Genomic DNA, 229,253 nt, shown 5'->3' with positions numbered 1-229,253 from the left:
GCGTCGATTCGACCGAGAATCACCGGTCCGTCCTCCGTCGGGGTGTCGTCGAACAGCTGATGCGGCGAACCCGCGACGGGTGCTGTCGGATCGCTCAGATCCCACAGTGTGAAAGAGACGGTAGTCAGGACCGCGAGTGTCCGGCCGTCACCGATGAACGTCATCTGTGCCGCACCCTGGGGTGCCGAGGTCTGCAGTCTGCCGAGTTCTCGAGGCGCCGTCGGCTCCCGGATGTCCCACAGCCGGATGTCCGCGCCGTATCCGGTTGCCATCAGCGAACGGTCGATGCTGAATTCGACCCCCGTGACCTCGTCCGCCAGCGCGCTCAATCGGCGTGGGAGTCGTGGGGTGCTGACATCCCAGAGCTGGAGTTTATTGTACGTGTCGACTGTCGCGAGGACGCCGTCCGGGCGGTACGTCATATCCCAGATGCCGTCCCCACCAAGGGGTGTCGTCCGCACCAGCGTCATGTTCTGGGTTTGCAGAATTCGGCTCTGTACCTCCGCGCTGGCGGGTCGCAGCCGCTGCGCGACGAGGTACAGCTGTGCGGCCAGCGACGGATCGGAGGACTGTATGCGATCCGCGGTCGCCAGGATCGCCGCGAAGTTCTTGTCGTCCAGCTGTTTCCGGGCGAGCTGCGTCTGGGTGTAGGCGGCGAACCCCAGGATCAGCAGCACCACACCGAGTAAGCCCAGGACTGTCCTGGTTCGTGAGGATCGGCGACGGGTCCGAGCGCGGGTTGCGGTCGATTCGGCGAGAAAATCGCGTGCCAGCGGGTCGATCGGCGCGGGCCCGGCATGGTCGAGTGCGTTCCGCAAACGTGTGCCGCGGTAGAGCAGCGACGAATCACGTTCCTGAGCAGCCCATTCGGCGGCGTCAACGTCCAGCCGCTGACGCACCAGGTACCCGACCCGATCCTCCTCGATCCACCCGCGCAGTCGTGGCCAGGCGCGCAACACGATCTCATGGGTGAGCGTGACCGACTCGGCGTCGAGGGTGATGAGACGAGTCCGGACGAGTAGTTCCAGCGCGGCGCCGGCATCCTCTTGATCGGCCGCACGACGCAGCAGATCGGAACGCGTGCCCGATCGTCGCGTATCCAGCGAATCCTGGCCCACCGCAACAAGTCCGAGCAACATCCGCGCGGCTGCCTTCTGCTGTCCACCGGACAACTCCAGCCAAGCCTGTTCGGCGGTCTCCGCGACCGACCCGGTCACCCCGCCGGCCTTGCGGTAACCGACCACGGTGAGGCGACGCCCTTCCCGATGCTGCCAGGTGGCGGCCATGACATGTGACAGCAGGGGGAGCGCGCCCGGGTCGTAGCTGCGCTGGTCGTGATGCTCTCCGGCGCCGCACAATTCGGTGATGACCAGCTCTTCGAGGCCGGGTTCCAGTTCGAGCCCGGCCGCCCGCGCCGGACCGGAAACAGCCTGCGCCAGTTCGTCCAACCGCATCGGACCCAGCAGGAAACTGCGATGTTCGAGGGAATCCTGCAGGGTTCGGTAGTTGAGACAGTGCGCATAGAAGTCGGCACGCAGCGCGACCACCACGGTGACCGGATCTTCGGCACGAGTGGCGTATCGATGCAGGGTGGCAAGGAATTCCGTGCGTTCCCGCTCGTCGTCGCAGGTGGTGAACAGCTCTTCGAACTGGTCGACGATCAGCAGCCGCGGTACGCCGTCGGCCCGCGGTTCGAACGAGCCGAGTTCGGCCAACGGATGCGCACCCGGTGTGAAACTGCTTGCCTCCCACCCGGAGAGCGTCGGCACGAGTCCAGCGGCAAGCAGCGAGGATTTCCCCGCCCCCGACGCACCCACCACGATGACGATCCCCGCCCCGGCCGTTTCACGAACAAGTGCGGCCAGTTCGGCTGTCGCATCGGCGCGACCGAAGAAGAGCCGATGGTTCTCGGCGCGGTAAGAGGTCAGCCCCAGATACGGGCAGGCGGATTCGGCGTCGGCCTCCGGAACCCAGGTGGTCGCCGCATGCCAGAGCCGCTGCCATTCCTTGGGTTCCGCGAGCTGACGGCTCAGCGGGCTACCCGCCTTACGGGCGAGTTCGACGAGCGTGAGCACGACCGGAAGCAGGGATTCGAAGCGGGCGGGCACATTTCGCCCCGCCTTCCAGTCGCTGATGCGCTGCGCCGAAGCCCCGCCGGGCCGGTTTCCCTGCGCCGCGCGCATGCGCGCTTCCGCCGCCGCAGCGACGCGTCGCAGGGTCGGGTTTCCGGCAGCTGTGTACAGCTCGGTGAATCGATCGGCGAAAACCGCTCTGGGGGAACGGTTCTCTGCCTCGGAAGTGGTTTCCTCGATCACGATCTTCCGTTCTGCATCGATCCGACTCTGCTCACTGTCCACATGGTGGGTTGTATTCGAGGTCCGGTAGATGGCTACGCCATAGCTCCCGAGTCCACAGCCCGCCGGTGATGGCGCAGATGTGATCGATTACGCGCTGCTCGTCCAGGTCCCACAGCCGCAGCATGCCGTCGTCAGCGGCGCCGGCGATGAATCGGCCGTCGGGGTGGAAATCGACCAGAAAGCGCGCCTTCCCGGGTTCGAGTAGCGGACTGCCCACCCGGCGCGGTCGTGACCGATCCGTGAAATCCCACAGCTGCACGGAGTTGTCGGTGGTCGAGACCAGTATCTGCCGGTCATCCGCGGAGATTCGCACCGATGACCACTGCTGGGAACCCTCCGTTTCCGAATTTCCCAGGGTGAGTGGACGGGCCGGGTCGCTGATGTCCCAGAGGGACATCTCGGTGCCGTCGGTGACAAGGAGGGTGTTGAGGTCGTGGGTGTACACCACTTGCGTGAGGAAGGATTTTCCCGGCAGACGGAGCATTTCACCGAGCGACTGCGGGTGCTGCGGGTCGGTGATGTCCCATCGGCTGATCACCAGGTCGTTGCCCGATTGTGCGAAGACCCTGCTCTGCTGTTGTACGAGCAGGGTCTTGCGGTCGGGGCTGAAGACAGCCCAGCGGATATCGGGTGACTCGAGTGCCGCACCGATCGGGGTCGGCCGGGAGCGGTCTGTCAGATCCCACAGTTGCAGCGAGCTGTCGTTCTCGACGGTGGCCATCATGCGCCAATCCGGGCTCATGCTCGCGGTGATTCCCTGGTCCAGGCGTTGCTGCCAGCCGTCGATAGGACGAATGCGCTGGGGATCGGACAGATCCAGCATCGTGTTCACCGAGGCCCGTCCGCCCGTGGCACTGCGGTCCGGTCCTGTCACAAGCATGGTCCGCCCGTCGGGCGACAGGGTTTGCTGGTATCGGTCCGGTGGTAGCCGGTACTCGCCGATGCGCACCGGTAGCTGTCGATTTCGAATGTCCCACACCGCGATACGGCCGTCACTGGATACGGTTGTCATCCGGTCTCCGACGGCATCCATGCGAGGTCGGGAGAGTTCACCCGCGTGCCCGGTGAGCACGGACGACGGGAGCGCCCAGGTCCGGAGTTTGCCATCGCCGTTGCCGGTGAGAAGTGAGCGTCCGTCGGGTGTGAAGGCCACGGTGTAGGCACCGCCGTCACACTGGTATTCGGTTCCGGAGGAACGGCATACGGCTCCCTTGACCGACAGTTCGTTGGTTATCAGGGTCGGGAACGCGGGTTCGGTCACGTTCCACAGCGAGACTTCCGCGCGACTGGCTACCGCCAGCACGCGACCGTCGGGACTGAACGCGAGATCCTGCACCTCGTCCACGCCATTGGTCAGTGGCGCTCCGAGCTGCCGGGCCTTCCCACGGTCCGAGACATCCCAGAAGTGCAGGACCGCTTTGGTTCCCCCGAGTGCGTAGGAATCACCACCCGCGGTGGCCAGCACCAGGGTGTTTCCGTCGGGGCTGAATTCCATGTCGCGTATCGCTACCTTGGCGGTGTTCACCTGGTTGTTCAGGACCGTGGGTGTGGCGCCGCCGGCGACGTTCAGCAGCCGGACCCACTGCTGGTTCGGACCGTCGTCGGCATCGTAGGAAACCGCGAGTACTCGACCGTCCGGGCTGACCGCGATCACAGGTATGGAGAACGCCCGGCGCGCACTCTTGTCCCGGTAGAGGTGGTGGGGCGCACCGGGTGTGGGAGCCGCCGTATTGCTCAGATCCCAGAGCGTCACCGATTCCGTCGTCACAGTCACCAGCACTCGGCCGTTGTCCGCGAACGTCAGTGCCATGACACCGCTGCCGGGACCACTCGGCTCGGGCATGGTCGAAAGCTCGCGTGGAGAGGCGGGCACCGTCGTATCCCAGAGCCGGATGCCGTTGTGGTCGCCGCCGCTGGTTGCCATCAAGCCGCCGTCCGGGCTGAAGGCCACGTGGTTGTCATCGAGAGGCCGGCCGAGCTGCGATGGGCGGTAGGGGTCGGTGACATCCCACAGCCGGAGATTGTCGTCGAAGCCGACTGTGGCCAGCACGCCGCCGGTTCGGTACGCCATCCGCCAGATTCCGCTGTCGTGAGCGGGGTTCGTCGTGGCCAGGGGTCGGTTCTGGGTTTGGAAGAGCCGACTGCGCAGTTCCGCATGGTCCGGGCGGAGCTGTCGCGCAACAAGATACAGCTGGGCTGCCAGTGACGGATCCGTCTCTCGCAGTCTGTCGGCCTCGGCGAGGACCGCCGCGAAACGTTGATCATCGCGTTGTTGCAGAGCAAGACGGGTCTGGGTGAAAGCCGCGAATCCCAGGACCAGCAGGATTACCGCGAGCAGAGCGAGGACGGCTTTGTATCCGGTGGATCGTCGACGCCCCTGGTCGCGGGCAGCCGCTGCGGCAGTGAGGAATTCGTGCGCCAGCGGGCCGACCGGGGGCGGGCAGACGTGATCGAGGGTGTTCTGTAGTCGGCTCCCCCGATACAGCAGCGCCGAATCTCGTTCCTGCGCGGCCCATTCCGCGGCATCGGCTGCCAGTCGCTGCCGCACCAGGTATCCCACCCGGTCCTCGTCGATCCAGGCCCGCAGGCGCGGCCAGGCGGTCAGGACGATTTCGTGGGTGAGGGTGACCGATTCGGCGTCGAGGGTGACGAGTCGGGTGCGGGAGAGCAGTTCCAGTGCGGCGGCGGCGTCTTCCTCGTGCGCGGCCCGGGTCAGCAGATCGGAGCGGTGGGCGAAGCGGCGGGTGTCCTGGGCGTCCTGGCTCACGGTGACCAGTCCGAGCAGGATCTCCCGCGCCGCGGCCTGTTGCGTGGAAGACAGTTCGCTCCAGGCGGATTCGGCGGTTTCGGTGACCGAGCCGGTCACGCCGCCGGCTTTGCGGTAGCCGTTGATGGTGAGGCGGCGGCCTTCGCGGTGCTGCCAGGTGGCGGCCATGACGTGGGAGAGCAGGGGTAGTGCGCCCGGGTCGTAGCTGCGGCGGTCGCGGTGGTCGCCGACGCCGCAGAGTTCGGTGATGACGAGCTCTTCCAGGCCAGGTTCGAGTTCCAGCCCGGCGGCCCGTGCGGGGCCTGAAACGGCTTGGGCCAGTTCGTCCAATCGCATGGGGCCGAGTAGGAAGGCGCGGCGCTCCAGGGCGTCCTGCAGGACCGGGTAGTCGAGGCAGTGCGCGTAGAAGTCGGCGCGCAGGGCGATGACAACCGCGAGGGGGTCGACGGTGCGGGTGGCGCAGGTGTGCAGGGTGTCGAGGATGCGTTCCCGCTCGGACTCGTCGGTGCAGAGGGTGAACAGTTCCTCGAACTGGTCGACGACGAGCAGGCGGCGGGGGCGGTCGGGACGGGGTGCGAGATTGCCGCCACGGGCCGCGTCGTCGATCGAGTGTTCGGCGCCCGGCTGGTCGTCGGCAGCCACTGGTTCCTCGGTCTCGGCCGGTGTGGCCGCGTGGAGGAGGGTTTCCAGGGGGTGCGGGCCGGGGGTGAGGCTGACGACCTCCCAATCCGGCAGTGCCGGAACGAGTCCGGCGGCGAGCAGGGAGGATTTACCGGCTCCGGACGCGCCGACCACGGCGACGATGCCGGTGGCGTCGCGGACCAGGTCGGCGAGTTCGGTGGTGGCTCGGGCGCGGCCGAAGAACAGTTCGCGGTTCTCGGGGCGGTAGGAGTTCAGGCCCGGGTAGGGGCAGGCTGCCTCGTTCTGTTCCTCCGGATTCCAGGTGGTGGCGGCGTGCCAGAGGCGTTGCCACTCCTTGGGTTCGGCCAGTTCGCGGGTCAGCGGTGTGCCCTTTGTGCGGGCCAGGTCGATGAGGGTGAGGACTACCGGGAGCAGGGATTCGAAGCGGGCGGGGACGTTTCGGCCCGATTTCCAGTCGCTGATGCGCTGGGCGGAGGCTCCGCCGGGGCGGTTGCCGTGGGCGGCGCGCATGCGGGATTCGGCGGCGGTGGCCACGCGGCGCAGGGTCGGGTTGCCTGCTGCGGCATAGAGATCGGTGAAGCGCTGGGTGAAAAGGGCTCGGGGGGAGTGGGTTCGAGGATCGGTGCTGGAATCGGATTCCAGTGCCGATGGTTCGGTGTTCGGTTGTTCCCCCGCGAGCATGAGGTCAATTTATCGTCTGGGACGCCGAATGCCGAAGCGGCGGCGCATCGTTGCGCCGCCGCTCGGCTTCGAGGCCGCTCGCGGGTTACAGGACGAACGGGTCGCCGATGACCCAGCTCGCCGTATCCGCCTCGGGGGAGGTGGCCTCGACGATGGTGTAGGCCTGGACTGTCAGGGGGCCGGCGCAGTCGTTGACGGTCAGGCGGTAGCCGCTCTGGGTGACGTAGCCGGTGCCGCCTGCCGGGATGTCCTTGGAGCCGAGGGGGAGATCGACGATCTCACCGGGGGACATGCCGAGGGTCATGCCGATGCTCGCGCCGATCGAGGGGCTGAGGGTGACGCCCGCGGTCGGTGTCACCAGGGTCGCGCCTGCGGTGACGCCGATGGAGGCGTCGAGGTCGAGGCTCGCACCGGCCTTGAAGGTGAAATCGACGTCCAGGGCCACGGCGCAGGCGAAGAAGAAACCGGTGTGGATGACGCCGGTCCCGCCGTCGACGCGGCCGTAGGAGGTGTTGTCGAGGTACACCTCGCGGCTGGTGGGCATCAGGTTGAGTGATGCCACCGGGTGGGCGGCGTTGTCGAAATGACCGGCGGTGACGGTCATTCCATTGGGTGCGGTGACGATCTTCTCGTGCGGGGCGAGTGCCCCGGCCTGAGCCTGTGCGGCGAACGGCCCCCCGAGGGCGAGTGCGATGCCGGTCATGGCGGTGGCGACGACGGTCTTGATGTTCATGGTGGTTCCTCCCCGAACCTCGTACTGAGCTGTCCGGCTGCCCGAGGGCTTCCGGTGGACCCGGTCTCCGGTGGGAGCCGATGTCCTGCTTCAACAGTCGGGGAGGAGCGGGTTCCGGCCGAGTGGCTTACCGGTTCGAGAGCTGGGAAACGCCTGTTCAGAGGCGGTGGCACCGGTTTTCCGGTCCGGCCAGGCGGATTTCGGGGTCGATTCGGGGCGGCATCCGGTCCGGTCGAGCTGTGCGAACCATCAGATCTGAGAATTATCCGGTCCCGGCCGATGCGACGCGGAATCCGGGCTGGTCACATGCCCTTTTCTGTCCGGACCGGACAACTCGGTTTCTCAGGGAGGAATCGGGGTGTTACCTGATGCCGCCTGTCGGAGCGGCATGCCAGTATCGAAGGCATGTATCCGTCCCCACCCCTGTTCGACCCTGCCCGCGCGGTGACCGCGTTGCCGCAGCCGCCGAAGCTGATGCGGCGCTCCGGGGGCCGGATCGTGGGCGGAGTCGCGGGCGGCATCGCCGACCATCTCGGCATCGACGTGCTCAAGGTGCGGATCGCGTTCGTTCTGCTGTCGGCGCTGTTCGGGTCCGGGGTGATCGCGTACGGAATGCTGTGGCTGTTCACGCCGGGCGGCGGGGACGCGGTGAAACCGTCGGCGACCGAACGGCGGCAGGCCATCGGTTTGGCGCTGCTGGGGCTGGCGTCCGCGGTCGCGATGGCGTGGCTGTTCAACGGGACGGCCGCGCATGTGGTGGGTCCGATCATCGTGGTGGCGGTCGGCGCGGCGCTGGTGTGGCGCGAATTCGACGCGGAGGGGCCGAGATCGGTCTTCGGGCTGCCCGCGCGGCCGAATGTGGTCACCTGGGCGCGCATCGTCGGCGGCGTCACGCTGATCGTGGTCGGGCTGGGTGTGGTGGTGCTGGCGCGCATCGATCTGAGTTCGCTCGGGTCGGCGCTGCTGGCGGTGGCGGTCAGCCTGATCGGGGCCGGGCTGCTCACCGTGCCGCTGTGGCTGCGGATGGTGCGGGCGCTGAATTCCGAACGGGCGGCGCGCATTCGCAACGAGGAGCGCGAGGAGATCGCCTCGCACCTGCACGATTCGGTGTTGCAGACGCTGGCGTTGATCCAGCGGCAGGCCGAGGATCCGCAGGAGGTGGTGCGGCTGGCGCGCAGTCAGGAGCGCGAGCTACGCAAGTGGCTGTTCGACGACACCGGCCCGGCGCATTCGAGTCTGGCCGCGGCACTGCGCACCATCTCCGGTGAGGTGGAGGATCAGCAAGGTGTGAAGGTTACGCCGGTGACGGTCGGCGATGTGACCATGGATGTGGACGACAGCGGTCATGGACTGCCCAAGGAGCATTTCACCGCCCTGCTCGGGGCCACCCGCGAGGCGCTGGTGAATGCCGCCAAACATGCCGGGGTGCCGGCCATCGACCTGTTCGCGGAGGTCGAACCGCATCAGGTGAGCATTTTCGTGCGCGACCGCGGCAAGGGTTTCGATCCGGACGCCGTGGGTTCGGATCGGCAGGGGCTGGCCAAATCCATTCACGCCCGCATCGAACGACGCGGCGGCACAGTGGAAATCAAGTCCGCGCCGGAGCGCGGCACCGAGGTCCGGATCTACCTGCCGCGCACCGACGGCGCGGAGGCCAGGCTCGTAGTGCAGCCGCAGGAGGCTCCCGTCACCGAGGACGCCGCGCAGCTGTGAGTCCGGTACGGCAAGCTGTTGGCTGGGGATGTCCGCGTCAGGTGAGGAGATATAGGTGAGCGTCCGGGTTTTTCTGGTCGACGATCATGCCGTGTTCCGGTCCGGGGTGCGGGCGGAGCTGAGCCGGGAAACCGATATGGAGGTGGTCGGCGAGGCGGGCGGCGTGGCCGAGGCGATCGCCGGGATCAAGGCGGCGCGACCGGATGTGGTGCTGCTCGACGTGCATATGCCCGACGGGGGCGGGGTGGCGGTGCTGCAGGGCATCGAGGAGGGGCCGGTGTGCTTGGCGCTCAGCGTGTCCGACGCCTCCGAGGATGTGATCGCGGTGATTCGCGCGGGGGCGCGCGGCTATGTCACCAAGACCATCTCGGGACCCGAACTGGCGGACGGGATTCGGCGTGTCGCGGGCGGCGACGCGGTGTTCAGCCCGCGTCTGGCCGGATTCGTGCTGGACTCCTTCACTGGCAAATCCCCTGTCCCCGAACCGCCCCTGGATCCTGAACTCGATTCGCTCACCCCGCGTGAACTCGAGGTCCTGCGTCTCCTGGCGCGCGGCTACACCTACCGGGAGATCGCCGAAAACCTCTTCATCTCCGTCAAAACGGTCGAAACGCACGCCTCCAACGTGCTCCGAAAGACCCAGCAGTCCAACCGAAACGCGCTGACCCGCTGGGCCCACCGTCGCCGCATCGACTGAACTGCGGCACGAGACTTTCAGAGCGCAACGAGAATCACGATGATGATCAGCAGGCCGATGAGCAGGCCGATCGCCACCGCCAGCGGACCCGCGTTCGGCCCGAGCTTGGAGAAGTCGAGTCCGCCCGACTTCGGTTGCGCCGCAGCCGGAGTCTGCGCCTGCTGGCGCTGGGGTCGCGGCAGTGGGCTGGAGTGCGGGCTGCGCAGCCCGGCGGCCGAGTTGCGGGCCGCCCACGCCGGAATGGTCCCGTCCTCGGTGCGCACCGGCGCGCCGAGGATGTAGGGCGCGGTGCCGGGACCGAATGCGGCGGTGAGGATTTCGTTGCGCGCCTCGGTCATGGTGGGGCGGCGCTGCGGGGCGGGTTCCATCATGTGCAGCAGGGCGGCGGTGAGCGGTCCGGTGCGTTCCGGCGGAATGATCTGCGCCATGGCCGCGCGCTCCACGATCACATTGCTGTCCTCGTCGAACCCGTAGGGCGGCTGTCCCTCGATGGCCGTGTACAGCGTTGCGCCGAGCGAGAATACGTCGCTGGCGGTGGTCGGCCGCTGCCCGCGCGCCACCTCGGGCGGCAGGTAGGCGGGGGTGCCGGTGATGACATCGCCCGGTTCGTCGGTATCGCCCGCGCCGCTGGAGATGCCGAAGTCGCTGAGCTTCACCATGCCCACCTCGTCACCGCGATCGGCGACGAGGATGTTGCCGGGCTTGATGTCCCGGTGCACGATGCCCGCGGCATGCGCGGCGGCGAGCGCGTCGGCGACCTGCGCGCCGATCTGCGCCACCTCGATGGGGGAGAGCGTGTCGGTCAGCGAAAGTGCCTTGGCCACACTGCGAGACGGTAAGTACTCCATGACGAGCCAGGGTTCTCCCGCCTCGAGTTCCACGTCGTAGACGGCGATGGCGTGCTCGTGTGAGAGCTTGGCGGCGACGCGGCCCTCGTGCATGATGCGCCGCCGCACCTCACCGGCCTCCTCCTCGCTGAGGTCGGCGAGGGAGAGCACCTGCTTGATGGCGACGTCGCGGTTGAGTAACCGGTCGTGGGCCAGCCACACCGCACCCATGCCGCCGCCACCGAGCTTCGACTTCAGACGGTAGCGGCCGGCGACCAGGTAATCGGGGCCGACGATGGGACGGGCGCGTTCGGTCACGTCGTGCAGGGTAGCGGAAAACCATCCTGACTGGCCTGGTTCGAAACCGGAGGTTTGCGCCACTGCCCCTTGACGCGCGCCGAGGCTCGAGTTCTACTGAGCATGAATCGAACGTATATTCGATTATGATAGGTAGCTGAAGCGGTGCTGAGCAGTGTTCGGCCGCTTCGGCAGGGTCCATCCATTGGTGGGAGAGGTGGTCGATAGATGGGTTCGACGGAAGAAGAGAAACAGCGGAAACTGACGGAACTACGGCGGCGTATGGCCGCGGTGCCGGCACGCGGTGGGGAAGCCGCGGCGCGGGTACCGGTGGCGGAGGAATTCCGCCGTGAAGCGCTGCCCGTCCCGTCCGCACTCGTAAACCTTTTGCCCGACGGCGGTTTGGCGAAGGGTTCGGTGGTCATCTACAGGGGCGCGCATTCCCTGCTCTCGGGTTTGCTGGCGGCTGTCACCGGCGCGGGCGGTCACGCCGCCGTGGTCGGCCTGCCCCGGCTGGGCTTGCTGGCGGCGGCGGAAATGGGTGCACGACTGGACCGTCTGGCCGTCGTCTCCGACCCCGGCTCCGACCCCCTGGAAATAGCCTCGGTGTTGCTGGAGGGTCTCGACCTGGTGGTTCTCGGCCTGAACGGCCTGAACGTCCCGCAATCCCGCACCCGGGTCCTCGCCGCCCGCGCCCGCAGCAAGAACTCGACCCTGCTGGTCACCGGCGGCACCTGGTCCGGTCCCGCCCTGCACATCGACACCCACGTCACCGGCTACAGCGGTCTCGGCCGCGGTTGCGGTCGCCTGCGCACCGTCCGCCTGGACATCTCCGTCCGCGGCCGCGCCGCTCAGCCCCGCCACGGCCACCTCGCCCTCAGCCCGCACGACGGCAAGGTCGAATGGGTCGCCACCGACCAGCCCGCAGCCGAGCCCCTGCGGCCCATCCGCCATGCGGTGTCCTGAGCATCGGACGGGCGGCGGCTATCCGGTCGGCGGGTGCCGCCGACCATGGAGCGTGACAACAGGTTTCGCAAGGTTCGGATAGCTCACCGAGTAGGTCCGAATCGATGCGGGCGCTCGATCACCGGCGCGTGCGTGACCGCTGACGCCTACCGCGCGGGTGCGCGGCCGGGCTCATGACGCGGGCGTCGAGCAATTTCCGGAGACGGAACAGTGAGGTGTGTGTGAAGGCGCGGTCGCGGGTGCTGGTGGTGTGGTGCCCGGATTGGCCCGCGGTGGCGGCCGCCGTGGAGGCGGGCGTGGAGGTCACACGGGCGGTGGCGGTGCTGTCGTCGAATCGGGTCGTGGCGTGTTCGGCGGTGGCGCGGTCCGAGGGGATCCGGCGCGGGATGCGGAAGCGGGAGGCGCAGGCCTGTTGCCCGGATCTGGTGGTGGCGCAGGAGGATCCGGATCGAGATGGGCGGTTCTTCGAGGCCGTGGTGGAGGCGGTGGATGCCACGGTGCCGGGGGTGGAGGTGTTGCGGCCGGGGCTGCTGGCGGTCGCCGCGCGAGGGGCGACGCGGTTCTTCGGATCCGAGGAGGCTGCGGCGGAACAGCTGGTGGACGCGGTGGCGGCGGCCGGGGCGGAATGTCAGATCGGGATCGCGGACGAGCTGTCCACGGCGGTGTTCGCCGCGCGGCGGGCGGCGTTCGTACCGTCGGGGAAGGGGGCGGAGTTCCTTGCGCCGCTGCCGGTTTCCGAGCTGGCGGTGGAACCCGCACTGGCCGCGCCGGAGCGTGCCGAGCTGGTGGATCTGCTGTGGCGCTTGGGGCTACGGCGGATCGGGGACTTCGCCCGGCTGACCCCCGCCGAGGTCGCCTCGCGGTTCGGGCAGGACGCCATCACCGCGCACCGTTGTGCCAGAGCGCTTCCCGAGCGCCCGGCCTCCGCGCGCGTCCCCCCGGCCGACCTGGTGGTGGAGTACCGCTGCGATCCGCCGATCGACCGCGTCGACGCCGCCGCCTTCGCGGGCCGCATGCTCGCCGCTCGACTGCACGACACCCTGTCCGCCGCCTCGGTCGCCTGCACCCGCCTGGAAATCCACGCCGAAACCGAAGCGGGCGAACACTTCTCCCGGGTCTGGCGCTGCGCCGAACCCCTCACTCCCGACAGCACCGCCGACCGTATCCGCTGGCAGCTGGACGGCTGGCTCACCCGTCGCCGCACCCGGAATCGGCGCGGCGCGGAACCGAACTCACCCGGCCGCCGCGCATCGAACCGACGGGCAGCGGATTCAGATTCGTCCGGTCGCGCATCGAACCGATGGGCAGCGAGTTCAGATTCGTCCGGTCGCGCATCGAATCGGCGGTCAGCGGAACCGGATTCGTTCGGCCGTATGCGGCACCCGGGCGGAACGCAGCCGGATTCGTTCGACGAGCCCGAGGAGGCTTGGGGGCCGGGCGCGATCACCCTGCTGCGACTGGAACCGCTCGAGGTGGTCTCGGCGGGAGCCCTGCAGCTCGGCCTCTGGGGCGGCGTCGGGGAAGAGGAGGAGCGGGCGCGCCGGGTGCTCATCCGGGTGCAGGGCCTGCTGGGTGGCGACGCCGTCCGCCTGGGCGTGCTGAGCGGCGGTCGCGGGCCCGAAGAACGCATCACCATGATCACCCTGGGCGATGAGCTGGTCCCAGCCCACGACCCGGCCCAGCCCTGGCCCGGCCGCCTCCCCGAACCCGCGCCGACGGTCCTGCTCCCGAACCGCCCCGAGGTCCGCCTCGAAGACGCCACCGGCGCCCCGGTCTGGATCGACGACCGCGGCCTCTTCACCGCCGAACCGGCCCACCTGCACTGGGGCAGCCGCAGCTGGAAACTGATCGGCTGGGCAGGCCCCTGGCTCCTCGACGACCGCTGGTGGAGCCACCGGGTCCAGCACGGCGTCGCCGCCCGCGCCCAGGTCCTTTTGGAGAAGGACAAACGCGCCCTCCTCCTACTCGGCTTCCACCGCGTCTGGCACGTGGAAGGCCTCTACGAATAGCCGAAGCGCCCGCAGTCCCGGCTTATTGCCAGTGCAGGTCGCCCACCGCCGCTGCTTCCGAGCCGCCGTCGGCGAAGAGGATCTGGCCGGTGACGAAGCGGTTGTCCGCGCTTGCCAGCCAGCAGATGGTTTCGGCGATCCACTCCGGGCGGCCCGGGAATCCGCCGAATGGTTGTGGCGCAGCGGTTTCGACGGCCTTGCGGACCTCGGGGTCGGTGAGGATGTAGGCGGCCGCGGGGGTGTCGACGACGCCCGGCGCGACCACATTGAGGGCGATGCCCGCACCCGCCCACTCGGCGGTCGGGGCGGCTCGGCGGACCCAGCGGTTCAGGGCGCGTTTCGCGACCCCGTAGCCGCCCGCCACGCCACCGCCGGAGGGGTCCTGCCCGAGCAGGTGTACGGCGGCGGCCTCGTCGCCGTCGAGGCAGGCCTGCACGACCTGCTCGTTCGCCGGTGCCAGGGCGGAGGTCGAGGATACAGCTACCGCGCGAGGTGCGGTGCGCTGTGCGAGCAGCGGGCGCAGACCCTCCAGCGTCGCGACCGCGCCGAAGTAATTCGTTTCCAGCAGACCGGTTTTCCCGCCACCGGCCACCGCGAGCACGGCGTCGATCGGCCCGTGTTCTCGTACCTGTTCGATCAGGGAAAGCCGCCCATCGGGGGTGGACAGGTCGGCTCGGATCTCGGCGTCGGCGAGATCGCAGCCGATGACCTCGGCTCCGCGTTCGCGCAGCAGTGCGGTTGTCGCCGCTCCGATTCCGGAGGCCGACCCGGTCACCACGTATGTGCGTCCTTCGAAACCCGTGTGCGACGTCATACCCTCCTGCCTACCACCGCGGGGTTGATTCCGCTGTGCGGCAGAGATTTACGCTCAGGCCGGAACCAGCATGGCTTCGATCTCTTCGACGGTGAGGGTCGCGAGTTGATCAGGGTGGGTGGTGGACAGCCGCGTGATGGTCTCGGTCAACCGGTCCGCGGGCACCGGAAGTCCCTGCGGTCGTAGCTGATAGATCCGCGGGCTGTGGTCATCGTTCGCGAAATGGGTTTCCGGGCGTTTCGAATGTGCGATGACAGCGGTTGCGGGGCAACGGAATTCGATATTCGGCCGGGTGGTGTTGCCGCTGACCGGAATTTGTGCACAGGTCACGTCCGATATTGCCGTCCAGGGGAATTCGCGATCCCGGTTGCGGAAGACCAGGCGCAGGGATTCCCGGCTGAACTCCAGCCGGGTCCCGCGCCGCCGGAAGGAGTCCCAGAGCCCGAGCGCGCAGACCGCGAACAGCAGGCCGCCGAGGATCGCGTAGAGCCAGATTTCCAGCGCCGCGCCCAGCGCGATCCAGAGCAGGCCGCCGACTGCCGCCGTCGCGGCCGTGTAGTGCACCGGGGCGCCCCACGGGGCTTCGATCACCACCCGATCGTGGCGGATGCGGGCGGCGGTTTCGGGTCCGGCGATGGCGGATCCCACCACCATGACCAGCAGGGTCACCGTCAGTGTGCAGCACACCATCGCCACCCCGATCGCGAGCACCGCCCACGCCGAGTCGGCGCGCACGGTCGCCGCCGCCCACCACAGCGTCAGCATCGCGGGCGCTGCCGCAATGACCGTCGTTACCAGCCAGGACACAAACTTCACCCCCGCATCCAACCAGGTCGCCGGATATGGCGATGCGCACAATCCCGGGCGGGCCGCCGGGCCGGGTCCGTACCCTGGTTGATCGTGGAGACGGTCACCCGGGTCGAGTTCGACGACGTGCTGATCGCCTATCGGGATTCGGGGGCGACGGCCGAGCCCAGTCCTACCCCCGTCATGCTCGTGCACGGTATGGGCGGCGACGGGTACACCTGGGATCGCTTCGCCCAGCAGCTGGTGCGGCGCGGGCGGCGGGTGATCATTCCGGATCTGCGCGGGCACGGCCGTAGCGCGCACACCGAGTCCTATCAGTTCCCGGAGTTCGGGGCCGATGTGCTGCGCCTGTGCGAGCGGCTCGGCCTGGAGTCGGTGGATCTGGTCGGGCATTCGCTCGGCGGGTACGCGGTGTCGTGGGTGGCCATGCAGCGGCCCGGACTGGTGCGCCGGCTGGTGATCGAGGAGCAGCCGCTGCCGCTGCGCTCGGGCGACGAGCAGATGACGCTGACCAGGCGGCTGCCGTCGGTGCCGGAGCTCTGGCATGCCACCACCAGCCTGCTGCGGCATCCGCGCGCGGTGCTGGCCTTCGACAGGTCCATGACGGGCAAGGCGCTCGAACAGTTCCGCAAACCGTATCCGGAGTGGTGGGAGGGGCTGGCCGAGATCACCGCGCCGACGCTGTTCCTGCGCGGCGGGCCGGGCGGCATGGTGGACCCGGGCAAACTGGAGCATATGCGGGCGTCCATGCCCGATTGCACGGTCTGCGCGTTCACCTGCGGGCACAGCATCCACCGCGACCGGTACCGCGAGTTCGAATCCGCGGTGCTGCCCTTTCTCGGCCACTGAACCCTCGGATTGCTGCCACCGGCGCGAGGCCGTCGGAACAGGTAATTACAGTTGAGGGCGTGTCCGGAGTCGAGCGTCCCACGCTGTTCTTTCCCGACGAACCGTCGTTCCGGGAATGGCTGGCGGCCAATCATGCGGCCGTGGACGGCATCTGGGTGAAATTCGCCAAGAAGGGCACCGGCTACACCTCCCTCGACTATGACGGCGCACTGCGCCAAGCCCTGTGCTTCGGCTGGATCGACGGGCAGTCACGGCGGCTCGACGACGAGTTCTACCTGCAGGGGTTCACCCCGCGCCGGCGGCGCAGCCCGTGGTCGCAGCGGAATGTGGGCATCGTGGCGGAGTTGATCGCGCTGGGGCTCATGCATCCCGCCGGGCAGGCCGAGATCGACCGCGCCAAGGCGGACGGGCGCTGGGACAACGCCTACGGGCGCGACCTGCCGCAGGACTTCCTGGACGCGCTGGCATCGAATCCGGAGGCGGCGGCCTTCTTCGAAACCCTGCCCGCGCAGTCGCGGATCGCGGTCGGATACCACCTGGGCAGTGCGGTGCGGCCGGAGACCCGGGAGCGGCGGCTGCAGCAGCTGATCCAGAAGCTGATCGACGGGCAGCCGCTGTGACCGGATTCGACGGCATGCTGTGTTCGGCTGCCGCACAGGAGATTCCGCTACCCGGCAGCGCCACCCACGTCACCGGATGGCTGTGCGTGGAACAGCCCGGCGCGTGGGGCCGCGACGTCATCGGCGACGAAGTGCTCGGCCCGGAGATCACCGCCGAACTGGCCGCCCGCACCAAGGCCGCGCATGTGCGCCCCACCCTCATCCGCCGCCCCGGCCGCAATGAATTCAACGGCGTCCGAACGGTTCTCCTGGCCCGCACCAGTGCCGAGGACTCCTGGTGCGAACGTTTCGAGATCACCGACCTGAAGCAGCTGCTCGACCTGGACCTGCACCTGCTCAACGGCCCCGCCCCCGGAATCGGTGCGCGCGTGGAGGATCCACTGGTCCTGGTCTGCGCCCACGGCAAACGCGACCAATGCTGCGCCCTGCTGGGCCGACCCATCGCCGCCCGCCTGGTCACCGAATTCCCGGACCGCGTCTGGGAGTGCTCACACACCGGCGGCCACCGCTTCGCCCCCGCCGTAGTCCTGCTCCCCACCGGCCTCACCTACGGCCGGGTCGACGCGGACGCGGTCATCACCGCCGTCGAGGCAGCACAATACGGCCGCATCTCCCTGCCCGGTCTGCGCGGCCGCAGCTGCTACACCCCCGTGCAGCAGGTCGCGGAATTGGCTGTGGCCCAACGCCTCATCGACGAGACCTACACTGAGCGGGAAGATCCGGTCGCGGTGCGCGAGCGGTCGCAGCGCGACGAAGGTGCGCCGGGGGCGGTAGCCGACGCGGGTATCCACGCCACCGGCCGCCCCGGCCTGCGCGACAGCGTGCGCACCGCCGACATGTGCGTGGGCGTCAGCGATCTCACCGTGAAGTCGGCCGAGGTGGACTCCGCGACCTCCCGCAACCCCGCCACCTTCGCGGGTGCGGCCGAGGTGACGCACCGCGACGGCCGCCGCTGGCTGGTCACCGCGCACACTGTCGCCTACGCCCCTCGTCAGGCCAGCTGCGGCGCTGCTCCGAAGAAGGCCACCGCCGTCGTCGCCGACGAAGTGCGCCTGATCCTCTGAAATTTCGTCCCGGCCGCCGTCACCCCGTCGTTCCGAGGTCGGCGATCTTGCGTTCGAGCATGGCGCGCTCGCGGTCGTTGCCGCACAGTTTCACCGCGCGCTCGAATTCGGTGCGCGCCTCGATATTTCGTCCCATGCGAATGAGCAGTTCGCCGCGGACGGCCGGCAGCAGGTGGGATGCCGACAGGGTTCCGGTGGCCAGGAGTTCGTCGACTATCGGCAGGGCGGCCGCCGGTCCCTGCGCCATGGAAACCGCTACGGCGCGGTTCAATTCGACCACCGGTGAGGGCGCGAGTCGTCCGAGCGCCTCGTACAGCAGGACGATGCGCTCCCAGTCCGTCGCGTCGACGGATGCCGCGACGGCGTGACATTCGGCGATGGCGGCCTGTAATCCGTACGCGCCCAAGCCCCTTCCCAGTCGGCCGGCGCGGGACAGCGCCGCCTGTCCGCGCCGGATGGCGGCGCGATCCCAGAGGCGGCGGTTCTGCTGTTCGAGCAGGACCGGTTCCCCGTCCGGCCCGATGCGGGCGGGGAAGCGGGCGGCGGTGAGTTCGAGCAGGGCCAGCAGGCCGTGCACCTCGGGTTCGTCGGGCATGAGCCGGGACAGGACGCGGGCGAGCCGCTGGGCTTCCCCGGCCAGGTCGAAGCGGATGAGATCTTCACCGGAACTGGCCGAGGAGCCCTCGGTGAAGATCACGTAGAGCACGCTCAGCACCGAGCCCAGCCGGGTCGCCCGTTCCGCGAGCGGCGGCACCTCGAACGGCACCCGTGCCGCCGCGAGGGTTTTCTTCGCGCGGGTGATGCGGGCCTGCACGGTGGCGGTCGGCACCAGGAACGCCTTGGCGATCTCGTCGCTGGTCAGACCGCCGACCACGCGCAGGGTGAGCGCCACCCGTGCTTCCCGCGCCAGCACCGGATGGCACGCGGTGAACATGAGCGCCAGCACATCGTCGTCGATGCGGTCCGGATCCCACAGCACCCCTTCGTCTTCCGTGCCCGGATCGCCCGGCGCGCCACCCGCGGCGATGCCGCCCTCACCCAGTTCGCGGGCGAGGACGGCATGCCGTTCGTCGAGGGCGCTGCGGCGGCGGAATCCGTCGATGGCCCGCCGCCGCGCCACGGTGAGCAGCCAGCCCGCCGGATGCCGCGGCGTCCCTTCGCGCGGCCAGGTCACCAGCGCTTCGGCCAGCGCCTCCTGCGCGAGATCCTCGGCCAGCGCGAAGTCACCGGTGTAGCGGGCCAGCGCGCCGACGATCCGCGCGGATTCGATCCGCCAGACGGCGGCGACCGCCTCGCGGCCGGTGGGGTCGGTCACGGTGGATCCTTTCGGAACCGTCCGGTCGGCCCGGTCGCGGCGGTCTCCAGCCCGCGCCGGGCGACGGAACGGGGCACGGTCGGCTCAGAGCTGCCCGGTGGCCTCACGCCAGGCGCGTTCCTTGAGGATCCACTCGTTGTCCTGTGGAAACTCGTCGATGGTCGGCACCCGCCGGATCTCGGTCTTGACCCCCTTGCCGGTCATCGGCATCCGCTTGGCCCATTCGACGGCCTCCTCCTGCGACGCCACATTGAGGATGTAGAAGCCGCCGAACAGCTCCTTGGTCTCCCCGTAGGGTCCGTCGGTGACCACGGGCGGCTCGGACGAATAGTCGACCACCACGCCCTTCGCGGCGTCGTCGAGCCCCTCCGCCGCGAGCAGTACGCCCGCGCGGATCATCTCGTCGTTGTATTTGCCCATCTCGTTCAGCAGGTCATTGAAATCGACGTTGGCCATGTTCGCCCACGCTTCGTCGGTGGCACGCATGATCAGCATGTACTTCATGGTGGTGTCCTCCTCGAGTGTTGCCGGGTCCCCTTCGGACCCTTCCACTCGTAGGTCGAACGGGGAAGCCGCGAATCGACATCGGCGTAACGATTCTTTCAGCCGGAACGACATGATCACCGAATCACGGCCTGTCGGGAGGCCTGTCCGCCCACGTGACGAACAGGAATGGGAATCAGGGCACATGGCTCTTCGCACTATTTTCTCGCGCGCTCGCATCGGTTCGCCCATGGTTGCCGGTCCGGCGGCCCTCGGGGTGGTGGCGATCGTCGGCGCGACGCTGATCTTGACCACCTCCGAGCAGAAGCCGACCATCGCGGATCCGGCGCTCGTGGCCTCGGTCACGGAATGCCGTGACATGGTGACCATTTCGGTCGCCGGGCGCAATGACTCGCCGCAGTCGGGCCAGGTGAAGATGCTCGTCGACGCCAACGGCAACGAACTGCCCGCCGCACTGTCCGACGACTATCAGAGCCGATGGCTGGATCCGGTCGCCAATGCGCCCAAGGACGCGGTCGGCGGCGACTACGCGGCCGTCTACATCTCGTATCCGGCGAATATGGCCACCTACGAGGACGCGGTCAACACCGGCGTCACCAACACCAAAGAGGTGATGCGGCAGATCTCCGCCGCCTGCCCCGACACCCGGTTCTCCATCGTCGGATACAGCGAGGGCGCGGATGTCGTGCGCCGCGTCGCCATGGATATCGGCGACGATCAGGCCGGGACCAACGGCAAATACGAGACCGCCGACCCGGACAAGGTCGTCGGCGTGGTCATGTTCGCCGATGCCGGACGCGGTGCGGGCGAGGGGCCGTTCATCGGCGCCACCGACCCCAACCGTCCGGACAACTACGGCCAGACCCTCGGCGGCACAGCGGCTTCCGGTCAGGGCGCGCTGGCCGACACCAACGGCGGGTTCGGCAAGCTGAACGGCAAGATCGCCTCCTTCTGCTCCGAGCGCGACCAGACCTGCTCTGTGCCGCAGAACATTTCGCTGATCCAGCTGGCCGCGAACGTGGGCAGGCAGATCAATGTCGATGCCCTGCAGAACGAAGGGCTGACCCCGGCCACCGGCCAGGATGTGGCGACCGTGCTCGCCGCCACCGGTTTCTCCGCGTTCCAGTACATTCAGAGCAACCCGAACTGGTGGACCAGCAACGAGACCTTCCTCGATGTGCTGCTGAAGGTTTCGGCCCCCAACTACAAGCCGGGCGAGGCCGGGTCCGCGGTGACCAAGGCGGATTCCATCTCCACCGACGAGATGTCGCCGCTGGCGTACCTGCCGCAGAAGGTGTTCAACGAGATCGTGGGTCTGATCATGACCAACACCAACACGATTCCGGTGATCATGAGCGACCCGTACCAGCAGACCCTCGGCGAGGGCACCGGCGCGCACTTCGACTACTGGCGTGACGCCGATCCGGCCAACGGTAAGAACCAGACCTCCGCCGAATACGCGGCCGCCTGGCTCACCCACCTGGCCAAGCAGGCCCAGGCCGGCGTGCCGATCGAAACCAAGTCGCAGCCCAAGGAAGAGGACTACGCCGCCGCCCGCCAGGTGGCCAACACCCCGCGCAAGGAACGCCTCTCGGCCCCCGAGACCACCACGGTCTCCAAGACCACCACCACCGGCTCCACCACCACGGCTCCGACGACAACCAAGTCGACGACCACCGAAGGTTCGACGACCACATCCCCCAAGACGGACGCCAAGTCCACCACCACGGAGTCGACCACGGTCCCCCCGACCACGGCCCCCAAAACCGAAGACCCGGTAGCCGTGGCCCCCACCACCGTCCCCCCGACTACGGACAGCCCCCGCACCGAGGTAGCCGCCCCCCAGGACACGATCGCCCCGATCACCACCACCCCACCGGCGACCACCACCACAACAACAACCCCCAACAACTGACCACCTGACATCGAACCCCCAGAGGCATTGCGCCTCTGGGGGTTCGATGCGTTCGTGGATTGCGGGACGGCCCGAACCCCAGGGATCGACGAGGCCTGGGGGCCTTTCAGGTTGGGGCGAGCCCCCTGAGACTCTTCAGGTTGGGCGAGGCCGTGAGGACCCTTCGGGTTTGGGCGAGGCCCTAGGCCCCTTCGGGTTTGGGGCGAGGCCCCGAGTCCTTGGGGGTTCGGGGGCGAAGCCCTTGAGAGACTCCCAGAGAGTTGGGGTTTACCAATGGGTGCCCGGCACCAGGCGGGCGGCGCGGCGGAGTACGGTGCCGGTGGCGCGGACGGCGGGCGGGACGGGGCGGCGACGGCGTTCCGGGACAATGTATTCCAGGTCGGTGGTTTCCGGCTCCACCACGGTTTCGCCCTTGGCGGCGGGGGAGTCGCCGATGGCGCGGTAGTAGCGGTGCAGGACGCGCTCCTTGATGGCGGGCGCGATGAGGTTGCCGTATTCGGCGAGAGTGCCCAGGGGGACGTCGATTCGGCGCGGGCGCTCGCTGAGGGCGCGCACGATGAGCGCGGCCGCCCACTCGGGAGATTGGATGGGGGAGCCCTGGTCACCGCTCGGCGTGATCATGGGCGTGCGCACCAGCGGCATATGGATGGTGGTGAAAGTGATGTTGTCCGCGAGCATTTCGGCCGCGGTCACCTCGGCGAACTTGTCGAGGGCGGCCTTGGAAGCGAGGTAGGCGGCGAAGCGCGGGGTGGCGACCTGCACGCCGGCGCTCGAAATGTTCACGATGTGACCGTCTTTGCGCTCACGCATCTGCGGCAGCAGGCCGAGGGTCATGCGCACGGCGCCGAAGTAGTTGACGGCCATGGTGCGTTCGAAGTCGTGCATGCGGTCGGTGGAGCGGTGCACGGCGCGGCGGATGGAGCGGCCGGCATTGTTCACCAGCATGTCGACGTGACCGTGCTCGTCGAGAATGAGAGTGATTGCGCGGTCCACGGATTCGGCGTCGGTGACATCGCACTGGTAGCCGAATGCGCTGCCGCCCATGGCCGTGATCTCGTCGACGACGGATTCGAGTTCGTCGGCGCGGCGGGCCAGCAGGATGACCACGCCGCCCTTCTCGGCGACGGCGATCGCGGCGGATCGGCCGATTCCGGAGGATGCTCCGGTGATGACGATGTGCTTGCCGGTCAGGTCCCGGCGGGCACGTCGACGGGCCAGGTAGCCGTCACCGTTGAGGGCGTTCTCGCGCCCACCCGTCGCCCGACCACCACCCCTCATCGAATCGCTACGCGATGCCGTCATGTCAGCTCCTTGCAGATCGGATTTCCTAGAACTTACTCCAAAGTAAGTTCCGAATCCACAATCGATTCGTCTCGATTCGAGAGTTGATACAAACCGTTCGGTACGAGCCCGTGTATGGTCCCACCCTATCGAACATGAGTTCGAATCTTGTCGGTGTGAGGAGGTACGGTGGGCTGGGGCCAGGGTCCGCCCTCGTGGGCGGAGATGGAGCGCGTGCTGTCCGGGCGGCCGGGGCGCGTCGAGCCTGAGCATCCCGGTGACGGCAGTGACAGCCCGGCATGGACGCGCACGCGCGGGGAGTATCGGACGGCCCCGGTCGAGCGGCCCGCGGGCCCGGTCGTCCCGTACGCCGAACTGCACGCCCATTCCGCCTACAGCTTCCTCGACGGTGCGAGCCAGCCGGAGGAGATGGTGGAGGAGGCCGTGCGGCTGGGGCTCGAGGCCCTGGCCATCACCGATCACGACGGGTTCTACGGGGTGGTCCGCTTCGCCGAGGCCGCCCGCGAGTGGGGCATGCCGACCATTTTCGGCGCGGAGCTGTCCCTCGGTACGGCCGCGCGCGCCGGGGCGCATCTGGAGCGGCGGGGAGCGCGGCGCACGCCCGCCGCCGAGGGCGGGGTCCGGATGGCCGGGCGGCGGGGCGCCGCACCCATGGGCGGCGCGTGGCCCGAGGCTCCCGATTCCGCGTGGAGCGATTCCGCCCCGCGCACCGGCACACCCGATCCGGTCGGACCGCATCTGCTGGTGCTGGCGCGCGGGCAGGAGGGCTACCGCCGCCTGTCGCGGGAGATGGCGGCGGCGCACATGGTGGCGGGGGAGAAGGGCATTCTGCGCTACGACCTGGATCGGCTCACCGAGGCGGCGGGCGGGCACTGGCATATTCTCACCGGCTGCCGGAAAGGGCATGTGCGGCAAGCCCTGCAGCAGGGTGACGCGGCGGCGGAGGCGGCGCTGCGGGAGCTGGTGGAGCGCTTCGGGCGCGACCGGGTCAGCGTGGAGCTCACCCATCACGGGGTGCCCGAGGACGATGAGCGCAATGCTCGCCTCATCGCCCTGGCCGAGCGTCTCGGACTGCCCGTACTCGCCACCACCGGAGCGCATTTCGCCGCTCCGCCGCAGCGCCGCCGCGCCATGGCGCTGACCGCCATCCGGGCGCGCAGCAGTCTGGACGAGATGGCGGGCTGGCTCGCCCCGACCGGCGGCGCGCACCTGCGCTCGGGGGCGGAGATGGCGCGCCTGTTCGCGGCCTGCCCGGAGGCGGTCGCGAATGCCGTTGCCCTGGGCCGGGATTGCGCCTTCGACCTGAGGCTGATCGCCCCGAAGCTGCCGCCGTTCGACGTGCCGGAGGGATACGACGAGAACTCATGGCTGCGGGAACTCACCTATCAGGGCGCGGCGCGCCGCTACGGTCCGCGCGACGGCAACCCGAAGGCGTACGACCAGCTCGAGCACGAACTGCGAGTGATCGAGCGGCTCGGTTTCCCGGGCTACTTCCTGGTGGTGCACGATATCGTCAGCTTCTGCCGGGACAGCGACATCCTCTGTCAGGGAAGAGGTTCCGCCGCGAACTCGGCGGTCTGCTACGCCATCGGCATCACCAATGTGGACCCGGTGGAGAACAAGCTGCTGTTCGAGCGGTTCCTGTCCCCGGAGCGGGACGGCCCGCCCGATATCGACGTGGATATCGAATCGGATCGCCGCGAGGAGGCGATCCAGCACGTCTACGCCAAGTATGGGCGCGAGTACGCCGCGCAGGTGGCCAATGTGATCACCTACCGCGGCCGCTCCTCGGTCCGCGATGCCGCACGCGCCCTGGGCTTTTCGACCGGCCGGCAGGACGCCTGGAGTAAACAGGTGAGCCGCTGGACCGGCGTCGCGAAGGAGGAGCACACCGATATCCCCGACGACGTCCTCGCCCTCGCCGGCGAATTGGAGGGCCTGCCGCGGCATCTGGGCATCCACTCCGGCGGCATGGTGATCTGCGACCGCCCCATCGCCGATGTATGCCCGACCGAATGGGCGCGCATGCCCGGTCGCAGCGTCCTGCAGTGGGACAAGGATGATTGCGCCTCGGTGGGTTTGGTGAAATTCGACCTGCTCGGCCTCGGCATGCTCTCGGCCCTGCACTACATGATCGACCTGGTGCGCGAGCACAAGGGCGAGACGGTGGAACTGCACACCCTGGATCTGGCCGAACCCGCCGTCTACGACATGCTGTGCCGCGCCGACTCGGTCGGCGTCTTCCAGGTGGAATCCCGCGCCCAGATGGCCACCCTGCCGCGCTTGAAACCGCGCACCTTCTACGACCTGGTGGTCGAGGTCGCGCTCATCCGTCCCGGTCCCATCCAGGGCGGCTCGGTGCACCCCTACATCCGCCGCCGCAACGGGCAGGAGAAGGTCACCTACGACCATGCGGCACTGGAGAATTCGCTGGCGCGCACGCTCGGCATCCCGCTGTTCCAGGAGCAGCTCATGCAGATGGCCGTAGATGTCGCGGGTTTCACGCCCGCCGAGGCCGATCAGCTGCGCCGCGCCATGGGCTCCAAGCGTTCCACGGAGAAGATGGAGCGGCTGCGCGAACGCTTCTACGCCGGTATGCGGGAGTTGCACGGGATCTCCGGCGAGGTGGCGGACCGCATCTACGAGAAGGTGTACGCCTTCGCGAATTTCGGTTTCCCGGAAAGCCATTCGCAGAGTTTCGCGTCGATCGTGTTCTATTCGTCGTGGTTCAAGCTGCATCATCCGGCGGCCTTCTGCGCGGGTCTGCTGCGGGCGCAGCCGATGGGCTTCTACTCCCCGCAGTCGCTGGTGGCCGATGCCCGGCGGCACGGTGTCGCGGTGCACGGCCCGGATATCAACCGCAGTCTGGCCGAGGCGACCCTCGAGGCGAAGGGTACGCAGATCCGGCTCGGGCTGGCCTCGATCCGTCAGCTCGGGGCGGAGCTGGCCGAAAAGATCGTCACCGCAAGGGAATCCGGGCCGTACACGTCGTTCGTGGATCTCACCGGCCGGGTGGAGCTGACCGTCCCGCAGGCCGAGGCGCTGGCCACGGCGGGCGCGCTGGGCAGTCTGGGCATCACGCGCCGCCAGGCGCTGTGGGCCGCCGGAGCCGCCGCTGCCGAACGCGCCGACCGTATTCCGGGCACCGGCGCGGTCACCGCCGCCCCCGTGCTCCCCGGAATGAGTGATCTGGAACTGGCTGCCGCCGACGTCTGGGCGACCGGCATCTCACCCGACAGCTATCCGACCGAATTCCTGCGCGACCGCCTGGCCGCGCTGGGCGTCGTCCCGGCCGCCGGGTTGCTCGACATCCCGGACGGCACCCGGGTTCTGGTGGGCGGCGCGGTCACGCACCGGCAGCGGCCCGCCACCGCGCAGGGCGTCACCTTCCTGAATCTGGAGGACGAGACCGGCATGGTGAACGTGGTCTGCTCGGTGGGCCTGTGGGCGCGCTATCGGCGGCTGGCCCAGTCCGCGCCCGCGCTGCTCATTCGCGGCCGGGTGCAGAACGCGGAGGGTGCGGTCACCGTGGTGGCCGATCACCTGCAGCGATTGGATCTGCGGATCACCGCCCGCTCCCGTGACTTCCGCTGACAGCGAACGCGGGTCACGATCTCGGCCTCCGCGTCGTCGTCCTGATATCGCGTACCGACGAACGAAGGAATCATCGTGGCCATCGAACTGATCAACCCCGCCGAGCTGCACGACCCGACCGGCTTCGGCTACAGCCATATCGCCCGTGTCAGTGGTGAACTGGTCTTCATCGCGGGCCAGTACGACTCCGACGAGAATGGTCACACCACGACCGAGGATTTCGCCGAGCAGGTCGCCAATGCCTTCGCCAATCTCGGAAAGGCTTTGCGCACAGTCGGTCTGGACTACTCCGATGTGGCTCAGCTGCGCACCCACATCGTCGCGCACGATCTGGACAAGCTGACCGTGCTCGGGAAGAAGATCGCCGAGATCTGGGGCGATCAGCCGCCCGCGCAGACTCTTTCGGGTGTGGCCGCGCTGGCGCTGCCGGGCATGCTCTTCGAGGTGGATGCCGTGGCCGTGCGTTCCTGAACGGAAGACGTGCGTTCCTGAACGTGAGCGGCGACGCTCAGTCGTCGATCTCGAAGCGTTTGAACCGGGAGGTGGCTCCCGCGGTGAGGGTGACGGCGGACTTCGGTACGCCGTAGTGCTCGGCCAGCAGCTCGCAGGCGGCTTTGTTGGCCTTGCCCTCCACCGCGGGCGCCCGCACGTACAGCTGCAGGCTGCCGTCGGCGAGGGTCTCGACCAGCGGCCCCTTCTTGCTGCCGGGCTTGATGGTGGCCCGCACGACGGTGGTCACACCGCGCCCGGGAACCCGAGCTGCCGCCAGCCCTCGTACACCGCGACGGCCGCCGCGTTGGACAGGTTCATGGATCGCCGCCCCGGAATCATCGGGATGCGCAGCTGCTCGGTGATGTGCGGATCCGCCAGCACCTCCGCGGGCAGCCCGGTGGGCTCCGGCCCGAACAGCAGCACATCACCCTCGCGATAGGCGATATCGGTGTTGTGTGTGGTGGCGGTGGCGGTGAACGCGTAGACCCGCTCGGGCTGCAACACCTTCCACGCCGCGCCCAGATTCGCGTGCACGGTCACCGAGGCGAGGTCGTGGTAGTCCAGGCCCGCGCGCTTGAGTTTCGGTTCGGACAGGTCGAAGCCGAGGGGTTCGATCAGGTGCAGATGGCATCCGGTACCGGCGGCCAATCGGATGGCATTGCCGGTATTGGGCGGGATGCGCGGTTCGAAGAACACCAGATGGAACACGGGCTCCAGCATCCCATGCGGGGTGTTGCCGTTAAGCTCGGGACCGTGTCTGCCGCCCATGCCGCTCCCGAGAGCCGGAGCAGTCGATTCGGTGCGTTCTGCCGCGACAATCTGCCGATGCTGGTGATCGGGGCCGTGCTGCTGGTGGCGGTGGTGTTCCTGGCGTGGGACAGGTGGCGGCGCGGGACGTATGTCATCGGCGGCGCGACGTTGCTCGGGGCAGCATTCAGGATGATGCTGCCGACCGAGCGGGTGGGTTTGCTGGCTGTGCGCAGTAAGCGCTTCGATGTGGCGTGGATGGCGGTGCTGGGCGGCACGATCATTGCCGTGGCCGCCACGATCAGCACGCTGGGAGTGACGTAACCCGCGGGCTCGGGTTATTTGGTCACCAGGCGTCTGGTGAGATCTCGGCGCAGCACCTCCTGCGATGGCAGGCGGTGTAGAACGCGCAGGATGGCGGGGCGTAGTTCGCGCTTTTCCTCGTCGGAGAGCAGGTCGACGAGATCGCGCAGATCCATGTCATCGAATGCCGCTGTCATGGATTTCATAGTAGAGCCGCAGTGGTTCTGCGTCTCGGAATCGGGGTGCCGGTAACCGAGGCGTCACTGTGGTGAAACCGGAAGTGCGTCAGGATAATTCGGCGGAAACAAGGGCGACTCTGACGACCGTTCGGTCTGGAAGGACCGGACGGTCGGCAGCCGCGGGCTCAGCGCCGCGAAGTCCGCACGGTCCGCGCCAGATCCATGGTCTCGACCATGAGCTTGCCCACCGCCTCGGTCTCGGTCAGGAACCCGTCGTGACCGTCACGCGAACGCACGATCTCCAGGCCCTTGCACCCGGGCAGCAGATCCGCCAGCTCCTGCTGCGTGCGCAGCGGATACAGCCGATCCGAATCCACGCCGCCGACCACGCACGGCACCACCGTCGAGGTCAGCGCGGCCTCGACGCCACCGCGCCCGCGGCCCACGTCGTGCCGGTTCATGGCCTCGGTGAGCAGGACGTAGGTGGCCGGATCGAAGCGTGAGACGAGCTTGTCGGCCTGGTACTCCAGATAGCTCTGCACCGCGTAACGCCCACCGTCCCAAGGGTTCTCCTCACCCTGGGCGTGATTCTCGAAGCGGTGGTCGAGCTCCTGTTCGGTGCGGTAGGTCAGGTGCGCGATGCGCCGCGCCAGGCCCATACCGGTCATCGGCGCGCGATCGCTGCCGTGATAGTTGCCGCCCTGCCAGTCCGGATCGGACTTGATGACGGCGATCTGGGTGGTCTGCGTGCCGATCTGATCGGCCGTGGCGCGCGCGCCGACGGCCAGCACCAGCGCCGCGCCCACCCGCTCGGGCGAGCCGATCATCCATTCGAGCACCCGCATGCCGCCCATGGACCCGCCGACCACCGCGGCCAGCCGGTCGATGCCGAGCAGGTCGAACAGCTTCTCCTCGGCCCGCACCTGATCGCGGATGGTGATCTCGGGAAACCGTGCGCCCCAGGGCTTTCCGTCGGCGGCCAGGGACGCCGGACCGGTGCTGCCCTTACAGCCGCCGAGCACGTTGGTGGCGATGACACACCATTCGCGGGTGTCGATCGGCGCGCCCGGCCCGACCACGCCGTCCCACCAGCCGGCCTGCGCGTGGTGCACGTCGGCGGCGCCGACCACATGCGAATCACCGGTCAGCGCATGCTCGATGAGCACCACATTGTCCGCGTTCGCCGAGAGTTCGCCCCACCGCTGCACGGCCAGCGTCACGTCGGGGATGACGGCGCCGTTCTCCAGCTCGACATCCCCGATCACGATGCTGCCGAGCGTGCCGTCGGACGGCGGAAGCAGAACTTCCGCCGCCGGCCGGGAGGTGCTCGAGTCGATGCTCACGGTCAAAGCGCCGCCGCCGTCAGTCCGGCTCGCAGATCCGCCAGGATGTCGTCGATACCCTCGATGCCCACTGCCAAACGCACCAGACCAGGCGTAACGCCGGACGCGAGCTGCTCGGCGGGCGTCAGCTGCGAGTGGGTGGTGGAGGCCGGGTGGATGACGAGCGAGCGCACATCCCCGATGTTAGCGACATGGCTGTGCAGGCTCAGAGCGTCCACGAACTTCTTGCCCGCGTCCACGCCGCCGGCCAGCTCGAAGGACACGATCGCGCCCACACCCTTGGGTGCCAGTTGTTTGCCGCGCTCATGCCAGGGCGAGCTGGGCAGACCCGCGTAATAGACCGCCTCGACGCCCGGCTGCTGCGTCAGGAACTCCGCCACCGCTTCGGCATTCGCGACATGCCGCTCGACACGCAGGCTCAGCGTCTCGATGCCCTGCGCGATGAGGAAGGCGTTGAACGGCGCGACGGCCGCACCCAGATCGCGCAGCAACTGCACACGCGCCTTGAGCGCGAACGCCGGAGCGCCGAGATCGGCGAATACGGCGCCGTGGTAGCTGGGGTCCGGGGTCGTGAAACCGGGGAAGCGGGACTCGCCCGCCGCGTCGCGCACCGTCCAGTCGAAGGTGCCGCCGTCCACGATCACGCCCGCGACCGCGGAACCGTGGCCGCCCAGGTACTTGGTGGCCGAGTGCACGACGATGTCCGCGCCGTGCTTCAGCGGCTGGATCAGGTACGGCGTGGCGACCGTGTTGTCCACGATCAGCGGGACGCCCGCGGCGTGCGCGACCCCGGCGATACCCGGAATATCCAGGATCGAGCTGCTCGGGTTCGCGACCGTCTCCCCGTAGAAAGCCTTCGTGTTCGGGCGCACCGCGGCCTGCCACTGCGCGAGATCGTCGGGATCCTCGACGAAGCTCACCTCGATGCCCAGCTTCGGCAGCGAGTAGTGCAGCAGGTTGTAGGTGCCGCCGTACAGGTGCGGGCTGGCCACGATGTGGTCCCCGGCCTGCGCCAGGTTCAGGATCGCGTAGGTTTCCGCCGCCTGCCCGGAGGCCAGCAGCAGGGCCGCGACACCGCCCTCGAGAGCGGCGATGCGCTGCTCCACCACGTCCTGGGTGGGGTTCATGATGCGGGTGTAGATATTGCCCGGCTCGGCGAGACCGAACAGCGCGGCGGCGTGGTCGGTGTCGCGGAAGGCGTAGGAAGTGGTCTGGTAGATCGGCAGCGCGCGAGCCCCGGTGGCGGCGTCGGGCGCCTGCCCGGCATGGATCTGCTTGGTCTCGAAGGACCAGCCGGCCGGGTCCGTTTCGGTGTTCGCGGGCGCGGTCGAGTCACTCATGTCCTGCTCCATAAAAACAAGGTCGCCGAATGGCGGAAGTCTGACGTTATCTGAAAGCGGATCGGCTTCGACAACAACACATTTCGGTGACCTCCTACAGTGCGCTTGCGCTCGGCCCTCGAGCGCCCGGTCCTCACCCGGAGCACCCCACCGCAGCTGGAGGGTTGCCGATCAGCTAGCCGGGGCTTGACGCTGATGCTCTTGACCTGTTGCGAGATTCTAACGGGCGGACGCCGCTGTTTCCGAAGTGGGGCCGGACACACTGTCGATGACGGCCAGGAAGGCGTTCATCAGCGAGCGGAGTTCCTGCGGCGTCGCAAGTCGCCCGCAAGTCCAGGTCAACCGCCGTCGCCCACCGTGATGCGGTGACAACACTTGCGACACCTCAGCTCTCAGCCGCCATCACCCGCGACCGGATCCGCCGCGCCTACCTCCTCATTGCCGGAGGGGTGCTCTGGTCGATCGGCAACGCCCTGCACCCCCTGGAGCATTCGGAGGCGGCCGAACAGGCCGCCACCTGGAAAGCGGCCCACCTGACCTTCGCCCTCGGCTCGGTCCTGATCGCCGTGGGCCTGCCGGTGATCTTCGCCGCCCTGCGCGCCACCATCGGTGAATCCGATTGGACAGCGAAACTTCGCGCAGCGGCAGCGCCCCTGCTCTTCATCGGATTCGCGGTCACGGTGCCGATCGGCGCGTACCACGAGATGTTCGTCGTCACCCAGCTCGATCACCACGACCAGCACGCCATAGAGGACGCCGCCGCACCCCTGCTCAATCCGCTCGCGGCCACCCTGCTGCTCGGCCTGATCCTGCTGGCGGTCGCGGCGATCGCCCGCCCCGCCCCGGCCCTGGGCCGCGTATCCGGAATCCTCATCCTGGTCGCGGTCGTCGCCATGGGCGCGGCCCCCGGACTGCCCGGCGCGGAGGGTGTCTGGATCATCCCCGGCACCATCGTGGTCGGAGTCGTCCTCGCCGTCGCAGCCTTCCGCACCACCACTGCCAGCCAGGCGTGAGGCAGCGCTCGGGGCGGAAATCCGGCTCGCTTTCCGCCCGCGCCGCTCGTTGATCATGGGCGGACGACTCGCCGCTTCGCGGTGTCAATCGTTCGTTCCGATACGGAATCGGGTGTCGGGGGCGATATTCGGTGCGTGGTGTTCGTGGATGTGCTCGGCGCGTTTCGCGTCGTGGTGAACGGTGAACAGGCGGTGCTGCGCGGCCCGATGCAGGGGGCGGTGCTGGCGCGGCTGGTGGTGGCGGGCGGCGAGGTCGTTTCCGCCGACCGGTTCATCGACGAGCTGTGGGCCGGTGAGCCGCCGCCCAAGGCGGGAGCCGCTCTCCAGGCGCATATTTCGCATCTGCGGCGCGCTCTGGAGCCCGACCGTCCCCGGCGTGCCCCCGCTCGCGTCCTGATCTCCCAGCCTCCCGGCTACGCCCTCGCCCGCGACGCCGCCACTGTCGACGCCTGGCGTTTCGAGGAGCTGCTGCGCCACGCGGACACCGCCACCGATCCGGCGATCCGGCTCCGCATCCTGGACACGGCCCTGTCCCTCTGGCGCGGCGACGCCTACGCCCCCTATGTCGATACCGCCTGGTCCGCGCCCGAAATCACTAGGCTCACCGAATTGCGCTGGACTGCACTGGAACTCCGCGCCGCCACCGCGCTGCACCTGAACCGTCCCGCAGAGGTGGCCGCCGCCCTCCACCGCCACGTCGAGTCCCATCCCGAACGTGAGGAATCCGTCCGGCTGCTGGCTCTCGCTCAATACCGCCAAGGCCGCCAGCTCGCCGCCCTCGAAACCCTCCGCCGCGTCCGTGCCCACCTCAACACCGAATTCGGCATCGACCCCGGCCCGCCCCTGCGCACCCTCGAATCCGCCATCCTCGCCCACGCCCCGGAACTCGACCACACCCCGCCAGCTCTCGCGCCGCCGATCGCGGTGCAGCCACCCCCGTCCGGTGCCGCCTTTTCGGAGCTAAACGCTGAAACCGATTCTGCGGCAACAGAACCGGCGGCAACGATCCCCGCGGTCCCTGCGGAGGTCGCCGTCGGCTATGCGGCGGAACGGGCGGGCCTGCTCGCGGCGGCGGAAGAGGCGAGGACAGGTCGCAGCCGGGTGGTGTGGATCGACGGCGAAGCCGGGGCCGGGAAGACCACCCTGGTGAGCTCGGCCGCCAGCGCACTCGCGGCGGCGGGGTGGACCGTGGTGGCCGGTCACTGTCCCGAGGTCGACGGCGCTCCAGCCGCCTGGGCCTGGATCGAACTGGCCGAAGGTCTGGCCGACCGCCGCACCCGCCCCGGCGCTCCGGTGACAGACGCCGGGTTCGCCCGTCTCGAAGGCGATTTCGGCACCTCGGCGGTGATTGCGGACGTGTCGGTCGAATCAGCGCGAGACCTGGCCGATTTCGACGTGTCCGCAACGCCTTTCGAGCTGGCGCGCAGTTTTGTCGAGCGTTGCCGGGGGCGCGTGGCGGGCGGTCCGGTGGCGGTGCTGCTGGAGGATGCGCATCGGGCGGACAGTGCCACCCTGCAGGTGTTGCGGCAGGTGGTGGCCTGGTTGGCGGGGGAGCCGGTGTTGTTCGTGGTGACATCACGGGGGTCGGAGGCCGGGAACGAGTTGCAGGCCACCGCGGCGGCGCTGGCCGGGGTGACGGCGTCTCGGTTCGAGCTGAGCGGGCTGGATGCCGAGGCGGTGCGAGCCGTGATGGCCGCCGCTGGAATGCCCGTAATCGACGGGGCGACACTGGCTTTGGTCCGGGATCGGACGGGCGGCAATCCGATGTTCGTGCGGGAGTTGGCGAAACTCGCCGCGGCGGAGGGGGATTTGCTCGCGGTTCCGGTGGGTGTGCGGGAGGTGCTGCGGCGGCGGATCGCCCGCCTGCCCGCCGACGCCGCGCGGATGCTGCGTTTCATGGCGGTCTGGGGAGATGAGGTCGGGTTCGACGATCTGCTCGAACTCGCGGAGGAGAACGAGGACACGCTGGTCGATCTCGTGGACACCGCGGTGGTCGCGGGACTGCTGCGGATCGGCCGCGCGGGCCGGATCCGCTTCGGCCACGCCCTGACCCGTGACGCGGTCTACGACGAGATTCCCGCTCTGCGTCGCGGCCGAATGCATTGGACGGCCCTCCGGGTGGCCGAACGCGGTCCGCACCGCGACCTCGACGCGCTGGCCCACCACGCCATCGCCGGCGCGACGGGCTCCACCGCCGAACAGGCGCTGCGCCACGTCGTGGCGGCGGCCCGGCAGTGCGTCGCGCGCGGCGCCCACTCCGACGCGGTGCCGCTCTGGCGGGCCGCCGTCGACCTGCACGTGCTGGCGGGCCACATCGCCGACCACGGGGACGCCGCGGCGAGCACAGATCGCGCGCGCCCACACGACATGATGGTCGACAGGGCGGTGGGTTCGGATGTGCTGGAGGCGATGTGCTCGCTGACGACGGCGCTCGGCTACGGCGGGAACGACACCTCAGCGCGTGCCGTGCGCCTGCGGGCGCTGGACCTGGCTCATGTGCTCGCGGTGCCGCGGGGTATGCCGGAGGAGTCGGAAAAGCGCACGACTGCCACCGGATTCGCCGCACCGGCCGATGGTGAAACAGGTGCTGGCGGGTTGTCTCCCGGTCATCGCGACAGGGCCTCCGCCGGTGCTGACTCGGTCGTCGACGGGGTGCTCGGGGCTGTCTCCGCCGCGAGCGATCCGGTCGCCTATGTGCTGAGTTCGTGGCGCGCGCCGGTGATCTGGGGTACCCGGGACAAGCGGCTGCCGGACACCAGGATCGTGGAGGCGCTGGCCGCCGCACTCGCCCGGCCGCTGCCCGCGGCGACCCGGGTGCGACTGCTGGTGGCCACGGTGTTCGAGGTCGAGGGCAATGATGATCCGCGTGCCTTCGCGGCTGCCGCGGAAGCGCTGGCTACGGCTCGCACCCTGGATGATCCCGAATTGCTCTGTGCCGCACTGAATGCGCGGGCGTTCCTCGCACTGGGGCCGGATCTGTGGGATGAGCGGGAACCGCTGGCCTCGGAGTTGCTGACGGTGTCGACGGCGGCCGGGTTCGTCGAATACCAGGCGGTGGCTCATTTCCTGCAGTGCCTGATCGCTTGCGGCGCAAGTGATCTGGTGGGTGCGCGGGCAGCCGTGGAGCGGGGTCTGGAGTGCGCGTCGGGCGGGCAGCTGCGGCAGCTGCTGGCGGTGCTGTCGTTGTTCTCGGCGGTGCTGGCCGCGCTGCGGGGTGATCTGGCGACCGCCGAGGCGATCTATGCGCGCTGCAGTGCGGATCTGGTGGCGTCGGGCACCGCCAACGGCGCCGAGCTCATGATCGCGGCCCGGATGATGCTGGGCTGGGCGCGCGGGGATCTGTCACAGCTGGCCGAGCCGATGGGCGCGGTGCACGCGGTGGCCCCGGACGCGCTGGTCTTCGCCTATGTGGTGGCGCTGCTGGACGCTGGGGAAATCGACTGTGCCCGCACGGTTTTCCGGGCGGCGGGCCCGACCCAGCGGGACCACTACTGGTCGGTCATGGCCGTATTCCGGGCACGGGGTGCGGTGCGGCTCGGCGAGATGGACGCGGTGCGTGAGTGCTACGCGGATATGGCTCCCCGATCCGGGACCATGGCGGGCCTGGACACCGGCTCGGTGGTGTACGGCCCGCTGGACGCGGTGCTCGCCGAACTGGCGGATGCCCTGGGCGAGCATGTCGCGGCGGAGCGATACCGGGAATCCGCGGCCGCGGTGTCGGCGCATATCCGTGCGCAACTGGCCGAGCTCGATGCCTGACGGTCGACGGACGATCCTCGGCCGGCTCGCGCCGTTCAGCGGCCCGTGATGAGGCGTTCGCGTTTGCGGAAGCCGCGACCGAAGACGCGCAACAGCACCTTCAGCAGGAATCCGCCCTCGGCGGTGGCGCGTTCCCATTCCTCGGGGGTGCACATGCCGAACATGCGGGGCAGTTCGAAGCTCATCTTCGCCCCGTCGCGGGCCGCCGCCTCCACCCGGCTCCACTGCGCGGCGTCGAGGTGCCGGGTGATGACCGGGAAGACGGTGTTCTCCTCGTCGGCGATATGTTCGGCGAGCATGGCGTGCAGCTGTGACAGGTGGTCCGCGAGTTGCGCCGCGGATTCCGTCGCTCCGCGCACGAAGGCCCGGGTGCGCACGCGGATGGCGTCGAGCAGCGGATCCAGCTGGGCGTGGTCGTCCTCCAGGTCGCGGACGTCGACCGCTCCGGTGCCGCGCAGCAGCGGCCAGAGGACTTGGTCCTCGATGGTGTGGTGATGGTGGATGGAGTCGCACAGCAGATGCAGGTAGTCGCCGATGGCGTCGGCCCGTGCGGGCGGGCAGTCGGTGGTTCCGGTGGCGATGTCGCGCAGCAGGTCGGCGAACCGCGCGGTGTCGGAGATCATGGCGCGGTGGGCGAGGCGCATGCCCAGCAGGTCGGGGGTGGTGGTGTCGATCGGCATGTCCGGAACGGTGCCGGAGGTCACTTGCACCCTACTTGCCGGTAACCAACCGCAGGTCCCGCACAGCGGGGGCGGGGTGCGCGGTGAGGTTGATAGCAGCAGTACGCTTGTCTTGCTTGACGCCACAGCGTACGTGGACCTGGCACCACAGGCCCCGTGCCGCGCGCCATGCGTATACGTTGTCTGTTGAACAGCTGGGGCCCGCTACGAGCGTGTTCACCGGCCGTGCAATGGGAGCACCACCTTCCTAGGAGGACACGCGATCTATGTCCAAGATCAAGGTTGAAGGCACCGTCGTCGAACTCGACGGCGACGAGATGACGCGCATCATCTGGCAGTTCATCAAGGACAAGCTGATCACCCCGTATCTCGATGTGAACCTCGAGTACTACGACCTCGGCATCGAATACCGCGACAAGACCGACGACCAGGTCACGATCGACGCCGCCAACGCCATCAAGAAGCACGGCGTCGGCGTGAAGTGCGCGACGATCACCCCGGACGAGGCTCGCGTCGAGGAATTCGATCTCAAGAAGATGTGGCGGTCGCCGAACGGCACCATCCGCAACATCCTGGGCGGCACGATCTTCCGTGCGCCGATCATCATCTCGAACGTTCCGCGTCTGGTCCCGGGGTGGACCAAGCCGATCATCATCGGCCGCCACGCGTTCGGCGACCAGTACCGCGCCACCGATTTCAAGGTGCATCAGGCCGGTACCGTCACCCTGACCTTCACGCCGGAGGACGGCTCCGAGCCGATCGTCCACGAGGTCGTGAAGATGCCCGAGGACGGCGGCGTCGTCATGGGCATGTACAACTTCCAGGAGTCGATCCGGGACTTCGCGCGGGCCTCGCTCAACTACGGCCTGCAGCAGAACTACCCGGTCTACATGTCGACCAAGAACACCATCCTCAAGGCCTACGACGGCATGTTCAAGGACACCTTCCAGGAGGTGTACGAGACCGAGTTCAAGCAGGAGTTCGACGCCGCCGGGCTCACCTACGAACACCGTCTGATCGACGACATGGTCGCCTCCGCGCTCAAGTGGGAGGGCGGCTACGTCTGGGCCTGCAAGAACTACGACGGTGACGTGCAGTCGGACACGGTCGCGCAGGGCTTCGGCTCGCTGGGCCTGATGACCTCGGTGCTGCTCACCCCGGACGGCCGCACCTGTGAGGCGGAGGCCGCACACGGCACGGTCACCCGCCACTACCGCCAGCACCAGCAGGGCAAGCCCACCTCCACCAACCCGATCGCCTCGATCTTCGCGTGGACCCGTGGCCTGGCGCATCGCGGCAAGCTGGACAACACCCCCGAGGTGATCGGTTTCGCGCAGACCCTCGAGGACATCGTCATCAAGACCGTCGAGTCCGGCCAGATGACCAAGGACCTCGCCCTCCTCGTGGGCGGCGACCAGGGCTACCTGACCACCGAGGAATTCCTCGGCGTGCTGGACGCCAACCTGGCGCGCGAACTGCGCTAGCCGGGGTTCACCCGAAACACCAGGGGGACGGGGCGTTTCGACGCCCACCAGCTCTGCCGCCCGAGCACACGGCTCGGGCCGGGCGAGCACAGCGCTGACGCACGTGAACAGCGCGCCGCGGCGAACGATGGCGGCCGGGACCACCGTCCCGGCCGGAACCATCGCCGCCGCCACATTCCGGGCACCTGCCCTCACCGAATGGTGATGGTGCGGGTGCCCGAACTGTTTTCGCAGGACGGTTGCCACGGGCCGAGATCGCGGGAGTGTCAGTGGGTGGGATTGCCGGCGTGGGGCGTTAACGCGGCGCGGGCTGTGGCCGGATTACCAGGTGGCGTGGCCTGCGGGCCTGCCCGGTATGCCGCGGGTATGCCGAATCCAATAGCGTTGCCGCAAAGTCCGCCGAAAGCGATCGGCGCGGGGGCGGTGCACGAGGAGATGAGATGGGTATCGGTAAGGACCTGCGGCGTGTGGTGCGCGGGCGGGCGGTCGGGCAGGGGGAGGAAGGCTTCGATCATCTGCGGCTGGCCTGGAATCGCGCTGTGGATCAAAAGGTTTCGGCGGTCGTGGAGGTCGCCGACGCGGGCGATGTCGCCGCGGTCGTGAAGTATGCGGCGCAGGCCGGGCTGGCGGTGAGCACGCAGGCCACCGGGCACGGCGCGTCCACCGCCGCGAGCGGGACCATTCTGGTGAAAACCCGTGGGCTGGACGGGGTTCGGGTCGATGCCCCGGCACGGCGGGCCGTGGTCGGCGCGGGCGCGCCGTGGGCGGTCGTGCTGGAGGCGGCGGCCGAGCACGGATTGGCCGGGCCGGTGGGCAGTTCCGATGTGGTGGGCGTTGCCGGATACACGCTGGGCGGCGGCGTGGGCTGGTTCTCGCGCAGTCAGGGCCTGGCCGCGAGTGCGGTGCGCGCCCTGGAGGCGGTCACCGCCGACGGCGAGCAGGTCCGCGTGACAGCCACCGCCGAACCGGAGCTGTTCTGGGCCTTGCGCGGTGGCGGCGGCGGCGATTTCGCCGTGGTGACCGCGCTGGAATTCGAGCTGTTCGAAGCGAATCGGCTGTACGGCGGCCGCATGCTGTGGCCCGCCCGGCAGGCCGGGGCGGTGGTGGACGCCTTCCGCAAGGCCACCGAGGAAGCCCCGGAGAGTCTGAGCCTGTGGTTCGCGGTGGTGCAGTTCCCGCCGTTCCCGCAGCTGCCCGATTTCTTGCGCGGTCAGTCGATGGTGGTGGTCGACGTGGTGTCCGCGGACGGCGTCACCGCGCCGCTGCGCTGGTTCGACGAGATTCCCGGTCGTCTTCTCGACACCCGCCGTGAGCTGGATGCCACGCAGTTGGGCGGCATCTGCATGGAACCCACCACCCCCACGCCGTCCCGTGCCCGCGGTGAACTTCTCACCGACTTCTCCCCGGCCGTCAGCGAGGCCCTGCTGGCCGCGGCGATCCCCGGCGGCACCCCCGCCCCGCTGGCCATGATGCAGGTCCGCCACCTCGGCGGCGCGCTCACCCGCCCCGGTCCGGATGCGGGTGCGGCGGGCGGTATCGCCGAGCCCTACCTGCTGTCTCTGCTGGGGCCGGTGCTCACCCGCGAAATGGGTGCGGTGGTCGAGGCCCGTCAGCAGGCCGTTCTCGCGGCGGTGCGTCCCCACATCACCGGCCGCAAGCCTTACACCTACCTGGACGCCGGTGAATCCTCCTCCGCCGCTTTCGATTCCGAGACCTTGAACCGGCTGCGGGAGATCAAGAACCACTACGACCCGAAGGGCACGCTGCGCGGCAGTTTCCCGATCGAGGAGTGAGAATCTCGCCACGCCGACGGAATTGATCCAGTAGGCAACACGTTTCGGACCGCACCGGTGAAAGACGGTGCGGGCCGATATGTTTCGTCCCCGAGCTGCCGTTCGCCGACTGGATGCCGGCCTTCCCGGCTCAGCGGGCCAACTGCAGGATCAGGGTCGCGGCAGCCGGGACCAGGTAGAGCACGGGGAAGACGGCGGTCCCGTACGAGCGGGCCCGCAGGGTGGTCAGCACCGCGCCCGCGAAGTACAGGATCAGTCCGACAGCGGCCGCGACGCCGACCGCCGGAATCAGGAATCCGGCGATCAGCCCGAGGGCTCCGGCCGACTTGGCCAGCGCCAGCCAGGTCCACCAGGTCTGCGGAACGCCGTACTGCTGCAGGGGCTCCACGACGAACTCGCTCCTGTTGAACAGCGAGAATCCCGAGAATCCGATCCAGAGGGCGGCGACGACACCGACGATGTGATAGGCGATGTTCATTGGATTCGTTTCCTTTCACCGAGTTTCGGACCGTGTCCGTTGGGCTCGATGAATGGACGAAGCGCGGCCCGCGACTGTGACATGTGAACCGGATCACCCATGCTGTGGGCTGCGGTTCGTTTGCTGGTGAGGGAACTCACCCGTCGTGGGTTTGCGGCGAGTTGGCGGGCGTGTTGGGCTGGATTGTGGCCGATTCTCGTTCCAGTTCCGCGTTGTCCCCGGCGCCCGTTGATGCGCCCGTCGAGGAGCGCCGGAACTGGCATGTGCCCGCGATGCTGGCGCTCGCGCTCGGCGGTTTCGGCATCGGCACCACGGAATTCGTCACCATGGGTTTGCTGCCCGAGATCTCACGAAGTCTCGGCATCTCCGAACCGACTGCGGGCCATGCGGTTTCGGCCTACGCGCTGGGTGTCGTGGTGGGTGCGCCGATCATCGCCGCGCTGTGCGCGCGGGTCCCGCGCAAGCGGTTGCTGGTCGCCCTCATGGTGGCGTTCACCGTGGGTAACGCGGCCACCGTCTTCGCTCCGACGTACCTCACGCTGGTCCTGGCGCGTTTCCTGACGGGCCTCCCGCACGGCGCCTACTTCGGCGTGGCCTCCCTGGCGGCGGCCACGCTGGCCCCGGTGGGCCAGCGAGCCAAGGCGATTGCTGCCGTTATGCTGGGCCTGAGCGCCGCCAACGTTGTCGGCGTTCCCGCGGCCACCTGGCTCGGCCAGCACTTCGGCTGGCGCGAGGCCTACATCGTGGTCGCCGTGATCGGCCTGGCCACCGTCGCCGCCCTGATCCGATTCGTCCCCGAACTCACCGGCATCCGCATCACCGACCCCCGCACCGAACTGGGCGCCCTGCGCCGCTCCCAGGTCCTGCTCACCCTCCTGGTCGGCGCGGTCGGCTTCGGCGGCATGTTCGCCGTCTACACCTACATCACCACCACCCTCACCGACGTAGCGGGCATGCGCGTCGTCTTCGTCCCCATAGTCCTGTCCCTCTTCGGCCTGGGCATGGTCGCGGGCAACATCATCGGCGGCATCCTCACCGACCGCGGCGTAGACCGCGCCGTCTACGCCGCCCTCCTGTCGATGGTCGTAATCCTGGCGGCATTCATAGCCATGGCCCACAACCCCTTCACGGCCGGCCTCGGCGCATTCCTCGTCGGCGCCTCCGGCGCAGCCCTCGGCCCCGCCCTGCAAACCCGTCTCATGGACGTGGCCCACGACGCCCAAACCCTCGCCGCGGCCCTCAACCACGCGGCCCTGAACATCGCCAACGCCGCAGGCGCCTGGCTGGGCGGCCTGGTCATCGCCGCCGGCCTCGGCTACACGGCCCCCGCCGTGGTCGGCACCGGCCTGGCGGTCCTGGGCGTCCTGCTGTTCACGGTGACGGTCACGCTGGCCCGCCGCACCGAATCACACTGAGCGGCAGCCGGATCCGCTCGCCTGCGCGCTCGGCCGTCCACCCGCCCGGGTACACGGGCGACGGTCCGGCTACGCGCTTGCGCGTCGGAGCGCATCAGGGCGAGCAGCGGTATTCGGCTCCATCGTCCGGTGGCGGGCGCGGTGGTCAGTCGGGTAGGCCGGCCAGTTTGGCGCTGTCGGTCCAGAGGGCTTGGGAGAGTTCGTCTTTGCCGGCCTGGGGGGAGAGGGCGGGCCAGGTGAGGGTGCCTCGGCGGAGGGCGGCGTAGAGGTGGCGGTCGGGTGGGGTGAGGTGGCCGAGGGCGAGGGCGGCGAGGGTGGTTCCGGCTTCGGCGCGGGTGTTGAAGTTGGGGTTCACCAGGCGGAGGGGGCGGCCGAGGGGGGTGCCGAGGAGTCGCCAGGCGGTGCGGAGGGGCAGGGAGAGGTTGTGGGCCAGGCCGGTTCCGAAGACCTGGCCGGGGCAGAAGGCGATGGCGGTGAGGAGGTGGGGGTGGGTGTGGCGGGGGTCGGAGAGGGCTCGGGCGGTGAGGACCGCGCAGAGTTTGGAGGCGGTGTAGGCGTGTTCGCCTGCCTTCTTGGGGCGGGGGTCGAGGGCGGGGTCCTGGTCGGGGTGGGCCAGCAGGTGGGCGTCGGCGTGGCGGGGGGTGGCCAGGGGGGAGCCGGTGGCGGGGTCATGGGTGCCGCTGGTGGTGAGGATGACGGTGGCGGTGTCGGAAAGGTGGGGGAGGAGCAGGCGGGCGAGGAGGTAGTGGGCGAGGTGGTTGACGGCGAAGGTGGTTTCGTAGCCGTCGGGGGTGCGGGCGGTGGTGTCGGGGCGGATGATGCCCGCGTTGAGGATCAGGGCGTCGATCGGGGTGTCGCTCAGGCGATCTCGTACGGAGGCCGCGAAGGAGTGGACCGATTCCAGGCTGGTGAGGTCGAGGGGCAGGCGCTCGACGGCCGCGGCTGGGTTAGGCGTGGCTGGTATCCGGGATTCGGTTGCGGCCGTGCGGGTTCGGGCGCCGAGCAGCAGCCGGGTGGTGGGGGATGTGGCGAGGCGTTCGGCGGCTGTCGCGCCGAATCCTGAAGTGCCGCCGGTCATCACGATGGTGGTCATGGTTGCCGCCTAGGGCAGGGGGAGCGGTATGGATTCGAATGTAGTCCGATGGCGGGGGGATTCCAGGGGTGCGGACGAATGGGCAGGAATTGTGGACGGCGGGGTGGGCGGGCCCGTGGCCGGGCTGCGGCGGCAGGTTACGTTCAGATCTGCATGTAAGTGTAGAATCCACCGCATGACCAGGTCCGCAGATGCCAAACCGCAGCGCCGCACGCAGGAGCAGCGCAGCACCGAGATGCGGGTCCGGCTGCTCGACGCGACCATCGACTGCCTGGTCGAATACGGGTACACCGGCACGACCACGCCGCGGGTGGCCGAGCGGGCGGGGGTGACCCGGGGCGCGCAGGTCCATCATTTCGGATCGAAGACCGATCTGGTGGTGGCGGCCATCAATCATCTGGCGCAGCGGCGGACCGAGGCGGCCCTGGCTGAGATGGGCAAGGTCCGGGCCGATGTCGCGCAGGATCCGGTCGGGGTGGTGCTGGACTACCTGTGGGAGCTACATCAGGGTCCGCTGTTCATCGCGGTCGCGGAGCTGTGGATCGCCGGGCGGACGGATCCGGTGCTGGCGGCGGAGATGCAGAAGGTCGAGCCGTTCGTGAACAACGCGTTGTTCATGGCGCTGGCCCGGTTCGTACCGGATGAGGTGCACCGCAAGGACGCTCGCGATTTCCTGTACACCGCCATGGACGTGCTGCGCGGAATCCTGGTGTCCAACTTCATCTATCCGGATTCCGAGCGGGCGCTGCGGCGCTGGCGGCGTGCCTCCGCGCAACTGCGAGAGGTCGCCCAGACCAAGCTGGGCGACCTCCGGATCAGTGACTAGAACCGCTACTTCTGGTGCGGCAGTAGGTGAATGCCCGCCTTGTCGGTGGAGAGCGCGAGTGAGCTGATGTACTGGATCTCGCCCTCGGGTCCGGGCACCGCCGAGGCGATCATGTCCGGCCGCTCGAATTCCATGCCGGTGACCACGCACGGCAGCGTCTCGCCGGACGGGTTCCCGTGCTCGTCGAACAGCGGCAGGTCGATGCCGTCGTCGGTGCGCCGCAGGTAGTACTTGCCCCTGGTGAGGATGGCGGTGAGCGGGGTGGCCACGAACGCCACCACCACGGCCACGATGGGGGAGTACGGCTTGAGCAGGTCACCGAACAGCCCGAAGAACGTCATGATCGACAGCACCGCCGAGAGCCCGAAGCCGACCAGGCCGACGGGGTTGAAGTCGTAGAGCATGCCGCGCCGGAACTCCGGCACCTTCGGCGAGATCTTCAGCAGGTACTTGTTGACCGCGATATCCGTTGCGACGGTGACGATCCAGGCGATGCCGCAGTTGGCGTAGAAGCCGAGGATATCGTTCAGGAAGTCGAACATGTTGGCTTCCATGAGAACCAGCGCGATCACCAGGTTCACGGCCAGGAAGATCAGTCGGCCCGGGTAGGTCTTGGTGACCCGGGTGTAGGAGTTGGTCCACGCCAGCGATCCGGAGTACGCATTGGTGACGTTGATCTTGATCTGCGAGATGACCACCAGCACGACCGCCAGCGTCATGGCCAGCCAGCCCGGCACCATATCCTTGTAGATCTCCAGGAACTGGTGCACCGGCTGATTCGCGATGCCCTGTGCCGCAGGCAGATTCGCGATCAGGTAGACCGCCAGGAACAGGCCCACGACCTGCTTGGCCGCGCCGAACAGCACCCAGCCCGGACCGGCCAGCAGCATCCAGCCCCACCACTTGCCCTTGTTCTCAGGGGTTTTCGGCGGCATGAACCGCAGATAGTCGATCTGCTCGGCGATCTGCGCGATCAGCGACAGGCACACGCCGGCCGCGAGCAGCGTGCCCGAGATGCTCACGCCCGCACCGTCCGCGCCGCCGTAGGCGAAGAACGCGTCCACCGAGTCCGGATGCCGCACGAGCAGGAATCCGAAGGGCAGCACCATCAGCAGCAACCACAGCGGCGTCGTCCACACCTGCAACTTCGCGAGCGTGTTCATCCCATAGATGACCAGCGGGAAGATGATCAGCGTGGAGGCCAGATAACCCAGCCAGAGCGGTATGCCCAGGCCCAATTCCAGGCCCTGGGCCATGATGGAGCCCTCGAGTGCGAAGAAGATGAACGTGAAGGACGCGAACACCACATTCGTCACGATGGATCCGTAGTAGCCGAATCCGCTACCGCGCGTGATGAGGTCGAGATCGATGTTGTACCGGGCCGCGTAGTACGCGAGCGGAAATCCGGTGAGCATCACGACAATCGCGAAGATACCGATGCCGAGCAGCGCGTTTCCGGTGCCGTGGGCGATGCCGATATTCGCGCCGATGGCGAAGTCGGCGAGGTAGGCGATACCGCCGAGGGCGGAGATGCCGACGACCGCCGGGCTCCACTTCCGGTAACTCCGCGGTGCGAAGCGGAGGGTGTAGTCCTCCAATGTCTCTTTGGCGGCGGCGATTCCATCGGAATTCGCCGCCCGGGTATCGACATCGACCACGTGTAACTCCCGTCAAACCTCACAACATCCACAGCAACCTTTTGAACTTCGTATACGGATGTGGACGGGCAATTGCCGTTCCATTACGTGGCTGTTTCGGCCTCCTCACCGGTGGCGCGGGTCACATCGGCCAGCTAATGCCGAGCGTGCCGGCGGGCTCGGACCCTACATACACGTCTGGCTGTATGTACCAATACGGCGGCTACTACCTGGTGATTTGCCCAAATCTGTACCGATTCCGGGTGAAGGTCTTGCTGTGTTACATACAGCTCTGTATGTTTGTGGTCAGTTCGACGGATGTGAGGAGTTCGATGACGAACAAGGTTTATGTCGTCGGTGTCGGCATGACGAAGTTCGAGAAGCCGGGCCGCCGCAAGAACGAGGACGGCAGCGACTGGGACTACCCGGATATGGCCCGGGAGTCCGGAACCAAGGCCCTGGCCGACGCCGGAATCGACTACCGCGAGGTGCAGCAGGCGTACGTCGGCTACGTGTACGGCGAATCCACCTCGGGTCAGCGCGCGGTCTACGAGCTCGGCATGACCGGCATCCCGGTGGTGAACGTCAACAACAACTGCTCGACCGGATCCACCGCGCTCTACCTTGCGGCGCAGGCGGTTCGGGGCGGGCTCGCCGACTGCACCCTGGCGCTGGGCTTCGAACGCATGAAGCCGGGTTCGCTGGAATCCACCTGGGACGACCGCGAACAGCCCATGGGCAAGCACATTCTCGCGCTCGCGGAGATCAGCGAGGTGCTGTTCCCCGTCGCGCCGTGGATGTTCGGCGCGGCCGGGCGTGAGCACATGAAGCTGTACGGCACCACCGCCGAACACTTCGCCAAGATCGGGTACAAGAACCACAAGCACTCGGTCAACAACCCGTATTCGCAGTTCCAGGACGAGTATTCGCTCGACGACATCCTGAACGCGCGCATGATCTACGACCCGCTGACCAAGCTGCAGTGCTCGCCGACCTCCGACGGTTCGGGCGCGGTCATCCTGGCCAGCGAGGCGTTCGTGGACAAGCACAATCTGGCCGGGCAGGCCGTGGAGATCGTCGGTCAGGCCATGACCACCGACTTCGCGTCCACCTTCGACGGCACGGCCAAGAACCTGATCGGCTTCGACATGAATGTCGAAGCCGCGCGGAGCGTGTACGACCAGGCGGGACTCGGCCCGGAGGACTTCCAGGTCATCGAGCTGCACGACTGCTTCTCCGCCAATGAGCTGCTCACCTACGAGGCGCTGGGCCTGTGCCCGGTGGGCGAGGCGGGCAAGCTCATCGACGAGAACCAGACCACCTACGGCGGCAAGTGGGTCGTGAACCCCTCCGGTGGGCTCATCTCCAAGGGACATCCCTTGGGCGCAACGGGTTTGGCGCAGTGCAGTGAGCTCACCTGGCAGTTGCGCGGTGCGGCCGACAAGCGTCAGGTCGACAACGTGACCGCCGCCCTGCAGCACAACATCGGCCTCGGTGGCGCTGCCATCGTCACGGCCTACCAGCGCGCCGAGCGCTGACACCACTCACCGACCCCGGTGCCCGGCACCGAGTTTCACCATTCCGCGATCCCGGCAGCGCCGGGATCGCGGGGAACCGAAGGAGTTTCCGTCATGGGCCACATCGAGGCTTCCGCCACCCTGTCCGCCACCCCCGACGCCCTGTGGGCCGTCGTCTCCGATCCGCAGACCTGGGACAAGTGGTTCACCATCCACGAGCGCTGGATGGAGGAGCCGCCGGCCGTGCTGGCCGCGGGTTCCAAGCTGGTCGCCAAGATCATGATGCTGGGCATGGCCAACAAGATCGAGTGGGTCGTGGAGAGCGTCGACACCCCCAGCAAGCTGGTGCTGGGCGGCACCGGCATGGCCGGTGTGAAGGTGCAGTTCACCTTCGAGATCACCCCCGAGGGCGAGGGCTCCAAGCTGTCGGTCTCCGGTGACTTCGAGGGCGCGCTCATCAAGGGCGCGCTGGGCAAGGCGGTCGAGAAGGACGGCCGCGCCCAGATCGACAAGAGCCTCGCGCAGCTCGACGCCCTCGCCTCGGCGGCCTGAGATGTCCGGCACGCCAGTCGAATTCGACCCAGCCGGGCTGAACGTCTGGTCCGACGAGGAACGCTTCGAGGTTACCCGGGAGCGACTGGCCGAATACGCCGCCGCCACCAACGATCCCATCGAAGCACACCTGAAAGGTGAAGTGGCCGCGCCGATCTTCGCCATCGTCCCGGTCTTCGAGGCCATGATGATGCCGATCCTCGACGTGGTGCCGATGGATATCTTCGGCCGGGTCGTGCACGGGGAGCAGGACTTCCACTTCCACCGGCCGATCCGTCCGGGCGACAAGCTGGTCTCGCGCGCCAAGGTGATCGGCTACGAGGGCAAGGACAACGGCTCCACCATCACCGTGCTCATCGAATGCCGTTCCGAGGACGGCGAATTGGTGAACGAGCAGTACCTGACGGCGTTCTTCCGCGGGGTGAACGCCGGACCGCAGGTGGGCGAGAGCGCGCCCGCGCATCGCTTCGACAAGGCCCTGGCCGCGAATCCGCCGCTGGCGAAGGCGGCCGCGCACGTGGACGCCGACCAGACCTACCGGTACTCCCCGGCTTCCGGTGACCCGGTCCCGCTGCACCTGGACGAGCAGGTCGCCAAGGACGCCGGCCTGCCCGGCATCATCGCGCACGGCCTGTGCACCATGGCCATGTCCTCGTGGGGCGTGCTGGGCGAGTTCGCCGGCTCCGACGTGCACCGGCTGCGCCGCTACGCGGTGCGGTTCTCCAGGATGGTCTTCCCCAATGACGACCTGGAGACCCGGATCTGGCGCACGAGCACCGAGAACGGGGCCATCACGTACCTGTTCGAGACCGGTCGCGGCGACGACCTCGTACTGACGGACGGCCTGGCCGTCATCGCGGATTGATGTTCGGCGCGGCGCGCAGGCAGCTGTGCGCCGCGCCATCCGTGTACCGGCGCCGCGGCCGCCGTATCGAAAAAAGCCGCAACACAACACTTTCAGACTTCGCGAAGGAGCAGGACATGGGTGCACTGGAGGGACGCGTAGCCGTCATCACCGGCGCGGGACGCGGGATCGGCCGGGAGCACGCGCTGCTGTTCGCCCGGGAGGGCGCGGCGGTGGTCGTGAACGACCTGGGCGGCAGCAACTCCGGTGAGGGCACGGACGTCGGTCCCGCGCAGGAGGTCGTGAACGAGATCGTCGCCGCAGGGGGGCGCGCGGTCGCGAACACCGACAACATCGCGGACTGGGACGGCGCGAAAGGGCTGGTCGATCAGGCTGTTTCGGAGTTCGGCCGACTCGACATCGTGGTGAACAACGCGGGCATCCTGCGCGACGCGTTCCTCGCGGGCATGGACGAGGCGCAGTGGGATTCGGTGGTGGCCGTGCACCTCAAGGGGCACGCCGCCGTACTGCGGCACGCGGCCGGATACTGGAAGGACCAGTCCAAGGCGGGCAACCAGCCGAACGCCGCCGTCATCAACACCGCGTCGGCCTCGGGCACCACGGTTCCCAATGCCGGACAGGCGAATTACGGTGCGGCCAAGGCCGGTATCGCCGCGCTCACGCTGGTGGCGGCCGACGAACTGGCCCGCTACGGCGTGCGCGTGAACGCCATCGCGCCCATCGCCCGCACCCGGCTCACCCTGGCCACCCCCGGTATGGGCGCCATGATGGCGGCCGAGGCGGATGCGGTGGAGGAGGGCGGTTTCGACGCTTTCAGCCCCGCCAACATCTCCCCGCTGGTCGCCTATCTGGCCACCGAGAAGTGCCCGATCACCGGCAAGGTGTTCGCGGTGCAGGGCGGCGCCATCTCCGAACTGGCCGGCTGGCACGACGTGAAGACCATCGAAACCGAAGGCCCCTGGCTCGTCGACGATATCGCCGCTCGGCTGCCCTGATTTCCGCGGAAATTCGAAAGAGACTGGAGAACGACGATGTTCGAATGGTCCGAGACCGACGAGATGATCCGCGACGCGGTGCGCGGCTTCATCGACAAGGAAGTACGCCCGCATCTGGACGCGCTCGACAGCGGCGAGATGGAACCGTACCCGGTCATCCGAAAGCTGTTCAGCGAGTTCGGAATCGACGTCATGACCGGCGAGATCGTCGGCAAGATGCTGGCCAAGCAGCGCAAGAGGGAAGAGGCGCTCGCGGCCGGTGAGCCGCTGCCGGGCAAGGACGGCAAGAAGTCCTCCGGCGACAGCATCATGGGCGGTCAGGAATCCATGATGGCCGTGCTCATCGCCGAATTGTCGGGCGTGTGCATGGGTTTGGTCACCGCCATGGGCGTCTCCATCGGTCTCGGCGCCACCACCATCATGTCGCGTGGCACCCTCGCGCAGAAGGAACGCTGGCTCGAGGACATCGTGACCATGAAGAAGGTCGCGGCCTGGGCCATCACCGAACCGGATTCGGGCTCGGATGCCTTCGGCGGCATGAAGACCTACGTCAAGCGCGACGGTGAGGACTACATCCTCAACGGGCAGAAGACCTTCATCACCAATGGGCCGTTCGCGGACGTGATGGTGGTCTACGCCAAGCTCGACGAGGGCGACGGGGCCGACAAGCGCGACCGCAAGGTGCTCACCTTCGTGCTCGACAAGGGCATGGAGGGCCTCACCCAGGGCAAGCCCTTCAAGAAGATGGGCCTGCACGCCTCGCCCACCGGTGAACTGTTCTTCGACAATGTGCGGCTGTCCAAGGACCGCTTGCTCGGCGAGACCGAGGAGCACAAGGGCGGCGACGGACGCGAAAGCGCCCGTTCGTCTTTCACCGCCGAACGCATCGGCGTGGCCTTCATGGCGCTGGGCATCATCAACGAATGTCACCGACTCTGCGTCGATTACGCCAAGAACCGCAAGCTGTGGGGCCAGGAGATCGGCCGCTTCCAGCTGGTGCAGCTCAAGCTGGCCAAGATGGAGGTGGCGCGAATCAATGTGCAGAACATGGTCTTCAGCGCCCTGGAACGCGGCCGCGCCGGTAAGCAGCCGAGTCTCGCGGAAGCCTCCGCCATGAAGCTCTACTGCTCCGAGGCCGCCACCGACGTGGCCATGGATGCCGTGCAGCTCTTCGGCGGCAACGGCTACATGACCGAGTACCGCGTGGAACAGCTCGCCCGCGACGCCAAGTCGCTGATGATCTACGCCGGTTCCAACGAGATCCAGGTGACCCACGTCGCCAAGGGTCTGCTCACCCAGTGAGCACACCCGACTCGCCGGGCACAGCGCCCGAAATCATCGAGCGCACAGCCGAATACGCTGGGGTGCGCACCCGGGAACTGCTGGTGTCCGGGAGCGGGGATCCGATCGTGCTGCTGCACGGTTACGCCGACAGCGCCGACACCTGGCGTGGCGTGCTGCGCGCGCTGGCGGCGGCCGGTCGCTCGGCCGTCGCGGTCGACCTGCCCGGCTTCGGATTGGCCGCGCCGCGCGAACCGGGCGCGCTGACAGCGCAATTCGAGGAGTTCGCTGCGGCGGTGGTCCGCGCGCACGGCCCGGTCGTCCTGGTCGGCAACTCGCTCGGCGCGGCGACGGCGCTGCGCATCGCGGCCCGCGACCGCGACGGCCGGGTGACCGCGGTGATCTGCCTCGACGAGCCGCTCCTCGCCCGGCACTGGCTCGCACGCGTATGCCGGTGGCGCGAGTACACCGGACTGTTCGACCTGATCGGTGCGCTCCCGATCTCCGATCGAGTGGTGCAGTGGGCAGTGCGAAAAGCCGTGGGGGTCTTCATCTACGGACCGGGATTCGTCGCGGATCCCGCATTCCTGACCACGGCGGTGCGGTCGGTGCCCGATATGGCGGCGCTGGCCGCGCGCGGCAGGGACGCCGTCCGCTACGCCCGTGAGAACCCCATCGGCCACGGCGTCGTGGTGCCCGTCTGCCCGGTGCTCATCGTGCACGGGGCCAAGGACCGGGTGATCCCGGTGCGCGCGGCCCGCGAGCTGCACGCGCTGCTGCCCGGCAGCGAACTGGTGGTGCTGCCCCAGGCCGGGCACTGCCCGCAACTGGACCAGCCGGACGAGGTGGTCCGCCTGATCCTCGAGACCGCGCAGCGGGCCCGGCGCATCGCCTGACGTACCCGTGATCCCGCCGGACAAGGAGCGAAAGCCTGTGACGGACAACGACCGAACCGCGACACCCATCCGCCGGCCCGCCCCCGCCCCGCGTTTCACCCGCACCCCCGCGGCCACGCCCGCGCCCATGAACCAGCGCGGAACCGATCCCGCCACCATTCTGGCCGAATGGGACATCGATGCCGATCGGTTCCTCGGGAAGCCTTGACCGGGAGCGGATTCCGGTGACACGACAACTGAACAGCACCACCGATCACCTTGAACGGAGCACCGTGACCGCGCACCCGACCACCCTCTGCGAAGCCTTCCAGGCGACAGCCGCACGCCACCCCGAGAAGGTGGCGCTGCGCGGACCCGCCGGATCGGGCAGTGTCACCTGGAGTGAATACGCCTCGCGGGTAAGGAAACTCGCTGCCGGATTCGCGGGGCTGGGGGTGCAGCCGGGCGACACCGTGGCGCTCATGCTCACCAATGTCATGGAGTTCCATCTGGCCGATACGGCGATCCTGCACACCGGGGCGACGCCGTTCTCCATCTACAACACCTTCACCGCAGAACAGGTCTCACATCTGTTCGGCAATGCGCGGAACCGGGTGGTGGTCACCGAGTCGCAGTTCCTCGACAAGCTGCGGGCGGCGGATGTGCGCGGGCAGATCGAGCATTTCGTCTGTGTGGACGGCGCATTCGACTACACGCTGAGCCTGGATGATGTGGAGGCCGCCGCCGCAGCGGATTTCGACTTCGACGCCACCTGGCGGGCGGTGCGGGCGGAGGATCTGCTCACCATCGTCTACACCTCGGGCACCACCGGCGCGCCCAAGGGGGTGGAGCTCACCCACGCCAATCTGCTGGCCGAATTCGCGGCCGTGGAACGGTATTTCACGCCCAGCTCCGATGATCGGGTGGTGTCGTACCTGCCCGACGCGCACCTGGCCAACCGGGCGTTCTGCCACTACAACAACCTCATCGAGGGTGTGCAGGTGGTCGCGGTGGCCGATCCCAAGCAGCTGGTGGCCACCCTGCCGGAGGTGCGGCCGACCCTGTTCCTCGGCGTTCCCGCCATCTGGTACAAGATCAAAGCGGGTATCGAAGCCATTGTCGCGGCGGAGAAGTCGACGCCCAAGCGGCGCTTGCTCCAGTGGGCGATCGGCACCGGCACCGAGGTGGCGCGCCGCCGCTCGGATCGGCGGCCCGTCCCGCCGGCATTGCGTATCCAGCACGGGCTCGCGGAACGGCTGGTGCTGCGCACGCTGCGCGGGCGGATGGGTATGGACCAGGTGAAAGCCGCTCTCACCGGCGCGGCTCCGATGGCCCCGGACGCGCTCGCGTTCATCCTCGGGCTCGGCATCCCGGTCTGCGAGGCCTGGGGGATGACCGAATCCTCGGCCGCCGCGACCTGCAATCCGCCCGACGCCATCCGCATCGGCACGGTCGGCATCGCGGTGCCCGGCACCGAGGTGCGGGTCGCCGCGGACGGTGAGCTGCTGGTGCGCGGTCCGCTCGTCATGCGCGGCTATCGTGATCAGCCCGAACAGACCGCGGAAACCATCGACGCCGACGGCTGGCTGCACACCGGAGACATCGGCTCCATCGACGCCGACGGGTACGTGCGCATCGTCGACCGCAAGAAGGAACTCATCATCAATTCGGCGGGCAAGAACATGTCGCCGTCGAATATCGAAGGGGCGGTGAAGGTTTCCCTGCCACTGGCCTTCGGCGTGATCGCCATCGGCGACAACCGGCCCTATGTGACCGCGCTGATCACCCTCGACCCGGACGCGTGCGCGGCCTACGCCGAACGCGCCGGGCTGCCCGACGCCTCTCCCGCCGTCCTCGCCGAGGATCCGGGTGTCCTGGCCGTCATCGAATCGGGGATCAAGGCCGCCAACGAGCAGCTGTCGCGAGTCGAGCAGATCAAGAAGTACCGGGTGCTCACCGCCACCTGGGAGCCCGGCGGTGACGAACTGACCCCCAAGATGTCGCTGAAACGCAAGCCCATCGCCGAGAAGTACGCGGCCGATATCGAGGCCATGTACCGGTGACGCGCCGAGGTGTCCGATGTTTGCTGAACGGATGCCTCTGACATGATCCAGGGATGACCGCACTGGGTGAACTACTCCCCGAGGAAGCGATCGACCTGGACGGCACGGCCGCCGACTGGCACGCCGCCCTCCGCGCCGCCGGTGAGTTGCTGGTGGCCACCGACGTGGCGACCGCCGAGTACACCGACGAGATGATCCGCAATGTCGAGGACAACGGACCCTACATCGTCATCGCACCCGGCTTCGCCTTCGCGCACGCCCGGCCCTCGCCGGCGGTGCTGAAGACTGGCATGTCCTGGGTGCGGCTGCGCGAACCGGTGACCTTCGGCAGTCCCAATGATCCCGTCGATCTGGTGGTGGCGCTGGCCGCGAAGGACTCCAGCGTGCACACCGACGCCATGGCCGAGCTCGCCAAGGTGCTGCTGGAACCCGGCGCGGACAAGGTGCTGCGCGCGGTGGCCACACCACGGCAGCTGCGCGCACTGCTCAGTGAACCGCCCGCGCCGGGAACACGGCCCGTCGTGGCGGCCACCACCCCGCCTACCGAATCCGGTTCTGCCGCTGCGGCTTCCGAGAGCAGCCGCACCTCCGGACCGGTCAAGATCCTCACGGTCTGCGGCAACGGCGTCGGCACCAGCCTGTTCCTGAAAAGCACCCTGGAAAAGGTGCTGGCCCAATGGCACTGGTCTCCGTACGTGAATGTCGAAGCCACCGACACCATTTCGGCCAAGGGCAAGGCGGGGGAGGCCGTGGCCGTGCTCACCTCCGGCGAGATCGCCAAAACCCTGGGTGATGTGGGGATTCCGGTGCGGGTCATCGAGAACTTCACCAGCACGGCCGAAGTCGATCACGCCATGCGCGAGATCTTCGACGTCTAGGAGGCGCGGGATGAATGTCGTACTGAGCATCGCCCAGTTCATCGTCAACGAAATCCTCAGCCAGCCCTCGTATCTGATCGGCATCATCACCGCCGTCGGACTGATCGCGCTGCGCAAATCCACCGGGCAGGTGATCGGCGGGGCCATCAAGGCCACGCTGGGCTTCCTGCTCATCGGCGCGGGCGCGGGCCTGGTGGTGGCCTCGCTGGATCCGCTGGGCACCATGATCCAGGGTGCGCTGGGCGCGCACGGGGTCATCCCCACCAACGAGGCCATCGTGGCCATCGCGCAGCAGGAGTACGGCGCACAGGTCACCTGGCTGATGATCCTCGGCTTCGCGATCAGCCTGGCGCTGGCGCGGTTCACGCCGCTGCGCTACGTCTTCCTCACCGGGCATCACATGCTGTTCATGGCCACGCTGCTCACCATGGTGCTGGCCGTGGCGGGGATGTCCACGCCGGTCGTGGTGATGCTGGGCGGCGTGCTGCTCGGCATCGTGATGGTGTCGCTGCCCGCGCTGTCGCAGGCGTGGACGCGGCGCATCACCGGCGGCGACGATATCGCCATCGGGCATTTCGGCACGGCCGGGTACATCGCGGCGGGTGCGACCGGGCAGCTGGTCGGCAAGAAGAGCCGCAGTACCGAGGAGATGAATCTGCCGGAAGGTCTTCGCTTCCTGCGGGATTCGATGGTGGCCACCGCGCTGTCGATGGTGATCCTATACCTCGTGCTGGCCGTGATCTACCTGATTCGCGCCGGACAGGACGTGGCGTTCAGGGCCTTCGAGATCCCCGCCACCGATGTGGGCAACTACCTCATGAAGGCGGTCTCACAGGGCCTGCAGTTCGGAATCGCGGTCGCCGTCATCCTTTTCGGTGTGCGCACCATTCTGGGCGAGCTGGTGCCCGCCTTCCAGGGCATCGGCGAACGCGTTGTGCCGGGTGCGATTCCGGCGCTGGACGCGCCGATCGTGTTCCCGTACGCGCAGAACGCCGTGCTCATCGGATTCCTCAGCAGCTTCACCGGCGGCCTGATCTCGCTCGGCCTGCTGGCCTGGATCTTCAACCCCGCCTTCGGCTGGACGCTGGTGCTGCCGGGCCTGGTGCCGCACTTCTTCACCGGCGGCGCGGCGGGCGTCTACGGCAATGCCACCGGCGGGCGGCGCGGCGCGGTCGCGGGCGCGTTCGTGAACGGCGTGCTGATCACCTTCCTGCCCGCCATCCTGCTGCAGGTGCTCGGCCCGTTCGGCGCGGAGAACACCACCTTCGGCGACGCCGACTTCGGCTGGTTCGGCACCTCCATCGGCCTGGCCGCGAAACTCGGTGGCGCGGGGGCGATCCTGGTCTGCCTGGCGGTCGGGCTGGTAGTGCTCGCCGTCGCGATCCTGGTGCAGACCCGGGTGGTGGCGCGCGGCTGGGATCCCGGCGCGGCCCGCGATACCGCGCTCGGAATCGCCACGGAGCCAACGGGTTACCCGACCGAAGGCGCGCCGGTCATCAAGTCCTACGCGAAGATCCCGCCGCCGCAGGGCGCGCCGGCGCCCCCGCCTCCCGCGTAGGCCCGGCACTCGGAATGCCGAGTGGTGCTACGGCTTTCGAGCCAGCGCCGCGGCGATCAGCTCCTCCCACACCGAGATCTCCCGGGACTCCTCGCCGATCCGGCTGGTGTCGTCCGGCGCGTCCGCGGCGGGCCGCCACAGCGTGCACGGCACCAGCCCGGGGGACAGCACGTCGAGATCGCCGAACAGCGACAGGATCTCCTCGTCGCTGCGCCACCGCCCGCGCCCGAAGGTGCCCTGCAGCTTCTCCTCGGCGGCCCGGGTCTCCTCGTTGTAGCCGGATCGGAAGTGCGAGATGTAGATCAGGCTCCCGGACGGCACCTGATCCGCCCAGTACCGGACCACCTCGGCGGGCTTCTCGTCGTCGTTCATGTGATGCAGGATGGCGCTGAAGACCACCGCCACCGGCTGCTCGAAATCGATGAGCCGCTCCACCTCCGAGTGCTGCCGGATGTCCTCCGGATCGCTCAGATCGGCCTGGATGAAGGTGGTCGTCTTGTCGTTGGCCAGCAGCGCCCGGCCGTGCGCCAGCACGATCGGATCATTGTCGACGTACACGACACGCGTATCCGCCGAATACCTTTCGGCCACCTGATGCACATTGTCGGCGGTGGGCAGGCCACTACCCAGATCGATGAATTGCGTTACCCCCATTGCCGATATCTCCCCGACCGCGCGAATCAGCGCCTGCCGGTTGGAGAATGCGATCGACACCGATCCGGGCAGATCGTTGATGAAGAAGTCGCCCACGGCTCTGTCGGCGGCATAGTTGTCCTTACCGCCCAGCAGATAATCGTAGACGCGCGCGATGCTCGGTTTCGTCTGGTCCACTTGCGCGGATGGCTCGCTCATCCCACTCACCCCTGTCGGAAGACCCGTTCGTCGGTCCAATCCTAGGGAGGCGAACGGGTTCCGGCAGGGCTTCGTGCAGTGCCCGGCCACCGCGCTACTTCACATCGTGCGAATTCACACCGCGCGCAAGCGGGTACGGCTCGCGTAGACGTGTTCGGCGATGAGGGTGGCGATCCGGTCCGGGGCCTCCAGCATGGGGACGTGGCCGACATCGTGCACCAGGATGCGGTCGGCGGTGTCGGGCAGCTCCTGGAGGAAGCGCTTCTGATATAGGCGGGTCGGGATGATTCGGTCCTGCTCGCACATGAGCAGGCGCACAGGGGTTTTCACGTCCGCCAGATCCGCCAGGCCGGGACCGCGCAGGCCGCCCGCGAGCATGGGCAGCATGGCTTTGCAGTGCAGTGCCGCGGTGATGGCCGCCTCGATACCGCGCCGGGGGGCCGCGGCGGCGTTCTTGCTCAACAGCAGGGCCACCGCCTGCCGCACCGGCGGGCTGAACACGACGGCATCGGGCAGATGCTTGCCGATCTCGATGACCGGCACCAGCGACAGGAATTTCGCGCCCACCCGGATCTGCAGCACCGATGGCGTTTGCCAGCCGCCTGCCGAAGCGATGGCGGTGAGCGTGCGGGCCCGGCCGCGGCGGGCCAGTTCGAACCCGACCCAGCCGCCCAGCGAATTACCGGCGATATGGCAGGTGCGCCAGCCGAGTTCGTCGAGCTGGTTCTCCACGCGGTCGGCGAGCGCGTTGACGTCGAGATACCAGCCGTTGAAATCGGGGCCGCCCCAGTGGCCGGTCAGGGCCGGGGCGAACACTTCGCACTGGCCGGCCATCCGCTGCGCCACCTGCTCCCAGCAGTGCGGGGACAGCATGAAGCCGTGGAGCAGCAGCAGTGGATCGCCGGAGCCCGTGTGGAGGGCCTTGGTCGGCGCGAGCGGCGCGGTGGACGCGGTGGTGCCGGACGTCATCGTCGTCACCCCTTCCTGGACCTCGATGTCCGCAAGAAGAGTGGGATAGCCGCATTGTACGGTCGTGGGGTGGCAGCGATCATCTCAACGATCAACGTAAACGGAGTCCGTGCGGCGACCGGGAAGACGGGTAAGGGGATGCTCGAGTGGCTGCAGGTCACCGAGGCCGACATCATCTGCCTGCAGGAGACCCGCGCGACCGATGAGCAAACCCGGGCTGCACTAGCACCGGCACTGGATGCCGGATGGTTCCTGGCGCATGCCGAACCCGGCTCCAAAGGCCGGGCGGGCGTGGGCATCCTGTCGCGGCGCGAACCCAGCGCCGTGCGCATCGGCCTCGGCCTGCAGGTGGACGGAAACTGGGTTCCCAGTGCGGAATTCGCGGGCACCGGCCGCTACATCGAGGCCGACTTCGACGAATTCACCGTCGCCAGCGTGTACGTCCACACCGGTGAGGCCGACACGCCGATGCAGGACGAGAAATACCGCTTCCTCGACGAGGTCGGCTCCCGCATGACCGCCATCGACCGCGACTTCGTCATCTGCGGCGACTGGAATGTCGGGCATACCGAACTCGACATCAAGAATTGGAAGGGCAATATCAAGAACTCGGGCTTCCTCCCGCAGGAGCGCGCGTGGATCGACTCCATGATCGCCGCCGGGTACGTGGACGTGGTCCGGCAACTGCATCCGGGCGAGCCCGGTCCCTACAGCTGGTGGTCCTACCGCGGCCGCGCCTACGACACAGATGCCGGCTGGAGAATCGATTACCACCTGGCACGCGGCGATATCGCCGGCCGCGCCAAGCAGGCCGTGGTGGAGCGCGCCGCCACCTACGCCCTGCGCTGGTCCGATCACGCCCCCGTGACGGTCCAGTACCGGTGAAAATCACCCCGCGCGTACGCGCCTGGCTCCTCCTCGGAGGAGCCATCGCCATGCTCGTCGTCGCCGTGCTGGTCTCGCGCGGCGGCGACAAGGCCGCCGACACCAGCGCCTCGGCGCGCGCGACCACCACGGTCGCGGTCAAGACCACCGCCCCGAAGCCGGGCGCTCCGGCCACGGCGAACCCCGGCCGCGCCGACCAATCCAGCACGGCCGCACCGTCCCGCGCGCCGGGCGTTCCCGACCGCGCCTACGCCACCCTCACCGAAATCGATGCGGGTCGCTGGCCGGACTCGGCGAACGCCCCCGGCACACAGGGCGGCGAAACCTGGAACAACCGCGAACGGCGGCTTCCCGCAACCGATTCCGCGGGCCAGCGCATCACCTACCAGGAATGGGACGTCAACCCGAAGAAGCGCGGCCAGACCCGCGACGCCGAACGCATCGTCACCGGCAGCGACGGCACCGCCTGGTACACCGGCGACCACTACAAAACTTTCACGAGGATGCGCTGATGACCGAGCCCATGCCGCTCTCGCAGTTCCTCTCCGCCCCCGCCGATTCCGTCGCGAAGGCCCGCCCGCGCACCGGCAGCGTGCCGCGTGCGTCGGAGGTGGCCGCCGCGGTCTCCGCGGCCCCCGTGCTCGGCGTACTCCCGGTCGGCGCGGCCGAATTCTCCGGTGTCACCGGTGCGATCCCCGCCGGTTACCTCTCGCGCGAACTGCGTGGCCGCAAGATGCGCACGGTCGAAGGCGTCTACGACGAGTTCGCCGCCGCCTTCCAATTCCCCTACTACTTCGGCGAGAACAAGGACGCCTTCGACGAGTGCCTGCGTGATCTCGACGAATTCGTCGGCCCCGCACAGGGTTACGTCGCGGTGATCCGCAACGCGGCCCTGCTGCTGGACGAGGAACCCGCCGAACGCGCCTGGTTCGCCGAAGCCATGACCGACTGCGCCGCGCGCTGGGCCAAGTCGGGCACCCCCTTCCGGGTGGTCCTGCAGGACGCCGCGCCCGCCGCGCTCGGAGCGGTCTCGCTGACGCTGTAGCCCCTAGCTCTCCTGTGCGCGGAGCCGATCGGCCAGATCCTCGCCGAGCAGGACGAAAACGTCGGTGGTGTGGTCGATCAGCTCGTCGCGGGTCATGGGGAGGTCGCCCTGCAGCCAGGAGGCGAGGGACTGGACGAGCCCGCCGACCAGGTAGGTGGCGCGGAAGGTGACGGCGGGGGAGGGGATGGCGTCGGTGATGCCGTAGAAGTCGATGCCTTCGGCCGCAACGAGATTCGCGAACGCTCGAATGGTCTGCATGGTGCGGGTGCGCAGTTCGGGGGTCGCCGAGCTGACCAGCAGCGCCACCCGGGCCTTGCGCGGGTCGGCGGTGAGGACGTCCACGCCCGCGGTGATGGCGGCGTGCGCCTTCTCGCGGGGATCCTCCGGTGCGGTGTGCAGGGCGGCCAGCAGTGCCGCGGCGAGCTCTTCGCCGATCGCGTCGAACAGCGCCGACAGTACGGCGTCGCGGCTGTCGAAGTTCTCGTAGTAGTAGCGCTCGTTCAGGCCCGCGCCCGAGCACAGGGCCGCGACGGTGAGTTTGTCGATGCCCTGGGTGCCGAGGATGTCGAGGGCGGCGTCGAGCAGGGCGGTGCGGCGTTGGGTGCGGCGTTCTTCCGCCGAGATGCCGCCGTAGGTCCGCTGACCGGTCACGGTTCGATTCTGGCACGGTCGCAATTCTGGAAGTGACTCTTGCCAGAATCGTGATTGTGGGGGACTCTGATTCCAGATGCGGTGGCCCGCGTCACAGAGTGCTGCAGGAGGCAACGATGCCCGCACCGAAGGCCAAAGAGCCCGGCTACTTCTCCGACGATTCGATGATCCGGCGCGTGATGAGCAAACGGGCGGTGGGACTCACCTACGGCCAGCGGGCGCTGGTCATCGGGGCCGTGCATCCGCTGCTGTACGTGGGGACCGCCGAGAACACCAAGCACCGGACCACGCCGTACACGCGGCTCGCGCTCACGGGCAGGTTGTTCGAGGCGGTCTCGCTCGGCAGCAAGGACGAGGCCGATCGGGCGCGGTCATTCACGCGCAAGAAGCATGTGCGGGTGAACGGCGCGCTGCCCGAAGACGCGGGCGAGCGGCATCCGGCGGGCACGCGCTATTCGGCGCTGGATCCGCATCTGATGTACATGACCATGGCCTTCACCTTCGATTCCGCCGAGGTCATGCACGACCTGCTGGTCCGGAAACTCACCGACACCGAACGCGAAGCGCTGTACCTGGATTACGTGCGCTGGGGTGAGCTGTTCGGCATGCCGCGTTCGGCCGCGCCCGCGACCTACGCCGGCTTCCGCAAGGATTTCGACGGCTACCTCGCTTCCGACGAACTGTTCCTCACCGACGAGGCCAAGCTCGTCGGCTCGTATCTCATGGGCCAGCGGGTGGCCTATCCCATGCCGATGCCCATCCAGCAGGCGCTCGGCAGCTTCTCCCTGCTGGTCCAGGGCACCCTGCCGGATCGGATCCGGCAGATGTACGACCTGAAGTGGGGCATGCGCGAAGAAGTCGCGTACCGGGCGCTGGCCCAGGCCGTGCGCACCGCGCACATCTCGCCGCCACTGGTGCCCAGGCTGTTGCGCGGCCCGCTGTCGGGCCCCAGCTATCCGCTGTACCGCCTGGCGACCCGCCGGGAGCAACAGCTGGTGAACTCGGGGCGGCCGGCCATGCCCGGGGTGGACACCCGCAACTGGGCGGCCCGGAACTCGGCCTGACCCGCACTCGGGCGGCCACGGAAATCGGGGCGGGGCGCACATGGAAAGATCAGTGCCATGTCGAGTCCTGCCCCAGCCGCCGCCGAACGCAAGCAGCGGGTCCTGTCCGGGATCCAGCCGACCAGCGATTCGTTCCATCTCGGGAACTACCTTGGCGCGGTGCAGTATTGGGTGCGCCTGCAGGATGATTTCGACGCCTTCTACTTCATTCCGGACCTGCACGCCATCACCGTGCCGCAGGATCCGAAGGAGCTGCGCAAGCGCACCAAGCAGTCGGCCGCGCAGCTGCTGGCGCTCGGCGTCGACCCCAAGAAGTCGACCCTGTTCGTGCAGTCCCAGGTGCCCGAGCACGCCGAGCTGACCTGGGTGCTGAACTGCATCACCGGCTTCGGCGAGGCCAGCCGGATGACCCAGTTCAAGGACAAGTCGGTCAAGCAGGGCGCGGAGAACGCCACCGTCGGCCTGTTCACCTACCCGGTGCTCATGGCCGCCGACATCCTGCTCTACCGCCCGCAGCTGGTGCCGGTCGGCGAGGATCAGCGCCAGCACCTGGAGCTCACCCGAAACCTGGCGCAGCGCTTCAACACTCGCTACAAGAAGACCTTCGTGGTGCCCGAGGCGCATATCGTCACCGGCACCGCCAAGATCTACGACCTGCAGGACCCGACCTCCAAGATGAGCAAGTCGGCCAGCTCCGACGCGGGCCTGATCAACCTGCTCGACGATCCGAAGATCTCGGGCAAGAAGATCCGCTCGGCGGTCACCGACACCGAGCGCGAGATCCGCTACGACGTCGAGAACAAGCCCGGTGTGAGCAATCTCCTGGTCATCCTGAGCGCCATGACCGACACCCCGATCGTCACCCTCGAGCAGGACTATCAGGGCAAGGGCTATGGCGACCTCAAGGCCGACACCGCCGACGCGCTGACCGAATTTGTCACCCCGCTGCGCGCGAAGGTGGAAGAGTACATGGCCGACCAGGGCGAACTCGACCGCATCCTCGCCGCCGGCGCGGAGCGGGCGCGGGAGATCGCCGGCAAGACTCTCGCGCAGGTGTACGACCGGGTGGGCTTCCTGGCCCGCTGATCCGGTCTCCCGCCGCGCGAGGAGCGTGGCGGAGGTGAGCGGGTGTTCGACGGGGTTCGGGCGCGGATCGAGCAGGAGATCCAGCGGCGGCACTGGCTGGATCACGTGGTGCGCGCCTACGGGCGGTATCAACGGCAGCGCGGCGACTACTACGCCGCGGGCATCACGTATTTCACTGTGCTGTCGCTGTTTCCGCTGCTGATGGTGGGTTTCGCGGCGGCCGGTTTCGTGCTGGCGCGCGATCCCGAGCTGCTCACCAAGATTCAGGACGAGATCATCAAGAACATCCCCGGCGCGGCGGGGGAGCAGCTCAACGATCTCATCCACCAGGCCGTGGCCTCGCGCACCAGTGTCGGCGTGATCGGTCTGCTGGCGGGCGCGTACGCCGGGCTGGGCTGGATCGCGAACCTGCGGGCCGCGCTCACCGAACAGTGGTCGCAGCGCTACGAGCCCGGGAACTTCTTCCTCGGCAAGCTGTCGGACCTGCTGGCGTTGATCGGGCTGTTCCTGGCCATCGGGGTATCGCTCGGATTGTCGGTGCTGGCCTCCAGCGGGCTGATCCGCGCCCTGCTGCGCAAGCTGGACATCGCGGAATCCGGGTGGATCACGCTGGGGCTCACGCTCGTCTCCCTGGCCCTGGCGATTCTGGCCAACTGGGCGGTGCTGACCTACATCATCGCGCGCATGCCCCGGCATCCGGTGACGCTGCGCAGCGCGGCCAAGGCGGCGTTCGTCGCGGCCATCGTGTTCGAGGCGTTCAAACAGCTGGCGTCGCTGATCCTGCAGTCGGTGGTGAACGGCCCGGCGGGCGTGGCCTTCGGGCCGATCATCGGCCTGATGGTGTTCAGCTACATCACCGCGCGGATCATCCTGTACGCCACCGCCTGGGCGGCCACGGCCACGGAAAACGAAGTGCCGGAGGATATTCCGGCTCCGCCCCCGGCGGTGATCGAACCCCGGGTCTCGGGCCCGGGGCTCACCGCCGGAACGGGTGCGGCGCTGTTCGGTGCGGGTGCTGTTGCGGGAGCGCTGGTTTCGGCACTGCGCAGGCGCTGAACCCGCGGGACGTGACTCAGCGTCGGCGGCTCAACCGCCGTGCGCCGGCCAGTAAAACCAGCACTAAAATTATGCCGCCCACCATGAGGGTGACGCGAAGATCATCGCGATTCCGGCGCACCGGTTCGGCCTGCTCGTCGGTGTGGTCCGTGGGCGGAGTAGCCAGTGCCACAGTCGAATTGGCCTGCTTGGTGGTGTTGTCCGGCAGCGTGCCGATACTCGAACCCGACGGCAGCGCGAAACCGTAGTCGAGCAGTTTGGCCGCCTGCTCGAACGGCCGGAACGGCTTCACATCGGCCTTGAGCAGGGTCACCACCAGGCGATGGCCGTCGCGTTCGGCCGCGGCCACGAAGGTCTGCCGGGCATCGTCGGTGAAGCCGGTCTTGCCGCCGATCGCGCCCTCGTAGTTGTAGAGCAGGTGATTGTCGTTGGCGATGGGGAAGCCGGGCTTGTCCTCGTCGCCCGGGGTGCGCGGATCCGCCGGGAAACCCGGGAAGTCCACCTGCTCGGTGTGGATCAGCTCCGCGAACAGCGGGATGGTCATGGCGTCGCGGAACAGCACCGACAGGTCGTAGGCCGAAGTGCTCATGCCCGGCCCGTCCAGTCCGGACGGGGTGGCAGCGCGAGTGTCCATGGCCTGCAGGCGTTTCGCCAGCTCGTTCATCTTGGTCACGGCGGCGTCGTCACCGCCGAGCTGGGCGGCGATGGCGTGCGCGGCGTCATTGCCGGAAGCCATGATGAGGGCCTGGAACAGCTGCAGGTTCGTGTACCGCCCGCCCGGCCCGATGCCGACGCGGGTGCCGTCCACATCGGCGTCCTCCTGGGTGCCGATGATCACCTTGTTCTTGTCCAGCGTGCGCAGCGCGACCGCGGCCAGCAGCACCTTGATGGTGGAGGCCGGGCGGTAGCGGCCGTGCGGGTCCTTGGCCGCCAGCACCTTTCCGGTATCCAGATCCGACACCATCCAGGCCGTCGCCGAAATACCCTCCGGCACTGCCGGTGCGCCCTTGGGCAGCACGAGACCGCAACCGCTGAGCGCCTTTCCGCCGATGGTCGAACTCGGGATCGGCAGCGCCGCGGGACTCGTCTGCCCCGGCTTGGGCACCTCGGAGTCGTCGACCGGTGGTGGCGGGGAGGTCTTCTGCGGACAGTTGTCGGTGTTCGGGGTGGTGAACGGTGTTGTGGTGGTGGGGGGTTGGGCCAGCGCCGCACCGGGTAACGGTGCGTACGCGACTCCTGCCAGCGCGGTGAGTATCGCCGCCGATCCGGCAGCCATGACCAGGGATGCGTGCCTGCGGATGATCATCGAGGCTGAGCTTAGATAATCCGGCGGCCGACCCCCGACCTCGGGGCTGTGCGATCGGGGGTCGTGAATTCAGGAGCGCCTGTGCGCGGGGTTATTCCGCGGTCTTGCCGGTGACGGGGCAGCCGTGCGCGAGGGGGCCGAGCAGCTTGTTGTTGTCGTAGAAGTGCTCGAGTTCGGTGATGCGCAGATCCTCGGAGACCTTGGCAATGGTGATGCCGGTCATCTCGATGGTTTCGCCGGTCGGCTGGTGGCCGTTGTACTCACCCTCGTACTTGCCCCAGTGCCGCCACTTGAAGGTGACGGTCGGCGGGCCGGAGAGGACCTCGAGGACCTCCCAGAAGAAGCCGCCCGGGAAGGCGGTGTGGAAGATGTGGTGCGAGGACTCGAAGGTCTCCTTGGCCACGTCGTAGTAGGGGTTCTCGCCGATCAGGATGTTGTAGGACCCGATGCGCGCGAACTCTTCCGCGTCCTGCCACGGTCCGCCGTTGACGCGGCCGCGGTAGTGCTCGGCCACCAGCGACACCCATTTCGCCGGATCGTGCTTGTGCGAGACCTCCATCTCGAAGACCTTCACGAGCTCTTCGACGATGTGCTCCAGCGAATCCGGAGCGTGCTGCGTGGTGCGCTGCTGCGGCAGCACGGTGTGGCTGAGGTGATAGTCGGGGGCCCCATCGCGCCAGTCTTCTGTTGCGGCGGCGGCGATTACGGCTTCGCGTCCCTGCAGGTGCAGGGGTGTCTCGGGGGTCTCGACGGATTCTGTTGCTTCAAGGGTCATTTCGTGCCTAACACATTCAGAGCTGTTGTAAAGACCGATCTTTCGATTGGACCGGATGACGGTAGCAGCAGACCGAACGCCCGGCATGTCGGGCCGAATCCCCACCCCGCCGAATGTTTGACAGATCCTCTCAAATGAGAGACTCTCTCATTATCGAGAAACTCTCATAGATCTGGGGACTCGCTATGCAAGATCCAGCACGCCGCTGGCTGGCACTCGGCGCCCTCGCGGTATCCATGCTGACCATCGGCCTCGATGTCACCGTGCTGACCGTCGCCCTGCCCACCCTCGCCGTCGACCTGAACGCCGACACCTCCGCACTGCAGTGGTTCAGCAGCGCCTACACCCTCGCCCTGGCCGCCTTCATGCTCCCGGCGGGCGCGCTCGGCGACCGCTACGGCCGCAAGAAGATGCTGCTCGCCGCGCTGCTGCTGTTCGGCGCGGCCTCGGTCGCCTGCGCCTTCGCGGTGAACTCGGGACAGCTCATCGCCGCCCGCACCGTGCTCGGCGTCGCGGCGGCGGCCATGATGCCGCTGTCCATGTCGGTACTGCCGACCCTGTTCCCGGATCCCTCGGAACGGCAACGGGCACTGACCATTTGGATCACCTCGACCGCCATCGGACTGCCGCTCGGACCGATCCTGGGTGGCTGGCTGCTACAGCACTTCTGGTGGGGGTCGGTGTTCCTCGTCAATGTGCCCATGGCGGTCATCGGCGCGACGGCGGTGGCGCTGCTGGTGCCGGAGTCCCGGGCGCTGGAGATCACCCGCATCGACATGCCCGGCGCGGTGCTGTCGGCGCTCGGAATGCTCGGGCTCACCTACGGTTTCATCCGCTGCGGGCAGGAGGGCTGGGGTGACGCCCCGGCCTGGGCGTCCGTGGCGGCCGGGGCCGCGCTACTCGGGCTCTTCCTGCTGTGGCAGCGGCGCGCGACGCAGCCGCTGGTGGATATGGCGCTGTTCGGGTCGCCCGGATTCCGCTGGGGCACCATCTATCTCGTACTCGTGAACTTCGCGCTGTTCGGAATGTTCTTCACCATGCCGCAGTACTTCCAGTCGGTGCTGGGCGCGGACACGCTCGGCAGCGGGCTGCGGCTGCTGCCGCTCATCGGCGGGCTCGTCGTGGGCAGCCGGCTGGTGGACAAGTTGCTGCCGAAGATCGGCGTGCGGGCCGTGCTGACGGCCGGATTCCTGGTGCTCGCGGGCGGTCTCGTCGCGGCGGCCCTGCTCACCGCCGACAGCGGGTACGGGTTCGCGGCCTTCGCCATCACCCTGCTCGGCGTGGGCATGGGCTTCGTCATGCCCGCCGCCATGGGACTGGCCACCGGCGACCTCACCGCCGAACGCGCCGGATCCGGGTCCGCGCTGCTTCAGGCGCTGCGGCAGGCGGCCGGGACCATCGGGGTGGCGGTGCTCGGCACCGTGCTGTCCACGCAGTACCGGGCCGGGCTGGGGGAGTACGACCGCGAACCGATCTCCGACGGCGTGAACGCCGGTGCCGGCATCGCCCGGCGGACCGGCGATCCGGGCCTGCTCGCCCACGTCCAGTCCGCGTTCATGGACGGGATGAGCGCCATGATGTGGGTGTGCGCGGCCATCTGCCTGGTCGCGGCCGCCCTCGCCGCGGTGTTCACCCGGGCTCCGGCGCGGCCCCGGGATTCGCTGCCGGATGCTGCACAATCGGTTCATGCCGGCTGATCCCCCCGACTCCCTGCTGACCGCTCCCGCGCGCGGTGACAAACCGTCACTGCGGGAGCGGAAGAAGGAACGCACTCGGCGCACCATCCGCACCGAGGCGTTCCGGCTGTTCCGGGAGCAGGGGTACAGCCAGACCACGGTGGAGCAGATCGCCGAGGCCGCCGACATCTCGTCGGCGACCTTCTTCCGCTACTTCCCGTCCAAGGAGCAGGTCGTACTCGCCGACGACCTGGATCCGATCATGATCGAGCGTTTCGCAGGTCAGCCCGCTGAACTCTCGGTGCTGGACGCCCTGCGCCGGACCATGCGGGACACCTTCGCGTCACTGGGTTCCGAGCAGTTCGCCTTCGAGCGGGAGCGCGCCGCCCTGGTGCGCACCGTGCCCGAGCTGCGCGGCGTGCTCGCGCTGGAGCTGAATCGCAATGTCGACATGATCTCGGAGATGATCGCGCGGCGGGTGGGCCGGGATCCGCGCGACTTCGAGACGCGGGCGCTGGCCGGGGCGATAATCGGAGCCGCGCAGGCGGTGATCATGGAGCGCGAGGACCCGTTCGACATGAAGACCATCGAACGGGTGCTGAACTTCCTCGGCTCCGGCATGCGGCTCTGAAACGCACACCCCGTCAAGCCGGTTGCGCCCCGGCCACTTTCGCACCGGTCATCCGCGTCACCACCTCGTCGTCCACGGTGGCGAAGAAGCCGCCCACCACATCCTCGATCTCGGCGATGGACTGCGCGCAGTACAGCACCGGCTGATAGTGGGTGATGTCGTAGCTGCGGGTGCCCATCTCGAGAATGTTCAGCGGCCGCAGCTCGGCCTCGCGGAATTCCTCGATCTCGCCGTAGGAGGAGAGCAGACCCGCTCCGTAGCAACGGATTTCATCCTGCTCGCGCAGGACGCCGAATTCCATGGAGAACCAGAACACGTCCGCCAGGAATTTGAGCGCGGTATCGGTGGCCAGGCGTGCCACCGCCGCACCCACCTCCGCGTAGATCGCCGCGAACCGCGGGCTCGCCAATTGATTGGCGTGCCCGAGGATTTCGTGCACGGCATCCGGCTCCGGCGTGTACAGCGGCGCGGAATGATGCCGAATGTACTGCGTGGAATGGAAGATCCGGTCCGCGAAGGAGCCGAAGAATTCGCGCAGCGGCACCAGCCCGGCGGCGGGCACGTAGCGGAATCCGGTGAGCGGAGCCAATCTCGACGACACCTCGTCGAGTTGTGGAATGTGATCGGAGGGCAGGGCGAGCCGCTGCGCCGCCTCGATCACCTCCGTGCACGCGTAGCGTTCCCGCTTGCGTGCCAATTCGGCGGAGACGATCCGCCATACGTCCTGTTCCTCGCCGGTGTAGTCGATGCGCGGCACCGGCTGCCCCGGCCGGTACGTCAGCGCGAGCGCGGCAATGTCATTGCGGCGGGCGCGGTAGTCCGGATCGTGCACGCCCGGATGCTCGTCACTCAAATGCACCGTCACAGCACCGGCAGCGCTCTTCGTCACCGGCGAGTACAGCTGAGCCTCGGTGAACATATCTCGATGCAAGCACCGCACGGGCAAACCGACAACAAACACCTGTTCAGCTACGCATATTGCCAAGCTGGCAGTCGGCTGTCCTGGGCGCGGTCAGCGTATTCCCGGGTATCGACTAGGCAGTACGCCCAGCTGCCCGAACAGCTGGGCATCGGATGCGGCGGCGTCAACACCCCTCGGCGGCCCCGTGCGGCCGGATTCCCGGACAAAAAGCGCATTCGACCGTGCGAACGATGAAAATTCAATCCATTGAACGGGTTTCGGCGCAGATCCGGCGGATTCGAGTAGAGCGGTTTCAGGATTCCCCCATGGCGGCAGCGGGTAACTGAATAGTGTGGACGGCGTGAGTCAACAGAACCCTCGGGTTCTCGGACATGAGCACGACCCACTGCGCATCAGCTGGGATCGCCGAATCGACACGGTCGTCGTGCGGGTGGCGGGGGAGATCGATCTGTCCACAATCGAGATGTTGGACGCGGGTCTCCGATCGGCGGGCGCGGTGGCCGAACCCTGCGCCCGAATGATCGTCGACCTGCGCCGGGTGGAGTTCCTCGGCGTCGCGGGACTGCACGTACTGTGTCGGGCGCAGCGGCGCTGCGCGAGCTCCGGTGTCACCTTCATCGTGGTGGCCGACCAGGCCGCGGTGACGCGGCCGATGCGGTCCCTCGACCTGCTCGCCCTGCTGGGGGTGGCGCCACAGTATCCCTCCGGGTTCCGTGATTGAATCATGTTGGACGACAAGGAAATACAGTGGGACTGTCGACAGTCGGACGGCTGTGCGGTGGTGCGGCCCCGGGGTGGACTGGAAACCGGCACCTATCGGCAGTTCGCCGACGATCTGGTGAAATTCGCCCTGCAGGAACCGCGCGCGGTGATCGTCGAGGTCGACGATCTCACCGTCCGTGACGAACCGCTGCTCACCGCTTTCACCAGCGCGTGGATGCGAGTCGGCGAATGGCCGGGGGTGCCGATCATGCTGGTCGCCGAGCAGCCGGAGCGCCGGAAAACCCTGCGGGGCAGTGCCATCAGCCGATTCCTGCCGGTCTTCGGCACGGTGGGGCTCGCCGTGGGCGCGGTCGACGACGGCCCGATCCGGCGGCGCGCGGAGCTGGAGCTGATACCGGCCGCCGAGAGCGCCCAGCGGGCCCGCCGGTTCGTCGCCGAGGTCTGCGAGCGCTGGGGCGCCCCGGAGGTGCGCGCCGACGCCCAGCTCATAGCCACCGAGCTGGTCGAGAACGCCTTCCTGCACAGCGTCGCGCGCGGCGACATCCGGGTCCGCCTGGAACTGCGCGCCGAACTGCTGACCGTCGCCGTCTGCGACGACGACCCCCGGGAAGCCGTACTGCGCGAACCGGTTCCGGGCGGCGCCCGCTACTACGGACTGCACGTGGTGGCGCGGCTGGCCCGCACCTGGGGCTGCGTGCCCCGATGGCCGCACGGCAAGGTGGTGTGGGCGGTGCTGCCGACCGGGGCCCGGCGGGTGCGGTGCTGAATCCGGGTCACCGGGCCGGGGCGTCGCCCGTCGTCACCGGTTCGGGGCGGCCGGCTCCGGATCGAGGTCGCCGTTCCCGTACGGCTCCATCACCAGCACGGCACCGGTGGGTGCGCCGGTGCGGTTGCGCAGTGCGGTGCACACCACCCGCACCGTGATACTGCGCCCACGCCGGTTCACGCCGTCGAGTTTGATCTCCTGGCGGTAGGTCGGATCGCTCAGCGCCGGGCGCACGATCGGCCGCAGCTCCGCCACCGGCAGCCCGATATCGAGATTCAGCAGATGCTCGCCCTCGGCCTCGTCCGAGCGCATCCCCCACAGATCCTCGGCGCCGGCGTTCCACACCACGATCCGCATGGAGGTGTCCACCACCGCCACCCCGGCCGGCCAGGAACTCATGATGGCGGCGAAGAACGCGTTCACCTCATCGAGTTCGGTACTGCGCTCCCGCAGTTCGGTATTGATGGCCTGCAGTTCGTCATTGGTGGACTGGAGTTCCTCGTTGGTGGTCTCCAGCTCCTCGTTGGTGGACTGGAGCTCCTCGTTCGTGGTCTCCAATTCCTCCACCGTGGACTGCAGTTCCTCGTTGGTGGTCTCCAATTCCTCATTGGTGGACTGCAATTCCTCATAGGCGGACTCGCGCTGCTGATTCGCGCGGTTCAGTTCCGACATCAGACGCCGATTCGCGGTCACATCATGGAATACCAGCGAGACGCCGACCGGAACATCCTCCGCCAGCAGGGGTGACAGGTGCGCCTCCAGGGCGAGCACCTCACCCGGGCCGCGCTGCCACTCGATGTCCTTGATGCGCAAGGCTCGTCGCTCGCTGCGCACCTGATCGATATAGCCGCGCAGCTCCACCGGACGATAGGACAGGTCCAGATCCCGCAGCGGGCGGCCGATATCGCGGTCGCTCAGGCTGAACAGGTGCTTCGCCTGCTGATTGGCAAGTGTCACAACATCATTGGTATCGAGCACCACCTGCGCCACCGGGCCCGTGGAGAAGGCCAGACTGCGCAGGGTATCCACCTGATCGACCTCGCGGCGATCGGGCAGGAAGCTGCGGCCGAAGACCGAACCGACATCGATACGCGAGGTGGACACCTTGCGGAAGACCCGCCGTTTGAGGTCCATCGGATCGAATATCCGGCTGTGCGACAGCAGCATCTCCGCCTTGCCCAGGAACAGCATGCCGCGCGGGGCCAGGGCGAAGTGGAACTTGTCCAGGATCTTCGTCTGCGTCTCGGCGGTGAAGTACATCAGCGTATTCCGGCACGCCAGCAGGTCGATGCGGGAGATCGGCGCATCCTGCACCAGATCGTTGCGGCCGAAGATCACCGACCGGCGCAGATCCTTGCGGAAGGAGTAGCGGCCGCCCATCTGCTCGAAGTACTTCTGGATCAGCTCGTGGCCGAGCGGCTGCACCTCCTTCTCGCTGTAGACCGCGTGGCGGGCGCTGCTCAGCGCCTCCTCGTCCACATCGGTGGCGTAGATCTTGACGCGCTGCCGGAAATCGTCGATGCCCAGGCCCTCGGCCAGCACGATGGCCAGGCCGTACGCCTCCTCGCCGGAGGCGCATCCGGCGCACCACACCCGGATCGGCTCGTCCGGGCCGCGCTCGGCCAGGATGGTCGGCACCACATCGCTGCGCAGGAACTCCCAGGCGTCCGGATCGCGGAAGAAGCCGGTGACATTGATCAGGATGGTGTTGAACAGGGAGACGAACTCATCCGAATTCGCCTGCAGCACATCGAGATACTCGACATGATCGTCGATGTTCAACTGCGACATGCGCCGGTGCACCCGGCGCATGAGACTACTGCGCTTGTACCCGGTGAAATCGAACCCGCGGGCTTCCTTCAGATACTGGAGGATCTCTTCGAAGCCGTGAACGTCGGTGGGGGCCTTGTCCTGATCCACAAGCACAACCTACCGGGCTGCTCACTCGCTTCGACGTTCGACCAGCAGCTTTCGGAGAACTTTCACCGACTCGGCATGTTCGGCCTGCTGTTCGGCGTACCGCTCGGCCAGTCGCATGTCGCCGCGGGTCCGCGCGTCGGCGTACATCCGGGAGGCGAGCTGTTGTTTTTCCTGCAGGGCGCGCAGCGCGGTCCACAGCGCCTTCTCGACCTCCACGCTCTGCTCCACCAGCAGCGCCTCCGCGGTCCAGGCGTGCCCGACCCGGCAGCGGAAGCGCTTGCCGCCCGGCAGGCTGAACAATCCACCATTGCAGTCGGGACAGGACATGCCCGACGGTTCGGTCATGGCCACCACCCCATTTCGGGAGATACCCTCGCCGGCGTCGATCTCGGCCTCCAGGCGATCCATATCGGACAGGGGGGCCGGGGCCGGTAATTCTCGCCGCGCCTTCAGCAGCTTCGCCATCGCCGCCCCGAGTTCCCGGGCCGGCAGCACCAGATCGACCGGTACGTTCGTTATCGCGCTCTCCGGCATGCTGCGGTAGAGCGCCTCCTCCGGATCCTGCACCGCGGTCACCCCGCCACGTTCGCGAATCAACGACAGGCCCGCCGTCCCGTCATCCAGGGAGCCGGACAGCACCACACCCGCCACCCGCGACCCCCACGCCACCGCCGCCGACCGGAACAACGCGTCCACCCCCGGGCGATGACCGTTCTCGGTCGGCCCGTGCGACAACACGATTCGGCCGTCCGCCACCAGCAGATGATGGTCCGGCACCGCCGCGTAGATCCGGCCGGGCATCAGCACGGTCCCGCTCGTCCCCGCCACCGCGGGCAGCGGTCCCGCCCGCCCGAGAATGGCGGGCAGCGCACTCACCCCGCGCGGCGGCATGTGCAGCACCACCAGCACCGCCGCCTCGATATCGCCGGGCAGTCCGCGCACGAAATCCCGCAGCGCCTCGACCCCACCGGCCGACGCACCCACGACGATCACATCCGAAGGTTCCACCGCGGGCCTCCTCTCATTGGGTAGGCCCCGTGTCGCTTCAACGCTACGCGCATCCCCCTCCCGTAGCGCGGTCCATCTCGCGGTACCGCCGGCGAGGGGAGCTCCGACGGCCGAAGACCAGCCGAAATCCCGCCGCGGGCGCTTCTTGATCTCTGGTTGAGCGCCTTCTCGGGCGTTGGCGTGGTGCGTACCGTTCGATCCCGGTATGCGTTATTGCGCGGAGCCGAGGGCGAGGGGGATCACCGCGCTGCCCGCATCCGCGGCGGCGGAGCTGCCGGCGTCGGTTCCGGCGCTGAGGGGGGTGATCGCGGAACTGCCGGAGGAGAGGGCCCCGCCGACGCCCTTGCCGATGATCGCGGCGAAGGGGGCCACGGCGGAGCTGCCGTTGCCCACCACGGCGCTGCCGGTGCCCAGCGGCACCGCCACACCGGCGGAGCCCGTTCCGGCGGCGGCCAAGCCGGCGCTGCCGGAACCCAGTGCGGCACTACCGGTTCCGAGGATCGCGAGTGGGGTGCCCAGGCCCGCGGAGGCGGCGCTGCCGGACGCGCCGAGGGCGGCGCTGCCGGTTCCGACGGCCAGCGCGCCCGCGCCCAGGGCGTCGCCCACGCCCGCGGCGGCGGCGCTGCCGGTGGCGGCCGCGCCGCTGCCGGTGCCGAGGGTGGCGGCCAGCGGACCGGCGGCGGCACTACCGCTGCCCAGGGTGCTGCTGCCCGCGCCGAGCACCGGACCTATTGCGGCGCTGCCGGTTCCGAGCCCTATCGGTGCGGCGGTGGCTTTCACGGAGGGCGGGAGGGGCAGGGGTACACCCGGACCGGCGCTCACACCTGCACCCGCCCCGCCCCCAGCCTGAGCTGCGGGCGAGGTCTGTTGTGCGAGTGAGGTTTCCGCGCCGGTTGCACCTGCGCTGGCAGCGTTGCCCGGACCCGCTCCACCCGCGGTGTCGGCTCGGGTGTCGAGGGCCGTCGGCACAACCGAGGGCGCAGCCGTGGCAGCGGCTACCGAAAGCAACAGTGCGGCGGTCGCCGCCGATCGAGCGAAGTACATGTCGAGCGCCTTCCGGTGCGGAGATTTCTGCGTTCCGGGTGGGAACGAGGCACACGCTAGGGCTGGAAGGCTGGGCTCGCAGGGCGAGAATCCGGGCACAGCAACGCGGCAGCACTGGAATAGCGGTCGGCTATATGGGACAAATTTCGCATCTTGCTACGCGGCTATTGCGCTGTGGTTACGTGAATTACGAGCCGCGTACGGGTTGCAGGCCGCGGCGCATGGCCGTTTTCTCGATCTTGAAGAAATCGTTCGAAGCGGCAGGCAAACAGCGGGCGAACGAGAGCTGAGGGACCGCCCGGCGGAAGAGGACGCGGGTTACGCCGCCCTTCCGCCGCTCATTGCGCCACTGTGAATCCCGCCACCCGTCACGCGGCGGCGCAGCGCAGATCCTCCTGCGGCACCGTCAGATCCACCAGGTACCGCGTCACCGGTTCGTCCACGCAGGCGATGCCCACACCGGCGGCACCGTGCTGTACGCCCTCATAGGTGATCAGCTTCGATCCCAGCGCCCGGGCCAGATTCACGCCGCCCTGGTACGGGGTGGCCGGATCGCCGGTGGTCGCCACCGCGAGGGTGGGCGGCAGACCCGTGTAGTCCTGTCCGGCCTTGTCGGCCGCCGGAACCGGCCAGATCGCGCAGACGTCCAGCGGCGCCTGATCCGATCCGTGCCCGTCGTCGAGAATCGGTGCGGTGGCGCGGATTCGGCGATCCTGGGCGGCCGCCTCCGCGCGGTCGGTGACCCGCGCGTCCTCGCGGCAGAGCACGGCCATCTGGAGATCGCGTTCGACGAACTCGGAGGAGGCGAACAGGTCGGCCGTCGCGATCAGGGTGTCGCCGCGACCCTGGGTGAGTTCGGTCAGGCCCTTGGTGAGATCCGGCCAGTAGAGCGGGCTGTACAGCGAATTGAGCAGGGCGGATTGCGCGTCCATGAAGCCGAGTTGCCGATCACCCGCCGGTACCGGCCGCTCGATCAGCGGATTCACCAGGCCGCGCAGGCGGGCTGTCGACTGCGCCGGATCGGTGCCCAGCGGGCAGTCCGCCGCCTTCGCGCAATCCGCCGCGTACGCCTCGAACGCGGTCTGGAATCCGGTCGCCATGAGCTCCAGATCCACCATGGAGTCGTTGGCCGGATCGACACCGCCGTCCAGCACCATGGCCCGGATCCGCTCCGGGTACAGCGACGCTATGGTGGAGCCGAGCCGCGACCCGTAGGACACGCCGAAGTAGGTCAGCTTCTCATCCCCGAGCGCCGCCCGGATCACATCGAAATCCCGTGCCACATCGACGGTTCCGACATGACTCAGGAACTCCGTGCCGGTGCGCTCCACACATTTGGCGACGAGTTCCCGATGCTCCTTCTCGGTCTGCGCGATCCCGGCCGGAGACATGTCGGTATCGAGATCGGTGCGTTCGGCCGTGAACTCCTCCGGCGTCCGGCACACCACCTTCGGCGTCGAGGACCCCAGCCCGCGGACATCCACCCCGATCACATCGAACCGCTGCGCCACTTCGCTTTTCGCGAACATCACCGGCATGGTCAGACCGACGCCGCCGGGCCCGCCCGGATTGGTCAGCATCGACCCGACCTTCGCCCCGCTCGCGGCCAGCCGGGACACCGCGATCTGAGCGGTATCGCCGTCCAGCTTCGAGTAGTCCACCGGCACAGTGACCTTCGCGCACTGCATGCCCACCTCGGCCAGAATCTGCCCGCTGGAGAATCCCTCGCAGGATCCCCACGTCACGTTCTGCGAGTAGAACTTCTCCAGGCCCGCGTCCGGCCCGTCCTCGGAACTTCCGCATCCGGCTGCCACGAGCACCAGCCCGGCCACCGCCACCCGCATACCGACCCGAAACCTCATCGCTCCCCTCCCGATCCAATCGCACCAATTGTGCCGCAACGCAGAAAGGCTGCCCTCACCGATGGTGAGGGCAGCCTTCGAATTCCACTACCTACCCCAGGGGTCGAGGTGCGACCCCTGCGCCGGGAACGTCAGCGGGCGAACAGCAGCGCGCGCTTGACTTCCTGGATGGCCTTGGTGACCTCGATGCCACGGGGGCACGCGTCGGTGCAGTTGAAGGTGGTGCGGCAGCGCCACACACCCTCGACATCGTTGAGGATGTCCAGACGCTCGCGGGTGCCCTCGTCGCGGCTGTCGAAGATGAAGCGGTGCGCGTTCACGATCGCGGCCGGGCCGAAGTAGCTGCCGTCGCTCCAGTACACGGGGCAGGAGGTGGTGCAGCAGGCGCACAGGATGCACTTGGTGGTGTCATCGAAGCGGGCGCGGTCGTGCTGGGACTGGATGCGCTCGCGGGTGGGCTCGTTGCCGTAGGAGATCAGGTACGGCTTGACCGCCTTGAAGGCGTCGAAGAACGGCTCCATGTTCACCACGAGGTCCTTCTCCACGGGCAGGCCGCGGATCGGTTCGACGGTGACGGTGATTTCCTTGCCGCTCTTCGGGAGCATGTCCTTCATCAGGATCTTGCACGCCAGGCGGTTGACGCCGTTGATGCGCATGGCATCCGAGCCGCAGACGCCGTGGGCGCAGGAGCGACGGAAGGTGAGCGTGCCGTCCAGGTAGGACTTGATGTAGATCAGCACGTTCAGGAAGCGGTCGGTCGGCAGCACCGGAACCTTGAAGGAATCCCAGTGGTTGCCCTTGCCGTCCTCCGGGTTGAACCGGGCGATCTTGACCGTGATGATGGTCGAGCCGTCCGGCACCGGGGCCGCCTTCTGCGGCGTTTCAGCGACTGCGGTCATCAGTACTTACGCTCCATCGGCTCGTAGCGGGTCTGCACGACCGGCTTGTAATCGAGACGGATCTCGGAGATCAGCTCCGGCGTCTGCTTGTACGCCATGGTGTGGCGCATGAAGTTGACGTCGTCGCGATCCGGGTAGTCCTCACGGGCGTGGCCGCCACGGGATTCCTTGCGGTTCAACGCGCCCGCCACGGTCACCTCGGCCAGCTCCAGCAGGAAGCCGAGTTCGACGGCCTCGAGCAGGTCGCTGTTGAAGCGACGGCCCTTGTCCTGCACGGTGATCCGGGTGTAGCGATCCTTCAGGACCTGGATCTCGTCCAGCATTTCCTTGAGCGAATCCTCGGTCCGGTACACACCGGCCTTGTCGTCCATGGCGTTCTGCAGGTCGGTGCGGATGTCGGCGACGCGCTCGTTGCCGTGATCGGACAGCAGACCGGCCAGCCAGTCCTGCACCATCTGCGCCGGGTTCTCCGGCATCTCCACGAACTCGGCGCGCTGCGCGTACTCCGCGGCGGCGATACCGGCGCGGCGGCCGAACACGTTGATGTCCAGCAGCGAGTTGGTGCCGAGGCGGTTCGCGCCGTGCACGGACACGCAGGCGCACTCGCCGGCGGCGTACAGGCCCGGGACGATGTCGGTGTTGTTGCGCAGCACCTCGCCGCGGATGCGGGTCGGGATGCCGCCCATCACGTAGTGACAGGTCGGCATGACCGGCACCGGCTCCTTCACCGGGTCCACGCCCAGGTAGGTGCGGGAGAACTCGGTGATGTCGGGCAGCTTCTCCTCGAGCACGTCCTCACCGAGGTGGGTCACGTCGATGAGCACGTAGTCCTTGTTCGGACCGGCGCCACGGCCCTCGCGGACCTCCTGGACCATCGAGCGCGCGACGATGTCACGCGGCGCGAGGTCCTTGATGGTGGGGGCGTACCGCTCCATGAAGCGCTCACCGGACGAGTTGCGCAGGATGCCGCCCTCGCCGCGGACCGCCTCGGAGATGAGGATGCCCAGGCCCGCCAGACCTGTCGGATGGAACTGGTGGAACTCCATGTCCTCCAGCGGAAGTCCCTTGCGGAACACGATAGCCATGCCGTCACCGGTGAGGGTGTGGGCATTGGAGGTGGTCTTGTACATACGACCCGAACCACCGGTGGCGAAGATGATCGACTTCGCGTGGAACACGTGCAGCTCGCCGGTGGCCAGCTCGTAGGCCACGACGCCGGTGGCGATCGGGCCGTTGGGGCCGTCGGTCAGCACCAGGTCCAGCACGTAGAACTCGTTGTAGAACTCCACGTCGTGCTTGACGCAGTTCTGGTACAGCGTCTGCAGGATCATGTGGCCGGTGCGGTCGGCCGCGTAGCACGCGCGACGCACGGGCGCCTTGCCGTGGTCGCGGGTGTGGCCGCCGAAGCGGCGCTGGTCGATCTTGCCCTCGGGCGTCCGGTTGAACGGCAGACCCATCTTCTCCAGATCGAGCACGGCATCGATGGCCTCCTTGGCCATGATCTCCGCCGCGTCCTGGTCGACGATGTAGTCCCCACCCTTGACGGTGTCGAAGGTGTGCCACTCCCAGTTGTCCTCTTCCACGTTCGCCAGCGCGGCACACATGCCGCCCTGCGCCGCGCCCGTGTGCGAGCGGGTCGGGTAGAGCTTGGTCAAGACGGCAGTCCGCACCCGGGGACCCGCCTCGATCGCGGCGCGCATACCCGCGCCACCGGCACCGACGATCACGACGTCGTAGCGGTGCTCCTGAATCGGTCGAGAGTCACTCATCGAGTTGGCCTGTTCCTAACTGATGTTGGGGTCGAAGGTGAAGATGACGTACGTGCCGGTGGCCATCACCAGGATCATGGAGATGACCAGGGCGGTCTTCAGCCAGAACCGGGTGGAGTCCTTGCGGGCGTAGTCGTCGATGACGGTGCGCAGGCCGTTGCCGCCGTGCAGCTGTGCCAGCCAGAGCATCGTCAGGTCCCAGATCTGCCAGAACGGGGAGGCCCAGCGGCCGGCCACGAACGCGAAGTTCAGGCGCTGCACGCCGCCGTCGATCATCAGCATGATGAACATGTGGCCGATGACCAGGAAGACCAGCAGGATTCCGGAGAAGCGCATGAACAGCCACGCGTACTTCTCGAAGTTGTTGCCGGAGGTGCGCCGGGGCGCGCGCGGAGCGTCGAGGCTCGCGGGGCGGTCGTAGGACTTGCCCAGGACAGGTGCGCTCATGTCAGTGCTCCGTGAACAGGTAGAAGAACTGGCGGCCGATGCCGGCGCCCGCGATCAGGACCCACAGGGCGAGCACGATCCAGAGCATCTGCTTCTGGAAACGGGGCCCCTGCGACCAGAAATCGACGAGAATGACCCGGATGCCGTTGAACGCGTGGAACAGCACGCACACGACCAGGCCCATTTCCATGAGGGCGACGAGGGGGGTCTTGTAGGTCTCGATCGCACGGTCATAGGTGTCCGGATCGACGCGCACCAGTGCGGTATCGAGGACGTGGACGAACAGGAAGAAGAAGATCGTCACGCCGGTGATGCGGTGCAGCGCCCAGGACCACATGCCGGGGTCGCCTCGGTAGAGAGTCCGCTTCGGCTTGGCCGGAGCTTCTAGCGTGGTCATAGAGTGCGGTGCCTCCAACGTCGTTGATGGACCCGGTCAGATCCGGCCGCGGAGCCGTTGGACTGTCGATAACACCTGCTCACACATGGAATCGACATCCAGTGGCAGTGCCGCAGGTCCGCTGTCGGGAACCTGAACCGATCTGAAAGGGAACTCTAATCCCCGGAGTTTGGGGGAACTAATTCGGCGTGCCGCTCGTTGGCCCGAATTGTAGTGAGTTAGGTTTGCCTTTCCTGATTTTCCGGGCATGGTTCGATGGGTTCAGCGCGGGTCCCGTCACGGCCTCTGGAGGATGGTCCGATATGTCTGAAATAGACTGGAATGTCTTGCGGCACAAGGCATCCGAAGTTATGCGAAATGCCTATGCGCCATACTCGCGATTCCCCGTCGGGGCCGCGGCTCTCACTTCCACCGGCCGCTTTGTGAGCGGTTGCAATGTGGAAAATATCTCATACGGCCTGGGCCTCTGCGCCGAGTCTGTACTGGTCGGTAACTTGATTTCGTCCGGGGGCGGGCGGTTGCTGGCGGTCGCCGTCTGCGACTCGCGCGGCGAAATCCTCCTGCCCTGCGGACGCTGCCGGCAGGTGCTCTACGAGTTCGGCGGCGGCGCACTGCTTGTCGATCACAAGGGCGCGCCGGTGAAGCTCGGCGCGCTGCTCCCCGACGCCTTCGGACCCGACGACCTGGCCGCCGGACAGCAGTAAAGCCGCAGCTCAACGGAATTCGTACGCCGGGCGTACCGCATGTTCGATGCGCCCGGACCCCGAGCGTGCCAGGGTGGACAGCGTGACGGTGCATTCGGCGGTGTCGGTGATCACTACCAAACGCGACGGCGGAGAACTGAGCGACGGCCAGATCGATTGGGTCGTCGACGCGTTCACCAGGGGCGAGGTGGCCGACGAACAGATGGCGGCGCTGGCCATGGCCATCGTGTGGCGCGGGATGAACCGCCGCGAGACCGCGCGCTGGACCAACGCCATGATCAACTCCGGCACCCGGCTGGACTTCAGCGACCTGCCCCGGCCCACCGTCGACAAACACTCCACCGGCGGCGTCGGCGACAAGCTCACGCTGCCGCTGTCGCCGCTGGTCGCGGCCTGCGGTGCGGCGGTCCCGCAGCTGTCCGGCCGCGGATTGGGCCACACCGGAGGCACTCTCGACAAACTGGAGGCCATCTCCGGCTGGCAGGCCGACATCCCCGTGAAGCAGATGCGGGACATGCTCGCCGACCCCGGCATCGGCGCGGTGGTCTGCGCCGCCGGAGCCGATCTCGCACCCGCCGACAAAAGGCTGTACGCCCTCCGTGACGTCACCGGGACCGTCGAATCCATCCCCCTGATCGCCAGCTCCATCATGAGCAAGAAGATCGCCGAGGGGACGGGCGCGCTGGTGCTCGACGTGAAGGTCGGGCGCGGGGCCTTCCTGAAGCACATCGACCAGGCCCGCGAACTCGCCACGGCCATGGTCGAACTCGGCACCGACGCGGGCGTGCGCACCGTGGCATTGCTGACCGCCATGGACACCCCGCTCGGCTGCACCGCCGGAAACGCCCTGGAAGTGGCCGAATCCTTGGACGTGCTGGCCGGCGGCGGCCCCGCCGACGTGGTCGAACTCACCCTCACCCTGGCCCGGGAGATGCTGGCGCTGGCCGGAATCGACGACATCGACCCCGCCGACGCCCTCGCCGACGGCCGCGCCATGGACCACTGGCGCGCCATGATCGAAGCCCAGGGCGGCGACCCCGACGCCGAACTCCCCAGCGCGAAACACACCGAAACCATCCGGGCCACGCGGACCGGCACACTGACCCGTCTGGACGCCTACGACATCGGCATCGCCGCCTGGCGACTCGGCGCGGGCCGCGCTCGCCAGGGCGACCCGGTGCAGTCCGGCGCGGGCATCGAAATGCACGCCAAGCCGGGTGATTCCGTCAAGGCGGGTCAACCTCTCCTCACCCTGCACACCGACACCCCCGAGGCCATCCCCGCGGCTCTCGACGCCCTCGCCACCGCGACCACCGTCGCCGAGGCCGAATTCACCCCGCCACCACTGCTTCTCGGTCGCATCCAGGCATAGCGCCGCGCGAGTGGGACCCGATGGCGGCATCGGGCGAGAGCCGGCCGCCACGAGGTCCCGGCCGGCGTGCGGCTCCCGGAGGATGGGGCGCACCGGCACCGGATCGACCTAGCCTGGAGCTGGTGAAGATTCGAACCAGGAAGGCAGTGGCGGGGTCCGGGGCGGCGTGTCTCATGGGGGTCGCGGTCGTCGCGGTGCTCGGGGCCGGGCCGCAGTCGGCGTACGCCGAGCCGGGCGACGACATCATGACGCCGACCACCTCCAAATCCGAACCGCGTCCGTACTACGCCAATTGCGTGGACGTCTACCAGAACCTGGACCGTCCGCTGCTGCGCGGGCAGCCGGGCTACCGGCCCTCGCTCGACCCGGACGGCAACGGCATCGCCTGCTGAAACGAAGGTGACAACTGATTTCGTGAGGGCCGGGTAACTCACCGGGGACGTCCACAATGGATGCGGCATCGGACCGCCGGCATGCGTTGCCAACCGGTAACGGCTCTCAGCTGGCGCTAAGGGCGCGGAGAGGCGGGGGAGCGGCTACCGTCGATACATGACTGGACCGACGCCTTTGACTCTCGCTTCGATCCGACAGGCGCCCAAGGCGGTTCTGCACGATCATCTCGACGGCGGGCTGCGGCCCGCGACCGTGCTCGAGCTGGCGCGTGACTGCGGATACGACCAACTACCGGCACAAGACGCCGAAGCCCTGGGGCGGTGGTTCCGGGACGCCGCCAACAGCGGATCCCTCGAGCGGTACCTGGAAACCTTCGCGCACACCGTCGCCGTCATGCAGACGCCCGAGGGCCTGCGCCGGGTGGCGCGCGAATGCGCCGAGGACCTCGCCGCCGACGGGGTGGTGTACGCCGAGGTGCGGTTCGCGCCGGAACAGCATCTCGAGGCGGGGCTCGATCTCGACGAGGTCGTCGAGCACACGCTCGCCGGATTCCGCGAGGGCGAGGCCATCGCCGCCGCCGCGGGCACGCCCATCCGGGTCACCTGCCTGCTCACCGCCATGCGGCACGCGGCACGCTCCCGCGAGATCGCCGAACTGACCGTGCGCTGGCGCGACAAGGGCGTGGGCGGATTCGACATCGCGGGCGCGGAAGCCGGATACCCGCCCTCGCGGCACCTGGACGCGTTCGAATACATGCGCGGCAACAGCGCGCACATCACGATCCACGCCGGGGAGGCGTTCGGGCTGCCGTCCATCCACGAGGCCATCGCCTTCTGCGGCTGCGACCGGCTCGGGCACGGGGTGCGGATCACCGATGACATCACCGATTCCGCGGACGGGCCGAAGCTCGGCCGGGTCGCGAATTATGTACGGGATCAGCGGATTCCGCTGGAGCTGTGTCCGTCCTCGAATGTGCAGACCGGTGCGGTGCCCTCGCTCGACAAGCATCCCTTCGACCTGCTGGCGCGGCTGCGGTTCCGGGTCACCGTCAACACCGACAACCGGCTCATGAGCGACACCAGCATGAGCGAGGAGATGCACAAGCTGGTGGACACCTTCGGCTACGGCTGGAGCGATCTGGAGCGGTTCACCATCAATGCGATGAAGTCGGCTTTCATTCCGTTCCCGGACCGGCTGCGGATCATCGACGAGATCATCAAGCCGGGGTACGCCGTCCTGATCGGCTAGTTCCTTTCACGTGAAAATGTTCACGGAATCGGCGGGGTCGCGATTAGTTAGCGTGAGAACTATGACGACCCTGCGGATTCCGAGCCGCTTCAACGGGCCACCCGGTTCCGGCAACGGCGGCTGGGTGGCCGGACTGCTCGCCGAACTGCGCGACGACGCCGTGGTGAAGGTGACCCTGCGCCGCCCGCCGCCGCTGGAGACCCCACTGCGGGTCACCGACGGCGGACTCTACGACGGCGAGACCCTGGTCGCCGAATCCGTGCCGGGTGAGTTCCTGCACGATGCCCCGGCGGCGGTCGCCTATGCGGACGCGGCTTCGGCAAGCGTTGAGCGCCAAGGCGATACGCCGTTCCGTGAATGCTTCGTCTGCGGTGATCTGCGCGCGGACGGCTTGCGCATCCAGGCCGGTGCGGTGGGCGACGGCGTGGTGGCCGCGGCCTGGTCGCCCGACGACAGCCTGCCCGTCGGCGCGCCGCTGCTGTGGGCCGCCATGGATTGCCCCGGCGGGTTCGCAGTGCCCGAAATAGCTTCTCGCCCGGCGGTTCTCGGCTCCATGACCGCGACCGTGCGCGACACTCCCGCCATCGGTGAACGATGCGTGGTGGTCGGTGCGCTGCACGGCGAGAGCGGCCGGAAGGGTCTGACCGCCACCGCGATCTACGGCGAGGACGGCCGCCTGCTCGGCCGTTCGGAACAGGTCTGGATCCGATTGTCCTGAAAACGGCGAAACGCCCCCGCCCGGATCGGATCGGGCGGGGGCGTTTCGCGAATACCGCTACCGCTCAGGCTTTCTGGAGGCGGCTCTCGAACGCCTGCTCCAGCACCTTCCACGCCTCGGCCTCCGCCGCGAACGGCGGGTTCGGGGCCATCCGGGTCGGGTCCGGGTTGAGCAGGTAGGAGACGTACCAGCCCAGCGGCGTGGAGACCGCCAGCGCGTTCTCCACCGCGTCGTCGTCGGCGTAATCGGCTGCGTCGGTGAACAATTCGACCGCGAGGTCGAGCTGATCGGTGTCCACGGCCTGCGGGCCGTCGGCCAGGTCGTCGGCCAGGCCGGGCAGCACGTAGACGTTCTCGTCGTCCACCTCGACCTCGAGCGAACCGTCCACGGCGGCGGTCTGCACGTCGCCGTAGGTGCTCACCCGGGCCAGGTCGTGCTCGTGGTCGTCGGCCAGGTAGCGGGCCAGCGACCGCTCCGACCCGAACACCGTGATCGCGCCGTCGGTGCCGAGGAAGATGGGCTCGTCGTCCACGTAGCAGCGCAGCGTGAAGAAGGTGCCCTCGGAGGTGATGATCTTGACGGGGTCGATGCCGACCTCGTGCCAGAACGTCTCCTCGTCCTCCTCGTCGTCGTCCTCGTCGAGGTCGACCTGCTCGATGTCCTCGTCGGTGTCGGCGGCGTCCTCCGCGTCCACCTCGTTCTCCTGTGCCGCAAGCAATTCCGCCTCGGCCACCGAGACCGCGTCGGCGTCCACCTCGGGGACGGTCACCACCGAGTCGATGGCGTCCAGGACCGCGTCCCAATCCTTGTTGATGGCCGCGCCGATCTGATCCCAGAGTTCCTCGCCCTCACGCCCGGCGAAGGCGCTCACGCCGGCGGGCAGCGCGCCCAGCACCGGATGCGAGCCGAAGAACTTGGTCACAACCTCGAGTTCGCACACGTCGCCGATATTGCGGACCATGTCGAGGGTCTCCTCGAGCTCGGAGACCACCTCCGGATCCGGATCGTCGGCCGCGAGCTCGGGCACGCCGACCAGATCGAAGACGAACTGCTCCTCCGGCTCCAGTTCGGCCGCCGACAAACCGGCGATGATCTTCCACGCGGGATGATCCACGAGATCGTTGTCGGAGTTGGTGCGGATGAACGCCGCCAGCTCCGCGACGCCCTCGAATCCGTACAGGTCTTCCTCGTGACCGAGGAATGCCTGCCACTCATCGTCACCGTCTCGCCAGCGCGGTGCCCACAGGGTGACGAGATCGCCTTTGGTCAGGCCGAGCGCGATCGGGACGATGTCTCCAGAAGCCATGACGGGAAGCCTATCTAGTGGCCGCCCCCGGCACTATCCGGGCCGCCCCCAACATTTCCCGACGGGAAGGACTTGTTCAACTCGGCCACGACTTGCGAGCGTTGCGCGGTGGCGTCGGCGGCCGCCTGCTGGCACGCCCAGAGGATCAACTGCGAGACCTCCGCGGGCTGGCGGGAAGTCACCGTTTCGGCCAGCCGCAGGCTCGTCACCGCGCCGTCGCCGTCCACCTCCACGGTGATCGAACGGTCCGCACTGGTGAAGGTGCCGCGCACCTGCTTGAGCCCGTACAGGGCGGCCTCCAGGGCTTCCAGGCTGTTGGCGACCCGCCCGACCAGCGCATCCATCTCCCGGCTCATGCTGTTTCCCTTCGCGTATGAACGGAGCCCTGCGTGGTTACGCTGCGCTGCCGCCTCCGGGCTTGACCGTTCATACGCGCCTCATCCACGTCGCCTGACCGGTGTCGGCCTCGTCCAGTCGATCCAGTTCGTCCACGGCGGCCTGCCGGGTGGGCAGGCCCAGGCGGTTCAGGATGTCCTCGGGCATGCCCAGCTCGGTCAGCATCTCGCGCCGCTGCGACTTGGCCACGATGGCCGCCCGCTTGGTGAGCCGGAGAATCTCGTCCGCGAGTGCCTGTGCGCCGTAACGGTATTCGCTGCGCTCGAAAACGATCTCGACCGGCATCCCCTGATCGGTGGCGCGCACGGTCACCGTATTCGCGCGGTTGCTGCTGGCCGCCACCGTGACAGCCGGAACCTGTGGACGCGTCATGCGGTGGGCCTGTAGAAGCCGAGGAACTGCATACCGATGTTCTCCGTTCGAATCGGACCGATTTGGACGGGATCCCCCGCCTCCACCAACTGACCGTTACCGATCACCATGGCGACATGGCCATCCCACACGGCCAGATCCCCCGGCATCAAGTCCCCTGGACCGATTTGTGGGTGGCCATAGCCCTGCTCCTGCGCCAATCGCGGCAACCGCACCCCTGCCTCCGCATACGCCCACTGTGTCAGGCCACTGCAGTCCAGTCCGGCACCGGGGGTGGTGCCGCCCCAGACGTACGGCGTCCCGAGCGCATCGAGCGCGTGGCGGACCGCGTCGGCCGCCTGCTGGTTGGGCGCCTCCACCGTACTGCCGTCGGGGAGCGTCAGTTTCACCCCGGTGGCGGTGGTCTGCGACTCGCCGGTGTCGACGCGCCCGACATCGCCCCGGCCGCCCCCGCCGCGACCGGTCCCGCCGGACCGTTCCGATGCGCCACCCGTCGAGGCCGCCACGGTGCGCATCCCGCCGAATATCGCCTCGGTCGCCCCGCCGGACCCCGCCCCGGTTGCGGCCACCGGCCGGGCAACGGCGGCGGCGGGCGCGCCGACCCCCGCCGAAACGACATCGGCCGCAACGGGACTCACCGCCGGTGCACGGGCGGGCTCCGGCGCGGTCGCCGCGGCCGGTTCCGGCGTCGGCGGCGGTGAGATCAACTCGCTCATGGCGGCCGTCTCGGTGTCGAGCTCGCCCCGCACCCGCTCGACCACCCGCAGCGCCCGCCCCAGGTGGTCGATGGCCTCCGAAACGATCAGCGCCGTCCCACCCGGGCCCAGCCCTTCCGCTCCCAGACTCGCGACCGTCTCCCCGAACGAGCGCAGGATCGCCTCGATCTCCCGCTGCCCCGCCGCGATGACCCCCGCCGCGCGATCCACCATCTCCGCCATGGCATTACCGCGATCCGCCATGGTGGCGGCCGCCGTCCGCACCCGCATCGCCGAATCCATCGCCGCGTCCCCGGCGCCCCCGCGCCACGCGGCATACAACCCGTCGATGCTGTCGCAGCTCGCCGCGCACACCCCGTCGACGCCGGCCGACGCCTGCCGCAGCGCCGCTGCCGCGCCCCCGGCCGCGCCGCTGCCGAAGACCGCCGCCAGATCCGCGATGGCCTGCGCGAAGCCCGACACGTCCACCGCGGGCACGTCCACCCCGGGGCTCATGCCGATGCCCTGGTGGATTCGGCTGTGGCGCTCATATGTTCGCCTCCACCGCGCGCAGGGCCGCAGCGTGGCCGGTGTCCGTGGACCGGTAGCCGGCGGCCGAGGCGGCGGCGGTGGAGCCGATGCCGGTCAGCGTCGCCGACAGGGTGGTGAGGGTGGCGGTGTGGGTGGCATGGGCGGCGGTGAAGGCGGTGAGGAAGTCCGCGCCGATGAGGCCGAAGGCGGGGGTTAGCAGGAGGGGGTCGGCGGTTGCGGCGAGGATGCTCGCCGCGGTGAGGTCGCCTGCCAGGAGATGAGCTGTCGCGGTGTAGGCCGTGACGCTGTCGGGATCGATCGAGAGGCCGAGCATGTGAACCCCCGTCGTGCTGGTCGCTGAGTGTTTACGTCCTGCATGAGGGTTGGACGCGCGCGGGCGTGCGATGGTTCCGGAAGTGCGGAAAACGCATGATCAGGGAAATCCGGCCGCGTGGAAGTACCGAACGGCTGGTTGACCTATCGTTTTCCTATGCGCACTCACATCGTGGACCATCCGCTCGCTGCCGCTTTGCTGACCACCATGAGAGATGCCCGCACCCCGAATCCGACATTCCGGGCGGCGCTGCGCGATCTCACCGGCCTGCTGGTGTACGAGGCCCTGCGCGAAGCCCCCGTCGTCACCTTCCCGATCGCCACGCCCGTCGCCGCGGCCGAGGGCACCCGGCTCGCCACGCCGCCGCTGCTGGTGCCGGTGCTGCGCGCCGGGCTCGGCATGGTGGAGACGGCCGAGAACCTGGTGCCCGACGCGCGCATCGGATTCGTCGGGCTGGCGCGCGACGAGACCACGCACGAGCCGACCCCCTACATGGAGTCGCTGCCCGAGGATCTCTCCGAAACGCCGGTGATCGTGCTGGACCCGATGCTGGCCACCGGCGGATCCATGGTCTACACCCTCGACCTGCTCGCCACCCGCAAGGCCCGCGACATCACCGTCATCTGCGTGGTGGCCGCGCCGGAAGGCATTACGGCACTGGAGAAGTCGGGCCACCCCATCCGCCTGGTCACCGCGTCGGTGGATCGCGGCCTGAACTCCGACGCCTTCATCGTGCCCGGCCTCGGCGATGCGGGCGACCGCCAGTTCGGACCGCGCTGAACAACTTTCGGCTCGCGCTGCCGTCCGGGCGCTACGCCCGGACGAACAGCTCCAGATGCGCGCACACGACACAGCGGTAGGCGACTACCGCGAATCGTGTCTTACCCCAGCGCTTGACGCCGCCGAGGGGGCCGAACTCCAGCGGCCCCGGTATCCAGCGGGCGTAGCCCTTGGCGTGTTCGCCGCTGTCCTCGATGAACCCCTGCTCCAGATCGGTGCTGCCGCAGTGTGTGCAGTGGGGTGTCGGTTTCGGCGCCATGTCACAGTTTCTCGCAGAACGCCCGCATCTCGTCGATACGCTGTGCGGCAGTGGCTTTCGCGGATTTCAATGCCTCGCGATCCGACGCCGGCTCGAAGGTCTCGAGATAGCACTTGAGCTTCGGTTCGGTACCGGAGGGCCGCACCACGATCCGCAGTGCGGGCCCCTCGAAAATCAGTGCGTCGGTGCGCATCTGCCCGCGCACCTGCGACATGTCCGTGCAGGACACCGGCTCCCCGGCGATCTCGGTCGGCGGGGACTCCCGCAGTCGTGCCACCACGGCGGCGGCCTCGGCGGCATCCGCCAGGCGCAGCGACACCTGACCGCCCGCGTGCACACCGAATTCCACCGCGAAATCATCGAGTACGTCGAGCACGGTGCGGCCCGACGCCTTCAGTCGTGCCACCAGATCCGCGGCCAGCACGGCGGCCGAGATCCCGTCCTTGTCGCGCACGGCCGACGGATCCACGCAGTGCCCGATGGCTTCCTCGTAGGCGTAGACGAGCCCCGCGCCCGCGCGGGCCAGCCACTTGAATCCGGTGAGCGTCTCGGCGTACCGCGCTCCGCGCGCCGGAGCGAGCTTGCTCAACAGCCGCGAGGACACGATGGTCGTCGCCACCAATGAATCGGGCGGGGCGGTCCGCAGTACGAAATCGCCCAGCAGCACCCCGGTTTCGTCGCCGCGCAGCATCCGCCAGCCATGCGGCCCGGGAACCCCCACCGCGCACCGATCCGCGTCCGGGTCCAGCGCGACGGCCACATCCGCCCCGACCTTCTCGGCGAGCTCCAGCAGCAGGTCCGACGCGCCCGGCTCCTCCGGATTCGGGAACGCCACCGTGGGGAAATCGGGATCCGGCTCGAATTGCTCGGCCACCACATGCACGTCGGTGAACCCGGCCGCGGCCAGGATCTCCACGGCGAGCTCGCCGCCCACCCCGTGCATCGCGGTCAGTGCGATGTGAATCGGGCTGCGTGACAACGGAATTCGCCCGGCTTCGGTCGAGGCGGGAGAATCGCCACCGGTGTGCGGGCGGGCGGTCTGCCGATCCGGAGCGGCGTGCCCGCGCAGATCGGGTCGCGCCGGTGCCGCCGTGTCCGATGCGGAGATCACTTCGGCGGTCGGCTCGTTGTCGCCCTGGCCGATCAGCCGGGGCAGCTCGGCGACTCGCGTCGAATAGCGGCGCACGATCTCCTCGCCCAGTTCCTCGAGGGTGGATTCGGGTGGGAGGCCGAGGATTTCGGGTTTGGGGGCGGTGGGGATGGGTTCGGCGCGGGGGACGGGGGTGGTGACGGCGTCGATGCAGCGCTCGATCTCGGCGTCGGCGGGTGGGACGAGTTGCGAGCCGCCGTCCAGGTAGAGCTTGTAGCCGTTGTCGGTGGCGGGGTTGTGTGAGGCGGTGATCTGCACGCCCGCAACGGCTTGCAGGGCCTTGACGGCGTAGGCCACCACGGGGGTGGGCAGCGGCCGGGGCAGCGCCAGGACCGAGAAGCCCGCCGCGGCGAAGACTTCCGCCGTGGCTTCGGCGAATTCGGCGGAGCCGTGCCGGGCGTCGCGGCCGACGATGATCAGCCCGCCGCCGAGACAGCGGCCGCGGAGCCAGTCGGCTATGCCCGCCGTCGCTCGGGTGACGGTGTCGATGTTCATGCCGTCCGGGCCGTCCCGGAGCGGGCCGCGCAGGCCCGCGGTGCCGAAGCGGAGCATGGCGCGCAGCCTAGAGGCGCTCGAGGATGCCGCGCAGCAGCTTGCCCAGACGCGGTGCGGCGGCGTGGCCTTCGGCCAGCACCTCGGCGTGCGAGAGGTGCGCGCCGGTGACGCCCGCGGCCAGGTTGGTGACGAGGGAGATACCCAGGACCCGGGCTCCGGCGGCGCGGCAGGCGATGGCCTCGAGGACCGTGGACATGCCGACCAGGTCCGCGCCCAGCGTGCGCAGCATGCGGATCTCGGCGGGGGTCTCGTACTGCGGACCGGTGAGTCCGGCGTACACACCCTCGGTGAGCGTGTGGTCGACTTCCTTTGCGAGCTTGCGCAATTCGGGATCCCAGGCGTTCACCAGGTCCACGAAGTCCGCCCCGACCAGCGGGGTGCGGCCGGTCAGGTTCAGGTGGTCGCTGATCAAGACGGGTTCGCCGACGGATAGCCCGTCGCGGATGCCGCCCGCCGCGTTGGTGAGCAGGATGGTCTCCGCGCCCGCCGCCACGGCGGTGCGCACGTTGTGCACGACCTGCGCGGGCTCTTTACCCTCGTAGAGATGCTGCCGCCCCATGAGCAGCAGTACCGGCCGATCGTTCACCGGCACGGAGTGGATGGTCCCCTGATGTCCCTGCGCCGTTGGCTCACCGAATCCCGGCACCTCGGACATCGGGATAGAGGTACTCGGATCCCCGATCTCGAGCGCCGCCTCCTGCCAGCCCGACCCGAGCACCACCGCGACCCGGTGTTGCTGCACTCCAGTACGTTCGGCGATCGCCTCGGCGGCCTGCACGGCTAGCATGTCCGCCACCCTAGACCTTCCCGCCTCTCCGTGTCTTTTGCGCCCGGCTAAGAGCCGTCACCGTTTCACACGCGTGCCAGCGGTCAGGTGCTACACCAATTTTGGACGTACCCGACGAGTTACCCGAAACGTGCGAAATCAGTTATCGCGTTTTGTAGCTACCCGCTGGTAGGTATGCGAATCCGTCATCGCTACGCTGCACGCATGCCGTATTTGAAGCGTGATGGGGACGTGTTCGTCCTGTACCTCGGTGAAGAGGGCCAGAACATCGACAACGAGAACCGCTTCCACCCCGACTGGATCACCGCGGTCCACGCGCTGCTCGACGAGGTGGAGGCCAGCGAGGGCCCGGCCGCCCTGGTCGTCACCGCCAACGGCAAGTTCTTCTCCAACGGCCTCGACACCGACTGGCTGTTCGGCAATTTCGACAAGAACTGCTGGTACCTGGACCGTGTGCACTCGCTGTACACGCGCCTGCTCGGTTTCGGGCTGCCGACCATCGCCGCCGTCAACGGCCATGCCTTCGGCGCCGGCGCCATGCTCGCCACCTCCTGCGACTTCCGCATCATGCGCGCGGACCGCGGCTTCTGGTGCCTGCCCGAGGTGCATCTGGGCATGCCGTTCACCGTCGCCATGAACGCACTGCTGACCGGCCGCCTCACCAATCAGGTGTGCGTGGAGGCCATGACCACCGGCCGTCGCTACGCCGCCGATGACGCCATCGCGGCCGGCATCGTGGACGGCAAAGCGGATGCCGACCAGTTGCTCGCTACCGCCATCGCGCGCGCCGAGATGCTCAAGGGCAACCGCAAGCCGAACCTTCCGGTCATCAAGCGCGCCCTGCACAAGGTCACCCTCGAGGGCCTGGCCGTGGAGACCACTCCCGAAAACCTGGCTTTCTCCCCGAGCTGAGTAGCGCTGCGGCGCTGAGAAACCCGATAGGGGCCCTGCGGAATCCCGTCAGGGCCCCTACTCATGCCTTGACATCGTGACTGTATGAGAGATTTCCGCGTCACCTGGTGCGACATCGTCGCCGGGTAATGCGAGACTGTGGGGCATGCCACCATCGCGCGGCGGCGATGACCGGATTTCCCGCATACCGATCAGTCGGCACGAGACAGCCGTGCCGTCATCTGTCGCTGCCGTGGCCGAGACTGGGGATATGGCAATCACCCAGGCAGATCCGTCCGTCCTCGCCGCCGCCGACTCCGCGATTGCCGCCGCGCGCGATCAGCTGATCGCCCTCTCGCATGCGATCCACGCCGAGCCGGAGCTCGCGTTCGAGGAGTACCGCAGCGTCGACAAGACCATCGAGCCGCTGCGCGAACACGGCTTCCGCATCGACAAGGGCATCGCTGATCTGCCCACCGCCTTCAGTGCCGAATACGGCAGCGGAGACCTGGTGGTCGGTCTGTTCGCGGAGTACGACGCGCTCCCGGAAATCGGACATGCCTGCGGCCACAACATCATTGCCGCGTCCACCGTCGGCGCGGCCCTGGGCCTGGCCGCCGTGGCCGATGCCTGCGGCCTCACCGTCAAGGTCTTCGGCACCCCGGCCGAGGAGTCCGGCGGCGGCAAGGTCCTCATGCTCGAGCGCGGCGTCTTCGACGATCTCGCCATGGCGCTCATGGTGCATCCGGGTCCCGAGGACATCGTGGAGGCCCGCTCCCTGGCCCTGGCAGACCTGTCGGTCACTTTTCACGGCCGTGAATCCCATGCCTCCGCCGCGCCGCAGTACGGGCGCAATGCGCTGGATGCCGTCACGGTCGCGCAGGTTGCACTAGGTTTGCTACGCCAACATCTACTTCCCGGACAGCAACTGCACGGTATAGTCGGGTCGGGCGGCGTGGCCCCCAATATCGTGCCCGGACACGCGGAACTGCTGTATTACCTACGTGCAGGCGACTCCGCGGCCCTCGACGATCTGATGCAACGAGCATCGGCCTGTTTCGAGGCAGGTGCACTGGCTACCGGATGCACACATGACATCCGGAAGCTCGCGCCGACGTACACCGAGCTCACTCCCGACAGCGCGCTGCGCAGCGCCTATCGCGAGCAGATCGAAGCACTCGGCCGCGTGCCCATCGCACCGGAGTTGGCAGCCGCACGGCCGCTGGGCAGCACGGATATGGGCAACGTCACCCACGTGATTCCCGGCATCCACCCGGTGATCGGCATCGACGCCGGGGGAGCGGTGACCCACCAGCCCGCTTTCGCGGCCGCCGCCGTGAACGCCTCTGCCGATCGCGCCGTCCTGGACGGGGCAACGGCTTTGGCCCGCACCGCGATAACTATCGCAGGCGATCAATTTCATAGGGACAGGTTGTCGGAACGAGTTCTGCAACGGCAGTTTCAGCGACGACAGGAGGATATTCGGTGAGCACAACCGGCCGGTCCGCAGCAGCCAGAGCGCTGGGGCACAAGGGTGGCGCATGTGTTTCCATGCAGCCAGCCGGCACGGCGATGGAGGCTATGGACATGGCTGCTCGACGTGGTGTTGTGGAGGCGTGGCTTGCCGAGCACACGGAAGATCTCATTTCGTGGCGACGGCACATCCATGCGAATCCGGAGCTTTCGCGCACCGAATTCGGCACCACCGAATTCTTGGAATCCTGGCTCGTGAAGGCCGGATTGGAGCCGCGCAAACTACCGAGCGGCACCGGGCTGATCGTCGACCTCGGCCCCGACACCCCGCGGATCGGCCTGCGCGCGGATATGGACGCGCTGCCGCTGCAGGAGTACACCGGGCTGCCGTTCGCCTCGACCGTGCCGGGCGTGTCGCACGCCTGCGGGCACGACGCGCACACCACGATTCTGCTCGGCACCGCGCTGGCGCTCGCGGAAGTGCCGAACCTTCCGGTCGGTGTGCGGCTGGTGTTCCAGCACGCCGAGGAGGTCATGCCCGGCGGCGCCATCGATATGGTCGCGGCCGGCGCCATGGAAGACGTCTCGCGCATGTTCGCGCTGCACTGCGATCCGCGCCTGGAGGTCGGACGGGTCGGTATCCGCGTGGGCGCCATCACCTCCGCCGCCGACACCGTCGAACTCGTGCTGGATTCCCCGGGCGGCCACACCTCACGCCCGCATCTGACCAGTGACCTGGTCTACGCCATCGGCACCGTGATCACCGGTTTGCCCGGTCTGCTCTCCCGGCGTATCGACCCGCGCACCAGCACGGTCATGGTGTGGGGCGCGGTCTCGGCGGGCAAGGCCCCCAATGCCATTCCGCAGACGGGCATGCTCACCGGCACCGTCCGCACCGGCGACCACGCCACCTGGTCACTGCTCGAGCCCATGGTGCGCGAGATCGTCGAGGGCCTGCTGGCCCCCACCGGCGTGCGCTACCAGCTCAACTACAAGCGCGGCGTGCCGCCGGTGGTGAACGACGAACTGGCCGTGCGCATGTTCGAGGACGCCATCCGCCCGCTCGGCCCCGACGCGCTCGCCGACACCCAGCAGTCCGGCGGCGGCGAGGACTTCTCCTGGTATCTGGAGGAGGTGCCCGGAGCCATGGCGCGCCTGGGCGTCTGGTCGGGGCAGGGCGAGCAGCTCGATCTGCACCAGCCCACCTTCGACATCGACGAGCGCGCGCTCGCCGCGGGCGTGCGGGTCATGACCAATATCGTGCTGAACGCCGCACAGCACTGACGGGTGAAAACGCTCGGGCCGCATCCCCTCGGATGCGGCCCGATTTCGTCGTGTCGGTTTCCTCACAGCCCGAAGGTGCCGGGCCCCACGTTCTTGGAATTGCGGGTGCGCAGCGCGAGCACGTAATCGGCTGGCGCGCCTGCCTTTTCGGCCGCATCGGCGATGACGCCCAGATAGCGGGCCGATGGTAGGCCGCCCTCGTACGCATCGAGCACGTACAGCCAGGCCAGCACCGGGTCGGTGCCGGTGCTCTGATTCGGGGTGACGCGCAGCCGGATCTTCTTGTGGATGCCGAAGTCCGAGCCCTCCCACCGATCGAGGCTGATCTCGTCGTCGTCGGGCACGTCGTAGAGGACGACGAAGACGCGGTCCCCGGGCTCCTCGACGACTGTCGCGAGCGGTCCCTCCCAGCCGATGTCGTCGCCGGCGAAGGTGAGCCGCCAACCTTCCAGCCAGCCGGTTCCGTACACGGGGGAGTGCGGGCAGCGCTTCAGCATCTGCTCGGGATCCATGTTGGATCCATAGGCGGCATAAATCGGCACCACAAAAGCCTATCGAACAAAACCCCGCACCATCCCCGATCCCCGTCACCGGGCGGTTCGCGGGCGATAGCGATACGCGCAAAACGCCCACAAAGATCACAGGTGACGTGGTCGCGGCCGTGAGTACCTGGCCCGATAACGTTGTAGGGCGGCATCCGGAGATCCCGGAGGCCGAGGCAGAAGCGGAGGGACAATGACCCGCATTGCGATCATCGGTGGCGGGCCCGCCGGATACGAGGCGGCGCTGGTCGCCGCACAGCACGGCGCACCGGTCACGCTGATCGACAGTGACGGCATCGGCGGCGCGTGCGTGCTGTGGGACTGCGTGCCGTCCAAGACATTCATCGCCTCCACAGGTGTGCGCACCGACCTGCGCCGCGCCCGGGACCTGGGCATCACCGTGCATCCCTCACAGGCGCAGGTGCGCCTGGCCGAGGTGAACTCGCGCGTGAAGGCGCTGGCGCAGGCGCAGTCCTCGGATATCAAGGCCAAGCTGCAAACGGCCGGCGTGACAGTCTTGTCCGGCTTCGGCGAGATCATCGACCAGGCCCCCGGCCTGGCCACCCACCTGGTGAAGGCCACCTGCCCGGACGGGCAGCAGATCCTCGAGGCCGAGGTGGTGCTCATCGCCACCGGCGCGAGCCCGCGCGTACTGCCCGGGGCCGAACCCGACGGCGACCGCATCCTGAACTGGCGGCAGCTCTACGACCTGAAGGAACTGCCCGAGACGCTCGTCGTGGTCGGTTCCGGTGTGACCGGCGCCGAATTCGTCTCCGCTTATACGGAGATGGGCGTGAAAGTGAAACTCGTCTCCAGCCGCGACCGCGTGCTGCCCGGCGAGGACGCCGACGCCGCGCTGGTGCTGGAGGAGGCGCTCGCCGAGCGCGGTGTGGAACTGGTGAAGCACGCCCGCGCGGACGCGGTGGAGCGCACCGCCGACGGGATCGCGGTGAAGCTGTCCGACGGCCGCGTCGTGACCGGCTCGCACGCGCTCATGACCGTCGGTTCGGTGCCCAATACCGAGAACCTGGGTCTGCAGCGCGTCGGCATCGAACTCGACAAGGGCGGATACCTGCGGGTGGACCGGGTCTCCCGCACCACCGCGCCCGGCGTGTACGCCGCCGGTGACTGCACCGGCCTGCTGCCGCTGGCCTCGGTCGCCGCCATGCAGGGCCGTATCGCCATGTACCACGCGCTCGGCGAGGGCGTGCAGCCGATTCGCCTGAAAACCGTTGCGTCCGCGGTGTTCACGCGGCCGGAGATCGCCACCGTCGGCGTCTCGCAGACCGCCATCGACAATGGCGAGGTGCCGGCGCGCACGGTCATGCTGCCGCTCAACACCAACCCGCGGGCCAAGATGTCGGGGCTGCGACGGGGTTTCGTGAAGATCTTCTGCCGGCCCGCCACCGGTGTGGTGATCGGCGGCGTCGTGGTGGCCCCGATCGCCTCCGAGCTGATCCTGCCGATCGCGCTGGCGGTGCAGAACAATCTGACGGTGAACGATCTCGCGCAGACCTTCTCGGTGTACCCCTCGCTCACCGGATCGGTCACCGAGGCCGCGCGCCAGCTCATGCGGCACGACGACCTGGACTGATAGCCAATCGATTTCATGTGACGGCAAGGTCGGCGGGTGAACAGCGAATGTTGTGACATCTGCCGTCTTGCCGCTGTGCATTACGTGTGATTCACTTCGCCACGGGATGCGATCGGCAGGGTGGTCGCGAGATTGTCAGGGGGTCAGCCCTTTCCGGCTCCGGCCGGTGGCTCGACTCGCGGTCACTCCGCGCGCCGATCGTCCGAGAGGGACGAAGGAATCGAGCGAAAAGTGAAGCACCGCAAGCCTAGTCGAATCAAGGCGAGCACCTCCCTGTCGTTGGCCGTCGCGGCCACCGCGGTGACCCTGTTCAGCACCCCCGCCAATGCCGCCCCCGCCGATCCCGGCGCGGTCCCGGCCCAGAACGACGAGAACACCACTGCGCCCAAGCAGTCCGAGGCGCCCAACGGCACCGAGAACGACGGGCAGGGCGGGCAGAACCAGCCGGGGCAGCCCGGCGTCACCACGCCCGGCAAGCCCGAGACCGAGCCCAAGACGAACGAGGCTGAGCCCAAGCCGAATTCGAACGAGCCGAAGACCAACGAGAACCAGCCCGCCGGCGATCAGCCCAAGAACTCGCGGCCGACCCAGCCCGGCGTGACCGTGCCGCGGGTGGCCCCGCTGCCGGTGCCCGGCCAGACCGTGCAGGTCGGCCAGACCGGTGAGCAGAATGCCGGGCAGCAGAACGCGGGCCAGCAGAATCCGCAAGCGGGACAGCAGGATCAGGCCGGGCAGCAGAACCAGCAGGCCGGGCAGCAGACCCAGAACGGCCAGCAGACCCCGCAGACCGGCGCGGGCCAGCCGGGCACCGGCAACGGCGCGCAGACCGACCCGAGCCTCAACACCCTCACCGACGAGGTCGTGACGGAGGCTCCGCAGCAGCCGCGCTGGCAGGCCCCGGTCCTCGACGCCGCGCCCACCGCGCCCGTGGTCGAGATGACCGGCCCGCACTCCGAGCTCGGCCTCAGCGTCGACGGCGGCACCCTGCTGGGCGGCTGGGCGGCCAACACCCACCACTTCAGCAATCTGGACGGCTACGTCGGCACCATCGGCTACACCACGCCGGGCGGTCTCGGCGCGGCCGGTATGTCGCTGGACTACACGGTCACCAACAGCATCAAGGTGACCGCGTTCGCCACCACCGGCACCGACGAGAACCGCACCCTGGAGTTCATCCTCGACACCACCGTCGCCAACGCGGTGAAGGCCGACACCGAGAACTTCATCCGCCTGCTCCCCGGCGGCGCCACCATCCTGGAGGCGGCCGGGCAGATTGGTAAACTCCCCGCTGGCGAACTGCCCGCGCAGACGGTCGACCTCGGTGGGGTCACCACGCAGATGGGTGGTTCGGTACAGAACTGAGCGGTACCGCGAGCCGGTACCGGCAGCAGGTGAGTCGTCGCGTGGGGCGGTCAGGGGTGACCGCCCCACGTGTGTGGCGAAAGGACGGGTGATGGTTTCCGGCAAGGACGAGTCGGCGGATCGCCCCGACCCCGAATCCGCCCCGAGGCCCGACGCGGCCCCGGCCCAACCGAAACCATCCGCCCCGGCGCAACCCGAACCCGACGCGGCGCAGCCCCGACCTGACGCGGCGCAGCCCGGAACCGGCGCGGCGCAGCCCGGACCTGACGCGATTCAGCCCGGATCTTCGGCCCCGGAAGGGGAATCCACTTTCGGCCCCGCCGTCACCCACCCCGTCTCTCTGGCAAGCGGATTCGGCCCCCCGGTGCACGACGCCGTGCCTGCTCCGACACGCCCCGGCGCGCCCGTACCCGACACTGATTCCCCCGCAGTGGGTTTCGGTCCGCCAGTCGGCGATCGAGGGGCGTCTGCGGGCGGTTTCGGACCGGCCGTCGGCGGACCTCCGGCTCCGGTGGATGGTTTCGGCCCGCCGGTGCGAGACATGGATCCGGCCGCGGGCGGCTTCGGCCCGCCTGTCGGCGGTGCCGAAACCCCCGTTTCCAGCCCGGTCGAGCCCGGGGCTGCGACATCCGGCGGGTTCGGCCCGCCTGTGCGCGATACGGGTTCTCCCGCACCCGGATTTGATCCGGGTGCACAAGGGACCGCGGGCGGGTTCGGCCCCGCTGTACACGATTCCGGTTCGGCTGCTGGGGGTTTCGGGGCTCCGGTGCCGGGGGGTGGGGGTGGCGACGAGGGTTTCGGGCCCGCGTTGAATGACTTCGGGCCGTCGTTGAACGATTTCGGGGCGCAGGTGGATCCCGGGGTCGGAACCGGGTGGACGCCGGCGGGGGAGCCTGCGAGTCCGGATCTGGCCTGGCGGCCCGCGGATGGGGCGCCGCCGATTCCGCCACCGCCGCCGCAGTATCGGGCGCCGGATTCGTGGAGTGCGCCGGCGACCGGGCAGTATCCGCCGGTGGGCGGGCCGGCGACCGGGCAGTATCCGCCAGCGGGCGGGCCTGCGACGGGGCAGTATCCGCCGGCGAGCGGTGCCGACCCGGTGGCCGGGGCGCAGGCGGCCGGCGCCGGTGTGCCGAACCCTGGGGCGAGCGGGACGCCGTCCGGCGCGGATTCGGGATCCGGTGCGGGAGAACGGGCTTCGAGTGTTTCCGATTCGGGGTCGTGGTGGCGGTCCTCGGGGTCGGACGGGTTTCCGCCGGTGCCGCCGCCGGATCGGGCGCGGGCGGAATCGGATTCGCTCTCCTGGGCGGATGATCCGATCGGTCGGGCGCTGACGCCGAAAAACGTTGTGCCACAGGGCAAGGTGGACGAGGAGGAGAAGGCTGCGCCGCCGTGGGGCAGGATCGCGGCCGGGGTGGGCGCGCTGGTGGCGGTGATCGTGGCCGTCGCGGTGGTGGTCGCGGTGGCCACGCGGGATACGGAGCCCGCCGAGCCGACGGCCGCGCCGCCGGTGCCCGCGAGCACGAAGCGGGCCGCCACCGCCACCACCTCGCCCGCGGAGTTGAGCTGCCCCGCCAAGCGGGAGGGCAATCTCACCATCGGGAACGGGCCGGGCAGCACCGCCAACGGCGCGGACGCGATTCTCGGCTTCCAGCATTCGTTCTACACGGATCGCAGCGGCGTGAAGGCGCGGACTTTCGTGGCGCCGGATGCGGCGAACGTGTCGCAGGCCGAGGTCATCCAGAACGCGATCAACGATGTGATTCCGGTCGGGACCAGCTACTGCGTGCGAATCGTGGAGGTCACCCCGGAGCTGTTCGACGCGGATCTGACCGAGCATCGCCCGGACGGGACCACCACCGTGTACAAGCAGCGCATCACCACCGTGAACCGGGACGGGAAGAGCCTGATCTTCACCATCGACGAGCGCTGAGCCCGAACCACTTCCCGCATTCCCAGAATATGGGATTCTCATTTCATATTCTGGTCGTGCTGTGACATGGTGGGGTTTCGTATACCCCGGCGTTCCCTCGGAGGTGTTCCATGTCGGCGCTCGTCCCCCCGCTGTCCCGGCGTCTCGACGGCCTGCGGAGTTCGGCCATCCGCGATCTGCTCAAGCTGACCGCGCGCGCCGACATCATCAGCCTGGCCGGCGGCCTGCCGGACGCCGAACTCATGCCGCGCGACCGCATCGCCGTAGCCGCCGACGCCGCCCTGTCCGACCGTTCGCGCCTGCAGTACACGGAGTCGCCCGGCTGGGGCCCGCTGCGCGAGGTGCTGGCCGCCCGCGAGTCCGCGCGCCTGGGCCGCGAGGTCCCGGTGGCGGAGGTCTTCGTCACACACGGTTCGCAGCAGGCGCTTTCGCTGCTGGCCGAGGTGCTGCTCGATCCCGGTTCCCTGGTGATCGTGGAGGATCCCGCGTATGTCGGTGCGCTGCAGGTCTTCCGGGCCGCGGGCGCGCGAATCGTGGCTGTTCCCTTGGATTCCGAGGGTATGCGCGTCGATGTGCTGCGTGAGTTGCTGGCCGGTGGCGAGCGCCCCGCCTTCGTGCACACCGTGAGCAACTTCCACAATCCGGGCGGCGTCACCATGAGCCCGAACCGTCGCCGCGAGCTCGCGGAACTCGCTGACGCACACGGCTTCTGGGTGATCGAGGACGACCCCTACGGCGAACTCTGGTTCGACCGGCCGTCCCCCGCCCCGGTGGCGACCTACTCGCCCAACGTGATTCGTCTGTCCAGCGTCTCCAAGATCCTGGCCCCCACCCTGCGCGTCGGCTGGATGACCGCTCCGGAGCGCGTCTGCCGCGCCGTCGAACTCCTCAAGCAGGGCGCTGACCTGTGCGGCTCCGCTCTCACCCAGCAGATCGCCGCCGACCTGCTCGCCGACACCGACTGGCTCACCGGCCACATCGATTCCGTCCGCGCCGCCTACGGGCAGCGCGCGCACGCGCTCGTGGACGCCGTGCGCACCCGTTTCGGCGACCGCGTCACCGCCACGAACGCGGCGGGCGGCATGTTCGTCTGGGTCGACTTCACCGACGGCACCGACACCCAGGCGCTGCTCCCGCAGGCCCTGGACGCCGGTGTCGCCTACGTCCCCGGCAATGCCTTCGCCGTCTCCACCGACTACACGGCGTCCATGCGCCTGTGCTTCACCACCTCCGACGCGAACGCCCTGCGCGAGGCCGTGGACCGGCTCGCCAAGGCGCACGGGCACGTCTAACCCGGGCGTGGCAAGCCACCGGTGGGCAATGTCACGATTTGGTTTCGATGCCGCTTGACCGGGTAGTCCTACTTGCTGTGACTGTGCGGTCCGGGTTGCCGCGCGCTTACTGAGCGCGTACCTCCCGGTTCGCCGTGACAGTGAGGACGGATTATGAGTGCGAACCTGATGATCGTGGAGGATGACGACCGCGTCCGCGCCGCGCTGCGACTGGCGATGGAGGACGAGGGCTACGACGTCGCCGAGGCGGAGGAGGCCGAGGTGGCGCTGCGCCACCTGCGCGACCACGGCGCACCCGATGTCGTCATCATCGACCTCATGCTCGGCGGCATGGACGGCTTCACCTGTATCCGCGAGATCCGCCGCGACCACGATGTCCCCATCATCGTGGTCAGTGCCCGCGACGACACCCACGACGTGGTCGCCGCGCTGGAGGCGGGCGCCGACGACTTCGTCACCAAACCCTTCGAGGTCAAGGAGATCACCGCCCGCATGCGCGCGGTGCGCCGGCGCATGCAGTTCGCTGTCGAGGCGGCGGCGGACGGGGAACCCGAACTCGGCACCACCGTCCTCGACGAACATCCGGACGTGCCGCTGATTCTCGCCCCCGAGAGCGGCACCGTGCACCGCGGCGACGAGGAAATCCACCTGACCCTCACCGAATACCGGCTGCTGTGCGAACTGGCCGGATCCCCCGGCCGCGTCTTCAGCCGCGCCACCCTGCTCGAAAGAGTCTGGGACCAAGGCTTTTTCGGCGACGAGCGGATCGTGGACGTGCATATCCGCCGCCTGCGCACCAAGATCGAGCGCGACCCCTCGGATCCGCGCGTGGTCGTGACGGTCCGGGGCCTGGGGTACCGGCTCGATCTGCAGCGATGACCGGCGAAGGCCGGCGCCGGCGCTGGCGGGCGCGGGCACCCCAAAGTCTGCGCGGGCGTGTGGTTCTCGCCTTCGCGCTGAGTGCGAGCCTGGTGTCCTTCCTGCTGGCCGTGGTCATGTACACGGCCGGCACCGACTATGTGCGCTCTCACCCCGGGGAATCGGCCACGCGCCTGAGTCATGTGCTGATCATCGCGGTACTGGCGGCCACCGGCGTCGGCGCGGCGGTGGGCGTGTGGGTGAGCCGCCGGGTACTCGAGCCGCTGGGCCGGATCTCCGGCACGGCCGCGCGAATCGCCGCCGGGGACTTGAACACCCGGCTGCCCCGCTCCGACGATCACGACCTGTCGCCGACCGTCGACGCCTTCAACAGCATGGTCGACTCCCTGCAGCGGCGCATCGAACGTGAACGCCGCCTGGTCGGCGACGTCAGCCACGAGTTGCGCACACCGTTGACCACCCTCGTCACCAGTGTCGGTGTGCTGCAACGACATGCGGACGATATGCCCGAGCGCTCCCGGCGCGCGCTGGGACTGGTCGCCGACGAACTCGAGCATCTGCGCAGCACCCTCGACGACATGCTCGCCCTGGCGCGCGTCGAAGCGGGCGTGTATGTCGGTGACGCCGAACCGCTCTCGGTCGCCAGCCTGCTCAGGTACACCCTGGAGGGCCGCAAGCACGCGGCCGGGCTGCTCACCGTCACCGAGGACGTCGTCATCAGCGGCCGCAAACTGGAACTCGAACGCGCACTGGCGAATCTGTTCGACAATGCCGTGCGGCACGGCGGCGGTCTCACCGGCGTCACGGTGCGCCGGGCGCGCGGGGAGGCCATCATCGTGGTCGACGATCTCGGCCCGGGTGTTCCGGAAGCCGAGCGGGAGCGCATCTTCGAGCGCTTCGCCACCGTGGGCGCGGGCCGGCGCACCGCCACCGGCACCGGTATCGGATTGGCGCTGGTGGCCGAAACCGTGGCCGCGCACGGCGGCACCGTGGACTGCGCGGATCGGCCGGGTGGCGGAGCGCGATTCATTGTCCGGCTACCGGTCTGCGAACAGCCCGGAGAATAAGGCCGTCCCCGCCTGCCGAGTGGTTCGCGCGGACGCGCGAGGATACTCCGGCCGTCATGAAGATCACGTGTCCGCAATCACGGCGAATTTCTGTTTGGACCGCATCACCGCAGGTGGTGCGGTCCTTCCATATTTCATGCATGCCGGTTTCATGACAATCGCCGACGTGCCCGTCATCAAACGGTAATGATCTCGACCGGATGACCTCAAGATCACTCGGTAAGGCTGAAATTCGTCATGAAGACACAATTCAGCCAATTGCCCGTAGCAACCGAACCGATTCTCCCCGGCCCGCCGCAGGCGACCGCGACGGTCGACTCCCTGACCGTCATCCGGAGTCCACGTGTCGCCGATGGCGCGGACATCTGGCACATCGCCGCCGATTCCGGTGTGCTGGACACCAATTCGAGTTACGCGTACCTGATGTGGTGCCGTGACTTCACCGCCACCTCGGTGGTGGCCGAAATCGGCCGCACCGTAGCCGGATTCGTCATCGGCTACCGGCGACCGGAGGCGCCCGACACGCTGTTCGTCTGGCAGGTCGCCGTCGACCACCCGTACCGCGGCCTCGGCCTCGGTGTCACCATGCTCGACCGGCTGTGGGACGGCCTGGCCCGGCAGGGGGTCTCGAAACTCGAGACCACCATCTCGCCGGACAACAAAGCCTCCATCGCCATGTTCTCCGCCCTGGCCCGGCGGCGCGACTGCCTGCTCACCGACTGGCCGCTGTTCGACCGCCCCGACTTCCCCGACTCACACGAGCCCGAACGTCTCTACCGCATCACCCCGAAACCGACGGAGGAATGATGACCAGCACCGATATGACGATCTTCGAACACGTCGAGTCGAATGTGCGCGGGTACTGCCGGTCCTGGCCGACCGTGTTCGATTCGGCCAGCGGCGCGTGGCTGCACGATGAGGCCGGACGCGACTACCTCGACTTCTTCGCCGGAGCGGGCGCGCTCAACTACGGGCACAACAATCCGGTGCTCAAGCAGGCGCTGCTGGAATACATTGCGGGCGACGGCATCACGCACGGACTCGACATGTCCACCGTCGCCAAGCGCAAGCTGCTGGAAACCATCCAGCGCACCCTGCTCACCCCGCGCGGTCTGGACTACAAGGTGCAGTTCCCCGGGCCGACCGGCGCGAATGCGGTCGAGGCGGCGCTGAAACTGGCCCGCAAGGTGACCGGTCGCACCACGATCCTGAACTTCACCAACGCCTTCCACGGCATGACGCTGGGCGCGCTGGCCGTCACCGGCAATGCCGGTAAGCGCGCGGGAGCCGGTGTGCCGCTGACACATTCGATGCCGGTGCCCTACGACGGCTACCTGACCGACAGCGACGGCCTGGACTGGATGGAACGCGCCCTCGACGACACCTCCTCCGGGATGGACCTGCCCGCCGCGGTCATCGTGGAGACCGTGCAGGGTGAGGGCGGCGTGAACGTGGCCAGCGCCGAGTGGCTGCGCCGCCTGGCCGAACTGACCGCGGCGCGCGGCATCCTGCTCATCGTCGACGATGTGCAGATGGGCTGCGGACGCACCGGGCCGTTCTTCTCCTTCGAAGCCGCCGGCATCCACCCGGATATCGTCACGCTGTCGAAATCCATTGGCGGATATGGTCTTCCGATGGCGCTGGTGCTCATGAAGCCGGAACTCGACCAGTGGTCGCCCGGTGAGCACAACGGCACCTTCCGCGGCAACAACCCGGCCTTCGTCACCGCGCAGGCGGCGCTGCAGCACTACTGGTCCGACGGCGGTCTGCAGACCGCGACCTTCGTCAAGGGCGAGCGCATCCAGCGCGCGCTGACCGGCATGGCGGCCGCCCACGAGGGTATGACCACCAGGGGACGCGGTCTCGTGCACGGCCTCGTCTTCGACGACGCCTCGCAGGCCGGAAAGGTCTGCAGTGTCGCCTTCGATCAGGGGCTGCTGGTGGAGACCTCCGGTCCTGAGGACGAAGTCGTGAAACTGCTTCCCCCGCTGACCATTACCGCCGACGAACTCGACCACGGCCTCGAAATCCTGGCCACCTCGGTCGATGTCGTGTGCACCGGAAAGGGCAACTGACATGATCGTGCGCACCACCGACGAAATCACCGGCACCGAACGGGATGTCGCGGGTCCGGGCTGGCGCAGCAAGCGCATCGTGCTGGGCGGCGACGGGGTGGGGTTCTCGTTCCACGAGACCACCATCGAGGCCGGGACCACCCACGAGTTCCACTATCAGAACCACATCGAGGCCGTGTGGCTGGTCGAAGGCGAAGGCACCCTCATCGATCTGGACAACCAGACCGCCTACCAGCTGGCCCCCGGCTCGATGTACCTGCTCGACGGGCATGAACGGCACCGCCTCGACGCCCGCACCCGCATGCGCATGATGTGCGTGTTCAATCCGCCCGTGACGGGTCGTGAGGTGCACGACGAGAACGGCGTCTACCCGCTGGTAGCGGCAGTGTGAGCGATACCCCCGGTGCCGCGCGCTGTGAGGGGCGCGCGGCACCGGGGCTTACGCGGTGCGGCGCCGATCGGACGGGGCGGTCCCGGACCGCGGCCGCGGGGACGGGTCAGACCCAGTCGTAGGTGCGCTCGACCGCCTTGTTCCACTCGTGCATGAGGCGCTCGCGTTCGGCATCGGCCATGGTGGGGTTCCAGCGCTTGTCCTCGGCCCAGTTGGCGCGGATGTCCTCCGGGCTCTTCCAGTAGCCGACGGCCAGTCCGGCGGCGTAGGCCGCACCCAGGGCCGTGGTCTCGGTGACCACCGGCCGCACCACCGTGGTGTCGAGAATGTCGGACTGGAACTGCATGAGCAGTTCGTTCACCACCATGCCGCCGTCCACCTTGAGCGTCACCTTCTCGACGTCGAGCCGCTGCGCCTCGGCGTCGGCGCGCATGGCGTCGATGACCTCACGTGTCTGGAATGCGGTGGCCTCCAACACCGCTCGCGCGATGTGGCCCTTGGTGACGAAGCGGGTCAGGCCCGCGAACACGCCGCGCGCGTCCGGCCGCCAGCGCGGCGCGAACAGGCCGGAGAAGGCGGGCACCACGTACGCGCCGCCATTGTCGTCCACCGTGCGGGCCAGCGCCTCGATCTCGTCGGCGGAGGAGATCATGCCCAGGTTGTCGCGCAGCCACTGCACCAGCGAGCCGGTGACCGCGATGGAACCCTCCAGCGCGTACACGGCGGGCTGCTCGCCCAGCCGGTAGCAGACCGTGGTCAGCAGGCCGTGCTCGCTGAACACCGGGGTGGTGCCGGTGTTCATGAGCATGAAGTTGCCGGTGCCGTAGGTGTTCTTGGTGTCACCCGGCTCCAGGCACGCTTGCCCGAAGGTTGCCGCCTGCTGGTCGCCGAGAATGCCCGCCACCGGGACGCCCGCCAGCGCGGTCGTGGTGATGTCCCCGTACACCTCCGAGGAACTCCGGATCTCCGGCAGCATGGCGACCGGCACCCCGAATTCCGCGCAGATGCTCGGATCCCATTGCAGCGTACGAAGATCCATGAGCATGGTGCGCGAGGCATTGGTGACGTCGGTGAGATGCTGTCCGGTCAGGTTCCACAGGATCCACGAGTCGATGGTGCCGAAACACAGTTCGCCTGCCTCGGCGCGCTCCCGCGCGCCCGGGACCCGGTCCAGGATCCAGCGCAGTTTCGGCCCCGCGAAGTAGGTGGACAGCGGCAGGCCGGTGCGGTCGGCGTAGCGGTTCGCGCCCTGATCGCCCGCGAGTTCCTCGGTGAGAGCGGCGGTTCGGGTGTCCTGCCAGACGATGGCGTGGTGAATCGGCCTGCCCGTGGCGCGTTCCCACACCACCGTGGTCTCGCGCTGATTGGTGACGCCCGCCGCGGCGATGTCGGCGGCGGTGATGCCCACCTTCGTCAATGCCTCCGCGATCACCGATTCGGTGTTGCGCCAGATGGTTTCGGCATCGTGCTCGACCCAGCCGGGCTGCGGGAAGATCTGCTCGTGCTCCCGCTGGGCCACTCCGGCGATCCGTCCCTGATGATCGAAGACGATGCACCGGCTCGAGGTCGTACCCTGATCGATGGCGGCAACATAGCGACGCATTCGTGCAGGCTACTCGAAGCGGGAGCGGGTGCGGCGCTACGACACTGGAGGTGGGCGGTCGCACCGGATGCCGGAGCGGTGGTCTACGGTTGCCAGTGGGTAGCCGGAGCGACTTGAAGGAGTCGAGCATGACCGCCAAACCGCAATCGCAATTCCTCGGCCCGCAGCAGCGCGAAGCCGCCTGGGAACGGCTCGGAACGGACACCTTCGACGTGGTCGTCATCGGCGGCGGCGTGGTCGGCGCGGGCATCGCCCTGGACGCGGCCACCCGCGGTCTGGAAGTCGCCCTGGTAGAGGCCCGTGACCTGGCCTCGGGCACCTCCAGCCGCTCCTCCAAGATGTTCCACGGCGGTCTGCGCTACCTGGAGATGATGGAATTCGGGCTGGTGCGCGAGGCGCTCAAGGAACGTGAGCTGGCACTGTCCGCGCTCGCCCCGCACCTGGTGAAGCCGCTGCGGTTCCTCTACCCGCTGTCGCACTACGCCTGGGAGCGGCCGTACGTGGCCGCCGGACTGCTCCTCTACGACAATATGGGCGGCGCGAAATCCGTTCCGGGACAGCATCATCTGACCAAATCGGCGGCCCTGCGGCTGGCTCCCGGACTGAAGTCCGGGGTGCTCACCGGCGGCCTCACCTACTACGACACCGTCGTCGACGACGCCCGCCACACCATGACCGTGGCCCGCACGGCCGCCCACTACGGCGCGGTCATCCGCACCTCCACCCAGGTCGTCGGCTTCCTGCGGGAGGCGGACCGGGTGGTCGGGCTGAAGGTGCGCGACAGCGAGGACGGCCGCACCACCGAGGTGCGCGGCAGCGTCGTCATCAATGCCACCGGCGTCTGGACCGACGAGATCCAGTCCCTCGCGAATCAGCGCGGCCGATTCCATGTGCGAGCGTCCAAGGGCGTGCACATCCTCGTCCCCCGCGACCGCATCGCCAGCGACACCTCCATCATCCTGCGCACCGAGAAGAGCGTCCTGTTCCTCATCCAGTGGAGCACCGACCACTGGATCATCGGCACCACCGACACCGACTGGAATCTCGACCTCGCCCACCCCGCCGCCACCAAGGCCGATATCGACTACCTCCTCGACCACGTCAACAAGGTCCTGGTGACCCCGCTGACCCACGACGACATCACCGGCGTCTACGCGGGTCTGCGCCCCCTGCTGGCCGGTGAGAGCGACCAAACCTCCAAACTCTCCCGCGAACACGCCGTCGCCCGCATCGCCCCCGGCCTGGTGGCCATCGCCGGCGGCAAGTACACCACCTACCGCGTCATGGCCTACGACGCCGTCAACGAGGCGGCCCAGGACATTCCGCGCCGCGTCCCGCCCACCATCACCGAACGCGTCCCCCTCCTCGGCGCCGACGGCTACTACGCCCTCATGAACCAGGCCGCCCACCTCGCCGAGAAATACGGCATCCACCCCTACCGCGTCCAGCACCTGCTCAACCGCTACGGCTCCCTCATCGACGAGGTCGTCGGCATGGCCGAAGGCAATCCCGAACTCCTGGAACCGATTACGGCCGCCCCCGGCTACCTCCGGGTGGAGGCCCTGTACGCCGCGGCCGCCGAGGGAGCCCTCCACCTCGACGACATCCTCGCCAGGCGCACCCGCATCTCCATCGAATACGCCCACCGCGGCGTCGACTGCGCCGATCAGGTAGCCCGCCTCGTGGCCCCCATCCTCGGCTGGACCGCCACCGACATCGACCGCGAAGTCGCCACCTACACCGCCCGCGTCAAGGCCGAGATCGAATCCCAGACCCGCCCCGACGACGCCTCCGCCGACGCCCTGCGCCTGGAAGCCCCCGAAGCCCGCCGCGAAGTCCTCGACCCCGTCCCCATCACCCGCGACTGAACCCACTGACCTCGGGAGGGCTGGGTTGGCAGCGCGGGCAGAAGTAGATTCCGCGCTCTTCCCTGGTGCCGTCGCCGAGCATGCGGATCACCAGGTTCGTTCCGCAGCGGGGGCAGGGGCGGTGTTGTTTGCCGTAAGCCAGTGTGCGCCAGGGGGGTTCGTGGGCGGCGCGGGTCAGTACGCGGTGTGCCTCGTCGACGAGGGCGGTCAGGTCTTCGATCCGGCTGATCGGGGTGGCGGGGTGGATCTTGCGGAGGAAGCACACTTCGCTGCGGTAGATGTTGCCGATTCCGGCGAGGTTGGTTTGGTCCAGTAGCGCTGTGCCGATGGGGGTTTCGGGGGTTCGTTCCAGGCGTCGGACCGCTTCGGCGGGGTTCCAGTTCGGGCCCAGGAGGTCGGGGCCCAGGCGGTCGGTGACCGTGTGTTCGTCGGCGATCGGCAGGACCTCGACGGTTCCCAGGGAGAAACCGACGGCCTCGGCGTCGTCGGTGGCCAGGATCAGGCGAGCGGTGAAGCCGGGCTTGGTCCAGCGCTGACCGGGGGTGTGGACGCGCCACACGCCCTCCATTTTCAGGTGGGTGTGAATGCTGACCTGAGGGGTCCGTACGAACAGGTGCTTGCCGTAGGAACCGACGCTCTCGACGGGCTGCCCCCGCAGGTCCAGGGTGGCGTAGCGGGGTACGCGAAAGTCGCTGCGGGTCAGTACTTTTCCCGCCAGGGCGCGGCGCAGGCGGGCCGCCGCCAGGAAGACGGTGTCGCCCTCAGGCATGCGCGGACCGGCTCACGGGCGGCTCCGCAGGCGGAAACCGCGCGGTGTGGCGGCGAAACCGGCCTCGGTGAGGAAACCGGCGAAGGTGTTGCCGTGCACGGATTCTCCGTTCACGCGGTCGATGACCAGGGAATCGACTCGGCGGTCGTGGACCAGGCCCGCCAGGGCGGCAGCCGCTGCCGTGCGCACCGCTGGATCCTCGGTGAACGTGAGCAGGGTTTTGCCGCCGCGTTCCAGATACAGCGCGAGTTCGCCGCCGACCAGCACCACCAGCGCTCCCGCCTTTCGGCCCGGTCGGTGGCCCACACCCTCGGCTGCCGTCTTGGGCCAGGACAGCGCCGCGCCATAGGGATTCGCCGGATCGCAGGCGGCCAGCGCCAGAGCGGTGCCCCCGGAATCGGTGGCACCCGTGCGGTCGGTGTCGAAGGAGCGGAGCCGGTCGACCACATCGGTGGTGGAGAACTGCGCGCCGCCCAGGGAATCGACGAAGTAGCCGCGGCGGCAGCGGCCGCGGTCCTCGAACTCGGTCAGGACGCGGTACATCAGCGCGAATCCGCCGGTGACGCCTTCACTCTGCACCGAGCCCCGGGTCAGGACACCGTAGCGCTCCAGCAGGATGTCGGCTGTCGCGTGCGCGCGCAGCGTGGTGTCCGCCACCCGATCCGGCAGCAACGACCAGCGCCCGGCCACCTGCGGTGAGCTCTGCCGCACCGGCGCACCGCCGCCGGGCAGGTACATGCGCCCGCGCGGTGCCCGGCGCGGGGTGCGATGGGCGGTGGTGGTGCGGGTCGTTCCGGCCAGCAGGGCCCGCACCGGCGCGAAGGTGTCGCCCGCGACGTATCCGGCCCACACCAGTTCCCACAGCGCGGCGACCACCGCGGCCTCGTCGTCCGCACCGGTGGACTCGGCGAGCTGCCGGAAGAAGTACGCGCCGCCGGTGCTCGGCACCACCTGATACGCCGGAGGCGTTGCGGGCGAACCGATTCGAGAGCCCGGCACCGGGGTCGACGGGCTGGGAAAGCCGGAGTCATCGACTGCCGATACGGCGGGCTCGTCCACGCGGGGGCCGCCGACGACGGTGGCGCCCAAGGCCATCAGCAGGCTGATGTGGATTTCGGTGAGATCCAGTTCCGTCGGCGGGCTCAGGGTGAAGGGAGCGCCCTCGGCCGGATGCAGGGCGATCCAGCCGTCCTTGGCGGTGAGGGATCCGTGGCCGGACCACAGCACCTCGCCGGTGGCGAGCAGTTCGTCCAGCAGGGCGGGGGAGTAGTCGCGGACCCGGGACGGCAGGATCAGCGACTCCCACGCCGAGGCCGGAATGGGCACGCCCGCAAGCTGTTCCACGACCGCGGCCACACCGTCGACGCCGCGGAGCTCGCGGGTGCCCACGTGCTGCCAGGCGGGGAGGAAGCGACCCAGCGCCGCCGTGGCGACGGGCTCGACCTCCTTGCGGGCCGCCGCGAGGGAGCGTCGGCGCAGCCGGCGCAGGACCTGGGTGTCGCACCACTCCGTGCCGGCGGAGCCCGGCGTGAATTCGCCTTCCACCACCCGCTTTTCGAGGGCGAGGCGGTGCAGGGCGGTGGCCGCGACGGCTGTGCCCAGCCCGAAGCGGTGTGCCACCCGCGTCAGGGTGAAGGGGCCGTGGGTGCGGGCGAAGCGGCCGACCAGGTCGCCCAGCGGGTCGGCGACCGGTTCGATGAAGGCCGCCGGAACCCCGATGGGCAGCGGGACGCCCAGGGCGTCGCGGAGCCGGGCGGCGTCCTCGATCGGCACCCACCAGGTGGAGCCCGCGAAGGAAACCTCCAGGGCGCGATGGGTTTTCACCATTTCGGCGAACCAGTCGGCGGGGTTCTCGGTGCAGCGTTCGGAGGCTTCGGCGGCGGTGAGCGGGCCGAGCAGGCGCAGCAGGTCGGCCAGGCCCTCCATATCGCGCGCCTGCCGCTCGGGGGTGAGCCGCTGCAACTCCTGTTCGGTCTGCTCCAGCACCGCAGAATCGAGCAGTTCGCGCAGTTCCACCCGCCCGAGCAGTTCCGCCAGCAGGCTCGAATCCAGCGACAGGGCCGCGGCCCGCCGCTCGGCGAGCGGACTGTCGCCCTCGTACATGAACTGGCCGATGTAGTCGAAGAGCAGCGAGTTCGCGAAGGGCGACGGAGTGGCCGTCTCCACCTCGACCAGGCGCACCTGCCGACGCGCCACCCGGCCGAGAATGTCGCGCAGCGACGGCAGGTCGTACACGTCCTGCAGGCACTCGCGCACCGTCTCCAGCAGGATCGGGAAATCGGGGAACTTCCGTGCCACATCCAGCAACTGGGCCGCCCGCTGCCGCTGCTGCCACAGCGGCGCACGCTTGCCCGGATCCCGGCGCGGCAGCAGCAGCGCCCGCGCCGCGCACTCGCGGAACCGCGAGGCGAACAGCGCCGACCCACCCACCTGCTCGGTCACGAGGTCGTCGATCTCGTCCGGCTCGAAGACGAAAAGCTCGGCGCCCGGCGGATCATCCGTGGTGTCCGGCAGCCGGACCACGATCCCGTCGTCGGAGGGAGTGGGCGCGGCATCCACCCCGAACCGCTCCCGCAGCCGAGCCCCCACCGCCAGCGCCCACGGCGCGTGCACCGGCATCCCGTACGGCGAATGCAACACCACCCGCCAGTCACCCAGCTCATCCCGGAATCGCTCGACCAGCATCGTCCGATCCGTCGGCAGCTGCCCGGTCGCCTCCCGCTGCTCCTCCAGCAGCGCAACAAGATTCGCGGTCGCGTTCGCGTCCAGCCCGGCCGCCCGAGCCACCCGATCGAGCTCCGACTCCGGCGCGGCGCTCTTCGCCGTGCCCTTGCGAGCCGATCGGGGGCCGGACTTCGCCGTGCCCCCTTCGGCGCGCTGCCGCGTACCGTCCGGATGCGCGATGTCACCCAGGGCCGAGGCCAATCGGACAGGCTCGCCACCCGCCCGTGGAGCGGGTGTGTCGGTGGGGCGGTCGAGCACGGCCTCGGCGTCGAGTACCAGCTCGGCCAGCCCGCCCGGGGCGGCGGTCGAACCGCTGCGGGCCGCCCGGGTACGCCCGGTGTGCTGCTCCACGGCCTGCCCGGCTTCGCGGACGAATTCGCCCAGGGCCGCGCCCAATTCGGCGGGGCGGCCGAGGGAGTCGCCGTGCCAGAAGGGGAGTCGGCCGGGGAGGCCGAAGGCGGGGGTGACCAGGACCCGGTCGAAGGTGATTTCCTCGATGCGCCAGCTGGTGGCGCCGAGGGCGAAGACGTCGCCCACCCGGGACTCGTAGACCATCTCCTCGTCGAGTTCGCCTACCCGGGAGGCCTTTTCACCGACCATGAAGACGGGGAAGAGGCCACGGTCGGGGATGGCTCCGCCGGAGGTGACGGCGAGGCGCTGGGCGCCGGGGCGGCCCGTCAGGGTTCCGGCGTCGCGGTCCCAGACGATGCGGGGGCGCAGTTCGGCGAATTCGTCGGAGGGGTAGCGGCCGGCCAGGAGATCCAGCACCGATTCGTAGGCCGAACGGGGCAGGGCGGCATAGCTTCCCGTGGCGCGGACCGTCTCGAACCAGGCGTCCGCGTCGATGGGTTCCAGGGCGCAGGCGGCGACCGTCTGCTGGGCGAGGATGTCGAGGGGGTGGGCGGGCACGGCCAACTGCTCGATCTGGCCGCCCGTCATGCGGATCGAGGCCACCGCACAGTGGATGACGTCGGTGCGGTGTTTAGGGAAGATGACACCACGCGAGATTTCTCCCACCTGGTGTCCGGCGCGGCCGACCCGCTGCAGACCGCTCGCCACCGAGGGCGGCGCCTCCACCTGCACCACGAGTTCGACCGCGCCCATATCGATGCCGAGTTCGAGGCTGCTGGTGGCCACCACGCAGCGCAGCCGCCCGCTCTTGAGATCGTCCTCGATGAGCGCGCGCTGCTCCTTGCTCACCGACCCGTGGTGTGCTCGCGCGAGCAGTTGCGACGCACCGTGATTCACCTCGGTGGACGGCCCCAGCTGCGCGGGCGGTTTGTGCTCGGTGTCCACCGCGTCACCGATGCGCGCCGCATACGCCTCGTTCAAGCGCGCCGTGAGCCGTTCGGCCAGCCGCCGCGAATTCGCGAACACTATCGAGGAGCGATGCTCCAGCACCAGATCCACGATGGCCTCGTCCACATGCGGCCAGATCGACCCGGGCGTATCCGAATCCTCCCCGCCCGCATCGGGTTCGGTCATATCGGCGACCGGCACCCGCACCGACAGGTCGAAGGTCTTGGGCGCGGGCGGCGCGACGATGGTGATGGGCGCGCCGCCCACCAGGAACCGCCCCACCTCCTCCGGCGGCCGTACCGTGGCCGACAGCCCGATCCGCTGGGCCGGGCGCTCGGTCAGCGCGTCCAGGCGGGCCAGGGAAAGCGCCAGGTGCGCACCGCGTTTGGACCCGGCGATGGCATGCACCTCGTCCACGATCACGGTGTGCACGCCGCTCAGACTCTCGCGGGCCGCCGAGGTGAGCATGAGGAACAGCGACTCCGGAGTGGTGATCAGAATGTCCGGCGGCGTGCGCGCCATACCGCGCCGATCCGCCGCCGAGGTATCCCCGGACCGCACCCCCACGCGGATCTCCGGCGCGTCCACCCCCAGCCGTTTGGCCGTCTGCGTCACGCCCACCAGCGGCGCGCGCAGGTTCCGCTCCACGTCGACGGCCAGCGCCTTGAGCGGCGATATATAGAGCACCGAGGTCTTGCGCGGCCCCTCCACCGGCTCCCGCGTGGCCAGCTGATCGATGGCCCACAGGAACGCCGACAAAGTCTTGCCCGACCCGGTCGGTGCGATCACCAGCGTGTGCTCACCCGCCGCGATGGCATTCCACGCACCCAGCTGTGCGGCCGTGGGCGCGGGAAACGCCCCCTCGAACCACTGCCGAGTCGCGGGTGAGAACCGATCCATGGCCCCAGTGTGCACCCCGGCACCGACACGTCATCGCTTTCCGCGTCCCCACCGGCGCTGACCGGGTGACCGCAGGTAGCGACCGGTACGCCGGCCGGGCTCGCGGGAACCGGACATCCGTGCGGCGGTGGGCGAAGCATGGGCAATCGGAATACGGCCACCGCACCCGCGCGTAGGCTGCCAACCGTGCAGAAGGTGCTACGACTCGACCTGGTCAGTCACGGGATGACCGAGGCGATGCGCAAAGCACGATTTCCGGTGGACGAACCGCTGACCGAGGCGGGCCGCCGCGCCGTCTCCGCATGCGGCCGATTGCAGGCGGCGCGCGTGCTGACGGCGCCCGAGCGCCGCACCGTCGAAACCGCGGCGCTCATGGGTCTCATGGGCGACGAGGAAGATCGACTACGCGATCTCGACGCCGGCGCCTGGCGCGGCGGCGAACTCATGTCGGTGCCCAAGGAAGACCTCTACCAGTGGCTCACCGATCCCACCTTTCGCGGGCACGGCGGCGAGGCCGTGGTGGACGTGCTCGAGCGCACCGGCGAATGGCTGGCCGACATCGCCGTCGAGGGCGAGCCGACCATCGCCATCACGCATCCCGCCGTGATCCGCGCGGCGCTGCTGGTCACCCTGGACGCGCCCGCGAAGTCGTTCTGGCGCATCGACGTTCCGCCGGTGAGCGTCACCCGCCTGCACTATCGCGGCGAGTGGACCCTGCACTTCCGGCCCTGACGCCACGGCTCCGCGGCGATCACGCGGTGGCGGGCGTGCCGTTCATCGATTGTCCGAGCAGCATCATCGACCGCACCGCGTCGGTGATCAGCCGCGCCGACACGCTGGGATCGACGGCACGCTGAATGCCCAGTCCCAGACCGAGTCCGAGCAGGGTGGTCGCGGCGTCCTCCGGCGGCATGGGCAGCGTGATGCCCATCGACCCGGCCACCGTCTGCAGCTGGGCGGCCACGGTGCCGCGCATCATGGACAGATTGGAGACCAGTGCGGCCTGCAGCGCCGGATCGTCGCGGGCCACGATGGCGAACTCGAATTCGAGCAATGTCCAGCCGACATCACCGAGGGTCCGCTCGGCCCAGCCCTGGAATCGTTCCATCCGCTCGTCGAGACTGCCCGAACTGCCGACCGCCTCGGTGATCTCGCCGAACTTCGTCTCGTGGATCAGGTCCAGCACTTCCAGGCACAGCTCGGATTTGGTCTTGAAGTTGGAGTACACCGCGCCCTTGGAATAGCCCGCCTCCTCGGCGACGCGTTCCAGGCTGGTCTTGGCGTACCCGTCGGCGAGGAACATGTCGCGCGCGGTCGCCAGCAGGTCAGCGCGGGTGCGGGCCTGGCTCTCGGACCGGGTCAGTCGTGCCATGCAGCGATTCTAGGGGAATGCCAGTTTCGGGATACCGGGAGTATTCAAAAACTGCTAGTGTTCGAAACCATGGGTAACAGGAATGGGTCACAGCGACGTGGCCTGGCCATCGGATGCGGTGGCACGGTCGGCATGGCCTGGATCGTCGCGGCCCTGGCCGCGACGCGCGACGTGCTGGATTGGGATCCCCGCGACGCCGACGTCATGATCGGCACCTCGGCCGGTGCGGAAGCGCTCACCATGCTCGGCAGCGGCATCGGCGTGGACGAGCTGGTCGCCATGCAGGACGGCACCTCCACCAACCCGGTGCTGACCGCACACATGCGCAGCGAGCCGGGCCGCTTCCCGCCGCTGCCCAAGCCGCGCCTGCGGACCGGCGCTCCGGCCCGCGCGATGCGCGAACTGCTCGCCCGGCCCGGCAACGGGCACGCGCTGCTCACTGCGGGCAGCGGCCTGCTGCCACAGGGCGGTGGCGACCCGGCCTGGCTGCAGCGGCTCGCCGACCGGCTGAACCCCCGGCGCACCTGGGTCGAGCATCCGGCGACCTGGCTGGTGGCCACCGACGACGCCGGCGGGGAACGGGTCGCCTTCGGCTCGCCGTCGGCTCCGGACGCGAGTCTCGGTGCGGCACTGCGGGCTTCGTGGGCCATCCCCGGCTGGTTCCCGGCCGTGCCGATCGCCGGTCGCACCTTCATCGACGGCGGCGCGTCCTCCACCGCCTCGGTCGACCTGCTCATCCCCGCCCAGCTGGACGAGGTCGTGGTGATCGCGCCCATGGCCTCCGCCGGACGCGTACCCGCCACGGGCGCAGGGCATTTCCTGGAACGCCAGCTGCGCAACCGCTTCAGCGAGAAGCTGGATGCCGAGATCGCCCTGCTGCGCGCCGCGGGCACCAAGGTGCTCCTGATCGCCGCCACCGCCGAGGATCTCGCGGTCATGGGCCCCAACTTCATGGACGGCCGCCGCCGTCTCGCCACCTTCGAACACAGTCTGAAGAGCACCCGCCGGGCGCTGGAACAAGGGAGTTTCGCATGAGCATCTTCGGAAGCGGTTACCCCGCAATCGATCTGAAGGGCGCACGCGTCCTGATCACCGGCGCGGGCCGCGGCATCGGCCAGTGCACCGCCGAACTGTTCGCGAGCAAGGGCGCGGAGGTCGGCATCGCCGATGTCGACACCGCCGCCGCGCAGAGTGCCGCCGCGGCGTTGGGCGCCAAGGCTTTCGACCTCGATGTGCGCAATCGCGAGCAGTGGGATCAGGTCGTCGCCGACTTCGGCCGTGTCGACATCCTGGTCAACAACGCGGGTGTCATGCCCGCCGGAGCCTTCCTGGACGAGTCCGACGCCGTCGGCCGCGCCGCGATGGACATCAATGTGTGGGGTCTCATCCACGGCATGCGCGCCACCGTGCCCGGCATGATCGAGCGCGGCCACGGCCACGTCGTGAACGTCGCGTCGCTGGCGGGCAAGATCCCGGTCCCGGGCCTGGCCGTCTACAACGCCAGCAAGTTCGCGGCCGTGGGCCTTTCCGCCGCAACGCGTCTGGAGTTCGCCGAGTACGGCGTCAGCGTCAGCTGCGTCATGCCGTCGGCCGTGCGCACCCGCCTGTCCTCGGGCCTCACCCTCGGCAACGGCATGCCCACCGTGGACCCGGAGGACGTGGCCGCCGCCATCGTCAACACGGTCCGCACCCGCCGCGCGGAGGTCGCCGTGCCGAACTACCTCGGCCCGATCGACGTGGCGCTGGCCGCCGCGCCCGAACCCGCCGTCCGCCTGGTCCGCCGCCTCTTCAACGGCGACCGCGCCCTGCACCCGTCGGACACCCGCACCCGCGAGGCGTACGAATCCCAGATTCGCGCCATCACCGACGACGGCAAGTAGCCCCCGCGTCGAGCAGGGGCGAGTCGCGGTACGAGCGGTCCCGAACCGGAAGGTTCGGGACCGTTTCGCATTCGGGCGTCGTGGTCTGGCCGTGCGCGCGGGCGGTGGGTACCGTCTCAGGCAGTGAGGGGAGGCGCGATGAGGCGACGGCCCGAATGGATTCGGCGGGCACTGCTGGTGGTCGGTCTGACGGTGATCGTCGCGGCCTGCGGTGACGGCTCGGGAGGACTGCCCGACGCCGGACTGATCATGCGCGACGCGGCGATCGCGAGCAGGCATATGAAATCCGCGCATATCGTGCTGCGGGCCGACGGCACGGTGCCCGGATTCCCGTTCCAGCGAGTGGAAGCGGATGTATCCGCGGCGGACGGCGCCGCGAACGGTTCGGCGGCAACACCTTTCGGGCAGACCGTCGACTTCGTCCGGCGTGACGGCGTGATGTACAGCCGTGAACCGGACGGCGGGGAGCGGGCGCTGCCCACCGGCGCGACGCCACCGGACCTCGGAACCGGCGTCATCGCCCGGCTGCTCGGCGAACTACAGGATCCGCGCACGGTGGAACGCGGGGAGTTCGACGGGACCGACGCCTTCCTGATCCGGGCGCGGGTGCCCGCCGAAACCGTGGCGGCACTGCTGCCCACGGCGAATACCGAGGCCACGCTGTCGACCTGGGTTCGGGTGCGGGGCGTGCGCGCACCGTTGCGGACCACACTGGAGTTCCCGGGCGGCGGCAGCCTGCACATCCAGGTGTCGCGGTCCACCGCACCGGCGAAAACCACTACCGAACAGCGGCGACCCTGCGCCGCACCACGAACTGACAGGTCGGGTGCTACTCGAACCGAATTCCTTGGGCCAGAGGGAGATCGGGCGAATAGTTGACGGTGTTGGTGGCCCGCCGCATGTACGCCTTCCACGAGTCGGAGCCGGATTCGCGCCCGCCGCCGGTCTGTTTCTCACCGCCGAACGCGCCGCCGATCTCCGCGCCGGAGGTGCCGATGTTCACGTTGGCGATACCGCAGTCGGAGCCGTCCGCGGCCAGGAAGCGTTCGGCCTCGCGCTGGTCCTGGGTGAAGATCGACGACGAAAGCCCCTGCGGGACACCGTTGTGCAGCTCGATGGCGGCGTCCAGGTCGTGATAGGTGAGCACGTACAGGATGGGCGCGAAGGTCTCCTCGCGGACCACGGCGGTCTGCGCGGGCATCCGGATCAGCGCCGGGCGCACGTAGTAGGCATCGTCGCCGAAACCCTCGACACGCTCACCGCCGCAGATCAATTCGCCCCCGGCGGCCAGGGCGCGCCCGATGGCGTCCCGCATGGCCGTGTACGACCGGCCGTTGATCAGCGGGCCCACCAGCACGCCGTCGTCCAGCGGATTGCCCACGGGCAGTTGACGGTATGCCTTGGCGATGCGATCCACCAGCGGCCCCACCACGTCCACATGCGTGATGAGCCGGCGCAAGGTGGTGCAGCGCTGACCCGCCGTGCCCGCCGCCGCGAAAACGATTCCCCGCGAAGCCAGGTCGAGATCGGCGGAGGGCGTCACCACCGCCGCGTTGTTACCGCCCAGTTCGAGCAGGCAGCGCCCGAACCTGGCCGCCACGCGCGGGGCCACGATCGCGCCCATCCGCACCGATCCCGTGGCGCTGACGAGGGCCACGCGCGGATCGTCCACCAGCCGGGAACCCACCTCGGCGTCACCCTGGATCAGTTGGTGCACTTCGGGATCCAGTCCGACGTCGCGGGCCGCGCGGCGCAGCAGACTGTGGCAGGCGTGTGCGGTCAGCGGTGTCGCCTCCGACGGTTTCCACACCACCGTGTCACCGCACACCAGCGCGAGCGCGGTATTCCACGCCCACACCGCCACCGGGAAGTTGAAGGCCGAGATCACGCCGACCACGCCCAGCGGATGCCAGGTCTCCATGAGCCGGTGACCGGGCCGTTCGGACGGCATCGTCCTGCCGTAGAGCTGGCGCGAGAGACCCACCGCGAACTCGCAGATGTCGATCATCTCCTGGACTTCGCCGCGCGCCTCCGCGCCGATCTTGCCTGCCTCGAGGGTGACCAGTTCGCCCAGATCGTCGAGGTGGGCGGTCAGCAGTTCGGACAGTCTGCGCACCACCGCCGCCCGCCGCGGCGCGGGCACCACGCGCCAGGCGTGAAATGCGGTGGCGGCCCGGCTGATTGCGGCGTCGGCCTCGTCGAGCGAGGTCGGCCGCAGCGTGGCCAGTTCGCCGCCGGTGATCGGCGTGCGCACCGACAGCGCGCCCGGTGCGGGCGGTTCCGCGCCGAGGTTGCGCAGCAATTCCTCGGTGCGGGTCCGTAGTTCACGGGTGTTGCGTTCGCTCAGTGCGGAAGTCATAACAGCTCCCAGGCTAGGTTCCGACCACGAGTTGGTTTCGCTGCGTTAGCCTTCGCTGATGGCGGATACACCGGCGAAACCCGTACTCGACGACATCGATCGACTGCTGATCCGTGAGCTGATTGCCGATGGTCGCGCCACACTCTCGAATCTGGCCGAGAAGGCCAACCTATCGGTGTCCGCGGTGCAATCACGAGTGCGGCGTCTCGAGGCGCGTGGCGTGATTCGCGGCTACACGGCGAACGTCGATCCGGAAGCCCTGGGGCAGATGCTGTCGGCATTCGTCGCGATCACTCCTCTCGACCCGTCGCAGCCCGATGACGCACCCGCACTACTGCAGCACATTCCGGGCATCGAGGCCTGCCATTCGGTGGCGGGGGACGAGAGCTACATGCTGCTGGTGCGCGTGGCCTCCCCCCGGCATCTGGAGCAGCTGCTGCAGGAGATCCGAGCGACCGCGAACGTCAGGACCCGAAGCACGATCATTCTGCAGACATTCTATGACAAATAGGCTTGTTTCGTAATTAGTTCGGCAGTTGCGCACGAAACCGTAAATTTTCATTTACGCTGGGGTGGTGACCCTCGATCCCGATCGGCTGAGGGCGGTTGCCGAAACGAAGCTGGTCACCCCCGCCCGGGTGCATGAAATCCTTGCCGCGAGCATTCTTGCCGACGGCTTCGACCTCGTACTCGACCTACGAAAGTCGCACGGTCGCAGGCTGGTAGACGCCCGCGACGGCACGGCATACCTGGATATGTTCGGCTTCTTCGCCTCCTCGGCGCTGGGCATGAACCATCCGGCCCTGCTCAGCGACAAGCGCTTCCTCTCCCACCTCACCGAGGCGGCGCTCAACAAACCCAGCAACTCCGACGTCTACACCGTCGAAATGGCCAGGTTCGTCGAGACTTTCGCGCGCGTGCTCGGTGACCCCCGGCTACCGCACCTGTTCTTCATCGACGGCGGCGGACTCGCCGTGGAGAACGCGCTCAAGGCGGCCTTCGACTGGAAGTCCCGGCACAATGAAATGCACGGGCGCGCACCGGAACTCGGCACCAAGGTGCTGCACCTCACCGGCGCGTTCCACGGCCGCACCGGGTACACGCTCTCGCTCACCAACACCGATCCGGTGAAGACCGCGCGCTTCCCCAAGTTCGACTGGCCGCGCATCGACACGCCGTACCTCACCGAGGGGCGCGACATCGAGGCCGCCGAACGGCAGGCACTCGACCAAGCCGCGCGCGCCTTCGCCGAAAACCCCTACGACATAGCGTGTTTCATAGCCGAGCCGATCCAGGGCGAGGGCGGGGACCGGCATATGCGGCCGGAATTCCTGCAGGCCATGCAGCGCCTGTGCCACGAGAACGACGCCCTGTTCATCCTCGACGAGGTGCAGACCGGCGTAGCGATGACCGGAACCCTCTGGGCCTACCAGCAACTCGGCCTGGAACCCGACATCGTGGCCTTCGGCAAGAAGACCCAGGTGTGCGGCATCATGGCCGGCGGCCGCATCGACGAGGTGCCCGACAACGTCTTCCACGTCAGCTCCCGGCTCAACTCCACCTGGGGCGGCAACCTCACCGACATGGTGCGCTCACGCCGCGTCCTCGAGGTGATCGAGCACGAACATCTCGCATCCCGCGCCGCCGACCTCGGCTCGTACCTGCTCGCCCAGCTGACCGAACTGGCGCAGGCGCACCCTGAGGTCACCGACCCGCGCGGCCGCGGCCTCATGTGCGCGGTGAATCTCGAGTCGGCCGCCGCCCGCGACAAGGTGGTCACCCGGCTCCGGGAACAGGAGCGGGTGCTCATCCTCGGCACAGGGGAGCGGGGCATCCGATTCCGGCCACCGCTCACCGTCACCGGGGACGAGATCGACGAGGCGATCGCCGCGCTCGAACGCGTGCTCGGCTGACCGAAGGCGGCCGAATGCCGGGCGGCGCGAAACCCCTTCGCGCCGCCCGGCATTCGCCGGCGGGCCGATGGGCCCGGCGCTCAATCCGGAGGGCTCGCGACACCGGCGAGTCACCGTTACGCCAGGGTGAGAAATCTTCCCCTATTTTCTGTAGGGGTCCTACAGAAACGTCCCGGAATAGTCCCTCTACCAGGCGATTTTTACTGGCGATCAGCCAATAACTGTACTCGTGAGTAGCCCCTGCGGGATTACAAATGCCCTCTGGTACTGGTTACACTCCCCGTCATGACGAGTGTCCAGCAGCAGCCTTCGCCGGGGTCGGCGGGCGCCCCAGATATCCACACCACCGCCGGCAAGCTGGCTGACCTGCGCAATCGGCTGGATGAGGCCAAGCACCCCATGGGTGAGGCCGCGGTCGACAAGGTGCACGCCAAGGGCAAGATGACCGCGCGCGAGCGCATCCTCGCCCTGCTGGACGAAGGTTCGTTCGTCGAACTCGACGCGCTGGCGCGGCACCGCAGCGTGAACTTCGGCCTGGAGAACCAGCGCCCGCTGGGCGACGGCGTCGTCACCGGCTACGGCACCATCGACGGCCGCGACGTCTGCATCTTCTCCCAGGACGTCACCGTCTTCGGCGGCTCGCTCGGCGAGGTCTACGGCGAGAAGATCGTCAAGGTCATGGACCTGGCGCTCAAGACCGGCCGCCCGCTCGTCGGCATCAACGAGGGCGCGGGCGCGCGCATCCAGGAGGGCGTCGTCTCCCTGGGCCTCTACGGCGAGATCTTCCACCGCAACATCCAGGCCTCCGGCGTGATCCCGCAGATCTCGCTCATCATGGGCCCGGCCGCCGGCGGCCACGTGTACTCGCCCGCGCTGACCGACTTCGTGGTCATGGTCGACCAGACCTCGCAGATGTTCGTCACCGGCCCCGACGTGATCAAGACCGTCACCGGTGAAGAGGTCACCATGGAGGAGCTGGGCGGCGCCCACACCCACATGGTGAAATCCGGTGTGGCGCACTATGTCGCGTCGGGCGAGCAGGACGCCCTCGACTACGTGCGCGATCTGCTGAGCTACCTGCCCAGCAACAACCGCGCCGAGGCGCCGCGCTTCCCGGCCACCGCCGCCGCGGGCGCCATCGAGGAGACCCTCACCGAGGCCGATCTGGAACTCGACGAGATCGTCCCGGATTCGCCGAACCAGCCGTACGACATGCACGAGGTCATCAAGCGCCTGGTGGACGACGAGGAGTTCCTCGAGGTTCAGGCCGAGCGCGCGATGAACATCATCGTCGGCTTCGCCCGCATCGACGGCCGCAGCGTCGGCTTCGTGGCCAACCAGCCCTCGCAGTTCGCGGGCTGCCTGGACATCGACGCCTCGGAGAAGGCCGCGCGCTTCGTGCGCACCTGCGACGCCTTCAACGTTCCGATCATCACGCTGGTGGATGTGCCGGGCTTCCTGCCGGGCACGGGCCAGGAATACAACGGCATCATCCGTCGTGGCGCGAAGCTGCTGTATGCCTACGGCGAGGCCACTGTGGGCAAAATCACCATCATCACCCGCAAGGCCTACGGCGGCGCGTACGACGTCATGGGCTCCAAGCACATGGGCGCGGATGTGAACCTGGCGTGGCCGACGGCTCAGATCGCCGTCATGGGCGCGTCCGGGGCGGTCGGTTTCGTCTACCGCAAGCAGCTGCAGCAGGCCGCGGCCGAGGGCAACGACGTCGACACCCTGCGCCTCGAGCTGCAGAACGAGTACGAGGACACCCTCGTGAACCCGTACGTCGCCGCCGAACGCGGATACGTCGACGCGGTCATCCCGCCGTCGCACACCCGCGGCCAGATCGTCTCGGCGCTGCGTCTGCTCGAGCGGAAGATGGTCTCGCTGCCCCCGAAGAAGCACGGCAACATTCCGCTCTGAATCAGCGATATGCGCGGTGTGAGGCGCACACTGGCAAGTGAGACAGTGACTCGTACCGCGCACGATCGCCTCATCCGAGCAAAGATGGTAAGAATCGACCCTCGCACTCAGGGGTCGTAACGAATACCGTTTGCGGATCCGACGGAAATGCAGGGTCCGCAGACCAAGCCGCGTGGACCCGCGGCGATTGGACAGGAGGACTGGCGCTGTGACGACCATGGCTGATGAAGAGGTATTGCGCGCCGCCGAACTGGATCTAGCCGTCGATGACGAACTCGCGGTCGCAGTCGATACCGCCGTCGCCGAGGCCGAGGCGCCCAGCGCGGGGCCGGCCATTCAGATCCTCAAGGGCAATCCGACCGACCTGGAGCTCGCCGCACTCGTCGCCGTCTTCGCGGCCGCCTCGGCCTCCGCGTCCGGCGCGGTGGTCGACAACGGCCCGGCCGACAACTGGGGTCGCCCGACCCTGCTGCACCGCGGCACCACTCCGTTCTCTCCCTACGCCTTCCCCGGGCTCTCACACCTGCGCGACTAGCTTCCCCGCGGCCCCTGCGGGTGGCCCACCTTCGTAGACTGCGTCCGTGACGATCTTCGTACTCGGATCCCAGTCCCCGGCCCGGCTCGGCGTCCTGCGTAACGCGGGGGTCGAGCCGGTTGTCGTTGTCTCCCAGGTGGACGAGGACGCGGTGGCCGCGGCGCTACCCGCCGGGACGACTCCGGATCAGGTGGTGGTGGAGCTGGCGCGGGCCAAGGCGCTCGATGTGGCTGCCGCGCTGGCCGCCGGGCCCGATGCCGCCGTGTACGCCGATTCCGTTGTGGTGGGCTGTGATTCGATGCTGCTCGTGGACGGGGTACTGCAGGGCAAGCCGCTGACCGCCGATGTGGCGCGGGCGCGCTGGGCGCAGATGGCGGGGCGCAGTGCGGATCTGCTCACCGGGCATTGCGTGCTGCGGGTGCGGGACGCCGCGGTGGTGGCCGAATCGTCCGATTGCAGTTCCACCACAGTGCATTTCGCCAAGCCGGAGCCCGACGAGCTGGAGGCCTACATCGCCACGGCGGAACCGCTGCAGGTGGCGGGAGCCTTCACCCTGGACGGCCGGGGCGGCTGGTTCGTGGACCGCATCGACGGCGACCCGTCGAGCGTCATCGGGATCGGGCTACCGCTGGTTCGTCGCCTGCTTGCCGACGTGGGGGTCGGCATTGCGCAGCTGTGGAGCGATACGGCTCGTTGAGGGCGCCAGCCGGGGTGCGGCGGACTCCTCGGCCTCGTCCACCCCGGGCACGGCCGGGGCGTGCGCCTTGAGCAGTTCCAGCCGGGCCACGCACAGTTCGGGTTCCACGAACGGGTGCAGGCGGACGTTGACCTGATCGCGTCCGCCGTTGCGGTCCAGCACCTCTCGCATGAGGCCCAGGTGCACGCCGCACACCACCTCGGAGTGCGTGCGCGCGAGTTCGCGCAGCGGGCAGGCGGTCATGCGGATCATGACCTGCTCGTCGGTTTCCCCGTTGTGATCGCGTTCGGGCGCGAAGCCGAGTTCCGACATGAGCGTGACCGTGAGGTCCTTGGCGTCCTCGAGCGATTCGATCGGTTGATCCACCGATTCCAGTTTCGAGCCCCAGGTGCGCCCGGCCGCGACGGCGGCATCGGAGCGCCTGCGCGGATCGCTGCCCAGCTGATCGGCGAGGACCTGCGCCAAATCCTGATAGCCCACCGATCGCTGTACGGCGGTATATCCGATTCGGGGTCGGCCGCGGCCGCGTGGGGGCTGCTGGAATTGCCGCACCAGTGATTCTCGGGTGAGGACATCCAAATGGAAACGCACCGTCGTCACATGTTGACCGGTGACGCGGGCCAGTTCCTGGGCATCGAGAGGCTCACTGGCGCCGCGTAGGATCGCGAGCAGTCGCCGCCGCGGCCAAGAATCGGACATAGCTCACCCCTCCTCTCCGGAGACTTTATCGGATGAAGCTGCGCTTAATTCGCCCAATCACCCGATTCGTGATCTGAAACGAGTTTCGTAACCACCACATGCCTACGATCGGTGTTGAGATTCGAACATCCAATACCCAACCCACCACGCGTGAAGGACCACACCGTGCCCGTCGCCCCGGATCCGCATTCCACGTTCGGCTCCTATGCACATCCTGATCGACTAGTAACCACAGAGTGGCTGTCTGCAAACATCGGCGCGCCGGGACTCAAGATCATCGAGTCCAACGAAGACATATTGCTATACGACATCGGGCATGTCCCGGGTGCGGTCAAGATCGATTGGCGAACCGAGCTCATCGACCCGCGCACTCGTGACGTGATCGACGGCGAGCGCTTCGCCGGCCTCATGCGCGCCAAGGGTGTCGAGCGCGATGACACCGTTGTCCTCTACGGAGACAAGTACAACAGCACCGCCGCGGCGACGCTCTGGGTGTTCGCCCTTTTCGGCCACCAGGATGTGCGCCTGCTCGACGGCGGCCGCGACGCCTGGATCTCCGAGGGCCGCGACACCGCCTTCGAAGTCCCCTACATCACCGGTCCCGGCGAATACCCGATCGTCGATCGCGACGACAAGATCGCCCGCGCCTTCCGCGAGGACGTGGTGGCCCAGCTCGGCGGCCCGCTGGTCGACGTGCGCGTATTCGAGGAGTACACGGGCGAACTCGTGGAAATCGAGCGCGCCGACGAACAGGCCCTGCGCTCCGGCCACATCCCCACCGCCGTGAACATCCCCTGGACCTCCTCGGTCGGCCCGGACTCCCGTTTCCGGCCGCGCGCCGAACTCGACGTCATCTACGGCGGGGTCGCCGACGGCGGCGCCCCGATCGTCTACGCCCGCATCGGTGAGCGCTCCGCGCACTGCTGGTTCGTGCTGACGCATTTGCTCGGTGTGGCCGGTGTGCGCAATTACGACGGCTCCTGGACCGAATGGGCCAATCTGGTGGGCGCTCCCATCGTCACCGGCGAGGAGCCCGGCGCGGTGCCCGCGATCGCGTCCCGGTCGTAACGAGGACGCGTGGAATACCGGTATGAGAGGGTCACAGGGCAGCCAAACGGGTTGCCCCCTACTCTCGGGTAGCCCTAGCCCGGTTCGGCGCTTGTTGGCAGACTGCCTACACTCGCCCAAGACGAAAGTTTTCAGAGCACAGGAGGCTCAGTGCCCAACCATGCCAACGCGCAGATCACAAAGGTCCTCGTAGCCAACCGAGGCGAGATCGCCGTGCGCGTGATCCGGGCCGCCAAGGACGCCGGCATCGCGAGTGTCGCCGTCTACGCCGAGCCCGATGCCGACGCGCCGTTCGTGAAGCTCGCCGACGAAGCCTTCGCCCTCGGCGGCCAGACCTCCGCCGAGTCGTACCTCGTGTTCGACAAGATCCTCGACGCCGCCGCCAAGGCCGGCGCGGACGCCATCCACCCCGGCTACGGCTTCCTCTCCGAGAACGCCGATTTCGCGCAGGCCGTACTGGACGCGGGCCTGATCTGGATCGGCCCCTCCCCGCAGTCCATCCGCGATCTGGGTGACAAGGTCACCGCCCGCCACATCGCCGAGCGGGCCCAGGCCCCCATGGCCGCGGGCACCAAGGATCCGGTCAAGAACGCCGACGAGGTCGTCGCGTTCGCCAAGGAGTACGGCGTCCCGGTGGCCATCAAGGCCGCCTTCGGTGGTGGCGGTCGCGGCATGAAGGTCGCGCACACCATCGAGGAGATCCCGGAGCTGTTCGAGTCCGCCACCCGTGAGGCCATCGCCGCCTTCGGTCGCGGTGAATGCTTCGTGGAGCAGTACCTGGACAAGGCCCGCCACGTCGAGGCGCAGGTCATCGCCGACAAGCACGGCAACGTGGTCGTCGCGGGCACCCGCGACTGCTCGCTGCAGCGCCGCTTCCAGAAGCTCGTCGAGGAGGCCCCCGCGCCGTTCCTGTCCGACGAGGTGCGCTCCAAGATCCACGAGTCCGCCAAGCGGATCTGCAAGGAAGCCGGTTACTACGGCGCGGGCACCGTGGAGTACCTGGTGCAGGGCGAGACCGTCTCCTTCCTCGAGGTGAACACCCGCCTGCAGGTGGAGCACCCGGTCACCGAGGAGACCGCGGGCATCGACCTGGTGCGCCAGCAGTTCCGCATCGCCGAGGGCCACGAGCTCTCCATCAAGGAGGATCCGACCCCGCGCGGCCACTCCTTCGAATTCCGCATCAACGGTGAGGACGCCGGTCGCGGCTTCTTGCCCGCCCCCGGCCCGGTCGTCGTCTACAAGGAGCCTGCGGGCCCGGGTGTGCGCGTCGACTCCGGTGTGGTCGAAGGCTCGGTCATCGGCGGCCAGTTCGACTCCATGCTGGCCAAGCTGATCGTCACCGGCGAAACCCGCGACCAGGCGCTGCAGCGTGCCGCCCGCGCTCTCGCCGAGTACCAGATCGAGGGCCTGGCAACGGTTCTCCCGTTCCACCGCCACATCGTCGAGAACCCCGCGTTCATCGGTGACGGCACCAAGTTCGACGTCTACACCAAGTGGATCGAGAACGAGTGGGACAACCCCATCGAGCCCTACACCGGTGGCGTGGCCATCGAAGAGGACGAAGAGGCTCCCCGCCAGAAGGTGGTCGTCGAGGTCGGCGGCCGTCGGCTCGAGGTCTCCCTGCCCGGCCAGTTCTCGGTCGGCGCGGGCGCTGCCGGTAACGGCGCGGCCGCGGGCGTCGTCCGCAAGAAGCCGAAGGCGCGCAAGCGCGGCGGCGGCGCGGGTGGCGCTGCCTCCGGTGACGCCGTGACCGCACCCATGCAGGGCACTGTCGTCAAGGTCGCCGTCGAAGAGGGGCAGACCGTCGAGGCCGGCGACCTGGTCGTCGTGCTCGAGGCCATGAAGATGGAGAACCCGGTCACCGCGCACAAGGCCGGTGTCATCACCGGTCTCGCGGTGGAGGCCGGTGCGGCCATCACCCAGGGCACCGTGCTCGCCGAGATCAAATAGGTCGCAGCTCAGCAGCAGGCCGTCACCTTCGGGTGGCGGCCTGTTCTGCTGTGCGGGAACGAGTTTCGCGTGGTCAGCGCAGGCCGAGGGTGATGCCGTTGCCGGTGTCGAGGTGGCTCGGCACGACATCGGGGGCGATCTCGAACACCAGCGTGGTGGTGTGGGTCGCGCCGGGGTCGAGTCGCTCGGTGAAGTCGGTGCTGCCCCGGTAGTAGACGCCGTACTGGTTGCCCGCGGTGTCGTAGAGCTTCGTGACGGCGCCGGCGAACCACTGCTGTTTCCAGTCGAGGTTCGTGACCCGCAGGGTGACCGAGACGAACGAGCCGCCGGTGGTGTAGCCGTCGATTGTTCTGATGCCGGTGCGGACATCGGTGACGGTGTACTCGAATTCGTTTCCGCCCACACCGCTTCCGCGTACGGCGGTGCCGGGTGGGGGCGGCGGTGTGCTCGACGTCGGGGTGGCCGGTCCGAAGGTGGGCAGGATCAGGGTGGGCAGGACCAGCGTGCGGGCGGAAGGTCGATCGGTGGTGCTCGCGCCCGGTTCGGCCCCGCCCGGAGCGCCGAGCGGCGCGGTGGTTCCCAGGGGGCCGCCGCCGCGCAGGGCGGTGCCGATCAGCAGCGCCCCGATGAGGACGACGATCGCGGCGGAGATACCCGCGGCAAGTTTCCAGGTCGCGGTCCGGTCCGGTTCCGTGCCGGGCCACCGCGTGAATGTGTCAGGCGCAGAGCCGGTTGCAGCCCGAGTGGGGGTAGGGCCGACCGTGGCTTCCGTTCGAGTAGGGGCGGGTGCGGACGTGGTTTCGATCCGAGTGGGGGCGGGTGCGGACGTGGTTTCGATCCGAGTGGGGGCGGGTGCGGACGTGGTTTCGATCCGAGTGGGGGCGGGTGCGGACGTAGTTTCCACCCGCGCGGGTGCCGGACCGGCACCCGGCACGATGACGGTGGAGGCCGATGCCGTCGAGGTGTCGCGGGCGGGCTTGGCCCGCGCCAGGGTGAGCGCCGCGTCGGCCGTCGCCGCGAATTCGGCCGCGCTCGCATAGCGCCGGGCCGGGTCCTTGGCCATCCCGTGCGCGACGATCGCGTCCAGTGCGGTGGGGACGGCGGGATTCACCGCGCTGGGTCGCGGCGGTTCGCGGACCAGGTGCGCGTGCATGAGTTCGGCCGGTTGCGGATCGCCGAACGGTCTTCTGCCGGTGAGGCATTCGTAGAGCACGCAGGCGAGTGAGTAGATGTCGGAGCGGGCGTCCACAGTGCCGGAGAAGCGTTCCGGGGCCATGTAGGCGAGGGTGCCGATGGCGGAACCGGTTGCGGTGAAGGTGGTTTCGTCGGTGGCGCGGGCGGTGCCGAAGTCGATGAGGTAGGCGTGGCCGGTGCGGTCGATGAGGATATTGGCGGGTTTGACGTCGCGGTGGATGAGCCCGGCGCGGTGCATGGCGTCCAATCCGGATGCCACCCGGGTGAGGTGGCCGAGGGCGATCTCGGGCGGCTGCGCGCCGTCGCGGGCGAGGGTGCGGGCCAGGTCGATGCCGTCGATGTAGGCCATGGCGAGGTAGAGGCGGCCGTCGTGTTCGCCGAATCCGTGGATCGGGACCAGATGCGGATCGTGGAGCCGGGTCCCGAGCTCCGCCTCCCGTTCGAAGCGCCGTCGATAGTCCGCGTCGGTGGTGAAGTCGGTGCGCAGGACTTTGAGCGCCACCGTCCGCTCGGCGCTGTCGTCGTAGGCCAGCCAGACCTCGCCCATGCCGCCCCGGCCGAGTAGTCGTTTCAGCCGGTAATGCCCGAATGTTCCGGCCTCCATGGCCACCCCCTGTCTGCGGACGCGGTGGGCGGCCTTCGCGCGCGCCGATACCGTGCTGTCCGTAGCTGACCAACACCCTAGAACCGGTCTCGCGCGGACGACAGTGTGCGTCGCGCCACCCGGTCCCGGCCGCGCGGGCGGGCCGGGGATGCTTCGTGTCGCGGGCGGGTGCGAAGTACGTATTCGTGCGGGTCGGCCCGTACGTCTCGCGGCGGACGCGGGTGTAACCGGGGCGCGCTAAGGTCGTTCGTATGGCTGAACTACCGGACATTCGCATCGGTACCGCGGAGCGGGAGGACGCGATGAAGCGGCTGTCCGATCACTTCGCGGCGGGGCGGTTGAGTGTCGCGGAGTTCGATGAGCGCAGCGGTGTGGTGAATGCCGCGGTGACGCGCGGTGATCTGGCGCAGGTGTTCACGGATCTGCCGGAACCGGTGGTGGAGAAGGCTGTTCCGGCTGTGCGGAAGCGGCGGTCGATGGCGGTGCCGCAGCGGTTCGCGCCGGCGGTGCCGATTCTGGCGGTGCTGTTGTTCGCACTGACGCATCAGTGGTGGGTGTTCCTGTTGATCCCGCTGGCCTTCATGTTCCTGTTCGGCGGTGGGCCGGGGCGGGAGCGCGGGCGGCGGGAGCGGCGGCGTGATCGTGGAGATGAGGAGTAGATGGAGCCGATCGAGATCAATGCGGGCAGTTGGTATCTGCGGGCGTTGCGGGCGGATGAGCGCATCGATGATCGGCCCGCGCTGGCGGACGGCGGCATCACCGATCCCGAGTATGTGACGCGACGGAACTCGGAATGGGCTGACGAGACCCACTTCTCGTGGGCGGTGTGCGTACCGACCACCGCCGAGATGGTGGCCGAGATCGGCGTGACGCCCGGTAGCGACGGCACCGCGGCGGTAACGGGGTGGGCGCGCGACGGGTACACCGAGGCGCTCGAGGACGGTCTGGTGACGGTGCGGCGGTTCACCGCCGGAGCGCTGGGGCTGGAACCCCGCGACGCGTAGCCGGATCTGTCCGGTCCGGACTGCGTATCGCACCGCGAAAACACCTATCTACCTGCATATTCTGCTTCGCTCGGCGCGAAAAGCAGTCGCGCTCGCACCGGTTCCCGGGGACCCTGGAGGGGCATCCGGAAACCGAAGGTAGGGGAGCGGTTATGTGGGGCTGGAGTAGATATCTGACGGATCGCGCCGAGGCCGCGGCGTTCACGACGTGGCGGACGAGCGATCCCGCACCGACGATTCTCGACCCGGAGGACTGGGCCGAGCGCACCGAGAACATCGAGAGCACGGACGGCTCCTCCATGGATGCCGTCGGCGAAACCGTAGCGGCCGGTGGCGTAGATTGCGAGGATGGACAGGGCAGCCTTGGACGTGGAGCGGCTGCGGCGCAGCGTCGCCGAGTCAGCGGAGTCTCGCTTCTTCACCGGGATCGACGTGGTGGAATCGACGGGGTCGACGAACGCGGATCTGGTTGCGCGAGCGGCGGATCCGGAGACGGACCGGCTGGCACTGATCGCGGAGGAACAGCAGCGCGGCCGGGGCCGGCACGAGCGCACCTGGGTGAGCCCGCCCCGGGCACAGCTGGCCATGTCCGTGCTGACGCGAGTACGCGGCATAGACCCGGCCGTGCTGGGCTGGCTCCCACTCTTGACGGGCGTCGCCGTCGTTGACGCCGTGCGCACGGTCGCGGGGGTGAAGGCAGTTCTCAAGTGGCCCAATGATGTTCTCGTCGAGGGCCGCAAACTGTCCGGCATCCTGGCCGAGATCGCGGCCACCGCCCCCGACCCCGCCGTGGTGGTCGGCATCGGCCTCAATGTCAGCCTCACCGAGGCCGAACTCCCGGTTCCGCACGCCACCTCCCTCACCCTGTCGGGTGCCGCGGAGGTCGACCGCACCGACCTGGCCGCCGCCATCCTCACCGAATTCGCCCGCCGCTTCACCGCCTGGGAAGCGGCCGGCTGGGATATCGCCGATCTGTCCGCCGCCTACCGCGACCGCTGCTCCACCCTCGGCGCACAGGTCCGCGCCGAACTCCCGGGCGGCGAAGTCCTCACCGGCACCGCCACCGGCATCGACCAGCACGGCCGCCTCCTGCTCGGCGACCGTTCCGTCTCGGCCGGCGACGTCACCCACCTCCGCGCCGAATACTGACGGCGGCGGCTTCATCCGCCGGCGCGCCGAATACTGACGGCGGGGTTATCCATCTGCGCGTGGAATATCGACAGCGGCGTCATCCGCCTCAGCGTGGCGTCCAGGTGGGCGGTCCAGAGTTCCCGTCTCCCTGGCCGCCGCCGTTGCCTCCACCATCGTTGGCGTTCCCGTGACCGCTGTTGCCGTTCGGGCCGCTGTTGTCGTTGCCGGAGGGCCGTTCTCCGGGCTGGAGCCCCGGGAACGTCGGGATCGTCAGCTGACCGGGCGCGGTCGGGGGCACCGTGGCATTCGGCTGGGTCGTTGCCGGTGGGGTGGTGGCAGGCGGCGCGGTGGTCTCCTGCCCAGCGGTGGTGGTGGGCCCCGAGTTCCGGGGTGCCTCGGGCTGTGCCGAATCAGGCTGAGCGGGTTGCGGATTCGGCTCGGCGCTGGTCGCGGCGCGGCTCGACGTTCCCGGCGGGGTGGTCTCGGATTCCCCGGATCCCGGTCCGCCCGCCGGTGACTGCTGGCTCGGCTGGGGGTGGGTGGGCACGTCCCCTCCGGTGAGTCCGGTCAGCCAGGCCGTGCCTCCCGCCGCCGCCAGCAGCGCGATGATCACCAGCGCGATGGCCACTCGCCGGGGGACGACGGGCGCGGCGCTTCGGGACTCCGGGCCGCGGGTAACCGCGTCACGCACGGGGATGACCGGCGCTCTGGTCTCCTTCCACCGTCGCCGGGCTGCCGGAACAGCCTCGCCCTCAGCAGGTTTCGTCGCATGACCGGTGTGTGAGCCGACCGCTGGAATCGCATCCGTCTGTCTGGTTTCGAGGCGGGTCGCGGCGACTTCCGTGAAGGGTTTGGTGGGTTCACCGGTCGCCGCGCCCTGGGCCGCCGCTGCGGCCGGGCCGACAGCGCCGGTGCCCGAGAAGAGCGCCCGCCGGGCGTCGGCACTGAACTCGCCCGCGGTGGCGTACCGCTGGTCCGGCTTCTTGGCCATACCGCGGCAGATCACCTCGTCGAGCGCTTGGGGCACAGTCGATTGCGCGGCGCTGGCGCGCGGCGGGTCCTCGGTGAGGTGGGCGTGCATCTGCCGGGCCGGGTCCAGGGCGGTGAAAGGTCTTCGCCCGGTGAGGCATTCGTAGAGCACGCAGGCGAGGGAGTAGATGTCGGATCGGGCCGTGGCGGAGCCGGTGAATCGTTCGGGGGCCATGTAGGCGGGTGTGCCGATCACCATGCCGGACAGGGTGATCGCGGATTGCCCGCTGCGGTGGGCGGTGCCGAAGTCGATGAGGTAGGCGAATCTGTTGCGGGTCAACAGGATGTTGGAGGGTTTGACGTCGCGGTGGATGAGCCCGGCCCGGTGCGCTTCGTCCAGGGCCGTGGCCGCCTGCGCGACGATGTCGACGGCCAGGGGCGGCGGCATGGGTCCGCTGCGGCGCAGGACGAGCCCGAGGTCGGTGCCGTCCACGAATTGCATATCGATGAACAGTCGCCCGTCCTGTTCACCGAAGTTGTGGATGGGCAGGATGTGCCGCCCGCGTAGTCTGGCGGCGGCGCGGGCCTCGCGTTGGAATCGCTCTCGATACGCGGGATCGGCCACCAGGTCGGGTGCGAGCACCTTCAGGGCCACCGTCCGGTCGGTATTGCTGTCGTGTGCGCGCCACACCTGCCCGGAACCGCCACTGCCGATGGGCGATTCCAGGCGGTATCGGCCGAACCACCTGTCCCCCATGAGAATGCCTTTCCGCCGGGCCCCTTCTCATGGGGAACTACCCGTTATGACGGAAAGTGCTCAGGCGGGCTGCAGTTGACCCCGGGCGGCCTCGCGGGCGAGCAGCTTGTCGCGCTGCTCCTCGAATTTCAGCACGTCACCCTGCAACTTTTCGACGTAGGCGGCGAGCTTCTCCCGCGCCATCTCCCCCCGCGCCCCGAAATCGTTGCGTTCGAAGATGTTCCAGTTCTTGAGCACCGGCTGTACCACCTCCTCGAGATGCTGGCGCAGGTCGTAGATGCCGTGCTTGGCCATCATGACGCCGTTGCGGCGGAAGTTGGGCATGCCGTGGCCCGGCATCACGAAGTGCGTGAGCACCTTGGTGATGGCCTCCAACGCCTGGTCGGGCACCAGATCCAGGCCCGCCCCGCACAGGGTCCGGTAGAAGATCATGTGCAGGTTCTCGTCGGCGGAGATGCGCTGCAGCATGCGGTCGGCGATGGGGTCGTTGCACACCCGCCCGGTATTGCGGTGCGAGATGCGGGTGGCCAGCTCCTGGAAGGTCACGTACGCGACGTTCTCCAGGAAGCCGCCCCAGTCGTCGGGGGAGGCCACGCCGTTGGTCATGTGGATCATGCGGGCCTCTTCGAGTGCCACCGGGTCGACTCCCCGAGTCACGACCAGGTAGTCACGCATGACGATGCCGTGCCGGTTCTCCTCGGCGGTCCAGCGTCCGACCCACGTGCCCCAGGCGCCGTCCTGGGAGAAGTTCTCGGCGATCTCCCGGTGGTACGAGGGGAGATTGTCCTCGGTCAGCAGATTGGTGATCATGGCGATCTTTGCGATCTCGCTCAGTGACGATTGCGAGGGATCCCAGTCCTGGCCGCCCATGGCGGCGAAGTTGCGCCCCTGATCCCATGGCACGTAATCGTGCGGGTGCCATTCCTTGGCCATCGACAGGTGACGGTTGAGATTCTGTTCCGCCACCGGTTCGAGCTCTGTCAGGATCTGCAGCTGGGTCAACTCTCGGGTCACACACGCCTCCTGTGTCATGCACGGGCCTAAAGGGTGTTGCGCGGGACAGCTCGACGAAAGGCAATCGTGGTCGCCGATGCTACGCGTCAGCCGCACGATTGTGCGCCCGATCGCAGTTCGGCGTCAGGCATTCTGTCATCTCCGCGCGATAGGGTTCGCGTATGGGTTATCCGGAGGAGGCGCTGGCGCCCGAGGAGCAGTTGCTGCTGCACCGGCATCCGCATTGGAAGATGTTGTTCTGGCCCGCTGTCACTTTCATCCTGATCACCGCGTTGGCCGGATTCGGGCTCGGCGTGGCGTCGCGAAACACCGAGGGCGGCTTACGTTCCGGATTGCTCATCGGCATTGGCGTGCTGTGGCTGGTGATCGTGATCTGGCGTTGCGCCGCCCCGCTCCTACGGTGGAAGTCGACACATTTCATCGTCACCGATCGCCGCGTGTTGATCCGCCAGGGCGTGTTGACCCACACCGGTATCGACATTCCGATGAACCGCATCTCGAATGTGCAGTTCCGCCATGGCCTGTTCGACCGAATGCTGGGCACCGGAACCCTCATCATCGGCTCGGCCTCCGAGGACGATCTGGAATATGACGACATTCCACACGTACAGAAGGTGCATGCGCTGCTCTATCACCAGGTCTTCGATGTGGTGCAAAACGATCGAGCCGGTGGTGGCTACTACGGATCCCACGGTGAATACCCGTAGTCTTGGTGCGTGACCGCCGTATTGCTGGCTGAAGACGACGAGGCTATCGCCGCGCCGCTGTCGCGAGCGCTGGGGCGCGAGGGCTATTCGGTGACCGTGGAGAGCTACGGTCCCGCCGTACTCGAACGCGCCCTCGAAGGCGGCCACGACCTGCTCATCCTGGATCTCGGCCTGCCCGGGATGGACGGGCTCGAGGTGTGCCGCCAGGTGCGCGCCCGGGGCGCTGATCTGGCCGTGCTCATGCTCACCGCGCGCACCGACGAGGTGGATTTCGTGGTGGGCCTCGACGCCGGCGCGGACGACTACGTGGGCAAGCCCTTCCGGCTCGCCGAACTGCTCGCCCGGGTGCGAGCCCTGTTGCGGCGCAGCGGAATCGGTGACGACGTGGTGGAGGTCGGCGGTATCCGGCTGGAACCGCAGGCGCGGCGGGTGCTCGTGAACGGGGTCGAGGTGAACCTCGCCAACAAGGAGTACGAGCTGCTCAAGGTGCTCATCGACCGCGCCGGGCAGGTGGTGTCGCGCGAGACCATCCTGCGCGAGGTGTGGGGTGACGCCGACCTGCGCGGCTCCAAAACCCTCGACATGCACATGTCCTGGCTGCGCCGCAAGATCGGCGACGAGGGCCCGGTGGCGGAGCGCCGGATCGTCACGGTGCGCGGCGTAGGCTTCCGCTTCAACACCGATTAGCGTCGATCCCGCGTTCCGCCCGTGTTGTTGCTCCATGCGCCGCGCCCCAGGCGCATCCGTCCCGAAGGTCCAGCGAAGCGAGGCATCTCGACGATGAGACGCAGAATCCTGCTGTCGATGGTGGCCGCACTGACCCTCACGACACTGGTTCTCGGTGTGCCACTGGCCTTCACGGCCTGGCAGTGGGTGGAGGACATCTCCCGCAACGAACTGCGCAACCGCCTGGACCGGATCGCGGTGGAGGTGGTGGCGCAGGAGCGCGGCGACGGGCTGGTGCACGGCGCGCTGGATCTGCGCTCGGTGCGGCCGCTGATCCCGGCGGGCGGGCGGCTCACCATCGTGTACCCGACCCCGCAGGACAATGCCTCGCGCCTGGACATCGGGGCGGAATCGGTGACCGACCCGCTGGTGGAATCCCTCGCCATGGGCACCTCGGGTTCGCTACGCCTGGAAACGCCTGCCGCGCCGATGCATTCGATGCAGCGGCAGGCGCTGGGCGCGGTGGTGGGGCTGGTGCTCATCTCACTGGGCGCGGGCATCGCGGTGGCCGTGGTGACCGCGCGCCGGGTGGCCGACCCGCTGCGCGATGTGGCGGCGCGCGCCGCCCGGCTGGCCATGGGTGACTTCCGCGCCGACCCACGCCGGCACGGCATCACCGAACTGGACCGCGTCTCGGACGTATTGGATTCCGCCACAGTCGAAATCGCGGGCCGACTGCAACGCGAGCACGCCCTGGTCGCCGATGTCTCCCATCAGCTGCGCAGCCGTCTCACGGCCGTGCGCCTGCGCCTGGACGAATTGTCCACGCACACCGATCCGGAGGTGGTGCACGAGGCGGAAGAGGCCATGGCACAGGTGGATCGGCTCACCGGCGCCATCGACGAGCTGGTCCGCGCCTCCCGCGACGAAGGCGCGGACGACCGCGACCCGGTGCCGGTGGTAGCCGAACTGCGCGGCGTGGTCGCCGAATGGCGGCACCCCTTCGCGGAGGCCGGGCGCAAGCTCGTGCTGCTCGGTGACCCCACCCTCAAGGCCCCCATCACCGGCTCCCGCCTCCGTGAGGCAGTCGCGGTGCTGGTGGACAACGCCCTCATGCACGGCGGCGGCACCTGCACGGTCTCGGTCCGCACGGTCACCGGCGGCCGCGGCGGCCGCGACCCGCTGGTCTGTGTCGAGGTGGCCGACGAGGGCGACGGCGTCCGCGACGAAATGGCCCCCCACATCTTCGACCGCGGCTTCTCCGCGGGCGGTTCCACCGGCGTCGGCCTCGCCCTGGCCCGCGCCCTGGTCGAGGCCGACGGCGGCCGCCTCGAACTCCAACGCCGCCGCCCCGCCCTGTTCGCCGTCTTCCTCGGCGCTCCGGGCGCGGCTCGCCCGGTCGGCGACATGGCGACCGAACCCCGCTGATCGGAGTCAGTGCAGTGCGCGTTCTATCGATTCCCTAACCGTTCGTTAGCGGCCGCTGAGTATTGGCTCCCTACCTTCGAACTCGTTCCGCAGAGATCGACGAAGCAGTCGTCGACGAGACGAAGGAGAACTCATGCGCAAGTTCACGATTCGCCGCTCGGCCGGTACCGGGCGCGGTTTCGGGAAGCGGGCCGTGGTGGCGGGCGGGCTGGCCGGTGTCGCCGCGATGGGCCTGCTCGCCGCGCCCGCCGTGGCCGGAGCGTCGCCGGTGGACTCGGGTGCGGCCGTTCAGGCGGACGATGTCGCCCACCCGGATTCGGTCCTGGTGACCAGGGACGAGGACGGCAATGTGACGGTGCGCCGGGGCGACCTGCGCGACGTGCCCGGCGTGCCGGCGCTGCCCGCACTTCCGACACGGCCGGGGCAGCCCGCTGAGCCGGGCCGCACCATCATCGTCGACCCGGACACCCCGCACGTCCCGGCGCAGGTGATCGTTCCGGCGCGCCCGTCCACCGGGAGTGCGGGCTGATCCTCGCGGCCCCCGAGGCTGTGCGCGACCCGGCTGCTCCCGGCCCCTCGGGGAGCAGCCGGGCCGATGCGGCAGTCCGGAGCAGCTGCCGTGAATTCTCAGGAGCCTCCCCTAGCCTCGTGTCCGTGACGAGTCCCCGGATTCTGATTGTGGACGACGACGCCAGGGTGCTGACGGCGGTGACGCGCGGCCTGCGGCTGTCCGGATTCGAGGTGGAGACCGCGACGGACGGCGCGTCCGCCCTGCAGCGCATCGCCGCGAGCGCCCCGCAGGCCATGGTCCTCGACCTCAACATGCCGCAGCTGGACGGCGTCGGCGTGGTCACCGCGCTGCGCTCGTTCGGCAACGACATCCCGATCTGCGTACTGAGCGCCCGCTCGGAGGTCACCGACCGGATCGGCGCGCTGGAGGCGGGCGCGGACGACTACCTCACCAAACCCTTCGACCTCGGCGAGCTCGTCGCCCGCCTGCGCGCCATGCTGCGCCGCGCCCCCGCCCCCGTCCACGGCGCGGCCGCCGACCTGATCAAAGTGGGCCCGCTCACCATCCACCCCACGGCCCGCCGCGCCTACGCCAACGACACCCTGCTCGACCTGACCAAACGCGAATTCGACTTGCTAGCAGCGCTTTCCGCGGCCCCCGGCCAGGTCTTCACCCGCGCCCAGCTCCTGGATCGAGTGTGGGGCTACGACTTCGAAACCCAGACAAAGGTGGTCGACGTGTTCGTCTCCTACCTCCGCCGCAAGATCGAATCCACCGGCTGCCCGCGCCTGGTCCACACGGTGCGCGGCGTCGGCTTCGTACTCCGGGAGGACGCATGACGGCGACCGCCTGCTCGAGCCGGTCGCCCGGATTCTGCGGTGCCACAGGCATATCCCGCCCCCACACGGGGAACGGCAGGTCGATCGGATCGCTCACCGCGCTGCTGACGATCGGATCGCTCGCCATGCTGTCGTTCGGCGTGGTTGGTGTGCTGTCGCTCGCCACGCTGTCGATCACGGTCGGCGGACGGTCGAACCTGGTCCGCTCGGGCAGGGCGTTCCGGTGAGGCGGCGGATCCCGCTGCGGCCGAGGAGGATTCGGTTCAGCTCGCTCCGGCCGATCTCGCTGCGCACCCGGGTCGCGCTCGCCAGTGCGTTGACGGCGGCGGTGGTGGTGACGGCCATGGGTGCGGTGCTGTTCGCGATCGCGCAGCCCGAAGCGGAGCGTCAGGCCGGGCGCGTGGTCAGTGCACTGGCCATCACTCGCATCGACGAGCCGGGTGAGCCCGGGGCACCGGCCGTGCCGGTCTTCCCACCCGAGTTCGATGGTTCGCGCACGATCATTCGGGCGGCGCCCGCGGTGCCCGCCGAATCCGCCCCGGCCACGCCTGCGGTGCCTTCGGAGTCCGCTCCGGCCACACCTGCGGTGCCTTCGGAGTCCGCCCCGGTCTCCGGGTCCGTGCCGCCCACGGTGGCGGCCGGGCCGAATGCCACGGTGTCGCCGGAAGGTTCCGGGATTACCGCGCCCACAATGGATTTCGCGCGTACTATGCCGGTGGACGGGCGGGATATGGTGGTGGTGGCGGTGCCCAGCAGTGTGGTGTCGGATTCCACGGCCACCCAGCGCACCCGGATCGTCGCCATCGGCGTGGCGGCGGTGGCGCTGGCCGCGGTGCTGGGCTGGTATTTCGCGAATCGCGCGGTCGCGCCGCTGCGCAGGCTCACCACGGCGACGGCGGGGCTGGGGGATCGGCTCGCCTTGGAGCGGCAGGATCGGGTGGGCGCGAGTGAGACCGCCGAACTCACCGATGCCATGAACACCATGCTCGGCCGGATCGCCGCCGAACGCCGGCACACCAGTGAAGCGCTGGTCACCGCAAGGGATTTCGCAGCGACCGCCGCGCACGAACTGCGCACGCCGCTCACCTCCATGCGCACGGATCTGCAGGTGCTGCGCACGATGCCGCTCTCGGATGCCGATCGCGCGGAGATCCTCGACGATGTCCTGGCCGCGCAGGGCACGGTGGAGACCACCCTGGCCGCGCTGGAGCGTCTGGCCGTGGGCGATCTGACCACCGAATCCGATTGGGAGGACCTCGATCTGGGTCAGCTCATCGACCAGGTGGTGGACGACGCCCGCCGTGCCCACCCGGCGGTGACCATCACCGACGAGCAGGTCGAGCCGATTCGCCTGCGCGGTTTGGTCGCCGGGCTCCGTTCCGTGGTCGACAACGCGATCACCAATGCGGTCCGGCACGGGTCCGCCACCCGTGTGGAGATCGCCGCGTACCAGGTGGGCGACGCCATCACCCTCACCGTCGACGACGACGGCACCGGTATCCCGGAAGCCGACCGCGCCAGGGTTTTCGACCGTTTCTACCGGGCCAGCCCGGCCCCCGGCAGTGGCCTGGGCCTCGCTCTGATCGCGCAGCAGGCCCGCCTGCACGGTGGTGCGGCGGAGATCGGCGACAGTCCGCTGGGCGGGGTGCGGTTGACGATCACCCTCTCACCTCGCCCGAAATGAGAGTTTCGCCGCGAATCCTCCACAAAATCTCACGAAAACGTTTGCGGCCCGGAACCTTCAGGTTCCGGGCCGCAATTGGCATTGCCCCGAGAGCTGGGGGGTTGCCTACGAGTGTCCGAGTTGCTCTTCGTTGATGAGATCCTCGAATTCGTCCTGCAGTTCCTTCATTTCGTCCGGAAACACCCATTTGCGCATGGCGTAGAACCGGAATGCCATCTGCAGCAGATTGCCGATGATGAACGCGCTGAAGAAGTCGGAGATGTTCTCCACCGTGAAGCTCACATGCGGCTGCTTCAGGTCGAGCACATTGTTGGAGAACCACAGCGGCAGGCTGGCCAGCAGCACGCCGATGCCGCTGACCGCGAAGAACAGCAGCGCCTCGTGGTGCTTCTCGCGTCCGCCGCGTTTGTCGAAGGTCCATTCCCGGTTGAGGATGTAGGACACGATGACGGCGATCACACCGGACATCACGCGGGCGACGGTTGGCTTGGTATCGAGAACTGTCCACTTCAGCAGGTAGAAAATCCCGATATCGATGACGAACGTGGTCGCGCCGACAATCGCGAACTTGATCAGTTCGTAATGCCGGTCTGCGAGGGCCCGCATCGGTGCAGGCAGGCCGTTTACCACTTTGTCGACGAATGACACCAGCCGAGTCTACGTCGCCCGCGCGGACCTCGAGCAACCCGGACGGCAGTACCCGGTCCATGCCATGACAACATTGACCAACGTGAGCGCCCGTTCCTTCGATTCCTCCGCGATGCCCACCGTCACCATGATCGGTGGCGGCCAGCTGGCGCGTATGACCCACCAGGCGGCGATCGCCCTGGGGCAGCGGCTGCGGGTGCTGGCCGAGCACCCCGACGATCCGGCCGCCCAGGTGACCCCGGACGTGGTGTTCGGCAGCCACAACGATCTGACCGCCTTGCGCAAAGCCGCCGTCGGCTCACATGCGCTGACCTTCGATCACGAGGGTGTGCCCACCGAACTGCTCGAGGCGCTCATCGCCGAGGGCGTGAACGTGCAGCCGCCGCCGCGCGCCCTGATCTTCGCCCAGGACAAGCTGGCCATGCGCAACAAGCTGGCCGAGCTGGGCGTCCCGATCCCGGCGTTCGTGGCGGTCGAGAGCCCGGCCGACGCCCTCGCCTTCGGCGACGAGCACGGTTTCCCCTTCGTACTGAAGGCCGTGCGCGGCGGCTACGACGGCCGCGGCGTCTGGATGCCCGCCGACGCCGCCGAGACCACCCGCATCGTGGAAGACCAACTGGCGCACGGCGTTCAGCTGCTCGCCGAGGCCAAGGTGGATCTGAAGCGGGAGCTCTCCGCCATGGTCGCGCGCTCCCCGTTCGGTCAGGCCGCCGCCTGGCCGGTGGTGGAGACCGTGCAGCGCAACGGCCAGTGCGCCGTGGTCATCGCCCCGGCCCCCGAGCTGTCCGAGGCGCGCGCCACCGAGGCCGGTGCGCTCGCCCTGCGCCTGGCCTCCGAGCTCGGCGTCACCGGCGCGATGGCGGTGGAGCTCTTCGAAACCCACTCCGGTGAGCTGCTGGTGAACGAACTCGCCATGCGCCCGCACAACTCCGGCCACTGGGGTATGGACGGCGCCTGCACCGGCCAGTTCGAACAGCATCTGCGCGCGGTCCTCGACTACCCGCTGGGCAGCACCCGCCCGCTGGCCCCGGTCACCGTGATGGCCAATATCCTCGGCGCTCCCGAGGCTCCGGAGATGTCCATGGACGAGCGCCTGCACCACCTGGCCGCCCGCATCCCGGACGCGAAGGTGCACCTGTACGGCAAGGGCGAGCGCCCCGACCGCAAGATCGGTCACATCAACATCCTCGGCGAGGACGTGGCCGAGACCCGCGAGAAAGCAGAGCGCGCGGCCCACTGGATGTCGCACGCCATTTGGACCGACGGATGGGATCCGCACCATGGGTGACACTGCACAGGTTGGCCTGATCATGGGCTCCGACTCGGACTGGCCGACCATGGAGGCCGCCGCCGAAGCCCTCGCCGAATTCGGCATCCGCTTCGAGGTGGGCGTCGTCTCCGCCCACCGCACCCCGCAGCGCATGCTCGACTACGCCGTGAACGCCGCCGACCGCGGCATCAAGGTCATCATCGCGGGCGCGGGCGGCGCCGCCCACCTCCCCGGCATGGTCGCCTCCGCCACCCCGCTCCCCGTCATCGGCGTCCCCGTGCCCCTGAAATACCTCGACGGCATGGACTCCCTGCTCTCCATCGTCCAGATGCCCGCGGGCGTCCCCGTCGCCACCGTCTCCATCGGCGGCGCCCGCAACGCCGGCCTCCTCGCGGCCCGCATCCTCGCCACCGCCGACCCCGAATTGCGTTCCCGCATGGAGCAATTCCAAGCCAACCTGGAGACCATGGTCCTGGAGAAGGACGAAGCCCTCCGCAACAAACTCCTCGGCTGACGGAACGACTGATTTCGTGAGCTTCGGGGTAACTCCTGGGGGACGCCCAGAATCGGGGCGGCGTAGGACCGCCGCCACGCGAGCGGAATCCGGCGGCACCGAGTCGGGCGCTGAAGACGCGGAGAGGCGGATGAGCTCCGCGACGGCGCGACGGTTGACCGTCGTGGACCAGGCTTTGCGTCTCTTCGCCGAAAAGGGTTACGAGGCAACGACGGTCGAGGAGATCGCGGAGGCGGCGGGGATTTCCCGGCGTACCTTCTTCCGGCAGTTCCGGTCGAAGGAGGATGTGGTCTTCGCCGATCACGAATCTCAGCTGGCGCAGGCGCGGGAGTTTCTCGATGCGGCGCAGGGGGATCCGTGGGCGGCGGTCATCGAGGCCGTCGTGGCGGTGTTCGAGCGGTTCACGCAGTGGCGGGAGCTGGCCGCCCGCCGGTACGGCGTGGTGCGTCAGGTGCCTACCCTGCGTGAGCGTGAGATCGTCACGGTCTTTCGGTACGAGCGGCTTTTCACCGATTTCCTTCGCAGCCGCCTGCGGGGGCGGGCGGATCTGGAGCTCGTGCAGTTCACCGCGGCCGTGACCGCGACGCACAACTATCTGCTGCGCCGCATGGTGCGCGGCGAGTCGGACGCGAGTCCTGCGGATCTTCGGGCGGCGCTGATCGCGATTCCCCGTGCCGCCGGCTCGAGTGCTGGCGGTTCGCCCGCCGACTCCGACGACTTGGTTGTCGCGGTCTTCCCGCGCGATATGCCCGCCCGGCAGGTCGCCGACCTGCTGGCGCGTCGTCTCGATACGCTGTGAGGGTGCCGCAGGGTCTGTGATGACACTGCGTGCCACTGATCTGTGAGGTATTACGCGCACGTGGCTGCGATATTGCGGCGTATAGTTGGCTCCGAATGGCACTGAGTGCCGACTAGTTGGCGATGCTGGGCAACCAGCGGCGATCCCCACCGACGACCAGGAGAGAACCCCCATGGCGGGCAACCCCGACTTCACCCTGTTCCAGCTCGAGGACTTCCACCACGAGCTGCGCGAGGCCATCCGCGGCCTGTCCGAGAAGGAGATCGCCCCGTACGCGAAGGACGTCGACGGCAAGTCGCGCTTCCCGGAGGAGGCGCTGACCGCCCTCAACGCCGCCGGCTTCAACGCCGTGCACGTGCCCGAGGCGTACGGCGGCCAGGGCGCGGATTCGGTCGCCACCTGCATCGTCATCGAAGAGGTCGCGCGCGTGTGCGGTTCCTCCTCGCTGATCCCGGCCGTGAACAAGCTCGGCACCATGGGCCTGATCCTGCAGGGCTCCGAGGAGCTCAAGCAGAAGGTGCTGCCGACCATCGTGAACGGCGGCATGGCCTCCTACGCCCTGTCCGAGCGTGAGGCTGGCTCCGACGCCGCCTCCATGCGCACCCGCGCCAAGGCCGACGGCGACGACTGGATCATCAACGGCTCCAAGTGCTGGATCACCAACGGCGGCAAGTCCGACTGGTACACCGTCATGGCCGTGACCGACGCCGAGAAGGGCGCCAACGGCATCTCCGCGTTCATGGTGCACAAGGATGACGAGGGCTTCGTCGTCGGCCCGCTGGAGCACAAGCTCGGCATCAAGGGTTCCCCCACCGCGGAGCTGTACTTCGAGAACTGCCGGGTGCCGGGTGACCGCATCATTGGCGCGCCGGGCACCGGTTTCAAGACCGCCCTGCAGACCCTGGACCACACCCGCCCGACCATCGGCGCGCAGGCCGTCGGCATCGCGCAGGGCGCCCTGGACGCCGCGATCGCCTACACCAAGGACCGCAAGCAGTTCGGCAAGACCATCGCGTCCTTCCAGAACACCGAGTTCATGCTGGCCGATATGGCCATGAAGATCGAGGCCGCCCGCCTCATGGTCTACACCTCGGCCGCCCGCGCCGAGCGTGGCGAGAAGAACCTGGGCTTCATCTCCGCCGCCGCCAAGTGCTTCGCCTCGGATGTGGCCATGGAGGTCACCACCAACGCGGTGCAGCTGTTCGGTGGCGCGGGCTACACCACCGACTTCCCGGTGGAGCGAATGATGCGTGACGCCAAGATCACTCAGATCTACGAGGGCACCAACCAGATCCAGCGCGTCGTCATGTCGCGTCAGATCCTGCGCTGAATCCGTTCAGTAGCTGAATGATTGCTCCGGTCGCCGGGGCGCCGTGGTTGGGACGGCGTCACGGGCGGCCGGAGCTTTTTCTTGTGTCTTCCCCAGGGAAAGGCCGGATTTCAGGGCTGTTCGGCCGGGCATGGTAGGGGCACCATGTATCCATGGCCGGAGTCGAAATCACCGACACCTTCGTCCGGCGTACCTTGGCCGACGGACGGGTGGAGGAGGTCGCGTGGAACGAGCTTGCGGAGGTGCGGATCATCACGACGGCGGACGGCCCGTTCGCCGACGATGTGTTCTTCGTCTTGATCGGCGCGACGGGTAAGGGCTGTGTGGTGCCGCATTCGGCGGCCGATACCGCGTTCCTGGCGCGGCTGCAGGCGCTGCCCGGCTTCGACGGCGACAAGGTGGTCGAGGCGATGGTGAGCGTCGCGGACCGCCAGTTCCTGGTGTGGCGGCGCACCGATCCGCGCCGCCCGCAGTCGAATTAGCCGACCAGATCCGCGTATTCGGGGTGCTGCCCGATGTACTTCTCGACGTACCAGCAGGTGGGGATGATCGAGAAGCCTTCCGCGCGGGCGTCGTTCAACGCGAACTCGACGACCTGTGCGGCGACGCCGCGACCCCGGAACTCGGGGAAGGTGAGCGTGTGCTGGATGTCGCGGATCTTCTTGTCACCGTCGATCCGCTCGGCGTAGTCGGCGTAGCCCGCGAGCGTGTCGTCGAGATAGATCTCGTAGCGGGTGGCGTCGGCATTGTGTTCCAGCCTGGCAGTCATGATCGTGTCAACTCCGTTGCGTGGGTGGTTTGTTCCGGATCGGGGACCGGAGGAGGGGTCAGAGCACTGCGCCCGGATTGAGAATGCCGTGCGGGTCGAGGGCGTTCTTGATCGTGCGCGTGAGCGCCATCACGTCGGGTCCGACCTGGTCCGGGAGCCAGGCTTTCTTGAGGCGGCCGACCCCGTGTTCACCGGTGATGGTGCCGCCCAGGCTGATCGCGAGGTCCATGATCTCGCCGAAGGCCAGGTGCGCGCGCTCGGACTCATCCGGATTGTTCGGATCGTGGACGATGAGCGGATGGGTGTTGCCGTCACCCGCGTGCGCGATGACCGAGATCAGCACCGCGCGATGCCGCGCGATCTCGGCGATGCCGTTCACGAGATCACCGAGCCGGGGGAGCGGCACGCCGACATCCTCGAGCAGCAGCGGCCCTTTGCGTTCCACGGCCGGGATGGCGAATCGGCGTGCGGCGCAGAAGGCTTCGCCCTCCTCTTCGTCGTCGGTGCGGAAAGCCTCGGTGGCTCCGGCCTTTTCGCAGGCGGCCAGCATGATGTCGGCCTCGTATCCGGCGTGCTCGCCGGGTGCGTCGGAGCGCGCGACCAGGAGCCCGGCGGCCTCGCGATCCAGTCCCATGCGCAGTTCGTCCTCGACGGCGTTGATCGCCACCGAGTCCATGAACTCCAGCATCGACGGCCGCAGCGCACCGGTGATGGCGAGAATCGCGTCGGTGGCGGCGGTCAGCGTCGGGAAGGTCGCCACGACGGTCGACTGCGGCGGTTGCGCGGGCAGCAGCCGCAGCGTGAGTTCGGTGATGATGCCGAGGGTCCCCTCGCTGCCCACGAACAGCTTGGTCAGCGACAGCCCTGCCGCGTCCTTGAGTCTGGGTCCGCCGAGCCGCACCGCGGTTCCGTCCGCGAGCACGACCTCCATGCCGAGTACGTAGTCGGTGGTGACCCCGTACTTCACACAGCACAGCCCGCCGGCGTTGGTCGCGGCATTGCCGCCGATGGAGCAGATCTCGAACGAGGACGGATCCGGCGGATACCACAGACCATGTTCCGCGACAGCCCTTTTGACCTCGGCGTTCAACAGTCCGGGCTGGACCACGGCGGTCCGCGTCACGGTGTCGACGCTGATGTCGCGCAGCTTCTCGGTGCTCAGCACCAGCGCCCCGTGCTGCGCGGTCGAGCCTCCGGACAGTCCGGTTCCGGCGCCGCGCGGAACGATCGGAACCCGATGCTCGTGTGCCCACCGCACCACCGCCGACACCTGTGCGGTGGTCGTCGGCCGGACCAGTGCGAGTGCGGTTCCCGCAGCCGGATCGAATGCCCGGTCCTGGCGGTATGCGCCGAGGATGTCCGGATCGGTCACCACCATCCCGTCCGGGAGCAGAGCGCGCAGGGAGTCGAGGTTCGGGGGGTTCGGGGGCGAAGCCCCTGCGAGTTCCGAGAGTTGGTACGGGTCCACACCCCAGAAAGTACCTTCGTGAGCACGCAGTACACTGCCGCCGTGTCCGATCCCAAGCTTGAAATCCAAATGCTGCACGACCGCGTCATGGTTCGTATCAACCAGGAGGCGGGCGAACGGCGCAGTAGCGGGGGGATCCTGATTCCGGCGACCGCCCAGGTCGCCAAGCGTCTGTCCTGGGGTGAGGTCTGCGGCGTCGGCTCCCACGTGCGCGCCGTCGGCGTCGGCGACCAGGTGCTGTTCAGCGCCGAGGACCAGTACGAGGTCGAAGTCCAGGGCCACGCCTACTACGTTCTGCGCGAACGCGACCTGCACGCCATCGCCAACGAGCGCCCCGAGCACGGCACCGGCCTGTACCTGTAGCCGACGACGGCCCGTGCCGTTCCCCGCCTTGTCAACCAATTGGTTGGATACCATCGACCCATGTCACCGAGGGATCCGGACGCGACGAGGGCCCGCATCTTCGAGGCCGCCACCGCCGAATTCGCCGAATACGGCATCGCCGGCGCCCGCGTGGACCGCATCGCCCGCAACGCGAAGGCCAACAAGCAGCTCATCTACGCCTACTTCGGCGACAAGCAGCAGCTGTTCCACCAGGTCCTCGAACACGCCATGCTCGAGCTGGTCAACGCCGTCACCGACACCATCGAAGACCTGGACCGGTGGATCGACGAGCACATCGACTACCACAGCGCACACCCCGAACTGCTGCGCCTGCTCATGTGGGAGGCCCTGGAACTCGGCGATCAGCCCACCGCCGGTGAACTCCGCGCCGCCCGCTATGCCGCGAAACGCCACTGGATTGCCGTCGCTCAGGACAAGGGCCTGATCCGTTCCGATATGCCCCCCGGCCAGATCCTCCTGTCCATCATGTCGGTGATCAACTACCCGTTCGCCGTCCCCCAGCTCCGCGTCTTCACCCTCGGCGGTCACCCCGATCCCGCGGAGCAGCGGGCCTGGGTCAAGGACGCCATCCGCCGCATCGTCGCCCCGCAACCGCCGGAAAACTCGGCCACCTGACTCCGAATTCCCCTGTGCCGGTGGCAGTATGGGCGCCATGATCGCGAATACCGCACTGGTCCTCGGTGGCGGTGGCGTCGCCGGAATCGCCTGGCAGACGGGCATCGTGGCGGGCCTGGCCGCCGCCGGAATCGACGTGAACGACGCCGAGGTCGTCATCGGCACCTCGGCCGGCGCGACGGTCGCCGCACAGCTGAGCAGCGGCCTGCCCGTCACGGAACTGTATGCCCGCCAAGCAGATCCGGCCCGCCAGTACCCCGAGATGGTCCCGCCTGGCATCTCCTTCGCAGACCTGTGGCCCGTCCTCGCGGAGATCTACACCTCCGGCGCGGACCCGGCCGAACAGCGCAAGCGCGTCTGCGCCCTCGCCCGCGAAGCCGAAACCGTCCCGCAGGCAACCAGATACGCCATCATCGAGGGTCGTCTCCCGGTGCACACCTGGCCGGAGCGCGCCCTGCGCATCACCGCCGTCGACGTCGACTCCGGCATCCCCCGCATCTTCGACCGCACCTCCGAGGTCCCCCTGGTCACCGCGGTAGCCGCCAGCTGCGCCGTCCCCGGCATCTGGCCGCCGGTCACCATCGGCGAGGCCCGCTACACCGACGGCGGCGTCCGCACATCGGTCAACGCCGACCTGGCCTCCGGCTACGACCGAGTCCTGATCCTCGCCATACTCGTGGACCCCTTCCTCGACGACCAGATCGCCGAATTGCGCAGCACCGGTTCACGAGTCGAACTCATCACCCCCGACGAGGCATCCCTCGCCGCCTTCGGCACCGACCCCCTCGACCCCACCTCCCGCACCCCGGCCGCCGAAGCCGGCCGCGCCCAAGCCGATTCCGTCGCACCGGCCCTCCTGGACCTGTTCGCCTGAACCGTCCAGGAGTTCCGGTCACGCGAGCTGATCAGGCGCTCTTCAGCGTGCCGCCGTCGATGACGAGATCGGCTCCGACAATGTTCCCAGCCAGCCCCGATGCCAGGAAGGTCACCAGCGCCGCGATCTCGGCCGCCTCGGAGATCCGCCCGGAGGCGATGCCGAACTGCCCCGGCAGCGCGGTCAGGAACTCGGCGTGCCCGACGCCGCTGACGGCGGCCAGGGTCGCGCCCAGATTCCGCTCGCCGCGCCAGATGTCGGTCCCGGTCACGCCGGGCGACACCGTGTTCACGCGAACGCCCTTGGGCCCCAGTTCTTCACTGAGCCGCTTGCTGAACGAGGTGAGCGCCGCCTTGGCCTCGCTGTAGCCGACCGGCCCGGTGGCCGGGGCGTGCGCGTTGATCGAGGAGACGTTGATGATCGCGCCTCGCCGCTCGATGAGACTCGGCAGTGCCGCCCGGGTGGTCGAGACGACTCCGAACAGATTGAGGTCGAACAGATTTCGCCACTGCTCGTCCTCGGTCTCCAATACTCCGGCGAGGCCGAGCAGTTCGATGTCCCCGCCGCCGACATTGTTGATCAGGATGTCGAGTCCGCCGAGTTCCGCCAGTGCGGCCGCGACGGCCGTCCGTGTTCCGTCGGCGGTGCTGAGGTCGGCGGAAATCGCTGCGACGGACACCTTTTCGAGCTCCGATGTGATGTTCCGCGCGACTCCGGCCACCCGAACGCCTTCGGCGGCCAGGGTTTCGGCGATGGCGAGCCCGATGCCGCGGCTGGCTCCGGTGACGAGGGCGGTCTTGCCGTTCAGTCCGAGATCCATGGGTTTACCTTTCTTGAACTGCAGGTCAAAAACTAGGGTGCGAAAAAGGCCGCGACACTGCGGCCTCGAAGGTCAGAGTGTGGTCAGGGCGGTATCGATGATGCGGTGCAGCACCGCGACGTCCGCGGTGGTCCGGGCCATGACCCGAAGTCCGGCAATGGTGTTCAGCAGGAACTCGGCCTGTGCCCGTGCGTCGATATCGGCCCGGACATCGCCGTCGCGCCGCCCCTGGTCTATCCGGGCGGTCAGCGCGGTGATGATCGGCTCGGTCGCCGCGTGCAGCGCCGGGGCGACCGAGGGATCGTGCCCGGCCATCTCCACGGCGGTGTTCACCGCCAGGCAGCCGCGGCGAACCGGTTGGGCGACATCGATATCCACGAGCTCACGCAGGAATCCCCGAATGCATTCGCGGGTGCCGCCGGGTCGGTTCAACGCCTCCTCGGCCACCGCCGCGCCGCGCCGGGCATACCGTGTCATGGCCTGGTCGAACAGCTCGCGCTTGCTGCCGAAGGTGTTGTACAGACTCCCCTTCCCGATGCCGGTGGCCTCGGCGAGCTGTGCGGGGGAGGTGTTGGCGTAGCCGTTGGTCCAGAAGCATTCCATCGCGGACTCCACGACGGCGTCCGTCTCGAAGTTGCGCGGCCTGCCCATGCGGCCGACTCTAACCGTTCTAGACCTATAGGTCAAAAATTGCGCGGTACGAACGGCCAGCGCTGCCTGCTCACCGGCGCGGCTCCCAGTTCGATCACCAGTGGATGCCCGCATACGAACCAGGATCGATGCAGCTCAACGATTTTGGCCCGGGTGGGCAGGCCGCGCCGATGCGCGAGATTCTCCACCCAGTCGAACGGATATACCCGCTCGCACAGTGCCGCATAGGCTTCCGCTCGCTCGTTGTCATCGCGTAGCTCGCGGGCGATTCCCTCGAAAACCCCACCCGGCCAGCCGTTCTCGGAGGGCAACTGCAATCGCACTCGGGAATCGGCCCGCAGATTCCGGTACCACTGGGCCTGTTTGCCTCCTATCGAGACCAGGAAGGCCCGATCCCCGTCCCGTGCCGCCTTCACCGGCGTGTGCCGCGCCACTCCGCTCTTGCGCCCCCGCGTGGTCAGCACTCCCGTCCCGCGCGGCTGCCACACCGGAAACCACGGCATGTGCACCGCATGGACAATCCTGGCGAACCGCTTGGCATCCTCCGGCCGAGGCGTCCGCCGCATCCCCCGGAACCGCTCGGGAACGTACTGACCGTCCGTGTAGCGCAGGGACTCCGGAATCGACTCCATACCTCAGCGTAGGCCGGAAACGGCAACGGCCCGTGCCCCTCGCGGGCACGGGCCGTGAACTCGCCCGGAGGCGAATGCCTTACAGCGCCTTGAGTTCCTCGGTGACCGCACCGACGGACTTCTTGGCGTCGCCGAACAGCATGGAGGTGGTGTCGGCGTAGAACAGCGGGTTGTCGATACCGGCGAAGCCGGAGTTCATCGAGCGCTTGAGCACGATGACCGACTTGGCCTGGTCGACGTTGAGCACCGGCATGCCGTAGATGGGGGACGAGGAGTCCTCGCGGGCGGCCGGGTTGGTGACGTCGTTGGCGCCGATGACCAGGGCGACATCGGTGCGGCTGAATTCGCCGTTGATGTCGTCCATTTCCTTCATGGCGTCATAGGACACCTCGGCCTCGGCGAGCAGCACGTTCATGTGGCCGGGCATACGACCCGCCACGGGGTGGATCGCGTACTTGACCTCGACGCCCTTGGCTTCGAGCAGCGCCGCCATCTCCTTGACCGCGTGCTGGGCCTGGGCGACGGCCATGCCGTAGCCGGGGACCACGATGACCTGGTTGGCGTAGGCCATCTGGATCGCGGCATCCGCGGCCGAGGTGGCCTTGGCCTGTTTCTGCTCGCCGCCGGAAGCGCCGGGAGCGGTTCCGCCGCCACCGAATCCACCGGCGACGATGGCCGGGATGGACCGGTTCATGGCCTTGGCCATGAGGTTGGTGAGGATGGTGCCGGACGCGCCGACGATCATGCCCGCCACGATCATGGCGGTGTTGTTGAGCGCCAAACCGGCTGCGGCGGCGGACAGACCGGTGAGCGCGTTGAGCAGCGAGATGACGACGGGCATATCCGCGCCGCCGATGGGCAGCACGACCATCAGGCCGAGGATGCCCGCGAGCACCAGCAGGCCGATCATCCACAGCTGGGACACGCCCTCGCCGGAGGCGCCGATGCCGATGACCACGGCCGCGGCGATCGAGCCGAGGAGCAGCAGCAGGTTCAGCGGCTGCTGCAGCTTGCCGATGCCGATCGGATGGCCGGGCAGGGTCTCCTGCAGCTTCAGGAACGCGATGACCGAGCCCCAGAACGACACCGAGCCGATGATGGCCGCGAACAGCGAACCGATGACGATGTGCACCGAAGGCTGCTCGTGCAGCGCGGAAAACCCGTCGCTGTCCAGGAATTCGGCCCACGCGATCAGCGCCACGGTGCCACCGCCGACGCCGTTGAACGCGGCGACGAGCTGCGGCATGGCCGTCATCTTGGTGAACTTGGCGGGCGGAACACCCAGGGCCACACCGACAACGAGGCCGGCGACGATGATGATCCAGTTGGAGGTGTCGCGAATCGAGATCAGCGTCGCCACGACCGCGATCACCATGCCGACGGCGGCGATCCAGTTGCCGCGCACCGCGGTCTTCGGGCCGGTCAAGCCCATCAGACCGTAGATGAACATCGCGAAGGCGACGATGTAGAGAATATTGACCAGGTTGTCCATGGCTTACTTACCGGCCTTCTCTTGTGCGGCAGGCTTCTTCGCCTTGAACATGCCCAGCATGCGGTCGGTGACCACGAAACCGCCGATGACGTTCAGCGTTCCGAAGACGACGGCGACGAACAGGATGATCTGCATGAGGATCGAGGGATCCTCCATCTTGCCGAAGACCACGAGCGCGCCGAGCACCACGATGCCGTGAATGGCGTTGGTGCCGGACATGAGTGGCGTGTGCAGCGTGTTGGGCACCTTGGAGATGACCGCGAATCCGACGAACCCGGACAGCACCAGGATCGCGATGTTCGCAAGAAGTTCCGTGTACATCAGGCTTCCTTCTCACGGGTGACGCAGGAGTCGGCCAGCACCTGATCCTCGAAATCCGGTGCCAGCGCACCGTCTTTCAGCATCAGTTCCAGCAGGGCCGCGATGTTCTTGGAGTACAGCTCGGACGCGTGCTCCGGCATGGTGGCGGGCAGGTTGAGCGGCGAGGTGATGGTGACCCCGTGCTTCACAACGGTTTTGCCCGGTTCGGTCAGCTCGCAGTTGCCGCCGGTCTCACCGGCCAGGTCCACGATGACGCTGCCGGGCTTCATGCCCTCGACGGCGGCGGCGGTGACCAGGCGCGGGGCCGGGCGGCCGGGGACGAGGGCCGTGGTGATCACGACATCGAATCCCTTGATGGCGTTCTCCAGAGCCTGCTGCTGCTGGGCCTTCTCGTCGTCGGTGAGTTCGCGGGCGTACCCGCCCTCACCGGCGGCGTCGATGCCCAGGTCCAGCCACTGCGCACCCACGGATCGCACCTGATCGGCGACCTCGGGTCGCACGTCGTAGCCGGTGGTGCGCCCGCCCAGGCGCTTGGCGGTGGCCAGCGCCTGCAGACCCGCGACACCCACGCCGAGCACCAGCACGGTCGCGGGCTTCACGGTGCCGGCCGCGGTGGTCAGCATGGGGAAGAATCGAGTGGACTCCGACGCGGCGAGCAGCACGGCCTTGTAGCCGGCCACGTTGGCCTGCGAGGACAGCGCGTCCATCACCTGGGCGCGCGAGATGCGCGGAATCGCTTCCACGGCAAAGGCCTGCACGCCCGCGTCCTTGAGCGCGCCGATCTTGTTGTCGGCGTTGCGGGGCGCGAGGAATCCGATCAGCGTCTGCCCGGAGGACAGCTTCGCGATCTCGGAGTCGTTGGGCGGGGCGACCTTCACCACGACGTCGGCGCTCCACGGATCGCCGATGGTGGCGCCCGCTTCGGTATACAGCTCATCGGGGATGAGTGCGCCCAGACCGGCACCGGACTCGATGATCACCTCCACGCCCTGCTTGCGCAGGGCCGGAATGATCTTCGGCACCAATGCGACACGTCGTTCGTCGGGGTTCGTCTCCCGAACCACGCCGACGCGCGCACCGCGGGGCGCAGCTGTCTGTGCGCTCTGCGTTGTGTCCACTTGTCAAACTTCCTTCTCGTGGTGAGCCCGGAACTTACTTTGGAGTAAGTTCCTGAGAATTCTCGCAACTGTACCCGGTCCGCGGTGAGGATAGCGGAGATGCCGGTCACACAGTGTGGCGAGAAATCGGACAATCACATGCTCGGGCAGGGGTGCTACCAGCCACAAGTACCTACGACAGCGTGCGCTACTAACCGGTAGGTGTGTGAGCTGGTAGAGATCGCTCGCAGCTTCGCAGGGGTGTCGCGGATCACTCGTACGCCGTAATCTCACCAGCGTGAGTGGCTGTATCTTTTGCCGGATCGTGGCGGGCACCGCACCCGCCACCAAGATCTTCGAGGACGACATTCTCCTGGCGTTTCTCGACATCCGGCCCATCACGCGGGGGCACACGCTGATCATCCCGAAGTGGCACGCCACCGATCTGGACGATCTCAACCCCGCGCTCGGTGCGCAACTGTTCGCCTTCGGGCACCGGCTCGCCAAGGCCGTGCGCCGCAGTGACCTCGGGGCCGACGGCGCGAACCTGGTGCTCAATGACGGCAAGGCCGCTTTCCAGACCGTCCATCACGTACACCTGCACGTGGTCCCCCGGCAGCAGGGCGACACCCTCACCTTCGCCAAGGGTTTCGTCCTGCGCCGCCCACACGACCGCGAGGCCACCGCCGCGGCCATCCGCTCGGGTCTGGACCGGCTCGCCGCCGAAGAAAAGGCGGTTTGAGATGAAAGAGGCCAGCGCATGACCGACACGGTGCTCGACCGCGCGGAGATCACCGCGGCCCTGTCCGCCCAGTGGGACGAGCTCACCCGGCTAGTGGGCGGACTCGATGAACAGGCGTGGCGCACGCCGTCCGCGCTCCCGGGGTGGACGGTGTTCGATGTGCTCGCGCACATCATCGGCGTGGAGTCCCTGCTGCTCGGGGAGCCGACACCGGAGGTCGAGGTGAGCGGTGCGCACATTCGCAACGACGTGGGCGCGCTCAACGAGAAGTGGATCGCGGCGCTCCGGCCGCTGCCGGGGGAGCAGCTGCTGGAACGCTTCCACGAGACCACCGGGCGGCGGCGGAAAGCGCTGGCGGAGACCAGCCCGCAGGCATGGGCCGAACCGGTGCCGACGCCGGTGGGGATGGCCCCCTACGGCCGGTTCATGCGAATCCGCCTATTCGACTGCTGGATGCACGGACTCGATATCGCCGACGGGCTCGGCGTGACCACCGACGAGGGCGGGCCGCGCGCGGAGAACGCCTTCCCGGAACTGCTTCCGACCATCGGGAAAGCCGTGGTCAAGGGCGCGGGCGCAGCGGACGGCGCACGCATCACCCTGGAGACGACCGGCCCGGTGCCGCAGGTCCTGCACCTCGAGGTGGCGGGCACGCGCGCCGCGGTGGTCGACAACCTGAGCGGCCCGGCCACTCTCGTCCTCACGCTGCCGTCCGGCCTGTTCGCCTGCCTGCGCGGTGGCCGCACCACGGCCGACGCACACACCGGTGAGTTCACCCTCACCGGTGACACGGACCTCGGCAATCGCCTGGTCCGCAGTCTCGCCTTCACCATCTGAGGTCTGATGCGGCTGTTCCTGTCCAGCTACCGCTTCGGCGCGCACACCGACCGCCTGCTCGCCATGGTCGGTGAGCCGGGCCGGGTCGCGGTGATCGCCAACGCCTGCGACGCCTGGCCCTCGGCGCGGCCGAGCGCGGTGTCGAGTGACCTGTTTCCGCTGCGCCGCATGGGTTTCCAGCCGGAGGAGCTGGACCTGCGCAACTATGTCGGCCGCCCCGCCGACCTGGAGCGCACGCTCGCGGGTTTCCCGCTGGTGTGGGTGCGCGGCGGCAACACCTTCGTGCTGCGCGCCCAATTCGCCCGCAGCGGAGCGGATGTCGCGCTGCGCAATCTGCTGGAGGCCGATGCCCTGGTCTACGCGGGTTACAGCGCCGGAGCCTGCGTCATGACGCCTGACCTGCACGGTCTGGAATCCGCGGACGATCCGGCGGAGGTCCGCCCGGTGTGCGGCATCGAACCCCGCTGGGACGGACTGGGTTTGGTGGACCATCGCATTGTCCCGCATCTGGACTCACCCACCGACCCGCAGGGGTTCTCCCGTCGGCTGGCCCGCGACTACCGCGACGCGGGTATCGCGCACTGGGCGCTCACGGATGAGGATGTCGTGGTCGTCGAGGGTGATCGGGTGGACGTCCTCGGGGCCCGATGAACCGAAAACCCCTACCGGAGAAGAATTCCGGTAGGGGTTTCCGATCTTGGTCGAATTCTCGGGTCACTCGCCCTTGTGGCGCACCCCGTGGAAGAAGGCCACACCGGCGGTGAGGAACGCGCCCGCGGACAGGATCGCGAAGCTCGCCACATACGCGTTCACTGTCGGAACATGGGTTCCGGCAATGACATGCGCGGACAGGATCGACGCCGTCACCGCGCCCGCGATACTGCCGCCCGCCGTGCGCACCAGCGAGTTGATGCCCGAGGCGATGCCGCTCTCGCTCATCGGTACATGCTGCACGGCGAGCGTGCCCAGCGCGGCGTAGCCGATGCCGAATCCGGTGCCCTGCAGGATCTGTGAGATCACCATGTCGTAGCCGTGGTCGTGCGAGATCGCCAGCCACAGCATGGACGCGCCCGCGAAGGCCGCGCCGATGGCGAGGGTGAACGCCGGTCCGATCTTCGCCGCGATCCGCCCGGTGCGGAAGGAGAAGAACGTCATCAGGATCGAGCTCGGAATGCCGTACAGGCCCACCGCCAGCACCGAACCCGACAGACCGTAGCCGACCTTGTCGGCGGGCGTCTGGATGAAATTCGAGATGAGCGTGAAGGATCCGAACATGGCGAAGCCGAGCAGCGCGGAAGCCAGGTTGGCGGACAGTGATTGCGGCCCGACCAGCAGCGGCAGCCGCACCAGCGGCTGCGCCACCTTGAGTTCCACCAGCACCCAGACCACCGTGAGCACCGCGGCGGCCACGAACAGCCCGATCACCGAGCCGGAGCCCCAGCCCCAGCGCGGGCCCTCGCTGATGCCGAGCAGCAGGCACACCAGCAGGCCGGCCAGCAGGGCCGCGCCGATGAAGTCGGGCTTGCCGCCGTGGCGCACGCCATTGTTCTTGGCGCTCACCTGGATCAGGACGGTGGCGACCACGCCGAGCACGGCGGTCAGCCAGAACACCGGATGCGGATTCTGGGTGTGGTCGGCGATGATGCCGGTGACCAGCAGGCCGACGGTGCCGCCGACGCCCATGGTGCCGGAGACGATGCCGATCGCGCCGACCAGCCGTTCGCGGGGGAAGGTGTCGCGAATGATGCCGATGGCCAAGGGAATCATGGCCGCCGAGGTGCCCTGCAGGGCGCGGCCCACGATGTAGACGGGCAGGCTGTCGGCCAGCGCGCAGACCACCGAGCCGATGATCAGCAGTCCCATGGCGGTCATGACCATGGGCTTCTTGCCATACATGTCGCCGAAGCGGGACAGCAGCGGCGTGCACACCGCGCCGGTCAGCAGGGAGGCGGTGAACAGCCAGGTCACCCCGGCCACATCGGTGTTCAGCTGGGTGATCATGCGGGGCAGCAGTGGAATCACCACGGTCTGCTGCAGTGACACCACGAGACCGGCCGCGCACAGGGCGAGCAGGGTGAGCCCGAGATGGGCTGGGGGCCGGTCGTCCACGCCGTTTTCGGCGGGCGAACCGACAGCAGTCGTAGTCATGAGTTCGGAATCCCCTGGATTACTTACCAAAATTAAGTAAATGCGTTTCGTAAGATAACCACATGCCGCGCCCGGAAGCCACACCGCACCGCGAAGTAGACACAGCTCACATCGTCGAGCTGGAGCGTGCCCTGGCCCGCGTCGCCTACCTCCTGACCCGAGTCCGCCGTCACGACCGCGCCATGACCCAGTGCGGCATCACCATGGACCGCGCCAGCGTCCCGCTGCTGCGCATCCTCGCCGACGCCGAGGAACCGCTGCGCCTCGGTGAACTGGCCACCCGCCTCGACGTCGAAGCCCCCCATGTGAGCCGCCAGATCCAGCGCCTCGAGAAATCCGGCTACGTCGAACGCGTCCCCGACCCCGACGACCGCCGCGCCCAGCGCGTCCGCCCCACCCCCCAGGGCCGCGACGCCGTCGACGCCATCCGCGACGTCCTGCGCGGCTGGATGCAGGACGCCCTCACCGACTGGACCCCCGAAGACCTGAAATCCCTCGCCGTCCTCAACCACCGCATGGTCGACGCCTTCCTCGACCACGCCGACAGCATCGGCGACTACGGCGCGACCGCCCGCGAACGCCGCCGCCCCTGACCCTCCCGCGCCGCGCTACTTCGTGGCGCCCGGTGCGACCACGCGAGCACCCCACGCGCACAACAGCATTGCCACCAGCGGCACCAGCATGGCCGTCGACAGCGACATGGCTTCGGTCAGCCAGCCGATGATGGCCGGGCCGGCCAGCAGGCCCAGGTAGCCGATGCCGAACACCCGCGACATATCGGTCGCGGCGGTGCTGGAGCCCAGATTCCCCGCGGCGGTGAACACCTGGGGAATGCCACCGGCCAGGCCGATGCCGCACAGGGCCCATCCCGCCACGGTCAGCGGCGTCCACGAGGACAGCAGGATCAGCGCGAAACCCGCTGCGGCGAGCAGGGTTCCCCAGCGCACGATCATGACGCGGCCGAAGCGGGCGCTCACCCGGTCCGCCCCGAACCGGCCGAGCGTCATCGTCAGGGAGACGGCGGCGAAGCCCAGCGCCGCGGTGCCCTCCGCGACGCCGAGGCGCTCCCGCATCTGCAGAGCGCTCCAATCCGCCGCTACGCCTTCGGCCATCAGGATCGCGAAGGCGATGGCGGCCAGCGCCAGCACTTTTCGAGCCCGCCCCGACGGCTTCCGGGGAGACTGAGTGGCTGCGGCGATCGCGTGGACGGCATCGCCGACCTGCGAGCCTGTGCCGGGGTTCGCGCTCGTGAGCGAGCCGAGATCGCCGCCCGCGTTCGCGAACGGCGCACTGTGCGTGCCGGATTCGGTGAACTCCGTGGCCGTGGTGTGGGGGAGCAGGTGCGGTGTGCACAGCACGACTATCGCGAGACCGCAGGCCGACGCCAGGGGGAGGGTGACATGGGTGTCCCAGCCCGCGTGCTGGGTGGCCGCGCCGACCAGCGAACCGGTGAGCCCGCCCAGGGAGAACAGGGCGTGGAAGGCCGACATGATCGGGCGGGGGTAGGCGCGTTCGACGTGGACGGCCTGGGCGTTCATGGAGACGTCGAGGGCGCCGTTGCCGAAACCGTAGGCGCACAGGGCCAGAGCCAGTGCGAGAGGAGTGGGTGCGAAGGCGAGACCGAGCAGGGACAGCGACAGTGCGGTGGCGGCGGACGCGGTCAGGGTGCGGCTGCCGAGGCGGTCCGCGAGCGGACCGGCGGTTTGCATGCCCGCGATGGCCGCGACCGCCATGAGAAGCAGGAGCATGCCCAGGGTCGCGTTGGATACGCCGGTTCGCTCGGTGACGGCCGGAATGTGGACGATCCAGATCGCCGACAGCATCCCGTTGAGGCCGAACACCGCGAACAGCGCGGCTCGCGCGAATCGGATGGGAGGAGCGGGCGTCGCAGCGACCATCGGTACGACGCTACCTGTTCGGTAGCTCCTCTTCACCCCTGTCCTCGGCGACCTCGTCGTCGCCTCCGATCGGGATCCGATTCCAGTGAACTTCAACCTGTTTCGCCTCAATTGTATGCCCGGGCACCGACAGGTTATGCCCGCCGCAGGGGCACCGGAACATCGGAAATCGCCATGTCACGGGCGTAGTCCGCGAAGTCCAGGGGCGCCCGGCCGAGGGCTCGGAGCACGCCGTCGGCGGTGGGGGTGTTGCGGCCGTCGAGGACCGTGCCGAACAGGTAGTCGAGCAGGCTGATCTCGTCCGCGGGTACGTGGAACGACGTCAGCGCCGCCACGAAATCGGTGCGGGACAACGGAATGAAGGTGATCGCGCGGCCGGTGGCCGCCGCGATCTCGGCCACCGCCGCGGCGAAGGTCAGTGCGCGCGGGCCGGTCAGTTCGTACACCTGCCCGGCGTGTCCGGGGTCGAGGAGCGCCGCCACGGCCGCCTCCGCCACGTCCTCGGCGTGTACGAAGGGTTCCGGCACGTCACCGTGCGGCAGCGCCACCGCGCCGGCGCGGACGAAGTCGGCGAGGAGGCCCTCGCTGAAGTTCTGCGCGAACCAGGAGCAGCGCAGCACGGTCCACTCGAGGCCCGAATCCTGAACTATCCCTTCGCATTCCAGCGCTTCGGCCGCACCGCGTCCGGACAGCAGCACGACCTTGTGCACGCCCGCCGCACGCGCCATGGTGCAGAAGGCTTTGATGTCCGAGGGAGCGCCCGGCACCGCCAGATCCGGCTGATAGGACAGATAGACGGCGCCGATGCCGTCCAGCGCGGCGGACCAGGTGCCGCGATCGGTCCAATCGAAGGGAACGGCGGCCGATCGTGAGCCGGGCCGCACCGGCAGCCCGAGGCCGGACAGCCGCGCTGCCACCCGGCTGCCGGTCTTCCCGGTCGCGCCCAGAACCAAAACGGTGTTTCGGCTGCTCACAATGTCTTTCGTCGTCATGTATCCAGTACATCTCGATCGTCGGCGAGCAAACATGGTTGAGAAGCGCACACCCATTTGCGATCGTCTTTAGTCATGGATGCGTTGGCGAGCCTGCTCGAAGGTCCACGCGCGCGGGCCGCGTTCGTGATGCGATCCTGCTTCGACCCGCCGTGGTCGCTGCGCATTCGCGACGAGGCCCCGCTGACCCTGGTGGCGATGGTGCGCGGCAGCGGCTGGGTGATCCCGGATGCCAAGGGCGGCAAGCCGATCCCGCCGCGTCAGTTGCGCACCGGCGATATCGCGCTGTTCCGCGGGCCCGATCACTACACGGTCGCCGACGATCCCGGCACCGCGCCGCAGGTGATCATCCACCCCGGGCAGATCACCACCACCCCCGACGGCGAGGTGCTGTGCGAAACCCTGAGCCTGGGCATCCGCAGCTGGGGCACCAGCGCCGAGTCGCAGACGGTGCTGGTCACCGGCACCTACGAGCAGGAGTCCGCCGCCAGCCGCCGCCTGCTGCGCGCCCTGCCGCCCATCGCGCTGCTCAATCGCGGCGAGATCGACTCCCGGGTCCTGGACCTGCTGGTCGACGAGGCCGCCAAGGACCTCCCGGCCCAGGGCGCCATGCTGGACCGCCTGCTCGACCTGCTGCTCATCGCCACCCTGCGCGCCTGGTTCTCCCGCGCGGACGCCCCCGCCTGGTATCACGCCTACGGCGATCCACTGGTCGGCAAGGCCCTGCGCCTGATGCAGCACAATCCCGCGCACGCCTGGACGGTGGCCTCGCTCGCCACCGAGGTCGGCGTCTCCCGTGCCGCCCTGGCCCGCCGCTTCACCGAACTGGTCGGCGAGCCCCCGATGGCCTTCCTCACCGACTGGCGGCTGGCCCTGGCCGCCGACCTCCTGCACGAATCCGACGCCACCCTGGAATCCATCGCCCGCCGCGTCGGCTACGGCAGCGCCTTCGCCCTGAGCACGGCTTTCAAACGCCACTACGGCCTGAGCCCGCGCGATCACCGCAACGCCGAGAACGAGCGCACGGCCTGACCCGCTATCGTCTGCCGGGTGACACAGGATCAGCAATACCCCGTCATGTGGCCGATGCCGACCCGCTGGGCGGATAACGACCACTACGGGCACGTCAACAATGTGACGTACTACAGCTACTTCGATACGGCTGTGAACGGGTTCCTGCTGGCCGCGACGGGCACGGATATCCGCGACCTGCACGCCATCGGCGTGGTGGCGCAGACCTCCTGCAACTTCCTGGGCTCGATCAGCTTCCCGGATCTGCTGAAGGTCGGCATCCGGGTGGGCCGGCTGGGCAATTCGAGCATCAGCTACGAGCTCGCCATCTTCCGGGTGGACGGTGACGCCCTGGAGCTGGCCGCCACCGGCACCTTCACGCACGTCTACGTGGACGAGGTGACGCGCAAGCCGGTGCCGATTCCCGAGGTCATCCGGAAGGCCGTCGAACCGCTGGTGGTGCGCTAGACCCGGCCCAGCAGGGTCAGTGGATCCTCCAGCAGCGCAGCCACATTCGCCAGGAACCGCGACCCCTGCTCGCCGTCGATCATGCGGTGGTCGAAGCTGAGGCCCAGTGTGGTCACCCAGCGCACGGCGAGTTCGTCGCGGTGCACCCACGGGCGCTTGCGGATGGAACCCAGGCACAGGATGGCGGCTTCGTTCGGATTCACCAGTGGCACACCGGTATCCACACCGAAGACGCCCACATTGGTGATGGTGAACGTGCCGCCGGTGAGGTCTGCCGGTGTGGCGGTGCCCGCGCGGGCGAGTTCGGCCGCCCGGCCGATCTCCACGCACAGATCCCGCAGGCTGAGTGCCTGCGCCTCTTTGAGATTCGGCACCAGCAGCCCGCGTTCGGTGGCCACGGCGATGCCGAGATTCACGTAGTGCTTGGTGACGATCTCCTGATGCGGCTCGTCCCAGTACGAGTTCAGCTCCGCGAATTCGCTGAGCGCCACCAGGGTTGCCTTCGCGACCAGCGCCAGCGGGGTGAGTGTCAGACCGGCGAAGGTGGGCGTGGCGCGCAGATGATCCAGCAGTTCCATGGACCCGGTGAAATCGGTGGTGACGAAGGTGCTGGCCTGCGGAATGTGCTGGGCGCTGGCCACCATCGCCGCCGCCGTGCGTTTCCGGATTCCGCCGATGGGCGTGCGGGTTTCGCGTTCCGACGTCGTCGGCCGCAGCATTGCTGCCGGGCGCATGGGCGGCACCGGCGGCGCGGTGTGGATCGGAATGACCTCGGAGCCGCGCGATTCCCGCCGCGCGGGACGGTTGTCCTCGATCGTCGGTGTCGCCTGCAGATCCTCCACGGTGACCGCGCCGTCCGGCCCGGTTCCGGTGATGCCCGCCAGGTCGACGCCCATCTCGCGGGCGAGCCTGCGGGCGGCCGGGGTGGCCGTGGCACGGCCCAGGGTGCCGAGGTCCGAGCCCAGCTTCGATACCGGAACGCCATCGGATGAATCCGCTTGCCCGGGAGCGGCGTCGGCGGGCGTTGTCCGGGCGGCTGCCAGGCGTGCACGGTGCGAGGTGGGTTCGCCTTCGGGGCCGTATCCCACCAGGACCGATTGCCGTTGCGCGGGTGCGTCGGCGGTTTCCACGCGGATGAGGGGCGCGCCGACCGGCACCGTGTCACCGGGTTCCGCGAGCAGGTCCACCACCGTTCCGGCGTACGGGCAGGGCAGCGCCACCTGGGCTTTCGCGGTTTCGACCTCGGCGATGACCTGGTTCAATTCGACGGTGTCGCCGACTTGCACTGTCCACGACACCAATTCGGCATCGGCCAATCCTTCGCCGAGGTCCGGCAACCGGAATTCCATTACCTGACGCTGATCTTCCACCGGGCTTCCTCCGTGCGATGAATCGTTAGGCGGCGAGCGTGCGATCGACCGCGGCGAGAATGCGGTCCGGGTCGGGCAGGTGGTGCCGCTCGAGCTTAGCTGGGGGATAAGGGATATCGAAGCCGCCGACCCGCAGCACCGGTGATTCCAGATGGTAGAAGCAGCGTTCGGTGATGCGCGCCGCGATTTCCGCGCCGAGTCCGCCGAATACCGGTGCCTCGTGCACGATCACGAGCCGCCCGGTCTTGCGCACCGAGGTTTCGATGGTGTCGAAATCGATGGGCGAGAGACTGCGCAGATCGATCACCTCCAGCGAATGCCCTTCGGCGGCGGCGATATCGGCGGCGGTGAGCGCGGTGGCCACGGTGCCGCCGTAGGCGACCAGGGTGGCGTCCTCGCCGCTGGCGCAGATCCGGGCCTTGTCCAGCGGTAATCCGCCGTCGCGGTCCAGTTTGTCGAAGTCCACGTCGGCCTTGTCCCAGTACCGGCGCTTGGGTTCGAAGAAGATGACCGGATCGTCGAGGGCGATGGACTGCCGGATCATGAGATACGCGTCGGCCGGATTGCTCGGCGACACCACGCGCAGTCCGGCGGTGTGCGTGAAATACGCTTCGGGCGATTCGGAATGGTGTTCCACCGAGCCGATGCCGCCGCCGCACGGAATGCGAATGGTGATGGGCGCGACCACTTTCCCGCGCGTCCGATAGTGGATCTTTGCGACCTGGCACACGATCTGATCGAAGGCCGGATACACGAATCCGTCGAACTGGATTTCACACACCGGCCGCAATCCGCGCAGCGCCATGCCGAAAGCCGTTCCGACGATTCCGGATTCGGCGAGCGGAGTGTCGATGACCCGGTTGTTCCCGAAGTCCTTCTGCAGTGTGTCGGTGACCCGGAATACGCCGCCGAGCCGTCCGATGTCCTCGCCCATCAGCACGACTTTCGGATCGTCCTCGAGCGCCCTGCGCAACCCGTAGTTGACGGCGCCCGCAAATGTCGTCTTCATGACGGGGCTCCTTCCAGGTAGGCGGTGTATTCGCGGCGTTCCTGTTCGACCAGCGGATGCGGGGTGGAGTACACGTGCTCGAAGAGTTCGGCGGGTTCCGGATCCGGCATGGTGAGGGTGGCGGTGCGCAGCCGGGCGGCGATCTCGTCGGCCCGTTCGGTTACCTGTTGTTCGAAGGTGCTGTCCCACAGTCCTTCTCGCTCCAGGAGCCGGCGCAGGCGGTCGATGGGGTCGCGGCGCTGCCAGAGTTCGAGTTCGGCGGCGGTGCGGTAGCGGGTGGGGTCGTCGGCGGTGGTGTGCGGGCCCATCCGGTAGGTGATGGCCTCCACGAACGACGGTCCGCCGCCGCCCCGGGCCCGGATCAGCGCCTGCCGGGTGACGGCCAGGACGGCGAGCGCGTCGTTGCCGTCCACCTGCACGCCCGGAATGCCGTAGCCGACGGCGCGGCGCGCGATGGGCGTGGCGCTCTGGACCCGGACCGGCGCGCTGATGGCCCAGTGGTTGTTCTGGCAGAAGAACACGACCGGCGCACTCCAGCTCGCGGCGAATCCGAGTGCCTCGGCGATATCGCCCTGACTGGTCGCGCCGTCGCCGAAGTAGGCGATGGTGGCCACGTCCGAGCCTTCGAGATGTGCGGCGTAGGCGTATCCGGTGGCGTGCAAACCCTGCGATCCGACGACGATGTTCGGGTTGGTCATCTTGTATGTGTCGGCTTCCCAGCAGGAGTGGGCGACGCCGCGCCAGAGCCGGGTGAACTGTTCGGGCGGTATGCCACGGCAGTAGGCCACCCCGGCTTCGCGGTAGCTGCAGAACACGTAGTCGTCGGCGTCGAGTGCGTGCGCCGAGCCGACCTGCGCGGCTTCCTGGCCGAGCAGCGGCGGCCACAATCCCAGCTGACCCTGTCGCTGCAGCGCGGTGGCCTCGACGTCGATGCGCCGTGCCACGCTCATATCGGTGAACATGGCCCGCAGCCGATCCGCGCCGACATCGGCGACCAGCGGCGCGTGCACGCGGTCGAGCACACGCTGCCCATCGGGCTGTACGAGCTGCACCGGATAGGTGTTCTTCTCGGGCATGGGTGTCGCCTCCTCGAGAACCGGATACACGGTCATCGCCAGGGGATTGTGTCCCGTGAGCAACAGCGCGTGTCCTATATCACACAGCATCCACCATCGGGCGAATTGCGCAAGGAGGCGCGCGGCAACTGTGCAGAGTGCCCGGTTCCTCCCCTATGTGGGGTGTCATGCTGCCTTGCGTGCACAGTTGCGCCCGGACCTCGCGACGTTGTCCCCGCGGTTGCTGCCGGTTGTGGCCGGACCGGCACGGCGGCAGAGCGATCTGCATCCGGGATGACACGCGAGCCGTGCACAATGCTCCCTGCGCCCCGCATCCCGGCTGAGATACTTCCCTACATGTCCAGCAGGGAGCCCGTCGCCGCCGCAGTGGACGCCACCGATGCCCGGTTGCTTCTGGAACTGATCGACAACCCCCGCGCCACCGGCGTGGAATTGGCTGCCCGCCTGGGACTTTCCCGCAATACCGTCCAGGCCCGCCTGGCCCGCTGGGAAGCCAACGGCGTTCTCGCCAGCTTCGAACGCCGCGTGGAACCCCGAGCCCTGGGCTACCCGCTCGCCGCGTTCGTGGCCGTGGTGGTCGATCAACACCAATTGGACGACGTGGTAGACGAACTCGCCGAAATACCCGAGGTCACCGAGGTCTGCGGGATGACCGGTCCCACCGATCTGACCGTCCGCGTGGTGGCCCAGGACGCCGACGACCTGTACCGGATCGCCGGGCAGATCCTGAAGATCCCCGGTGTGGAACGCACCAATATGGCTCTCGTCATGCGGGAACTGGTCGGCCCGCGCACCGCCCCGCTGCTGGATCGCACCGCCCGCGCGAACGGCGTCGCGCCCCGGCTGGAGCCCGCCGCCGACTGATCGCGAATTTCAGTCCAGTTTCGCGGGATTGGCCGCTGACCCGGGGGTGACTGGACCGGGACCATCGTGCGATGAGCACAACCACCAGCGATACATCGGCCGTCGAGGACGCACCCGCGGTAGGGCTCGGGCAGCCGATCGGGGCCGGAATCGTCACGGCGCTGGTGGGTTTCACGAGTTCGTTCGCGGTGGTGCTGGCCGGTCTGACCGCGATGGGAGCAACTCCGGGGCAGGCTGCCTCGGGCCTGCTGGCGGTATCGGTGACGCAGGCCATCGGGATTCTGGTGCTCAGCAGGCGGTACCGTATGCCGATCACACTGGCCTGGTCCACGCCCGGTGCCGCGCTGCTGGCGGGGACCGGCGTCGTCGCGGGAGGGTGGCCCGCCGCGGTCGGCGCATTCGCGATCGCGGGCCTGCTGATCGTGGTGACGGGATTCTGGGAACGGTTGGGCGCGTTGATCGCGGCCATTCCGGTGGAGATCGCGCAGGCCATGCTGGCCGGGGTGCTGCTGCCGCTCTGTCTTGCCCCGATGAAGGCGATCGCGGTGAGCCCCGCCGTGGTGGTGCCGGTGATCCTCACCTGGCTGGTGCTCCAGCGGTACGCGGCGCGCTGGGCGGTATTGGCCGCGTTCGCGGTGGCGGCGGTCGGCGCGGGGATCGACATCGCGGTCACCCACCGCCCGATCGACGTGTCGAACATGATTCCACGTGTGGAATTGACTGTGCCGCACTGGAGTTGGCAGGCCCTGATCGGTGTGGCCGTACCGCTGTACATCGTCACCATGGCCGCCCAGAACATCCCGGGCGTAGCCGTGATGAAGTCCTTCGGATACCAGGTGCCGTGGCGTTCCGCGCTCACCGTCACCGGCCTGGGCACCATCCTCGGCGCTCCCGCGGGCGGGCACGCCATCAACCTGGCGGCGATCAGCGCCGCCCTGTCGGCTGCTCCGGCAGCACATCCTGATCCCAAACGCCGCTGGATCGCCGCGAGCACCGCTGGGTGCGTCTACCTCGTGCTGGCCCTGGCCTCGGGCGCGCTGGTCACCCTCGTTGCCGCCGCGCCGGAGGGTGTGCTGGAAACCGTTGCGGGCCTTGCCCTCATCGCAACCCTGGCGGGTGCGCTCACCGCCGCGCTGGGTACACCCGAGCACCGATCCGCCGCCGCGATCACCTTTCTCGTCGCGGCCTCCGGCGTCACCGTCCTCGGCATCGGCGGCGCGTTCTGGGCCCTCGTCGCCGGGCTGGTCGTGCGCTGGTGGCTCCGGGCTCGCGGACCGGCGGCACCTGCCGCGAAGCCGGGGTCTCGGGCTGCGTAATGTGGGGGAGATTCGTATGTTGGATGCGGGGGATTCTGCGACGAGGAGTTGGCTTGAGCGCGGTATTGATCTCGGCCGAGGAACTGCGGGACCGGCTGGCGGGCACGGGGTCTCGGATTCGGCTACTGGATGTGCGATGGGCGCTGGGCGATCCGGACGGGCCGCAGCATTATTTGGACGGGCACATTCCGGGTGCGGTGTTCGTGGATCTGGAGACGGAGCTGGCCGCGCCGCCGTCGCCGGCCCGCGGCAGGCATCCGCTGCCGGACGTGAGCCATCTGCAGAAGTGTGCGCGGAGCTGGGGACTCTCCCAGGGGGACACCGTGGTCGCCTACGACGCCACCGGTGGGATGGCGGCGGCGCGGGCCTGGTGGCTGCTGCGCTGGGCGGGGCTGGGCGAGGTGCACATCCTCGATGGCGGGTTGCAGGCGTGGGAGCGGGCCGGTGGCACGATCATCGCCGGTGACGAGCCCGATCCGGAGGTCGGTGACGTGGTGCTGACCTCGGGCAAGCTGCCGGTGGTCGACGCCGATACCGCTTCCGGGTGGAAGGGGCTGCTGCTCGATGCCCGTGCGGGAGAACGCTATCGCGGCGAGATCGAGCCGATCGACCCGCGCGCGGGGCACATTCCGGGCGCTGTCAGCGCGCCGACGGCCGAAAACCTCACGGCCGAGGGATATTTCAAGCAGGTCGACGAATTGCGTTCCCGTTTCACCGGTTTCGGCGAAGGCCCGGTCGCGGTGTACTGCGGGTCCGGTGTGACGGCCGCCCACCAGGTCGCCGCCCTGGCCGCCGCGGGCATCGACGCGGCCCTCTACCCGGGCTCCTGGTCGCAGTGGTCCAACGACCCGAAGCGCCCGGTCGCCACCGGTCCCGATCCGGCGTGACGGCGGTGCGGATGCCGGTCACCGTGCGCGGGCGCGGCGCTACGGGCAGGTGGCGGCCACCCGCTGCAGCGCCGCCCGATCAGCCGTGGTGACGGGCAGCTCGTACTGTGCCGCGACCGTCAGGTACTTCCCGGCATAGAAGCAGTGGTTGGCCCGTGCGGGCGGTAGCCATTCGCCGGGCGTCTGATCGCTCTTGTGCTGATTCGTCTTCCCGTCCGTCGCCAGTAGGTTGACGTCGACGTCATTGGCGAACCGCACCCGTTGTTCCGGACTCCAGCCGGACGCGCCCATATCCCACGCGGCGGCCAGCGGATAGACATGGTCGATCTGCACGCCGCCGGCGGCGGCCTTGTCGAAGGCGATCCGCCTGCCGGTGTACGGGTCGTCGAGCGTGCCGGTGAGCACCACGCAATTCCTGGTGCCCTGCCGGTAGCCGATTTCGGTCAGCTGTCTGGCCAGCACATTGTTGCGGGTGTCGCAGCCGTCGTGCCCGCCGGGACCGTCGTAGTCGTCGGTCCACGAGGCGCCGAAGACGCAGGCCTGCCCGGCTTTGCAGCCGCGTTCGTATCCGCCCGGATGGGGCCGGGCGGAGACGACGCGCACCGAGTCCAGGAGCTGTTCGATCCGCGCCCGGCTCGGACTGCCCGGCGCCGGGGCCGCGTGCTCGCCCAATGCCTCGCACCCTGAGATGAGGAGGACGAGCACTGCCCCCAGCGCCAGTGCCGTGTGGTGCACTATGTTCCGCACATTTCACGTCTACCCGAGCGCACCTGCGGATTGCGTGAAGACGGAGATCTCGCACCCCCGGCGCGCCGTCGCGGTGTCGGCGAATATGCGCGGGAGGTACGCGGCCGGCTGCGCTACAGCCAGGCGTGTGCGAGCAGATCGTCCGCCGCGGTCTCCGATAGTTGCGGTGGGAATCGTGTCGCCGCAATGGATTCGATGCGGCAGCCGTCATGGCCGATCAGCCAGGAGCCGCCGCGTTCCTCGCATTCGGCGATCTTGGCGAACGTATTGAGCAGGAAGTTGATCGCATCGCGTGGATCGGCGGTGCGTGCCAGGCGCTGGGATTCCCCCGGCCTCGACAGGTCCAGCCATACTCCGGACTGCCCGTCCAGGCGCATCCCCACGATTTTGGTCGTGTCGACGAAGGTGAACTTTCGTCGCTCCCACGGCGTTGTCGGCGTGAAGGACTGCTCTAGCACTTGGAGCAGAATCGTCATCTTCACGGCCTCCCTCGGTATCGAAAGTGCCACGGCTCCGGATTGAGTCGCGGTGGATTGTCAGGGTGCGCCCCGCCTCGGCAGGCCCTTCGGGCGCAGCCGACCCCGCCGTATGCGGTGACCTGCGGTTATTCCAGTATGTGCCGTAATCGGCCAGAAATAAAGACTTGGTAGGGGAGGTGATTTGCCAGATTACGGCCGCGTTCGCCGCACGGGCCCGCGGAACCGACCGCGTGGGCCGTCACCGGGTTGTCGGTCGCGGCTGCTTTGATGGGCGGATGCTGCATGGGCTGTGGTCGCCGGGTGCTGGGTTGCTGCTGTGGCACGACCCGGCCGATGACGTGACCGCCGCCGCCCTGCCGGATCCGCTGGGGTCGATCGTGCGGGCCGCGCGCTTCCGGCACAAGGCCGAGGTGCTGGTGCCGGGGCAGTACGGGGCGGAGAAGGTGCGGGTGCGGGCGCACGCGCTCGCGCCGGAGACCGCGGCGGGGGTACTGCTGCAGGAGTTGCCGAGGCAGTCGGTGGCGGGGGAGCTGCGGTACCTGGGTCATGTGGTGCGCGGTATGGATCGCTGGGTGCGGGCGGGGCGGATGGTCCCCGAGATGCGGCGTGACGACGGCGAGTGGTGGGTGCGCTGGCGGTTGCTGGGCGGGCAGAAGCAGCGCGCGTGGCTGGCGGAGCTCGCGGTGGCCATGCCCGCGGCGCTGCGGGTGGCCGGTCGGCCCGCTGAAATCCTCGAGGATCTGACCGCGGAGTTGGCGGATCCTATTGCGCGGCTTCGCCTTTCATACTCGATGCCGGACGGCGTCACCCATCCGCTGCTGCGCGCGCTCACCGGTGACCAGCCGCTGGAGACAGGGTCGCATCGGGTGGCGACGGTCCTCGAGGACTGGCGGACCAGTATCACCACCGACGAGCCGGAGCTGGTGCTGCGGTTACTGGAGCCGGAGGCGGAGGAGCTGGGGGAGTCGGCGCTGTGGCGGCTGGAGGTGTGCGTGCGGGTCGACGGGGAGGCACCGCAGCCGGTGCTGCTACCCGGGGATCCGAATCTGGTGCGGATCGCGGGGGAGAAGTTGATCGCGGCCACGGACGCCTATCCGCGACTGCGGGATCTGCCCGGTGACGCACGCAGCATGGACGTCTTCCTGCCCACCGAGGTGGTGATGGATCTGGTGGCGCACGGTGCGCAGGCATTGCAGTCGGTGGGGGTGAAGCTGATGCTGCCGCGCGCGTGGCGGGTGGCAGCGCCGACGATGAAGCTGCAGGTGCAGAGCCCGGCGGCCACCGAGACCGCGGTGGGGCTCAAGGGTCTGGTGTCGTTCCGGTGGGAGCTGGCGCTCGGGGATATCGTGCTCACGCCCGCGGAGATGGCGCGTCTGGTGCAGTCGAAATCGGATCTGGTGCAGCTGCGCGGGGAATGGGTGCAGGCCGATCACCGGATGCTGGCGGCGGCGGCCGACTATGTGGCGGGGCGGACGGACAGTACCGAGACGACCATCGGCGGTTTGTTCGCGGAACTGGCCGCGCATCCGGTGATCGGGGTGCCGCTCGACGAGGTCCGCGCGACCGGTTGGGCCGCAGAGCTTTTCGAGGGTGAGCGCACGGTCGAGCCGGTGCCGACGCCGGTCGGGCTGAAGGCCGAGCTGCGGCCCTATCAGCAGCGCGGGCTGAGCTGGCTGGCCACCATGAGCCGCCTCGGTTGCGGCGCGATCCTGGCCGACGACATGGGCTTGGGCAAGACCGTCCAGGTGCTGGCCCTGCTCGTGCACGAGCGCGAAACAGCAACCGGTGGAACGGATCTTGGTGCATGCACCGCATATGGTGAAGGCGCGGCCCCTGCTTCGACGACGGCCGGTGTCGGTCCGACGCTGCTCGTGTGCCCGATGTCCGTCGTCGGCAACTGGCAGCGGGAGACCGAACGTTTCGCGCCGGATCTGCGCGTGCTCGTGCATCACGGTCCGGGGCGGCGCAGCGGCGCGGAATTCGATGCGGCCGTGGCTGAGTCGGATCTGGTGGTCACCACCTACGCGCTGCTGGCCCGGGATGTGGAGGAGCTGAAGCGCCAGCCGTGGCAGCGGGTGGTGCTCGACGAGGCCCAGCACATCAAGAACGCGGGCACCCGTCAGGCCCGCGCCGCCCGCCTGGTGCAGGCGCGACATCGCCTGGCGCTCACCGGAACCCCGGTGGAGAACCGCCTGGAGGAGCTGCGCTCCATCCTGGATTTCGCCAATCCGAAACTGCTGGGCAAGGCGTCGGAGTTCCACGCCCGCTTCGCGGTGCCCATCGAACGCGAGCACGACGAGAACGCCGTCACCCGCCTGCGCGCGATCACCTCCCCGTTCGTGCTGCGCCGGGTGAAGACCGATCCGGCCGTCATCTCCGATCTCCCGGAGAAGATCGAGATGACGGTGCGCGCCAACCTCACCGTGGAGCAGGCCGCGCTGTATCAGGCCGTTCTCGACGATATGACCGACAAATTGAAGAACGCCGACGGCATGGGACGCAAGGGCGCGGTGCTGGCGGCGCTGACCCGGCTCAAGCAGGTGTGCAACCATCCCGCCCACTACCTGAACGACGGGTCGGCGCTGCTGCGGCGCGGGCAGCATCGGTCGGGGAAACTCGCACTGGTCGAGGACATTCTGGAATCCGTGATCGCCGATGGCGAGCGTGCCCTGCTGTTCACCCAGTTCCGCGAGTTCGGCGAACTGCTGGCCCCGTTCCTGACCGAGCGCTTCGGCGTCCGGACCCCGTTCCTGCACGGCGGCGTCAGCAAGCAGCGCCGCGACGATATGGTCACCGCCTTCCAAGGCGAGGACGGCCCGCCCCTGATGCTGTTGTCGCTCAAGGCCGGTGGCACCGGATTGAACCTCACGGCCGCCAATCACGTTGTGCACCTGGACCGCTGGTGGAATCCGGCGGTCGAGAACCAGGCCACCGACCGCGCCTTCCGCATCGGCCAGCGCCGGGATGTGCAGGTGCGCAAACTGGTCTGCGTCGACACCATCGAGGAGCGGGTGGACGACATGCTGAAGGGTAAGAGTCAGCTCGCGGATCTCACCGTCGGCGTCGGCGAGAAGTGGATCACCGAGCTGAGCAACGAGGAACTGCGCGCCCTGTTCGCGCTCGGCTCGGAGGCGGTCGGCGAATGACCATGCGATGCGATGCCGGGGCGGGTGAGTGCCGGTGGTGAACGAGCGCGACTACGTCGACTTCAGCGAGTTCGGTCCGCGCCGCCCCGTGCGGGGCGGGGTGCGGGCTCGCAGCCAGCGGGGCGCCGCCTTCGCCCGGACCTGGTGGGGCCGTTCGTTTCTGGAGGCCATCGAGCAGGTGGCCGACGCGGGCCGCCTGACCCGGGGACGCACCTATGCGCGCGCGGGCCAGGTGGTCAGTTACAGCCTGGAGCCCGGCGTCGTGCACGCCGAGGTGCAGGGCAGTCAGCCGCGCCCGTTCATCGCGGTGCTGACCATGCGGCAGCTGCGTGACGACCGCCTCGACGAGCTCGTGCAGCTGGTGCGCGCCACCCCCGGCATGCTCGGCCGGATGGCCTCCGGCGCGCTGCCGCAGGAGCTCGGCCCGCTGCTGCTGCCCACCACCGCGTCGGAGCTCGACTTCTCCTGCAGCTGTCCGGATTCCGGCTGGCCGTGCAAGCATGTGGCGGCGGTCTGCTACGTGCTCGCCGAACGGTTCGACGAGCGCCCCGGCGATCTGCTCACCCTGCGTGGCGTGCAGCTGGATGCCCTGATCGGCAGTGTGCAGAGCGAGAGCGCCGCCGCGGAATCCGATGACCTCTACGGGCAGCAGATCGAGCTACCGGCCCTGCCCGCGCCCGAATTCCGGCCCGCGCCCGAGGATCTCGAGGCCGTGCTGCTGCGCCAGGCGCTGCGCATGACCGCCGAGGACGAGCGCACGGCCGAACTCGGCCTACGTGAGCTGCGCGCTCTCTACGCCGCGCTGAACGGGTGATCCGACCTTCTCGAACCGATAGTCCTTCATATCGAAATGCGCTGCCCGCCAAGCGGCTTCGGCGGTGCTCATGGGTTTGAGCGGCACGTCCCCGTTCTTGTCGAAGTAGTAGCTGTTGGCGAGCGCGCAGCTGTCCTGCCAGAACACCTGGGTGCCGCGCCGGTTCAGCATCTCCTGGAAGTAGCGGTCATTGGCCTCGTGGGTGACCTCGACCCGCGTCGAGTCGTGCCTGCGGGCCCGGCGCAGCAGCCGCAGGATGTGCGTGGTCTGCATTTCGATGAGCGTGAAGTACGAGGCCCCGTTGTAGCCGTACGGCCCGATGATGGTGAAGAAGTTCGGGAATCCGGGCACGCTCACGCCCTCGTAGGCCTGCAGCCGGTGGGTGTCCCACCAGTCCTCGAGGCTGGTGCCGCCGCTGCCGTACAGGTCGAAGGTCGGCATATTGCCCGACTCCATGACCTTGAATCCGGTGGCCATGATGAGCACGTCGACCTGGTGGTGCGCGCCCGCGGTGCGCAGGCCGGTGGCCGTGATCTCCTGGATGGGATCGGTTTCCAGCAGCACGTTCTCCCGGTTGAAGGTCTTCAGGTAGTCGTTGGAGAAGGACGGCCGCTTGCAGCCGAGGGCGTAGTCCGGGGTGAGCTTGGCCCGCACCGCCGGATCCCGCACCTGCTGCCGCAGGTGGGCCAGCCCGGAGCGTTCGCCGAGTTTCACCATGGGCAGCACGTTGTAGTAGTGCGCGGCCAGCGGGAAGGTGATCTCCACGAAGGCCTGACTGAGCATCCGGGTCAGCAGCTGTCCGCCGGGCAGTCGCATGAGCGTCCGAACAGCCTGCGGCAGTGGGGCATCCGGGCGCGGCAGGCACCAGATCGGCGTGCGCTGGAACACCACGAGCGAGGCCACGTCCGGCGCGATCTCCGGGATCACCTGCACCGCGGACGCGCCTGTCCCGATGATGCCGACCCGCTTGCCGCGCAGCTCGAGATCGTGATCCCAGCGGGCGGTGTGCACGATCGTGCCCCTGAACCGTTCCGCCCCTGGGATTTCCGGCAGTTTGGGCCGGGTGAGCACGCCGGTCGCGCCGACCACGTAGCGTGCGGTGATCACGTCGCCGGTGCTCGTGGTCAACCGCCACAGATGCAGTTCGTCGTCGAATTCGGCGCGGGCGATGGTGGTGCCGAACCTGATTCGCGGCCGAAGCCCGTACTTCTGCACACAGCGTTCGGCATACGCCTTCAGTTCGCGTCCGGGCGCGTACACCCGGGACCAGGTGCGCTGTTTCTCGAACGAATACTGGTAGCTGAACGACGGAATATCCACGGCGATACCGGGATAGGTGTTCCAGTGCCAGGTCCCGCCCACGCCGTCGGCCTCGTCGATCATCACGAAGTCGTCGAATCCGGCCTTGCGCAGCGCGATGGCGAACCCGATGCCGGAGAATCCGGCCCCCACGATGACGATCTCGTGATCGACGACGGTGCTGCTGGTCATTGCGAATCCTCCGCGTAGATGATGCAGTCCACCCGATGCTCGATACCGTCCACGGTTCGGATGCCGAGCGGCGCGAGGCGTGCGATCGGCCAGGTCACCAGGCGGCAGTTCGGGCGTTGCAGGGCCTCGTAGTAGTGGTTGTGCAGCCGCAGGTCCGCGGCGGTATCGGGGGTGAGTTGCCGGCGCTGCCACGAATCCCGCACCTGCAGGCGCAGATTCACGGCGGCCGCGCGCCGCAGTACCGCGCCGCCGACCCGGTGCAGGGCCGCGATGCCAGGCGGGCGTGCAGTGGCCGGGGGTTTCGGATCGCCGGGCAGGGGCCGGGCAGTGGTGATGGGCAGTGGGCCGAGCAGATCGTCCGGCAGCATTTCCAACAGGTGCCGGGTGCCCGGGATCGGCGGCACCGGCAGCACCCAGATCGGATCCTGTTGGAAGACGGTCACTTTGCGGGCGCGCGCGGCCACCGCGGGCAGTATCCGCGCCACCGCGGCCCCGTCGCCGATCACCGCCGCGTCCAGTTGGCCGAGCAGAAACTGGTTACGCCAGCGCGTGCAGTGGAGCTGCGGTCCCCGGAACTCGTCACGTGTTCTGCCGGTGCCGCCCCGGCGAATCGGGGCGCTCACCGGGCCACCGGCTCATGGGTCAGTTCCTTCGACCAGGACGGCGGCCGGCCCAGCACCCGCACCGGGAACAGGTCGATGGCCCGGCTGAGGGCGTCGTTGACGGCCTGCAGCGGTTGCAGCCGGTTGATGGTGGCCCGCCCGTGCATGCGCACGATGTGGAACAGCGGCAGCCGTTTGATCTCGGGCGCGCGTTCGCCCGCTTTCTCGTAGCGCCGCACCGCGTTCCAGAGCTTCTCCTCGTCCAGCCCCATGGCCATGATGTTGGCCGACATGCGCGACAGCAGCGGCGTGTACAGCAGTGCCCCCAGCAACAGGCTGGGGCGCAGTGCGAAACCCGCTGTCTCGATGGCGATTCGGCGGGCCGGGCCCGCGCCGAGCTGTTCGAGCACCTGGAATCCCACCGCGAGATGCCGGGACTCGTCGCTGTTGATGTGCCGGAACACCTCGTGGCACAGCGGATCCCGCACTTCGTCGAGCAGGAATTTCACCAGTGCGCCGTCGAGGGCGCATTCCAGCGAGGGGATGACCGTGCCCAGCACCGGCAGGGAGAGGTCGTCGGCATTGCGGTCCAGCCATTCGATGACGAGCCGGATGTTCTTGTTGGGCACCGGCATACCGTCGCCGTCGAGCATGCCCCAGCGCCGCATGAGCGCCAGTTCGGCATTGGCGTGCTTCTGTTCCTCGGCGTGGAAGTAGCGGTAGATCTCCTTGAGCGGGCCGTCGGGGGCCTTGTTCTTCAGTGCCGCGAACCCGCGCGCGCCGACGTGTTCGATCCACACCAGATCGGCCATGAAGGCGGCCAGTTTCGGCCGCTGCGCGTCGGTGATCAGCTCGGCGCCGGGGGCTTCCCAGTCAAGGTCGGCCAGCGCCCACTGGCGATCCTTGATCACGGTGAGCATGTCGGAATATGCGAACGCCATTGTTCAAACTCCTTGCGGGGCAGGTGGATCAGCGCACGAGCCGCTCCAGCAGTCCGGTCGCGCGGGCGTAGGGCTCGGGCAGCAGCCGCTTGGACTGCCAGATCAATTTGGCTTCGACCTGCGGCACCACGTAGAGCTGGTTGCGGTCGACGGCGTCGAGGGTGGTGCGGGCGATCGACGCGGGTGGGCGGCCGGTCCAGCGCAGCAGGCGGTCGCCCCAGCGCTCCATGGCCTCGTCGCCGATCGAAACACCTTCCAGGATGTTGGTTTTCACCGCCGTCGGGCAAAGGACGGTGACGCCCACGCCGGTGCCTGCGAGTTCGGCGGCGAGGGTTTCCGACAGGGCCAGGACGCCCGCTTTGCTGACGTTGTAGGCGGCCATGCGCGGTGCGGAGCCGAAGGCCGCCGCGGAGGCGACGTTCACCAGTGCTCCGCGTCCGGCGGCGCGCATGCGCGGCGCGAAGACATGGCAGCCGTGGATGACGCCCCACAGGTTGATGTCGAGCACCTGATGCCATTCGCCCAGGGGCGCGTCGCCGACCACCATGCCGCCGCGGCCGATACCGGCATTGTTGACCACGATGTCGGCGGTCTTGCCGAACCACTGTTCGGCCGTATCCGCCAGGGCCGCAACCTCGTTCACGCGGCTGACATCGCAGACGGCGTCGAAGGCCTTGCCGCCCGCGGCGGCCACCAGTTCGACGGTTTCCCGGGCGCGATCGGGGTCGATATCGGAGCAGATCACCCGCCCGCCGCGCCTGCCCAGTTCGAGGGCGAAGGCGCGGCCGATGCCGCTGCCCGCGCCGGTGACCACGGCATCCGCCTGCTGTGTGCGCCGTGTTCCGCCAAAGGGGTTGAGTCGCATGAAAACTCCCGGAGAGGTGCCATCCGGGCAGTCAATTGGTGGCATCTGCCACCATTGGCCGCGCCTGCCACCAATTAGGCGCTCGGTGGGATACTTTGTCAACCATGGACGTGCGTGCACCGGCGAGTCCGAGTAGGCGCGGCGGCACCTGGGGCGGCCGGACCCAGGAGGAGCGCCGCACCGAACGCCGCGCCCGCCTGATCGACGCGGCCCTGCGCATCTGGCTCGAAAACGGCTGGGCCGCAGTCACGATGCGCGGCGTCTGCACCCAGGCCGGGCTCAACGACCGCTACTTCTACGAGCACTTCACCGACCGCGACGAACTACTGGCCGCGGTCTGGGACGAGGTCTGCTTCGACGTCTTCGGCGAACTCTCGGCCCTGGTGGCCGAACACATCGAACTCCCCGCACTGGATATCCTGCACCTGGCCATCGCCCGCTCGGTGGACCTCCAGACGGCGGGCCCGGCCCGCATCCTGTTCGGCAATCACGCCGGCAGCCGTGTTCTCGAGGAGCGCCGCAAGGCCATGCTCACCGAGGCCGCCGATCTGCTCATCGCCACCGCCCGCCCCTACCTGCGCCCCGGCGTCGACGAATCCGACCTCCGCATGGGCGTTCTCATGGGTATCGGCGGTTTCGTGGAACTCCTCACCGCCTGGCGCACCGGCGCCGTCGAGGCCGACACCGCCCGCATCATCGCCCACGTCACCGAAACCGCCGACCTGCTCGGCGCCCGCTACCTCGCCCTCCTCGGCTGACGCCTGCGCGTGCCGTCGCGCCTCCCCTACCGGCACGGAGGCGATGGCTAGGGTGATGCGGCATGGAGCGCATCCTCGGGATCGGTCTCGGTTTCTGGGAATCCAGGACGCTACTCAGCGCCGTCGAACTCGGGGTGTTCACCACCCTCGGAGACCGTCGGCTCACCGCCGAGGAATTGCGCGGTGAACTGGGGTTGCATCCCCGCGCGGCCCGCGACTTCTTCGACGCGCTGGTGGCCATGGAGATCCTGCGCCGCGAGGACGGCCGCTACGCCAATACCGCGGACACCGCCACCTACCTCGACCGCAATCGCGGCGAATACCTCGGCAGTTTCCTGGAAATGGCGGGAGCCCGGCTGTACGGCTTCTGGGGCAACCTCACCGAGGCGCTGCGCACCGGGCAGCCGCAGAACGAGGCGCGCCAGGGCGGCGACTTCTTCGCCGCGCTGTACGAGGACCTGGATCGGCTGCGTGATTTCCAGCGCGCCATGACCGGACTGTCGCTGCCCAGCGCACATGTCATCGCGGCGCGGTTTCCCTGGCAGCGGTGGATCACCGTCGCGGATATCGGCACCGCCCAGGGCGCCCTGCTGCGCGCTGTGCTGCAGGAGCATCCGCACCTGCAGGGCATCGGCTACGACCTCCCGGCGGTCGAGCCGCTCTTCACCGAATACGTTGCGCCCCTGGGCAAGCGCGTCGCATTCCAGCCGGGCGACTTCCTCACCGACCCGTTGCCCGTCGCGGAGGTGCTGGTCTTCGGGCACATCCTGCACGACTGGGATCTCGACACCAAGCGCATGCTGCTGGCGAAGGCGCACAGGGCCTTGCCCGAGGGCGGCGCGATCCTGATCTACGAAACGCTCATCGACGACGAGCGCCGCAGCAATCTCGCGGGGCTGCTGATGAGCCTCAACATGCTCATCGAAACCCCGGGCGGCTTCGACTACACCGCGGCGGACCTGCGAGAGTGGCTGGCGGAAGCCGGGTTTCGCGATCCGCGGACAGAACGGCTCGCCGGACCCGAATCCATGGTGTGGGCGCTCAAATAGCGGGAAGCCGCCGGTCAGAAGTCGTCGACGCCGTAGACGCGCTCGGCGGTGCGGCGGAAGACCCGCTCCAGCGCGGCGGTGTCCGCGCCGTGGTCGGTGAGGGCGGTGGCTATCGCGTCGGCGGCGTTGGGGATGCTGGTGATCGTCTTGTCGACCGGGAAGTTGGAGCCCCAGAGCAGCCGGTCGGGGCCGAAGACGTCGTAGGCGTGATGCAGCAGCGGAGAGATGCGGTCGACCAGGTCGGGGATCGAGGTGGGGGTGCCGCGCTGGGGGAGCGGGTGGCCGAGGATGGGCATCATCAGGCCGCTCACCTTGGCCACCGTGTTCGGGTTGGCGGCCAGGGCGGTGAGGTCGTCGCGCCAGCGCAGGAACAGTTCGCGGCGCAGGCTCGGATTGCGGCCGGTGTGTTTGCCGACCGGGCCGAAAATGCCCGCGGGCGTGCCGAGATGGTCGAGGACGATGGTCGCTTCCGGATAGCGTGCGGCCAGCGCGGTCACCTCGGGGAGCTGCTGCGAGTACACCCAGGCGTCGAAGCTGAGTTCGCGGTCGGCCAGTGCGGCGAATCCGTCCAGGAACGCGTGCGAGGTGAGGACGCCGGGCGCGCTGCGTGAGCGCACACCCGAATCCGGGTGATTGTCGACGTGGCTGCGGATGCCGCGGAACTTGGGCGATGCGGACCGATGCGCGTCGAGCAGTTGCGCGAAGGCCGGTGACGAGGGATCCGCCGCGCCCACGATCGCACCCAGCGCCGGAGTGTCCACGCCGAACGGCAGGCTCGCGACCCAGCGCGTCTCCTCGGCCTGCGCCAGCAGTTGCCGGCCCGCCCATTCCACCTCGATGTGCACGATGGCCTCGACCGGCAACTCCCCGGCGTCGTCGCGGTAGTCGGCGGGCAGGTAGGGGTGCACGAACGGGGTAGGGTCGTCCCCGGCGAACTCCCGGTCGCGGCGCGGTGCCAGTCGTTTGGCCACATCGACAGGCAGCGGCAGATATTTGAACAGCTTTGCCACCCCACTGAATTCACGCGGCGTGGTGAGCGGATCCCACTGGTGGATGTGCGCATCGACGACTGTGATTCCCGCAAGGTCCATGATGTCCCTTCCGTCCGGGTCGGCTCGAAGGGGATCTTTCCACGCCCGCACCGACCCCGAGCCGGAAATCAGACATTGCGGCGATACTGCCCGCCCACGGTGAAGAAAGTGTCCGTGACCTGCTGCAAGGTGCAGACCCGCGCCGCCTCCATGAGCGCCTCGAACACATTGCCATCCCCGCTCGCCGCCTCGGCCAGCCGGGCCAGCGCCACCGGCGCCTGTTCCCGATGCCGATCGGTGAACTCCCGCACCCGGGTCAGTTGCGACTGCTTCTCCGCCTCGGTGCCGCGGGCCAGCGCCAGCGTCCGATGCTCCTCCTCGTGCGGATTCCGGAAGGTGTTCACGCCGATGATCGGCAGGCTGCCCTCGTGTTTGCGCCGCTCGTACAGCATCGACTCGTCCTGGATGCGCCCGCGCTGATAGCCGGTCTCCATGGCCCCCAGTACGCCGCCGCGTTCACTGATCCGCTCGAACTCGCGCAGCACCGCCTCCTCCACCAGATCGGTGAGCTCGTCGATGACGAAACTGCCCTGCAGCGGATTCTCGTTCATCGCCAGCCCCCATTCGCGATTGATGATGAGCTGGATGGCCAGCGCCCGGCGCACCGACTCCTCGGTCGGCGTGGTCACCGCCTCGTCGTAGGCATTGGTGTGCAGGCTGTTGCAGTTGTCGTAGACGGCGATCAGCGCCTGCAGCGTGGTGCGAATGTCGTTGAAGCTCATCTCCTGTGCGTGCAGCGACCGCCCGGAGGTCTGAATGTGGTACTTGAGCTTCTGCGAGCGATCATTGGCTCCGTACCTGTCCCGCATGGCGATCGCCCAGATTCGCCGTGCCACCCGGCCGATCACCGAGTACTCGGCGTCCATGCCGTTGGAGAAGAAGAACGACAGGTTCGGCGCGAAGTCGTCGATATTCATACCGCGCGCCAGATACGCCTCCACATAGGTGAACCCGTTGGCGAGCGTGAACGCCAGCTGGCTGATGGGATTCGCCCCGGCCTCGGCGATGTGATAGCCGGAGATGGACACCGAGTAGAAGTTGCGAACGCTGTTGCGCACGAACCACTCCTGGATGTCGGCCATCATGCGCAGGCTGAATTCGGTGGAGAAGATGCAGGTGTTCTGGCCCTGATCCTCCTTGAGAATGTCGGCCTGCACGGTGCCGCGCACGGTGGCGAGGGTCCGCGCACGCAGCTCGGCGGCTTCGTCGGCGGTCGGCTCCCGGGCCTCGGTGGCCGAGAACTGTTCCAGCGCTTGATCGATCGCCGCATTGAGGTAGAACGCCAGAATGGTGGGCGCGGGACCGTTGATGGTCATGGATACCGACGTGGTGGGCGCGTCCAGGTCGAAACCGTCGTAGAGCGCCTTCATATCCTCCAGCGTCGCAATGGAAACGCCCGATGTGCCGACCTTGCCGTAGATGTCGGGGCGTTCGGCGGGATCGTGCCCGTACAGGGTCACCGAATCGAACGCGGTCGAAAGCCGTTTGGCGTCAGCGTGTTCGGACAGCACCTTGAACCGGCGGTTGGTGCGGAAGGCATCGCCTTCACCGGCGAACATGCGCGCGGGATCCTCGTTGTCCCGCTTGAACGCGAAGACGCCCGCGGTGAACGGGAATCGGCCCGGCAGATTCTCCGATCGCAGGAATCGCAGCAGCTCACCGTGATCGGTGTAGCGGGGGAGCGCTACCCGCGGAATCGAACTGCCGGACAGGGTTTCCCGCCGCAGTGCGGTCCGCAGCTCCCGGTCGCGAACCTTCACCACCTGCTCGTCACCACGGTACGACTCGGCGACGGCAGGCCAATCGCGCAGGAGCGCGGCATTTTCCGGTGATACCTGCTTCCGCGCATCCTCCAGCAGGTCCGCCACCCCCGTCGTTCCGGCAGGCTGGTGGCCGGAATCCACCAATTCGGCGTGCACCTCGTCCAGCCGCTGCACCCGCCGCGCCGCCGCCGTCTGCCGCGCGGTCTCCGCGTGATACCCGCGCACCGTCTCCGCGATCTCCGCCAGATACCGCACCCGCGCGGGCGGAATGATCTGCGCGAACCGCGTGGACGCCCGCGTCTCGACCCGCGCCAGCACCCCCTGTTCCAACGGCAGTCCGTGTTCGGCCAGCAGCCCGCTCACATGCTGGTACAGCGCCGTGACCCCGTCATCGTTGAAAGTGGCCGCGCTGGTGCCGAATACCGGCATGTCCTCCGGTCCCGCGTCGAACGCCTCGCGATTGCGCACCAGCTGCCGCGACACATCCCGCAGCGCGTCCTCGGCCCCGCGCCGCTCGAACTTGTTGATGGCCACCACATCCGCGTAATCCAGCATGTCGATCTTCTCCAGCTGTGAGGCCGCCCCGAACTCCGGCGTCATCACATACATGGACACATCCACATGCTCGGTGACCGCGGCATCGCCCTGTCCGATGCCCGGCGTCTCCAGGATCACCAGGTCGTAACCCGCTGCCTTGCAGGCGATCACCATGGCGTCGATATTGCGTGGCACCTCCCGCTCCCCGCGGGTGGCCAGCGACCGGAAGAACACCCGATCCCCGTCGAGCGCGTTCATCCGGATCCGGTCACCCAGCAGCGCCCCGCCGCCGCGTCGCCGCGTCGGATCCACGGCCAGCACCGCCACCCGCAGCTTGTCCTGCTGATCAGTGCGCAGCCGCCGCACCAATTCGTCTGTGAGCGAGGACTTTCCGGATCCGCCCGTGCCGGTGATGCCCAGCACCGGCACCCGCCGCGCCCCGGCCGCCGCCGCGAACGCCGCCCGATCGGCCTGCGGCACCGTGTCCTGCTGCAGACAGGTCAGCGTCCGCGCGAGCGCCGCCCGATCCCCGGTCAGCACCGCGTCGACGGCGGCCGGCGTCCCCGAAAGATCCACATCGCATTCCGCGACCAGCTGGTTGATCATCCCCGGCAACCCCAGCCGCTGCCCGTCCTCCGGCGAGAAGATCGTCACCCCCGACTCCCGCAGCCGGGCGATCTCCTCCGGGATGATCACCCCGCCGCCCCCACCGAATATCTTCACGTGCCCCGCCCCGGCCTCCCGCAGCGCCTTCGCCAGATACTCGAAATACTCGATGTGCCCGCCCTGATACGAGCTGACCGCCACCCCCTGCACATCCTCGGTGACCGCCGCGTCCACCACCTCGCTGACCGCCCGGTTGTGCCCGAGATGAACCACCTCGGCCCCCTGCGCCTGCAGGATCCGCCGCATGATGTTGATCGCCGCGTCGTGCCCGTCGAACAGCGCGGCAGCGGTCACGAATCGCACCGGATGCACCGGCACATGCAGGTCGCCCATAGCTTCCTCCACGGAGCATGCTGTTGGAGATCAAATAGTAGGACGTCAAATCAACTCTAGAGTGATATGGCACACACCGCCAAGCGGACCGGTATGAAATCCGCGACGAGGTTCGCGGCCGGAGTCGCTGAGAGCTCGCACGGAGTGGTTGTGATCCATCGCACAGTAAATAGATGGACGTCCAACTATAGGATCACCATGTACAGCGCTCAGTGCGCGCAGGCTTCGAGACAGGACTGGCATGGTTCGCGAACTCACCCACTTCATCGGCGGGCAGCACGTGCCCGGGACCTCCGGCAACTTCGCGGATGTGTACGACCCCAGCACCGGTCAGGTGCAGGCGCGGGTGCCGCTGGCCACCAAGGCCGAGGTCGAGGCTGTCATCGCCAATGCCGCTGCGGCGCAGGTGGAGTGGGCGGCGACCAATCCGCAGAAGCGGGCGCGCGTGCTCATGAAGTTCCTGACGCTGGTGCAGGACGAGATGGATTCGCTTGCGGCGCTGCTGTCCTCGGAGCACGGCAAGACCATTCCGGACGCCAAGGGCGATATTCAGCGCGGGCTCGAGGTCATCGAGTTCGCCGTGGGGATCCCGCATCTGCTCAAGGGTGAGTACACCGAAAGCGCGGGCACCGGGATCGATGTCTACTCCATGCGGCAGCCCCTCGGCGTGGTCGCGGGGATCACGCCGTTCAACTTCCCGGCCATGATTCCGCTGTGGAAGGCCGGGCCGGCGCTGGCCTGCGGTAATGCCTTCGTGCTCAAGCCTTCCGAGCGGGATCCGTCGGTGCCGTTGCGGCTGGCCGAGCTGTTCCTCGAGGCGGGGCTGCCCGCCGGGGTGTTCAACGTGGTCAACGGTGACAAGGAAGCCGTGGACACGATCCTGCACGACGAGCGGATCAAGGCCGTCGGCTTCGTGGGATCCACGCCGATCGCGCAGTACATCTACGAGACCGCCACCGCGAACGGCAAGCGCGCGCAGGCCTTCGGCGGCGCGAAGAACCACGCCATCGTGATGCCCGACGCCGATCTCGACGATGTCGCCGATCAGCTCATCGGCGCGGGCTACGGTTCCGCCGGTGAGCGCTGCATGGCCATCTCGGTCGCCGTGCCGGTCGGCGAGGAGACCGCGGATCGCTTGCGCGACAAGCTGATCGAGCGGGTCAACAAGCTCAATGTCGGCCGCTCCGACGATCCGGGCGCGGACTTCGGCCCGCTGGTCGGGCGCGACGGCGTCGACCGTGTGAACAACTACGTGCAGATCGGCGTGGACGAGGGCGCGGAGATCGTCATCGACGGGCGCGGCCTGGTCATCGACGGGGCGGAGGACGGATTCTTCGCGGGCGCAACGCTGTTCGACCGCGTCACCCCGGAAATGCGCATCTACAAGGAAGAGATCTTCGGCCCGGTGCTGAGCATCGTGCGCGCCAAGGATTACGAAGAGGCGCTGCGCCTGCCGAACGAGCACGAATACGGCAACGGCGTCGCGATTTTCACGCGCGACGGTGACACCGCCCGCGACTTCGCCACCCGCGTCCAGGTCGGCATGGTCGGCATCAACGTGCCGATCCCCGTGCCGATCGCCTACCACACCTTCGGCGGCTGGAAGCGTTCCGGCTTCGGCGATCTCAACCAGCACGGCCCGGACTCGATCCGCTTCTACACCAAGACCAAGACGGTGACGCAGCGCTGGCCCTCCGGTCTCAAGGAGTCCAACGCCTTCGTCATCCCGACCATGGACTGACCGCAATGTTCGTACTGGACGAAGACGAGAAGGCGATCGTCGAGACCGCCCGCGCCTTTGCCGACGAGCTGCTCGCCCCCAATGCCCTGGAATGGGATGAGCAGAAACACTTTCCGGTCGACGTGCTGCGCAAGGCCGGGGAACTCGGCCTCGGCGGCATCTACGTGAACGAGGACGTGGGCGGCTCGGAGCTGCGGCGGCTGGACGCCGTGCGCATCTTCGAGCAGCTGTCCACCGGCTGCCCGGCCATCGCCGCCTACATCTCCATCCACAATATGGCGACGTGGATGATCGACAGTTACGGCGATGCGGCACAGCGCAATCGGTGGCTGCCGGGACTCACCTCGATGGATCTGCTGGCCAGCTACGCCCTCACCGAACCGGGCGTCGGCTCCGACGCGGCGGCCCTGAGCACCAGGGCCGTGCGCGACGGCGACGACTACCTGCTCACCGGAGTGAAGCAATTCATCTCCGGCGCGGGCAGCACGGATGTGTACGTGCTCATGGCCCGCACCGGCGACGACGGCGCGCGCGGCATCTCCGCGTTCATCGTGCCCGCCGACACCCCGGGCCTGTCCTTCGGCGCGAACGAACGCAAGATGGGCTGGAACGCCCAGCCCACCCGGCAGGTCATCCTCGACAATGCCCGGGTGCCCGCCGCCAACCTGCTCGGCGGCGAGGGCAACGGCTTCCGCATCGCCATGAACGGGCTCAACGGCGGACGGCTGAACATCGCCGCCTGCTCGCTCGGCGGCGCGCAGTTCGCCCTCGACAAGGCCGTGGCCTACCTGGCCGAACGCAGGGCCTTCGGCGCGCGGCTGCTGGACAACGCGGCCCTGCAGTTCGAACTCGCCGATATGCGCACCTCGCTGGAAGCCTCGCGCACCCTGCTGTGGCGGGCCGCCGCCGCCCTCGACGCCGACGCCCCCGACAAGGTGGAACTGTGCGCCATGGCCAAGCGGTTCACCACCGACGCCGGGTTCGAGGTCGCCAACAAGGCCCTCCAGCTGCATGGCGGTTACGGCTATCTGGCTGAATACGGGGTGGAGAAGATCGTTCGCGATTTGCGGGTGCATCAGATTCTCGAAGGTACGAACGAGATCATGCGGGTCGTGGTGGCCCGCTCGGTGGTAGGAGCGGCATGAGCGAAGCGAAGGAACCCGAGGTTCTGATCGAGAAGCGGGACGGGCTGGGTTCGATCACGCTCAACCGCCCGCGCGCCATCAACGCGCTCAACCATCCGATGGCGCTGGTCATCCTCGACACGCTGCGCGAGTGGGCGGACGACGACGAGGTGCGCACGGTGGTGCTCACCGGCGCGGGCGAGCGCGGACTGTGCGCGGGCGGCGATATCGTCGCCATCCACAACGATGCGAAGAACGCTGTCGCGCAGGGTGATACAGCGGCTTCGGATTCGCCCAGCGGCAGGTTCTGGCGGGACGAGTACATCCTCAACGCGCTCATCGGCCGGTACCCCAAGCCGTATGTGGCGATCATGGACGGCATCGTGATGGGCGGCGGCGTGGGCCTGTCCGGGCACGCCAGCCACCGCATCGTGACCGAGCGGTCCATGGTCGGCATGCCGGAGACCGGCATCGGATTCATTCCGGACGTGGGCGGCACCCACCTGCTCGCGCACGCGCCCGGCGAGATCGGCACCCACGTCGCGCTCACCACCGCGCGCATGAGCGCCGGGGACGCCATCGCGGCCGGCTTCGCCGACCACTTCGTGCCCTCCGAGTACATTCCGGCACTGCTGGAAGCGTTGCGGGACAACGACGCCGACGCGGCCATCGCGAAATTCGCACAGCCCGCACCGGTTTCGGAGCTGGTGTCGCAGCTGCGCTGGATCGACGCCTGCTACAGCGCGGACACGGTCGAGGAGATCGTGAACCGGCTGGAGACCGACGGCACCCCCGAGGCCGCCAAGGCGGCTCAGGACGTGCTGTCGAAATCGCCGGTGGCGCTGAAGGTCACGCTGCGGTCGCTGCGCGGTGCGCGGGTGGCCGCGAACCTCGAGGAGGTGCTGAACCAGGAGTACCGGGTGTCGGTGGCCTCGCTCGGCACCCACGACCTGGTGGAGGGCATTCGCGCCCAGGTCATCGACAAGGACCGCAACCCGCAGTGGTCGCCCGCCACCCTGGCCGACGTCACCGACGCGGATGTGGACGCCTACTTCGCCGGACTCGGCGACAAGGAACTGGGGCTGACCGCCCCGGAGGAGTAGCAATGAGCACAGCATCGCACAGCGATTCCGTGAGGGGTGGCGGTCGGGTGACGGGTGGGCGTACCGAAAACAACTCGGCGGCAACGAAGGTCGCCTTCCTCGGGCTGGGCCACATGGGCGGGCCGATGGCCGCCAACCTGGTGCGGGCCGGATACGAGGTCCTCGCGTTCGATCCGGTTCCGGCCGCACAAGATCAGGCGCGACGCGACGGCGCGACCGTCGCCGAAACCGCCGGATCGGCTGTGGCGGAAGCGGATATCGTCGTCACCATGCTGCCCAACGGGCGCATCGTGCTCGACCTCTACGGCGAGGTGCTGTCGGCGGCCAAGCCGGGCACGCTGTTCGTCGACTGCTCCACCATCGACGTCGCCGATGCGCAGGAAGCCGCGAAACTCGCTGCGGCAGCCGGGCATCGGGCTCTCGACGCGCCCGTCTCGGGTGGTGTCGCGGGTGCGACGGCGGGCACCCTCACCTTCATGGCGGGCGGCGCGGCCGAGGATTTCGCCGACGCGCTGCCGCTGCTGGAGGTCATGGGCGGCAAGGTCGTGCACTGCGGTCCGGCCGGGGTCGGCCAGGCCGCCAAGATCTGCAACAACATGCTGCTGGGCATCTCGATGATCGGGCTGTCCGAGGCCATCGTGCTGGGCGAGAAGCTGGGTCTGACCCACGACAAGTTCTTCGACGTGGTCTCCACGGCGTCGGGGCAGTCGTGGGCGCTCACCTCGTACTGTCCGGTGCCGGGGCCGGTTCCCGCCAGCCCGGCGAACAACGACTACCAGCCGGGGTTTGCCACCGCGCTCATGACCAAGGATCTGGGTCTGGCGGCAAACGCGCTGCGTGGCAACGGCGTCGACGGGCAGATCGGTTTGCTGGCGGCGGAGATCTACGCGCGGTACAACCAGGACGAAGCGGGCAAGGACTTCTCGGCTATCGTCACCGATATCCGCAAGCGATCTGAAGGGGAGCAACTGTGACTGCATCGCGCAGCGATTCGGTGGGGGGTGGCGGCCGGGCGACGGGCGGGCCCGACTTCGAGACCATTGTGCTGGAGCGTAAAGGCCGCGTCGCCCTCATCACGCTCAACCGGCCGAAGGCCCTGAACGCGCTGAATTCGCAGGTCCTGGCCGATATTTCGGCCGCGCTCGACGAGCTCGAGCACGACAGCGAGATCGGCGCGGTCGTGCTCACCGGATCCGAGCGGGCCTTCGCGGCCGGTGCGGACATCAAGGAGATGCAGACCAAGTCCTACATGGACATGTTCCTCACCGACCACTTCGCCGGTTGGGACCGACTGGTCGCGTTCCGTAAGCCCATCATCGCCGCGGTCGCGGGTTACGCCCTCGGCGGCGGCTGCGAACTCGCCATGATGTGCGACATCCTGCTCGCCGCCGACACCGCCAAGTTCGGCCAGCCCGAGATCAAACTCGGCGTCATCCCCGGCATGGGCGGCTCGCAGCGCCTCACCCGCGCCGTCGGCAAGGCCAAGGCCATGGACCTGATCCTCACCGGCCGCAATATGGACGCCGAGGAAGCCGAGCGCGCCGGCCTCGTCTCCCGCATCGTCCCCGCCGCCGAACTGGTCGACACCGCCCTCGAGGTGGCCGAAACCATCGCCAACATGTCGCTCCCCTCGGTGATGATCGCCAAGGAAGCCGTCGACCGCGCCTTCGAAACCACCCTCACCGAGGGCTTGCGCTTCGAACGCCGCGTCTTCCACTCCCTCTTCGCCACCGAGGACCAGAAGGAAGGCATGACCGCCTTCGTCGAGAAGCGCCCGGCCAACTTCAGCCACAAGTAAGCCGAGTTACCGAACTCTCCGGAGGCTCTCAGGGGCTCCGCCCCCGAACCCCCGAAAACAGCGGCCCCCGCCTCACCAGGCGGGGGCCGCTGCGGCATAAGGGCTTGGGGCGGTGCCGCTGTGGCATAGCGGGTTCGGGGCGGGGCCGCTGAGAGCTCAGGGAGTTTGGGGCGGTGCCGCTGTGGCATAGCGGGTTCGGGGCGGGGCCGCTGAGAGCTCAGAGAGTTTGGGGCGGTGCCGCTGTGGCATAGCGGGTTCGGGGCGGTGCCGCTGAGAGCTCAGAGAGTTTGGGGCGGTGCCGCTGTGGCCCAGGGGGTTCGGGGGCGAAGCCCCTGAGAGCTCAGAGAGTTTGTCAATGCTTGGGCGGGCCGACGACTTCGACGGTGGGGGTGTTGCCGTCCTTGTGGTCGTTGGAGCGGTCCATGGCGAGCGCGCCGACTATGGTGCCGCCCAGGGTGGCGGTGACCGCTACCGCGGCGACGAGCTTCTTGCGGGAGACCGGTTCGGGGAGGCGGGTCGCCGGGGCCGTGGGATTCAGGCGGACGCTGCGGACTCGGCGGGCCGAGGGGCGTTCGGCGGCCAGCAGGACCGCGCCGCGGGTGGAGACGAACTCCGGTTCGGGGTCGTAGATCAGGGGGAGATCGAGCTGTCTGTCCAGTTCATCGCGGATGGACTTGTTGCGGGGGCAGCCGCCCAGCAGGGCCATGCCGTCGGGCGGGACGCCGGTCTCGTCGATCATCTGACGGACGAAGGACGCCGAATGGTGGATGCCCGCGGATACCAGGTCGGCGAAGTCGCTGCGGGTGATGACCGCGCGCTGGCCCGAGATGGGATCGCAGACGGCCAGAACTCTGTCGGTGGCGAGCAGCTCCTTGTGGTGCCGGCTGGTGGCCAGATCGACCGTGACCCCGCCGCGGACCAGGAGCCAGCGTAAGAGCGCGTCGTGGCCGTCACCGCCGAGCACCGTACTGCGCTTGGTGGCCAGGATGGCATCGGTGCGGCAGTCGATCTGCGTCAGCGTCAGGCCGGACGCGCCCAGGTCGTAGAGCAGGATCGAGCCCTCGGCGGGTAGGCGGCCGGTGAACCGCAGATAGCGCAGCTGCGCGACCGGTTCGTCGATGACGGTGAGGCGATTGCGCCCGGCCGTGGTGCGGATGGCCTCCGCATGCGAGGAACAGCGGCTGGTGACGGCGATGCCGGTGATGAACTCGTCGCGCTGATCGGCCGACTTCCGCATCTGCCGGATGGCCTCGAACACCGCCTCCTCCATGCTCCCACCTGCGCGGCGTACCACTTTGCAGCGGTCGATGGGCGGCAGATGCGGCTGGTCGGAATGGGTGAGCATGGCGCGTGCACCAGCAGCGCCCGCCGACACCCCGAGGACCAGCACCATGGCCTCCATGGTGAACCTTTTGCGGTCCGATTCCAAGACTATGACGCAGGAAAATGGCTGATCGGATGCTGGACGGTTACTGACCGGCCCATCTGGTCGGCGAGCCACCACTGTCGAAGTCGCCCGCCGATTGCCGGAACTCCGCCAGCAATTCCAGCAACAACTGCAAACGTTCCGGCGGCAGCCCCGTCTCGGCGAACACTCGCCGGTTCAGCTCGGAGGTGGCCGTGGACACCAATTCCCTTCCGGCATCGGTGATTTCGATCAAGGTCGCGCGCCGGTCACTCGGATGCGGCACCCGCTTCACCAGATTCGCCGTCTCCAGCCGGTCCACCGTGTTCGTCACACTTGTCGGATGCACCTGCAAACGCGCGCTGGCCACCGCCATGGGCAGCGCGCCTGTTTTGCTGAAGCTCAGTAGCTGAAGTAGCTCGTACCGGGAAAATGTCAGCCCCGACGGCTTCAACGCCTCGTCGACCCGGGACATGACGATTTGCTGGGCGCGCACGAGCGAGGTAACTGCCGCCATCCCGTCGGCGACGTCCCCCCATCCGTGCTCCGACCATTGACGATGCGCCTCCTCGATCGGATCGAGCGGGAGAGGACGGGGCCGAGACATGCCCCGATCATCGCATGCCGTCACGCCGTCAACCGACACGCCGAGCCCGTGCACAAACAAATCACGCTGATTCCAACCCTCGCCGCGGACCCGGCGCGCGGGCATCATCAACGAAACGATGCGGGTGTGTCCGAGTGGTTCAGGAAAAGGTCTGCAAAGCCTTTCACGTGGGTTCGATTCCCACCGCTCGCTCTGGAGACGAAGCCCCTGCGGTGCCGGCCGCAGGGGCTTCGTCGTCGTTCACGAGGCCGGGGTCAGGCCCGAGAGGTCGCGCAGCACCGTGTGATTGCGGTCGGCCGTGGTGCCCAGCGTGTACTCCGGCTGCAGGCCGAGGTACTCCGAGCGGGTGCGGGTGCTCCAGCGGCGGGACAGCGCGGACCGGGTCTTGTAGAAGGTGGCCATGTAGCCGCCCTCGTACAGGCGCAGCAGGGTGTAGCCGCCCGGATACTCCTTCACCGCCGCGACCTCCAAGAATTCCACCGCCACCGGCAGATCGGGCCGGGTCCGGCGATTGCGGTGGGTGTGGCCGCTGTGATGCAGGAAGACGCCGGGCGCGGACCGGTAGAGGGCTTGGAGTTCGGCGGCGTCCCCGGCCGCGAGAACGAAGCCCGGCCCTGCGATATTCGACCAGCCGGACTCCGCGGTGACGGGGTGATGACTGAAAACCAGTGTGGGACGGTCGGGATCGGCGCGCAGCAGCTCACGCAGCCGATCGAACTGCGGGCGGTCGATGGCGCCGCCCGAGGTGTCGAGTTCGGTGGTGTCCAGGGCGAGCAGGCGCAGGCCGCCCAGCTCGTAGGACCCCAATTCCTGTCGGGGGCCGAACAATTCGCCGTAGCAGTCGAAGTGATCGAGGTACGGGGAGCAGGAGGCGTAGTCGGATCCGGTGTGCGGGCGATCATGATTTCCCCTGGCGGCGAACCAGTCCCGGCCGTTCGCGCCCCAGGCCGACAGTTGCGCGTGCACCCCGCGGACCTGCTCCGGTGTGGCCTCGGCGGTGAGATCCCCGGCGATCAGCAGGTGATCGGCCCCGCGATCGGGCCGGTGCAGGTCGTCGAGCAGCCCGGCCAGCATGACCTCGGGATACGGTGGCAGACCCGGATCCTGGCGTGCACCCGGCGGGAGACCGGCCGCGATGAGCCCGCTCACCTCCTCGCCGTAGTGCACGTCGTTCGAGAGCGCGATGGTGCGGATCAGACGGCCCGGCGGCGGCACCAGCGTGCTGAACTCACCCCTGGCCTCCGGTGAATTCGGCAGGCGCGTAACGAGATTCAGTGCCGGAGCGGCGGTGACGCCGGCCGAGCGCGCCTCGAAGCGGTAGTCGCGGCCCGGCTCCAGGCCGGTGATCTCGGCGTAGTGGCAGGCGGTGGGCCCGGATTCGCCGAAGACCTGGCGCAGCACGCCGCCGTCGGCGGGGCGCAGCCAGACTTCGCTGTCGGTCTCGACCGGGTCGCCGCTCGCGCTCACCGTGGTCCAGGTGAGCACCGCCGAGCGCTCGGTGATCGTGACGACTTCCAGATCCGTGGCGACGATCGAACCCGGCTGTGCGACAGCGGAACCCGGCCGGGCCAGGGGGAGCAGCGCGGCAGCGCCGAGCAAGCCCAGCAGGCGTCGCCGGTTCGGTCCGCAGCAGGTCATTTGCCGTCCGCCGAGCACACCTTCCAGGTGCCGTTCTCCTTGCGGAAGTGCTGGGCGGTGGTGCTGGACTTCCCCTCCGCGCCGGGCAGGGTCAGCGTGCCGGTGAGTCCGGCCGTGGCCCGGTCGCCGGTGATCACGATGTCGTCCACCGAAGTGATCTTGATGGTGAACTTGCCCCTGTCCACCGCGGCCTTCTGATCCGCTGGGAGACTGTCGAATTCGGTGCGGTCCGGCTCGCACGCCCGGGCCGCCGCCACCGATGGGCCGTCCGCGGCGAGGGTGTCGTAGAACTCGCGCGCGGCCGTCTCGATGCGCTGATCGTCGGTGGCGGAATCCTTGCCCGCGGCGGCGGTTCCGCAGGCCGTCACGATCACAGTCAGTGCGCCCACGCCCAGGGCGAGGCAGAGCCGGCGTGCCAAGGTCATCAAGTCCTGTCGATCGAGTCACCACGGAACGTCCGCAGACTACGGCAAAACCATTGCGATTCGGTGGGTGCCGGTTCCGGAGGCCCGCCAAGCGATACAACTCGACGGTCGCGCCGACCCCATCCGGGTCCGCCGGGTCAGCGTCGCCGCCCGGTTGGGTCCGGGGATGCGCCGTGTCGGGCGGACCGCGGTGCGGGGGAGCGCCGCCGACGCCTATATTGGCGCGAGGACCGAACGGCCCGTTGTTCCGATAGGAGATCCGTTGCGTCGCACGATGTTCCTCACCGCCACCCTGGCCGCCGCGGCGTTCGTCGTCGCGCCCGCGGCCGATGCGCAACCGGCGGGCGGTGATTCCGCCGTGCGGGTGCAGGCGGTGTGGGGGCCGGAGCAGTTCCCGATCGCGGGCGTGACCGCCGAGATCACCTCGTGCGCGGGCGGTCCCGCCCTCGGCACGGTGACCACCGGCAACGACGGCACCGCCACCTTCACCGGCGGCGCGGGCTGCTATCGCGTCGCGGCGGGAACGTTGAGCGGCTGCTCGGTCGACGGGGACGCCGCCCAGCAGGTCACCACGATGCCCGGCCTCACCCCGACCGCCACCTTCCGGTTCCGCTGCGCGTAATTGCCCGAAACGTCCTGGCCGCCCCGGCGCGGGGTTAGCGTGGAGGTATGGCGGACAAGGACCCGGCACTCGTACTCGTCGAGCGGGCGGTCGCCCAGATGGCCGAGGTCATCGCCGCGATCCGGCCCGACCAGGCCGAACTTCCCACACCGTGCGAGGACTGGCCGGTGCGCCGGGTGATCGGGCATCTGCTCGGCCAGATCCTGCCCAATTTCACCGTCGCGGCACGCGGCGAGACACCCGACTGGCATGCCGCCGAAGGGGAATTCGGCGACGACTGGGCGGCGGAGTTCCGGGCCGGGTCCGGGGAACTGCTCGCCGCCTGGCACGCCGCCGACCTCGACCAGGAGGCCCCGGTCGCCGGTGGCGGCACCGCCCCGCTGCGCACGCGCGCCGATCAGCAGATCACCGAATTCGCCATGCACGCCTGGGATCTCGCCACCGCCACCGCCCAGGACCGCGAACTCGACCCGGAACTCGCCGAACACGGCCTGGCCTGGTCCAAACAGCTCCTGAAACCCGAATTCCGCGGCCCCGGAAAGGCTTTCGGCCTCGAGATCCCCATCGCAGACAACGCCCCCGCCTACGATCGCCTCGCCGCCTGGTTCGGTCGCGACCCGCACTGGAAGCCCACCCTCGGCGCCTGACCTCGTCGGGTAGCCGCCCCGCCAATTCCGGCGCGCGCCGGTGGCCGCGATCCGCACCGGCCCGTCGTGGACCCCGCCCACGCGCTGTCGGCGACGACCGCGAGGGTATGGGCCGCGCCAGCGGTGGCGTCCTCGGGCTCGGATGGCCCCGAGGGATCTAGGCCGGGGTCACCGTGGGGCTTGGGCCGGCGATCAGCGGGGTGTTGTGCCCGGGATCACCCGACCGGCCCGGCGCGTATATGACTGTTACCCTCGTATTCAGTTAGCTGTTGTTTCGCAGTAGCGCGATAGGCGTCGCATCACCGATAGGGCAGGTGGCGAGATGGGCGCGAGGTTCGCGTTGACGCACCCGACAAGTGAGCCCGCGTGGCCGGATATCCGCAGGTACAGCGGGAGAATCGAGACCATCGCCGCATTTCTGGGTGCGGTGATCGCGGGTTTGTTGCTGCTGGCTCCGCTCGATCTCGGGCGCACGGCCGACGGGCCGATTCTGCAACTGGATCTGCTGGTGGTGAACATGCCGCGGGCGGCTGCGGCGGGTGCTGTTTTCGCCGTGGTGAGCGCCGGGCTCTCCGTCGCGCTGGGCCGGCGGGCGGCCTGGATCGCCGCGCTGGGCAGTGCCGTGGTCCTGCTGGTGGGGCACCTGTTCGAGCGGGCCGAGGCCACCGCGGGCACGCTCACCACGGTCAACTACATCGACTCGATCTTCAGCGGCATCCTGCTCGGCGCGCTCGCCGTCGCGGTGGCCGGGCACCGGGCCGCCACCACCGCCTACCTGATCGGCGCGCTCGCCAGCATTCTGATCGGCGACCTCACCGCGCTGCCCTCACCGGGCGCGACCAACCGGCCCTTCATCGAATGGGCCTCCTCCGGTATCCCGCCGGTCTGGGTGCTGATCCTGGGCGTGGTGGCGCTGGTGGTCGCGACCGGCGTCCAGGTGCACGAGCGCGCCCTCGAGAACGAGAACACCGATCTGCCCATCGGCCCCATCGTGGCCGCCCTGCTGTTGGTGACGGCGACCGTCGCGAGTACCGAGTGGCTCGTGCGGCACGCCACCACGACCGTGAATATCGCTGCGGCACTGACTGTCATCGTCGTCGCGGCCCTGCTCGCCGCCTTCCTGCTGCCCGGCCGTGACGGCACGCTGGTACTGCTGGTGGTGGCGGTGACGAACGCGGGCAGCGCCGTCATCGCGGTGCCCCGCCCCGATTGGAGCGCCCCGCTGCCCCTGATCGCCGTGGCCGCCGGTTACGCCCTCGGCCGCCGCCTGCCCAATCCGTGGGCGGGAGTCGCCGGTTGCGCCGCGCTGTCGGTGTTCGCCGCGGTCACCGCGCCGATCGGTCACCAGAGTGAGGTGGTGCCGCTCATCGGCATCACCGCCTTGGGCCTGCTGCTGGGCTACTGCTTCGCCGCGGCCGCACCCACCGCGGCCATCGGCAGCGTGGTCGCCATGACCGCGCTCCTGGTGCCCTGCCTGGTGACCGCCTTGCGCGGCAGCAGCTTCGGGCGCGTCGCGTATTCGCAGCACTGGTACCGCGATCCGAACGGCTACATCACCGCCGGCCCCGGCTGGCTCGCGCTGGCGACCGCCGTGGGATGCGCCGCCTCCATCTACCTGCTGCACCGATTCCGTGGTGCGGCAGTGGATTTCCCGGGGCCGGTTGGGCTTCAGCGTCCGAAGCGGGCGTTGACCCAGGCCAGCGCGTCGGAGTAGGACGCCTCCAGAATCCCGCGATGGTCCGCGCCCGGATAGCCGCGATACTGCACCGGCTGCCCGCTCACCCGCTGCCGCGCCACCATGGCGTCGGTGGCGAAGGCGGGCACCGTGGTATCGGCGCGACCCTGCAGCACCAGGACCGGCTGCGCGAAAGTCAGTGCGCTGGGGTCGTTCTCGTTCAGCACCCGGATCAGCGCCGCGGCATCGCCGGTGGGGGAGAACACTTCTCCGGCGGGCACTCCGCCCCATTCGTCGGGCCGCCGCAGTTGGCCGATGCAGCCGGTGTCGGCCAGCGCCATCATCGAGTCGGCGCGGGCGGTGAGGAAGTGGGCCGGATCCACCGCCGCCACCGTCTGCGCGCCCCGAATGATCAGCGGCAGAAAGGATGTCGCCCCACCGGTGAAGGATCCCACCGCCGTGGCGGCCCCCACCGAGGTGGCCACCCGGGTCGCCTGCAGTCCGATGCCCTGATGGGAGGCCGGGGCCAGCGCGACCGATCCGATCAGTTGCAGCTCCGGCGCCCATCGCTGGGCCTGCGCGGCGGTGAAGATCGCCGCCTGACCGCCCTGCGAATGGCCCATCGCCACCCAGCGGGTGCCGATCCCCGGATCGATTTCCCGTGCGGCCCTTGCCATATCGGTCACGGCCCGCTGCTCGGCGGCGCCGATCAGGTAGCCGTGCGGGCCGGGCGTGCCCAGCCCCTGGTAGTCGGTCTGCGCCACCGCGTATCCGGCGGCGATCCACCGCGCCTGCACCCGGCGCACCAGGGAGGTGTAGTCGTGTGCCGGGAATTCGTCGGAGGTGTCCAGCGACGGCGCGCACATATCGGCGACCCCGGTGGTGCCGTGCGCCCACGAGATCAGCGGCCAGCCGCCCGCCGGTGGCGTCCCCTCGGGCACGGCGAGGGTGCCCGACACCGGCACCGTCCGCCCCTGCATATTCACCGACCGGTACAGCACCAGATAGTTCTGCGCCCCCGGCAGCGCCGGTTCGTCGATGAGCGGCCGCAACTGGATCACCGATCCCGGCGCCCCGGGCACGCGGTCCTCGGGCGGATCGTAGAAGGCGGCCGCCGGGTTCCCCTCGTCCGAGACGGGCAGTGCCGCAACGCTTCCGGTGGCGGCGATCGATCCGGCGAGCACCGCGGCCAGGGTCGTGGTCACGATGCCAGCGCTCGTGCGTCGGGCGGCCGCAGCCCCCGCCCTCGCGATCTCGATCTCCGACATGTGAAAAACATACCGTTCCGTCTGGCTATCCAGCGGCAAGGCAACGCACCCCGATCCGTGCCGTGTATGCACTGCTCGGTGTCGGCCGAGTCGATTGACAATCGATATCAACGCTGCTAGACGCCCCGGCGAATAAGTAAGGCCCCGACCGTGATTCACGATCGGGGCCGTACTGCGGTGCCCTCGGCAGGATTCGAACCTGCGGCCTTCTGCTCCGGAGGCAGACGCTCTATCCCCTGAGCTACGAGGGCGGGGATGGACCCCCTCGGCGCTGCGAGCGGGCTGGGAAAGCGTATCGCATGGACTGCGCTGCGCCAAAAACATTCGCGGACCGGGTGTTATTCGGGCACCCGGTCCGCGCGGGTCAGTTCATCGGGAGGGGGGTGGCGCCGCGTTCGGTGAGCATGGTGGTCATCAGCTGGGATTCGCCCGCTTGGGTTTTGGCCATGCTGGTCGCCAGGGAGCGCACCGCGTCGGTGTCGGCGTGCTGGGTGGCGTACTCGATCATCGGCATGCCGCCCTGGTGATGGCGCAGCATCAGCTGCAGGAACATCACGTCCAGGGCCGGGCCGGTGGCCTTGCCCAGGGCGGTGAGCTCCTCGGTGGAGGCCATGCCGGGCATGGACTGCACCGGGCCGGAATGGTTGCCCGCGGTGGTCGTGCCGCCGTGGTGGCCCGCACCCGACGAATTGCTCATCCAGCCCATGTAGCCGCCCACCGGCAGCATCGGCTCACCCCACATCTGCAGCCAGCCCTGCATGCGGCCGGCCTGGCTCTGCTGGGTGGTGAGGATGTCGTAGGCCAGTCGCTTCACCGCCGGATCGGTGGAACCGCTGAAGGCCACCGCCGACATCTCCACCGCCTGCTGGTGATGCACCGACATGTCCTGGCAGAAGCCGACGTCGACGGGGCTCGGCGCGGTATCGGCCTTGTTGTCCAAGGGAATTCGCAGCAGCACGCCCAGCGCCACGCCCAGCAGCAGCACGCCGATCACACCCAGGACCAGCAGCGCGGTGCGCTGGCCGGTCCGGGCGGGAGCGTCGGCGGGGTCGGCCCCACCGAAGTCACGGATCTCGTCGTCGGGCACCAGCGGAGCCATCACTGACCCGCGGCCGGCGCGTCGGTCGCCGGACCCGGGTTCTCGGTCTGCCCGTCGGCCGGAACCGGCACGGTCGGGAAGAGATCGGTGGGCAGGGTGCTCCCATCCAGGCCGCCGAGGCCGCCCAGATCGCCGCCCGGCAGACCGCCCGGCATCAGACCGCCGGTGCCGCCCAGCTCGGTCGGATCCGGGGTCAGGCCGTTACCGTCCATCGGCACCGCGTCCGGACCCGGCGCGCTCGGATCGAACGCGGGCGGGTTGTTCGGGTCGAAGGTCGGGTTCGCGCAGCTCGCGCCGACCTCGGGGTAGGTGTTCGGGTTCAGGCGCAGATCCTTGATGAACCGATCCACCCGGGCATCGCTGACCGAGTCCAGCTTGAGCTGATGGCCCCACGCCTGCAACGAGATAGGCTTGTCCAGGTTCGGGTAGGGCGACATCAGCATGTACGGCTGGCCCTCGACCTTCTTCTTCAGAGTGTCGATACCCGCGGCGTCCACCTTGTCCGGGTTGTAGGTGATCCACACCGCGCCGTGCTCCAGCGAATGCACCGCGTTCTCGGTGCGGATCGCCTTGCTGTAGACCACGCCCGTGCACGCCGCCCAGGACGAGTCGTGCGGGCCGCCGAAGGCCGGGGTCTGGTCGTAGGCCACGCGCTGCGTCGATGCCACGTGCAGGCCCGCGTCGTACTCCTTCTTCACCACGCCGTCGATGTAGGCCGACGGGTTCTTCAGCTCCTCCTTGGCGTGGTACTTGGGCACCAGGTACCAGGCGATGGCCCCGACCAGCGCGACAATCGTCACGATCGCGCCGATCAGCATCCAGGGAACGTTACGTTTGGTGGGCAGTTTGCCGCCGCCACCGCCCTTGCGGAGCGAAGGCGACGATTTGCCCGCGGCCTTGATGGCCTTGGCCGACTTGGCACTGGTCCTGCTCGGCATCGCTTGTTGTGCTCTTTTCGACGTGTCGGACAATCAAACGATGCGGGGAGCATCGTTTGCTGGGCGCCTGCCCGGTAGGTGCCCGCTCGCGGCGGTTACCTGCTCAGACCATAGGATAGTGACTCGTGACTCCAGCTGACCTTGCAGATCTCCTTCGCGCTACCGCGGCGAAGGTACTTGTCGAACGCGGATCCGACCCTTCGGTCCTGCCCGACGAGGTCAAGGTGGAGCGCCCCCGCAACCCTGAGCACGGTGACTATGCCACGAATTTGGCGATGCAGGTAGGTAAGCGGGCTGGAATGGCACCCCGCGAATTCGCCGAACTGCTGGCCGCCGCGCTGGGCGAAGCCGACGGTGTCGACGTCGCCGAGGTGGCCGGTCCGGGCTTCCTGAACATCCGGCTCGCCAAGGCCGCGCAGGGCGCGATCATCGAGACGATCCTGGCGGCGGGGGAAAGGTTCGGCACCGCGGACGCACTCGGCGGCCGGCGGATCAACCTGGAGTTCGTATCCGCCAACCCGACCGGACCCATCCACCTGGGCGGCACCCGCTGGGCCGCGGTCGGCGACGCGCTCGGGCGCATCCTGTCGGCGCAGGGCGCGGACGTCACCCGCGAGTACTACTTCAACGACCACGGCGCGCAGATCGACCGCTTCGCCAACTCGCTGGTCGCGGCCGCCACCGGGCAGCCGACGCCGGAGGACGGCTACGCGGGCGCGTACATCAACGAGATCGCCGAGACCATCGTGCGGGCGAACCCGGGTGCGGCCGAACTGCCGGAAACCGAACGCCACGAACTGTTCCGCCACGAAGGCGTCGAGCTCATGTTCGCGCACATCAAGCAGACGCTGCACGACTTCGGCGTCGACTTCGACGTGTACTTCAACGAGAGTTCGCTGTTCGCCTCCGGCGCGGTCGAGAAGGCCCTCGACGAGCTCAAGGCGTCCGGCAACCTGTACGAGAAGGACGGCGCGTGGTGGATCGCCTCCACCGAATACGGTGACGACAAGGACCGCGTCGTCATCAAGAGCGATGGAAAATCCGCGTATATCGGCGGTGACATCGCCTACTTCCAGAACAAGCGCTCGCGCGGCTTCGATCTGTGCATCTACATGCTGGGCGCGGACCACCACGGCTACATCGGCCGCCTCAAGGCCGCCGCCGCGGCGTTCGGCGACGACCCCGACACCGTCGAGGTGCTCATCGGCCAGATGGTGAACCTGGTCAAGGACGGTCAGGCCGTGCGCATGAGCAAGCGCGCCGGAACCGTGGTGACCCTGGACGATCTGGTGAGCGAGATCGGCGTGGACGCCGCCCGCTACTCCCTGGTGCGCAGCTCGGTGAACTCCAGCATCGATATCGACCTGGATCTGTGGACCCGGACCGACAACGAGAACCCGGTGTACTACGTGCAGTACGCGCACGCCCGCACCAACCAGATCATCGGCAATGCGGCGGCATTCGAATACGGCTCGGTGACACCGGATTTCGCGCTGCTGGTCGACGACCGCGAGGGCGAGCTCATTCGCACCCTCGGCGAGTACCCGCGGGTGCTGGCCACCTCCGCCGACATGCGCGAGCCGCACCGCGTGGTGCGGTACCTGGAGGAACTGGCGGGCGCGTACCACCCGTTCCAGTCCGACAAGACGCTGCGCGTCATTCCCCAGGGCGACGAGCCCGTCACCCCCCTCAATGCCGCTCGTCTCGAGCTGGTCAAAGCTACCCGTCAGGTTCTCGCCAACGGCCTCGGCCTGCTAGGCGTCTCAGCTCCGGAGCGTATGTAAATGAGTGCACACCCCGCCGGTCCCCGCCACGCGGACATCCCGCCCGCCCAGAATCTGCCCGCACGGCCTTCCGAGCCGAAGCAGATGATCGAACTGCCCGCGAATGTGTGGCCGCGCAACGCTTCTCGCGACGAGGACGGCGTGGTGCGCCTGGCCGGTGTGCCGGTGCACGAACTGGCCGCCGAATTCGGGACCCCGCTGTTCGTGGTGGACGAGGACGACTTCCGTTCCCGCTGTCGGGATATGGTCGCCGCCTTCGGTGAGGGTGCGCGAGTCCACTACGCCTCCAAGGCCTTCCTGTGCGGCGAGATCGCGCGCTGGATCCGCGACGAGGGCCTGCACCTGGACGTCTGCTCCGGCGGCGAGATGGCCGTGGCACTGCACGCGGGCTTCCCGGCCGAGCGAATCGCACTGCACGGCAACAACAAATCGGTGCCCGAACTGGAGTACGCGGTGCGGGCCGGGGTCGGTCACATCGTGCTCGACTCGCTGATCGAGATCGACCGCCTGGAAGCCGTCGCCAGGACCGCGGGCAAGGTCGTCGACGTGCTGGTGCGCGTCACCGTCGGTGTGGAAGCCCATACCCACGAATACATTTCGACCGCGCACGAGGACCAGAAGTTCGGCTTCTCCATCGCCAGCGGCGATGCCATGCAGGCCATCGCCCGCGTCTTCGAATCCGACAACCTGCGCCTGGTCGGCCTGCACAGCCACATCGGCTCGCAGATCTTCGAGATCGACGGCTTCGAGATCTCCACCCGCCGCATGCTGGGCGTGCTGCGCGAGGTCGCCGACAAGTTCGGCCCCGAGCGCGCCGCACAGGTGAATGTGCTGGATCTCGGTGGCGGCCTTGGTATCTCGTACCTGCCGCACGACGATCCGCCGTCCCTGGTGGACTTCGCCGCCAACCTGCGCCGCATCGTCGCCGAGGAGGCCGAGCGCGCCGGACTGCCGATGCCGATCATCGCCGTCGAGCCCGGTCGCGCCATCGCCGGACCCGGCACTGTAACGCTGTACGAAGTCGGCACCATCAAAGATGTGGTGCTGGACGCGGGGCTGCGCCGCCGCTACGTCAGCATCGACGGTGGCATGAGCGACAACATCCGGCCCGCGCTGTATCAGGCCGAATACGACGTCCGGCTGGTGTCGCGTTCCAGCGACGCCGACCCGGTGGTCGCCCGTGTGGTCGGAAAGCATTGCGAGAGTGGGGATATCGTCATTCGTGACACCTGGGTCCCGGCCGATGTCGGCCCGGGGGACCTGGTGGCGGTGGCGGCGACCGGCGCGTACTGCTACTCGATGTCCAGCCGTTACAACCTGCTCACCCGGCCCGCCGTGGTCGCGGTGCGAGATGGTAAGGCGCGCTTGATTCTTCGCCGTGAGACGGTGGAGGACCTACTGAGCTTGGAGGTGAAAGCATGACCGAGGCGAACAACGCCAAAACCGGCGTGTGGGGATCGGATCACCCGATCGGAATCGCGGTCCTCGGCATGGGCACGGTCGGTACCGAAGTGGTCCGCATCATCCGCGATCACGCCGACGATCTGTGCAACCGCGTCGGCGCACCCGTGGTGCTGCGCGGGGTGACCGTCCGCGACCTGAGCAAGGATCGCGGCATCCCGGCCGAACTGCTCACCACCGACGCCGAGGCGCTCATCGCCCGCGACGACGTCGATATCGTCGTCGAGGTCATGGGCGGGATCGATCCGGCCCGCAAACTCATCAAAACCGCGCTGGAGAACGGCAAGTCCGTCGTCACCGCCAACAAGGCGCTGCTGGCCGAGTACACCGGTGAACTGGCCGCCGCGGCCGAAAGTGCCCGCGCCGACCTGTATTTCGAGGCCGCCGTCGCCGGCGCCATCCCGGTGATCCGCCCGCTCATCCAGTCGCTGTCCGGTGACCGGGTCAACCGCGTGGTCGGAATCGTCAACGGCACAACGAATTTCATCCTCTCCGCGATGGCCGAGACCGGCGCGGACTACGGCGACGTGCTCGCCGAGGCCACCCGCCTGGGCTACGCCGAGGCCGACCCGACCGCCGATGTCGAGGGCTACGACGCCGCCGCCAAGGCCGCGATCCTGGCCAGCGTGGCGTTCCACACCCGGGTGACCGCCGCCGACGTCTACCGCGAGGGCATCTCGAAGATCACCTCCGAGGATCTCGAGACCGCCGCCGCCGTCGGCTGCACCGTGAAACTGCTGGCCATGGCCGAGCGCGTCAGCGACGAGGGCGGCAAGGACCAGGTGTCGGTGCGCGTCTACCCGGCGCTCATCCCGCGCAAGCACCCGCTCGCCTCGGTCAGCGGCGCGTTCAACGCCGTGGTCGTGGAGGCCGAGAACGCCGGTCGCCTGATGTTCTACGGGCAGGGCGCGGGTGGCGCTCCCACCGCGTCCGCGGTCATGGGCGATCTCGTCATGGCGGCGCGCAACAAGTTCTTCGGTGGCCGCGCTCCGGGCGAATCGGTTTATGCTGAGTTGCCGATCGCGTCGATCGGCGACACTCCCACCCGCTATCACGTGAACCTGCAGGTCGCCGACCGCACCGGCGTTCTCGAAGCGGTGGCCGGCGAATTCGCCAAGCACGGAGTCAGCATCTCGACGGTCCGTCAGGAGGGCCAGAACGAGGGCGCCCGCCTGGTCGTGGTGACCCACCACGCGCAGGAATCGGCGCTGGCGGATACCGTTGCCGCGTTGGCCGAACTGGACTCCGTCACGTCCGTGACCAGTGTTCTGAGATTGGAAGGCACCGAGGAATGAGTACGACTGCGCGGGCTGCTGGTGTGCATACCCCGTGGCCCGGTCTGATTGACGCCTACCGGGATCGGCTGGCGATCCCGGCGGACTGGGAAGCGGTCACGCTGTTCGAGGGCGGCACCCCGCTGGTGCCCGCGCACTACCTCTCCGAGGTGACCGGCTGCGAGGTGTACCTCAAGGTCGAGGGCGCGAACCCGACGGGTTCGTTCAAGGACCGCGGCATGACCATGGCCATGACCGACGCCAAATACGCCGGTAAGAAGGCGGTGCTCTGCGCCTCCACCGGCAACACCTCGGCCTCGGCCGCCGCCTACGCCACCCGCGCTGGCCTGCACTGCGCGGTGCTCATCCCGCAGGGCAAGATCGCCATGGGCAAGCTGGCGCAGGCCGTCATGCTGGGCGCGAAGATCATTCAGGTCGAGGGCAACTTCGACGACTGCCTCGAACTCGCGCGCAAGGTCACCGCCGACTTCCCCGAGGTCGGCCTGGTGAACTCGGTCAACCCGGCCCGTATCGAGGGCCAGAAGACCGCGGCCTTCGAAATCGTCGACGCCCTGGGCAAGGCGCCCGATGTGCACGCGCTGCCGGTCGGCAACGCGGGCAACATCACCGCCTACTGGAAGGGCTACAGCGAGTACTACGCCGACGGCGTCAGCACCTCGCGCCCGCGCATGCTCGGTGTGCAGGCCGCGGGCGCCGCGCCGCTGGTCAACGGCGCCCCGGTGAGTGATCCGGAGACCATCGCCACCGCCATCCGGATCGGCGCGCCCGCGTCGTGGAACGGTGCGATGAACGCCAAGCAGGAGTCGGGCGGCGCGTTCCGCGCGGCCACCGACGACGAGATCCTCGCCGCGTACCGCCTGGTCGCGGCCAAGGAAGGCGTCTTCGTGGAACCCGCTTCGGCCGCGTCGGTCGCCGGTCTGCTGGCCGCGCGCGCCGAGGGCTGGCTGGAGCCGGGCCTCACCGTGGTCTGCACCGTGACCGGCAACGGTCTCAAGGACCCCGACAACGCGCTCAAGGGCATGCCCGAGGTGAAGCCCATCGCGGTGGATCCGGTGGCCGTGGCGCACGAACTCGAGCTGGCCTGACCTTGAATTCGCGTGAAGGTCAACTCCGCGAGCGAGCGCAGCGAGAGAGCCATGAAGCCGGCCCGACTGGGCATGACGGTGGCGAGCGCCAGCGAGCCGCCGACATGACCAGGACCCTGCCCGCCGGAATCACCGTCACCGTGCGGGTTCCGGCGTCCAGCGCCAACCTGGGTCCCGGTTTCGATTCCCTCGGAATCGCTTTGGGTCTGTACGACGAGATCGCGGTGTCCACCACGGACTCCGGGCTCACCATCCGCGTGGAGGGTGAGGGCGCGGACGACGTGCCCTGGGGCCCTTCGCATCTGGTGGTGCGCGCCATCGAACGCGGCCTGCAGGCCGCGGGCGTCTGGGCCGATGGTCTGGACGTGGTGTGCCGCAACGTGATTCCGCATTCGCGGGGTATGGGTTCCTCGGCTTCGGCGGTGGTCGGCGGACTGGCCGCCGGCCGCGGCCTGGCCGCGAAGTTCGACGCGGGCCTCGCCTACGGCAATGACGTGCTGGTGCAACTGGCTTCGGAGTTCGAAGGACATCCGGACAACGCGTCGGCGAGCATTCTGGGCGGAATTGTGGTGTCCTGGACGGAAACCGACCAGCCTGCCAACGGAAACGGGGCCGCAGACCACCACATTCGCACCTATCGCGCAGTGCGTCTGGAGCCGCATCCGTCGCTGCGCCCCGTCGTACTCATCCCCGAGGAGCGCTCGTCCACCGCGCACACCCGGGGGCTGCTGCCGGATATGGTTCCGCACGGCGATGCCGCGTTCAACGTCTCCCGCGCCGCGCTCGCGGTAGTGGCCTTGACGCAACGTCCCGATCTGCTGATGGCCGCCACGGCCGACCGGCTACATCAGGGCTACCGCGCTTCCGCGCTGCCGCTCACCACCAAGTGGATCGAGCGGCTGCGGGATGCCGGAATCCCCGCCACGGTGTCGGGCGCGGGCCCGACCGTCTTGGCCTGGCTGACCGGCGAATTCCCTGCCGAGCTGCGGGAACTCGCGATCTCGGACGGGCTGCGCGTGCTCGAACCGGGTATCGCCGACGGCGTTCTGGTGGACTGATCCGACGCGCAAAGCGGGATTGACAGCGTGGCTGCCTTGCCGATGTACAGGCCGAGAGCTATTCTGACGGAGTCCGTACATCGTGCGCGTCAGACGCCGGTGCTTCATCAGGGCAAATCGCTCCAGAGGCTCCTTGCTCAGGCTCGAGGCTTGAGGCTCGAAACTTGGGGGTAGCCAGTCAACTGGAATGATCTCTCCCACCTTCTTGTATTGGTGGCGAAGCCCACGCGGTGGCGAAGCCGCAGGCACGGCGGGGCAGGCGCGATACGGCATCCGAATCCGGTGGAAGACCGGATTGCAGGAGGAACCCTCGAACAGGCAAAAGGCACTCGAGGGAAGGAAAGGATTTCCGTGACAGATACGGACCTGCTCGCGACACCCGATGTGGAAAGCGCTTCCTCGGGTATTCGCGAAAGTGACTCCGGACAGATTTCGAAGATGAGCGAACAAACTGACGTCGCACGATCGGGGCTGACTGGAATGTTGTTGCCGCAGTTGCGTGCGCTTGCGGGAGAACTCGGTATCCGAGGCACTTCCGGGATGCGTAAGGGTGATCTCATCGCCGCCATCAAGGAGAACCAGTCCGGCGGCGCCAAGGCCACCGCCGCGCCGAAGGCGGCGGGGAAGCAGGCCAAGACCAAGGCCGAGGCGCCGACCGGTGGGGAGTCCGGGCCGGCCGTCGCGCCGAAGACGGAAACCGTTCCCGCCAAGGCGGATTCGGCTCCCGCGAAGACCGACGAAGCCCCGGCCAAGAAGGCCGAGCAGCCGGTCCGCGAAGAGTCGCGCGAGAACAAGCGGGACGAGGCCGAAGGCCGCGACGGCGGCGACGAGGGCCGCGATCGTGGCGAGCGCGGCCGTGGCCGGCAGCGCCGGGGCCGCGAGCAGCGCGCCGCCGCCGCGACCGGCAACGCCGAGACCGCGACCGAGACCGCCGCGGGCGAGTCGAAGCCGGAGCAGGAGGGTGGCGAGCGCCGCCGCGACCGTAACCAGGGTGATCGCAACTCCGGTGGCGACCGTGGTCAGGGCGACCGCAACCAGCAGAACGGCCGGAACCAGCAGGGCAACCAGAACGGCACCCCGCGCGGCGAGAACCGTGACCGGGCCCGCGACGAGGACGACGAGGAAGGCGGCCGCGGTCGCCGGGGCCGTCGCTTCCGCGAGCGTCGCCGTGGACGGGACCGCGAGGGCGGCGCCGCCACCGGGGAGACCCGCGAGCTGGAGATCCGCGAGGACGACGTCCTGCAGCCCGTCGCCGGCATCCTGGATGTCCTCGACAACTACGCGTTCGTCCGCACCTCCGGCTACCTGGCCGGCCCGAACGACGTGTACGTGTCGATGAACCTGGTCCGCAAGAACGGCCTGCGCCGCGGTGACGCCATCACCGGCGCGGTCCGCGCCCCGCGCGACGGCGACCAGAGCAACCAGCGGCAGAAGTTCGATCCGCTGGTGCGACTGGACACCGTCAACGGCTCGGATATCGAATCCGCCAAGCGCCGACCGGAATTCAGCAAGCTCACCCCGCTGTACCCGAACCAGCGCCTGCGGCTCGAGACCCAGCCCAACAAGCTGACCACGCGCATCATCGACCTGATCATGCCGATCGGCAAGGGCCAGCGCGCGCTGATCGTGTCCCCGCCCAAGGCGGGTAAGACCACGATCATGCAGGACATCGCCAACGCGATCTCGGTCAACAACCCCGAGTGCTACCTGATGGTGGTGCTGGTGGACGAGCGTCCCGAGGAAGTGACCGATATGCAGCGCTCCGTGCGCGGCGAGGTCATCGCCTCCACGTTCGACCGGCCGCCGAGCGACCACACCTCCGTCGCCGAACTCGCCATCGAGCGGGCCAAGCGACTGGTGGAGATGGGTCAGGACGTCGTCGTGCTGCTCGACTCGATCACCCGATTGGGCCGCGCGTACAACAACTCGTCCCCGGCGTCGGGCCGAATCCTTTCCGGTGGTGTGGATTCCACCGCGCTGTACCCGCCCAAGCGGTTCCTCGGCGCGGCCCGCAACATCGAGAACGGCGGCTCGCTCACCATCATCGCCACCGCGATGGTGGAGACCGGCTCCACCGGTGACACGGTCATCTTCGAGGAGTTCAAGGGCACGGGTAACGCCGAGCTCAAGCTCGATCGCAAGATCGCCGAGCGCCGCGTGTTCCCGGCCGTCGACGTCAACCCGTCCGGCACCCGCCGCGACGATCTACTGATGTCGCCCGACGAGGCGGCCGTGCTGCACAAGCTGCGCCGCGTGCTGTCCGGCCTGGACTCGCATCAGGCCATCGACCTGCTCGTCGACCGGTTGAAGAAGACCAAGAGCAATGTCGAGTTCCTCATGACGGTCTCCAAGACCGCCCCGGGCGCGATCGACGAATAGGCTTGGCGCAGTAGGTAATACGCGACGACAGCCCCGCTTCGGCGGGGCTGTCGCCGTTTCCGGGGTAGCGGCCGCGGGCTGAAGAACAGCAGCCCGACGAGCATGGCTCCGGCGATCATGAAGATCAGGATGGGCGCGGTCACGGCGTCGGGCCCAACACCGGACGCCGTGACCGCTGTGTAGGTGAGGGTGCCGTCCCCGAGCGGTGGGGCAGGGGTCGGATTCAGGGGCCCCACCGCATGTGCGGACTCCCCGGGAGCGGTCCACCAGCCCACGACCACCAGAATCGCCAACGTGGCCAGGACCCACCCCGCGAGTGTTTCCGCGTCCTTCCTGGTCACAGTTTGTCCTTCCGATCGCCGTGGGACTCTCACCTGGACACGAACTCTATGAACACCGGTGTTCGTATTCCTGAGTAGCGAACTACTCGACTTCCAGCCTCGCTCGGGAGCCGCGAATATGCGTGCCCGTACTTTCATGGGGGGCTGGAATAATCACGGGTAACCTGCCGCTATACTGGTCCGTCGGCAACCATGCCTCTAGTCGGTTCCGGTTCACGTCACGAAATCAGGCGACCCGGAGCCATTCGAAAGGACACCCATGAAGGCAGGAATTCACCCCACGTACGTGGACACCACGGTCGTGTGCGGCTGCGGCAACACCTTCCAGACCAAGAGCACCAAGGAGTCAGGCCAGATCACGGTCGAGGTCTGCTCCCAGTGCCACCCGTTCTACACGGGCAAGCAGAAGATTCTGGACACCGGTGGCCGCGTGGCTCGCTTCGAGGCTCGCTACGGCAAGCGCTCCAAGGCTGCCAAGTAGCTGTCCCGCCGACGCCCGTCCTGCATCCTGCAGGCCGGGCGTCGGTGCGTTTGTGGACCTACTAGCAGCACCCCCGACAGGAGGACACCGCGATGGCCGACAGGAATACGGCCCCGAACGCGATCGACGACATCCTGGCCGAATACGCCGGGCTGGAAATCCAGCTCTCGGATCCGGCACTGCACAACGACCCGGGCGCGGCCCGGCGCGTGGGTAAGCGGTTCGCCGAACTCGGCCCGATCATGGCCACCTACAACAAGCTGACCGGCGCGCGGGACGATCTCGCCGCCGCCCGGGAGCTCGCGGCCGACGACTCGTCGTTCGCCGCGGAGGTGCCGGGACTCGAGGCGCAGGTCGAGGAGCTCGACAAGGCGCTCACCGATCTGCTCGCGCCGCGCGACCCGCACGACGGCGACGATGTCGTGCTCGAGGTGAAATCCGGTGAGGGCGGCGAGGAGTCGGCGCTGTTCGCCGCCGATCTGGCCCGCATGTACATCCGGTACGCGGAGCGGCACGGGTGGAAGGTCGAGGTCCTCGGCGTCACCTACTCCGATCTGGACGGGTACAAGGAGGCCAGCTTCTCCATCAAGAGCAAGGAACCCACCCGCGACGGCGTGTGGTCCAAGCTCAAGTTCGAGGGCGGCGTGCACCGCGTGCAGCGCGTGCCGGTGACCGAATCCCAAGGGCGCATTCACACTTCGGCCGCCGGTGTGCTCGTGTACCCGGAACCGGACGAGGTCGCCGAGGTGGAGATCGACGAGAAGGATCTGCGCATCGACGTGTACCGGTCCTCCGGTAAGGGCGGTCAGGGCGTCAACACCACCGACTCCGCCGTGCGCATCACCCACCTGCCCACCGGGCTTGTGGTGACCTGCCAGAACGAACGCTCGCAGCTGCAGAACAAGATCCGCGCCAAGCAGGTGCTCGCGGCTCGGCTCCAGGCCCTCGCCGAGGAGCAGGCCGACGCCGACGCCGCCGCGGGCCGTGCCTCGCAGATCCGCACCGTGGACCGCTCCGAGCGCATCCGCACCTACAACTTCCCGGAGAACCGCATCGCCGACCACCGCATCGGCTTCAAGGCGCACAACCTGGACTCGGTGCTGCAGGGCAACCTCGAGGACCTGTTCACCGCACTCGGCGAAGCCGACCGCGCCGCCCGCCTCGCCGCGGAGTGACCGGCACCGCGTAATCGCCGCCGCAGGGCTCGCATCAGCTGCGATGCCCTGCGGCGCGCGCGGGAATCAGGAAACCGCCCGGCTCGCCGGGACAACCCTTCCGGTGGCGGCAAACCCCGCGAGGTGCTTGGGTTTTCATGGGAACATGGGTTCCCCTCCGGACCTGTCGGCCCGCAATCCGAAGGCTCGCCGCGGGCCCTTCGCTCGATCTCGCTCGATCTCGACAACGCTCGGCCCATCCGTGGAGAGGCGGAATGACCACCATGAATCGCACACCTCTGCGGCCGGCGATTCGCGAGGCCGCCGAAATCCTGGAAGCCGCGGGCGTCCCCAGCCCACACACCGACGCCGAACTCCTGGCCGCCCACGTGCTCGGCGTGGACCGCATGCGCCTGGCGCTGACCCCCACGGTCGACCCCGACCAGCTCGAAGAGTTCCGTAAACTGGTCGCCCGCCGCGCGGAACGCATTCCGCTGCAACACCTTACGGGTACCGCCGCGATGGGCGACATCGATCTCGCGGTGGGCCCCGGCGTTTTCATCCCCCGCCCCGAAACCGAACTCCTCTTCGCCTGGGCCCTGGCGCATGCGGAGGCTCTCACCCACGACCGCCACCCCGTGGTCGTCGACCTGTGCACCGGTTCGGGCGCCCTGGCCCTGGCCATCGCCCACGCCCGCCCCGATGCCGAAGTGCACGCGGTCGAACTCGACCCCGAGGCGTTCGCCTGGGCCAAACGCAACGCCCTGCAACTGGCAGACGAAGGCGACACCCCCGTCAACCTGCACGCCGGCGATGTCGCGGACCCCGAGATCCTCCACCATCTCAACGGGAAGGTCGACATCGTCGTATCCAACCCGCCCTACATCCCCGAGGCCGCGACCCTGGATCCCGAAGTGGTGGACCACGATCCGCACCGCGCGCTCTTCGGCGGCCCCGACGGCCTGTCCGTCATCCGCCCCATGATCGCCACCATCGCCCGCCTGCTGCGCGCCGACGGCGTCACCGCGGTCGAACACGACGACACCAACGGCTCCGGCGTGGCCGCCCTCTTCACCGCCGACGGCGGTTTCACCGAGATCGCCGAACATCCCGATCTGGCCGGAAAGCCGCGTTTCGTCTCGGCGCGCCGCATATCCGGCTGAGTTGTTCGATCCGAACGCGGCGCGCACGGTGGATCCGAAACGGCGTGTGCGCGTCCGGGGCCACAGGGACTTCGGTTGCCCTCCGACTTTCCGGGGTTCGGGGCAGGAGCCCCTGAGATAGTCTCCGGGGTTCGGGGCAGGAGCCCCTGAGATAGTCTCCGGGGTTCGGGGCGGGAGCCCCGGAAAATCCTGCGGGGGTTCGGGGGCGAAGCCCCTGAGAGCTATGGAGAGTTCATCCGTGCCAAGATGTTGCGCGTGAGTACCGTCTACGACTGTGCCGATCAGGATTCGCGGGCTGCCGGGCTGAACGCGGCGCGGAGTGCACTGAAATCTGGGCGGCTGGCTGTCATTCCGACCGACACGCTCTACGGCATCGCGGCCGACGCCTTCGACAGCCAGGCTGTCGCGGCGCTGCTGGCGGCCAAACGGCGGGGGCGGGATATGCCGGTGCCGGTGCTCGTCGGGTCGTGGAACACGATCGACGGGCTGGTGTTCTCGGTGCGGCCGCAGGCTCGCGAGTTGATCCGGGCGTTCTGGCCCGGGGCGCTGAGTCTCGTTGTGCAGCAGGCCCCTTCGCTCGCCTGGGATCTGGGCGACGCCCGCGGGACGGTCATGCTGCGGATGCCGCTGCACCCCGTGGCGCTGGAGCTGCTGCGTGAGGTCGGCCCGCTGGCGGTGTCGAGTGCGAACGTCTCCGGGCAGCCGCCGGCCACCACCGTGGACGAGGCCAAGGCGCAGCTGGGTGATCTGGTGAGCGTGTACCTCGACGGCGGCAAGGCCGACCACGGCCTGGCCTCGACCATCGTGGATCTCACCTCCGATGTGCCGCGCATTCTGCGCGAGGGCGCCATCCCGGCCGAGAAGATCGGGGAGGTGCTCGGGCTGACCCCCGAGGAGTTGCTCGCGCAGGACGCGCGGTGACGGCCTCGTAGATGTTGCTGAGTCAGGGCGTATTCAGCCAGGGTGCGGTCGTCCCACTGCGGGAGCTGCTGCTGGTGCTGCTGGTCGCGGCCGTCATCACGTTTCTGAGCACGGGCGGCATCCGGGTGATCGCCATCGGCTTCGGGGCCGTGGCGATCCCGCGTGACCGCGACGTGCACGTGACGCCGACCCCACGCATGGGCGGTGTCGGCATCTACCTCGGCGTACTGGCCGCTGTCGCGTTCGCGCACCAGTTGCCCGCGCTGCGCCGGGGATTCGAATATCCCAAGGACATTCCGGCCGTGCTCGCGGCCACGGCGATCATCGTGCTGGTCGGCATCATCGACGACCGCTGGGGTCTGGACGCGCTCACGAAATTCGTCGGCCAGGTGACCGCCGCGGGCGTCATGGCGGTGATGGGCCTGAGCTGGGTGGCCATCTACAACCCGTTCACCAATACGACCGTGGTGCTCGATCCCCTGCAGGGCGGACTGGTGACGGTCGCCATCACCGTCACCATGATCAACGCCTTCAATTTCATCGACGGCCTCGACGGTCTGGCCGCCGGGATGGGCTTCATCACCTCGGTCGCGGTGTTCGTGTTCACCGTCGGCCTGCTCTACGAGGTGGGCGGGGCCACCGACACTTATCCGCCGGCGTTGCTGGCGGCGGCGCTGGCCGGTGGCTGTCTCGGATTTCTGCCGCACAATTTTCAGCCGGCCCGAATTTTCATGGGTGATTCCGGCTCGATGCTCATTGGATTGATGCTGGCCGCGGTGTCCACGGGCGCTTCCGGAAGAATTCCGCTGCAGGGCTACGGCCCGCGCGACATCGTGGGTCTGCTGTCACCGTTGTTGCTGGTGGGTGCGGTGATGTTCATTCCGGTACTCGATCTTGTAATGGCGATCGTCCGGCGGGTGCGCGCGGGTGTGAGTTTTTCCACTCCGGACAAAATGCATCTGCATCACCGGCTGCTGCAGATCGGCCATTCCGTGCGACGCGTGGTGCTGCTGATCTACTTGTGGGTGAGCGTGCTCGCATTCGGGGCGGTCGGCAGCTCACTCATCACCGATCGCACCCTGGTGGTGCTGTTGTTCGCGGCCGGATTGGTTTTCGCGTTGATCGTGACCGCGGTGCCGTCCTGGCGGGAGCTGCTGGTGCGGCCCGGTCGTAAACCGCCCGCCGGACCGAATCCGACCGCCCGGTAGAGTGGCCTGACGTGAGCACGTCTTCCAATCCCCATCCGGACGCCCCGCTGCGGGCGGCGCTGCGCTACGGCCTCATGGGTTTGGCTGTGCTGGTGGTGATTTCGGCGATTCTGTCGTCCGTTTTCGCGGGTGTCCCCGGTCTCTGGGGCGCCCTGCTCGGAGCCGCCATCGGCGGTGGATTCATCCTGACGACCGCGGCCTCGGTGCTTTTCAGCGCCAAGATCGAATCCGGTTTGCAGGGCATTGTGCTGCTGGGTAGCTGGGTCGGAAAACTGCTGGTCGCCCTCGTCGTGGTGGCGGTTCTCAAGCAGTTCGATTTCTACAGCCCCATGGCGCTGTTCCTCACCGTCATCGGTGCACTGCTGGTGGTGCTCGGTGCGGAGACGTACGGCCTTCTGCGGCAACGTGTTCCGTATGTCGAGGTGGACCGGGAGCTGTAGGCGCGGCGCAGTTCACCGACTGTTTCCGCGACCCCCTACACGCTGTCGTAGATAACTTGATAAACTCTTTACCTGTAGCCAACCGAATCAACAGGGGGGGTCACCTGAGACCCACCTGAGAGCAGGTTATGCTTACAGCCGTACCGGACCCCCACGGGTCACGGTTCTGCACCGTCGACGATGTCGCCGACGCGCGTACAGACGCCCGGGCCGAGCCCGAACAGCTGCTGACGAACTTCGAGCCGACCTGAGTCGACCCACCAGATCGTCAATGTCCGATCGAACCGCGGGAGAAAACTATCTTCCGCGGCCCGAACACGGGAGAGAACGCTGAGCGTCACCACTTTGGCGGGCGAGTTCCACGCGCCGTCGCTTAACGACTTCTTCCCTCCAGCTGTGCTGTTCGAGGGGACGCCTTTCGAGCTCGACCGTTTGATGCTCATTCGCATCCTCATGGCGGCCGTTCTCGTCATCGTGATGATGCTGGCATTCCGCAGCCCGAAGCTTGTTCCGAGGGGTCTGCAGAATGTCGCCGAATCCGGCCTGGTCTTCGTCCGAGAGCAGATCTGCGACGAGGTCCTGGGTAAGGAATCGGGCAAGAAGTTCTTCCCGCTGATCGCGTCGATCTTCTTCACGGTCCTGTTCCTGAACATCACCGGCATCATTCCGGGCCTGAACATTTCCTCGAATGCCCGAATCGGCATGCCGCTGGTGCTGGCCGTCGTCGCGTACATCACGTTCAACTACGTGGGTATCAAGAAGTACGGCTTCCTGAAGTACATGCGCTCGAGCATCGTGGTTCCGAATGTTCCGCCCGCGCTGCACGTGCTGCTGATCCCGATCGAGTTCATCTCGACCTTCCTGCTGCGCCCGTTCACCCTGACCGTCCGTCTTATGGCGAACATGCTGGCCGGCCACATCATGTTGGTGCTGTTCTTCAGTGCCACCCAGTTCTTCCTGTTCGACGCCGCCAACTGGATGAAGGTGTTCTCCCCGTTCTCGCTGCTCGCGGGCTTCGGCTTCACCCTCTTCGAACTCTTGGTGGTCTTCCTGCAGGCATACGTGTTCGCACTGCTGACCGCTGTCTACATCGGTCTCGCGCAGCACGCTGACTCACACTGACCGACCGGTACCAACACCAAACCTGTTCACACGCCGTCGGCGGGTGGGCGACAGAAAGGGAAAACAAAAAACCATGAGCACCCTCTCCTACCTGGCCCAGGAAGTCGTCGAGACCAAGTCCAAGGGTTACGGCGCCATCGGTTACGGCCTAGCCGCGATCGGCCCGGGCATCGGCGTCGGCATCGTCGTCGGCAAGGCCATCGAGGGAATCGCCCGTCAGCCCGAGCTGCAGGGCCAGATCCGGACCACCATGTTCCTGGGTATCGCGTTCACCGAGGCCCTGGCGCTGATCGGTCTCGTCGCCGGCTTCATTTTCTGATTCCGGCTCGAAAGACTAGGAATCAACGATGAACAGCACCTACTTGCTCGCGGCTGAGGGGGCCGAAGAAGTCAACCCCCTCATCCCCGAGGTCTATGACATTGTCTGGTCTGCGGTCGTCTTCATCGTTATCGCCTTTGTCTTCGCCAAGTACGTCGTCCCGCGTCTGAACAAGGTGCTGGCCGAGCGTTCCGAGAAGATCGAGGGCGGTATCGCCAAGGCCGAGGCCGTGCAGGCCGAGGCGCAGGCCACCCTGCAGCAGTACCAGGAGCAGCTGGCCGAGGCTCGCCTCGAGGCCGCTCGTATCCGTGAGGAGGCCCGCACCCAGGGCCAGACCATCCTCGCCCAGATGCGCACCGAGGCTCAGGCCGAGGCCGACCGCATCGTCGCCGCGGGTCACTCGCAGCTGGAGGCTCAGCGCCAGCAGATCGTGACCGAGCTGCGGTCCGAACTGGGCCGTACCGCGGTCGACCTGGCCGAGAAGATCATCGGTCAGTCGGTGGCCGACGAGGCCAAGCAGGCGGCGTCGATCGACAAGTTCCTCGCGGAGCTGGATCAGAACGCCGGCATCGGGGTCGGAAGGTAACGAACCGAAAGTGGGAAGCATGTACGCAGCGAGCCGCGAGGCGAGCTCCCGTGCGCGGGAAGCTCTTCGGGCCGCTCTGACCGGAAGCGACACCGTCGCGGCCACGACGGGCTCCGAACTGTTCGCCGTTGTCGCCGTCCTCGACGACCAGCGTTCGCTGCGTGTGGCGCTCGCGGATAAGTCGGTGTCGAGTTCGGCCCGCGCCGAGCTGGCCGAACGCCTCTTCGGCGGCAAGGTCAGCGGAGCCACCCAGACGGTGCTCACCACTGCGGTGGCGCAGGACTGGTCCCGCGCCCGCGACCTGGTCGAGTCCCTGGTGTTGCTCGGCCGCGAAGCGCTGCTGCGCGCCGCGGACGAGCGCGGACGCCTGAACGCCGTCGAAGACGAGCTGTTCCGGCTGGCCCGGATCATCGACGACAACTCGGACCTGGAGCAGGCGCTGCAGGACCACGGCAAGCCGGCGGATGCCAAGCGCGCCCTGGTGCAGCGTCTGCTCGCGGGCAAGGTCGAGGACATCACCCTGCAGCTGGTCGAGCAGGCCGTGCTGCGCCACAAGGGCGATGCCGGGGCCGCCATCGACGAGCTGTCCGACCTGGCGGCGTCGCTGCGGGATCAGATCGTGGCGCACGTGCGCTCCGCGATCGCCCTGACGCCGCAGCAGCGGGAGCAGCTGGCTGCCTCGTTGCAGCGCATCTACGACAAGCCGATCACGGTGCACGTGCAGGAAGACCCGAGCCTGCTGGCCGGCGTCGTCGTGCGCGTGGGCGACGACCTGATCGACGGCAGCGCCGTCGGCCGGCTGCAGCGCTTGCGTCAGTCTCTCGCCTAGAGACTCGGCGGCATCGAATTGCCGGCCCGCCGGCGAGCGCATCAACACACCGACTTACGACCACAGCGAGAGCAGGAAGAACATGGCGGAGCTGACGATCTCCCCCGATGAGATCCGTAGCGCGATCGAGAGCTACACCCAGAGCTACACCCCCGAGACCTCCATCGAAGAGGTCGGTGTCGTCACCGACACCGGCGACGGTATCGCCCACATCAGCGGCCTGCCCTCGGCGATGGCCAACGAGCTGCTGGAATTCCCCGGCGGCGTGCTCGGCGTGGCGCTGAACCTGGAGGACACCGAGATCGGTGCCGTCATCCTGGGTGAGTTCGACACCATCGAGGAGGGCCAGCAGGTCCGCCGCACCGGCGACGTGCTCTCGGTCCCCGTCGGTGACAAGTTCCTGGGTCGCGTCATCGACCCGCTGGGCGCCCCCATCGACGGCCTGGGCGAGATCGAGGCCGACGAGCGTCGCGTCCTCGAGCTGCAGGCCGCGACCGTGCTGGAGCGCCAGCCGGTCGGTGAGCCCATGGCCACCGGCATCACCGCCATCGACGCCCTGACCGCCATCGGCCGCGGCCAGCGTCAGCTCGTCATCGGCGACCGCAAGACCGGCAAGACCGCGGTCTGCGTCGACGCGATCATCAACCAGAAGGCCAACTGGGCCACCGGCGATCCGTCGAAGCAGGTGCGCTGCATCTACGTCGCGATCGGCCAGAAGGGTTCCACCATCGCGGGCGTGAAGGCGGCCCTCGAGGCGCACGGCGCGATGGAGTACACCACCATCGTCGCGGCCCCGGCCTCCGACTCCGCCGGCTTCAAGTGGCTGGCCCCCTACACCGGTTCGGCGCTGGGCCAGCACTGGATGTACCAGGGCAAGCACGTCCTGATCGTGTTCGACGACCTGTCCAAGCAGGCCGAGGCCTACCGCGCCATCTCGCTGCTGCTGCGCCGCCCGCCGGGCCGCGAGGCGTACCCGGGTGACGTCTTCTACCTGCACTCGCGTCTGCTGGAGCGTTGCGCCAAGCTGTCCGACGAGCTGGGCGCGGGTTCGATGACCGGTCTGCCGATCATCGAGACCAAGGCCAACGACGTCTCGGCGTTCATCCCGACCAACGTCATCTCCATCACCGACGGCCAGGTGTTCCTGGAGTCGGACCTCTTCAACAAGGGTGTCCGCCCGGCCATCAACGTCGGTATCTCCGTCTCCCGAGTCGGTGGCGCCGCGCAGACCAAGGCCATGAAGAAGGTCTCCGGCTCGCTGCGTCTGGAGCTGGCCTCCTACCGTGAGCTCGAGGCGTTCTCCGCCTTCGCCTCCGACCTGGACGCCGCGTCGCTGGCTCAGCTGGAGCGCGGCGCGCGCTGGGTCGAGCTGCTCAAGCAGGACCAGTACGCCCCGGTTTCGGTTGAGGACCAGGTTGTTTCGCTGTTCCTGGTCGACGGTGGCTACTACGACTCGGTGCCGGTCGCCGATATCCGCCGCTTCAACTCCGAGCTGCTGGAGAACCTGCACTCCACCGTGCAGTCCTCCTTCGACGCCCTGCAGGGCGGCGCGAAGGCGCTCGAGGGCGACGCGGCCGAGGCCATCAAGACCGCGACCGACAAGTTCAAGCAGGGCTTCCTGGCTTCCGACGGCTCGCGCGTCGTGAACGAGGCCGAGGCCGGCAAGCTCGACCACGAAGAGGTCGAGTCGCTGTCCGTCACTCGCAAGCACGTCGAGAAGTAAGACGGGCGAACCTCATGCGACTGATTGACTCGAGGAATGAAGGGAGTGTGAACCGCTAATGCCAAGCGTGCGCGAACTGCGCTCCCGAATTCGTTCCGTCAACTCGACGAAGAAGATCACCAAAGCGCAGGAGCTGATCGCGAGCTCGCGAATCAGCAAGGCGCAGGCCCGGGTCGCGGCTGCCAAGCCGTACGCGGAAGAGATCACCAAGGTGCTCGCCGAATTGGCAAGTGCCAGTGGCAGTCTCACGCATCCGCTGCTCACCGAGCGGGAGAACCCGCGCCGGGCGGCGATCCTGGTCATCACCTCCGACCGCGGCATGTGCGGCGGCTACAACTCGAACGTGCTCAAGCGCGCCGAGGAACTGGTCACCACGCTGCGCTCCGAGGGCAAAGAGCCGGTGCTGTACGTGATGGGCGCGAAGGGCCTGACCTACTACACCTTCCGTAAGCGCAGTGTGAACGGATCGTGGACCGGGTTCTCCCAGTCGCCCAACTACGTGGACGCGTCCGCTGCGTGCAACCACCTGGTCGAGGCGTTCATGGCGGGCGCCGACGGCGAGGTTCCCACCCCCAACGGGGCGGGCACCATGGCCGGTGTCGATGAACTGCACATCGTCTACACGCGTTTCGTGTCGATGCTGACGCAGGAGCCGGAAGTTCGCCGGCTGGCCCCCATCCAGGTCAGCTACGTGGACGAGAACTACGACATGGGCGAGGACGCCTTCTCCGATTCGGAGACCGCGGATGTCCACGCGCAGTACGAGTTCGAGCCGGACGCGAATCGCCTGCTGGGCGCTTTGCTGCCGAAATACATCAACACCCGCATCTACTCGTCGCTGCTCGATGCGGCGGCGTCGGAGTCGGCTGCGCGCCGCACCGCTATGAAGGCGGCCACCGATAACGCTACGGAACTGGTGAATTCACTGACCCGTACCGCGAACTCGTTGCGCCAGGCCGGAATCACGCAGGAAATCACGGAAATCGTCGGTGGCGCCAATGCGCTCGCGGCGAGCTCGGACCGCGACTAAGCCGTAGGAAGAGAAGCAATGACCGCAGCTGTCACTAACGAAACCCGGGTTGGCGCCGGCACAGGCCGCGTCTCCCGCGTCATCGGACCCGTCGTGGACGTCGAGTTCCCGCGCGGTTCGATCCCTGAGCTCTACAACGCCCTCAACGTGGACATCGCGTTGAAGTCCGTTGCCAAGACGCTGACCCTCGAGGTCGCACAGCACCTGGGCGACAACATCGTTCGCACCATCTCCATGCAGCCGACCGACGGTCTGGTGCGTGGCGTCGAGGTGCGCGACACCGGCAAGCCGATCTCGGTGCCCGTCGGTGACATCGTCAAGGGCCACGTGTTCAACGCCCTGGGCGACTGCCTGGACACCCCCGGCCTGGGCCGCGACGGCGAGCAGTGGGGCATCCACCGCCAGCCGCCCGCCTTCGACCAGCTCGAGGGCAAGACCGAGATCCTGGAGACGGGCGTCAAGGTCATCGACCTGCTCACCCCGTACGTGAAGGGTGGCAAGATCGGTCTGTTCGGTGGCGCCGGTGTCGGCAAGACCGTTCTGATCCAGGAGATGATCACCCGTATCGCGCGTGAGTTCTCCGGTACGTCCGTGTTCGCGGGCGTCGGTGAGCGCACCCGTGAGGGCACCGACCTCCACCTGGAAATGGAAGAGATGGGCGTGCTCCAGGACACCGCCCTCGTCTTCGGCCAGATGGACGAGCCGCCGGGCACGCGTATGCGCGTGGCCCTGTCCGCGCTGACCATGGCGGAGTACTTCCGCGATGTGCAGAACCAGGACGTGCTGCTCTTCATCGACAACATCTTCCGGTTCACCCAGGCCGGTTCCGAGGTTTCGACCCTGCTGGGTCGTATGCCTTCGGCCGTGGGTTACCAGCCCACGCTGGCGGACGAGATGGGTCAGCTCCAGGAGCGGATCACCTCGACCCGTGGCCGCTCGATCACCTCGATGCAGGCGATCTACGTGCCCGCCGACGACTACACCGACCCGGCGCCGGCCACCACCTTCGCCCACCTCGATGCGACGACCGAGCTCTCCCGCCCGATCTCGCAGAAGGGCATCTACCCGGCCGTCGACCCGCTGACCTCGACCTCTCGTATCCTCGAGGCGTCCATCGTCGGCGATCGGCACTTCGCGGTGGCCAACGAGGTCAAGCGAATCCTGCAGAAGTACAAGGAACTGCAGGACATCATCGCCATCCTCGGCATGGACGAGCTCTCCGAAGAGGACAAGGTCCTCGTCGGTCGCGCCCGTCGTCTGGAGAAGTTCCTCGGCCAGAACTTCATCGTGGCCGAGAAGTTCACCGGTCAGCCGGGTTCCGTCGTGCCGCTGGAGCAGACCATCGACGACTTCGATCGCGTCTGCAAGGGCGAGTTCGACCACCTGCCGGAGCAGGCGTTCAACTCCTGCGGTGGCCTGGACGACGTCGAGGCTGCTGCCAAGAAGATCGCCGGGAAGTAGTCCACCATGGCAGATATGTCCGTTGACCTGGTAGCCGTGGAGCGGCTGCTGTGGTCGGGCCGCGCGAGCTTCGTCGCGGCCCAGACCACCGAGGGTGAGATCGGCATTCTGGCCGGCCACGAACCGCTGCTCGGGCAGCTGGTCGAGGCCGGTACGGTGACCATCGTGGCCGACAGCGGCGAGCGCATCGTCGCCGCCGTACACGGTGGGTTCTTCTCCGTCACCGGCACCTCGGTGCGGGTGCTCGCCGAATCCGCTGATTTCGCAGGCGATATCGACGAGGCCGCGGCCAAGGCCGTGCTCGCCGATCCGGACGCCAGTGCGGCCGCGAGGACCAAGGCCGAAGGCCAGGTCCGCGCGCTCGCCAAGGCGGCCGAGTCCTGAGTTTCACGTAGAAGAGCGGTGGCCCCGGGGAATTCCCCGGGGCCACCGCTCTTTTCGTTCAGGGGAGGATCAGGATCGGTTTGATCGTGCTGCCGCGCTCGGCATCGGCCACGGCGTCATTGATCTGCGCGAACGGATAAACCTTGCTGATCTTCTCGATGGGGAATTTCCCCTCGCGATGCCAGGCCAGCAATTGCGGGATGAACTGCTGCGGATCCACGCTGCCCTCGATGCAGCCCCGAATTGCCTTGCCGTTTCCGGTGAGATGCCCGATCTCGACCTCCATGGTGGCCTCGCCCAGGCCGACGAGCACCAGGGTGCCCAGCGGCCGCAGCGCCTCCAGGCCCTTGGCGATGACCGGATTCAGCGCCGTGGTGTCCAGGGCGAAGTGCGCGCCGCCGCCGGTCGCGGCGATCACCTGCGCCACCACGTCCTCGGCCGCGCCGTCGATGGTCACATCCGCGCCCAGCTCCTTGGCCACCGCCAGTCTCTCGGCCGAAAGATCCACGGCCACAATGGTTCCCACGCCGATCGCACGAGCCGCCATGAGTGCCGCCATGCCCACCCCGCCGACGCCGAAGATGGCCAGCGAGTCGTCCGGCCCCGGCCGCATCACATTGGTGACCGCGCCCGCCCCGGTTTGCACGCCGCAGCCGAACGGTGCGGTGGCCACCAGATCCACGTCCTCGTCGACCACCACGATGGTGCGGGCGGGCACCAGCGCGTAGCTGGCGAAGCTGGACTGCCCGAAGAACGCGCCCATCACGCGCTCGCCGTCCTTGCTCAGCGCGGAGGTGAAATCCGAGCGCCCGCCCGAGGTGTTGAGAATGACGAAATTCTCGCAGTAGGACGGTGTTCCAGCGGCGCAGCGCGGGCAGTCGCCGCAGCTGGCGTAGGTCAGCAGCACGTGGTCGCCGGGCGCGATGCCGGTCACCTCGGAGCCGACCCGCTCCACGATGCCCGCGCCCTCGTGCCCGACCACGATCGGAAGTTCCGGCGGGAACACGCTTTTGGTGACCAGATCGGTGTGGCACACGCCGGTGGCGACGATGCGCACCAGCACTTCGCCGGGCCGCGGGTCCTCCAGCGTCACCGTTTCCAGGCTGAACGGCACGTGTGCGCCGCGGGCCACCGCCGCAGTGATCTCCACGGAAAACTCCTTCCCATGCGGCCGGGTGCCGCAGGCTCATGGAACGAGAATAGGAACGCGTTCCAAAAATCGGCGACGAGCGATCCCACTGAGTGGGGCGCTCGTTGGACCGATTTCGCCGGTGCTGTTAAGTCCCCGCGGAACCGTGTGGTTAGATGCAAACGCCGGAATTAATGCGATCTGAAGCACTCCGGCGAAATCCTGGCTATCAAGCACTTCCAGCTTTACCGCAATGAGTTTGCGCGTGCGCGCACCTGATGAGCGAGGGGTGAATGAGCGGGTTTCGATCGATTGTCTTGGCAGTAGCGGGTGCGGTCGCACTGGGTTTCTTCTCGCCGGGCGCGGCCTCCGCCGACGTATGGGTTCCCCTGCCGGACGGGCATATCGAACGCGGCGGCGTCAAAATAACCAGTACCGGTGAGCGCGCGATCATTTCGCCGTCGCTCGCCGCCAACGGAGCCGGCCGCTCGGCCTGGCTCACCGGCAATGTCGTCGCCGACGTGGATACGCCGGACGGGACCGTCGGCCCCAACAACGGCCCCAAGGGATTTCCGGGCACCAATAATTCGGGCACCCACGGTTCGTCCAACCTCACGGTGGGCTACATCGTCGGATGCCAGGTCGCCATCGGTGCGCTCAGCGCCAACACCTCCGTCACGGTGCTCATGTCCCCGGGCATCTCGGCGGGTTTCAGCTTCCCGCTGTCGCCGGGCGAGGTGAAGTGGCTGTCCATCAACAACATCGAGTTGATCAAGAGCGGTAGCTACACCATCCAGTACCAGGACGTCCCGATGGATATCCAGGGCTGCGCCGGCTACGCCCAGGCCCGCCAGTTCGCGGTGGTCGAGATCATCGGCGCGGACTACAAGAAGGTCACCCTCTACGGGCAGCCGTTCAGCATCGGCTGACGTTTCGAATTTCCGACGCGAAGGGATCACATGTTCGGCATCGGCACATATCCCCGGGGCGGGAGACTTTTCGTGGCGGCCCTCGCGGTGGCCTGCTGCGGATTCGGAAACACCGGCACCGCTGACGCGGATACGTTCATTCCGCTACCGGGCGGCATCATCACCCGGGAATTGGCGGACGGCACCACCATCACCATTCGGATCGACGAGGAGTCGGCGAAGGTGAGCCCGTCGCTCGGGTCCACGCCGGTCCACCGCAACGTGTGGGTGTCCGGTGTCGGCAGCGTGGATCTGGCGGGACCGAGCGCGGACACCGCGACCATCAAGATCTCGCCCGGCTACGTGGTCGGCTGCCAGATGGACATCTCCTCGCTGGGGGTGAACGAGAACGCCGGTGAATCCAACACGCTCAGCCAGACCGCGCCGTACATCACGCCGTCGCTGAGCGAGTCCTTCGGCGGCGGAATCACTCTCGCGCCCGGCCAGGCCGTCGCCCGGCTCATGCTCGACCTGGAGAAGCCCGACGACTACGGCATGGAGTCGCACAAGCGGTACAACAAGGTGCCCGGCCCGCACGCCAGTGTCACGTGGGTGGACGAGGCCTTCGAGGTGAACGGTTGCGGCGGCTACGCGCAGGCGCGCTCCTTCGTCCTGGCCGAGATCGACACCACGACATTCATCGGAAACCTCGCGCTCTGGGGTCAACCCTTCACCATGGGCTGAACAGGGCATACGTCACATTCGGCGGATGGCCGGGCTCCGTGATCACGCGGTCGCTACTATCGACCACACGGGCGGGGTTCGGCCATCGGCCGGCGCACGATCGACCTGCTGGCGAATGTGAAGGGACGGAGCGGCATTGCAAACCGGGATGGTGCTTCTGATCATTCTGGTGCTGCTGCTTGTCGCCTTGGCCCTGGCCTCGATCTATCGGCTCATCATGCTGCGCCGCGGCGGCACCGCCGCACTGCTGCGGGTACTGCCCGCCAAGGGCCACGGCGGCGGCTGGCGGCACGGGCTGATCCGCTACGACGAGGACACCCTCGTCTTCTACAAACTGTCGAGTCTCAAACTCGGGCCGGATTCCACCATGCGCCGCCTGGCCATCGAGGTCGGCAACCGCCGCTCCCCGCAGGGCGACGAGTACGACATCATGACCGACGAATCCATCGTGACACTGTCCGACGGCGCCGGAAGTTACGAGGTCGCCCTGGACCGCGGCGCGCTGGCGGCCCTGCTCTCCTGGGTGGAGTCCCGCCCATCGGAACGAATTCGACGTCGCCCGAACTACTGACGGGCATACCGGCTACCGAGGGTTACGGTGAGTGGCGTGAGCGTGCACCTGACTCGGATCTACACCCGAACCGGCGATGACGGGACCACCGGTCTCAGCGATTTCTCGCGAGTGGCGAAGACCGACCCGCGGCTGATCGCCTACGCCGACTGTGACGAGGCCAATGCCGCCCTCGGCGTCGCCATCTCGCTCGGGCACCCCGACGAACGCATTCTCGCCGTGCTCCGGCAGATCCAGAACGACCTCTTCGACGCGGGCGCGGACCTCTCCACCCCGGTGGTCGAGGACCCGAAGTACCCGCCGCTGCGCATCACCGAGCCCTACATCGAGCGGCTGGAGAAGTGGTGTGACGAGTTCAATGAGCCTCTGGCGCCGTTGAATTCGTTCATTCTGCCCGGTGGCACCCCGCTGGCCGCACTGCTGCACGTGGCCCGCACGGTCGCGCGCCGCGCCGAGCGATCGGCCTGGGCCGCGGTCGCGGCACACCCGGACGACACGAACGTTCTGCCCGCGAAATATCTGAACCGGCTGTCCGACCTGCTGTTCATCCTGGGCCGCGTGGCCAACCCCGACGGCGACATCCTCTGGCAGCCGGGCGGACAAGCCACGGGCACGGATGCGGACCACTAGGCTGACCCCCGTGAGTGAACGGTTTCTGGTGACCGGGGGCAGCACGCTCGTCGGTGAGGTCGCGGTCGGCGGCGCGAAGAACAGCGTCCTCAAGCTGATGGCCGCCGCGCTGCTGGCCGAGGGTACGACCACCATCACGAACTGCCCGGACATCCTGGATGTGCCGCTGATGGCAGACGTGCTGCGTGGTCTCGGCTGCGATGTCACCGTCGACCACGAGACGGTCACCATCGTGACCCCCACCGAACCCAAGTATCACGCCGACTTCCCGGCGGTCACCCAGTTCCGCGCCTCGGTGTGCGTGCTGGGTCCGCTGATGGCGCGCTGCAAGCGCGCGGTCGTGGCGCTGCCGGGTGGTGACGCCATCGGGTCGCGGCCACTCGATATGCATCAGCAGGGTCTGCGCCTGCTGGGCGCGACCAGCGAAATCGAGCACGGCTGCCTGGTGGCGCGCGCCGAGGAGCTGCAGGGTGCGCGCATCCGCCTCGACTTCCCGTCCGTGGGCGCGACCGAGAACATCCTGATGGCCGCGGTGCTGGCCGAGGGGGAGACGGTCATCGACAACGCCGCGCGCGAGCCGGAGATCGTCGACCTGTGCAACATGCTGGTGCGCATGGGCGCGAAGATCCAGGGCGCGGGCACCTCCGTGCTGACCATCGAGGGCGTGGAGAAGCTGCAGCCGACCGACCACCGCGTCATCGGTGACCGCATCGTCGCCGCCACGTGGGGTATCGCCGCGGCCATGACCCAGGGCGACGTGCGGGTGACGGGCATCAACCCCAAGCACCTGTCCCTCGTGCTGGACAAGCTGCGCTCGGCCGGCGCGCGAATCTCGTTCGAACCGGACGGTTTTCGTGTGGTGCAGTCGGATCGTCCACGCGCCGTGAACTTTTCGACCCTGCCCTTCCCGGGCTTCCCGACCGATCTGCAGCCGATGGCCATCGGCCTGGCCGCCATCGCCGACGGCACCTCGATGATCACCGAGAACATTTTCGAAGCGCGCTTCCGCTTCGTGGAAGAGATGATCCGCCTGGGCGCCGACGCCCGCACCGATGGGCATCACGCTGTGGTGCGCGGGATTCCGCGACTGTCGAGCGCGCCCGTGTGGTCGTCGGACATTCGTGCCGGCGCCGGTCTGGTCCTCGCGGGTCTGGTCGCCGACGGTGTCACCGAAGTCCACGATGTCTTCCACATCGACCGGGGTTACCCGTCTTTCGTGGAGAACCTGCGTGGTCTAGGCGCCGAGATCGAACGCGTGGGAACCGCCGACTGAACATCGGATGACGGGGTTGTTTCGCGAAAACCCCTCCTGAACAGGCGATTTGACATGCGAACAACCAACACGTAACTTATTCCAGGTCAGAGCGACACGGACTCCCACCGGGGAGAACGAGAGCGCCTGATGATCACACTAGCTCCCTTCCAACCAGCGGATTTGGTTCTGCTGCGCGGTGCGGGCTAAGCTTCAAAAGTTGCCTAGCTGATCGAACGGGCTTACCGCCCGGGAGATGGC

Annotated in this window: 212 protein-coding genes, 2 tRNA genes, 1 pseudogene and 1 riboswitch (1 of these 216 running past the window's edge); of the genes and pseudogenes, 132 read left to right on the top strand and 83 right to left on the bottom strand. The window is 68.3% G+C overall.

Annotation, left to right across the window (positions count from 1 at the left end):
* From JK358_RS11805 to JK358_RS11795, 3 genes are all read right to left on the bottom strand, one after another.
* Window positions 1-2,183, bottom strand: partial view of a WD40 repeat domain-containing protein gene (locus JK358_RS11805; RefSeq protein WP_201946739.1) — the 5' portion only. 1,627 nt of this gene lie to the left of the window's left edge; 2,183 of the gene's 3,810 nt are visible here — the first part of the coding sequence; it begins with the start codon at window positions 2,181-2,183; the stop codon falls past the left edge of the window.
* A gap of 163 nt (window positions 2,184-2,346) precedes the next feature.
* Window positions 2,347-6,447 carry a WD40 repeat domain-containing protein gene (locus JK358_RS11800; RefSeq protein ID WP_201946737.1) on the bottom strand — a complete coding sequence of 1,367 codons (4,101 nt, stop codon included), beginning with the start codon at window positions 6,445-6,447 and terminating at the stop codon, window positions 2,347-2,349.
* 85 nt (window positions 6,448-6,532) lie between these two features.
* A complete protein-coding gene (locus JK358_RS11795) occupies window positions 6,533-7,180 on the bottom strand; it encodes an MspA family porin (RefSeq protein ID WP_201946735.1) in 648 nt (215 codons plus the stop codon).
* 405 nt (window positions 7,181-7,585) lie between these two features.
* Between JK358_RS11795 and JK358_RS11790 the strand changes: the two genes are divergently transcribed.
* Together JK358_RS11790 and JK358_RS11785 are read left to right on the top strand one after the other, a co-directional pair.
* Window positions 7,586-8,893, top strand: coding sequence for an ATP-binding protein (locus JK358_RS11790; protein WP_201946732.1), 1,308 nt, complete (start codon window positions 7,586-7,588; stop codon window positions 8,891-8,893).
* Between the two features lie 55 nt (window positions 8,894-8,948).
* Window positions 8,949-9,590 carry a response regulator gene (locus tag JK358_RS11785; protein ID WP_201946729.1) on the top strand — a complete coding sequence of 214 codons (642 nt, stop codon included), beginning with the start codon at window positions 8,949-8,951 and terminating at the stop codon, window positions 9,588-9,590.
* Window positions 9,591-9,607: 17 nt separating this feature from the next.
* Here JK358_RS11785 and JK358_RS11780 read toward each other — a convergent pair whose 3' ends face one another.
* Entirely contained in the window at window positions 9,608-10,735 is a 1,128-nt protein-coding gene (locus JK358_RS11780; RefSeq protein ID WP_201946727.1) for a serine/threonine-protein kinase, read from the bottom strand.
* Between the two features lie 207 nt (window positions 10,736-10,942).
* Here JK358_RS11780 and imuA' point away from each other — a divergent pair, with 207 nt between their 5' ends.
* Both imuA' and JK358_RS11770 read left to right on the top strand, forming a co-directional pair.
* Complete coding sequence (imuA', locus tag JK358_RS11775) at window positions 10,943-11,680, top strand: DnaE2-dependent mutagenesis accessory factor ImuA' (RefSeq protein ID WP_201946725.1); 738 nt, start codon at window positions 10,943-10,945, stop codon at window positions 11,678-11,680.
* Between the two features lie 221 nt (window positions 11,681-11,901).
* Window positions 11,902-13,689 carry a Y-family DNA polymerase gene (locus tag JK358_RS11770; RefSeq protein WP_372440658.1) on the top strand — a complete coding sequence of 596 codons (1,788 nt, stop codon included), beginning with the start codon at window positions 11,902-11,904 and terminating at the stop codon, window positions 13,687-13,689.
* 22 nt (window positions 13,690-13,711) lie between these two features.
* Here the strand turns inward: JK358_RS11770 and JK358_RS11765 are convergent, their stop codons facing one another.
* Window positions 13,712-14,503, bottom strand: a complete 792-nt coding sequence (locus tag JK358_RS11765; RefSeq protein WP_232851155.1) for an SDR family oxidoreductase — start codon at window positions 14,501-14,503, stop codon at window positions 13,712-13,714.
* Between the two features lie 54 nt (window positions 14,504-14,557).
* Window positions 14,558-15,319, bottom strand: a complete 762-nt coding sequence (locus JK358_RS11760) for a hypothetical protein (RefSeq protein WP_201946720.1) — start codon at window positions 15,317-15,319, stop codon at window positions 14,558-14,560.
* Window positions 15,320-15,403: 84 nt separating this feature from the next.
* Between JK358_RS11760 and JK358_RS11755 the strand changes: the two genes are divergently transcribed.
* Genes JK358_RS11755 through JK358_RS39160 form a run of 3 tightly spaced genes read left to right on the top strand, consistent with a single transcriptional unit; the run spans window position 15,404 to window position 17,843 of the window.
* On the top strand, window positions 15,404-16,159 hold the full coding sequence (locus JK358_RS11755) for an alpha/beta fold hydrolase (protein ID WP_307817471.1): 756 nt from the start codon (window positions 15,404-15,406) through the stop codon (window positions 16,157-16,159).
* A 59-nt stretch (window positions 16,160-16,218) separates the two neighbouring features.
* Window positions 16,219-16,779, top strand: coding sequence for a YdeI/OmpD-associated family protein (locus JK358_RS11750; protein ID WP_201946718.1), 561 nt, complete (start codon window positions 16,219-16,221; stop codon window positions 16,777-16,779).
* Window positions 16,776-17,843, top strand: coding sequence for a ferredoxin family protein (locus JK358_RS39160; protein WP_307817470.1), 1,068 nt, complete (start codon window positions 16,776-16,778; stop codon window positions 17,841-17,843). Before JK358_RS11750 ends, JK358_RS39160 begins: the two co-directional genes overlap by 4 nt.
* A gap of 19 nt (window positions 17,844-17,862) precedes the next feature.
* On the opposite strand, the gene JK358_RS11740 is transcribed toward JK358_RS39160, so the two are convergent.
* Both JK358_RS11740 and JK358_RS11735 read right to left on the bottom strand, forming a co-directional pair.
* Complete coding sequence (locus JK358_RS11740) at window positions 17,863-19,158, bottom strand: RNA polymerase sigma factor (RefSeq protein WP_201946715.1); 1,296 nt, start codon at window positions 19,156-19,158, stop codon at window positions 17,863-17,865.
* Window positions 19,159-19,242: 84 nt separating this feature from the next.
* Window positions 19,243-19,662, bottom strand: coding sequence for a YciI family protein (locus JK358_RS11735; protein WP_201946713.1), 420 nt, complete (start codon window positions 19,660-19,662; stop codon window positions 19,243-19,245).
* 184 nt (window positions 19,663-19,846) lie between these two features.
* Between JK358_RS11735 and JK358_RS11730 the strand changes: the two genes are divergently transcribed.
* Window positions 19,847-21,577, top strand: a complete 1,731-nt coding sequence (locus tag JK358_RS11730; protein WP_201946710.1) for a cutinase family protein — start codon at window positions 19,847-19,849, stop codon at window positions 21,575-21,577.
* A gap of 267 nt (window positions 21,578-21,844) precedes the next feature.
* On the opposite strand, the gene JK358_RS11725 is transcribed toward JK358_RS11730, so the two are convergent.
* Window positions 21,845-22,879, bottom strand: a complete 1,035-nt coding sequence (locus tag JK358_RS11725) for an SDR family NAD(P)-dependent oxidoreductase (protein WP_232851152.1) — start codon at window positions 22,877-22,879, stop codon at window positions 21,845-21,847.
* 168 nt (window positions 22,880-23,047) lie between these two features.
* Here JK358_RS11725 and JK358_RS11720 point away from each other — a divergent pair, with 168 nt between their 5' ends.
* Both JK358_RS11720 and JK358_RS11715 read left to right on the top strand, forming a co-directional pair.
* Window positions 23,048-26,473 (top strand): error-prone DNA polymerase, encoded by a 3,426-nt coding sequence (locus tag JK358_RS11720; protein ID WP_307817469.1) that lies wholly within the window; start codon window positions 23,048-23,050, stop codon window positions 26,471-26,473.
* 75 nt (window positions 26,474-26,548) lie between these two features.
* Window positions 26,549-26,944 carry a RidA family protein gene (locus JK358_RS11715; RefSeq protein WP_201946705.1) on the top strand — a complete coding sequence of 132 codons (396 nt, stop codon included), beginning with the start codon at window positions 26,549-26,551 and terminating at the stop codon, window positions 26,942-26,944.
* 37 nt (window positions 26,945-26,981) lie between these two features.
* Here JK358_RS11715 and JK358_RS11710 read toward each other — a convergent pair whose 3' ends face one another.
* Together JK358_RS11710 and JK358_RS11705 are read right to left on the bottom strand one after the other, a co-directional pair.
* Entirely contained in the window at window positions 26,982-27,212 is a 231-nt protein-coding gene (locus JK358_RS11710) for a DUF167 domain-containing protein (RefSeq protein WP_201946702.1), read from the bottom strand.
* Window positions 27,209-27,685, bottom strand: coding sequence for a tRNA (cytidine(34)-2'-O)-methyltransferase (locus tag JK358_RS11705; RefSeq protein WP_232851151.1), 477 nt, complete (start codon window positions 27,683-27,685; stop codon window positions 27,209-27,211). Before JK358_RS11705 ends, JK358_RS11710 begins: the two co-directional genes overlap by 4 nt.
* 105 nt (window positions 27,686-27,790) lie before the next feature.
* On the opposite strand from JK358_RS11705, the gene JK358_RS11700 reads away from it, so the two are divergent.
* The gene (locus JK358_RS11700) at window positions 27,791-28,036 is read left to right on the top strand and encodes a DUF3017 domain-containing protein (protein WP_232851212.1); all 246 of its coding nucleotides are present in this window, start codon (window positions 27,791-27,793) and stop codon (window positions 28,034-28,036) included.
* A 14-nt stretch (window positions 28,037-28,050) separates the two neighbouring features.
* Here JK358_RS11700 and JK358_RS11695 read toward each other — a convergent pair whose 3' ends face one another.
* The 3 genes from JK358_RS11695 to JK358_RS11685 all read right to left on the bottom strand — a co-directional run bounded on the left by JK358_RS11695 (window position 28,051) and on the right by JK358_RS11685 (window position 30,877).
* Window positions 28,051-28,212, bottom strand: a complete 162-nt coding sequence (locus JK358_RS11695; protein ID WP_201946700.1) for a hypothetical protein — start codon at window positions 28,210-28,212, stop codon at window positions 28,051-28,053.
* Between the two features lie 167 nt (window positions 28,213-28,379).
* Window positions 28,380-29,543 (bottom strand): homoserine O-acetyltransferase MetX, encoded by a 1,164-nt coding sequence (gene metX, locus JK358_RS11690; RefSeq protein WP_201946698.1) that lies wholly within the window; start codon window positions 29,541-29,543, stop codon window positions 28,380-28,382.
* Entirely contained in the window at window positions 29,540-30,877 is a 1,338-nt protein-coding gene (locus tag JK358_RS11685) for a bifunctional o-acetylhomoserine/o-acetylserine sulfhydrylase (RefSeq protein ID WP_201946695.1), read from the bottom strand. Before JK358_RS11685 ends, metX begins: the two co-directional genes overlap by 4 nt.
* A 96-nt stretch (window positions 30,878-30,973) precedes the next feature.
* A riboswitch (SAM riboswitch) is annotated at window positions 30,974-31,084 on the bottom strand.
* A 158-nt stretch (window positions 31,085-31,242) separates the two neighbouring features.
* On the opposite strand from JK358_RS11685, the gene JK358_RS11680 reads away from it, so the two are divergent.
* Both JK358_RS11680 and JK358_RS11675 read left to right on the top strand, forming a co-directional pair.
* Complete coding sequence (locus tag JK358_RS11680; RefSeq protein ID WP_201946693.1) at window positions 31,243-31,890, top strand: hypothetical protein; 648 nt, start codon at window positions 31,243-31,245, stop codon at window positions 31,888-31,890.
* Between the two features lie 135 nt (window positions 31,891-32,025).
* Window positions 32,026-35,649: an ATP-binding protein gene (locus tag JK358_RS11675; RefSeq protein ID WP_201946691.1), complete on the top strand. Its 3,624-nt coding sequence runs from the start codon at window positions 32,026-32,028 to the stop codon at window positions 35,647-35,649.
* A gap of 35 nt (window positions 35,650-35,684) precedes the next feature.
* Here the strand turns inward: JK358_RS11675 and JK358_RS11670 are convergent, their stop codons facing one another.
* Entirely contained in the window at window positions 35,685-36,329 is a 645-nt protein-coding gene (locus tag JK358_RS11670) for a hemerythrin domain-containing protein (RefSeq protein WP_201946689.1), read from the bottom strand.
* A gap of 266 nt (window positions 36,330-36,595) precedes the next feature.
* On the opposite strand from JK358_RS11670, the gene JK358_RS11665 reads away from it, so the two are divergent.
* Both JK358_RS11665 and JK358_RS11660 read left to right on the top strand, forming a co-directional pair.
* Window positions 36,596-37,813 carry an NADP-dependent isocitrate dehydrogenase gene (locus tag JK358_RS11665; protein WP_201946687.1) on the top strand — a complete coding sequence of 406 codons (1,218 nt, stop codon included), beginning with the start codon at window positions 36,596-36,598 and terminating at the stop codon, window positions 37,811-37,813.
* Between the two features lie 440 nt (window positions 37,814-38,253).
* The gene (locus JK358_RS11660; protein WP_201946685.1) at window positions 38,254-39,606 is read left to right on the top strand and encodes an FAD-binding oxidoreductase; all 1,353 of its coding nucleotides are present in this window, start codon (window positions 38,254-38,256) and stop codon (window positions 39,604-39,606) included.
* A 130-nt stretch (window positions 39,607-39,736) separates the two neighbouring features.
* On the opposite strand, the gene JK358_RS11655 is transcribed toward JK358_RS11660, so the two are convergent.
* A complete protein-coding gene (locus JK358_RS11655; protein WP_201946683.1) occupies window positions 39,737-40,084 on the bottom strand; it encodes a DoxX family protein in 348 nt (115 codons plus the stop codon).
* 272 nt (window positions 40,085-40,356) lie between these two features.
* Between JK358_RS11655 and JK358_RS11650 the strand changes: the two genes are divergently transcribed.
* Complete coding sequence (locus JK358_RS11650; protein ID WP_201947276.1) at window positions 40,357-41,499, top strand: MFS transporter; 1,143 nt, start codon at window positions 40,357-40,359, stop codon at window positions 41,497-41,499.
* Window positions 41,500-41,644: 145 nt separating this feature from the next.
* On the opposite strand, the gene JK358_RS39945 is transcribed toward JK358_RS11650, so the two are convergent.
* Window positions 41,645-42,592, bottom strand: a complete 948-nt coding sequence (locus tag JK358_RS39945) for an SDR family NAD(P)-dependent oxidoreductase (protein WP_201946681.1) — start codon at window positions 42,590-42,592, stop codon at window positions 41,645-41,647.
* 175 nt (window positions 42,593-42,767) lie between these two features.
* On the opposite strand from JK358_RS39945, the gene JK358_RS11640 reads away from it, so the two are divergent.
* Complete coding sequence (locus JK358_RS11640; RefSeq protein ID WP_201946679.1) at window positions 42,768-43,418, top strand: TetR/AcrR family transcriptional regulator; 651 nt, start codon at window positions 42,768-42,770, stop codon at window positions 43,416-43,418.
* A gap of 5 nt (window positions 43,419-43,423) precedes the next feature.
* On the opposite strand, the gene JK358_RS11635 is transcribed toward JK358_RS11640, so the two are convergent.
* Window positions 43,424-45,076: a purine-cytosine permease family protein gene (locus JK358_RS11635; RefSeq protein WP_201946676.1), complete on the bottom strand. Its 1,653-nt coding sequence runs from the start codon at window positions 45,074-45,076 to the stop codon at window positions 43,424-43,426.
* A 311-nt stretch (window positions 45,077-45,387) separates the two neighbouring features.
* Here JK358_RS11635 and JK358_RS11630 point away from each other — a divergent pair, with 311 nt between their 5' ends.
* The 10 genes from JK358_RS11630 to ulaA all read left to right on the top strand — a co-directional run bounded on the left by JK358_RS11630 (window position 45,388) and on the right by ulaA (window position 55,639).
* A complete protein-coding gene (locus JK358_RS11630) occupies window positions 45,388-46,593 on the top strand; it encodes a lipid-transfer protein (RefSeq protein WP_201946674.1) in 1,206 nt (401 codons plus the stop codon).
* Between the two features lie 93 nt (window positions 46,594-46,686).
* The gene (locus JK358_RS11625; protein ID WP_201946671.1) at window positions 46,687-47,124 is read left to right on the top strand and encodes a type II toxin-antitoxin system Rv0910 family toxin; all 438 of its coding nucleotides are present in this window, start codon (window positions 46,687-46,689) and stop codon (window positions 47,122-47,124) included.
* A gap of 1 nt (window position 47,125) precedes the next feature.
* The gene (locus tag JK358_RS11620; RefSeq protein ID WP_201946669.1) at window positions 47,126-47,989 is read left to right on the top strand and encodes a MaoC/PaaZ C-terminal domain-containing protein; all 864 of its coding nucleotides are present in this window, start codon (window positions 47,126-47,128) and stop codon (window positions 47,987-47,989) included.
* Between the two features lie 116 nt (window positions 47,990-48,105).
* Window positions 48,106-48,984, top strand: a complete 879-nt coding sequence (locus JK358_RS11615) for an SDR family oxidoreductase (protein ID WP_201946667.1) — start codon at window positions 48,106-48,108, stop codon at window positions 48,982-48,984.
* 36 nt (window positions 48,985-49,020) lie between these two features.
* Window positions 49,021-50,286, top strand: coding sequence for an acyl-CoA dehydrogenase family protein (locus JK358_RS11610; RefSeq protein ID WP_201946664.1), 1,266 nt, complete (start codon window positions 49,021-49,023; stop codon window positions 50,284-50,286).
* Window positions 50,283-51,161: an alpha/beta fold hydrolase gene (locus tag JK358_RS11605; RefSeq protein ID WP_307817468.1), complete on the top strand. Its 879-nt coding sequence runs from the start codon at window positions 50,283-50,285 to the stop codon at window positions 51,159-51,161. Before JK358_RS11610 ends, JK358_RS11605 begins: the two co-directional genes overlap by 4 nt.
* A 37-nt stretch (window positions 51,162-51,198) precedes the next feature.
* Window positions 51,199-51,369, top strand: a complete 171-nt coding sequence (locus JK358_RS11600; protein ID WP_201946662.1) for a hypothetical protein — start codon at window positions 51,199-51,201, stop codon at window positions 51,367-51,369.
* Entirely contained in the window at window positions 51,341-53,203 is a 1,863-nt protein-coding gene (locus JK358_RS11595; protein ID WP_201946660.1) for an AMP-dependent synthetase/ligase, read from the top strand. Before JK358_RS11600 ends, JK358_RS11595 begins: the two co-directional genes overlap by 29 nt.
* 53 nt (window positions 53,204-53,256) lie before the next feature.
* Window positions 53,257-54,081 (top strand): PTS sugar transporter subunit IIAB, encoded by an 825-nt coding sequence (locus JK358_RS11590; RefSeq protein ID WP_201946658.1) that lies wholly within the window; start codon window positions 53,257-53,259, stop codon window positions 54,079-54,081.
* A 10-nt stretch (window positions 54,082-54,091) separates the two neighbouring features.
* Window positions 54,092-55,639, top strand: a complete 1,548-nt coding sequence (gene ulaA / locus JK358_RS11585) for a PTS ascorbate transporter subunit IIC (protein ID WP_201946656.1) — start codon at window positions 54,092-54,094, stop codon at window positions 55,637-55,639.
* Window positions 55,640-55,666: 27 nt separating this feature from the next.
* Here ulaA and JK358_RS11580 read toward each other — a convergent pair whose 3' ends face one another.
* Both JK358_RS11580 and ephH read right to left on the bottom strand, forming a co-directional pair.
* Window positions 55,667-56,491: an SAM-dependent methyltransferase gene (locus JK358_RS11580; protein WP_201946653.1), complete on the bottom strand. Its 825-nt coding sequence runs from the start codon at window positions 56,489-56,491 to the stop codon at window positions 55,667-55,669.
* Between the two features lie 114 nt (window positions 56,492-56,605).
* Complete coding sequence (ephH, locus tag JK358_RS11575; protein ID WP_201946650.1) at window positions 56,606-57,460, bottom strand: epoxide hydrolase EphH; 855 nt, start codon at window positions 57,458-57,460, stop codon at window positions 56,606-56,608.
* A 69-nt stretch (window positions 57,461-57,529) separates the two neighbouring features.
* Here ephH and JK358_RS11570 point away from each other — a divergent pair, with 69 nt between their 5' ends.
* From JK358_RS11570 to JK358_RS11560, 3 genes are read left to right on the top strand one after another with little or no spacing between them, the layout of a single operon-like run.
* On the top strand, window positions 57,530-58,345 hold the full coding sequence (locus JK358_RS11570) for an exodeoxyribonuclease III (protein WP_201946647.1): 816 nt from the start codon (window positions 57,530-57,532) through the stop codon (window positions 58,343-58,345).
* Between the two features lie 50 nt (window positions 58,346-58,395).
* The gene (locus tag JK358_RS11565; RefSeq protein WP_201946646.1) at window positions 58,396-58,857 is read left to right on the top strand and encodes a guanyl-specific ribonuclease; all 462 of its coding nucleotides are present in this window, start codon (window positions 58,396-58,398) and stop codon (window positions 58,855-58,857) included.
* Window positions 58,857-59,390 (top strand): barstar family protein, encoded by a 534-nt coding sequence (locus JK358_RS11560; protein WP_201946643.1) that lies wholly within the window; start codon window positions 58,857-58,859, stop codon window positions 59,388-59,390. The genes JK358_RS11565 and JK358_RS11560 overlap by 1 nt, the downstream gene beginning before the upstream one ends.
* 3 nt (window positions 59,391-59,393) lie before the next feature.
* Here JK358_RS11560 and JK358_RS11555 read toward each other — a convergent pair whose 3' ends face one another.
* A complete protein-coding gene (locus JK358_RS11555) occupies window positions 59,394-60,041 on the bottom strand; it encodes a TetR/AcrR family transcriptional regulator (RefSeq protein WP_201946641.1) in 648 nt (215 codons plus the stop codon).
* Between the two features lie 116 nt (window positions 60,042-60,157).
* Between JK358_RS11555 and JK358_RS11550 the strand changes: the two genes are divergently transcribed.
* Genes JK358_RS11550 through yhjD form a run of 3 tightly spaced genes read left to right on the top strand, consistent with a single transcriptional unit; the run spans window position 60,158 to window position 63,247 of the window.
* Window positions 60,158-61,105 (top strand): oxygenase MpaB family protein, encoded by a 948-nt coding sequence (locus JK358_RS11550; RefSeq protein ID WP_201946638.1) that lies wholly within the window; start codon window positions 60,158-60,160, stop codon window positions 61,103-61,105.
* 57 nt (window positions 61,106-61,162) lie between these two features.
* Complete coding sequence (gene trpS, locus JK358_RS11545) at window positions 61,163-62,191, top strand: tryptophan--tRNA ligase (RefSeq protein ID WP_201946636.1); 1,029 nt, start codon at window positions 61,163-61,165, stop codon at window positions 62,189-62,191.
* A gap of 42 nt (window positions 62,192-62,233) precedes the next feature.
* Window positions 62,234-63,247, top strand: coding sequence for an inner membrane protein YhjD (yhjD, locus tag JK358_RS11540; RefSeq protein WP_201946634.1), 1,014 nt, complete (start codon window positions 62,234-62,236; stop codon window positions 63,245-63,247).
* Between the two features lie 16 nt (window positions 63,248-63,263).
* On the opposite strand, the gene JK358_RS11535 is transcribed toward yhjD, so the two are convergent.
* Entirely contained in the window at window positions 63,264-64,553 is a 1,290-nt protein-coding gene (locus JK358_RS11535) for a D-alanyl-D-alanine carboxypeptidase family protein (RefSeq protein ID WP_201946632.1), read from the bottom strand.
* Between the two features lie 91 nt (window positions 64,554-64,644).
* Entirely contained in the window at window positions 64,645-65,328 is a 684-nt protein-coding gene (locus JK358_RS11530; protein ID WP_201946630.1) for a nuclear transport factor 2 family protein, read from the bottom strand.
* Window positions 65,329-65,513: 185 nt separating this feature from the next.
* On the opposite strand from JK358_RS11530, the gene JK358_RS11525 reads away from it, so the two are divergent.
* Entirely contained in the window at window positions 65,514-67,025 is a 1,512-nt protein-coding gene (locus JK358_RS11525) for an MFS transporter (RefSeq protein ID WP_201946627.1), read from the top strand.
* Window positions 67,015-67,635, top strand: a complete 621-nt coding sequence (locus JK358_RS11520) for an acyl-CoA-like ligand-binding transcription factor (protein ID WP_201946624.1) — start codon at window positions 67,015-67,017, stop codon at window positions 67,633-67,635. Before JK358_RS11525 ends, JK358_RS11520 begins: the two co-directional genes overlap by 11 nt.
* A 13-nt stretch (window positions 67,636-67,648) precedes the next feature.
* Here the strand turns inward: JK358_RS11520 and JK358_RS11515 are convergent, their stop codons facing one another.
* On the bottom strand, window positions 67,649-68,554 hold the full coding sequence (locus JK358_RS11515; protein ID WP_201946621.1) for a phenylalanine 4-monooxygenase: 906 nt from the start codon (window positions 68,552-68,554) through the stop codon (window positions 67,649-67,651).
* A gap of 343 nt (window positions 68,555-68,897) precedes the next feature.
* Here JK358_RS11515 and JK358_RS11510 point away from each other — a divergent pair, with 343 nt between their 5' ends.
* Together JK358_RS11510 and JK358_RS11505 are read left to right on the top strand one after the other, a co-directional pair.
* The gene (locus JK358_RS11510) at window positions 68,898-69,278 is read left to right on the top strand and encodes an STAS domain-containing protein (protein ID WP_201946619.1); all 381 of its coding nucleotides are present in this window, start codon (window positions 68,898-68,900) and stop codon (window positions 69,276-69,278) included.
* A gap of 3 nt (window positions 69,279-69,281) precedes the next feature.
* A complete protein-coding gene (locus tag JK358_RS11505) occupies window positions 69,282-70,046 on the top strand; it encodes an ATP-binding protein (protein ID WP_372440657.1) in 765 nt (254 codons plus the stop codon).
* Window positions 70,047-70,079: 33 nt separating this feature from the next.
* Here JK358_RS11505 and JK358_RS11500 read toward each other — a convergent pair whose 3' ends face one another.
* The 8 genes from JK358_RS11500 to sdhC form a co-directional block, all read right to left on the bottom strand.
* Window positions 70,080-71,966, bottom strand: a complete 1,887-nt coding sequence (locus tag JK358_RS11500) for a CheR family methyltransferase (RefSeq protein WP_307817465.1) — start codon at window positions 71,964-71,966, stop codon at window positions 70,080-70,082.
* A 21-nt stretch (window positions 71,967-71,987) separates the two neighbouring features.
* A complete protein-coding gene (locus tag JK358_RS11495) occupies window positions 71,988-72,974 on the bottom strand; it encodes a chemotaxis protein CheB (RefSeq protein WP_201946615.1) in 987 nt (328 codons plus the stop codon).
* Between the two features lie 210 nt (window positions 72,975-73,184).
* Window positions 73,185-73,796 carry a hypothetical protein gene (locus JK358_RS11490; protein WP_201946613.1) on the bottom strand — a complete coding sequence of 204 codons (612 nt, stop codon included), beginning with the start codon at window positions 73,794-73,796 and terminating at the stop codon, window positions 73,185-73,187.
* Window positions 73,797-74,386: 590 nt separating this feature from the next.
* On the bottom strand, window positions 74,387-75,880 hold the full coding sequence (locus JK358_RS11485; RefSeq protein WP_201946610.1) for an alpha/beta hydrolase: 1,494 nt from the start codon (window positions 75,878-75,880) through the stop codon (window positions 74,387-74,389).
* Between the two features lie 131 nt (window positions 75,881-76,011).
* Entirely contained in the window at window positions 76,012-76,779 is a 768-nt protein-coding gene (locus JK358_RS11480) for a succinate dehydrogenase iron-sulfur subunit (protein WP_201946608.1), read from the bottom strand.
* Entirely contained in the window at window positions 76,779-78,530 is a 1,752-nt protein-coding gene (gene sdhA, locus JK358_RS11475; RefSeq protein ID WP_201947272.1) for a succinate dehydrogenase flavoprotein subunit, read from the bottom strand. The genes JK358_RS11480 and sdhA overlap by 1 nt, the downstream gene beginning before the upstream one ends.
* 33 nt (window positions 78,531-78,563) lie before the next feature.
* On the bottom strand, window positions 78,564-78,995 hold the full coding sequence (locus JK358_RS11470) for a succinate dehydrogenase hydrophobic membrane anchor subunit (RefSeq protein WP_201946606.1): 432 nt from the start codon (window positions 78,993-78,995) through the stop codon (window positions 78,564-78,566).
* Between the two features lies 1 nt (window position 78,996).
* Entirely contained in the window at window positions 78,997-79,392 is a 396-nt protein-coding gene (gene sdhC, locus JK358_RS11465; RefSeq protein WP_201946603.1) for a succinate dehydrogenase, cytochrome b556 subunit, read from the bottom strand.
* A 302-nt stretch (window positions 79,393-79,694) separates the two neighbouring features.
* On the opposite strand from sdhC, the gene JK358_RS11460 reads away from it, so the two are divergent.
* The 5 genes from JK358_RS11460 to JK358_RS11440 all read left to right on the top strand — a co-directional run bounded on the left by JK358_RS11460 (window position 79,695) and on the right by JK358_RS11440 (window position 83,827).
* Window positions 79,695-80,096, top strand: coding sequence for a cytidine deaminase (locus tag JK358_RS11460; protein WP_201946600.1), 402 nt, complete (start codon window positions 79,695-79,697; stop codon window positions 80,094-80,096).
* An 88-nt stretch (window positions 80,097-80,184) separates the two neighbouring features.
* The gene (locus tag JK358_RS11455; protein ID WP_201947270.1) at window positions 80,185-81,468 is read left to right on the top strand and encodes a thymidine phosphorylase; all 1,284 of its coding nucleotides are present in this window, start codon (window positions 80,185-80,187) and stop codon (window positions 81,466-81,468) included.
* 122 nt (window positions 81,469-81,590) lie between these two features.
* On the top strand, window positions 81,591-81,860 hold the full coding sequence (locus tag JK358_RS40320) for an excalibur calcium-binding domain-containing protein (protein ID WP_201946598.1): 270 nt from the start codon (window positions 81,591-81,593) through the stop codon (window positions 81,858-81,860).
* A 157-nt stretch (window positions 81,861-82,017) separates the two neighbouring features.
* The gene (locus tag JK358_RS11445) at window positions 82,018-83,109 is read left to right on the top strand and encodes an adenosine deaminase (protein ID WP_201946596.1); all 1,092 of its coding nucleotides are present in this window, start codon (window positions 82,018-82,020) and stop codon (window positions 83,107-83,109) included.
* 61 nt (window positions 83,110-83,170) lie between these two features.
* Complete coding sequence (locus JK358_RS11440; protein WP_201946593.1) at window positions 83,171-83,827, top strand: hypothetical protein; 657 nt, start codon at window positions 83,171-83,173, stop codon at window positions 83,825-83,827.
* A gap of 64 nt (window positions 83,828-83,891) precedes the next feature.
* Here JK358_RS11440 and JK358_RS11435 read toward each other — a convergent pair whose 3' ends face one another.
* From JK358_RS11435 to JK358_RS11415, 5 genes are all read right to left on the bottom strand, one after another.
* Window positions 83,892-85,133, bottom strand: a complete 1,242-nt coding sequence (locus JK358_RS11435; RefSeq protein WP_201946591.1) for a SatS C-terminal domain-containing protein — start codon at window positions 85,131-85,133, stop codon at window positions 83,892-83,894.
* Between the two features lie 14 nt (window positions 85,134-85,147).
* The gene (locus tag JK358_RS11430; protein ID WP_201946589.1) at window positions 85,148-85,489 is read right to left on the bottom strand and encodes a YbaB/EbfC family nucleoid-associated protein; all 342 of its coding nucleotides are present in this window, start codon (window positions 85,487-85,489) and stop codon (window positions 85,148-85,150) included.
* Between the two features lie 70 nt (window positions 85,490-85,559).
* Window positions 85,560-85,901 carry a hypothetical protein gene (locus JK358_RS11425; RefSeq protein ID WP_201946587.1) on the bottom strand — a complete coding sequence of 114 codons (342 nt, stop codon included), beginning with the start codon at window positions 85,899-85,901 and terminating at the stop codon, window positions 85,560-85,562.
* The gene (locus JK358_RS11420; protein WP_201946584.1) at window positions 85,898-87,112 is read right to left on the bottom strand and encodes a C40 family peptidase; all 1,215 of its coding nucleotides are present in this window, start codon (window positions 87,110-87,112) and stop codon (window positions 85,898-85,900) included. Before JK358_RS11420 ends, JK358_RS11425 begins: the two co-directional genes overlap by 4 nt.
* A gap of 31 nt (window positions 87,113-87,143) precedes the next feature.
* Entirely contained in the window at window positions 87,144-87,461 is a 318-nt protein-coding gene (locus tag JK358_RS11415) for a DUF2563 family protein (protein ID WP_201946582.1), read from the bottom strand.
* Between the two features lie 156 nt (window positions 87,462-87,617).
* Here JK358_RS11415 and upp point away from each other — a divergent pair, with 156 nt between their 5' ends.
* The gene (gene upp / locus JK358_RS11410) at window positions 87,618-88,241 is read left to right on the top strand and encodes a uracil phosphoribosyltransferase (RefSeq protein WP_201946579.1); all 624 of its coding nucleotides are present in this window, start codon (window positions 87,618-87,620) and stop codon (window positions 88,239-88,241) included.
* A 31-nt stretch (window positions 88,242-88,272) separates the two neighbouring features.
* Here the strand turns inward: upp and JK358_RS11405 are convergent, their stop codons facing one another.
* From JK358_RS11405 to JK358_RS11395, 3 genes are read right to left on the bottom strand one after another with little or no spacing between them, the layout of a single operon-like run.
* Window positions 88,273-88,500: a hypothetical protein gene (locus tag JK358_RS11405; RefSeq protein WP_201946576.1), complete on the bottom strand. Its 228-nt coding sequence runs from the start codon at window positions 88,498-88,500 to the stop codon at window positions 88,273-88,275.
* Between the two features lies 1 nt (window position 88,501).
* The gene (locus tag JK358_RS11400; RefSeq protein WP_201946574.1) at window positions 88,502-90,202 is read right to left on the bottom strand and encodes a phospho-sugar mutase; all 1,701 of its coding nucleotides are present in this window, start codon (window positions 90,200-90,202) and stop codon (window positions 88,502-88,504) included.
* 10 nt (window positions 90,203-90,212) lie between these two features.
* Window positions 90,213-90,992, bottom strand: coding sequence for a purine-nucleoside phosphorylase (locus JK358_RS11395; RefSeq protein ID WP_201946572.1), 780 nt, complete (start codon window positions 90,990-90,992; stop codon window positions 90,213-90,215).
* A 204-nt stretch (window positions 90,993-91,196) separates the two neighbouring features.
* Between JK358_RS11395 and JK358_RS11390 the strand changes: the two genes are divergently transcribed.
* From JK358_RS11390 to JK358_RS11380, 3 genes are all read left to right on the top strand, one after another.
* Window positions 91,197-91,904 carry an enoyl-CoA hydratase/isomerase family protein gene (locus JK358_RS11390; protein WP_201946570.1) on the top strand — a complete coding sequence of 236 codons (708 nt, stop codon included), beginning with the start codon at window positions 91,197-91,199 and terminating at the stop codon, window positions 91,902-91,904.
* A 250-nt stretch (window positions 91,905-92,154) separates the two neighbouring features.
* On the top strand, window positions 92,155-93,372 hold the full coding sequence (locus JK358_RS11385; RefSeq protein ID WP_201946567.1) for a M20 family metallopeptidase: 1,218 nt from the start codon (window positions 92,155-92,157) through the stop codon (window positions 93,370-93,372).
* A 98-nt stretch (window positions 93,373-93,470) separates the two neighbouring features.
* Window positions 93,471-94,640 (top strand): M20 family metallopeptidase, encoded by a 1,170-nt coding sequence (locus JK358_RS11380; protein WP_201946564.1) that lies wholly within the window; start codon window positions 93,471-93,473, stop codon window positions 94,638-94,640.
* Between the two features lie 62 nt (window positions 94,641-94,702).
* On the opposite strand, the gene JK358_RS11375 is transcribed toward JK358_RS11380, so the two are convergent.
* Window positions 94,703-95,182 (bottom strand): gamma-glutamylcyclotransferase family protein, encoded by a 480-nt coding sequence (locus JK358_RS11375; RefSeq protein WP_201946561.1) that lies wholly within the window; start codon window positions 95,180-95,182, stop codon window positions 94,703-94,705.
* Between the two features lie 193 nt (window positions 95,183-95,375).
* Between JK358_RS11375 and JK358_RS11370 the strand changes: the two genes are divergently transcribed.
* The 9 genes from JK358_RS11370 (at window position 95,376) to JK358_RS11330 (ending at window position 105,772) form a co-directional block, all read left to right on the top strand.
* Window positions 95,376-96,776 carry an NAD(P)H-quinone dehydrogenase gene (locus JK358_RS11370; RefSeq protein ID WP_181583203.1) on the top strand — a complete coding sequence of 467 codons (1,401 nt, stop codon included), beginning with the start codon at window positions 95,376-95,378 and terminating at the stop codon, window positions 96,774-96,776.
* A 231-nt stretch (window positions 96,777-97,007) separates the two neighbouring features.
* Entirely contained in the window at window positions 97,008-98,138 is a 1,131-nt protein-coding gene (locus tag JK358_RS11365) for a hypothetical protein (protein WP_307817464.1), read from the top strand.
* A 1,255-nt stretch (window positions 98,139-99,393) separates the two neighbouring features.
* Window positions 99,394-100,068 carry a DUF8176 domain-containing protein gene (locus JK358_RS11360; RefSeq protein ID WP_201946558.1) on the top strand — a complete coding sequence of 225 codons (675 nt, stop codon included), beginning with the start codon at window positions 99,394-99,396 and terminating at the stop codon, window positions 100,066-100,068.
* Between the two features lie 110 nt (window positions 100,069-100,178).
* Window positions 100,179-101,360, top strand: coding sequence for an aminotransferase-like domain-containing protein (locus tag JK358_RS11355; protein ID WP_201946555.1), 1,182 nt, complete (start codon window positions 100,179-100,181; stop codon window positions 101,358-101,360).
* A 153-nt stretch (window positions 101,361-101,513) separates the two neighbouring features.
* Complete coding sequence (locus JK358_RS11350) at window positions 101,514-102,239, top strand: response regulator transcription factor (protein ID WP_201946552.1); 726 nt, start codon at window positions 101,514-101,516, stop codon at window positions 102,237-102,239.
* Window positions 102,240-102,298: 59 nt separating this feature from the next.
* Window positions 102,299-103,306, top strand: coding sequence for a sensor histidine kinase (locus JK358_RS11345; protein ID WP_307817463.1), 1,008 nt, complete (start codon window positions 102,299-102,301; stop codon window positions 103,304-103,306).
* Window positions 103,307-103,669: 363 nt separating this feature from the next.
* On the top strand, window positions 103,670-104,113 hold the full coding sequence (gene ectA / locus JK358_RS11340) for a diaminobutyrate acetyltransferase (protein WP_443677904.1): 444 nt from the start codon (window positions 103,670-103,672) through the stop codon (window positions 104,111-104,113).
* On the top strand, window positions 104,113-105,381 hold the full coding sequence (gene ectB / locus JK358_RS11335) for a diaminobutyrate--2-oxoglutarate transaminase (protein ID WP_201946545.1): 1,269 nt from the start codon (window positions 104,113-104,115) through the stop codon (window positions 105,379-105,381). The genes ectA and ectB overlap by 1 nt, the downstream gene beginning before the upstream one ends.
* Before the next feature lies 1 nt (window position 105,382).
* Window positions 105,383-105,772, top strand: coding sequence for an ectoine synthase (locus JK358_RS11330; protein WP_201946543.1), 390 nt, complete (start codon window positions 105,383-105,385; stop codon window positions 105,770-105,772).
* A gap of 106 nt (window positions 105,773-105,878) precedes the next feature.
* On the opposite strand, the gene glpK is transcribed toward JK358_RS11330, so the two are convergent.
* The gene (glpK, locus tag JK358_RS11325) at window positions 105,879-107,375 is read right to left on the bottom strand and encodes a glycerol kinase GlpK (protein ID WP_201946542.1); all 1,497 of its coding nucleotides are present in this window, start codon (window positions 107,373-107,375) and stop codon (window positions 105,879-105,881) included.
* 128 nt (window positions 107,376-107,503) lie between these two features.
* Between glpK and glpD the strand changes: the two genes are divergently transcribed.
* Window positions 107,504-109,243 (top strand): glycerol-3-phosphate dehydrogenase, encoded by a 1,740-nt coding sequence (glpD, locus tag JK358_RS11320; protein WP_201946541.1) that lies wholly within the window; start codon window positions 107,504-107,506, stop codon window positions 109,241-109,243.
* Here glpD and JK358_RS11315 read toward each other — a convergent pair.
* Both JK358_RS11315 and JK358_RS11310 read right to left on the bottom strand, forming a co-directional pair.
* Window positions 109,230-110,012 carry a DNA-formamidopyrimidine glycosylase family protein gene (locus tag JK358_RS11315; protein ID WP_201946540.1) on the bottom strand — a complete coding sequence of 261 codons (783 nt, stop codon included), beginning with the start codon at window positions 110,010-110,012 and terminating at the stop codon, window positions 109,230-109,232. The two genes, glpD and JK358_RS11315, sit on opposite strands and share 14 nt — an antisense overlap.
* Window positions 110,013-110,024: 12 nt before the next feature.
* Window positions 110,025-114,935 carry an Lhr family ATP-dependent helicase gene (locus JK358_RS11310; RefSeq protein WP_201946538.1) on the bottom strand — a complete coding sequence of 1,637 codons (4,911 nt, stop codon included), beginning with the start codon at window positions 114,933-114,935 and terminating at the stop codon, window positions 110,025-110,027.
* A 186-nt stretch (window positions 114,936-115,121) separates the two neighbouring features.
* On the opposite strand from JK358_RS11310, the gene JK358_RS11305 reads away from it, so the two are divergent.
* Complete coding sequence (locus JK358_RS11305; RefSeq protein WP_201946536.1) at window positions 115,122-115,667, top strand: histidine phosphatase family protein; 546 nt, start codon at window positions 115,122-115,124, stop codon at window positions 115,665-115,667.
* A 19-nt stretch (window positions 115,668-115,686) separates the two neighbouring features.
* On the opposite strand, the gene JK358_RS11300 is transcribed toward JK358_RS11305, so the two are convergent.
* Window positions 115,687-116,307 carry a TetR/AcrR family transcriptional regulator gene (locus JK358_RS11300; RefSeq protein ID WP_201946533.1) on the bottom strand — a complete coding sequence of 207 codons (621 nt, stop codon included), beginning with the start codon at window positions 116,305-116,307 and terminating at the stop codon, window positions 115,687-115,689.
* A 69-nt stretch (window positions 116,308-116,376) separates the two neighbouring features.
* Between JK358_RS11300 and JK358_RS11295 the strand changes: the two genes are divergently transcribed.
* The 3 genes from JK358_RS11295 to JK358_RS11285 all read left to right on the top strand — a co-directional run bounded on the left by JK358_RS11295 (window position 116,377) and on the right by JK358_RS11285 (window position 119,066).
* Window positions 116,377-117,342, top strand: coding sequence for a patatin-like phospholipase family protein (locus tag JK358_RS11295; RefSeq protein ID WP_201946530.1), 966 nt, complete (start codon window positions 116,377-116,379; stop codon window positions 117,340-117,342).
* On the top strand, window positions 117,339-118,187 hold the full coding sequence (locus JK358_RS11290; RefSeq protein WP_201946527.1) for an SDR family oxidoreductase: 849 nt from the start codon (window positions 117,339-117,341) through the stop codon (window positions 118,185-118,187). Before JK358_RS11295 ends, JK358_RS11290 begins: the two co-directional genes overlap by 4 nt.
* 138 nt (window positions 118,188-118,325) lie before the next feature.
* On the top strand, window positions 118,326-119,066 hold the full coding sequence (locus tag JK358_RS11285) for an LppX_LprAFG lipoprotein (protein ID WP_201946524.1): 741 nt from the start codon (window positions 118,326-118,328) through the stop codon (window positions 119,064-119,066).
* Here the strand turns inward: JK358_RS11285 and amaB are convergent.
* Window positions 119,017-120,546, bottom strand: a complete 1,530-nt coding sequence (gene amaB, locus JK358_RS11280; RefSeq protein WP_201946521.1) for an L-piperidine-6-carboxylate dehydrogenase — start codon at window positions 120,544-120,546, stop codon at window positions 119,017-119,019. The two genes, JK358_RS11285 and amaB, sit on opposite strands and share 50 nt — an antisense overlap.
* Window positions 120,547-120,604: 58 nt before the next feature.
* Here amaB and JK358_RS11275 point away from each other — a divergent pair, with 58 nt between their 5' ends.
* From JK358_RS11275 to JK358_RS11255, 5 genes are all read left to right on the top strand, one after another.
* Window positions 120,605-121,057 carry an Lrp/AsnC family transcriptional regulator gene (locus tag JK358_RS11275; RefSeq protein ID WP_067720610.1) on the top strand — a complete coding sequence of 151 codons (453 nt, stop codon included), beginning with the start codon at window positions 120,605-120,607 and terminating at the stop codon, window positions 121,055-121,057.
* Between the two features lie 64 nt (window positions 121,058-121,121).
* Window positions 121,122-122,459 (top strand): L-lysine 6-transaminase, encoded by a 1,338-nt coding sequence (lat, locus tag JK358_RS11270; protein ID WP_201946519.1) that lies wholly within the window; start codon window positions 121,122-121,124, stop codon window positions 122,457-122,459.
* A 285-nt stretch (window positions 122,460-122,744) separates the two neighbouring features.
* A complete protein-coding gene (locus JK358_RS11265) occupies window positions 122,745-124,382 on the top strand; it encodes an acyl-CoA carboxylase subunit beta (protein ID WP_201946517.1) in 1,638 nt (545 codons plus the stop codon).
* A 217-nt stretch (window positions 124,383-124,599) separates the two neighbouring features.
* Complete coding sequence (locus JK358_RS11260; RefSeq protein ID WP_201947265.1) at window positions 124,600-124,917, top strand: acyl-CoA carboxylase subunit epsilon; 318 nt, start codon at window positions 124,600-124,602, stop codon at window positions 124,915-124,917.
* Between the two features lie 46 nt (window positions 124,918-124,963).
* Entirely contained in the window at window positions 124,964-125,614 is a 651-nt protein-coding gene (locus JK358_RS11255; RefSeq protein WP_201946515.1) for a Maf family protein, read from the top strand.
* On the opposite strand, the gene JK358_RS11250 is transcribed toward JK358_RS11255, so the two are convergent.
* Window positions 125,540-126,313, bottom strand: coding sequence for a helix-turn-helix transcriptional regulator (locus tag JK358_RS11250; protein WP_201946513.1), 774 nt, complete (start codon window positions 126,311-126,313; stop codon window positions 125,540-125,542). The two genes, JK358_RS11255 and JK358_RS11250, sit on opposite strands and share 75 nt — an antisense overlap.
* Window positions 126,314-126,478: 165 nt before the next feature.
* Here JK358_RS11250 and JK358_RS11245 point away from each other — a divergent pair, with 165 nt between their 5' ends.
* The gene (locus JK358_RS11245) at window positions 126,479-127,381 is read left to right on the top strand and encodes a sulfurtransferase (protein WP_201947263.1); all 903 of its coding nucleotides are present in this window, start codon (window positions 126,479-126,481) and stop codon (window positions 127,379-127,381) included.
* A gap of 150 nt (window positions 127,382-127,531) precedes the next feature.
* Window positions 127,532-129,331 carry an ATP-binding protein gene (locus JK358_RS11240; RefSeq protein WP_201946511.1) on the top strand — a complete coding sequence of 600 codons (1,800 nt, stop codon included), beginning with the start codon at window positions 127,532-127,534 and terminating at the stop codon, window positions 129,329-129,331.
* Window positions 129,332-129,404: 73 nt separating this feature from the next.
* Here JK358_RS11240 and JK358_RS11235 read toward each other — a convergent pair whose 3' ends face one another.
* A complete protein-coding gene (locus JK358_RS11235; RefSeq protein ID WP_201946508.1) occupies window positions 129,405-131,129 on the bottom strand; it encodes a serine/threonine-protein kinase in 1,725 nt (574 codons plus the stop codon).
* Between the two features lie 251 nt (window positions 131,130-131,380).
* Between JK358_RS11235 and JK358_RS11230 the strand changes: the two genes are divergently transcribed.
* The 3 genes from JK358_RS11230 (at window position 131,381) to JK358_RS11220 (ending at window position 133,282) form a co-directional block, all read left to right on the top strand.
* Window positions 131,381-131,788, top strand: a complete 408-nt coding sequence (locus JK358_RS11230; RefSeq protein WP_201946506.1) for a DUF1707 SHOCT-like domain-containing protein — start codon at window positions 131,381-131,383, stop codon at window positions 131,786-131,788.
* A complete protein-coding gene (locus JK358_RS11225) occupies window positions 131,789-132,133 on the top strand; it encodes a hypothetical protein (RefSeq protein ID WP_201946504.1) in 345 nt (114 codons plus the stop codon). It abuts the gene before it with no gap.
* 348 nt (window positions 132,134-132,481) lie between these two features.
* Window positions 132,482-133,282: a biotin--[acetyl-CoA-carboxylase] ligase gene (locus tag JK358_RS11220; RefSeq protein WP_201946502.1), complete on the top strand. Its 801-nt coding sequence runs from the start codon at window positions 132,482-132,484 to the stop codon at window positions 133,280-133,282.
* Between the two features lie 88 nt (window positions 133,283-133,370).
* Here the strand turns inward: JK358_RS11220 and JK358_RS11215 are convergent, their stop codons facing one another.
* Entirely contained in the window at window positions 133,371-134,990 is a 1,620-nt protein-coding gene (locus JK358_RS11215; protein WP_201946500.1) for a serine/threonine-protein kinase, read from the bottom strand.
* A gap of 60 nt (window positions 134,991-135,050) precedes the next feature.
* A complete protein-coding gene (locus JK358_RS11210; RefSeq protein ID WP_201946498.1) occupies window positions 135,051-136,004 on the bottom strand; it encodes an acyl-ACP desaturase in 954 nt (317 codons plus the stop codon).
* 161 nt (window positions 136,005-136,165) lie between these two features.
* Between JK358_RS11210 and JK358_RS11205 the strand changes: the two genes are divergently transcribed.
* From JK358_RS11205 to JK358_RS40315, 7 genes are all read left to right on the top strand, one after another.
* The gene (locus JK358_RS11205) at window positions 136,166-136,711 is read left to right on the top strand and encodes a PH domain-containing protein (RefSeq protein ID WP_201946496.1); all 546 of its coding nucleotides are present in this window, start codon (window positions 136,166-136,168) and stop codon (window positions 136,709-136,711) included.
* Between the two features lie 9 nt (window positions 136,712-136,720).
* The gene (locus JK358_RS11200) at window positions 136,721-137,398 is read left to right on the top strand and encodes a response regulator transcription factor (protein ID WP_181583235.1); all 678 of its coding nucleotides are present in this window, start codon (window positions 136,721-136,723) and stop codon (window positions 137,396-137,398) included.
* Between the two features lie 93 nt (window positions 137,399-137,491).
* Entirely contained in the window at window positions 137,492-138,805 is a 1,314-nt protein-coding gene (locus tag JK358_RS11195) for a sensor histidine kinase (RefSeq protein WP_201946494.1), read from the top strand.
* A 133-nt stretch (window positions 138,806-138,938) separates the two neighbouring features.
* Window positions 138,939-139,334 (top strand): hypothetical protein, encoded by a 396-nt coding sequence (locus tag JK358_RS11190; RefSeq protein ID WP_201946491.1) that lies wholly within the window; start codon window positions 138,939-138,941, stop codon window positions 139,332-139,334.
* Window positions 139,335-139,453: 119 nt separating this feature from the next.
* Window positions 139,454-140,155, top strand: coding sequence for a response regulator transcription factor (locus JK358_RS11185; RefSeq protein ID WP_307817461.1), 702 nt, complete (start codon window positions 139,454-139,456; stop codon window positions 140,153-140,155).
* Window positions 140,152-140,382 (top strand): hypothetical protein, encoded by a 231-nt coding sequence (locus JK358_RS11180; protein ID WP_201946487.1) that lies wholly within the window; start codon window positions 140,152-140,154, stop codon window positions 140,380-140,382. Before JK358_RS11185 ends, JK358_RS11180 begins: the two co-directional genes overlap by 4 nt.
* Window positions 140,379-141,839, top strand: a complete 1,461-nt coding sequence (locus JK358_RS40315; protein WP_201946485.1) for a sensor histidine kinase — start codon at window positions 140,379-140,381, stop codon at window positions 141,837-141,839. The genes JK358_RS11180 and JK358_RS40315 overlap by 4 nt, the downstream gene beginning before the upstream one ends.
* Before the next feature lie 123 nt (window positions 141,840-141,962).
* Here the strand turns inward: JK358_RS40315 and JK358_RS11170 are convergent.
* Window positions 141,963-142,487, bottom strand: a pseudogene (locus tag JK358_RS11170) (GtrA family protein); the annotation flags it as partial.
* Between the two features lie 64 nt (window positions 142,488-142,551).
* Here JK358_RS11170 and JK358_RS11165 point away from each other — a divergent pair.
* From JK358_RS11165 to JK358_RS11145, 5 genes are all read left to right on the top strand, one after another.
* Window positions 142,552-143,775 (top strand): 5-(carboxyamino)imidazole ribonucleotide synthase, encoded by a 1,224-nt coding sequence (locus JK358_RS11165; protein WP_201946481.1) that lies wholly within the window; start codon window positions 142,552-142,554, stop codon window positions 143,773-143,775.
* A complete protein-coding gene (gene purE / locus JK358_RS11160; protein ID WP_201946479.1) occupies window positions 143,768-144,271 on the top strand; it encodes a 5-(carboxyamino)imidazole ribonucleotide mutase in 504 nt (167 codons plus the stop codon). Before JK358_RS11165 ends, purE begins: the two co-directional genes overlap by 8 nt.
* A gap of 130 nt (window positions 144,272-144,401) precedes the next feature.
* Window positions 144,402-145,070, top strand: coding sequence for a TetR family transcriptional regulator (locus JK358_RS11155; protein ID WP_201946476.1), 669 nt, complete (start codon window positions 144,402-144,404; stop codon window positions 145,068-145,070).
* A 172-nt stretch (window positions 145,071-145,242) separates the two neighbouring features.
* Window positions 145,243-146,400, top strand: a complete 1,158-nt coding sequence (locus tag JK358_RS11150) for an acyl-CoA dehydrogenase (RefSeq protein ID WP_201946474.1) — start codon at window positions 145,243-145,245, stop codon at window positions 146,398-146,400.
* A 152-nt stretch (window positions 146,401-146,552) separates the two neighbouring features.
* Window positions 146,553-146,882, top strand: a complete 330-nt coding sequence (locus JK358_RS11145) for a hypothetical protein (protein WP_201946472.1) — start codon at window positions 146,553-146,555, stop codon at window positions 146,880-146,882.
* On the opposite strand, the gene JK358_RS11140 is transcribed toward JK358_RS11145, so the two are convergent.
* Complete coding sequence (locus JK358_RS11140; protein WP_201946469.1) at window positions 146,879-147,169, bottom strand: GNAT family N-acetyltransferase; 291 nt, start codon at window positions 147,167-147,169, stop codon at window positions 146,879-146,881. The two genes, JK358_RS11145 and JK358_RS11140, sit on opposite strands and share 4 nt — an antisense overlap.
* 58 nt (window positions 147,170-147,227) lie before the next feature.
* Window positions 147,228-148,547 (bottom strand): FAD-binding oxidoreductase, encoded by a 1,320-nt coding sequence (locus JK358_RS11135; protein WP_201947260.1) that lies wholly within the window; start codon window positions 148,545-148,547, stop codon window positions 147,228-147,230.
* A 132-nt stretch (window positions 148,548-148,679) separates the two neighbouring features.
* On the opposite strand from JK358_RS11135, the gene JK358_RS11130 reads away from it, so the two are divergent.
* The 3 genes from JK358_RS11130 to JK358_RS11120 are packed head-to-tail and all read left to right on the top strand — an operon-like array spanning window position 148,680 to window position 150,531.
* Window positions 148,680-149,000: a GroES family chaperonin gene (locus tag JK358_RS11130; protein ID WP_307817460.1), complete on the top strand. Its 321-nt coding sequence runs from the start codon at window positions 148,680-148,682 to the stop codon at window positions 148,998-149,000.
* Window positions 149,001-149,060: 60 nt separating this feature from the next.
* Window positions 149,061-149,657: a TetR/AcrR family transcriptional regulator gene (locus JK358_RS11125; protein WP_201946466.1), complete on the top strand. Its 597-nt coding sequence runs from the start codon at window positions 149,061-149,063 to the stop codon at window positions 149,655-149,657.
* A gap of 37 nt (window positions 149,658-149,694) precedes the next feature.
* Window positions 149,695-150,531: a patatin-like phospholipase family protein gene (locus JK358_RS11120; RefSeq protein WP_201946463.1), complete on the top strand. Its 837-nt coding sequence runs from the start codon at window positions 149,695-149,697 to the stop codon at window positions 150,529-150,531.
* 31 nt (window positions 150,532-150,562) lie between these two features.
* On the opposite strand, the gene JK358_RS11115 is transcribed toward JK358_RS11120, so the two are convergent.
* The 6 genes from JK358_RS11115 to JK358_RS11090 form a co-directional block, all read right to left on the bottom strand.
* Complete coding sequence (locus JK358_RS11115; RefSeq protein WP_201946461.1) at window positions 150,563-151,351, bottom strand: SDR family NAD(P)-dependent oxidoreductase; 789 nt, start codon at window positions 151,349-151,351, stop codon at window positions 150,563-150,565.
* A 72-nt stretch (window positions 151,352-151,423) separates the two neighbouring features.
* Window positions 151,424-152,002 carry a TetR/AcrR family transcriptional regulator gene (locus JK358_RS11110; RefSeq protein WP_201946459.1) on the bottom strand — a complete coding sequence of 193 codons (579 nt, stop codon included), beginning with the start codon at window positions 152,000-152,002 and terminating at the stop codon, window positions 151,424-151,426.
* Window positions 152,003-152,034: 32 nt separating this feature from the next.
* Window positions 152,035-152,634: a nitroreductase family deazaflavin-dependent oxidoreductase gene (locus JK358_RS11105; RefSeq protein ID WP_232851142.1), complete on the bottom strand. Its 600-nt coding sequence runs from the start codon at window positions 152,632-152,634 to the stop codon at window positions 152,035-152,037.
* Window positions 152,635-152,713: 79 nt separating this feature from the next.
* A complete protein-coding gene (locus JK358_RS11100) occupies window positions 152,714-154,126 on the bottom strand; it encodes an NAD(P)(+) transhydrogenase (Re/Si-specific) subunit beta (RefSeq protein WP_201946456.1) in 1,413 nt (470 codons plus the stop codon).
* Window positions 154,127-154,129: 3 nt separating this feature from the next.
* Window positions 154,130-154,447: an NAD(P) transhydrogenase subunit alpha part 2 gene (locus JK358_RS11095; RefSeq protein ID WP_201946454.1), complete on the bottom strand. Its 318-nt coding sequence runs from the start codon at window positions 154,445-154,447 to the stop codon at window positions 154,130-154,132.
* On the bottom strand, window positions 154,447-155,565 hold the full coding sequence (locus JK358_RS11090; RefSeq protein ID WP_201946451.1) for a Re/Si-specific NAD(P)(+) transhydrogenase subunit alpha: 1,119 nt from the start codon (window positions 155,563-155,565) through the stop codon (window positions 154,447-154,449). Before JK358_RS11090 ends, JK358_RS11095 begins: the two co-directional genes overlap by 1 nt.
* A gap of 277 nt (window positions 155,566-155,842) precedes the next feature.
* Here JK358_RS11090 and JK358_RS11085 point away from each other — a divergent pair, with 277 nt between their 5' ends.
* Genes JK358_RS11085 through JK358_RS11075 form a run of 3 tightly spaced genes read left to right on the top strand, consistent with a single transcriptional unit; the run spans window position 155,843 to window position 157,774 of the window.
* Window positions 155,843-156,286, top strand: coding sequence for an HIT family protein (locus JK358_RS11085; RefSeq protein ID WP_201946449.1), 444 nt, complete (start codon window positions 155,843-155,845; stop codon window positions 156,284-156,286).
* An 18-nt stretch (window positions 156,287-156,304) separates the two neighbouring features.
* Entirely contained in the window at window positions 156,305-157,123 is an 819-nt protein-coding gene (locus JK358_RS11080; protein WP_201946447.1) for a maleylpyruvate isomerase family mycothiol-dependent enzyme, read from the top strand.
* 6 nt (window positions 157,124-157,129) lie between these two features.
* Complete coding sequence (locus tag JK358_RS11075; RefSeq protein ID WP_201946444.1) at window positions 157,130-157,774, top strand: Type 1 glutamine amidotransferase-like domain-containing protein; 645 nt, start codon at window positions 157,130-157,132, stop codon at window positions 157,772-157,774.
* Between the two features lie 63 nt (window positions 157,775-157,837).
* On the opposite strand, the gene JK358_RS11070 is transcribed toward JK358_RS11075, so the two are convergent.
* The gene (locus tag JK358_RS11070; protein ID WP_201946442.1) at window positions 157,838-159,271 is read right to left on the bottom strand and encodes an MFS transporter; all 1,434 of its coding nucleotides are present in this window, start codon (window positions 159,269-159,271) and stop codon (window positions 157,838-157,840) included.
* 62 nt (window positions 159,272-159,333) lie between these two features.
* Here JK358_RS11070 and JK358_RS11065 point away from each other — a divergent pair, with 62 nt between their 5' ends.
* Window positions 159,334-159,864, top strand: coding sequence for a MarR family winged helix-turn-helix transcriptional regulator (locus JK358_RS11065; protein WP_201946440.1), 531 nt, complete (start codon window positions 159,334-159,336; stop codon window positions 159,862-159,864).
* 15 nt (window positions 159,865-159,879) lie between these two features.
* Here JK358_RS11065 and JK358_RS11060 read toward each other — a convergent pair whose 3' ends face one another.
* The gene (locus JK358_RS11060; protein ID WP_201946438.1) at window positions 159,880-161,169 is read right to left on the bottom strand and encodes an MFS transporter; all 1,290 of its coding nucleotides are present in this window, start codon (window positions 161,167-161,169) and stop codon (window positions 159,880-159,882) included.
* Between the two features lie 134 nt (window positions 161,170-161,303).
* On the bottom strand, window positions 161,304-162,161 hold the full coding sequence (locus JK358_RS11055) for an SDR family oxidoreductase (RefSeq protein WP_201946436.1): 858 nt from the start codon (window positions 162,159-162,161) through the stop codon (window positions 161,304-161,306).
* Window positions 162,162-162,236: 75 nt separating this feature from the next.
* Here JK358_RS11055 and JK358_RS11050 point away from each other — a divergent pair, with 75 nt between their 5' ends.
* Both JK358_RS11050 and JK358_RS11045 read left to right on the top strand, forming a co-directional pair.
* Window positions 162,237-163,193: an AraC family transcriptional regulator gene (locus JK358_RS11050; protein ID WP_201946434.1), complete on the top strand. Its 957-nt coding sequence runs from the start codon at window positions 162,237-162,239 to the stop codon at window positions 163,191-163,193.
* Window positions 163,194-163,238: 45 nt separating this feature from the next.
* Window positions 163,239-163,640 (top strand): acyl-CoA thioesterase, encoded by a 402-nt coding sequence (locus JK358_RS11045; protein ID WP_201947253.1) that lies wholly within the window; start codon window positions 163,239-163,241, stop codon window positions 163,638-163,640.
* Here JK358_RS11045 and JK358_RS11040 read toward each other — a convergent pair.
* From JK358_RS11040 to pdhA, 3 genes are read right to left on the bottom strand one after another with little or no spacing between them, the layout of a single operon-like run.
* Window positions 163,637-164,989, bottom strand: coding sequence for a dihydrolipoamide acetyltransferase family protein (locus JK358_RS11040; RefSeq protein ID WP_201947249.1), 1,353 nt, complete (start codon window positions 164,987-164,989; stop codon window positions 163,637-163,639). The two genes, JK358_RS11045 and JK358_RS11040, sit on opposite strands and share 4 nt — an antisense overlap.
* Window positions 164,990-165,035: 46 nt before the next feature.
* Entirely contained in the window at window positions 165,036-166,019 is a 984-nt protein-coding gene (locus JK358_RS11035) for an alpha-ketoacid dehydrogenase subunit beta (protein ID WP_201946432.1), read from the bottom strand.
* Entirely contained in the window at window positions 166,016-167,095 is a 1,080-nt protein-coding gene (gene pdhA, locus JK358_RS11030; RefSeq protein ID WP_201947247.1) for a pyruvate dehydrogenase (acetyl-transferring) E1 component subunit alpha, read from the bottom strand. Before pdhA ends, JK358_RS11035 begins: the two co-directional genes overlap by 4 nt.
* A gap of 336 nt (window positions 167,096-167,431) precedes the next feature.
* Between pdhA and JK358_RS11025 the strand changes: the two genes are divergently transcribed.
* The 3 genes from JK358_RS11025 to JK358_RS11015 all read left to right on the top strand — a co-directional run bounded on the left by JK358_RS11025 (window position 167,432) and on the right by JK358_RS11015 (window position 170,162).
* The gene (locus tag JK358_RS11025; protein ID WP_201946430.1) at window positions 167,432-167,959 is read left to right on the top strand and encodes an Lrp/AsnC family transcriptional regulator; all 528 of its coding nucleotides are present in this window, start codon (window positions 167,432-167,434) and stop codon (window positions 167,957-167,959) included.
* Between the two features lie 71 nt (window positions 167,960-168,030).
* Window positions 168,031-169,275 (top strand): benzoate/H(+) symporter BenE family transporter, encoded by a 1,245-nt coding sequence (locus tag JK358_RS11020; protein WP_201946428.1) that lies wholly within the window; start codon window positions 168,031-168,033, stop codon window positions 169,273-169,275.
* Between the two features lie 23 nt (window positions 169,276-169,298).
* Entirely contained in the window at window positions 169,299-170,162 is an 864-nt protein-coding gene (locus JK358_RS11015) for a sulfurtransferase (RefSeq protein ID WP_201946425.1), read from the top strand.
* Between the two features lie 39 nt (window positions 170,163-170,201).
* On the opposite strand, the gene JK358_RS11010 is transcribed toward JK358_RS11015, so the two are convergent.
* Both JK358_RS11010 and JK358_RS11005 read right to left on the bottom strand, forming a co-directional pair.
* Entirely contained in the window at window positions 170,202-170,900 is a 699-nt protein-coding gene (locus JK358_RS11010) for an HNH endonuclease family protein (protein WP_201947245.1), read from the bottom strand.
* A 122-nt stretch (window positions 170,901-171,022) separates the two neighbouring features.
* The gene (locus JK358_RS11005; RefSeq protein ID WP_201946423.1) at window positions 171,023-171,385 is read right to left on the bottom strand and encodes a hypothetical protein; all 363 of its coding nucleotides are present in this window, start codon (window positions 171,383-171,385) and stop codon (window positions 171,023-171,025) included.
* A gap of 278 nt (window positions 171,386-171,663) precedes the next feature.
* On the opposite strand from JK358_RS11005, the gene JK358_RS11000 reads away from it, so the two are divergent.
* Together JK358_RS11000 and JK358_RS10995 are read left to right on the top strand one after the other, a co-directional pair.
* Window positions 171,664-174,534 carry a DEAD/DEAH box helicase gene (locus JK358_RS11000; protein WP_201946420.1) on the top strand — a complete coding sequence of 957 codons (2,871 nt, stop codon included), beginning with the start codon at window positions 171,664-171,666 and terminating at the stop codon, window positions 174,532-174,534.
* Window positions 174,535-174,568: 34 nt separating this feature from the next.
* The gene (locus JK358_RS10995; protein ID WP_201946418.1) at window positions 174,569-175,348 is read left to right on the top strand and encodes an SWIM zinc finger family protein; all 780 of its coding nucleotides are present in this window, start codon (window positions 174,569-174,571) and stop codon (window positions 175,346-175,348) included.
* Here the strand turns inward: JK358_RS10995 and JK358_RS10990 are convergent.
* The 4 genes from JK358_RS10990 to JK358_RS10975 are packed head-to-tail and all read right to left on the bottom strand — an operon-like array spanning window position 175,307 to window position 179,247.
* Window positions 175,307-176,839, bottom strand: coding sequence for a flavin-containing monooxygenase (locus JK358_RS10990; protein ID WP_201946416.1), 1,533 nt, complete (start codon window positions 176,837-176,839; stop codon window positions 175,307-175,309). The genes JK358_RS10995 and JK358_RS10990 overlap by 42 nt on opposite strands.
* On the bottom strand, window positions 176,836-177,462 hold the full coding sequence (locus JK358_RS10985; RefSeq protein ID WP_201946413.1) for an NAD(P)/FAD-dependent oxidoreductase: 627 nt from the start codon (window positions 177,460-177,462) through the stop codon (window positions 176,836-176,838). The genes JK358_RS10990 and JK358_RS10985 overlap by 4 nt, the downstream gene beginning before the upstream one ends.
* On the bottom strand, window positions 177,459-178,382 hold the full coding sequence (locus JK358_RS10980; protein WP_201946410.1) for a ferritin-like domain-containing protein: 924 nt from the start codon (window positions 178,380-178,382) through the stop codon (window positions 177,459-177,461). The genes JK358_RS10985 and JK358_RS10980 overlap by 4 nt, the downstream gene beginning before the upstream one ends.
* Window positions 178,383-178,410: 28 nt before the next feature.
* A complete protein-coding gene (locus JK358_RS10975) occupies window positions 178,411-179,247 on the bottom strand; it encodes an SDR family NAD(P)-dependent oxidoreductase (RefSeq protein WP_201946408.1) in 837 nt (278 codons plus the stop codon).
* Window positions 179,248-179,351: 104 nt separating this feature from the next.
* On the opposite strand from JK358_RS10975, the gene JK358_RS10970 reads away from it, so the two are divergent.
* Together JK358_RS10970 and JK358_RS10965 are read left to right on the top strand one after the other, a co-directional pair.
* A complete protein-coding gene (locus JK358_RS10970) occupies window positions 179,352-180,005 on the top strand; it encodes a TetR/AcrR family transcriptional regulator (RefSeq protein WP_201946406.1) in 654 nt (217 codons plus the stop codon).
* Between the two features lie 62 nt (window positions 180,006-180,067).
* Window positions 180,068-181,054, top strand: a complete 987-nt coding sequence (locus JK358_RS10965) for a methyltransferase (protein WP_201946404.1) — start codon at window positions 180,068-180,070, stop codon at window positions 181,052-181,054.
* Window positions 181,055-181,068: 14 nt separating this feature from the next.
* Here JK358_RS10965 and JK358_RS10960 read toward each other — a convergent pair whose 3' ends face one another.
* Window positions 181,069-182,145, bottom strand: coding sequence for an amidohydrolase family protein (locus tag JK358_RS10960; protein ID WP_201946401.1), 1,077 nt, complete (start codon window positions 182,143-182,145; stop codon window positions 181,069-181,071).
* A 68-nt stretch (window positions 182,146-182,213) separates the two neighbouring features.
* On the bottom strand, window positions 182,214-185,444 hold the full coding sequence (gene icmF, locus JK358_RS10955) for a fused isobutyryl-CoA mutase/GTPase IcmF (RefSeq protein WP_201946398.1): 3,231 nt from the start codon (window positions 185,442-185,444) through the stop codon (window positions 182,214-182,216).
* Window positions 185,445-185,685: 241 nt separating this feature from the next.
* Between icmF and JK358_RS10950 the strand changes: the two genes are divergently transcribed.
* Genes JK358_RS10950 through JK358_RS10930 form a run of 5 tightly spaced genes read left to right on the top strand, consistent with a single transcriptional unit; the run spans window position 185,686 to window position 191,210 of the window.
* A complete protein-coding gene (locus tag JK358_RS10950) occupies window positions 185,686-187,185 on the top strand; it encodes a CoA-acylating methylmalonate-semialdehyde dehydrogenase (RefSeq protein ID WP_201946396.1) in 1,500 nt (499 codons plus the stop codon).
* A 5-nt stretch (window positions 187,186-187,190) separates the two neighbouring features.
* Entirely contained in the window at window positions 187,191-188,330 is a 1,140-nt protein-coding gene (locus JK358_RS10945; protein ID WP_201946394.1) for an acyl-CoA dehydrogenase family protein, read from the top strand.
* Window positions 188,327-189,412: an enoyl-CoA hydratase/isomerase family protein gene (locus JK358_RS10940; protein WP_201946391.1), complete on the top strand. Its 1,086-nt coding sequence runs from the start codon at window positions 188,327-188,329 to the stop codon at window positions 189,410-189,412. The genes JK358_RS10945 and JK358_RS10940 overlap by 4 nt, the downstream gene beginning before the upstream one ends.
* A 2-nt stretch (window positions 189,413-189,414) precedes the next feature.
* Complete coding sequence (mmsB, locus tag JK358_RS10935; protein WP_201946389.1) at window positions 189,415-190,386, top strand: 3-hydroxyisobutyrate dehydrogenase; 972 nt, start codon at window positions 189,415-189,417, stop codon at window positions 190,384-190,386.
* On the top strand, window positions 190,383-191,210 hold the full coding sequence (locus tag JK358_RS10930) for an enoyl-CoA hydratase (RefSeq protein ID WP_307817457.1): 828 nt from the start codon (window positions 190,383-190,385) through the stop codon (window positions 191,208-191,210). The genes mmsB and JK358_RS10930 overlap by 4 nt, the downstream gene beginning before the upstream one ends.
* 352 nt (window positions 191,211-191,562) lie before the next feature.
* On the opposite strand, the gene JK358_RS10925 is transcribed toward JK358_RS10930, so the two are convergent.
* Both JK358_RS10925 and JK358_RS10920 read right to left on the bottom strand, forming a co-directional pair.
* Window positions 191,563-192,612, bottom strand: a complete 1,050-nt coding sequence (locus JK358_RS10925; RefSeq protein ID WP_232851141.1) for an acetate and sugar kinases/Hsc70/actin family protein — start codon at window positions 192,610-192,612, stop codon at window positions 191,563-191,565.
* Between the two features lie 67 nt (window positions 192,613-192,679).
* Complete coding sequence (locus JK358_RS10920; protein WP_201947239.1) at window positions 192,680-193,222, bottom strand: MarR family winged helix-turn-helix transcriptional regulator; 543 nt, start codon at window positions 193,220-193,222, stop codon at window positions 192,680-192,682.
* Between the two features lie 120 nt (window positions 193,223-193,342).
* Between JK358_RS10920 and JK358_RS10915 the strand changes: the two genes are divergently transcribed.
* Window positions 193,343-193,414, top strand: a tRNA-Cys gene (locus JK358_RS10915).
* A 48-nt stretch (window positions 193,415-193,462) separates the two neighbouring features.
* Here the strand turns inward: JK358_RS10915 and JK358_RS10910 are convergent.
* Together JK358_RS10910 and JK358_RS10905 are read right to left on the bottom strand one after the other, a co-directional pair.
* Window positions 193,463-194,860: a metallophosphoesterase gene (locus JK358_RS10910; protein WP_201946387.1), complete on the bottom strand. Its 1,398-nt coding sequence runs from the start codon at window positions 194,858-194,860 to the stop codon at window positions 193,463-193,465.
* Window positions 194,857-195,285, bottom strand: a complete 429-nt coding sequence (locus JK358_RS10905) for an Rv0361 family membrane protein (protein WP_201946384.1) — start codon at window positions 195,283-195,285, stop codon at window positions 194,857-194,859. The genes JK358_RS10910 and JK358_RS10905 overlap by 4 nt, the downstream gene beginning before the upstream one ends.
* A 262-nt stretch (window positions 195,286-195,547) precedes the next feature.
* Here JK358_RS10905 and JK358_RS10900 point away from each other — a divergent pair, with 262 nt between their 5' ends.
* From JK358_RS10900 to JK358_RS10890, 3 genes are all read left to right on the top strand, one after another.
* Window positions 195,548-195,907 (top strand): prealbumin-like fold domain-containing protein, encoded by a 360-nt coding sequence (locus JK358_RS10900; RefSeq protein ID WP_201946382.1) that lies wholly within the window; start codon window positions 195,548-195,550, stop codon window positions 195,905-195,907.
* A 47-nt stretch (window positions 195,908-195,954) separates the two neighbouring features.
* Window positions 195,955-196,554, top strand: a complete 600-nt coding sequence (locus tag JK358_RS10895) for a TIGR03086 family metal-binding protein (RefSeq protein ID WP_201946379.1) — start codon at window positions 195,955-195,957, stop codon at window positions 196,552-196,554.
* 322 nt (window positions 196,555-196,876) lie between these two features.
* A complete protein-coding gene (locus JK358_RS10890) occupies window positions 196,877-198,268 on the top strand; it encodes a hypothetical protein (RefSeq protein WP_201946377.1) in 1,392 nt (463 codons plus the stop codon).
* Here the strand turns inward: JK358_RS10890 and JK358_RS10885 are convergent.
* The 4 genes from JK358_RS10885 to JK358_RS10870 form a co-directional block, all read right to left on the bottom strand.
* A complete protein-coding gene (locus JK358_RS10885) occupies window positions 198,223-199,434 on the bottom strand; it encodes an alpha/beta hydrolase family protein (RefSeq protein WP_201946374.1) in 1,212 nt (403 codons plus the stop codon). The two genes, JK358_RS10890 and JK358_RS10885, sit on opposite strands and share 46 nt — an antisense overlap.
* 241 nt (window positions 199,435-199,675) lie before the next feature.
* Window positions 199,676-199,748: transfer RNA gene (locus tag JK358_RS10880), tRNA-Arg, on the bottom strand.
* Between the two features lie 113 nt (window positions 199,749-199,861).
* Window positions 199,862-200,596 (bottom strand): DUF305 domain-containing protein, encoded by a 735-nt coding sequence (locus tag JK358_RS10875; RefSeq protein ID WP_201946372.1) that lies wholly within the window; start codon window positions 200,594-200,596, stop codon window positions 199,862-199,864.
* Window positions 200,596-201,534: a thioredoxin-like domain-containing protein gene (locus tag JK358_RS10870; protein ID WP_201946371.1), complete on the bottom strand. Its 939-nt coding sequence runs from the start codon at window positions 201,532-201,534 to the stop codon at window positions 200,596-200,598. The genes JK358_RS10875 and JK358_RS10870 overlap by 1 nt, the downstream gene beginning before the upstream one ends.
* Window positions 201,535-201,659: 125 nt before the next feature.
* Here JK358_RS10870 and argS point away from each other — a divergent pair, with 125 nt between their 5' ends.
* The 12 genes from argS to JK358_RS10810 all read left to right on the top strand — a co-directional run bounded on the left by argS (window position 201,660) and on the right by JK358_RS10810 (window position 216,304).
* Window positions 201,660-203,318: an arginine--tRNA ligase gene (argS, locus tag JK358_RS10865; RefSeq protein WP_201946369.1), complete on the top strand. Its 1,659-nt coding sequence runs from the start codon at window positions 201,660-201,662 to the stop codon at window positions 203,316-203,318.
* Window positions 203,319-204,740, top strand: coding sequence for a diaminopimelate decarboxylase (gene lysA / locus JK358_RS10860; RefSeq protein ID WP_201946367.1), 1,422 nt, complete (start codon window positions 203,319-203,321; stop codon window positions 204,738-204,740).
* Window positions 204,737-206,074 carry a homoserine dehydrogenase gene (locus JK358_RS10855; RefSeq protein WP_201946365.1) on the top strand — a complete coding sequence of 446 codons (1,338 nt, stop codon included), beginning with the start codon at window positions 204,737-204,739 and terminating at the stop codon, window positions 206,072-206,074. The genes lysA and JK358_RS10855 overlap by 4 nt, the downstream gene beginning before the upstream one ends.
* Window positions 206,071-207,159 carry a threonine synthase gene (gene thrC, locus JK358_RS10850; RefSeq protein WP_201946362.1) on the top strand — a complete coding sequence of 363 codons (1,089 nt, stop codon included), beginning with the start codon at window positions 206,071-206,073 and terminating at the stop codon, window positions 207,157-207,159. The genes JK358_RS10855 and thrC overlap by 4 nt, the downstream gene beginning before the upstream one ends.
* 104 nt (window positions 207,160-207,263) lie before the next feature.
* Window positions 207,264-208,217 (top strand): homoserine kinase, encoded by a 954-nt coding sequence (gene thrB, locus JK358_RS10845; protein ID WP_201946359.1) that lies wholly within the window; start codon window positions 207,264-207,266, stop codon window positions 208,215-208,217.
* Between the two features lie 351 nt (window positions 208,218-208,568).
* Window positions 208,569-210,596, top strand: a complete 2,028-nt coding sequence (rho, locus tag JK358_RS10840; RefSeq protein ID WP_307817456.1) for a transcription termination factor Rho — start codon at window positions 208,569-208,571, stop codon at window positions 210,594-210,596.
* Between the two features lie 600 nt (window positions 210,597-211,196).
* A complete protein-coding gene (rpmE, locus tag JK358_RS10835) occupies window positions 211,197-211,418 on the top strand; it encodes a 50S ribosomal protein L31 (RefSeq protein WP_201946355.1) in 222 nt (73 codons plus the stop codon).
* A gap of 92 nt (window positions 211,419-211,510) precedes the next feature.
* Complete coding sequence (gene prfA, locus JK358_RS10830; RefSeq protein WP_201946353.1) at window positions 211,511-212,593, top strand: peptide chain release factor 1; 1,083 nt, start codon at window positions 211,511-211,513, stop codon at window positions 212,591-212,593.
* A gap of 263 nt (window positions 212,594-212,856) precedes the next feature.
* Window positions 212,857-213,735 (top strand): peptide chain release factor N(5)-glutamine methyltransferase, encoded by an 879-nt coding sequence (gene prmC, locus JK358_RS10825; protein WP_201947237.1) that lies wholly within the window; start codon window positions 212,857-212,859, stop codon window positions 213,733-213,735.
* Between the two features lie 255 nt (window positions 213,736-213,990).
* Window positions 213,991-214,656 carry an L-threonylcarbamoyladenylate synthase gene (locus tag JK358_RS10820; protein ID WP_201946351.1) on the top strand — a complete coding sequence of 222 codons (666 nt, stop codon included), beginning with the start codon at window positions 213,991-213,993 and terminating at the stop codon, window positions 214,654-214,656.
* A gap of 11 nt (window positions 214,657-214,667) precedes the next feature.
* A complete protein-coding gene (locus JK358_RS10815; RefSeq protein WP_201946348.1) occupies window positions 214,668-215,864 on the top strand; it encodes an MraY family glycosyltransferase in 1,197 nt (398 codons plus the stop codon).
* Between the two features lie 11 nt (window positions 215,865-215,875).
* The gene (locus JK358_RS10810; RefSeq protein ID WP_201946346.1) at window positions 215,876-216,304 is read left to right on the top strand and encodes a Cg1360 family ATP-synthase-associated protein; all 429 of its coding nucleotides are present in this window, start codon (window positions 215,876-215,878) and stop codon (window positions 216,302-216,304) included.
* A 158-nt stretch (window positions 216,305-216,462) separates the two neighbouring features.
* On the opposite strand, the gene JK358_RS39135 is transcribed toward JK358_RS10810, so the two are convergent.
* The gene (locus JK358_RS39135) at window positions 216,463-216,747 is read right to left on the bottom strand and encodes a hypothetical protein (RefSeq protein ID WP_232851140.1); all 285 of its coding nucleotides are present in this window, start codon (window positions 216,745-216,747) and stop codon (window positions 216,463-216,465) included.
* Here JK358_RS39135 and atpB point away from each other — a divergent pair.
* From atpB to JK358_RS10770, 8 genes are all read left to right on the top strand, one after another.
* Complete coding sequence (atpB, locus tag JK358_RS10805) at window positions 216,635-217,426, top strand: F0F1 ATP synthase subunit A (protein WP_504739708.1); 792 nt, start codon at window positions 216,635-216,637, stop codon at window positions 217,424-217,426. The genes JK358_RS39135 and atpB overlap by 113 nt on opposite strands.
* A 73-nt stretch (window positions 217,427-217,499) precedes the next feature.
* Window positions 217,500-217,745: an ATP synthase F0 subunit C gene (locus tag JK358_RS10800; protein ID WP_201946344.1), complete on the top strand. Its 246-nt coding sequence runs from the start codon at window positions 217,500-217,502 to the stop codon at window positions 217,743-217,745.
* A 28-nt stretch (window positions 217,746-217,773) separates the two neighbouring features.
* The gene (locus JK358_RS10795) at window positions 217,774-218,331 is read left to right on the top strand and encodes a F0F1 ATP synthase subunit B (RefSeq protein ID WP_201946342.1); all 558 of its coding nucleotides are present in this window, start codon (window positions 217,774-217,776) and stop codon (window positions 218,329-218,331) included.
* Between the two features lie 19 nt (window positions 218,332-218,350).
* Entirely contained in the window at window positions 218,351-219,160 is an 810-nt protein-coding gene (locus JK358_RS10790) for a F0F1 ATP synthase subunit delta (RefSeq protein WP_201946339.1), read from the top strand.
* A gap of 82 nt (window positions 219,161-219,242) precedes the next feature.
* A complete protein-coding gene (gene atpA / locus JK358_RS10785; RefSeq protein WP_201946337.1) occupies window positions 219,243-220,883 on the top strand; it encodes a F0F1 ATP synthase subunit alpha in 1,641 nt (546 codons plus the stop codon).
* A 58-nt stretch (window positions 220,884-220,941) separates the two neighbouring features.
* Window positions 220,942-221,913 (top strand): F0F1 ATP synthase subunit gamma, encoded by a 972-nt coding sequence (locus JK358_RS10780; RefSeq protein ID WP_201946336.1) that lies wholly within the window; start codon window positions 220,942-220,944, stop codon window positions 221,911-221,913.
* Between the two features lie 18 nt (window positions 221,914-221,931).
* Window positions 221,932-223,374: a F0F1 ATP synthase subunit beta gene (gene atpD, locus JK358_RS10775; protein ID WP_181583315.1), complete on the top strand. Its 1,443-nt coding sequence runs from the start codon at window positions 221,932-221,934 to the stop codon at window positions 223,372-223,374.
* Between the two features lie 6 nt (window positions 223,375-223,380).
* Window positions 223,381-223,758: a F0F1 ATP synthase subunit epsilon gene (locus JK358_RS10770; protein ID WP_201946335.1), complete on the top strand. Its 378-nt coding sequence runs from the start codon at window positions 223,381-223,383 to the stop codon at window positions 223,756-223,758.
* A 58-nt stretch (window positions 223,759-223,816) separates the two neighbouring features.
* Here JK358_RS10770 and JK358_RS10765 read toward each other — a convergent pair whose 3' ends face one another.
* Window positions 223,817-224,908, bottom strand: a complete 1,092-nt coding sequence (locus JK358_RS10765; RefSeq protein WP_201946334.1) for an NAD(P)-dependent alcohol dehydrogenase — start codon at window positions 224,906-224,908, stop codon at window positions 223,817-223,819.
* Window positions 224,909-225,204: 296 nt separating this feature from the next.
* Between JK358_RS10765 and JK358_RS10760 the strand changes: the two genes are divergently transcribed.
* The 5 genes from JK358_RS10760 to murA all read left to right on the top strand — a co-directional run bounded on the left by JK358_RS10760 (window position 225,205) and on the right by murA (window position 229,013).
* Window positions 225,205-225,816 (top strand): MspA family porin, encoded by a 612-nt coding sequence (locus tag JK358_RS10760; RefSeq protein WP_307817454.1) that lies wholly within the window; start codon window positions 225,205-225,207, stop codon window positions 225,814-225,816.
* A 72-nt stretch (window positions 225,817-225,888) separates the two neighbouring features.
* Entirely contained in the window at window positions 225,889-226,539 is a 651-nt protein-coding gene (locus JK358_RS10755) for an MspA family porin (RefSeq protein ID WP_307817453.1), read from the top strand.
* Window positions 226,540-226,687: 148 nt separating this feature from the next.
* Window positions 226,688-227,110 carry a DUF2550 domain-containing protein gene (locus JK358_RS10750; protein ID WP_201946327.1) on the top strand — a complete coding sequence of 141 codons (423 nt, stop codon included), beginning with the start codon at window positions 226,688-226,690 and terminating at the stop codon, window positions 227,108-227,110.
* Between the two features lie 36 nt (window positions 227,111-227,146).
* Window positions 227,147-227,740, top strand: coding sequence for a cob(I)yrinic acid a,c-diamide adenosyltransferase (locus JK358_RS10745; RefSeq protein ID WP_201946325.1), 594 nt, complete (start codon window positions 227,147-227,149; stop codon window positions 227,738-227,740).
* Between the two features lie 10 nt (window positions 227,741-227,750).
* Complete coding sequence (murA, locus tag JK358_RS10740) at window positions 227,751-229,013, top strand: UDP-N-acetylglucosamine 1-carboxyvinyltransferase (RefSeq protein ID WP_201946323.1); 1,263 nt, start codon at window positions 227,751-227,753, stop codon at window positions 229,011-229,013.
* The last annotated feature ends 240 nt before the right edge of the window (window positions 229,014-229,253 follow it).

Source organism: Nocardia acididurans (assembly GCF_016741815.1).
GTDB lineage: Bacteria > Actinomycetota > Actinomycetes > Mycobacteriales > Mycobacteriaceae > Nocardia > Nocardia acididurans.
The sequence above is the reverse complement of the archived record's forward strand: the minus strand, read 5'-3'. Positions and strand labels throughout refer to the sequence as shown.

Coding starts and splice junctions, on each gene's coding strand:
- JK358_RS11800 (WP_201946737.1), bottom strand. CDS start 6,447: ATGCTCGCGGGGGAACAACCGAACACCGAACCATCGGCACTGGAATCC.
- JK358_RS11795 (WP_201946735.1), bottom strand. CDS start 7,180: ATGAACATCAAGACCGTCGTCGCCACCGCCATGACCGGCATCGCACTC.
- JK358_RS11790 (WP_201946732.1), top strand. CDS start 7,586: ATGTATCCGTCCCCACCCCTGTTCGACCCTGCCCGCGCGGTGACCGCG.
- imuA' (WP_201946725.1), top strand. CDS start 10,943: ATGGGTTCGACGGAAGAAGAGAAACAGCGGAAACTGACGGAACTACGG.
- JK358_RS11765 (WP_232851155.1), bottom strand. CDS start 14,503: ATGACGTCGCACACGGGTTTCGAAGGACGCACATACGTGGTGACCGGG.
- JK358_RS11735 (WP_201946713.1), bottom strand. CDS start 19,662: ATGAAGTACATGCTGATCATGCGTGCCACCGACGAAGCGTGGGCGAAC.
- JK358_RS11730 (WP_201946710.1), top strand. CDS start 19,847: ATGGCTCTTCGCACTATTTTCTCGCGCGCTCGCATCGGTTCGCCCATG.
- JK358_RS11725 (WP_232851152.1), bottom strand. CDS start 22,879: ATGACGGCATCGCGTAGCGATTCGATGAGGGGTGGTGGTCGGGCGACG.
- JK358_RS11705 (WP_232851151.1), bottom strand. CDS start 27,685: ATGCTGGAGCCCGTGTTCCATCTGGTGTTCTTCGAACCGCGCATCCCG.
- JK358_RS11700 (WP_232851212.1), top strand. CDS start 27,791: ATGCTGGTGATCGGGGCCGTGCTGCTGGTGGCGGTGGTGTTCCTGGCG.
- JK358_RS11695 (WP_201946700.1), bottom strand. CDS start 28,212: ATGACAGCGGCATTCGATGACATGGATCTGCGCGATCTCGTCGACCTG.
- JK358_RS11685 (WP_201946695.1), bottom strand. CDS start 30,877: ATGAGTGACTCGACCGCGCCCGCGAACACCGAAACGGACCCGGCCGGC.
- JK358_RS11670 (WP_201946689.1), bottom strand. CDS start 36,329: ATGCCGATCGACACCACCACCCCCGACCTGCTGGGCATGCGCCTCGCC.
- JK358_RS11665 (WP_201946687.1), top strand. CDS start 36,596: ATGTCCAAGATCAAGGTTGAAGGCACCGTCGTCGAACTCGACGGCGAC.
- JK358_RS11660 (WP_201946685.1), top strand. CDS start 38,254: ATGGGTATCGGTAAGGACCTGCGGCGTGTGGTGCGCGGGCGGGCGGTC.
- JK358_RS11655 (WP_201946683.1), bottom strand. CDS start 40,084: ATGAACATCGCCTATCACATCGTCGGTGTCGTCGCCGCCCTCTGGATC.
- JK358_RS11650 (WP_201947276.1), top strand. CDS start 40,357: ATGCTGGCGCTCGCGCTCGGCGGTTTCGGCATCGGCACCACGGAATTC.
- JK358_RS39945 (WP_201946681.1), bottom strand. CDS start 42,592: ATGACCACCATCGTGATGACCGGCGGCACTTCAGGATTCGGCGCGACA.
- JK358_RS11640 (WP_201946679.1), top strand. CDS start 42,768: ATGACCAGGTCCGCAGATGCCAAACCGCAGCGCCGCACGCAGGAGCAG.
- JK358_RS11630 (WP_201946674.1), top strand. CDS start 45,388: ATGACGAACAAGGTTTATGTCGTCGGTGTCGGCATGACGAAGTTCGAG.
- JK358_RS11625 (WP_201946671.1), top strand. CDS start 46,687: ATGGGCCACATCGAGGCTTCCGCCACCCTGTCCGCCACCCCCGACGCC.
- JK358_RS11620 (WP_201946669.1), top strand. CDS start 47,126: ATGTCCGGCACGCCAGTCGAATTCGACCCAGCCGGGCTGAACGTCTGG.
- JK358_RS11615 (WP_201946667.1), top strand. CDS start 48,106: ATGGGTGCACTGGAGGGACGCGTAGCCGTCATCACCGGCGCGGGACGC.
- JK358_RS11610 (WP_201946664.1), top strand. CDS start 49,021: ATGTTCGAATGGTCCGAGACCGACGAGATGATCCGCGACGCGGTGCGC.
- JK358_RS11595 (WP_201946660.1), top strand. CDS start 51,341: ATGCCGATCGGTTCCTCGGGAAGCCTTGACCGGGAGCGGATTCCGGTG.
- JK358_RS11590 (WP_201946658.1), top strand. CDS start 53,257: ATGACCGCACTGGGTGAACTACTCCCCGAGGAAGCGATCGACCTGGAC.
- ulaA (WP_201946656.1), top strand. CDS start 54,092: ATGAATGTCGTACTGAGCATCGCCCAGTTCATCGTCAACGAAATCCTC.
- JK358_RS11580 (WP_201946653.1), bottom strand. CDS start 56,491: ATGAGCGAGCCATCCGCGCAAGTGGACCAGACGAAACCGAGCATCGCG.
- ephH (WP_201946650.1), bottom strand. CDS start 57,460: ATGACGTCCGGCACCACCGCGTCCACCGCGCCGCTCGCGCCGACCAAG.
- JK358_RS11565 (WP_201946646.1), top strand. CDS start 58,396: ATGCTCGTCGTCGCCGTGCTGGTCTCGCGCGGCGGCGACAAGGCCGCC.
- JK358_RS11560 (WP_201946643.1), top strand. CDS start 58,857: ATGACCGAGCCCATGCCGCTCTCGCAGTTCCTCTCCGCCCCCGCCGAT.
- JK358_RS11550 (WP_201946638.1), top strand. CDS start 60,158: ATGCCCGCACCGAAGGCCAAAGAGCCCGGCTACTTCTCCGACGATTCG.
- trpS (WP_201946636.1), top strand. CDS start 61,163: ATGTCGAGTCCTGCCCCAGCCGCCGCCGAACGCAAGCAGCGGGTCCTG.
- JK358_RS11535 (WP_201946632.1), bottom strand. CDS start 64,553: ATGATCATCCGCAGGCACGCATCCCTGGTCATGGCTGCCGGATCGGCG.
- JK358_RS11530 (WP_201946630.1), bottom strand. CDS start 65,328: ATGACCCTTGAAGCAACAGAATCCGTCGAGACCCCCGAGACACCCCTG.
- JK358_RS11525 (WP_201946627.1), top strand. CDS start 65,514: ATGCAAGATCCAGCACGCCGCTGGCTGGCACTCGGCGCCCTCGCGGTA.
- JK358_RS11520 (WP_201946624.1), top strand. CDS start 67,015: ATGCCGGCTGATCCCCCCGACTCCCTGCTGACCGCTCCCGCGCGCGGT.
- JK358_RS11515 (WP_201946621.1), bottom strand. CDS start 68,554: ATGTTCACCGAGGCTCAGCTGTACTCGCCGGTGACGAAGAGCGCTGCC.
- JK358_RS11505 (WP_372440657.1), top strand. CDS start 69,282: ATGTTGGACGACAAGGAAATACAGTGGGACTGTCGACAGTCGGACGGC.
- JK358_RS11485 (WP_201946610.1), bottom strand. CDS start 75,880: ATGAGGTTTCGGGTCGGTATGCGGGTGGCGGTGGCCGGGCTGGTGCTC.
- JK358_RS11480 (WP_201946608.1), bottom strand. CDS start 76,779: ATGACCGCAGTCGCTGAAACGCCGCAGAAGGCGGCCCCGGTGCCGGAC.
- JK358_RS11470 (WP_201946606.1), bottom strand. CDS start 78,995: ATGAGCGCACCTGTCCTGGGCAAGTCCTACGACCGCCCCGCGAGCCTC.
- sdhC (WP_201946603.1), bottom strand. CDS start 79,392: ATGACCACGCTAGAAGCTCCGGCCAAGCCGAAGCGGACTCTCTACCGA.
- JK358_RS11460 (WP_201946600.1), top strand. CDS start 79,695: ATGTCTGAAATAGACTGGAATGTCTTGCGGCACAAGGCATCCGAAGTT.
- JK358_RS11445 (WP_201946596.1), top strand. CDS start 82,018: ATGACTGGACCGACGCCTTTGACTCTCGCTTCGATCCGACAGGCGCCC.
- JK358_RS11440 (WP_201946593.1), top strand. CDS start 83,171: ATGACGACCCTGCGGATTCCGAGCCGCTTCAACGGGCCACCCGGTTCC.
- JK358_RS11435 (WP_201946591.1), bottom strand. CDS start 85,133: ATGGCTTCTGGAGACATCGTCCCGATCGCGCTCGGCCTGACCAAAGGC.
- JK358_RS11430 (WP_201946589.1), bottom strand. CDS start 85,489: ATGAGCCGGGAGATGGATGCGCTGGTCGGGCGGGTCGCCAACAGCCTG.
- JK358_RS11425 (WP_201946587.1), bottom strand. CDS start 85,901: ATGACGCGTCCACAGGTTCCGGCTGTCACGGTGGCGGCCAGCAGCAAC.
- JK358_RS11420 (WP_201946584.1), bottom strand. CDS start 87,112: ATGAGCCCCGGGGTGGACGTGCCCGCGGTGGACGTGTCGGGCTTCGCG.
- JK358_RS11415 (WP_201946582.1), bottom strand. CDS start 87,461: ATGCTCGGCCTCTCGATCGATCCCGACAGCGTCACGGCCTACACCGCG.
- upp (WP_201946579.1), top strand. CDS start 87,618: ATGCGCACTCACATCGTGGACCATCCGCTCGCTGCCGCTTTGCTGACC.
- JK358_RS11405 (WP_201946576.1), bottom strand. CDS start 88,500: ATGGCGCCGAAACCGACACCCCACTGCACACACTGCGGCAGCACCGAT.
- JK358_RS11400 (WP_201946574.1), bottom strand. CDS start 90,202: ATGCTCCGCTTCGGCACCGCGGGCCTGCGCGGCCCGCTCCGGGACGGC.
- JK358_RS11395 (WP_201946572.1), bottom strand. CDS start 90,992: ATGCTAGCCGTGCAGGCCGCCGAGGCGATCGCCGAACGTACTGGAGTG.
- JK358_RS11390 (WP_201946570.1), top strand. CDS start 91,197: ATGCCGTATTTGAAGCGTGATGGGGACGTGTTCGTCCTGTACCTCGGT.
- JK358_RS11385 (WP_201946567.1), top strand. CDS start 92,155: ATGGCAATCACCCAGGCAGATCCGTCCGTCCTCGCCGCCGCCGACTCC.
- JK358_RS11380 (WP_201946564.1), top strand. CDS start 93,471: ATGGCTGCTCGACGTGGTGTTGTGGAGGCGTGGCTTGCCGAGCACACG.
- JK358_RS11370 (WP_181583203.1), top strand. CDS start 95,376: ATGACCCGCATTGCGATCATCGGTGGCGGGCCCGCCGGATACGAGGCG.
- JK358_RS11355 (WP_201946555.1), top strand. CDS start 100,179: ATGTCGGCGCTCGTCCCCCCGCTGTCCCGGCGTCTCGACGGCCTGCGG.
- JK358_RS11350 (WP_201946552.1), top strand. CDS start 101,514: ATGAGTGCGAACCTGATGATCGTGGAGGATGACGACCGCGTCCGCGCC.
- ectB (WP_201946545.1), top strand. CDS start 104,113: ATGACCAGCACCGATATGACGATCTTCGAACACGTCGAGTCGAATGTG.
- JK358_RS11330 (WP_201946543.1), top strand. CDS start 105,383: ATGATCGTGCGCACCACCGACGAAATCACCGGCACCGAACGGGATGTC.
- glpK (WP_201946542.1), bottom strand. CDS start 107,375: ATGCGTCGCTATGTTGCCGCCATCGATCAGGGTACGACCTCGAGCCGG.
- glpD (WP_201946541.1), top strand. CDS start 107,504: ATGACCGCCAAACCGCAATCGCAATTCCTCGGCCCGCAGCAGCGCGAA.
- JK358_RS11315 (WP_201946540.1), bottom strand. CDS start 110,012: ATGCCTGAGGGCGACACCGTCTTCCTGGCGGCGGCCCGCCTGCGCCGC.
- JK358_RS11310 (WP_201946538.1), bottom strand. CDS start 114,935: ATGGATCGGTTCTCACCCGCGACTCGGCAGTGGTTCGAGGGGGCGTTT.
- JK358_RS11300 (WP_201946533.1), bottom strand. CDS start 116,307: ATGGCACGACTGACCCGGTCCGAGAGCCAGGCCCGCACCCGCGCTGAC.
- JK358_RS11295 (WP_201946530.1), top strand. CDS start 116,377: ATGGGTAACAGGAATGGGTCACAGCGACGTGGCCTGGCCATCGGATGC.
- JK358_RS11290 (WP_201946527.1), top strand. CDS start 117,339: ATGAGCATCTTCGGAAGCGGTTACCCCGCAATCGATCTGAAGGGCGCA.
- JK358_RS11285 (WP_201946524.1), top strand. CDS start 118,326: ATGAGGCGACGGCCCGAATGGATTCGGCGGGCACTGCTGGTGGTCGGT.
- amaB (WP_201946521.1), bottom strand. CDS start 120,546: ATGACTTCCGCACTGAGCGAACGCAACACCCGTGAACTACGGACCCGC.
- JK358_RS11275 (WP_067720610.1), top strand. CDS start 120,605: ATGGCGGATACACCGGCGAAACCCGTACTCGACGACATCGATCGACTG.
- JK358_RS11265 (WP_201946517.1), top strand. CDS start 122,745: ATGACGAGTGTCCAGCAGCAGCCTTCGCCGGGGTCGGCGGGCGCCCCA.
- JK358_RS11260 (WP_201947265.1), top strand. CDS start 124,600: ATGGCTGATGAAGAGGTATTGCGCGCCGCCGAACTGGATCTAGCCGTC.
- JK358_RS11250 (WP_201946513.1), bottom strand. CDS start 126,313: ATGTCCGATTCTTGGCCGCGGCGGCGACTGCTCGCGATCCTACGCGGC.
- JK358_RS11235 (WP_201946508.1), bottom strand. CDS start 131,129: ATGGAGGCCGGAACATTCGGGCATTACCGGCTGAAACGACTACTCGGC.
- JK358_RS11230 (WP_201946506.1), top strand. CDS start 131,381: ATGGCTGAACTACCGGACATTCGCATCGGTACCGCGGAGCGGGAGGAC.
- JK358_RS11225 (WP_201946504.1), top strand. CDS start 131,789: ATGGAGCCGATCGAGATCAATGCGGGCAGTTGGTATCTGCGGGCGTTG.
- JK358_RS11220 (WP_201946502.1), top strand. CDS start 132,482: ATGGACAGGGCAGCCTTGGACGTGGAGCGGCTGCGGCGCAGCGTCGCC.
- JK358_RS11215 (WP_201946500.1), bottom strand. CDS start 134,990: ATGGGGGACAGGTGGTTCGGCCGATACCGCCTGGAATCGCCCATCGGC.
- JK358_RS11205 (WP_201946496.1), top strand. CDS start 136,166: ATGGGTTATCCGGAGGAGGCGCTGGCGCCCGAGGAGCAGTTGCTGCTG.
- JK358_RS11195 (WP_201946494.1), top strand. CDS start 137,492: ATGAGACGCAGAATCCTGCTGTCGATGGTGGCCGCACTGACCCTCACG.
- JK358_RS11190 (WP_201946491.1), top strand. CDS start 138,939: ATGCGCAAGTTCACGATTCGCCGCTCGGCCGGTACCGGGCGCGGTTTC.
- JK358_RS11180 (WP_201946487.1), top strand. CDS start 140,152: ATGACGGCGACCGCCTGCTCGAGCCGGTCGCCCGGATTCTGCGGTGCC.
- JK358_RS11165 (WP_201946481.1), top strand. CDS start 142,552: ATGACAACATTGACCAACGTGAGCGCCCGTTCCTTCGATTCCTCCGCG.
- purE (WP_201946479.1), top strand. CDS start 143,768: ATGGGTGACACTGCACAGGTTGGCCTGATCATGGGCTCCGACTCGGAC.
- JK358_RS11155 (WP_201946476.1), top strand. CDS start 144,402: ATGAGCTCCGCGACGGCGCGACGGTTGACCGTCGTGGACCAGGCTTTG.
- JK358_RS11150 (WP_201946474.1), top strand. CDS start 145,243: ATGGCGGGCAACCCCGACTTCACCCTGTTCCAGCTCGAGGACTTCCAC.
- JK358_RS11145 (WP_201946472.1), top strand. CDS start 146,553: ATGGCCGGAGTCGAAATCACCGACACCTTCGTCCGGCGTACCTTGGCC.
- JK358_RS11140 (WP_201946469.1), bottom strand. CDS start 147,169: ATGACTGCCAGGCTGGAACACAATGCCGACGCCACCCGCTACGAGATC.
- JK358_RS11135 (WP_201947260.1), bottom strand. CDS start 148,547: ATGGTGGTGACCGATCCGGACATCCTCGGCGCATACCGCCAGGACCGG.
- JK358_RS11125 (WP_201946466.1), top strand. CDS start 149,061: ATGTCACCGAGGGATCCGGACGCGACGAGGGCCCGCATCTTCGAGGCC.
- JK358_RS11120 (WP_201946463.1), top strand. CDS start 149,695: ATGATCGCGAATACCGCACTGGTCCTCGGTGGCGGTGGCGTCGCCGGA.
- JK358_RS11115 (WP_201946461.1), bottom strand. CDS start 151,351: ATGGATCTCGGACTGAACGGCAAGACCGCCCTCGTCACCGGAGCCAGC.
- JK358_RS11110 (WP_201946459.1), bottom strand. CDS start 152,002: ATGGGCAGGCCGCGCAACTTCGAGACGGACGCCGTCGTGGAGTCCGCG.
- JK358_RS11105 (WP_232851142.1), bottom strand. CDS start 152,634: ATGGAGTCGATTCCGGAGTCCCTGCGCTACACGGACGGTCAGTACGTT.
- JK358_RS11100 (WP_201946456.1), bottom strand. CDS start 154,126: ATGGACAACCTGGTCAATATTCTCTACATCGTCGCCTTCGCGATGTTC.
- JK358_RS11095 (WP_201946454.1), bottom strand. CDS start 154,447: ATGTACACGGAACTTCTTGCGAACATCGCGATCCTGGTGCTGTCCGGG.
- JK358_RS11080 (WP_201946447.1), top strand. CDS start 156,305: ATGACCGACACGGTGCTCGACCGCGCGGAGATCACCGCGGCCCTGTCC.
- JK358_RS11075 (WP_201946444.1), top strand. CDS start 157,130: ATGCGGCTGTTCCTGTCCAGCTACCGCTTCGGCGCGCACACCGACCGC.
- JK358_RS11070 (WP_201946442.1), bottom strand. CDS start 159,271: ATGACTACGACTGCTGTCGGTTCGCCCGCCGAAAACGGCGTGGACGAC.
- JK358_RS11065 (WP_201946440.1), top strand. CDS start 159,334: ATGCCGCGCCCGGAAGCCACACCGCACCGCGAAGTAGACACAGCTCAC.
- JK358_RS11060 (WP_201946438.1), bottom strand. CDS start 161,169: ATGGTCGCTGCGACGCCCGCTCCTCCCATCCGATTCGCGCGAGCCGCG.
- JK358_RS11055 (WP_201946436.1), bottom strand. CDS start 162,161: ATGACGACGAAAGACATTGTGAGCAGCCGAAACACCGTTTTGGTTCTG.
- JK358_RS11050 (WP_201946434.1), top strand. CDS start 162,237: ATGGATGCGTTGGCGAGCCTGCTCGAAGGTCCACGCGCGCGGGCCGCG.
- JK358_RS11045 (WP_201947253.1), top strand. CDS start 163,239: ATGTGGCCGATGCCGACCCGCTGGGCGGATAACGACCACTACGGGCAC.
- JK358_RS11040 (WP_201947249.1), bottom strand. CDS start 164,989: ATGGAATTCCGGTTGCCGGACCTCGGCGAAGGATTGGCCGATGCCGAA.
- JK358_RS11035 (WP_201946432.1), bottom strand. CDS start 166,019: ATGAAGACGACATTTGCGGGCGCCGTCAACTACGGGTTGCGCAGGGCG.
- pdhA (WP_201947247.1), bottom strand. CDS start 167,095: ATGCCCGAGAAGAACACCTATCCGGTGCAGCTCGTACAGCCCGATGGG.
- JK358_RS11025 (WP_201946430.1), top strand. CDS start 167,432: ATGTCCAGCAGGGAGCCCGTCGCCGCCGCAGTGGACGCCACCGATGCC.
- JK358_RS11020 (WP_201946428.1), top strand. CDS start 168,031: ATGAGCACAACCACCAGCGATACATCGGCCGTCGAGGACGCACCCGCG.
- JK358_RS11015 (WP_201946425.1), top strand. CDS start 169,299: ATGCGGGGGATTCTGCGACGAGGAGTTGGCTTGAGCGCGGTATTGATC.
- JK358_RS11005 (WP_201946423.1), bottom strand. CDS start 171,385: ATGACGATTCTGCTCCAAGTGCTAGAGCAGTCCTTCACGCCGACAACG.
- JK358_RS11000 (WP_201946420.1), top strand. CDS start 171,664: ATGCTGCATGGGCTGTGGTCGCCGGGTGCTGGGTTGCTGCTGTGGCAC.
- JK358_RS10990 (WP_201946416.1), bottom strand. CDS start 176,839: ATGACCAGCAGCACCGTCGTCGATCACGAGATCGTCATCGTGGGGGCC.
- JK358_RS10980 (WP_201946410.1), bottom strand. CDS start 178,382: ATGGCGTTCGCATATTCCGACATGCTCACCGTGATCAAGGATCGCCAG.
- JK358_RS10975 (WP_201946408.1), bottom strand. CDS start 179,247: ATGCGACTCAACCCCTTTGGCGGAACACGGCGCACACAGCAGGCGGAT.
- JK358_RS10970 (WP_201946406.1), top strand. CDS start 179,352: ATGGACGTGCGTGCACCGGCGAGTCCGAGTAGGCGCGGCGGCACCTGG.
- JK358_RS10965 (WP_201946404.1), top strand. CDS start 180,068: ATGGAGCGCATCCTCGGGATCGGTCTCGGTTTCTGGGAATCCAGGACG.
- JK358_RS10960 (WP_201946401.1), bottom strand. CDS start 182,145: ATGGACCTTGCGGGAATCACAGTCGTCGATGCGCACATCCACCAGTGG.
- icmF (WP_201946398.1), bottom strand. CDS start 185,444: ATGGGCGACCTGCATGTGCCGGTGCATCCGGTGCGATTCGTGACCGCT.
- JK358_RS10950 (WP_201946396.1), top strand. CDS start 185,686: ATGGTTCGCGAACTCACCCACTTCATCGGCGGGCAGCACGTGCCCGGG.
- JK358_RS10945 (WP_201946394.1), top strand. CDS start 187,191: ATGTTCGTACTGGACGAAGACGAGAAGGCGATCGTCGAGACCGCCCGC.
- JK358_RS10940 (WP_201946391.1), top strand. CDS start 188,327: ATGAGCGAAGCGAAGGAACCCGAGGTTCTGATCGAGAAGCGGGACGGG.
- mmsB (WP_201946389.1), top strand. CDS start 189,415: ATGAGCACAGCATCGCACAGCGATTCCGTGAGGGGTGGCGGTCGGGTG.
- JK358_RS10925 (WP_232851141.1), bottom strand. CDS start 192,612: ATGGAGGCCATGGTGCTGGTCCTCGGGGTGTCGGCGGGCGCTGCTGGT.
- JK358_RS10920 (WP_201947239.1), bottom strand. CDS start 193,222: ATGTCTCGGCCCCGTCCTCTCCCGCTCGATCCGATCGAGGAGGCGCAT.
- JK358_RS10910 (WP_201946387.1), bottom strand. CDS start 194,860: ATGACCTGCTGCGGACCGAACCGGCGACGCCTGCTGGGCTTGCTCGGC.
- JK358_RS10905 (WP_201946384.1), bottom strand. CDS start 195,285: ATGACCTTGGCACGCCGGCTCTGCCTCGCCCTGGGCGTGGGCGCACTG.
- JK358_RS10895 (WP_201946379.1), top strand. CDS start 195,955: ATGGCGGACAAGGACCCGGCACTCGTACTCGTCGAGCGGGCGGTCGCC.
- JK358_RS10890 (WP_201946377.1), top strand. CDS start 196,877: ATGGGCGCGAGGTTCGCGTTGACGCACCCGACAAGTGAGCCCGCGTGG.
- JK358_RS10875 (WP_201946372.1), bottom strand. CDS start 200,596: ATGGCTCCGCTGGTGCCCGACGACGAGATCCGTGACTTCGGTGGGGCC.
- JK358_RS10870 (WP_201946371.1), bottom strand. CDS start 201,534: ATGCCGAGCAGGACCAGTGCCAAGTCGGCCAAGGCCATCAAGGCCGCG.
- lysA (WP_201946367.1), top strand. CDS start 203,319: ATGAGTGCACACCCCGCCGGTCCCCGCCACGCGGACATCCCGCCCGCC.
- JK358_RS10855 (WP_201946365.1), top strand. CDS start 204,737: ATGACCGAGGCGAACAACGCCAAAACCGGCGTGTGGGGATCGGATCAC.
- thrC (WP_201946362.1), top strand. CDS start 206,071: ATGAGTACGACTGCGCGGGCTGCTGGTGTGCATACCCCGTGGCCCGGT.
- thrB (WP_201946359.1), top strand. CDS start 207,264: ATGACCAGGACCCTGCCCGCCGGAATCACCGTCACCGTGCGGGTTCCG.
- rpmE (WP_201946355.1), top strand. CDS start 211,197: ATGAAGGCAGGAATTCACCCCACGTACGTGGACACCACGGTCGTGTGC.
- prfA (WP_201946353.1), top strand. CDS start 211,511: ATGGCCGACAGGAATACGGCCCCGAACGCGATCGACGACATCCTGGCC.
- prmC (WP_201947237.1), top strand. CDS start 212,857: ATGAATCGCACACCTCTGCGGCCGGCGATTCGCGAGGCCGCCGAAATC.
- JK358_RS10815 (WP_201946348.1), top strand. CDS start 214,668: ATGTTGCTGAGTCAGGGCGTATTCAGCCAGGGTGCGGTCGTCCCACTG.
- JK358_RS39135 (WP_232851140.1), bottom strand. CDS start 216,747: ATGAGCATCAAACGGTCGAGCTCGAAAGGCGTCCCCTCGAACAGCACA.
- JK358_RS10800 (WP_201946344.1), top strand. CDS start 217,500: ATGAGCACCCTCTCCTACCTGGCCCAGGAAGTCGTCGAGACCAAGTCC.
- JK358_RS10795 (WP_201946342.1), top strand. CDS start 217,774: ATGAACAGCACCTACTTGCTCGCGGCTGAGGGGGCCGAAGAAGTCAAC.
- JK358_RS10790 (WP_201946339.1), top strand. CDS start 218,351: ATGTACGCAGCGAGCCGCGAGGCGAGCTCCCGTGCGCGGGAAGCTCTT.
- atpA (WP_201946337.1), top strand. CDS start 219,243: ATGGCGGAGCTGACGATCTCCCCCGATGAGATCCGTAGCGCGATCGAG.
- JK358_RS10780 (WP_201946336.1), top strand. CDS start 220,942: ATGCCAAGCGTGCGCGAACTGCGCTCCCGAATTCGTTCCGTCAACTCG.
- atpD (WP_181583315.1), top strand. CDS start 221,932: ATGACCGCAGCTGTCACTAACGAAACCCGGGTTGGCGCCGGCACAGGC.
- JK358_RS10770 (WP_201946335.1), top strand. CDS start 223,381: ATGGCAGATATGTCCGTTGACCTGGTAGCCGTGGAGCGGCTGCTGTGG.
- JK358_RS10750 (WP_201946327.1), top strand. CDS start 226,688: ATGGTGCTTCTGATCATTCTGGTGCTGCTGCTTGTCGCCTTGGCCCTG.